The 230,686-nt window shown below is 70.0% G+C and carries 206 protein-coding genes, 4 tRNA genes, 1 pseudogene and 2 riboswitches (2 of these 213 only partly in view); of the genes and pseudogenes, 112 read left to right on the top strand and 99 right to left on the bottom strand.

Features of this window, described 5'->3' with window-relative positions:
* The 22 genes from CHAN_RS10320 to CHAN_RS10215 all read left to right on the top strand — a co-directional run.
* Positions 1-530 carry the 3' end of a phage portal protein gene (locus CHAN_RS10320; protein ID WP_290289488.1) on the top strand. Its footprint begins 853 nt before the window's first position, so 530 of the gene's 1,383 nt are visible here — the last part of the coding sequence; its start codon lies off the left edge, out of view; the stop codon is at positions 528-530.
* Positions 530-2,209, top strand: coding sequence for a hypothetical protein (locus CHAN_RS10315; RefSeq protein ID WP_290289486.1), 1,680 nt, complete (start codon positions 530-532; stop codon positions 2,207-2,209). The genes CHAN_RS10320 and CHAN_RS10315 overlap by 1 nt, the downstream gene beginning before the upstream one ends.
* Before the next feature lie 4 nt (positions 2,210-2,213).
* Entirely contained in the window at positions 2,214-2,405 is a 192-nt protein-coding gene (locus CHAN_RS10310) for a hypothetical protein (RefSeq protein ID WP_290289484.1), read from the top strand.
* 88 nt (positions 2,406-2,493) lie between these two features.
* On the top strand, positions 2,494-3,138 hold the full coding sequence (locus tag CHAN_RS10305; protein ID WP_290289482.1) for a capsid assembly scaffolding protein Gp46 family protein: 645 nt from the start codon (positions 2,494-2,496) through the stop codon (positions 3,136-3,138).
* Between the two features lie 14 nt (positions 3,139-3,152).
* A complete protein-coding gene (locus CHAN_RS10300) occupies positions 3,153-4,136 on the top strand; it encodes a major capsid protein (RefSeq protein WP_290289480.1) in 984 nt (327 codons plus the stop codon).
* On the top strand, positions 4,136-4,546 hold the full coding sequence (locus CHAN_RS10295; RefSeq protein WP_290289478.1) for a hypothetical protein: 411 nt from the start codon (positions 4,136-4,138) through the stop codon (positions 4,544-4,546). Before CHAN_RS10300 ends, CHAN_RS10295 begins: the two co-directional genes overlap by 1 nt.
* Positions 4,527-4,922 (top strand): hypothetical protein, encoded by a 396-nt coding sequence (locus tag CHAN_RS10290; protein WP_290289476.1) that lies wholly within the window; start codon positions 4,527-4,529, stop codon positions 4,920-4,922. The genes CHAN_RS10295 and CHAN_RS10290 overlap by 20 nt, the downstream gene beginning before the upstream one ends.
* Complete coding sequence (locus CHAN_RS10285) at positions 4,916-5,281, top strand: hypothetical protein (RefSeq protein ID WP_290289474.1); 366 nt, start codon at positions 4,916-4,918, stop codon at positions 5,279-5,281. The genes CHAN_RS10290 and CHAN_RS10285 overlap by 7 nt, the downstream gene beginning before the upstream one ends.
* Before the next feature lie 150 nt (positions 5,282-5,431).
* Positions 5,432-5,740, top strand: a complete 309-nt coding sequence (locus CHAN_RS10280) for a hypothetical protein (RefSeq protein WP_290289471.1) — start codon at positions 5,432-5,434, stop codon at positions 5,738-5,740.
* 3 nt (positions 5,741-5,743) lie between these two features.
* Positions 5,744-6,190 carry a hypothetical protein gene (locus CHAN_RS10275; RefSeq protein WP_290289469.1) on the top strand — a complete coding sequence of 149 codons (447 nt, stop codon included), beginning with the start codon at positions 5,744-5,746 and terminating at the stop codon, positions 6,188-6,190.
* An 80-nt stretch (positions 6,191-6,270) separates the two neighbouring features.
* Entirely contained in the window at positions 6,271-6,834 is a 564-nt protein-coding gene (locus tag CHAN_RS10270) for a hypothetical protein (protein ID WP_290289467.1), read from the top strand.
* 90 nt (positions 6,835-6,924) lie between these two features.
* On the top strand, positions 6,925-7,266 hold the full coding sequence (locus tag CHAN_RS10265; protein ID WP_290289466.1) for a hypothetical protein: 342 nt from the start codon (positions 6,925-6,927) through the stop codon (positions 7,264-7,266).
* Positions 7,267-7,319: 53 nt separating this feature from the next.
* A complete protein-coding gene (locus CHAN_RS10260) occupies positions 7,320-7,700 on the top strand; it encodes a hypothetical protein (RefSeq protein WP_290289464.1) in 381 nt (126 codons plus the stop codon).
* A 15-nt stretch (positions 7,701-7,715) separates the two neighbouring features.
* Positions 7,716-13,178 (top strand): phage tail tape measure protein, encoded by a 5,463-nt coding sequence (locus CHAN_RS10255; protein WP_290289463.1) that lies wholly within the window; start codon positions 7,716-7,718, stop codon positions 13,176-13,178.
* Positions 13,178-14,146: a hypothetical protein gene (locus CHAN_RS10250; protein ID WP_290289461.1), complete on the top strand. Its 969-nt coding sequence runs from the start codon at positions 13,178-13,180 to the stop codon at positions 14,144-14,146. Before CHAN_RS10255 ends, CHAN_RS10250 begins: the two co-directional genes overlap by 1 nt.
* Entirely contained in the window at positions 14,140-15,663 is a 1,524-nt protein-coding gene (locus tag CHAN_RS10245) for a Gp37-like protein (protein ID WP_290289459.1), read from the top strand. Before CHAN_RS10250 ends, CHAN_RS10245 begins: the two co-directional genes overlap by 7 nt.
* A gap of 14 nt (positions 15,664-15,677) precedes the next feature.
* Positions 15,678-16,751, top strand: coding sequence for a hypothetical protein (locus tag CHAN_RS10240; RefSeq protein WP_290289457.1), 1,074 nt, complete (start codon positions 15,678-15,680; stop codon positions 16,749-16,751).
* Positions 16,748-17,635, top strand: coding sequence for a hypothetical protein (locus tag CHAN_RS10235; RefSeq protein ID WP_290289454.1), 888 nt, complete (start codon positions 16,748-16,750; stop codon positions 17,633-17,635). Before CHAN_RS10240 ends, CHAN_RS10235 begins: the two co-directional genes overlap by 4 nt.
* Entirely contained in the window at positions 17,628-18,167 is a 540-nt protein-coding gene (locus tag CHAN_RS10230; protein WP_290289452.1) for a carbohydrate-binding protein, read from the top strand. Before CHAN_RS10235 ends, CHAN_RS10230 begins: the two co-directional genes overlap by 8 nt.
* A gap of 84 nt (positions 18,168-18,251) precedes the next feature.
* Positions 18,252-19,559 carry a peptidoglycan DD-metalloendopeptidase family protein gene (locus CHAN_RS10225; protein WP_065421584.1) on the top strand — a complete coding sequence of 436 codons (1,308 nt, stop codon included), beginning with the start codon at positions 18,252-18,254 and terminating at the stop codon, positions 19,557-19,559.
* Between the two features lie 117 nt (positions 19,560-19,676).
* The gene (locus CHAN_RS10220; RefSeq protein ID WP_290289449.1) at positions 19,677-20,036 is read left to right on the top strand and encodes a phage holin; all 360 of its coding nucleotides are present in this window, start codon (positions 19,677-19,679) and stop codon (positions 20,034-20,036) included.
* Between the two features lie 2 nt (positions 20,037-20,038).
* Positions 20,039-20,668: a hypothetical protein gene (locus CHAN_RS10215; protein ID WP_290289448.1), complete on the top strand. Its 630-nt coding sequence runs from the start codon at positions 20,039-20,041 to the stop codon at positions 20,666-20,668.
* Between the two features lie 236 nt (positions 20,669-20,904).
* Here the strand turns inward: CHAN_RS10215 and CHAN_RS10210 are convergent, their stop codons facing one another.
* The 3 genes from CHAN_RS10210 to CHAN_RS10200 form a co-directional block, all read right to left on the bottom strand.
* Complete coding sequence (locus tag CHAN_RS10210; protein ID WP_290289446.1) at positions 20,905-21,123, bottom strand: hypothetical protein; 219 nt, start codon at positions 21,121-21,123, stop codon at positions 20,905-20,907.
* Between the two features lies 1 nt (position 21,124).
* Positions 21,125-22,015, bottom strand: coding sequence for a RelA/SpoT-related domain-containing protein (locus CHAN_RS10205; RefSeq protein ID WP_290289444.1), 891 nt, complete (start codon positions 22,013-22,015; stop codon positions 21,125-21,127).
* A 218-nt stretch (positions 22,016-22,233) separates the two neighbouring features.
* A tRNA-Gln gene (locus CHAN_RS10200) sits at positions 22,234-22,304 on the bottom strand.
* Between the two features lie 267 nt (positions 22,305-22,571).
* Between CHAN_RS10200 and CHAN_RS10195 the strand changes: the two genes are divergently transcribed.
* From CHAN_RS10195 to CHAN_RS10155, 9 genes are all read left to right on the top strand, one after another.
* Complete coding sequence (locus CHAN_RS10195) at positions 22,572-23,303, top strand: TetR/AcrR family transcriptional regulator (protein WP_290293465.1); 732 nt, start codon at positions 22,572-22,574, stop codon at positions 23,301-23,303.
* Complete coding sequence (gene mfd, locus CHAN_RS10190) at positions 23,303-26,923, top strand: transcription-repair coupling factor (protein ID WP_290289442.1); 3,621 nt, start codon at positions 23,303-23,305, stop codon at positions 26,921-26,923. Before CHAN_RS10195 ends, mfd begins: the two co-directional genes overlap by 1 nt.
* Positions 26,920-27,975, top strand: coding sequence for a MazG nucleotide pyrophosphohydrolase domain-containing protein (locus CHAN_RS10185; protein WP_290289439.1), 1,056 nt, complete (start codon positions 26,920-26,922; stop codon positions 27,973-27,975). Before mfd ends, CHAN_RS10185 begins: the two co-directional genes overlap by 4 nt.
* A 220-nt stretch (positions 27,976-28,195) precedes the next feature.
* On the top strand, positions 28,196-28,909 hold the full coding sequence (locus CHAN_RS10180; protein WP_048742038.1) for a lytic transglycosylase domain-containing protein: 714 nt from the start codon (positions 28,196-28,198) through the stop codon (positions 28,907-28,909).
* A gap of 147 nt (positions 28,910-29,056) precedes the next feature.
* The gene (gene eno, locus CHAN_RS10175; RefSeq protein WP_048741369.1) at positions 29,057-30,337 is read left to right on the top strand and encodes a phosphopyruvate hydratase; all 1,281 of its coding nucleotides are present in this window, start codon (positions 29,057-29,059) and stop codon (positions 30,335-30,337) included.
* A gap of 184 nt (positions 30,338-30,521) precedes the next feature.
* A complete protein-coding gene (locus CHAN_RS10170; protein WP_290289437.1) occupies positions 30,522-31,085 on the top strand; it encodes an FtsB family cell division protein in 564 nt (187 codons plus the stop codon).
* Between the two features lie 73 nt (positions 31,086-31,158).
* Positions 31,159-31,689: a DUF501 domain-containing protein gene (locus tag CHAN_RS10165; protein ID WP_048741374.1), complete on the top strand. Its 531-nt coding sequence runs from the start codon at positions 31,159-31,161 to the stop codon at positions 31,687-31,689.
* Positions 31,686-32,699, top strand: coding sequence for a Ppx/GppA phosphatase family protein (locus tag CHAN_RS10160; RefSeq protein ID WP_290289433.1), 1,014 nt, complete (start codon positions 31,686-31,688; stop codon positions 32,697-32,699). The genes CHAN_RS10165 and CHAN_RS10160 overlap by 4 nt, the downstream gene beginning before the upstream one ends.
* Before the next feature lie 105 nt (positions 32,700-32,804).
* Positions 32,805-32,878 (top strand) — tRNA-Leu (locus CHAN_RS10155).
* Between the two features lie 69 nt (positions 32,879-32,947).
* On the opposite strand, the gene CHAN_RS10150 is transcribed toward CHAN_RS10155, so the two are convergent.
* Positions 32,948-34,540 carry a succinic semialdehyde dehydrogenase gene (locus tag CHAN_RS10150; protein WP_290289431.1) on the bottom strand — a complete coding sequence of 531 codons (1,593 nt, stop codon included), beginning with the start codon at positions 34,538-34,540 and terminating at the stop codon, positions 32,948-32,950.
* A 68-nt stretch (positions 34,541-34,608) separates the two neighbouring features.
* A complete protein-coding gene (locus CHAN_RS10145; protein ID WP_048741380.1) occupies positions 34,609-34,935 on the bottom strand; it encodes a hypothetical protein in 327 nt (108 codons plus the stop codon).
* A 191-nt stretch (positions 34,936-35,126) separates the two neighbouring features.
* Between CHAN_RS10145 and CHAN_RS10140 the strand changes: the two genes are divergently transcribed.
* Entirely contained in the window at positions 35,127-36,008 is an 882-nt protein-coding gene (locus CHAN_RS10140) for a Bax inhibitor-1/YccA family protein (RefSeq protein WP_048741383.1), read from the top strand.
* A 709-nt stretch (positions 36,009-36,717) separates the two neighbouring features.
* Here the strand turns inward: CHAN_RS10140 and greA are convergent.
* Both greA and CHAN_RS10130 read right to left on the bottom strand, forming a co-directional pair.
* Positions 36,718-37,224 (bottom strand): transcription elongation factor GreA, encoded by a 507-nt coding sequence (greA, locus tag CHAN_RS10135; RefSeq protein ID WP_048741386.1) that lies wholly within the window; start codon positions 37,222-37,224, stop codon positions 36,718-36,720.
* A 230-nt stretch (positions 37,225-37,454) separates the two neighbouring features.
* Entirely contained in the window at positions 37,455-37,943 is a 489-nt protein-coding gene (locus CHAN_RS10130; RefSeq protein ID WP_290289425.1) for a DUF4307 domain-containing protein, read from the bottom strand.
* A 108-nt stretch (positions 37,944-38,051) separates the two neighbouring features.
* Between CHAN_RS10130 and mca the strand changes: the two genes are divergently transcribed.
* From mca to CHAN_RS10105, 5 genes are all read left to right on the top strand, one after another.
* A complete protein-coding gene (mca, locus tag CHAN_RS10125) occupies positions 38,052-38,927 on the top strand; it encodes a mycothiol conjugate amidase Mca (protein WP_290289423.1) in 876 nt (291 codons plus the stop codon).
* Between the two features lie 49 nt (positions 38,928-38,976).
* Positions 38,977-39,345, top strand: a complete 369-nt coding sequence (locus CHAN_RS10120) for a hypothetical protein (protein WP_377748469.1) — start codon at positions 38,977-38,979, stop codon at positions 39,343-39,345.
* Between the two features lie 214 nt (positions 39,346-39,559).
* Positions 39,560-40,669, top strand: a complete 1,110-nt coding sequence (locus CHAN_RS10115; protein WP_290289422.1) for a 3-deoxy-7-phosphoheptulonate synthase — start codon at positions 39,560-39,562, stop codon at positions 40,667-40,669.
* 44 nt (positions 40,670-40,713) lie between these two features.
* A complete protein-coding gene (locus tag CHAN_RS10110) occupies positions 40,714-41,502 on the top strand; it encodes an isoprenyl transferase (protein ID WP_048741397.1) in 789 nt (262 codons plus the stop codon).
* 134 nt (positions 41,503-41,636) lie between these two features.
* Positions 41,637-42,215: a hypothetical protein gene (locus tag CHAN_RS10105; protein WP_048741400.1), complete on the top strand. Its 579-nt coding sequence runs from the start codon at positions 41,637-41,639 to the stop codon at positions 42,213-42,215.
* 7 nt (positions 42,216-42,222) lie between these two features.
* Here the strand turns inward: CHAN_RS10105 and coaA are convergent, their stop codons facing one another.
* Complete coding sequence (gene coaA, locus CHAN_RS10100) at positions 42,223-43,149, bottom strand: type I pantothenate kinase (protein WP_048741403.1); 927 nt, start codon at positions 43,147-43,149, stop codon at positions 42,223-42,225.
* Between the two features lie 61 nt (positions 43,150-43,210).
* On the opposite strand from coaA, the gene chrA reads away from it, so the two are divergent.
* The 6 genes from chrA (at position 43,211) to CHAN_RS10070 (ending at position 49,899) form a co-directional block, all read left to right on the top strand.
* The gene (gene chrA, locus CHAN_RS10095) at positions 43,211-44,509 is read left to right on the top strand and encodes a chromate efflux transporter (RefSeq protein ID WP_290289419.1); all 1,299 of its coding nucleotides are present in this window, start codon (positions 43,211-43,213) and stop codon (positions 44,507-44,509) included.
* A 158-nt stretch (positions 44,510-44,667) separates the two neighbouring features.
* Positions 44,668-45,969 carry a serine hydroxymethyltransferase gene (glyA, locus tag CHAN_RS10090; protein ID WP_048741405.1) on the top strand — a complete coding sequence of 434 codons (1,302 nt, stop codon included), beginning with the start codon at positions 44,668-44,670 and terminating at the stop codon, positions 45,967-45,969.
* Positions 45,970-46,085: 116 nt separating this feature from the next.
* Positions 46,086-46,901, top strand: coding sequence for an enoyl-CoA hydratase-related protein (locus CHAN_RS10085; RefSeq protein WP_290289416.1), 816 nt, complete (start codon positions 46,086-46,088; stop codon positions 46,899-46,901).
* Positions 46,902-46,972: 71 nt separating this feature from the next.
* Positions 46,973-47,413: a hypothetical protein gene (locus CHAN_RS10080; RefSeq protein ID WP_290289414.1), complete on the top strand. Its 441-nt coding sequence runs from the start codon at positions 46,973-46,975 to the stop codon at positions 47,411-47,413.
* A 242-nt stretch (positions 47,414-47,655) separates the two neighbouring features.
* Positions 47,656-49,404, top strand: coding sequence for a type III sulfide quinone reductase, selenoprotein subtype (gene sqr, locus CHAN_RS10075; RefSeq protein WP_290289412.1), 1,749 nt, complete (start codon positions 47,656-47,658; stop codon positions 49,402-49,404).
* A gap of 9 nt (positions 49,405-49,413) precedes the next feature.
* Positions 49,414-49,899, top strand: coding sequence for a DsrE/DsrF/DrsH-like family protein (locus CHAN_RS10070; RefSeq protein ID WP_048741415.1), 486 nt, complete (start codon positions 49,414-49,416; stop codon positions 49,897-49,899).
* A gap of 99 nt (positions 49,900-49,998) precedes the next feature.
* Here CHAN_RS10070 and CHAN_RS10065 read toward each other — a convergent pair whose 3' ends face one another.
* The 4 genes from CHAN_RS10065 to CHAN_RS10050 all read right to left on the bottom strand — a co-directional run bounded on the left by CHAN_RS10065 (position 49,999) and on the right by CHAN_RS10050 (position 54,111).
* On the bottom strand, positions 49,999-50,583 hold the full coding sequence (locus CHAN_RS10065) for a hypothetical protein (protein ID WP_290289410.1): 585 nt from the start codon (positions 50,581-50,583) through the stop codon (positions 49,999-50,001).
* 164 nt (positions 50,584-50,747) lie between these two features.
* On the bottom strand, positions 50,748-51,920 hold the full coding sequence (locus CHAN_RS10060; RefSeq protein ID WP_048741417.1) for an acyl-CoA dehydrogenase family protein: 1,173 nt from the start codon (positions 51,918-51,920) through the stop codon (positions 50,748-50,750).
* A 1,064-nt stretch (positions 51,921-52,984) separates the two neighbouring features.
* Entirely contained in the window at positions 52,985-53,767 is a 783-nt protein-coding gene (pcaD, locus tag CHAN_RS10055; RefSeq protein ID WP_048741420.1) for a 3-oxoadipate enol-lactonase, read from the bottom strand.
* Positions 53,764-54,111, bottom strand: coding sequence for a DUF5997 family protein (locus CHAN_RS10050; RefSeq protein WP_153251492.1), 348 nt, complete (start codon positions 54,109-54,111; stop codon positions 53,764-53,766). The genes pcaD and CHAN_RS10050 overlap by 4 nt, the downstream gene beginning before the upstream one ends.
* 37 nt (positions 54,112-54,148) lie before the next feature.
* Between CHAN_RS10050 and CHAN_RS10045 the strand changes: the two genes are divergently transcribed.
* A complete protein-coding gene (locus CHAN_RS10045; RefSeq protein ID WP_290289403.1) occupies positions 54,149-55,084 on the top strand; it encodes a type 2 periplasmic-binding domain-containing protein in 936 nt (311 codons plus the stop codon).
* 56 nt (positions 55,085-55,140) lie between these two features.
* Positions 55,141-55,773, top strand: a complete 633-nt coding sequence (locus tag CHAN_RS10040) for a GNAT family N-acetyltransferase (protein WP_048741428.1) — start codon at positions 55,141-55,143, stop codon at positions 55,771-55,773.
* Between the two features lie 14 nt (positions 55,774-55,787).
* Here CHAN_RS10040 and CHAN_RS10035 read toward each other — a convergent pair whose 3' ends face one another.
* The 7 genes from CHAN_RS10035 to glpX form a co-directional block, all read right to left on the bottom strand.
* Positions 55,788-57,368, bottom strand: a complete 1,581-nt coding sequence (locus CHAN_RS10035) for an MDR family MFS transporter (RefSeq protein ID WP_377748481.1) — start codon at positions 57,366-57,368, stop codon at positions 55,788-55,790.
* 35 nt (positions 57,369-57,403) lie between these two features.
* Positions 57,404-58,069 (bottom strand): TetR family transcriptional regulator, encoded by a 666-nt coding sequence (locus CHAN_RS10030; protein WP_290289401.1) that lies wholly within the window; start codon positions 58,067-58,069, stop codon positions 57,404-57,406.
* A 60-nt stretch (positions 58,070-58,129) separates the two neighbouring features.
* Positions 58,130-59,221, bottom strand: coding sequence for an aldo/keto reductase (locus CHAN_RS10025; RefSeq protein ID WP_290289399.1), 1,092 nt, complete (start codon positions 59,219-59,221; stop codon positions 58,130-58,132).
* 96 nt (positions 59,222-59,317) lie between these two features.
* The gene (locus tag CHAN_RS10020; RefSeq protein ID WP_290289398.1) at positions 59,318-61,471 is read right to left on the bottom strand and encodes an MMPL family transporter; all 2,154 of its coding nucleotides are present in this window, start codon (positions 61,469-61,471) and stop codon (positions 59,318-59,320) included.
* 31 nt (positions 61,472-61,502) lie between these two features.
* Positions 61,503-62,876: a TIGR01777 family oxidoreductase gene (locus tag CHAN_RS10015; protein WP_290289395.1), complete on the bottom strand. Its 1,374-nt coding sequence runs from the start codon at positions 62,874-62,876 to the stop codon at positions 61,503-61,505.
* A 115-nt stretch (positions 62,877-62,991) separates the two neighbouring features.
* Entirely contained in the window at positions 62,992-64,392 is a 1,401-nt protein-coding gene (locus CHAN_RS10010; protein ID WP_290289390.1) for a class II fumarate hydratase, read from the bottom strand.
* Between the two features lie 207 nt (positions 64,393-64,599).
* A complete protein-coding gene (gene glpX / locus CHAN_RS10005; RefSeq protein ID WP_048741440.1) occupies positions 64,600-65,625 on the bottom strand; it encodes a class II fructose-bisphosphatase in 1,026 nt (341 codons plus the stop codon).
* Between the two features lie 201 nt (positions 65,626-65,826).
* Here glpX and CHAN_RS10000 point away from each other — a divergent pair, with 201 nt between their 5' ends.
* The gene (locus CHAN_RS10000; RefSeq protein ID WP_290289384.1) at positions 65,827-66,396 is read left to right on the top strand and encodes a DUF4245 domain-containing protein; all 570 of its coding nucleotides are present in this window, start codon (positions 65,827-65,829) and stop codon (positions 66,394-66,396) included.
* A gap of 340 nt (positions 66,397-66,736) precedes the next feature.
* Here the strand turns inward: CHAN_RS10000 and CHAN_RS09995 are convergent, their stop codons facing one another.
* The 3 genes from CHAN_RS09995 to CHAN_RS09985 form a co-directional block, all read right to left on the bottom strand.
* Positions 66,737-67,015 carry an exodeoxyribonuclease VII small subunit gene (locus tag CHAN_RS09995; RefSeq protein ID WP_048741443.1) on the bottom strand — a complete coding sequence of 93 codons (279 nt, stop codon included), beginning with the start codon at positions 67,013-67,015 and terminating at the stop codon, positions 66,737-66,739.
* 133 nt (positions 67,016-67,148) lie between these two features.
* Positions 67,149-68,384 (bottom strand): exodeoxyribonuclease VII large subunit, encoded by a 1,236-nt coding sequence (gene xseA, locus CHAN_RS09990; RefSeq protein ID WP_290289382.1) that lies wholly within the window; start codon positions 68,382-68,384, stop codon positions 67,149-67,151.
* Positions 68,385-68,409: 25 nt separating this feature from the next.
* A complete protein-coding gene (locus CHAN_RS09985) occupies positions 68,410-68,913 on the bottom strand; it encodes a hypothetical protein (protein ID WP_290289381.1) in 504 nt (167 codons plus the stop codon).
* Positions 68,914-68,985: 72 nt separating this feature from the next.
* On the opposite strand from CHAN_RS09985, the gene CHAN_RS09980 reads away from it, so the two are divergent.
* A complete protein-coding gene (locus CHAN_RS09980) occupies positions 68,986-69,963 on the top strand; it encodes a 4-hydroxy-3-methylbut-2-enyl diphosphate reductase (RefSeq protein WP_048742057.1) in 978 nt (325 codons plus the stop codon).
* A 369-nt stretch (positions 69,964-70,332) separates the two neighbouring features.
* On the opposite strand, the gene CHAN_RS09975 is transcribed toward CHAN_RS09980, so the two are convergent.
* The 4 genes from CHAN_RS09975 to CHAN_RS09960 all read right to left on the bottom strand — a co-directional run bounded on the left by CHAN_RS09975 (position 70,333) and on the right by CHAN_RS09960 (position 75,444).
* Positions 70,333-71,685, bottom strand: a complete 1,353-nt coding sequence (locus tag CHAN_RS09975) for a DUF6542 domain-containing protein (protein ID WP_290289377.1) — start codon at positions 71,683-71,685, stop codon at positions 70,333-70,335.
* 81 nt (positions 71,686-71,766) lie between these two features.
* Positions 71,767-73,314, bottom strand: coding sequence for an AI-2E family transporter (locus CHAN_RS09970; protein WP_290289375.1), 1,548 nt, complete (start codon positions 73,312-73,314; stop codon positions 71,767-71,769).
* A gap of 224 nt (positions 73,315-73,538) precedes the next feature.
* On the bottom strand, positions 73,539-73,706 hold the full coding sequence (gene metS, locus CHAN_RS09965; RefSeq protein WP_048741460.1) for a methionine/alanine import NSS transporter subunit MetS: 168 nt from the start codon (positions 73,704-73,706) through the stop codon (positions 73,539-73,541).
* A gap of 4 nt (positions 73,707-73,710) precedes the next feature.
* Positions 73,711-75,444: a sodium-dependent transporter gene (locus tag CHAN_RS09960; protein ID WP_290289368.1), complete on the bottom strand. Its 1,734-nt coding sequence runs from the start codon at positions 75,442-75,444 to the stop codon at positions 73,711-73,713.
* A gap of 294 nt (positions 75,445-75,738) precedes the next feature.
* Between CHAN_RS09960 and ychF the strand changes: the two genes are divergently transcribed.
* The gene (ychF, locus tag CHAN_RS09955; protein WP_290289365.1) at positions 75,739-76,818 is read left to right on the top strand and encodes a redox-regulated ATPase YchF; all 1,080 of its coding nucleotides are present in this window, start codon (positions 75,739-75,741) and stop codon (positions 76,816-76,818) included.
* 313 nt (positions 76,819-77,131) lie between these two features.
* Here ychF and CHAN_RS09950 read toward each other — a convergent pair whose 3' ends face one another.
* Together CHAN_RS09950 and CHAN_RS09945 are read right to left on the bottom strand one after the other, a co-directional pair.
* Positions 77,132-80,410: a hypothetical protein gene (locus CHAN_RS09950; protein WP_290289362.1), complete on the bottom strand. Its 3,279-nt coding sequence runs from the start codon at positions 80,408-80,410 to the stop codon at positions 77,132-77,134.
* 8 nt (positions 80,411-80,418) lie between these two features.
* Complete coding sequence (locus CHAN_RS09945) at positions 80,419-81,783, bottom strand: SWIM zinc finger family protein (RefSeq protein ID WP_290289358.1); 1,365 nt, start codon at positions 81,781-81,783, stop codon at positions 80,419-80,421.
* Positions 81,784-82,091: 308 nt separating this feature from the next.
* Here CHAN_RS09945 and CHAN_RS09940 point away from each other — a divergent pair, with 308 nt between their 5' ends.
* Together CHAN_RS09940 and CHAN_RS09935 are read left to right on the top strand one after the other, a co-directional pair.
* Positions 82,092-82,247: a hypothetical protein gene (locus CHAN_RS09940; protein ID WP_290289356.1), complete on the top strand. Its 156-nt coding sequence runs from the start codon at positions 82,092-82,094 to the stop codon at positions 82,245-82,247.
* 452 nt (positions 82,248-82,699) lie between these two features.
* Positions 82,700-83,074 carry an SMI1/KNR4 family protein gene (locus tag CHAN_RS09935; protein ID WP_290289354.1) on the top strand — a complete coding sequence of 125 codons (375 nt, stop codon included), beginning with the start codon at positions 82,700-82,702 and terminating at the stop codon, positions 83,072-83,074.
* Between the two features lie 168 nt (positions 83,075-83,242).
* On the opposite strand, the gene CHAN_RS09930 is transcribed toward CHAN_RS09935, so the two are convergent.
* Positions 83,243-83,884, bottom strand: a complete 642-nt coding sequence (locus CHAN_RS09930) for a MerR family transcriptional regulator (protein ID WP_290289352.1) — start codon at positions 83,882-83,884, stop codon at positions 83,243-83,245.
* A gap of 166 nt (positions 83,885-84,050) precedes the next feature.
* Between CHAN_RS09930 and CHAN_RS09925 the strand changes: the two genes are divergently transcribed.
* The 5 genes from CHAN_RS09925 (at position 84,051) to CHAN_RS09905 (ending at position 90,628) form a co-directional block, all read left to right on the top strand.
* Positions 84,051-86,744 carry an ABC transporter ATP-binding protein/permease gene (locus CHAN_RS09925; protein WP_290289350.1) on the top strand — a complete coding sequence of 898 codons (2,694 nt, stop codon included), beginning with the start codon at positions 84,051-84,053 and terminating at the stop codon, positions 86,742-86,744.
* Entirely contained in the window at positions 86,744-88,465 is a 1,722-nt protein-coding gene (locus tag CHAN_RS09920; protein WP_290289348.1) for an ABC transporter ATP-binding protein, read from the top strand. Before CHAN_RS09925 ends, CHAN_RS09920 begins: the two co-directional genes overlap by 1 nt.
* A 257-nt stretch (positions 88,466-88,722) precedes the next feature.
* Positions 88,723-89,235, top strand: coding sequence for a DUF2306 domain-containing protein (locus CHAN_RS09915; RefSeq protein WP_290289345.1), 513 nt, complete (start codon positions 88,723-88,725; stop codon positions 89,233-89,235).
* Between the two features lie 96 nt (positions 89,236-89,331).
* Positions 89,332-89,952, top strand: a complete 621-nt coding sequence (locus CHAN_RS09910) for a TetR/AcrR family transcriptional regulator (RefSeq protein ID WP_290289344.1) — start codon at positions 89,332-89,334, stop codon at positions 89,950-89,952.
* Positions 89,945-90,628, top strand: a complete 684-nt coding sequence (locus tag CHAN_RS09905; protein WP_290289342.1) for a YqeB family protein — start codon at positions 89,945-89,947, stop codon at positions 90,626-90,628. Before CHAN_RS09910 ends, CHAN_RS09905 begins: the two co-directional genes overlap by 8 nt.
* A 205-nt stretch (positions 90,629-90,833) precedes the next feature.
* Here the strand turns inward: CHAN_RS09905 and CHAN_RS09900 are convergent, their stop codons facing one another.
* Entirely contained in the window at positions 90,834-91,538 is a 705-nt protein-coding gene (locus CHAN_RS09900; RefSeq protein WP_290289340.1) for an SMI1/KNR4 family protein, read from the bottom strand.
* 236 nt (positions 91,539-91,774) lie between these two features.
* Between CHAN_RS09900 and CHAN_RS09895 the strand changes: the two genes are divergently transcribed.
* Entirely contained in the window at positions 91,775-92,215 is a 441-nt protein-coding gene (locus CHAN_RS09895) for a YtoQ family protein (protein WP_290289338.1), read from the top strand.
* A gap of 497 nt (positions 92,216-92,712) precedes the next feature.
* Here CHAN_RS09895 and CHAN_RS09890 read toward each other — a convergent pair whose 3' ends face one another.
* The 3 genes from CHAN_RS09890 to CHAN_RS09880 form a co-directional block, all read right to left on the bottom strand.
* The gene (locus CHAN_RS09890; RefSeq protein ID WP_290289335.1) at positions 92,713-93,192 is read right to left on the bottom strand and encodes a DUF3592 domain-containing protein; all 480 of its coding nucleotides are present in this window, start codon (positions 93,190-93,192) and stop codon (positions 92,713-92,715) included.
* 229 nt (positions 93,193-93,421) lie between these two features.
* On the bottom strand, positions 93,422-93,865 hold the full coding sequence (arfB, locus tag CHAN_RS09885; protein ID WP_290289332.1) for an alternative ribosome rescue aminoacyl-tRNA hydrolase ArfB: 444 nt from the start codon (positions 93,863-93,865) through the stop codon (positions 93,422-93,424).
* 82 nt (positions 93,866-93,947) lie between these two features.
* Positions 93,948-95,363: a serine hydrolase domain-containing protein gene (locus CHAN_RS09880; RefSeq protein ID WP_290289331.1), complete on the bottom strand. Its 1,416-nt coding sequence runs from the start codon at positions 95,361-95,363 to the stop codon at positions 93,948-93,950.
* A gap of 48 nt (positions 95,364-95,411) precedes the next feature.
* On the opposite strand from CHAN_RS09880, the gene CHAN_RS09875 reads away from it, so the two are divergent.
* The gene (locus tag CHAN_RS09875; RefSeq protein ID WP_290289329.1) at positions 95,412-96,548 is read left to right on the top strand and encodes a hypothetical protein; all 1,137 of its coding nucleotides are present in this window, start codon (positions 95,412-95,414) and stop codon (positions 96,546-96,548) included.
* Between the two features lie 119 nt (positions 96,549-96,667).
* Here the strand turns inward: CHAN_RS09875 and CHAN_RS09870 are convergent, their stop codons facing one another.
* The 9 genes from CHAN_RS09870 to CHAN_RS09830 all read right to left on the bottom strand — a co-directional run bounded on the left by CHAN_RS09870 (position 96,668) and on the right by CHAN_RS09830 (position 103,266).
* Positions 96,668-97,093: a VOC family protein gene (locus tag CHAN_RS09870; protein ID WP_290289326.1), complete on the bottom strand. Its 426-nt coding sequence runs from the start codon at positions 97,091-97,093 to the stop codon at positions 96,668-96,670.
* A gap of 81 nt (positions 97,094-97,174) precedes the next feature.
* Entirely contained in the window at positions 97,175-98,017 is an 843-nt protein-coding gene (locus CHAN_RS09865; protein ID WP_290289322.1) for a helix-turn-helix transcriptional regulator, read from the bottom strand.
* A gap of 46 nt (positions 98,018-98,063) precedes the next feature.
* Positions 98,064-98,630, bottom strand: a complete 567-nt coding sequence (locus CHAN_RS09860) for a hypothetical protein (RefSeq protein ID WP_290289320.1) — start codon at positions 98,628-98,630, stop codon at positions 98,064-98,066.
* A gap of 95 nt (positions 98,631-98,725) precedes the next feature.
* A complete protein-coding gene (locus CHAN_RS09855) occupies positions 98,726-99,223 on the bottom strand; it encodes a hypothetical protein (RefSeq protein WP_290289317.1) in 498 nt (165 codons plus the stop codon).
* Positions 99,224-99,270: 47 nt separating this feature from the next.
* On the bottom strand, positions 99,271-100,323 hold the full coding sequence (locus CHAN_RS09850; protein ID WP_290289313.1) for a tocopherol cyclase family protein: 1,053 nt from the start codon (positions 100,321-100,323) through the stop codon (positions 99,271-99,273).
* A 65-nt stretch (positions 100,324-100,388) separates the two neighbouring features.
* Entirely contained in the window at positions 100,389-101,012 is a 624-nt protein-coding gene (locus tag CHAN_RS09845) for a hypothetical protein (RefSeq protein WP_290289310.1), read from the bottom strand.
* A gap of 31 nt (positions 101,013-101,043) precedes the next feature.
* Positions 101,044-101,448 carry a DUF3592 domain-containing protein gene (locus tag CHAN_RS09840; protein ID WP_153251497.1) on the bottom strand — a complete coding sequence of 135 codons (405 nt, stop codon included), beginning with the start codon at positions 101,446-101,448 and terminating at the stop codon, positions 101,044-101,046.
* A gap of 54 nt (positions 101,449-101,502) precedes the next feature.
* The gene (locus tag CHAN_RS09835; RefSeq protein WP_290289306.1) at positions 101,503-101,820 is read right to left on the bottom strand and encodes an amphi-Trp domain-containing protein; all 318 of its coding nucleotides are present in this window, start codon (positions 101,818-101,820) and stop codon (positions 101,503-101,505) included.
* Positions 101,821-101,994: 174 nt separating this feature from the next.
* Positions 101,995-103,266, bottom strand: a complete 1,272-nt coding sequence (locus CHAN_RS09830) for an MFS transporter (protein ID WP_290289303.1) — start codon at positions 103,264-103,266, stop codon at positions 101,995-101,997.
* 88 nt (positions 103,267-103,354) lie between these two features.
* On the opposite strand from CHAN_RS09830, the gene CHAN_RS09825 reads away from it, so the two are divergent.
* The 5 genes from CHAN_RS09825 (at position 103,355) to CHAN_RS09805 (ending at position 108,453) form a co-directional block, all read left to right on the top strand.
* On the top strand, positions 103,355-104,071 hold the full coding sequence (locus CHAN_RS09825; RefSeq protein WP_290289300.1) for a protein-L-isoaspartate O-methyltransferase family protein: 717 nt from the start codon (positions 103,355-103,357) through the stop codon (positions 104,069-104,071).
* An 86-nt stretch (positions 104,072-104,157) separates the two neighbouring features.
* Positions 104,158-105,501 (top strand): hemolysin family protein, encoded by a 1,344-nt coding sequence (locus CHAN_RS09820; protein WP_290289298.1) that lies wholly within the window; start codon positions 104,158-104,160, stop codon positions 105,499-105,501.
* 75 nt (positions 105,502-105,576) lie between these two features.
* Positions 105,577-107,013: a GuaB1 family IMP dehydrogenase-related protein gene (locus CHAN_RS09815; protein WP_048741532.1), complete on the top strand. Its 1,437-nt coding sequence runs from the start codon at positions 105,577-105,579 to the stop codon at positions 107,011-107,013.
* 140 nt (positions 107,014-107,153) lie between these two features.
* Positions 107,154-107,951 carry a zinc transporter ZupT gene (gene zupT, locus CHAN_RS09810; RefSeq protein WP_275042085.1) on the top strand — a complete coding sequence of 266 codons (798 nt, stop codon included), beginning with the start codon at positions 107,154-107,156 and terminating at the stop codon, positions 107,949-107,951.
* A gap of 58 nt (positions 107,952-108,009) precedes the next feature.
* On the top strand, positions 108,010-108,453 hold the full coding sequence (locus CHAN_RS09805; RefSeq protein WP_290289291.1) for a YchJ family protein: 444 nt from the start codon (positions 108,010-108,012) through the stop codon (positions 108,451-108,453).
* Between the two features lie 254 nt (positions 108,454-108,707).
* Here the strand turns inward: CHAN_RS09805 and CHAN_RS09800 are convergent.
* Positions 108,708-109,628 (bottom strand): annotated as a pseudogene (locus tag CHAN_RS09800) (DUF808 domain-containing protein); the annotation flags it as partial.
* 130 nt (positions 109,629-109,758) lie between these two features.
* On the opposite strand from CHAN_RS09800, the gene CHAN_RS09795 reads away from it, so the two are divergent.
* The 3 genes from CHAN_RS09795 (at position 109,759) to CHAN_RS09785 (ending at position 111,637) form a co-directional block, all read left to right on the top strand.
* Complete coding sequence (locus CHAN_RS09795; RefSeq protein ID WP_290289286.1) at positions 109,759-110,217, top strand: DUF4442 domain-containing protein; 459 nt, start codon at positions 109,759-109,761, stop codon at positions 110,215-110,217.
* Positions 110,218-110,270: 53 nt separating this feature from the next.
* The gene (locus CHAN_RS09790) at positions 110,271-111,095 is read left to right on the top strand and encodes an isochorismatase family protein (RefSeq protein ID WP_290289283.1); all 825 of its coding nucleotides are present in this window, start codon (positions 110,271-110,273) and stop codon (positions 111,093-111,095) included.
* Positions 111,096-111,211: 116 nt separating this feature from the next.
* On the top strand, positions 111,212-111,637 hold the full coding sequence (locus CHAN_RS09785; protein WP_290289280.1) for a DUF2752 domain-containing protein: 426 nt from the start codon (positions 111,212-111,214) through the stop codon (positions 111,635-111,637).
* Positions 111,638-111,731: 94 nt separating this feature from the next.
* Here the strand turns inward: CHAN_RS09785 and CHAN_RS09780 are convergent, their stop codons facing one another.
* Both CHAN_RS09780 and CHAN_RS09775 read right to left on the bottom strand, forming a co-directional pair.
* Positions 111,732-112,301, bottom strand: a complete 570-nt coding sequence (locus CHAN_RS09780) for a gamma carbonic anhydrase family protein (protein WP_048742091.1) — start codon at positions 112,299-112,301, stop codon at positions 111,732-111,734.
* 85 nt (positions 112,302-112,386) lie between these two features.
* Positions 112,387-113,064, bottom strand: coding sequence for a YoaK family protein (locus CHAN_RS09775; protein WP_048741541.1), 678 nt, complete (start codon positions 113,062-113,064; stop codon positions 112,387-112,389).
* Between the two features lie 105 nt (positions 113,065-113,169).
* On the opposite strand from CHAN_RS09775, the gene CHAN_RS09770 reads away from it, so the two are divergent.
* The 6 genes from CHAN_RS09770 (at position 113,170) to CHAN_RS09745 (ending at position 119,900) form a co-directional block, all read left to right on the top strand.
* Positions 113,170-115,098, top strand: a complete 1,929-nt coding sequence (locus tag CHAN_RS09770) for a BCCT family transporter (protein WP_290289272.1) — start codon at positions 113,170-113,172, stop codon at positions 115,096-115,098.
* 55 nt (positions 115,099-115,153) lie between these two features.
* Positions 115,154-116,170: an alpha/beta hydrolase gene (locus CHAN_RS09765; RefSeq protein ID WP_048741544.1), complete on the top strand. Its 1,017-nt coding sequence runs from the start codon at positions 115,154-115,156 to the stop codon at positions 116,168-116,170.
* Positions 116,167-116,490 (top strand): putative quinol monooxygenase, encoded by a 324-nt coding sequence (locus CHAN_RS09760; protein ID WP_290289265.1) that lies wholly within the window; start codon positions 116,167-116,169, stop codon positions 116,488-116,490. Before CHAN_RS09765 ends, CHAN_RS09760 begins: the two co-directional genes overlap by 4 nt.
* The gene (locus CHAN_RS09755; protein ID WP_290289262.1) at positions 116,490-117,038 is read left to right on the top strand and encodes a hypothetical protein; all 549 of its coding nucleotides are present in this window, start codon (positions 116,490-116,492) and stop codon (positions 117,036-117,038) included. The genes CHAN_RS09760 and CHAN_RS09755 overlap by 1 nt, the downstream gene beginning before the upstream one ends.
* A gap of 308 nt (positions 117,039-117,346) precedes the next feature.
* Complete coding sequence (locus tag CHAN_RS09750) at positions 117,347-118,216, top strand: 3-hydroxybutyryl-CoA dehydrogenase (RefSeq protein WP_048741554.1); 870 nt, start codon at positions 117,347-117,349, stop codon at positions 118,214-118,216.
* 364 nt (positions 118,217-118,580) lie between these two features.
* Positions 118,581-119,900, top strand: coding sequence for an acid phosphatase (locus tag CHAN_RS09745; protein ID WP_290289257.1), 1,320 nt, complete (start codon positions 118,581-118,583; stop codon positions 119,898-119,900).
* Between the two features lie 380 nt (positions 119,901-120,280).
* Here the strand turns inward: CHAN_RS09745 and CHAN_RS09740 are convergent, their stop codons facing one another.
* Positions 120,281-121,438 (bottom strand): MalY/PatB family protein, encoded by a 1,158-nt coding sequence (locus CHAN_RS09740; RefSeq protein WP_290289254.1) that lies wholly within the window; start codon positions 121,436-121,438, stop codon positions 120,281-120,283.
* A gap of 182 nt (positions 121,439-121,620) precedes the next feature.
* On the opposite strand from CHAN_RS09740, the gene CHAN_RS09735 reads away from it, so the two are divergent.
* Positions 121,621-122,541 carry a diacylglycerol kinase gene (locus tag CHAN_RS09735; RefSeq protein WP_290289252.1) on the top strand — a complete coding sequence of 307 codons (921 nt, stop codon included), beginning with the start codon at positions 121,621-121,623 and terminating at the stop codon, positions 122,539-122,541.
* 396 nt (positions 122,542-122,937) lie between these two features.
* Positions 122,938-123,093 (top strand): hypothetical protein, encoded by a 156-nt coding sequence (locus CHAN_RS09730; RefSeq protein WP_290289250.1) that lies wholly within the window; start codon positions 122,938-122,940, stop codon positions 123,091-123,093.
* A gap of 66 nt (positions 123,094-123,159) precedes the next feature.
* On the opposite strand, the gene CHAN_RS09725 is transcribed toward CHAN_RS09730, so the two are convergent.
* The 9 genes from CHAN_RS09725 to CHAN_RS09685 form a co-directional block, all read right to left on the bottom strand.
* Positions 123,160-125,076 (bottom strand): ABC transporter ATP-binding protein, encoded by a 1,917-nt coding sequence (locus CHAN_RS09725; protein WP_290289248.1) that lies wholly within the window; start codon positions 125,074-125,076, stop codon positions 123,160-123,162.
* A 91-nt stretch (positions 125,077-125,167) separates the two neighbouring features.
* Positions 125,168-127,222, bottom strand: coding sequence for a heavy metal translocating P-type ATPase (locus CHAN_RS09720; protein ID WP_290289245.1), 2,055 nt, complete (start codon positions 127,220-127,222; stop codon positions 125,168-125,170).
* Positions 127,219-127,641: a Cd(II)/Pb(II)-sensing metalloregulatory transcriptional regulator CmtR gene (gene cmtR, locus CHAN_RS09715; RefSeq protein WP_290289243.1), complete on the bottom strand. Its 423-nt coding sequence runs from the start codon at positions 127,639-127,641 to the stop codon at positions 127,219-127,221. The genes CHAN_RS09720 and cmtR overlap by 4 nt, the downstream gene beginning before the upstream one ends.
* 68 nt (positions 127,642-127,709) lie before the next feature.
* On the bottom strand, positions 127,710-128,204 hold the full coding sequence (locus CHAN_RS09710) for a hypothetical protein (protein ID WP_290289241.1): 495 nt from the start codon (positions 128,202-128,204) through the stop codon (positions 127,710-127,712).
* Between the two features lie 16 nt (positions 128,205-128,220).
* Positions 128,221-128,351: riboswitch (SAM riboswitch) on the bottom strand.
* A gap of 46 nt (positions 128,352-128,397) precedes the next feature.
* The gene (locus CHAN_RS09705) at positions 128,398-129,858 is read right to left on the bottom strand and encodes a maltokinase N-terminal cap-like domain-containing protein (RefSeq protein WP_290289239.1); all 1,461 of its coding nucleotides are present in this window, start codon (positions 129,856-129,858) and stop codon (positions 128,398-128,400) included.
* Entirely contained in the window at positions 129,855-131,621 is a 1,767-nt protein-coding gene (gene treS / locus CHAN_RS09700) for a maltose alpha-D-glucosyltransferase (protein WP_048741566.1), read from the bottom strand. Before treS ends, CHAN_RS09705 begins: the two co-directional genes overlap by 4 nt.
* A 75-nt stretch (positions 131,622-131,696) precedes the next feature.
* The gene (locus CHAN_RS09695) at positions 131,697-132,194 is read right to left on the bottom strand and encodes a PH domain-containing protein (protein WP_290289231.1); all 498 of its coding nucleotides are present in this window, start codon (positions 132,192-132,194) and stop codon (positions 131,697-131,699) included.
* Between the two features lie 44 nt (positions 132,195-132,238).
* Complete coding sequence (locus CHAN_RS09690; RefSeq protein ID WP_290289227.1) at positions 132,239-133,219, bottom strand: PH domain-containing protein; 981 nt, start codon at positions 133,217-133,219, stop codon at positions 132,239-132,241.
* Positions 133,216-133,701, bottom strand: coding sequence for a PH domain-containing protein (locus tag CHAN_RS09685; protein WP_290289225.1), 486 nt, complete (start codon positions 133,699-133,701; stop codon positions 133,216-133,218). Before CHAN_RS09685 ends, CHAN_RS09690 begins: the two co-directional genes overlap by 4 nt.
* A gap of 74 nt (positions 133,702-133,775) precedes the next feature.
* Between CHAN_RS09685 and CHAN_RS09680 the strand changes: the two genes are divergently transcribed.
* Both CHAN_RS09680 and CHAN_RS09675 read left to right on the top strand, forming a co-directional pair.
* Positions 133,776-133,988 (top strand): hypothetical protein, encoded by a 213-nt coding sequence (locus CHAN_RS09680; RefSeq protein ID WP_290289223.1) that lies wholly within the window; start codon positions 133,776-133,778, stop codon positions 133,986-133,988.
* A gap of 210 nt (positions 133,989-134,198) precedes the next feature.
* Positions 134,199-135,338, top strand: a complete 1,140-nt coding sequence (locus tag CHAN_RS09675) for a DUF8462 domain-containing protein (protein ID WP_290289221.1) — start codon at positions 134,199-134,201, stop codon at positions 135,336-135,338.
* A 98-nt stretch (positions 135,339-135,436) separates the two neighbouring features.
* On the opposite strand, the gene CHAN_RS09670 is transcribed toward CHAN_RS09675, so the two are convergent.
* Complete coding sequence (locus CHAN_RS09670; RefSeq protein WP_290289218.1) at positions 135,437-136,876, bottom strand: carboxylesterase family protein; 1,440 nt, start codon at positions 136,874-136,876, stop codon at positions 135,437-135,439.
* A gap of 55 nt (positions 136,877-136,931) precedes the next feature.
* Here CHAN_RS09670 and CHAN_RS09665 point away from each other — a divergent pair, with 55 nt between their 5' ends.
* Complete coding sequence (locus tag CHAN_RS09665; protein ID WP_290289215.1) at positions 136,932-137,828, top strand: DUF1266 domain-containing protein; 897 nt, start codon at positions 136,932-136,934, stop codon at positions 137,826-137,828.
* Positions 137,829-137,887: 59 nt separating this feature from the next.
* Here the strand turns inward: CHAN_RS09665 and CHAN_RS09660 are convergent, their stop codons facing one another.
* Positions 137,888-138,907, bottom strand: coding sequence for a hypothetical protein (locus CHAN_RS09660; RefSeq protein ID WP_290289214.1), 1,020 nt, complete (start codon positions 138,905-138,907; stop codon positions 137,888-137,890).
* Positions 138,908-138,997: 90 nt separating this feature from the next.
* On the opposite strand from CHAN_RS09660, the gene CHAN_RS09655 reads away from it, so the two are divergent.
* Positions 138,998-141,229 (top strand): M3 family metallopeptidase, encoded by a 2,232-nt coding sequence (locus CHAN_RS09655; protein WP_290289212.1) that lies wholly within the window; start codon positions 138,998-139,000, stop codon positions 141,227-141,229.
* A gap of 11 nt (positions 141,230-141,240) precedes the next feature.
* On the top strand, positions 141,241-141,483 hold the full coding sequence (locus tag CHAN_RS09650; RefSeq protein ID WP_048741608.1) for a hypothetical protein: 243 nt from the start codon (positions 141,241-141,243) through the stop codon (positions 141,481-141,483).
* A 165-nt stretch (positions 141,484-141,648) separates the two neighbouring features.
* On the opposite strand, the gene brnQ is transcribed toward CHAN_RS09650, so the two are convergent.
* Both brnQ and malQ read right to left on the bottom strand, forming a co-directional pair.
* Complete coding sequence (gene brnQ / locus CHAN_RS09645) at positions 141,649-143,031, bottom strand: branched-chain amino acid transport system II carrier protein (protein WP_290289209.1); 1,383 nt, start codon at positions 143,029-143,031, stop codon at positions 141,649-141,651.
* 100 nt (positions 143,032-143,131) lie between these two features.
* A complete protein-coding gene (gene malQ, locus CHAN_RS09640) occupies positions 143,132-145,366 on the bottom strand; it encodes a 4-alpha-glucanotransferase (RefSeq protein ID WP_290289206.1) in 2,235 nt (744 codons plus the stop codon).
* A gap of 252 nt (positions 145,367-145,618) precedes the next feature.
* On the opposite strand from malQ, the gene CHAN_RS09635 reads away from it, so the two are divergent.
* From CHAN_RS09635 to merB, 15 genes are all read left to right on the top strand, one after another.
* Positions 145,619-147,451: an AMP-dependent synthetase/ligase gene (locus CHAN_RS09635; RefSeq protein WP_048742115.1), complete on the top strand. Its 1,833-nt coding sequence runs from the start codon at positions 145,619-145,621 to the stop codon at positions 147,449-147,451.
* A 263-nt stretch (positions 147,452-147,714) separates the two neighbouring features.
* Positions 147,715-148,383, top strand: a complete 669-nt coding sequence (locus CHAN_RS09630) for a hypothetical protein (protein ID WP_241485388.1) — start codon at positions 147,715-147,717, stop codon at positions 148,381-148,383.
* Positions 148,380-149,615, top strand: coding sequence for a radical SAM family heme chaperone HemW (gene hemW / locus CHAN_RS09625; protein ID WP_290289203.1), 1,236 nt, complete (start codon positions 148,380-148,382; stop codon positions 149,613-149,615). Before CHAN_RS09630 ends, hemW begins: the two co-directional genes overlap by 4 nt.
* Positions 149,616-149,771: 156 nt before the next feature.
* Positions 149,772-151,043, top strand: a complete 1,272-nt coding sequence (locus CHAN_RS09620) for an MFS transporter (protein WP_290289200.1) — start codon at positions 149,772-149,774, stop codon at positions 151,041-151,043.
* Between the two features lie 94 nt (positions 151,044-151,137).
* Entirely contained in the window at positions 151,138-152,172 is a 1,035-nt protein-coding gene (hrcA, locus tag CHAN_RS09615) for a heat-inducible transcriptional repressor HrcA (protein WP_290289197.1), read from the top strand.
* A gap of 76 nt (positions 152,173-152,248) precedes the next feature.
* On the top strand, positions 152,249-153,394 hold the full coding sequence (dnaJ, locus tag CHAN_RS09610; protein ID WP_290289194.1) for a molecular chaperone DnaJ: 1,146 nt from the start codon (positions 152,249-152,251) through the stop codon (positions 153,392-153,394).
* A 6-nt stretch (positions 153,395-153,400) separates the two neighbouring features.
* Positions 153,401-154,159 carry a 16S rRNA (uracil(1498)-N(3))-methyltransferase gene (locus tag CHAN_RS09605; protein WP_290289191.1) on the top strand — a complete coding sequence of 253 codons (759 nt, stop codon included), beginning with the start codon at positions 153,401-153,403 and terminating at the stop codon, positions 154,157-154,159.
* 240 nt (positions 154,160-154,399) lie between these two features.
* Positions 154,400-155,521: a PhoH family protein gene (locus CHAN_RS09600; RefSeq protein ID WP_377748466.1), complete on the top strand. Its 1,122-nt coding sequence runs from the start codon at positions 154,400-154,402 to the stop codon at positions 155,519-155,521.
* Positions 155,522-155,582: 61 nt separating this feature from the next.
* Complete coding sequence (ybeY, locus tag CHAN_RS09595) at positions 155,583-156,221, top strand: rRNA maturation RNase YbeY (protein ID WP_290289187.1); 639 nt, start codon at positions 155,583-155,585, stop codon at positions 156,219-156,221.
* Positions 156,218-157,561 (top strand): hemolysin family protein, encoded by a 1,344-nt coding sequence (locus CHAN_RS09590; protein ID WP_048741629.1) that lies wholly within the window; start codon positions 156,218-156,220, stop codon positions 157,559-157,561. The genes ybeY and CHAN_RS09590 overlap by 4 nt, the downstream gene beginning before the upstream one ends.
* Positions 157,562-157,580: 19 nt before the next feature.
* Positions 157,581-158,528 (top strand): GTPase Era, encoded by a 948-nt coding sequence (gene era / locus CHAN_RS09585; protein ID WP_048742122.1) that lies wholly within the window; start codon positions 157,581-157,583, stop codon positions 158,526-158,528.
* 118 nt (positions 158,529-158,646) lie between these two features.
* Positions 158,647-158,988 (top strand): DUF4282 domain-containing protein, encoded by a 342-nt coding sequence (locus CHAN_RS09580; RefSeq protein ID WP_290289182.1) that lies wholly within the window; start codon positions 158,647-158,649, stop codon positions 158,986-158,988.
* Positions 158,989-159,008: 20 nt separating this feature from the next.
* Complete coding sequence (gene recO / locus CHAN_RS09575; RefSeq protein WP_290289179.1) at positions 159,009-159,800, top strand: DNA repair protein RecO; 792 nt, start codon at positions 159,009-159,011, stop codon at positions 159,798-159,800.
* Between the two features lie 78 nt (positions 159,801-159,878).
* The gene (locus tag CHAN_RS09570; RefSeq protein ID WP_275042087.1) at positions 159,879-160,607 is read left to right on the top strand and encodes an isoprenyl transferase; all 729 of its coding nucleotides are present in this window, start codon (positions 159,879-159,881) and stop codon (positions 160,605-160,607) included.
* An 89-nt stretch (positions 160,608-160,696) separates the two neighbouring features.
* Entirely contained in the window at positions 160,697-161,230 is a 534-nt protein-coding gene (gene merB / locus CHAN_RS09565) for an organomercurial lyase (RefSeq protein ID WP_290289176.1), read from the top strand.
* Between the two features lie 229 nt (positions 161,231-161,459).
* Here merB and CHAN_RS09560 read toward each other — a convergent pair whose 3' ends face one another.
* Complete coding sequence (locus tag CHAN_RS09560) at positions 161,460-161,999, bottom strand: Fur family transcriptional regulator (RefSeq protein WP_290289173.1); 540 nt, start codon at positions 161,997-161,999, stop codon at positions 161,460-161,462.
* A gap of 284 nt (positions 162,000-162,283) precedes the next feature.
* Between CHAN_RS09560 and CHAN_RS09555 the strand changes: the two genes are divergently transcribed.
* The 3 genes from CHAN_RS09555 to CHAN_RS09545 are packed head-to-tail and all read left to right on the top strand — an operon-like array spanning position 162,284 to position 165,109.
* On the top strand, positions 162,284-163,669 hold the full coding sequence (locus tag CHAN_RS09555) for a glycine--tRNA ligase (RefSeq protein WP_290289172.1): 1,386 nt from the start codon (positions 162,284-162,286) through the stop codon (positions 163,667-163,669).
* 42 nt (positions 163,670-163,711) lie between these two features.
* Positions 163,712-164,569 (top strand): hypothetical protein, encoded by an 858-nt coding sequence (locus tag CHAN_RS09550; protein ID WP_290289168.1) that lies wholly within the window; start codon positions 163,712-163,714, stop codon positions 164,567-164,569.
* A gap of 6 nt (positions 164,570-164,575) precedes the next feature.
* Positions 164,576-165,109, top strand: coding sequence for a hypothetical protein (locus CHAN_RS09545; protein WP_153251500.1), 534 nt, complete (start codon positions 164,576-164,578; stop codon positions 165,107-165,109).
* Between the two features lie 112 nt (positions 165,110-165,221).
* Here CHAN_RS09545 and CHAN_RS09540 read toward each other — a convergent pair whose 3' ends face one another.
* A complete protein-coding gene (locus tag CHAN_RS09540; protein WP_290289164.1) occupies positions 165,222-167,279 on the bottom strand; it encodes a TPM domain-containing protein in 2,058 nt (685 codons plus the stop codon).
* Positions 167,280-167,394: 115 nt separating this feature from the next.
* Between CHAN_RS09540 and CHAN_RS09535 the strand changes: the two genes are divergently transcribed.
* Positions 167,395-168,741: a deoxyguanosinetriphosphate triphosphohydrolase gene (locus CHAN_RS09535; RefSeq protein WP_048741649.1), complete on the top strand. Its 1,347-nt coding sequence runs from the start codon at positions 167,395-167,397 to the stop codon at positions 168,739-168,741.
* Between the two features lie 18 nt (positions 168,742-168,759).
* Positions 168,760-169,374 (top strand): hypothetical protein, encoded by a 615-nt coding sequence (locus CHAN_RS09530; RefSeq protein ID WP_290289154.1) that lies wholly within the window; start codon positions 168,760-168,762, stop codon positions 169,372-169,374.
* A 25-nt stretch (positions 169,375-169,399) separates the two neighbouring features.
* On the opposite strand, the gene CHAN_RS09525 is transcribed toward CHAN_RS09530, so the two are convergent.
* The gene (locus tag CHAN_RS09525) at positions 169,400-169,972 is read right to left on the bottom strand and encodes a guanyl-specific ribonuclease (protein WP_290289151.1); all 573 of its coding nucleotides are present in this window, start codon (positions 169,970-169,972) and stop codon (positions 169,400-169,402) included.
* Between the two features lie 119 nt (positions 169,973-170,091).
* On the opposite strand from CHAN_RS09525, the gene dnaG reads away from it, so the two are divergent.
* Positions 170,092-172,056: a DNA primase gene (gene dnaG, locus CHAN_RS09520; RefSeq protein WP_290289149.1), complete on the top strand. Its 1,965-nt coding sequence runs from the start codon at positions 170,092-170,094 to the stop codon at positions 172,054-172,056.
* 49 nt (positions 172,057-172,105) lie between these two features.
* On the opposite strand, the gene CHAN_RS09515 is transcribed toward dnaG, so the two are convergent.
* The 6 genes from CHAN_RS09515 to CHAN_RS09490 form a co-directional block, all read right to left on the bottom strand.
* Complete coding sequence (locus CHAN_RS09515) at positions 172,106-172,792, bottom strand: hypothetical protein (RefSeq protein ID WP_290289146.1); 687 nt, start codon at positions 172,790-172,792, stop codon at positions 172,106-172,108.
* On the bottom strand, positions 172,789-173,682 hold the full coding sequence (locus CHAN_RS09510; RefSeq protein ID WP_290289143.1) for an ATP-binding cassette domain-containing protein: 894 nt from the start codon (positions 173,680-173,682) through the stop codon (positions 172,789-172,791). The genes CHAN_RS09515 and CHAN_RS09510 overlap by 4 nt, the downstream gene beginning before the upstream one ends.
* A complete protein-coding gene (locus tag CHAN_RS09505) occupies positions 173,679-174,038 on the bottom strand; it encodes a GntR family transcriptional regulator (RefSeq protein WP_035121833.1) in 360 nt (119 codons plus the stop codon). Before CHAN_RS09505 ends, CHAN_RS09510 begins: the two co-directional genes overlap by 4 nt.
* Positions 174,039-174,177: 139 nt before the next feature.
* On the bottom strand, positions 174,178-174,849 hold the full coding sequence (locus tag CHAN_RS09500; protein WP_048741660.1) for an MBL fold metallo-hydrolase: 672 nt from the start codon (positions 174,847-174,849) through the stop codon (positions 174,178-174,180).
* Between the two features lie 127 nt (positions 174,850-174,976).
* The gene (locus CHAN_RS09495) at positions 174,977-176,077 is read right to left on the bottom strand and encodes an S-(hydroxymethyl)mycothiol dehydrogenase (protein ID WP_290293455.1); all 1,101 of its coding nucleotides are present in this window, start codon (positions 176,075-176,077) and stop codon (positions 174,977-174,979) included.
* A 121-nt stretch (positions 176,078-176,198) separates the two neighbouring features.
* Entirely contained in the window at positions 176,199-177,845 is a 1,647-nt protein-coding gene (locus CHAN_RS09490) for a bifunctional hydroxymethylpyrimidine kinase/phosphomethylpyrimidine kinase (protein WP_290289137.1), read from the bottom strand.
* Positions 177,836-177,932, bottom strand: a riboswitch (TPP riboswitch). It overlaps the preceding gene by 10 nt.
* 227 nt (positions 177,933-178,159) lie before the next feature.
* Here CHAN_RS09490 and CHAN_RS09485 point away from each other — a divergent pair.
* Positions 178,160-178,231, top strand: a tRNA-Asn gene (locus tag CHAN_RS09485).
* Between the two features lie 301 nt (positions 178,232-178,532).
* On the opposite strand, the gene CHAN_RS09480 is transcribed toward CHAN_RS09485, so the two are convergent.
* The 14 genes from CHAN_RS09480 to CHAN_RS09415 form a co-directional block, all read right to left on the bottom strand.
* Entirely contained in the window at positions 178,533-179,042 is a 510-nt protein-coding gene (locus tag CHAN_RS09480; protein WP_290289134.1) for a hypothetical protein, read from the bottom strand.
* A 13-nt stretch (positions 179,043-179,055) separates the two neighbouring features.
* A complete protein-coding gene (locus CHAN_RS09475; protein ID WP_290289132.1) occupies positions 179,056-179,601 on the bottom strand; it encodes a hypothetical protein in 546 nt (181 codons plus the stop codon).
* Between the two features lie 289 nt (positions 179,602-179,890).
* Positions 179,891-180,718, bottom strand: a complete 828-nt coding sequence (locus tag CHAN_RS09470) for a phage major capsid protein (protein WP_290289129.1) — start codon at positions 180,716-180,718, stop codon at positions 179,891-179,893.
* 136 nt (positions 180,719-180,854) lie between these two features.
* Positions 180,855-181,349: a hypothetical protein gene (locus tag CHAN_RS09465; protein WP_290289126.1), complete on the bottom strand. Its 495-nt coding sequence runs from the start codon at positions 181,347-181,349 to the stop codon at positions 180,855-180,857.
* On the bottom strand, positions 181,346-181,693 hold the full coding sequence (locus CHAN_RS09460; protein ID WP_290289123.1) for a hypothetical protein: 348 nt from the start codon (positions 181,691-181,693) through the stop codon (positions 181,346-181,348). Before CHAN_RS09460 ends, CHAN_RS09465 begins: the two co-directional genes overlap by 4 nt.
* A complete protein-coding gene (locus tag CHAN_RS09455; protein ID WP_290289120.1) occupies positions 181,690-181,956 on the bottom strand; it encodes a hypothetical protein in 267 nt (88 codons plus the stop codon). Before CHAN_RS09455 ends, CHAN_RS09460 begins: the two co-directional genes overlap by 4 nt.
* Positions 181,953-182,258 (bottom strand): WhiB family transcriptional regulator, encoded by a 306-nt coding sequence (locus CHAN_RS09450; RefSeq protein ID WP_290289117.1) that lies wholly within the window; start codon positions 182,256-182,258, stop codon positions 181,953-181,955. The genes CHAN_RS09455 and CHAN_RS09450 overlap by 4 nt, the downstream gene beginning before the upstream one ends.
* A complete protein-coding gene (locus tag CHAN_RS09445; RefSeq protein ID WP_290289114.1) occupies positions 182,255-182,449 on the bottom strand; it encodes a hypothetical protein in 195 nt (64 codons plus the stop codon). Before CHAN_RS09445 ends, CHAN_RS09450 begins: the two co-directional genes overlap by 4 nt.
* A gap of 107 nt (positions 182,450-182,556) precedes the next feature.
* On the bottom strand, positions 182,557-183,852 hold the full coding sequence (locus CHAN_RS09440; protein ID WP_290289111.1) for a DUF3631 domain-containing protein: 1,296 nt from the start codon (positions 183,850-183,852) through the stop codon (positions 182,557-182,559).
* The gene (locus CHAN_RS09435; RefSeq protein WP_290289109.1) at positions 183,849-184,133 is read right to left on the bottom strand and encodes a hypothetical protein; all 285 of its coding nucleotides are present in this window, start codon (positions 184,131-184,133) and stop codon (positions 183,849-183,851) included. Before CHAN_RS09435 ends, CHAN_RS09440 begins: the two co-directional genes overlap by 4 nt.
* Before the next feature lie 135 nt (positions 184,134-184,268).
* A complete protein-coding gene (locus CHAN_RS09430; RefSeq protein ID WP_290289106.1) occupies positions 184,269-184,703 on the bottom strand; it encodes a hypothetical protein in 435 nt (144 codons plus the stop codon).
* On the bottom strand, positions 184,700-185,047 hold the full coding sequence (locus CHAN_RS09425; RefSeq protein WP_290289103.1) for a hypothetical protein: 348 nt from the start codon (positions 185,045-185,047) through the stop codon (positions 184,700-184,702). Before CHAN_RS09425 ends, CHAN_RS09430 begins: the two co-directional genes overlap by 4 nt.
* A 9-nt stretch (positions 185,048-185,056) precedes the next feature.
* Positions 185,057-185,278, bottom strand: coding sequence for a hypothetical protein (locus CHAN_RS09420; RefSeq protein WP_290289101.1), 222 nt, complete (start codon positions 185,276-185,278; stop codon positions 185,057-185,059).
* An 11-nt stretch (positions 185,279-185,289) separates the two neighbouring features.
* Positions 185,290-185,505 carry a helix-turn-helix transcriptional regulator gene (locus CHAN_RS09415; protein WP_290289098.1) on the bottom strand — a complete coding sequence of 72 codons (216 nt, stop codon included), beginning with the start codon at positions 185,503-185,505 and terminating at the stop codon, positions 185,290-185,292.
* Positions 185,506-185,620: 115 nt separating this feature from the next.
* On the opposite strand from CHAN_RS09415, the gene CHAN_RS09410 reads away from it, so the two are divergent.
* The 4 genes from CHAN_RS09410 (at position 185,621) to CHAN_RS09395 (ending at position 188,304) form a co-directional block, all read left to right on the top strand.
* Complete coding sequence (locus tag CHAN_RS09410) at positions 185,621-186,313, top strand: helix-turn-helix domain-containing protein (RefSeq protein ID WP_290289095.1); 693 nt, start codon at positions 185,621-185,623, stop codon at positions 186,311-186,313.
* 119 nt (positions 186,314-186,432) lie between these two features.
* Positions 186,433-187,482, top strand: coding sequence for a site-specific integrase (locus CHAN_RS09405; protein ID WP_290289091.1), 1,050 nt, complete (start codon positions 186,433-186,435; stop codon positions 187,480-187,482).
* A gap of 325 nt (positions 187,483-187,807) precedes the next feature.
* A complete protein-coding gene (locus tag CHAN_RS09400) occupies positions 187,808-188,152 on the top strand; it encodes a hypothetical protein (RefSeq protein ID WP_290289089.1) in 345 nt (114 codons plus the stop codon).
* Positions 188,149-188,304 (top strand): RNA helicase, encoded by a 156-nt coding sequence (locus CHAN_RS09395; protein ID WP_153251502.1) that lies wholly within the window; start codon positions 188,149-188,151, stop codon positions 188,302-188,304. The genes CHAN_RS09400 and CHAN_RS09395 overlap by 4 nt, the downstream gene beginning before the upstream one ends.
* Positions 188,305-188,946: 642 nt before the next feature.
* Here the strand turns inward: CHAN_RS09395 and CHAN_RS09390 are convergent.
* Positions 188,947-189,372 (bottom strand): LiaF domain-containing protein, encoded by a 426-nt coding sequence (locus tag CHAN_RS09390; protein WP_290289084.1) that lies wholly within the window; start codon positions 189,370-189,372, stop codon positions 188,947-188,949.
* A 579-nt stretch (positions 189,373-189,951) separates the two neighbouring features.
* Here CHAN_RS09390 and phoH2 point away from each other — a divergent pair.
* Positions 189,952-191,406, top strand: coding sequence for an RNA 5'-3' helicase PhoH2 (gene phoH2, locus CHAN_RS09385; RefSeq protein ID WP_290289081.1), 1,455 nt, complete (start codon positions 189,952-189,954; stop codon positions 191,404-191,406).
* A 235-nt stretch (positions 191,407-191,641) separates the two neighbouring features.
* Complete coding sequence (locus CHAN_RS09380; RefSeq protein WP_290289077.1) at positions 191,642-193,264, top strand: flavin-containing monooxygenase; 1,623 nt, start codon at positions 191,642-191,644, stop codon at positions 193,262-193,264.
* 150 nt (positions 193,265-193,414) lie between these two features.
* Here the strand turns inward: CHAN_RS09380 and CHAN_RS09375 are convergent, their stop codons facing one another.
* Complete coding sequence (locus CHAN_RS09375) at positions 193,415-194,257, bottom strand: alpha/beta fold hydrolase (protein ID WP_290289074.1); 843 nt, start codon at positions 194,255-194,257, stop codon at positions 193,415-193,417.
* Positions 194,258-194,382: 125 nt separating this feature from the next.
* A complete protein-coding gene (locus CHAN_RS09370) occupies positions 194,383-195,468 on the bottom strand; it encodes a ribokinase (RefSeq protein ID WP_290289072.1) in 1,086 nt (361 codons plus the stop codon).
* Between the two features lie 230 nt (positions 195,469-195,698).
* On the opposite strand from CHAN_RS09370, the gene CHAN_RS09365 reads away from it, so the two are divergent.
* Positions 195,699-195,772 (top strand) — tRNA-Ile (locus CHAN_RS09365).
* A gap of 61 nt (positions 195,773-195,833) precedes the next feature.
* On the opposite strand, the gene CHAN_RS09360 is transcribed toward CHAN_RS09365, so the two are convergent.
* From CHAN_RS09360 to CHAN_RS09350, 3 genes are all read right to left on the bottom strand, one after another.
* Positions 195,834-197,474 (bottom strand): MFS transporter, encoded by a 1,641-nt coding sequence (locus CHAN_RS09360; protein ID WP_290289069.1) that lies wholly within the window; start codon positions 197,472-197,474, stop codon positions 195,834-195,836.
* 130 nt (positions 197,475-197,604) lie between these two features.
* Positions 197,605-198,324: a trimeric intracellular cation channel family protein gene (locus CHAN_RS09355; RefSeq protein ID WP_082144370.1), complete on the bottom strand. Its 720-nt coding sequence runs from the start codon at positions 198,322-198,324 to the stop codon at positions 197,605-197,607.
* A gap of 30 nt (positions 198,325-198,354) precedes the next feature.
* Positions 198,355-199,056, bottom strand: a complete 702-nt coding sequence (locus tag CHAN_RS09350) for a DUF305 domain-containing protein (protein WP_290289066.1) — start codon at positions 199,054-199,056, stop codon at positions 198,355-198,357.
* A 326-nt stretch (positions 199,057-199,382) separates the two neighbouring features.
* Between CHAN_RS09350 and CHAN_RS09345 the strand changes: the two genes are divergently transcribed.
* Positions 199,383-200,876, top strand: coding sequence for a dicarboxylate/amino acid:cation symporter (locus CHAN_RS09345; RefSeq protein ID WP_290289063.1), 1,494 nt, complete (start codon positions 199,383-199,385; stop codon positions 200,874-200,876).
* A 9-nt stretch (positions 200,877-200,885) separates the two neighbouring features.
* The gene (locus CHAN_RS09340; RefSeq protein WP_290289061.1) at positions 200,886-201,737 is read left to right on the top strand and encodes a serine hydrolase domain-containing protein; all 852 of its coding nucleotides are present in this window, start codon (positions 200,886-200,888) and stop codon (positions 201,735-201,737) included.
* Here CHAN_RS09340 and CHAN_RS09335 read toward each other — a convergent pair.
* Positions 201,734-203,293 carry a hypothetical protein gene (locus CHAN_RS09335; RefSeq protein ID WP_290289058.1) on the bottom strand — a complete coding sequence of 520 codons (1,560 nt, stop codon included), beginning with the start codon at positions 203,291-203,293 and terminating at the stop codon, positions 201,734-201,736. The genes CHAN_RS09340 and CHAN_RS09335 overlap by 4 nt on opposite strands.
* A 97-nt stretch (positions 203,294-203,390) precedes the next feature.
* Positions 203,391-204,053 (bottom strand): hypothetical protein, encoded by a 663-nt coding sequence (locus CHAN_RS09330; protein WP_290289057.1) that lies wholly within the window; start codon positions 204,051-204,053, stop codon positions 203,391-203,393.
* A 514-nt stretch (positions 204,054-204,567) separates the two neighbouring features.
* On the opposite strand from CHAN_RS09330, the gene CHAN_RS09325 reads away from it, so the two are divergent.
* A complete protein-coding gene (locus CHAN_RS09325) occupies positions 204,568-205,266 on the top strand; it encodes a DUF3145 family protein (RefSeq protein WP_290289055.1) in 699 nt (232 codons plus the stop codon).
* 72 nt (positions 205,267-205,338) lie between these two features.
* Here the strand turns inward: CHAN_RS09325 and CHAN_RS09320 are convergent, their stop codons facing one another.
* The 9 genes from CHAN_RS09320 to CHAN_RS09280 form a co-directional block, all read right to left on the bottom strand.
* Entirely contained in the window at positions 205,339-205,704 is a 366-nt protein-coding gene (locus tag CHAN_RS09320) for an acyl carrier protein (protein WP_065421474.1), read from the bottom strand.
* A 43-nt stretch (positions 205,705-205,747) separates the two neighbouring features.
* Positions 205,748-208,486, bottom strand: coding sequence for an AAA family ATPase (locus CHAN_RS09315; protein ID WP_290289052.1), 2,739 nt, complete (start codon positions 208,484-208,486; stop codon positions 205,748-205,750).
* A gap of 14 nt (positions 208,487-208,500) precedes the next feature.
* Entirely contained in the window at positions 208,501-209,982 is a 1,482-nt protein-coding gene (locus CHAN_RS09310) for a 3' terminal RNA ribose 2'-O-methyltransferase Hen1 (protein ID WP_290289050.1), read from the bottom strand.
* Positions 209,983-210,269: 287 nt separating this feature from the next.
* Positions 210,270-212,999: a pyruvate dehydrogenase (acetyl-transferring), homodimeric type gene (gene aceE / locus CHAN_RS09305; RefSeq protein ID WP_290289048.1), complete on the bottom strand. Its 2,730-nt coding sequence runs from the start codon at positions 212,997-212,999 to the stop codon at positions 210,270-210,272.
* 218 nt (positions 213,000-213,217) lie between these two features.
* Positions 213,218-214,735, bottom strand: coding sequence for an ABC transporter ATP-binding protein (locus CHAN_RS09300; RefSeq protein WP_290289046.1), 1,518 nt, complete (start codon positions 214,733-214,735; stop codon positions 213,218-213,220).
* Positions 214,732-215,484: an ABC transporter permease gene (locus CHAN_RS09295; protein WP_241485391.1), complete on the bottom strand. Its 753-nt coding sequence runs from the start codon at positions 215,482-215,484 to the stop codon at positions 214,732-214,734. The genes CHAN_RS09300 and CHAN_RS09295 overlap by 4 nt, the downstream gene beginning before the upstream one ends.
* A 233-nt stretch (positions 215,485-215,717) precedes the next feature.
* Entirely contained in the window at positions 215,718-216,689 is a 972-nt protein-coding gene (locus tag CHAN_RS09290) for an ABC transporter permease (protein ID WP_290289042.1), read from the bottom strand.
* On the bottom strand, positions 216,686-218,194 hold the full coding sequence (locus CHAN_RS09285; RefSeq protein WP_048741725.1) for an ABC transporter substrate-binding protein: 1,509 nt from the start codon (positions 218,192-218,194) through the stop codon (positions 216,686-216,688). Before CHAN_RS09285 ends, CHAN_RS09290 begins: the two co-directional genes overlap by 4 nt.
* A 105-nt stretch (positions 218,195-218,299) precedes the next feature.
* Positions 218,300-219,286, bottom strand: coding sequence for an NAD(P)/FAD-dependent oxidoreductase (locus CHAN_RS09280; protein WP_290289036.1), 987 nt, complete (start codon positions 219,284-219,286; stop codon positions 218,300-218,302).
* 303 nt (positions 219,287-219,589) lie between these two features.
* On the opposite strand from CHAN_RS09280, the gene CHAN_RS09275 reads away from it, so the two are divergent.
* Both CHAN_RS09275 and CHAN_RS09270 read left to right on the top strand, forming a co-directional pair.
* Entirely contained in the window at positions 219,590-225,352 is a 5,763-nt protein-coding gene (locus CHAN_RS09275; RefSeq protein ID WP_290289033.1) for an amino acid adenylation domain-containing protein, read from the top strand.
* Positions 225,349-230,686, top strand: the 5' portion of a protein-coding gene (locus CHAN_RS09270) for a type I polyketide synthase (RefSeq protein WP_290289031.1). 3,194 nt of this gene lie beyond the right edge of the window; 5,338 of the gene's 8,532 nt are visible here — the first part of the coding sequence; the start codon lies at positions 225,349-225,351; the stop codon falls past the right edge of the window. The genes CHAN_RS09275 and CHAN_RS09270 overlap by 4 nt, the downstream gene beginning before the upstream one ends.

Genomic DNA, 230,686 nt, shown 5'->3' with positions numbered 1-230,686 from the left:
ACGGCGCATCCATCGAGCAGCTGCCTGCCGGCAGCCTCGATGGGTTCATCAACGCGATGGAGTTGTGTACCAAGCAGGTGTCCGGGGCCACGGGTCTGCCTCTGCGGATGCTGGGGCACTCCACCGTCAATCCGGCCTCCGAGGGCGGCATCAAGGCCGACGAGACCCGCATGACCCGAACCGCCGAGCGAATGGACACGGTCGCCGGCTCCATGTGGGGCTGGGTGCTGGGCATCGCCGAGCGCATGAGGCTCGGAAACTGGCCCGAAGGCTCGCCGATCAAGCTGGAGTGGCGCAACCCGGGCACGCCGACGCTGTCGGAGATGGCTGACTCGGTGTCCAAGCGCACCGGAGGAGTCCCGGTGCTGTCGGCCCGCGGCGCCATGCATGAGATGGGCTACTCGCAGGCCCGCATCGACCAGGAAATGCGGTGGCTCGACGAGGAATCCCGCGGCGTGTTTTCCACGGACGACAAGCTCGAGCGACCACCGTTCGGTGACTCGTCCGCCTATGCCGGAGGTGGTGGCTGATGGGGGTCACCAGGTCCACGCGGGCACTGCCAAAGGGGGCACGCGAGGAAGCTGAGGCCCGCCAGGCGGTCATCCGCGGCGCGCTGCAGGAACTGCGTGTCGACGTCATGCCCCGAAAACGCCCGATGGACATCGACTACTGGGAGCGCACCCGAGGCCAGGACGTCATCCGCGTCGTCGCGCAAGCCCAGTACGACAACGCGGAGCTCGTCCAGCTCACTCACGGGATGATCCTGACGGCGCAGGGCTACCAGCTCGAACCCCTGGGGCATATCCGCCCCGGGGCGTTCGCCGGCCGCATGCCCGATGGGGATCCGCTGGACCTCATCCCCGCCGCCGTCGCCAACCGGGTGCGAGAACGCCTCGCAACGGGGTCGACGCCGCTGCGCGCATGGCAAGCCGGCGGGGAGCTTCTGGCCACGATCACCCAAACCGCGCTGTCGGACACGTCGCGGATGGCGAAGATGGTGGCTGGGCTGGCGACTCCCCGCACGCTCTACGTCCGGATCCTGACTCCGCCGTCGTGCAGCCGGTGCGCCGTGCTGGCGGGGAAGAAGGGGTTCTGGGACGAGCCGTTCCAGCGCCACCCCGGGTGCGACTGCTCGCAGATCCCGATCCCGATGGACTCGGATGACACATGGGAGGGCCCGGAGTTCGACGGCATGGCGTTCTTCAACAGCCTGTCCGAGGATGACCAGAACAAGTACTTCACCCGGTCAGGCGCCGCGGCGATCCGGGAGGGCGCTGATCTCGCCCAAGTCGTCAACGCCCAATCGGGAATGGCGGCAGTGGGACAGCGGTACACGCGTTCAGGAACGACACGGCGAAGCCGGGCCATCCAGTACTACCTGGGCACCGACGACGTGCCCCGGGGAACACCGGCATTCGACCGGCTGACGGTGCCCCAGATCGTCCGGCAGACCGAGGGCGATCCGAAGCGCCGTATCGCGCAGTTGTACCGGCACGGCTACATCACCAGTGTCCCGCCGGGGCGCCGACTTGACGACGTCCTCGCCGACATCAACCGCAACCGAGGGCCGCGCCGGGCGCGCCGAGCTCGCGTTGACGCAAGGTCGGTTCACGACTACGACCGGCGCATCACGACTACGCCGGCGCAGTTGAGAGCCCGTTCTGAGCGGGCTTTTGGCTATGCGCGGGCGGCCCATGGGCCGGGTGCTGTGCTTCCGAAGCCACAGGTTCGACTCATGAAGAGGGATCGGTTCGGGGTCCCCGCGGGAGAGAGCATGGTGCGTGGAACCTCGTATCTAAGAGAAAACCGCATCGACATCAATGGCACACGGCAGGGACAAGAACTCACGGTTCTTCACGAGCTCGGGCATCACATCGACTGGTCGCTTCGGAGCCAGCACCGTTCGGAATTCGACACGGCGATGAAGGAGATCAGGAGATCAAGAACTGTGCGGCTCTTGGAAAGCACCAAGGCCCAGGGGACCAAGGACGTTTCGCATCAGCGTTATCTCGCATCTGACCCAGAGGTTTTCGCCAGGGCGTATGCACAATGGGTGGCGGTGAAGTCGAAGGCCCCTCGATTGAATAACGTCGTCGCCCGGCACCGCGGAGGAGAGGATTTGGACGGCTACGCCCAATGGCCTGACGATGATTTCGAAGAGTTTGTCGTCCCTGCTCTGGACAGGTTTTTTAGAGGCGTATACGGTTAACACCATGATGATGCACACTGTCCGGCTCGATGCACCTTGGGACGAACATGTCCAGGGCTTCATGGACGAGTGCCTGATGCTCAAGCATGAAGCTGAGGAATACGCGGACATCATGGCCGGGCTCGGACTGATCCGACCGTCCGACCGAATGTCCCAGTACAGCGACGCCGGAATCCCCGCAGGCGTTTCGCTCTAGACAACCAGCGCAACTTCGCGCCAACCCCGCACCCGAGATGGGTGGCGGGGTTTTTCTATGCCCGAAAACGGGCAGATAGGACACCACCATGAAGACCAACCGCCCGTGGCTCCGCTTCATCGAGGGCCCCAACACCGCCGGCCCCGGCGCCACCAACAACGATCCCACCCCGCCTGCCGGCAACGACGGCGCCGCGCCGGGCAATGGCGACCGGGGCGACCAGGACACCGGAGACAACGACGATCGCAGCGGCGCGAGCGACGACGGTGACGACGGTGATGGGGAAGACCCCAAGGGCCGCGGCTCGAAGGAGGCGGTCCTCGCCGACCTTGCCCGCGAGCGCGACAAGCGCCAGGCGGCCGAGGCCCGTCTCGCGGAGCTCGAGGCGGCGGAGAAGGAACGCCAGCGCGAGGGAATGACCGAGGCCGAGAAGGCCACGGCCGACCTCGAGGCACTGAAAGCCAAACACGACGAGGTCGTCGCGAAGCTCGCGGCGATCGAACACGAACGACAGCGTGCGGCGGTCGCCGCGGAGCTGAAGATCCCCGCCGCGATGGCGGGCCGCATCCAGGGTGAGACGCCCGAGGAGATGCGCGCGGACGCCAAGCAGTTGGCCGACGCCCTGGGCCCGTACACGGGCCCCTCCGACCCGAGCCAGGGTCGTGGCCGCGCCGCCAAGGCAGCGGCCAACCTCACCGACGCGCTCAATGCGCATTACGGATTCACCAACTAGAAAGGGGCCCACCAATGGCCATCACCCTGGAAGACGCCAAGCTCAACGCCCAGGAAGACTACGACCCGGCAGTCATCGACGAGTTCCGCAAGGGCTCGGCGATCATGGACACCATGATCTTCGACACCGCCGTCAACCCGGCCGGCGGCGGCGCGACGATGTCCTACGGCTACCGCCGACTCAAGACCCAGGCCACCGCCGCGTTCCGCGAGCTCAATACCGAGTACGTCGACCAGAACGTCACCACCGAGCGCCACTCGGTCGACCTCGCCGTCCTCGGCGGCTCGTTCTCCATCGACCGCGTGCTGGCCAACATCGGCCCGGCGGCCTCCAACGAGGTCTCCCTGCAGATGGGCCAGAAGATCAAGGCCGCCCAGGCCAAGTTCGCCGACGCCGTGATCAACGGCGACACTGCCGTCGAGGCCAACGGCTTCGACGGACTGGACAAGGCACTCATCGGCTCGTCCACCGAGTACAACCCCGGCACCACCGACTGGACCGACTTCGACACCAACCCGCGCGCCGAGCACAAGGCTCTCGACGCCATCGACGAGTTCCTGGCGCTGCTCGACGGCTCGCCGACGATCATCCTCGGCAACTCCCGGGCCATGGCGCGCGTCCGCGCCGCGGCCCGCCGCGCCGGACAGTACGTCAAGAACCCCGTCGAAGGCCTCCTCGGACCCAACGGCCGCCCGATCGAACGAGAGGCCTACGGTTCGATCCTCCTCGCCGACGCCGGCACCAAGCCCGGCACCAACGACCCGATCATCCCGATCTCCGGCACGGGCACCACGTCGCTCTACGCCTACCGCGTCGGCCTCGACGGCTTCCACGGCGTGTCCACCACGACCGGCCAGCTGGTCCGCACCTGGCTGCCCGACTTCTCCACCGCCGGCGCCGTCAAGCGAGGTGAGGTCGAATTCGGCCCGGCCGCCGTGGCCCTCAAGGCCACCAAGGCCGCCGCCGTCTTCCGCAACATCAAGGTGGCGGCGTCCTAATGCGCATCCACGCCCCCAACAGCGATTTCAGCGGCAGGGTCGGCGCGGACACCTTCGTCGACGGCGTCTGCAACAACCCGACGATCACCCAGCTGGAGTACTACCACCGGCAGGGCTACACCGTCGACCTGTCCGATACCGACGCCAACACCGACGACCCGGTCGGGCGCACCGTCGACGACGAGCCCGACACCGGCACCGACCCCACCGACAGCGCGCCGGGCGAGCCCGTCGTGGACGCCGAGCCGCCGGCGGGCAACGCTTCTGCGAAGGCGTGGGCGGAGTTCCTCGAGTCTCGCGGGATCGAGGTGCCCGAGGGCGCCAAGCGCGCGGAGCTCAAGGATCTGTGGGAGCTCCACGCCGACACCGACCTGACCGAGGAGGCCGACGATGCCGAGGTGGCTGACTGACCCTCTCCCCGAAGTCTGGCCGGACCTGAACGAGACGGAGCTCAAGCAGGTCGGCCGCTGGGTGATACGCGCCGAGGCAATCATTGCCCAGCGCTTTCCGACCACCGCCGCGAGGGTGCAGGAAGGAAAGCTCGACGTCGGCGTCGTCGCCGGCGTCATCGAAGAGATGGTTTCCCGGGCTTTGGCCAAAACCAGGCGCGGCGGCATGGACAAACTCTCATACCCAGAAGTGTCCATGGAGTGGTCTGATAACGGCGGCGCCGGGGAAGGCTCGCTGCTGTACCTGACGATCGACGAGCTGATGCTCCTGACCCCACCACCGGACCCGTCCCCGCGGGTGTTTTCCATCCGCAAGAAACCGAGGACGACATGGTGAGCGCAACCGTGCTTTTCCAGCCGGGCTGGATTCACCGCAAGCGCAGCGGAGGCAACGTTGATCCCGTGACGGGCAACGATACCGCCGGAACGGTGATGGAGATTCCCGGAACCGGTTTGGTTCAGGCTCCGCTGTGGACCGGCGTCGAAGAGGTATCCGGCAACGCCACTCGAGACGAGCGGCTCGTGATGTTCCTGCCCGGATCGGGAGTCGTTGGCGAGATCAACGACGTAGACGAAATGGTCAGTCCCGAGGGCCACGTCTGGCAGTGCATCAGTGACGGCATGCCGCGAGGCATCCCCGGACACCCACCCGAGTACACCGCCGTGCGAGTGCGGCGGGCGAAGGAGAAGAAATGACCGGAATCACGGCCAGCTTCGTGGACGACGACGGCAACCAGGTGTGGACCGCCATCGGTTCCGTTCACGACCGTGCCCACCAGCGTGCTAAGGCACACGCTCGAAAGCCCCGAGCTCGTGCGCGGAAGAAGAGGGAGGAGGTGACGGCCGGTGAGAGCGATTCTGACGCTGTATCGGGAGCAGCTGCGTCGGGAGACGAAGCGGGAGACGCTGGAGGGGCGGCGGGAGATCGCCAACCAGATCGTCAATGACGCTCGAGGCGCGGCCCCGGTGTTGACCGGCGCGTACCGTGGCGGAATGTCCGTGGAGGTCAGTGGCGGCACCGTGACGGTGGTCGACACCGACGACGACGCGATCCACAAGGAGTACGGCACCTCCGACACCCCGGCGCACGCGGCGCTGACGAACGCGGCCATGGCCTACGGCCGCTACTCGGGCATGCGCCCGAGGGGAAGGTAGACCATGGCCCGTGAGCCGATGCCCTACGTCGCCGGTGCGGTCCGCCGATGGCTGCTCGACCAGCCCGAGCTGGTCGCGCTGCTGCACGGCGGGACGATTACCACCCGCGACCTCCCCGAGCCCCTGACGGTGCCGCATGTGCTCGTCTCCGTCGTCGGACACGTTGGCCCCGATCCGATGCTGCGCCGCCTGATGGTCCAGGTCACCCCGTGGGTGCCTGACCTCGACGTCACCGGCTTCGACGAGGACCCGGACGTGACGGCCTGGAACATCGCCGCGACGGCGGGGGAGCTGCTGGGCCGGGCAAAAAACGTCGTTCTTGACGACCGGCATGCCTGGTCGGCGACGTGGATCGACGGGCCGATCCAGCTCTACGACGAAAAGCGGGGCAAGGACCGTCTGCTGTTCTATGCCCCGGTGCGGTTCCAGGTGCACCTGCGCCGCCGCTGACAACCCGAAAAACCATCTCACCCATCCCCGCCGCGGGGATGGGCTTTTTCATGCCCTGAACAGGGCGGAAAGAAGGCAACATGTCCACTTACGCTGATCCCTCCAAGGCTTACCTCTGGCTCGACGGCGACGGCTGGCGCGGCGAGGCCGGCATCGACCTGCCGACGCTCACCAAGACGGCCATCGAAGGCTCCATGAAGGCCTTCGGAGGCATCGAGACCGGCTTCGAGGTCACCTCCGACCAGAAGGTCGAGAAGAAGAAGGTCTGGAACTACCGGCAGGCCCCGTACAAGGTGGCCCGCGATCCGCTGGAGAACGGCATGAAGTTCCGGGCCGTCGACAACACCGAGGCCACGCTGCTCACCCGTGCTCAGGGCGGGAAGATCACCAAGGTCGGCGACAAGTACCACATGGTGCAGGGTGAGGGAGAGGAGTTCTCGTTCCTGACCTGCGTCCGTGATGGCGTCGATGAGTCGTGGTTCTGGTGCCCGCGCGCGACGCTGTCGGCGCCGGCGACCCGAGCCGCGCTCGACGGCCAGAACCTCGACGGCTGGGAGTTCACGCTGACCTTCCTGGAACCGATGGTCGAGGTGATCCCGGAGCTGCCCGAGGGCATGACCGTCGGCGGCACCGAGTCCCCGTAACCGGTGGGACTGGCGGGGAGCACGCGGCCGCGCCCCGCAACAAAAGGCGGCCGCCAATTTTCCCACTCCCATGATCGAGAGGATCACCCCATGACCATCAACCTGCTCGACTCCCTGGCTCTGGCCGGCGGCGAGTCCGTCGAGGTCACCCTCGGAGAGCGCTCCCTGTCGGTGCGCCGCGACTTCACCGGCGACGAGGTCGCCGGGATCATCGAGCTGCACTCGGAGGGCGGCATGAAGCCGACGATTGACGAGCAGCTGCGCGCGCTCGTCGCCGCCCTGTCCGACAGTGACCAGGAAACCCGAGACGCTTTCGTCGACGCGTTGATGGAGACGCCCATGCTGGTGATCCGGCAGGTGACGCTGCGCCTGGCGCAGATCGCCGGGCTGCGCGGCGACGACGGGTCTTTCACCGTGGGTGCGCAGCCCTAGTCGATCCTGCTGCGTGCCGCCGGGCGGTCGCCGGGTTCCGCCGCCACTACGGCATGTCGTGGATCGACGCCCGGGCGTCGCTATGGCACGTCGAGTTGCTGATCCTCCTCGAGGAGATGCCACCGGAGTGGACGCCCACCGACGAGAACATCGCCAGGCTGGTCGACCGGGACGATTTCTACCTCAATTCCGAGTGGTCGCGGTGGACCGCGGACCCGGATGACCCGGACGTCAAGGCCGAGCATGAGCGCCGGAAGCGGCTGGGCCTCAAACCACCGTCCGCTCCGATCCTGCGGCCGGTGGCGGCGCGCCCGCCGGCGCTGCAGCAGGTGCTCGTGGAGCAGGCGCGGCGTCGGATCGAGCTGGCGGAGCAACCGCCGAAGAAGAAGATCAGCGTCCGGCAGCTGCGCGAGCTGCGGGCGAGTGTGCAGTAGATAAAGGGGGCCGTCGTGGCTGGTGGCAAGATTGACATCCTCGTCGAACCGGACTTGAAGGGTTTCGAGGGGAAGATGGAGTCCGGGCTGCAGGGTGGCCTGGGCAAGGCGAAGAGCTTCGCCGCCCAGCTGGGCCTGCTGTTCGGCGCCGCGGAGCTGGCGAAGGGAATCGCCGGCCTGGGTGTGCAGTTCGAGTCCCAGATGAACACGATGGCCGCGGTTTCCCAGGCCACGGGCGCTCAGCTGGATGCGGTGGCGGAGAAGGCCCGCGAGCTCGGCAACGACACGTCCCTGACCGCCACGAGCGCGTCGGACGCCGCTGCGGCGATGACGGAGCTGGCCAAGGGCGGGTTCACGGTCGAGCAGTCGATGGACGCGGCCCGCGGCACGCTGCAGCTGGCGGCGGCTGCGCAGGTCGATGCGGCCACGGCGGCGACGATCCAGTCGCAGGCCCTGCAGTCTTTTTCGCTCGGCGCGGCGGACGCCGCCCGCGTGTCCGACATCCTCGCCGGTGCGGCGAACGCGTCGTCCGCTGAGATCGAGGGCATTGCCCAGGGCCTGCAGCAGGCCGGCACGGTGGCCAACCAGTTCGGCCTGACGATCGACGACACCGCAACGGCGCTGGCGATGTTCGCCAACGCCGGTATCCAGGGGTCGGACGCGGGCACCCTGTTGAAGTCCGCGCTGCTGGCGCTGACCGACCAGGGCAAGCCCGCGCAGGCGGCGATGGAAGAGCTCGGCCTGTCGGTGTATGACATGCAGGGAAACTTCGTTGGGCTACCGTCCCTGTTCGAGCAGCTGGCGCGAGCGCAGTCGGAAATGACCCCGGAGGCGTACCAGGCGGCCACCGCCACGCTGTTCGGCTCCGACGCGATGCGCCTGGCGGGCATTGCCGCCGATCAGGGTCGTGGCGGGTTCGAGAACCTGCGTGAGGCGGTTACGCGCCAGGGGCAGGCGGCGGAGGTCGCCGCCGCCCAGACCCGTGGTCTGCCGGGTGCGCTCGAGCGCGTGCAGAACGCGGCGGAGGAAGCCGGGCTGGCGATCTACACCGCCCTGTCCGACGAGCTTGTCGCCGGCGTTGACGCGGCGACCACTGCGATCGAAGGGCTTGGTCCCGTGCTCGCCGCCGGTTTTGAGACCGCGCTGGCCGTTATCGGCCCGGTCGCATCCGGCATCGGCGACGTCGGGTCGGCCATGTCCGGCTTAATCGGCCCCGCTACTGGCGCGGCCGCTGCCATGGCGCTGGCGAAGTGGGGGGATTTCCCCGCGAAGCTCGGAGCCGGGACCGGGGCGCTCAAGGGATTCGGCGACCAGATGCTGATCCAGGCGAAGCTGGCGCACCAGTCCGGGGTCGAAATCACCCGCGTCGGGGAAGCCATCGCGGTGCTGGAATCCCGCTCGCCGACGATCTCCAAGATGGGAGACGCATACCGGAAGTCCGGCGCCGAAGCCCGCGCTTTCGGGCAGATGGCGATGATGACCGGCCGTCAGGTCGACGGGCTCGGCGGGGCGATGCTCACCGCGCGCGGCGCAGCTACTCGCTTCGGCGGTGAGCTCCGCGGTGTCGCCGCCGGCGGTCTGTCGCTGTTCAAGTCCGGAGCCCAGGGCATCATGACCATGCTCGGCGGCCCCTGGGGGCTGGCGCTGACTGCCGCCGGCTTGGCCATCGGCGCTTTCGTCCAGCGCCACCAGGAGGCGGCGCAGGCCGAGCTGGAGCACAAGCAGCGGCAGGACGAGCTGCGCGGCACCCTCGACGAGACGACCGGGTCCATCACCGCCCAGACCGAGGCGCTGGTGCTCAAGCGCGCGGAGGAGGAGGGCTGGTCGAAGACCGCCACCGAGCTGGGTATCTCCCAGGGCACCCTGGCGCAGGCCATGCAGGGCAATGCGGACGCGATCCGCGCGGTCGACGCCGCGGTCACCGTGTCCAACGCATCGGCGATCAAGGGCTCGGAATTCTGGGCGAAGTTCGGGGAGGACCTCACACGCGCGGGCGTGTCCGCCGATGATGTGGCGCAGTCGCTCAACGGCAACGCCGAGGCGTCTAAGCGTCTGGGCGACGCGCTGGACGAGATCCCCCGGAAGTCGGCGCTGTCGTCGAACCGCGCGGGGCTGCGGGATCTCAAGCGGGAGATCGACGAGGCGACGGAGGGAGCCAACGCGCTGCGCGACGGCGTGATGGGCTACTCCGACAAACTGGCGGAGGTCCAGACGCAGCTGGAGGCGGAGCGACAGCTCGCCCTGGCGGAGGCTTTGAAGGCGACCCGTGGGGCAGTGGATCTGCTGGGGGATTCGATCACGGCGATTCCGGACGACAAGTCGATCCGCGTCGAGGCCGATGCAGTGACCGACGAAACCCGGAAGAAGCTCGAAGAAATGGGCTTGAAGGTGTCGGAGCCGTTCAACGGAGAGGTCACCGTGACCTTCCCGGACGGCATGGACATCATCACGATGCTCGACGCCATCGGCGTCAAGATCGATGCGCTTCCCGAATCGGGATACATCGAGATCAAGAACAACAGCCCCGAAGTTCAGGCGCAGCTGGAACAGCTCGGCCTCACCACGATGGATTTCGAAGGCAAGGTCGTTCTTAACTCCAATGATCCCGAGGTCCAAGAGCGGATGATCGCCCTCGGTCTGCTGGTCCGCGAGGGCGCCGACGGCGAGGTGCGAATCTCCGACAACGTCGCAGAGGTTCTCGCCAAACTTCACGGCCTCGACGGGACGCGAACGGAAGGCGACCACACCCAGAACGACAACGTCGACGAAACCAAGAAGCGGATCGACGGCCTGAACGACGCGAACACCGCCGCCGGCCACACCCAGTCCGACAACGTGCCGGAAGCCAAGCGGCGCATCGACGAGCTGAACAACCGGAACACGACGTCGACGCACACGATCATCACCCGCCGCGTCGAGATGTGGCAGCGGATGGGCCTCTCGCCGGAGCAGGCAAACCGGGCCGCGAACAACCCTGATCCCTACATGCCGCAGCCGATGCGGCTCGGCGGCCGGCTTCCGGCCTACGCGATCGGCGACCGCCACTCCGGCTACCGCCTGCCGTCGACGGGCCCGGGAACGGAGATCGTCGACGGTTTCCTCGCGCTCGACATGTCCGGCATGCCCGTGGCCCGTCTCGACGCCCGGGAATGGGTCATCAACGGTGAGTCGTCCGAGACGTACCACCAGCTGCTCCGCGGCATCAACGCGGATACCCCGCGCGCCCGCGCGGCCATGGCCGCCTACGAGTCGATGCCCGGGTACGCCAAGGGGCGCAACCCCCGCGGCGACGACGACCGGGACACCGGCCGCACCGACACCGACGACACCGACGACGACAAGGAGGACGACACCGAGTCCGGTGTCGACCGGGCCTTCCGCGAGCTCGAGGCCACCAGCGGCGGTCCGTACGTGTGGGGCGGCACCTCCAAGGGCGGGTCGGACTGCTCCGGGTACGTCGGCCTGTGGCAGATCGCACTGCAGGACCTCACGCCCCGCGAGCAGCGCCTGGGCACCACCCACACGCTGCTCAACGGCGGGTGGCCCGACCTCGTGCCCGGCACCGACGGCCTCTTCATCGTCGGCGTCAACTCACAGCACATGGTCGCCCAGCTCGACGGCGTCAACATCGAATCCGGCGGCAACGGCATGCAGGTCGGCGCCGGGGTGACGTCGCCGCACGCCCTCGGCGGCGCGACGCTGTACTACCTGCCCGACAGCAAGATCGTCGGCGGCACCGGCAAGGGACGCACCAGCCGCAGCAGCGGAAGCAGCAGTGGAGGCGACGGGAAAACCGACGCCGAGCGCGAGCGCGAACGCCTCGACGAAATGGCCGCCGAGTCGAAACCGCGACTGGCCCGCTCCAACACCCACATCCCGCCCGACCCGATCATGTCGGCCGCCCTCACCGGCGCCAACGACCCCACGGGCCTGCTGGAGCTCACCCGCGCCGGCGCATGGACCGACCGCTTCGGCATCACCCACGCAGCACCGGAGGACGACCCGCTCGTCGAGTTCCTCCTCTGGGCCTACGGCGACCAGGAACAGGCCGACGCCGACCTGGCGGCCGCGTTCAACGAGGCCAACGACCCCACCGGCGTCCGCTCCATGATCGAAGCCGGCGTGTGGACCGGCCGCTTCGGCGCCCACTACCGCGCCGGGCGTGATTCGGAGCTGGTCAAGGCCGTGCAGGCCGCCCGGCAAAACGGCGGCTACTACGCGATCCGGCTGCGCGAGCTCCAGGGCGAGCTGGAGGACCGGCCGTCGTCGGTGTCCGAGCTGCTCGGCAACGCCGCGAAGGGTCTCGTCTCCGAGACCACCAGCGACGTGTTCACGGTGCTCGGTCACGATGACGAGCTGGGGCCGCTGCTGCAGATCGGTCTGCTGGCGGGCAAGCGGGCGCGCGGCCAGACCGGCGGCGTCGACGCGTCGGGCAAGATCGTCATCGAGGACTCGTCCGCCACGGAAGCGAAGTCGGGGCCGTCGTCGACGGCGCCCGGCGTCAGCGAGGCGGAGGCCGAGGAGATCCAGCCCACCGGCTCCGCGGTCTACGACCCGGCCCGTGGGACGGAGCAGTGGGCCGGGGAAATCCTCCGCGCACTGTCGATCACCGGTAACCCGTCGTCGTGGCAGGGGCCGATGACCGAGCAGGGCGACATCGAATCCGGTGGCGACCCCGACGCGATGGGCCCGGACTCCGCGGAGGGCCGACCGGCCGGGGTGTGGCAGGTCAAACCCCGCACGTACGACGCGTACCGGGACCCGAACCTGGTCAACGACGTCCACGACGTGCTGTCCAACGGTGTGGCCGCGCTGCGCTACATCAACGCGGAGTACGACCAGCTGCCGTGGCCCACCGCCGCCGGGTACCAGGCCGGCGGGCCGGTCAAGCGGTCCAAGACCGGTGGCCGCGGCCCGAAGGACACCATCCCCGCATGGCTCGCCGACGGGGAATTCGTCGTCAACGCCGACGCCGCCCGTGAAAACGAGGCGGCGCTGACGATGATCAACGACGGCGCCGACGCCGCCCACGTCTTCGCCGACGCGGCGGTGACCACCGGCACCATGGCCGCCGGCGTCGGCATCGACGCGCTCGGCGGCGCGGCGCGGGCGGCGGCGATGTCGATGGGCCCGGAGGGCGCTGCGCTGATGCCGATGATCGCCATGGGCGAGCAGCTCGGCGGCGTCCTCGTCGACAACCTTGGGCAGCTCGCGCAGAGCCTGGCGGACGACACGATCAGCACGGCGGCGACGTCGCTGGCCGAACAGGTCGACGCCGGGTACTCCGACGCCCGCCTGTCGCGCGAGGTGCAGGTCGCCCAGGCTGCCGGCCGCGGCGGCCAGCGCGGCGTCGGTACGGCGGTAGCGGAACGCCCGCCCCGCCCGATCAACGTCAATGCCCCCGGGTACGACCGGCGCGATCTGGTCGCGGGTATCCGCGAAGCAGTCAACATCGAACGATGGGAGCAGGGATTCTGATGAGCAGGGGAGCAATGTTCCCGGCAGGGTCGGCCAACGTGGTGCTGGCCGGCCCCGGTGCGGTGGCGCATCTGCCGGAGCGCGCCTGGCACCTGTCGGACTGGCCGACGCAGGAGTCGAACGCAGAAGGAGCGGTGCTGGCGGCCGGGTGGTCGGATTTCCAGGAGCCCGACGTCACGCACCAGTTCTTCCGGCCCGCGCAGTATGACGGGGCGGTGTGGCTCGGCGCCATCGCGGACCCGCGCGCGTTCTCGATCCCGGTGATGCTGCACCGCACCGGCACGCATTCGCTTGAGCGGGTCCGCGACGCGTTCTTCGACGACCTGGGCCACCACCAGCCGGCGCGCCTGTACGTCAACAGCCCGTCGGGCACCGTGTGGCTCGACGTCCGCATGAATGGCAAACCGGAGGTCGGGGAAACCCGGTGGGACGAGGCGATCGCCCAGGAGCAGGACTACCTGATCCCCATCGTCTCCGAGCAGTCGCATTTCCAGGGCCTGGAGGTCGCCCGTACCTGGGTCGAGGGCCGTGGGTGGTCGCCGAACCCGGAGCTGTGGAACTACGGGGACCTGCCGGAGTGGCCCACGTGGACACTGCGCGGCCCCGGGGTTTTCACCATCCCCGACATCGCGCCCCGCGTGTTCGAGGGACTGGAGGCGTTCGTGATGGAGCTGATCCCGGACTGGATCAAGGACCTGTTGCGGCAGGGCGGGCTGCTGCGCGACAACCAGACCACCGTCGTGCTCAAGCCCGGGGAGACGATGGTCATCACCGGCGACCCAAACCGCAAGCTGGCGGTGTCCGACAAACGGCCCAACGCGCACCGCATCCTCGGAGGCCAGCGGCCGCTGTACCAGGTGATGCCGCATGAGCGGTGGGACTGCTCGGGGCTGCGCGTCATCGGCGCCCAGCCCGGGGTGACGTCGGCGGTGGTGCGGATTGACCCGAGGAGGCGACGCCCATGGTGACCCTGGCACCGCTCGACGTGGACCAGGCGGAGGCGGCGATGGCCGCCGCCCGACTGCGCGTCCAGCCCAAGACCCTGGTGGAGGTGTGGACCCGCGACGGTTTCGCCGGCACGCTCGGCTTGTTTGAGAACGTGCAGGTCAAATGGTCGGCCAGGGGGCAGGCGACGGTCACGATGCAGGGCCGCGACCCGCTTGCCGGCATCATCCGCTCCTGCCGCAAGGCCCTCGTGCGCGTGCGCATCCACCAGGGCGACGTCCACTGGGACGGGCGGGTGTGGATCGCCCGCGACTCCGGCGTCGGCGCGAACTGGCGAGTCACCGCCGAATGCGTCGGCGTGGAGAAAATCCTCGACGGCATCCTCACCTACCCCGAGCCCCTGGTCGGTGAGGAACTGCTCCAGGTCATCCGCAAGTCCGTCTACACCGGGCCGGTGGCCACCGGCCTGCTGACCCTGATCGCCCTGAACGTCCAGCGCCTGTGGCGCCCGCACCGGCAGTGGGGCATCCCGATCACCGTGGTGCCGATGAACCCGCTGATGGACGGCTCCCCGTGGCGCACCTGGGCCCTGGCCATGGAGCCGATCTCCCAGGTCGCCGAGGAGATGCTCAAGGACGGGCAAGGCTGGCGGCTGCGGGTGCGGCAGTGGCTGCCCGGCGACGAACCGCCGATGCGGCCGTGGCCGTACACAAAACCGCGGATCGTCATCGACATGGTGCGCGCCCCGTGGCAGCACGGCGTCGGCGGCGGCTACACCATCCTGTCGTCCCTGGCCCGCGAGCTCCTCGGCTTCGTCGGTGACGCGATCGGGTGGATCGGCCAGGGCGCGTCGCGTCACATCTCGAAGCGCTGGGACGAGCTGATCAACGGCAAGCCGGTGCCGGCGGTGATCTGGCAGCACGGCTGCGCCGGCGTCCTCGACGCCGAGGTCGACAACGCACACCCGACCGCTGTCGCCGCGGTCGTCGGCGGCACCGCCCCGGACTGGCTCAACACGCTGATCGAGGACGGCACCGCCTACGCGGTGACGTCGCTGATGGCGGGGATGGGCGTGGTGATGCCGGGCCTGGGCGGCATCGTCGGCAAGGCGATGACCAACCGGGTCGGCACGTACCAGCGGCACACCGACTGGGAGAACCTCCTGGCGATTGGCCCCGAGGCGATCCCGGAGACGTTTCAGTCGACGTCGGCGGCGTTGACGCTGTCGGCCGCCCAAGCGGGGCAGCGGGCGCTGTGGGAGGCCGCGCCGACGACGTACGCGAAGATCACCGTCCGCGACGGCCTGCCCTGGACCTTCGGCGAGGACTACGACCTCGGCGAATCGTGCGGCTGGTGGCACGCCGACGGTGACCTGTACGTCGGCCCCGTCACCGAGGTCGACCTCGCCGTCGACCGTGATGAAGGCGCGGCGATGACGACGTCGCTGGGCACCCCGCCGGCGATCCCTCCGGGGGAGCGCGCCCGCCGGGCGGCTTCCGGTGCGCTGACCATGGTCAACGCCCTGACACTCAAGTACTAGGAAAGGAACAAACCGTGGTCGAATTCACCATGCCGGCTGAGCTGCGCCTGCAGCTCAAGGACCAGTGGGACATCCGCGCCACCCAGCGGGGCGTCCTCGTCATCGAGGGCGGCAACACCATCAACGCGGAGATCCCCGCGATCAAGGGCGACAAGGGCGACCGGGGCACGGACGGCACCCCGCCGCGGTTCCATGCCCCGGTTGCCGAAGCCGACCTGCCGGACCCGCGCACGCTTAACAACGACGATCTCGGATGGTTCTGGCCCATCAAGGACTCGACGACCGTGTACCAGTGGAACGGGCGCGAGCTGGTGCCCATCCCGAACTACCTCGGGGCGCGCGGCGCCACCGGCCCCGCCCCGGTGATGCGCATCGGCGACGTCCAGACCCGGGACATCCCCGCGGCGCGGATCTCCACCGACGCCGAGGGCACCGTGATCCTGTCGCTCGATCTGCCACGGGGGCTCAAGGGCGAGCCGGGGGAAAAGGGCGACACCGGAGATGCGGCGCCGATCTCGTCGGCGACGGACTACGACGATGGCGGCACCCCGGCGGTCGCTGGCGACGTGCTGACGATGCGCGCTGACGGGGACTGGGGGCCGGCCAAACCGCAGATCGGCGCGGGGTCGGTCAAGAAGTACGGTGCGGATTCGGACTGGCAGGCGGTGAACACCGGCCCGAACTGGAAGGGCGACTACGTGTCGCTGACGACGCTGACGATCCCCGCCCAACCTTTCCCGTGGGAGCCGGAGGTCTACGGCCTCGTCGACGTCAAGGTCGACGGCATCGCCGTGCGAATGGACGTCGAGGCGCACTTGGGTGCGGTGTCCGGCCCGCTGCTGGCGCTGGGCCCGGGCATGCAGGCCGCGTCGATCCTGGGGGAGTGGACGCCCCGCCAGCTGGTGCCCGCCGCCGATGAAACCGCCGCGTTCAACGCGTCCTCGTCGATCGTGCCGATGGGCCAGGAGGCGACGATCCACCTCATCGCCCGCAGGGTGGAATCGCTGTCCGGCATCACGGTGCAGACCCGGAAGGAGCGGGCGTACCTGCGGGTCAACGTCAATCCGGTGCGGGTGATGGAGCCGTGACGTACGGACTGGATCCGATGGGACCGGGCCGCGACATCCGCGTCGAGGGGCCCGGCGTCCCGCAGTTCGAGACGCCGCTCGGGGCACCGACGGCGGAGGCGGCGGCGGGGGCGTGGCGAGGTCAGATCGATGAGCCGCGCGACGACATCCTCGCCGAGCTTCGCGAGTGGGCGGACGGGCTGCCGGGGAAGCTGCGCGACATCTTCAAGGGCAACCCCATCGCGGGGTTCGAGGAGGTCGCCGAGGGCATCCGCGACGGCATTTTCGGCGGCATCGCCGACGCGATTCGCGGCGCCGACGACCTCGGCTCGCGGTTGCTGCCAATTCGCGATGCCGCGCGGGGGCTGATCCGCCCCGTCGAGGAGCGGGTGGAGAAGGTCGAGCTCGTGAACATGGGCTTGCACGAGGGGCTTTACGCCCTAGAGGACATGCAGGGCTACGTGTGCGCTAACCAGTCCGCCCCGGCGGAAGCGTCGAACAACTCAGAAACGGTGTTGCCTTTCGGCATCCAGGTCGGGGATTCGAAGGGCGGCGGCGTTCGCGAGGGGAAGGTGTGGCTCGATGAGCCCGGCATGTGGCTGGTCATGGCGCGCGTTACCGCCGGCGAGACGTCATCGTTGCCGGGCTTCGGCATCGGAGACTATTGCCGGTTGAAGGTGTCGACCTACCCTTCCGGCGGCGCTCACGATTTCGTCAAGTCGACCGGAGGGGGGACGGATCACACCTTGAGCTATGCGGGGGTGAGGATGACGGAGCAGCCATCGTATTTCCTCCTCCAGGCGAGTTCCGCGCGGCGTCGAGTTTTCCCTCCGGGCAGCGTGTATTCGTCCCTGATCGCGGTGAAGCTTGCGCCAATGACCCGGGCGGAGGTGCCTGGTGCGTGACTTCGATCTGAAATCCCTCAGCGACGCCGAGTTCCTGGTGCTGCGGTACGCGGTGCTTGAGGAGAAGCGACGGCGCGACGCCGCCCCGGCGGTGGAGGAGGCGCTGGATGAGGCGGCGCGGGAGTACCACGAGGAGAATCCCCCGGAGGCGGACGACGACGGGGTGCCGCGGTGGCGCCAGCCGCACGGCGCCTTCGATGCGTGGCCGGTCGGGGCGGTCGTCGCCCACGTGGGAAAGCGATGGCGGAACGTCCTGGCCAAGGTGAACGTGTGGGAGCCGGGCAACGACGGGCCGGTGCCGACGTGGGAGGAGGTCCGCGCCGAGCCCCCGGCTGATGGGCAGACCCCGCCCGTCGACAAGGATCCCGAACCGGAGCCGGAGCCGTCGCCGCCCGAGTGGGCGCCCGGCGTCGCCTACGTCGTCGGCGAGACCGTCACCCACGGCGGGGCCACGTACCGCGTCGTCCAGGCCCACACCTCTCAGACCGGGTGGGAGCCTCCGGCGGTCCCGGCTCTCTGGGCCAAGGTCTGACCCCGCAACGAACTGCAGCCCCGCACCCCACCGGGTGCGGGGCTTCGTCACGAAAGGAGGACCGCCGTGGCCCGTCAATGGCCCATGAAACGCGGAACCTACACCCTCACCAGCCGCTTCGGCCCACGGTGGGGCACCCACCATTCCGGCCTCGATTTCGGGGCCCCCGACGGCACCCCGATTTACGCCTGCGCCGGCGGCAAAGTCATCCACATCGGGCCCGCCAGCGGATACGGCCAGTGGATCGTCCTCGACCACCCCGACAGCGAGGGGGGCGGCTGCACCGAGTACGGCCACATGTGGAACGCCTTCGCCACCGGGCTGAAGGCCGGCGATTGGGTCGACGCCGGCCAGCTCATCGGCTACGTCGGATCCAACGGCCAGTCCACCGGCCCCCACCTCCACCTGACCGTCTGGGAGCACGGCTACGGCGGTCGGCGCATCGACCCCGAGGCGTGGCTGAAGACCGCGCCGCACCCAGGAGAAACCCCGAAGGAGGCACCGAAGATGATCCTCGGCATCGACATCAGCGAGCACCAGGACGGCATGCCGCTGTCCGCCGCGAAGGCGCAGGGCGTGGAGTTCGTCATCATCCGCCTGTGCGACGGCACCTACCGCGACAAGACCTTCACGTCGCACCTGGACGACGCCGAGCAACAGGGCCTGCTCGTGTCCACCTACTGGTACCTGCGCGCGCCCTCGGAGGGCACGACCATCGCGCAGCAGGTCGACGTCATCGACGCCCAGATGGGCGGTCGCCGCGACCTCGGCGTGTGGATCGACGTCGAATCGGTGGCCCGAAACGGCCGGAAGCTGCTCACCGGCGACGACGTGTGGGCGGCCAAGCGCGAGCTGGAGGCCCGCGGCTATTACGTCCCCGGCATCTACTCGGGCGCCTGGTACTGGGAGAAGATGCCCGGCGGCGAGCCGTCGATGGACGGGCTCGGGCACCTGTGGGTGAGCCACTACGGCCGGAATCTGCGCGGCATTCCCCGCGACCTCTACGCCGGTGACGGCGGCGACGGCCACGCCGGCTGGTCCTACCCGCTCGGCGACCGGCTGCCCGACATCCTGCAGTTCGGGTCGCAGGGCGCGGTCGCCGGGAAGTTGGTCGACGTCAACGCATACCGCGGCTCGCTGGACGAGCTGCGGGCCATTTTCACCGGGGGCGATGCACCGTCCCCGGCGCCCGAACCTGAGAAGGAGGTTCCCGTGATCAATCTCGAATCCGTCGTGCGCGGTTACGCCGGCGGCGGGCTGGAGGGGCCGCTGTGGACGTTCCTGCTCCACGCCGACCGCAACAGCTTCGACGCGATGCACGCGGCGCTGCGCAACGAGGAGCGCTTGACCCGCATCGAGGAGAAGCTCGACCGGCTCCTCGCCAAGGAGTAGCCGCTCGCGTACGCAACTGAGGACGTCACTTCAGCAAGTGGCGGGCTCACCGACGACAACTGACGACCCGACCGCCCCGCACTTGGGCGGTCTTTTTCATGCCCCAAGGAGGCACCAATGCTCGAATCCATCCGCACCACCGTCCCCGCCAACTCCCGCGCCACGGTCTACGCCGTCGCCGGCGCCTTGGTCGCCGCGCTCGTGTCGTGGGGCGTCCTCGATGACGCCGCGGCCCCCGCCGTCGCCGGCGTCGCCACCGCCATCGTCACGTTGGCCTTCGCGGTCCTGCATTCCACGTCCCCGTGGCGCCAGGCGCTCTACGGCCTCATGGCCGCGGTCACGGTGCTCATGACCTACCTCGGCTACGGGGAGGTCGCGCAGTGGGAGTCCATCCTCGCCGTCGTCGCTCCCGTTCTCGGTATCGGCACCGCCGCCGCCACGACCGGCGGGTACGTCGGCGAGCACCGCGCGGAATAGCCATGTCGGGCGTCGAGCTGTGGTTCGGCCCGGGCGGAATCGCCGCCGGCGTCGGCGGAGTCGTCCTCGCCGCTGCCGCGTGGGTCCGCGCATTCCGAGAATCACGCAACGCCGACGAGAAGCTGGAGCTGCAGCGACGGGCCGACGAGGAGAAGTTGGCGTTGGAGCGCGAGAAGTTGGCGCTGGAGCAAGACAAAATCGCGCTGGAGGAGAGGAACGCGGACTTATCGGGCTTGCAGATGCTGACGTCCGAGCTGCGGTCGGATCTGACCCGTGTGCGCGACGACCTGACGGAAACGCGCGCGGACCTGGATAAGGAGCGGCGCCGTACCGATGAAGCAGAGCAGCAGATCGAGGAGCAGGGACGAGAGCTCGCTCGCGTTGCGGAGGACCTGACGGACACACGGAAGCTACTGGCCATTTCCACGGATCACATTCGTGAGCGGGTTGATTGGCGGCGCAAGCACTTGAACCCGCGACCGAACGATCTGCCGTACGTCCCGCCGGCGATCAAGCATCTTGTGTTCCCCGAGACCCGGGCACTTACGTCGGCATCGCGCGACGAGCCCCAGGAGATTGAGGACCCCGACGTACCCCGTCCGACCGCGCGCCTTCCTCCGGCGCACGACTGAGCCCCACCCCGTTGACCGGGGTGGGGCTCTTTTCGCGTTTGCGGGGCGGCTCGGCGAGCGGGGTAGCCGCGGGCGGGTTATCGTCTGCGTAACCGCCGCGAAGCACCCCACCCCCCCGGTGGTGCCCGGCGGCCAGGCCCGCGCTGGTTGAGCATCCCCCGCTCCCGCGCGGGCCGAACTAACTAAAAAGAAGCAACCCCCTCACCGTCTGGTGCGGGGGTTGCTTCATAAGCGGGTTACGCGAGCGTGAGGTCTTCCCGCCGCGCGAAGTATCGGGAGTGAGAGTGCTCAAGAGACTCGCGGTTGGGGCTGGTAACAGCCACAATCTCGACGTTGGAATCCACGCGGGCGACGTCGCGCATCATGCGCTGGATGGTTGCCTCGACGATGCTCGGGAACTGGGTGCAGTCCACGGCTCCGGTGAGTCGGTTGTACTCGATCAAAAATCCTGGCATTTCAGACAACTCCTTCCTGTCGGTTCGCGGGCGGCAGGCGGCGAACTGTGTCTGCCAACCGGCTGAGGCGCTGGCGCGCCTCCTCACGGCTTTCGTGGGCCGTCGTCAGCCTTTCCTTGATCTTGTCAATCTCGGCTTGCAAGTCATCGGGGTACGGCTCGGGAACCTTGTGGAGGTCAAGCATAAGCTCTTCGCAGCTTGAAACCCAGTCATTCCATTCTGTGTCTGACTTGTGGAGGGCTTCGGAGGCGCGCCAAAACTTTCGAACGATCGGGCCATGCGCTCGTTCCACTTCAGGGGAAAACTCCTGTTTGTAGCGTATTTCTCGCCCGACGACGTCACCCAGAACTTCGTACAAGTTTGCCCAAGTTGATTGGTACGTAGTTCGCAACTGGATCTCTGTGCGCCCAGCTGGAAACGTGGCGTGAAGGTGCACCGCTCGGTAGCCGCAGTGACTGCCATCGCGAAGATCTCTCTGTGCGACGGACGCGCCTTTGGCCTGGAGCGTCCCGGCGATGTGATCTGCCAATCGTGACTGTTGGGAGAGTCTCATCGGCGCGTCGATGCGGAGGCCGACGATGTCCTGGATGCCGTTCAGGGAAGTCGTGTTGCGGCGGAGCTTCTCCCTGGTGGTGTCTTCGGTCTTCACTCGACCGGACAGCTCGAAAGAATCCTTGGTCAGAGGGGGGAACGCCTCGAAGGGGGGTGGAGGCTCGCTGTCGACGAAGCTCTCTAGGCAGTCGTCAAGTTCAAGCCATACCGTGGCGAGTAGCTCAGCATTCCACGTCATCCACTCTTGGTAGAGCTGAACGTCGTGGGGGGAGTCGTACTTGAGGGCTTTCCCGAGCTTCTTTAGCTGATTGTTCGAGTGGGGGAACGTTTCACCGAGCATGTATCGAGATTAGCGGCAGCAGGGAGTGTCCTCTCCGCATGGCCGCAGCGCTCAATGCTGAATGCAAAAGTAAGGCATTGCCTGTCTCGCGTTTGGCTCACTTTTGGCTCATATAGACGCAGAATCAGGCGTAAAGCCGCGTAAAGATACCCCCGCCCGAAAATGAGAAAACCCCCGCTGGCCTGCGTTGAAGCAGGTCAGTGGGGGTGGTCTCGCTGCTCCCCCGCCAGGACTCGAACCTGAAATGCCTGAACCAAAATCAGGAGTGTTGCCATTACACCACGGGGGACCGGCGCCGCCTTGCGTCGTGCGCCCGCTCCCGCGCCCGCATCGGGGCGCCCCGGGGCCGGCGCGCCGGACGCGCATGCACCGCCGATCAGATTAGCAACACCGGCGGCGCAATCCGGCAACGCCGCCCGAGGGCCGAGCCCGCGCCGCGCCCGAGGACCGCGCCCAGGCCGCCCACGGACCCCGCAAGGACCGCGCTCGGGGCGTGCGGCGCGGTCGCGATAGGCTCGGGTGCATGGGAAATCCGGGAAACGTCGTACGCCGGCGCATGAGCGGGCCGGAGCGTCGCAGGCAACTCCTCGACATCGGCCGCGCCACTTTCGCCGAGCGGGGCCTCGATGGCACGTCGATGGAGGAGATCGCCTCCCGGGCGGGGGTGTCCAAACCCGTGGTGTACGAGCATTTCGGCACGAAGGACGGCCTGTACCGCGAGGTCGTGGCCGAGGAGATGGAGCGCCTGGAGCGCGTGATCGCCGAGTCGATCTCCAAGGGCCGGTCGCGAGCCCGCATCGAGCGGGCGGTCATCGGGCTGCTGACCTACGTCGAGGAGCACACAGACGGGTTCACCATCCTCGCCCGCGATCCCGGTTCGAACACCGGCTTGGCGACGCTGCTGGGCAACGCCACCGGCCGGGTGTCGCACATTTTGGGCGCCGCCTTCACCCGCGCGGGGCTCGACGAGGCTCCGGCGGTGCTGTACTCGCAGGCCCTGGTGGGCATGGTGTCGCAGACGGCGCAGTGGTGGCTGGACGAGCGCACCGGCGACGGCGCGGGCGGGGAACAGACGCCGGCGCGGACGCCGGACGGTGAGCCGCTGGACCGCGAGACCGTCGCCGCGCACATCGTGAACCTGTGCTGGAACGGCCTGGCCGGCATGGAGGCGCACCCCGTCCTGCGCGGTGACGTCGAGGGCCCGGCCGCCGAGGAGGGCGCGGTATTCGGCGCCGGCCCCGAGGCGGATCCCGCCGACCGCGTGCGCCGCGAAGGGCGGCGCGGCTGATGGCGGGCACGAAGGTGGCGGGCCCGATGGTGGCCCCGCTGTCGGGTTTGGCCCAGGTGGTGGCGGGGGAGCCGCAGCTGAGGGGCGTCGTCAAGCATCTCGGTGACGCCGAGCTGCACCTGACCGGCAACGACCGCGTCCGCCCGCACCTGATCGCGGCGATGGCCGCGAAGGTCCCCGTGCTCGCGGTGACCGCGACGGGGCGCGAGGCGGAGGATCTGACGGCGGAGCTGCGCGCGATGCTCGGCGACGGCGCCGCGATGTTCCCGTCGTGGGAGACGCTGCCGCACGAGCGCCTGTCGCCGGCGGTCGACACCGTGGCCACGCGCCGGGCGGTGTTGTCCGGGGTGAAGTCGGGGAAGGTGCGCGTCGTCGTCGCGGCGGTGCGCTCGCTGGTGCAGCCGGTGCTCGACGACGGCGCGGGGCCGATCCGCATCGCCGTCGACGAAGAGGTCCCGGATCTGCCGGAGAAGCTCGAGCGCCACGGGTACTCGCGGGTCGACATGGTCGGCCGGCGCGGGCAGTTCGCCGTGCGCGGCGGCATCGTCGACGTGTTCCCGGCGACGGCGGACAACCCGGTCCGCGTGGAGCTGTGGGGCGACGAGGTCTCCGAGCTGCGCCTGTTCTCCGTCGGCGACCAGCGCACCATCCCGGAGCAGGAGGGCGCCGGGCCGATCGAGGTCGTGGAGGTCCACGCCTGCCGGGCCCTGCTTCTCGACGACGCCGTCCGCGCACGCGCCGGGGAACTGGCGAAGGAGCGTTCGGGTGACGTCCAGGAGATGCTCGTGCGCATTTCCGATGGGCAGTGGGTCGACGGCATGGAGGCCCTCATCCCGCTGCTGACCGACCGCCCGCTCGTGCCGCTGCCCGAACTGATGCCCGAAAACGCCCACACCCTGCTGTGCGGGCCCGAGCGGATCCGGTCGCGCGCGGCGGATCTGATCGTCACCGGCGACGAGTTCATGGCCGCCGCCTGGGAGACCGCGGCGATGGGCGGCGGCGCGCCGATCCCGGCCGACGGGCTGGAGGCCAGCGCCTACCGCGACCTCGACGACGTGCGACGCGCCCCCTGGTGGTCGATTTCCCCGCCCGGCATGCTCGACGGCGGCATCACCGAAGACGACGTGCTGCCGCTGACCTACGAGCCCGGCCCGGAACCGCGCGGCGACCTCAAGGCGATCGGCGCGATGATGGCCCAGCTGCGCGAGGCCACGGTCGACGGGCAGCGCGTGGCCTACATCGCCGGGACCCCGGCCGGCGTGCGCCGCCAGGCGGAGAAGTTCCGCGAAGCGGGCATCGCCTGCCGCATCGCCACCGGCCCGGAACAGCCCGAACCGGGGCGCATCACCGTCTACCAGGGCGTCAGCCACGGCGGCCTGGTGTTCCCGCGCACCGACGGCGGGGCGCTGACGCTCATCGCCGAAGCCGACCTCACCGGCAACCGCGTCACCGACATCGGCGGCGGCCGCCGCAAGCCGTCCAAGCGCCGCAACCGCGTCGACCCGCTGGCGCTGGAGGCCGGCGACTACGTCGTGCACGACACCCACGGCATCGGGCGCTTCGTCAAACTCACCGAACGCACCATCGGCACCGGCGACGACCAGGCGCGGCGGGAATACGTCGTGCTCGAGTACGCCTCCGGCAAGCGCGGCGGGCCGCCCGACCAGCTCTACGTGCCCATGGAGAGCCTGGACCAGCTGACCCGCTACGTCGGCGGCGAGAAGCCCACCCTGTCGAAGATGGGCGGCTCCGACTGGAAGACCACCAAGCGCAAGGCCCGCGGGGCGGTGCGCGAAATCGCCGAGGAGCTGGTCAAGCTCTACGCCGAGCGGCAGGCCGCGCCGGGCCACGCCTTCGCGCCGGACTCGCCGTGGCAGACGGAGATGGAGGACAACTTCCCCTTCGCCGAAACCGAGGACCAGCTCACCGCCATCGCCGAGATCAAGGCGGACATGGAGAAGCCGGCGCCGATGGACCGCGTGCTCATCGGCGACGTCGGCTACGGCAAGACCGAGGTCGCCCTGCGCGCCGCGTTCAAGGCGGTGCAGGACGGCCGCCAGGTCGCCGTGCTCGTGCCCACCACGCTGCTGGCGCAGCAGCACCTGGCCACGTTCACCGAGCGCATGGAGGGCTTCCCCGTCACCATCCGGGGTCTGAGCCGCTTCACTCCCACGCGCGAGTCGAAGGAGATCATCAAGGGGCTGGCCGAGGGCACGGTCGACATCGTCATCGGCACCCACCGCCTGCTGCAGACGGGCGTGTCGTGGAAGCAGCTGGGCCTGGTCATCGTCGACGAGGAGCAGCGCTTCGGCGTCGAGCACAAGGAGCACATCAAGGCGCTGCGCAATCACGTCGACGTGCTGACCATGTCGGCGACGCCGATCCCGCGCACGCTGGAGATGTCGATGGCCGGCATCCGCGAGATGAGCCAGATCCTCACTCCGCCGGAGGATCGCCACCCGGTGTTGACGTACGTCGGCGCGCAGTCCGACAAGCAGATCGCCGCGGCGATCCGACGCGAGCTGCTTCGCGACGGCCAGGTGTTCTACCTGCACAACAAGGTCAGCACCATCGACAAGGCCGCGCAGAAGGTCCGCGACCTGGTGCCCGAGGCGCGCGTGGTGGTGGCCCACGGCCAAATGGGCGAGGAAATGCTCGAGCGCACGGTCCAGGGTTTCTGGGACCGCGAATTCGACGTGCTCGTGTGCACGACCATCGTGGAAACCGGCCTGGACATCGCCAACGCCAACACCCTGATCGTGGAAAACGCCCACCACATGGGCCTTTCGCAGCTGCACCAGCTGCGCGGCCGCGTGGGCCGGTCCCGCGAGCGCGCGTACGCGTATTTCCTGTATCCGGCGGATCAGACTCTGACGGAGAATTCCTACGACCGGTTGGCCACCATCGCGCAGAACAATGATCTCGGCGCCGGAATGGCCGTCGCGATGAAGGATCTGGAAATGCGCGGAGCGGGAAATGTGCTCGGCGCGGAACAATCCGGACACATTTCCGGCGTCGGTTTCGACATGTACGTCCGATTGGTCGGCGAAGCCGTCGCGGCGATGAAGGCCGTCGCCGACGGCGAAACGCCCGACGCTTCCGCGCAGGAACCGAAGGAAATCCGCATCGATTTGCCGGTTGACGCGAACATCCCGGCCTCCTACGTCGATTCCGAGCGGTTGCGCCTGGAGGCGTACCGGAAATTCGCGTCGGCGCAGGCCATGGAGGACATCGACGTCGTCCTGGACGAGCTGGTCGACCGTTATGGAGAGCCGCCGATCGAGGTGCAGCGCCTCGCGGCGATTTCGCGCCTGCGAATCATTTGCCGCGAGTTCGGCGTGCATGAAGTTCAAACGGCCGGTTCTCACATTAAGATAGGTCCCATGGAGCTCGCCGATTCGAAACAGGTGCGGTTGAAGCGCCTGCATCCGCAATCGACGTATCGGGCCGCATCGCGGACCGTTTCCGTGGCGGTTCCGAAGGAAGGGAAGGGTTTGCGGGCCAAGCCCGTGCGCGATGTCGCGCTCGTGCAATGGGTCGCCGATTTCCTGACCGGGATGGCGGGCATCCCCGTCATGGACATCGTCGGCGGCGCCCCCGGCGGAAAGGATCGGAAATGACCATCATCGTGTTGGACCCGCGGTTCCCCACCGCCATCCCGCTCGAGGCGGCGGGCCTGCTGACGGGGCAGGTGGCGTACACCGAGGAGGTGCCGATCCGCGTCCGATGGGCCATCGCCGACGCCGGCGGGCATTCCGTGGCCGACGCCGAGGTGCTGGTCACCACCGACGTGGAGAACGACGAGGTCCTGGACCGCATGGCCGCGGGGGAGAAGGTCTACGACGTCGGGCTCGGCGTCGCCCCGAATCCGCCGGCGGCGATCGAGGCCGCCGCGCCGGCCGCGGCCATCGGAACCGGGGCCGGGGCGCCGTCGCAAAGCAATGGCCCGGGGGAGGCGGAGCAACCCGCGGCCGCCGCCCAGCCGGGGGACTGGGCCCAACCGGAGTCCGATCAGCGGGCTGAGGCCGCCTCCCAGTGGCAGGAGACCCCGCGGGAGGCGCCCGGTCCGGGAGCCGCAGGGGAGCGGTTCCCGCGGTTGGCCGAGGCCATCGACGTCATGGCCGCCGCCCGCCGCACCGGCGAATGGGAGGCCGGGCAGACCCACGCCAGCCTGCTGCCGTACCTCATCGAGGAAGCCTTCGAGTTCATCGACGCCGTCGGCGAGGGCGGCGACATCCGCGGCGAACTGTCGGATCTGCTGCTGCAGGTGCTGTTCCAGGCGGAGGTCGCCGAGGACTTCGACATCGAGGACGTCGCCGCGGCCTTCGTGGACAAGATGCGCCGCCGCAAGCCCTACCTCTTCGACGGCTCGCGCGACACCGGCGAAGGCGCGGAACTGATGCCGCTGGAGGAGCAGGAGGCCGCCTGGGACGCCGGCCGAGGCGGCCCGCGCTCGCAGCCCGCCCAGTACCTGCCGGCGCTGTCGCTGGCGGAGGAGGCCATCCGCCGCGCCCGCCGCATGGGCCTTGCCGACTCGGACATCCCGGTCGATCTCATGTGCCCGACTCCGGGGTTGGAGCTGGAGTCCGGCTCGGAGGCCCGCACCCGCTTCGTCGCCCGCGAATTCCTGGCGTACCTGGACACCCTCGAGACCGGCGAAACGCCGGAGTGACCAGCTAGTTCCCCACTTGGCGGGCTGATCCGTAGGATTGGCTCCCGTGTCCGACTTCGCTGATTCACGTGGCGGCGGCCGACGCGGCCGGAGCCGCGCCGTGCCGTCCTGGTCCGGCGATCCCCGGGGGAGGTCGGGGCGGAATGGCGGCAAGGATCGGCGGTCCAGGGGCTGCGGCTGCCTCGGCTTCACGACGATCGCCGTGATCGCCGTCATCGCGATGGTCGGGGCGATGACCATGTTCGCGGGCCCGGTGAAGCTGCCCTTCACCATGCAGCCGATCCCGGACAACGTGCCGCCCGCCGCCGCCGAGCCCGCGCCGCGCATCGACGTCCACGCCCCGGGCCGCACCGCCGACCAGCTGACGGAATGGGCGAAGCCCATCGCGGCGTCGACCCGCATCCCCTCCGCGGCGCTGCGCGCCTACGGCAACGCCGAGGTCCTCGCCGCCGAATCGTGGCCGGGATGCCACCTGTCGTGGAACACGCTGGCCGGGCTCGGCCAGGTGGAGACGCGCCACGGCACGTACACCGGCGACTGGCTCAAGCCCGCCGAAATCCAGGCCGACGGCGTCGTCCGCCCGTCGATCATCGGCGTGCCGCTCGACGGATCGCCCGGCTTCGCGGAGATCCGGGACACCGACGGCGGCGAACTCGACGGTGATTCCGAACACGATCGGGCCGTGGGACCGATGCAGTTCATCCCGGAAACGTGGCGCCGGTACGGAATCGACGCCAGCGGCGACGGCGTCGCCGACCCGCACAACATCGACGACGCCGCGGCCTCCGCCGCCCGCCTGCTGTGCTCCGGCGGCCGGGATTTGTCCACTCCGGAGGACTGGACGTCGGCGATCCGGTCCTACAACCAGTCCGACGAATACGTCCGCGACGTCCGCGACGCCGCCGCCAACTACGCGCTGAACCAGCCGGCCTGACCGCGGCGGCGCCCGCGGCGGCCGGGCCGTCGCAAAGCGGCCCCCGTTCCGGGGCTCCGGGCGCCGGTTCCCGCAGCGGCGCGATCCGCGCAAACGTGCCACAATCTATGTCATGTGGCCGGAACGGTTCCGGCGGAAAGGTGACATATGGCTGCCCCCATCATCGGACTGAACGCGCTCGAGATCCTGGACTCCCGCGGCAACCCGACCGTCGAGGTCGAGGTCGCGCTGGAAGACGGCTCGATCGGCCGCGCCATGGTGCCGTCCGGCGCCTCCACCGGCGAGCACGAGGCCTACGAGCTTCGCGACGGCGGCGACCGCTACCAGGGCAAGGGCTGCCGCCAGGCGGTCGACAACGTCCTGGACGCCATCCAGGAGGAGCTGATCGGAGAGTTCGCCGATGACCAGCGCAAGATCGACAAGCTGATGATCGACCTGGACGGAACCCCGAACAAGAAGAAGCTGGGCGCCAACGCCATCCTGGGCGTGTCCATGGCCGTCGCCGACGCCGCCGCGCAGTCCGCCGGCCTGGAGCTGTACCAGTACGTCGGCGGCCCCAACGGCCACGTCCTGCCGGTTCCGATGATGAACATCCTCAACGGCGGCGCCCACGCCGACTCCGGCGTCGACGTCCAGGAATTCATGATCGCCCCGATCGGCGCGGAGTCCTTCTCCGAGGCCCTGCGCACCGGCGCCGAGGTCTACCACGCCCTGAAGAAGGTCATCAAGGACAAGGGCCTGTCCACCGGCCTGGGCGACGAGGGCGGATTCGCCCCGTCCGTCGACTCCACCCGCGCCGCGCTGGACCTGATCAACGAGGCCATCGAGGCCGCCGGCTACAAGTTGGGCGAGGATGTCGCGCTGGCGCTCGACGTCGCGTCGTCGGAGTTCTACGAGGACGGCGTCTACAGCTTCGAGGGCGGCAAGCACTCCGCCGAGGAGATGGCGAAGGTCTACGCCGAGCTCGTCGAGGAGTACGCCATCGTGTCCATCGAGGACCCGCTGGACGAGAACGACTGGGACGGCTGGGTCGAGCTGACCAAGCAGATCGGCGACAAGGTCCAGCTGGTCGGCGACGACTTCTTCGTCACCAACCCGGCCCGCCTGTCGGAGGGCATCGAGAAGGGCGCCGCCAACGCCCTGCTGGTCAAGGTCAACCAGATCGGCACCCTGGCCGAGACCTTCGAGGCCGTCGCCATGGCGCACAACAACGGCTACAAGACCATGATGTCGCACCGCTCCGGCGAGACCGAGGACACCACCATCGCCGACCTGGCCGTCGCCCTGAACTGCGGCCAGATCAAGACCGGTGCCCCGGCCCGCTCCGAGCGCGTGGCCAAGTACAACCGCCTGCTGCGCATCGAGCAGCAGCTCGGCGACGCCGCGGTCTACGCCGGCCGTTCCGCGTTCCCGCGCTTCAAGAAGTAAGCCGCTCCGCCGCCGTCCCCGCCGCGTGACGGTGGGGCGGGCACGGCGGAATCCGGCCGAGTGACGGCCGCCGCCCCAACCGCGTGACGGTGGGGCGGGCACGGCGGAATCCGGTCGGAAAAGGGGCCGGGTCGTTCATCGACCCGGCCCCTTTTCGCGTGGGCCGCCGGGTATGCTTCCGGGCATGGGAACAACAGCGCGTGGCCGCCGAGGGCGAGGGGGAAGCGCCGCGACCGCGTCGGATCGGCGGGGCGGCGGGGGGCTGTCGTCGCTGACGACGGGCCAGACGCTGACCATGGCCCTGCTGCTGGTGTTCCTGGTGCTGACGTTGGCCATGCCGCTGCGGACCTTCGCCGAACAGCGCGCCGAACTGGCGAAGACCAGGGAGAACATCGCGCGGATGGAGGAGCGGACCCGCCAGCTGCAGGCGGAGAAGGACCGTTTCTCCGACCCGGGGTACGTGAAGGAGCAGGCCCGGATCCGGCTCGGGCTGGTCGAGGAGGGCGAAACCCCGTTCCGCATCATCGACCCGGCGCTGGGGGCGGGCCCGGGCGAGGAACCGGTGGGCGCCGAGGCGCCGCCGGCGAAGCCGTGGTACGCGCAGTTGTGGGATTCGGTGTCGGTGCCCCCGCAAAAGGAGAAGCCGGCGAACCCCGCGCGCGACGAGGCGACGCGACCGGATCGGCTGCCCACCGTGCCCGAGCCCGCGCCGGAGCCGCAACCCGACGCCGGGCCACCGCCGCAGTGACCGTATTTTTGAAATGACCGTGAACAATCGTGACACACCCCGGCCGTCCGCGGCGGGGACAGGAGGATCCGCCATGACCGTCGACCCCGCCGATTTGGAGGCCGTGGCCGAACAGCTGGGCCGCACCCCGCGTGGCGTGCTGGAGATCTCCTACCGGTGCCCGGACGGCGCGCCCGGCGTGGTGAAGACCGCGCCGCGCCTGGATGACGGCACGCCGTTTCCGACGCTGCACTACTTGACGGATCCGCGCCTGACCGCCGAGGCCTCGCGCCTGGAGGTCGCCGGCGTGATGCGCGACATGTCGGCGCGCCTGCTGGAGGACGAGGAGCTGGCGGCGGATTACCGCGCCGCCCACGAGCATTACCTGCGCGAGCGCAACGCCATCGAGGATCTGGGCACGGATTTCTCGGGCGGCGGCATGCCCGATCGGGTGAAGTGCCTGCACGTGCTCATCGCGTATGCGCTGGCGGAGGGCCCGGAGCATTTCCGGCTGGGCACCGAGGCCGTGGCGCTGGCGGCCGAGGGCACCGGCCTGCGCGGCACTGCCATCCCGGCGGATTGGCCGACGTGCGCCGAGCTCGGCATCGAGAGGGGCGACGGATGACCCGCTTCGGGGCCGTGGACTGCGGCACGAACTCGATCCGCATGCTCATCACCGACGTGCGCCGCGGCGATGACGGCGTGCTGGAACTGACCGAGCTGCACCGCGTGATGGAGATCGTCCGCCTGGGCGAGGGCGTGGACGCCACGGGCCGGTTGGCGGATGCCGCACTGGAGCGCGTCCGCGGGGCCCTGACGAATTACGCCGACCTGATGCGCGCCGAGGGCGTGGAGGCCGTGCGCATGGTGGCGACGTCCGCCTCGCGCGATGCGTCGAATCGCGACGAGTTCTTCGCCATGACCCGCGAGATCCTCTCCGATTGGGGAGTGGAGGCGCAGGTCATCTCGGGTGACGAGGAGGCGGCGCTGTCCTTCCGCGGGGCGGTCGACGACTTCCACCCGGAGGAGGGCCCGTTCTGCGTCATCGACGTCGGCGGCGGGTCGACGGAGGTGATCGTCGGCGATTACGACGGCACGGTGCACGGGGCGCTGTCGGTGCCGATGGGCAGCGTCCGCCTGACGGAGCGGTTCCTGGTCGATTCCCCGCCGCCGCCGGACCAGGTGGAGGCCGCGCGGCGCTACGTCGCGGACCAGACCAAGCGGGTGCTGGAGTCCGTGCCGCTGGCCGGCGCCCGCACCATCGTCGGGTGCGCGGGCACGTTCACCACGCTGACGGCGCTGGCGCAGGGCCTGGAGACCTACGACCCCTCGGCGATCCACCTGTCGACGCTGCGTTTCGGCGCGCTGCGGTCGCTGAACCAGTCGGTGCTCGACACCGACCGCCGGACGCTGGCGGAGAACCCCGTCATGCACCCGGGCCGCGCCGACGTCTTCGCCGGCGGCGTCGTGGTCATCGACGGCCTGATGGACATGTTCGAGGCCGCCAACGCCGAGGCGAAGGAGAAGGGCACCCGCGACGCCGTGCCCCTCGAATTCCACGTGAGCGAGAAGGATATCCTGGACGGCATCGTCGCCGGCCTGGTCGACGAGCGCCTGGCCCGCGCGCAGGGTTAGGCCCCGCCCGGTGCCGCGCGGGCGCCCGCTTTCCGGCACGGTCGGACGGGTTCCCCGCGATTTCCTGCTTTGCGACGGCCCGCGTTGGACGTGGGACGTCGTCAAGCCCCCGTGGCCCAATTGGCAGAGGCAGCGGACTTAAAATCCGCGAGTTGCGAGTTCGAGTCTCGCCGGGGGCACCGCGCGCGAAAGCCCCGGACCGGTGCGATGTCACCGGGCCGGGGCTTTCGTGCGTGGGCCGCGCCCGCCTACGGCAGGATGCCGAACTTCTTGCCCAGCTTCAGGGCGGTGGTGAATACCTTCGCGTAGGTCTCGCGCTCCAGCACCGGGATCGAAATCGGCGAGAGGCGCTGGACGGTGACGGTCTGGGCGTCGGTGTACTTCAGCAGGCCCTCGGCGCCCTGGCGGCGGCCGACGCCGGACTCCTTGAAGCCGCCCATCGGGGCGTCGACGGAGGCGAAGGTGGCCGCGAAGCCGTCGTTGACGTTGACGGAACCGGCGTGGATCTTCGGCGCCAGATCCTTCGCGCGCGACGGCGAGCACCACAGCGAGGCGTTGAGGCCGTAGCGGGAGTCGTTGGCGCGGCGGATGGCCTCCTCGGCGTCGGCGACGCGCTGCACCACGACCACCGGGCCGAAGACCTCCTCGGTGAGCAGCTCGACGCCCTCGGGGACGTCGGTGAGCACGGTCGGCTCGTAGAACAGGGGGCCCAGGTCCGGGCGGGCGCGGCCGCCGGCCAGCACCGTGGCGCCGGCCTCGACGGCGTCGTGGACCATCTTCTGCACGATGTCGAACTGGCCCTGCGACTGCAGCGACCCCATCTCGACGTCCCAGCCGTAGCCGGGGCCCAGGCTCATGGCCTTGGTGCGGTCGGCGAAGGCCGGCACGAACTCGTCCCACACGGCGTCGGCGACGTAGATGCGCTCGATGGACACGCACAGGTGGCCGGAGTTGGTGAAGCACGCGATGCGGGCGCCCTCCACGGCCTGGCCGACGTTGGCGTCCTCGGCGACGATCATCGGGTTCTTGCCGCCGAGCTCCGCGGAGAAGCCGATCAGGCGCTCGCCGCACTGCTTGGCCAGCGAGCGGCCGGTCTCGGAGGAGCCGGTGAACATGAGGTAATCGGCGTTGGCCACGATCGCCTGGCCCACGACGGAGCCGGGGCCGGGCACGACCTGGACCACGTCCTCCGGCAGGCCCGCGCGGTAGAGCAGGTCGACGGCCATCAGCGCGGAGAACGGCGTGGTGGAGTCGGGCTTGAGCACGATCGCGTTGCCCGCCATGACCGCGGCGACGGCGTCGGAGACCGCCAGCGTCAGCGGGTAATTCCACGGGCTGATCACGCCGACGACGCCCTTGGGGTGGTGGTGCACCGTGGTCGGGCTGAGCACCGGCAGCGCGCCGTGGGCCTTCGCCGGCTTGAGCAGGTCCTCCGCCTGGTTGCCGTAGTAGCGGGCGGTGATGGCCACGTGGAGGACTTCCTCGAACGCCGAGGCGCGGTTCTTGCCGGTCTCCGCCTGCACGACGTCCATCAGCTGGTCCTGGTGGGTTAGCACAAGGTCGTGGAAGCGGTGCAGGACCTCGCGGCGCGAGGCGACGGGCACGCGCGCCCATGCGGCCTGCGCGAACCGGGCGCGGTCGAAGGCCCGCTCGACGTCGGCGGCGTCGCCGACGGGGATGTCCGCCAGCGGTTCGCCGGTGAAGGGGGAGGAGATGGTGCGGGTTTCGGACCCCGCGACGGAGGCGCGCTTGAGCAGCCGTTCGACGACGTCGGGCGTCAGGGGATTGCGGATGTCCTGCGCGCCGGTGGCGCGTTCGGTCTCGGTCGTGGTCGCGTTCATGGCCGCGATGGTACGCGGCGGCGGCCCCGCCGGGGCCGTTTCGCTTTACGACGTATCGCGCACAGCCGTCAGTTCTCCGTGTGGCCGAGGCGGCGGCTGCGGTCGGGGTCGCGGTTGCCGCTTTCGCCGAATTCGAAGGGCTCGTGGCCGTCGACGTCGCCGTAGCGCATTTCGGGGTCGACGTCCGGATCGTCGTCGGGATCGACGTCGGGCTTCTCTTCGGCGAGCCTGCGGTCGAGCGTGTCGTGGGGTTCGGCGCCGCGCCAGCGTTCCGGCGGGTCCATCACGTAGTTTTCGCCGTCGCCGGTCATGTGGTCCGCGTCGAGGCCTTCGGAGCCGTCGAGGGTGTTTTCGTCGAAGTCGCCGGTGGTGTCGGCGTCGTAATCGCCGGGCATGTCGTCCTCCTCGCCGTCGGTTTCTGCGTTTTTCGTTGTCGTTCCGATCCTACGCTCCGGGGTGGGGGATGAGGCCGGAATGTCCCGCTGCGAAATGCCCCGGCGTCGGGAACAATCGAGGGGGTTCAACCGTTATACGTCTCGTAAGACAATTCACACTCGGCCGTAAGAAGGCCGGAAGGAAGGACGACGTGCGCGAAAGCAGTAACCCCGCATTCAGCTCGCTCACCAAGACCGTCGCCCGCGGCCAGGCCGGAGCCCACCACTACGGGCAGCAGCAGTACGGCCCGGGTGGCTACGGTCCGGGCGGTTATGGCCAGGACCCGTACGGTCAGGGTGCTTATGGCCAGGAGCAGTACGGCGCCCCGCAGCAGATGCAGGACGCCCGCCCGATGACGGTCGACGACGTCGTGTCGAAGACCGGCATCACGCTGGCGGTCATCGTGGCGCTCGCCGCGGTGAACTTCGCCATCGCCCAGTTCGTCAGCCTCGGCCTCTCCATGATGCTCACCATCGTCGGTGCGATCGGCGGCCTGATCATGGTGCTGATCTCCACCTTCGGCAAGAAGTTCGGCTCCGCCCCGGTCACCCTGACCTACGCGGTGTTCGAGGGCCTCCTCGTCGGCGGCGTCAGTTTCCTCTTCGCCGGCTTCAACGTCGCGGGCTCCAACGGTTTCGCCCTGATTTCGCAGGCGGTCATCGCGACCATCGGCGTGTTCGCGGGCATGCTGTGGGTCTACAAGTCGGGTGCCATCCGCGTCACCCCGAAGTTCACGCGCTTCATGATGGCCGCCCTCATCGGCGTCGTGGTCCTGATGGTGGGCAACTTTTTGCTGGCCTTCTTCACCGGCATGTCCCCGCTGCGCGACGGCGGCCCGATCGCGATCATCTTCTCGCTGGTCTGCATCGGTCTGGCGGCGTTCAGTTTCCTCCTCGACTTCGATCAGGCGGACAAGCTGGTCCGCGCCGGCGCGCCCGCCACCTACGCGTGGGGCGTTGCGCTGGGTCTGGCCGTCACCCTGGTGTGGCTGTACATCGAGATTCTGCGTCTGCTGTCCTACTTCAGGGATTAGCGCCCGGTCTGCCGGACTTTCGAGTCCGGCGCCGAAAGATGCGCACCGGCGGAGATGATCCGCCGAGAGGTCGAAGGGCCCCGGTTCACGCCGGGGCCCTTTCCCGTGCCCTAACTCGCCCCCGCCCCGTTGCTCCTACGCGTGCACCCACCCCGCTCCGCAGATGCGCCAGTTACAGGCAGATGCGCCCATTGCAACAGGCGCATCTGCACGGAACTGGCGCATCTGGGCCGTGGCGGAGGTGGTGCTCGACGTGGGCGGCCATTGCGGGTGGGGTTGGCCCCGATATGCGTCGTCGAGCAGCTGCAGTCGGATGCCGGGGCGTAGTTGCGCCACGAATTGCCGCGGCGCTGTTCCATTTCGGGGGCGGCGAACGCGGGGGAGGTGGGCGTCGCAAAGCAGAAGCGGCGGAGGAATGAACCTCCGCCGCTCGTATCGATGCCGACCGCAGCTCAATGCCGACCACGGCCGACCTCGCAACACCGCGACCACGGCCGACCTCGCCACGGGCGACCGCAGCTCAATGCCGACCTCAGCCGACCGCGCAACACCGCGATATTGGCCTCGCTGCCGACCTGCGTGGCCGGACTGGCCGCGCTGATGCGCAGATGCGCCAGTTCCAGGCAGATACACCCGTTGCAACGGGCGCACCTGCCTGGAACTGGCGCATCTGGAGGTGTGGGGCCGGAACAGCCGACCGAACCGGAACTTAGTCCTGGAACTCCGGGTCGTACGGCTCGGCCTTGATCAGGGTGACCTCGACCTCGTCGCCGGTGGGGGACTTGTAGGTGCGGGTCTCGCCCTCCTTCGCGCCGACCAGGGCGCGGCCGAGCGGCGAATCGGTGGAGTAGGTCTCCAGGTTCGGGTTGGACGAATCCGCGCCGCGGGTGCCGATGAGGAAGGTCTCCTTGTCGTCCTCGTCGCCGTCGTAGTAGACGTGCACGACGGTGCCGACCAGCGCAACGCCCGATTCCTGCGGGGTCTCGCCGACGGTGGCGCGCTGCAGCAGGTCCTCGAGGTAGCGGATGCGCGCCTCCTCCTGGCCCTGCTGCTCGCGGGCGGCGTCGTAACCGGCGTTCTCCTTCAGGTCGCCCTCTTCGCGGCGTTCGTTGATCTCGGCGGCGATGATGGGGCGGTTCTCGTACAGGGCGTCAAGCTCGGACTTCAGCTTGTCGTAGGACTCCTGCGTGAGCCACGGGTTGTTGGAGTCGGTCATGGTGCCTCCTTGGTCTGCATCGCCGTCGACGGGTCGTCGATCGGCGGAAAAGCTGGGCTGGCCAGCCCGGAATATGAAAAATCGGCCCCAGCCGGGGCCGTGAACGGGGTCAGGATACCACCGGGTGGTCATGTGGCGTTAACCGCGCGCCGTTCGGCGGGGCGTCGGCGGATTTCGGGCGGCGGCGCGTGGAAGCGTCGTTCACCCGGGGCCCGGTGGATGGGGCCGCTTTACGACGCCTTGCGGTCCAGGAACCCGGGCATTTCGGTGGAGCAGCCGTAGACGTCTCCGGCGACGGCCTGCTCGCGGGTCTGGATGGGCACGTCGATGCGGACGGTCTTGGGGCCGCCGGCGGGGACGAAGACGTCGCGGCGGCCGACTTCGGCGACGTCGTAGTTGAGGGCGTAGATGATGCAGTACGCGTCGCGCGACGGGTCTTCGCGGGTGACGTCGAGGGTGAAGATGAACACGTCGTCCTCGCGGCCCTTTTCCCGCGCCCAGCCGGCCTGCGTGGCGGTGACGTCGGGCGTGGACACGCGGTTCATCTGGACGAAGACGTAGACCATGGCGATGATCAGCATGCCCACGATGCCCACGACGAGCAGCTTGCCCGGCAGGCGGCGGTTGGTGTCGCCGTAGCGGGCGCTGCGTTTGGCGGCGGTGGCTCGGTTGTCGCGACCGCGACCGCGGTCGGCGTTGGAGGCCTTCGTGTCCGACATGCCCCCAACTGTATCGGACGTTTGGTCGCGACCCGCGTCGGGGGCGGCGGATCGGCCCCGTAGACTGTACGGGACGTCGGAACAGGTACCGGACTGGAAGGACACCGCATGAGCCTGCGTTTGATGGCGGTCCACGCCCATCCCGATGACGAGTCGAGCAAGGGCGCGGCGACGATGGCGCGCTATGCCGCGGAGGGCCATGAGGTCATGGTCGTGACGCTGACGGGCGGGGAGCGCGGCAGCATCCTCAACCCGGCGATGGATCGCCCGGAGGTCGTGGACAACATCGCGGAGGTGCGCGTCGCCGAGATGGCGGAGGCCGCGCGAGTGCTCGGGGTGCAGCACCGGTGGCTGGGCTTCGTCGATTCCGGTCTGCCGTCGGGTTCCCCGACGCCGGTGCTTCCCGACGGCTGCTTCGCCCGCGAGAACGTCGAGGAGGCGGTCAAGCCGCTGATCCGGGTGATCCGCGAGTTCCGCCCGCACGTCCTGATCACCTACGACGAAAACGGCGGCTACCCGCATCCGGACCACATCATGACGCACATCGTGTCGGTGCGGGCGTGGACGGAGGCGGCGGCCGACGCGTACCCGGAGCTGGGGGAGCCGTGGGAGATCAAGAAGATGTACTACACGCACGGTTTCGTGCGGCGCCGCCTGCTGGCCCTCGACGCCTACTACGTGGAGCGGAATCTGCTGAGCCCGTTGGGCGAGCCGCTGAAGCGCTGGGTGTCGACGCGCGGCGACATCATGGAGCGGGTGACCACGCAGATCCCGTGCGCCGACTTCTTCGACGCCCGCGACGATGCGCTGCGGGCCCACGCCACGCAGATCGACCCCAACGGGCCTTTCTTTGCGGTGCCCACGGACGTGCAGCGTAAGGTATGGCCGACGGAAGAATTCGAGTTGGCGCGCACGAGGGTGCGCACTTCCCTGCCGGAGGATGACCTGTTCGCGGGCATCGAACCGGACGATTCCACCGAGTGACGGATCCGCGGCTGACCCCGCCGCAGAGCATTAAGGAATGATGGCTGACATGCCCCAGGCAATGGAACTCTGGAACGCCGCCGCGGCCGACGCCGCCTTGGACGTGACCCTGCTGGCGCAGAACCCGGTCGGCCCGATGGGCGCCGATTTCGGCAAGGCGTCGCCGATCGGCCTGCTCGTCATCGTGCTGCTGCTGGTCACCATTCTGCTGATCGGTTTCGATCTGACCCGCCGCATGAAGCGGTTGCGCCGCCGGCGCGCCTTCGCGGAGGAGCACGGCATGGATCCGTTCGACGTCGAGGCGATCGACCGGGCGATGGCCGAGCACGGGCGTTCGGGCGGCGTCGACGGCGAGGCGATCGTCGAGGACCGCTTCTCGGGGGAGCCCGAATTGCGGGAACGTCGTTCCAAGGATTAGGATTCGCGGCATGCGCAACTGGCGATTTTATTTTACGAGGGGCTCCGGCAGCTGACCCCGTCAGTCATGCATCCCTGAAATCGCCACGCGCAAGCCGGAGCCCCGAAGGCAGCACCCGTATTCCACGGGTAGCTGCCTTTCGTCGTATCCGGCCCATTGCCGGAGGGCGGCGACCGGCGCAGACAATCACCGAAACCCCCGAAAGGCACTGGCCATGACGCCCCCGACTTCCCTGGAAAACCCGGCTTCGACTTCGAATCAGCGCGTCGTCGCGTTCCACGATCTCCCGTCCCCGAGGCAGTTGCGTTCCGACGTCCCGCTCGGCGATGAGCTGGCGAATGACGTGGAGGTCGCCCGCCGCGCGATCGCCGACGTCATCGCCAACGAGGATGACCGCCTTCTGGTCGTCGTCGGCCCCTGCTCGGTCCACGACGCCGAGGCCGCGGTCGATTACGCGCGCCGCCTCAAGGCCGTGGCGGACGAACTGAAGGACGACCTGCTCGTCGTCATGCGCGTGTACTTCGAGAAGCCGCGCACCACGGTCGGGTGGAAGGGCCTGATCAACGACCCGCACATGGACGGCTCCTTCGCCATCCTCGACGGTCTGCGCATGGCGCGCGAGCTGCTGATCGAGGTGCTGCAGGTCGGTCTGCCGGTCGGCGCGGAGTTCCTCGAGCCCAACAGCCCGCAGTACATCGCCGACGCGGTGGCGTGGGGCGCGATCGGCGCGCGGACCACCGAGTCTCAGGTGCACCGCCAGCTGGCGTCGGGGCTGTCCATGCCCATCGGGTTCAAGAACGGCACCGACGGCAACGTGCAGGTCGCGGTCGATTCGCTGGTGTCGGCGGCCAACCCGCACTTCTTCTTCGGCATGAACGACGACGGCGGCGCGGCGGTCGTGGAGACCGCCGGCAACGCCAACTGCCACATCATCCTGCGCGGCGGCACGGGCGGCCCGAATTACGGCCCCGAGCACGTCGCCGAGGCGAAGAACCGCCTGGAGAAGTCCGGCATGCCGCGGTCGCTGATGGTCGACGCCAGCCACGCCAACTCCGGCAAGTCGGAGGTCCGCCAGGCGGAGGTCGTCCGCGAGATCGCCGGGCAGATCGCGTCGGGCGACGACGGCATCGACGGCATCATGATCGAGTCGTTCATCGAGGGCGGCAACCAGAAGGTGGTCAACGGCCGCGAGGGCCTGAAGTACGGCCAGTCCGTCACCGATGCGTGCATCGACTGGGGCACGACGGACGTGCTGCTCCACGAGCTGGCCGACGCCGTCCGCGCGCGCCGCGAAGCCCGGGGCGGCGGCCCGCAGCGGGCCTGACCCGAGACGTCGGGCGATCGCACGCGCCCGGTAGACTCGGCCGCGTGAAACCGTTCCAAGTTCCGCGGGTGCTCGCGCGCCTGGCGTACCCGCTCTACGAGCGCCGGCTGGCCCGTTCGCTCGTGGGCCTGCCGCGCCCGAACCACGTGGCCGTGATGGCCGACGGCAATCGCCGGTGGGCCCGCGAGGCCGGGTTCACCGACGTCAGCCACGGGCATCGGGTGGGCGCCCGCAAGATCGCGGAATTCGTGTCCTGGTGTTCGGAGCAGGACGTCGATCTGGTGACCATCTACCTGCTGTCGACGGAGAATCTCCGCCGGTCGGCCGACGAGCTGGAGCTGCTGTTCGGCATCATCGGCGACGTCGCCGACGAGCTCGCCGACGCGGGGCAGGACATCCGGCTGCGGATGGTGGGCCACCTGGAGCTGCTTCCCGACGACATGGCCGACCGCCTGCGCCGGGACGAGAAGCTCACGGCGGGCAACACGGGCATCCAGGTCAACATCGCGGTCGGCTACGGCGGCCGGCAGGAGATCGTCGACGCCGTGCGGCGGATCATCGGCGACGCCGTGGACGAGGGGGCCGAGGCCGCCGACATCGTCGAGCGGATCACGCCGGAGGCCATCGGCCGCCACCTGTACACCTCGGGGCAGCCGGACCCGGACCTGGTCATCCGCACCTCGGGGGAGCAGCGGCTCAGCGGTTTCCTGCTGTGGCAGTCGGCCTATTCGGAGATCTGGTTCACCGACACCTACTGGCCGGAGTTCCGCCGCATCGACTTCCTCCGCGCCCTGCGGGACTTTTCGCAGCGCAGCCGCCGCTTCGGCCGCTGAGCCCGCTTCGGTCGCCGTAAGCCCGCGGCCCCGTTTCGGCCGCTGAGCCCGCTTCGGCCGCCGTAAGCCCGTGGCCCCGCCTTTCGCGGGGTCCCCGCGGGCGAAGGCTCGCGATTGGGGGCACAATTGGGCTCATGTCGAACTCCGCGCACGTCCAGCCCATCGTCGTCGTGTCGAACACCCGGTACGGGTCGACCACGGAGTATGCCGAGGAATTCGCGCGCCGCACCGGGGGAATGCTGGTCGGAGGGGGCAAGGCCGACTCCCCGTACGCCGACGACGAGCTGGATTCGATGCTCGCCGATCGCCCCGACGCCCCGCTGATCGTGTTCACCCCGAACTATGCGGGCACCTTCGGCGGCGCCAACCTGATGAAGGCGGCCGCGCGGAAGAACCCGGACCGCAAGATGGCGCTGGCGGTGATCGGCATGACGCTGCTGGACGAAGTCCGCGAGAAGGATCCCGCCCGCGCGGCCCTCGACGACGTGTCCGAGCGGGTCCACCGCCACTACCTGCCGGGGCGGCTGATGTTCTCGGTGATGTCGCGCAAGCACCGCGCGGTGCTGTGGACGATGACGCGGATGATCAAGGGGAAGAAAAACCCGTCGCCGAACGAGCGGCAGATGATCGACTCCTACGGCGTCGACACCGACCGCGTGGACTTCGCCGAACTCGACGCGCTGGTCGAATGGCTCGACGCGCCGGCGTCGTAAAGCGGGCTCACAGCTTGCGCATGCGCACCCGGTCGATGGTGTGGTCGCTGGACTTGCGCAGCACCAGCGACGCGCGGACGCGCGTGGGCAGGATGTTCTCCATGAGGTTCGGCAGGTTGACGGTCTGCCAGATGCGGCGGGCCTCGATGGCCGCGGCTTCGTCGTCCAGGCCGGCGTAGTCGGCGAAGTGCGCGCCCGGCGCCCGGAACGCGGTGTGGCGCAGCTTCAGGAAGCGCTCGATGTACCAGCGCTCGATGTCCTCGCGGCGGGCGTCGACGTAGACGGAGAAGTCGAACAGGTCGCTGACCATCAGCATCGGGCCGGTCTGCAGGACGTTGAGGCCCTCGACGATGAGGATGTCCGGCTGGTCGACGACCTCGTACTCGCCGGGCACGCGGTCGTAGGCGGTGTGCGAGTACACCGGGGCCTTCACGTCGCGCACCCCGGCCTTCACCGATGTGACGAAGCGCATCAGCGCCCGCTGGTCGTAGGACTCGGGGAAGCCCTTGCGGTTCATGATCCCGCGCCGGTTGAGCTCGGCGGAGGGGTGCAGGAAACCGTCGGTGGTGATCAGGTCCACGCGCGGGTTGGTGTCCCAGCGTTCCAGCAGCACCTGCAGCAGACGGGCGGTGGTGGACTTGCCGACGGCCACCGATCCCGCGACGCCGATGATGAACGGCACGCCGTGGTACTCCTCGCCGAGGAAGGTGGCGGTGGCGCGGTTGAGTTCGCGGTGCGCCTGCACGCGCAGGTGGATGAGGCGCGACAGGGGGAGGTAGACCTCCGCGACCTCGTCGAGGTCGATGTTTTCGCCGATGCCGGAGAGCCGTTCGGCTTCCTCGGCGGTGAGCACCTGCGGCATCGACTCGCGGAGCTCGCGCCATTGGCGCCTGTCGAACTCCAGGTACGGGCCGGGTGCCTGCGCGCGGGTCATGGCTCCATCATGCCAAGCGCCGGTGCTGCGGAGGAGTATCGGGTGCCATAACATCTCTGTCATGGTCGAACAGTCGTCTGAGGGAAATGCCGTCTCGGCGGGGGAAACGCCCGCCGGCGCCGCCGGGGGAGAGCCCGGCGGGAAGAGGGGCTCCGTCGGCGAGGTGTTCTCCGCGTTCGGGCTGCTGGGCCTGACGTCCTTCGGCGGCCCGGTGGCGCACCTGGGCTACTTCCGCGAGGAGTTCGTGGGCAAGCGCCGGTGGCTCACCGACTCCGAGTACGCCGACGTCGTCGCCCTGTGCCAGTTCCTGCCGGGGCCGGCGTCGTCGCAGGTCGGCATGGCGCTGGGCTGGCGCCGCGCGGGGCTGCCGGGCATGTTGGCGGCCTTCATCGGCTTTACGACGCCTTCCGCCGTCGTTTTGGCGCTGGCCGCCGTCGGAGTGGCGTACTTCGGTGATCTGGATGGGCCGATCGCGGGATTGAAGGCGGCGGCGGTCGCGGTCGTGGCGGTGGCCCTGTGGGGGATGGCGAAGAACCTGGTGACGTCGCGGTTGACCGCCGCGCTGGCGCTCGGCGCGATGGCCCTGACGCTGTTGGCTCCCGGCGGTTGGGGCGCGTGGGCGCAAGTCGGGGCGATCGTCGTCGCGGGCGTGATCGGGCTGGCGTTCATCCGCGGCGGGGGCCGGGGGAGCGGCGGCAAGGCAGGAAAAGAAGGTGGCGACGGCGAAGACGGCGGCGGCAAGGACGGCGGGAATGACGAGTCCGCCGCCGAACCGGCGCACCTCGCCTACCGCGTCCCCGCGTGGGCGTCGATTGGCGCGGCCGTGGCGTTCTTCGCCGTCATGGCCCTGGCCGTGACGCAGTGGTGGGGCACCTACTACTGGGCCGGTGCGCTCGTCTTCGGCGGCGGCCACGTGGTGCTGCCGCTGCTGGAGGGCGGTCTGGTCCCCGGCGCCGTCGACGCCGACACCTTCCTGGCCGGGTACGGCCTGGCCCAGGCCGTGCCGGGTCCGCTGTTCACCTTCGCCTCCTACCTGGGCATGGCCTCCGGCGGGGTGCTCGGGGCGCTGATCGCCACGCTGGCCATCTTCCTGCCGTCGATGCTGCTGCTCATCGCCGTCATGCCCGTCTGGGCCAAGCAGGCGGCCAACCCCAAGGCGCGCGGTGCGGTGGCGGCGATCAACGCCGCCGTCGTCGGGCTGCTCGCCGCCGCGTTCTACGACCCCGTCTGGACGCACGGCATCTCCGGGCCCGGCACCTTCGTCGTCGCCGTCGCGGCGTTGGCCGCGCTGACCAAGTTCAAGTTGCCCGCGTGGGCCGTCGTGCTCGCCGCCGGCGCGATCGGCTGGGTCGCGTTCTAGGGCGGGCGCCGCGCCATACGTTGGCCCCGTCACCGCGCGGTACCCCCGGACACCGATGCCGGGGGAGGTGTCCGGGACCGAATCGGCCCCGCCGGGGGTGGGGGACTACGATGGCCTTTCGAACCCGTAGCTTCCTTTCGAAAGGTTGTTGGCCACCCATGACCGGTATCCCCAGCGATGACGTCCGCTACCAGTCCCTCAGCGAACTCGACCCGGCAGTCGCCGAGGCCATGGCCGGCGAGCTGGCCCGCCAGCGCGACACGCTGGAGATGATCGCCAGCGAGAACTTCGTCCCCCGCGCCGTCCTGCAGGCGCAGGGTTCGGTGCTGACCAACAAGTACGCCGAGGGCTACCCGGGCCGCCGCTACTACGGCGGCTGCGAGAACGTCGACGTCGTCGAGGATCTCGCCCGCGACCGCGCCAAGGAGCTCTTCGGCGCCGAGTTCGCCAACGTCCAGCCGCACGCCGGCGCCCAGGCCAACGCCGCCGTCCTGCACGCGCTGATCAACGCCGGCGACCGCATCCTGGGCCTTGATCTGGCTCACGGCGGCCACCTGACCCACGGCATGAAGCTCAACTTCTCGGGCAAGCTCTACGAGGTCGGCGCGTACGGCGTCGACCCGGACACCATGCGCATCGACATGGACAAGGTCCGCGAGCAGGCGCTGGCGGAGAAGCCGGACGTCATCATCGCCGGTTGGTCCGCCTACCCGCGCCACCTCGACTTCGACGCGTTCCGCTCCATCGCCGACGAGGTCGGCGCGAAGCTGTGGACCGACATGGCCCACTTCGCCGGCCTGGTCGCCGCCGGCCTGCACCCGTCGCCGGTCGCCGCGTCCGACGTCGTGTCCACCACCGTGCACAAGACCCTCGGCGGCCCCCGCTCGGGCATGATCCTGGCCAAGCAGGACTACGCCAAGAAGCTCAACTCCGCCGTCTTCCCGGGCCAGCAGGGCGGGCCGCTGATGCACGCCGTCGCCGCCAAGGCCGTGGCCCTGAAGATCGCCGGCACCGAGCAGTTCAAGGAGCGCCAGGAGCGCACCCTCACCGGCGCCCGCCTGCTGGCCGAGCGCCTGACCGCCTCCGACTGCAAGGACGCCGGCGTCGACGTCCTCACCGGCGGCACCGACGTCCACCTGGTGCTGGCGGACCTGCGCAACTCCGAGATGAACGGCCAGGAGGCCGAGGACCTGCTGCACGAGGTCGGCATCACCGTCAACCGCAACGCCGTGCCGTTCGACCCGCGCCCGCCGATGGTCACCTCCGGCCTGCGCATCGGCACCCCGGCGCTGGCCACCCGCGGCTTCGACGAGAAGGCGTTCGGCGAGGTCGCCGACATCATCGGCACCGCCCTGGCCGCCGGCAAGAACGCCGACACCCAGGCTCTGCGCGCCCGCGTGGCCAAGCTGGCCGAGGACTTCCCGCTGTACGAGGGCCTCGAGGACTGGACGATCGTCTAGCCTCCCGGCATTCGTCCCCGACGGCCCCGCACCATTCCGGTGCGGGGCCGTTCGCCGTCCCCGGGCAAACGCGCGAACCCGGTCCGCGGCGGCGTGCGCGCGGATAGCGTGGGGGCATGGATTTCGTTTCGATGCACCGCGACGGCGGGCTGCTGACCATCACCATCGACCGTCCCGAGGGGCACAATTCCCTCAACCGCGCGCTGCGCCTCGAGCTCCGCGAGGCCTTCGAGGCGGCGGCCCGCGATGCCGATCCCGCGACCGTGCCGGCGGGCGAGGGCGATGCTGACCAGCTGGTGCGCGCGGTGCTGCTCAAGGGCGGCAAGAAGGTGTTCTGCACGGGGCAGGATCTGAAGGAGCACCTGACCGAGATGGGCGACGAGTCGGCCATGGACAAGGTCGACGTCGAGTACAACCCGATGGTGGCGGCGCTGGCGGCGATTCCGGTGCCGGTCGTCGCGGCGATCAACGGGGCGGCGGCGGGCGCGGGGTGGTCGCTCGCCCTCAACTGCGATTTCCGGGTGGCGGCGCGCACGGCGACGTTCAAGGCCGCGTTCCCGTCGATCGGCCTGGCCACGGACTGCGGCATCAGCTACTTGCTTCCGCAGCTGGTGGGGCAGGCGAAGGCGCTGCAGTTGCTTTTCGACGACCTGCCGGTCCCCGCCGAGACGGCGCACGAGTTGGGTTTGGTCACCGAGGTCGTCGACGGGGATGACGCCGACGCGGCGGCCGAGGAACTCGCGCGGAAGCTGGCGTCGGGGCCGACGGGGTCCTACCGCGAGATCAAGGCGCTGGTGCGGGATGCCTCGGCGATGCTGGCCATCGCCGACCGGGAATCCGGCGCGCAGAAGCGACTGGTGGTCACCGGCGACCATGCGGAGGCCGTCGACGCCTTCCTGAACAAGCGCGCCCCGGAGTTCACGGGGCGTTAGTCGTCCATGACCTCCATGAAGGTCGATGGATTCCCGGTCGCGTGCCATCTCGGTCACGTACCATCTCCGTCATGGCACTCGATTCGGGTTTTGCGGAATTTCTCGAGGATGAATTTGGCAGGATGCTGCCCGAACCGCAGGAGCGGACCAGGGAGGCGTTCGCCGATCTCGGGTTCGGCGAGCGCAATGCCGAGTTCGTCGAATTCTGGTCCACTTTCTCCGAAGAAATGTACGGAACAGTTGGCTATACAAGCGATGTGAGCCTCGATGTCCTGAATTTCGACGGCAGTCGGACGGCCGCTCTGCGGCAACACGACGGACTCGCCGAAAACTATTACGAGTTCTTCAACCCGGAGCTCGACGACTTCCTCTTTTATGATCGCGCGACGGATGAGGTTCTTCTCGTGGAGGCCGGGGGCTACGGCGACTTCCTCGAAGATCGGTCTGCGGCGCAAACATGGCCGACTTTCGTGGCCTTCATCAAGGAGTTCCTGGAATTCGACGAGGAGTAGCGGCCGTCAGCCGGCGTTGAAGCCGCCGGCGACCCCCCAGCGCCCTTCCGCCTCGGTTTTCCGCCGTACCCGGTTGTCCGGCGAAACCACTGCTCAGAGGGGGTGATGTGGCCGGGAACACATCCAATTCCGATGCGGGTGGGGGTAATCTCCAAATAGAGGGAGAAGCCGGGCCGATCGCCGGGCGGGACCCGCATGCGGCGCCGCAGAAGTGGCCTCTCCCGCGACGGAGAGGACCGACAATGACGCGCCTGCTCATTCTCGGCGGCGGCACCGCCGGCACCATCGCGGCGAACAAGCTGCGCAAGGCCGTGCCCGCCGAGAAGCTATCCATCACGGTCGTCGACGCCGACGACCGCCACCCCTACCAGCCGGGGTACCTGTTCCTGCCTTTCGGCAAGACCTCCGAAAAGGGGATCGCCAAACCACGCTCGCGGCAATTCGCCAAGGGCATCGATTTCATCCTCGGCGACATCGACCGCGTGGACGTGGACGCCCACGAGGTGACCCTGGCGGACGGCCGGACCCTCGGCTACGACAAGCTGATCATCGCCACGGGAACCTCGCCCCGGCCGGACATGACGCCGGGCATGGATTCCGATGACGTCCACCACTTCTATGACCTCGACGGCGCCATCGCCCTGAAGGAGGCCCTCCGCTACTTCCGCGGTGGCCGCATGGTCGTGCACATCGCCGAGATGCCCATCAAATGCCCCGTGGCCCCGATGGAATTCGCGTTCCTCGCCGATTCCTGGCTGCGGGAAAAGGGCCTGCGCGAGCGCACGGCGTTGACGTACGTCACGCCATTGGACGGGGCGTTCACCAAGCCGGTCGCCAGCCGCGAACTCGGCGGTGCGCTGGACGAGCGGCAGATCGAAGTCGAGACGGACTTCGCCGTCGAACGCATCGACGGCGACCGCAAGATGCTCGTCGGCTTCGACGGCCGGGAGATCCCCTTCGACCTCCTGGTCACGGTGCCGGTGAACATGGGCGCCGAGTTCGTCGCGCGCTCCGGCATCGGTGACGAGGGCAACTACGTCCCCTGCGACCCCCACACCATGCGCGCCGACGCGTCCCCGGACGTGTACGTGCTCGGCGACGCCGGCACGCTGCCGACGTCCAAGGCGGGTGCGGTGGCGCACTTCTCCATCGACGTGTTCACCGAGAACTTCCTCGCTGAGCTCGAGGGGCGCGAACCGACCGCGAAGTTCGACGGCCACGCCAACTGCTTCGTGGAAACCGGCGACGGCATGGGCATGCTGCTCGACTTCAACTACGAGGTCGAGCCGCTGACCGGCACGTTCCCCGTGCCCCGCGTCGGCCCGATGCGCCTGCTCGGGGAATCGCGGCTGAACCACTGGGGCAAGCTGGCGTTCGAGTGGATCTACTGGAACATCCTGCTCAAGGGCCGCCCGCTGCCGCTGCCGCCGGACCTGTCCATGCGCGGCAAGATTCCCGCCGGACAGTCCGCCGGGCGAGGGGCGACGCGCCCCGACGCCCACGGCCCGCGCCTGGACATCAGCCCCCGGGCGATCCCCCGCAATGCGCCGGTGGCGAGCGCCGCCCCCGCCTCCGCGGCCCCTGTCGCGGCCGCTCCGGTTGCGGCCGCAGCGACTCCCGCGGCTCCGGGAACGGCCGGCGAGGCGGCTCCGCATGGCGACGAGGCCGTGGCCACGGACGCGGCACCCGCGGCTCCCACGCCGACTGCGGCGGTCGACGTGCCGTCGGAAAGCGCCCCGAACCCGGACTGGACGCCCGAGCTCGCCGCGCAGCGCGCGGCGGACCTGGGCATCGACGCCGACGACACCGTCCTGGCCATCGCCGAATTCCTGCGCGACGACTACGCCGCCCGCAGGCAAACCCCCACGCTGCGCCGCGTGGCCACCGTCGGCGGCTACGAGGTCAAGCAGCTGTTCACCATCTTCCCCGGCAAGCCCGCCAAGAAAATGGCGTGGATCGCCGGTCTGCCGAAGCCCAAGGGCTGCGTGTAAGGAGCACCCATGTCACAGCGCAAACTCGCGATCATCTGCAGCAAGGGCAACCTCGACATGGCGTACCCGGGGTTGATCCTGGGCAACGCCGCCCTCAGCGAAGGACTGGAGCTGCACCTGTTCTTCACCTTCTGGGGGCTGGACATAGTCACCAAGGAGCACATGGACGACCTGAAGTTCACCCTGGTCGGCAACACGGCCATGCACATGCCGCAGGCGCCGAAGGCATCCGTGCCGCACATGCTCGGCGCGCTGCCCGGCATGACCGGCTTCGCCACCCGCATGATGAAGGGCCAGATCGCCGACCTCGAAGTGCCGACGGTCCCCGAAATGCTGGATCAGATCGTCGCGGCCGGCGGCCACCTGTGGGCGTGCCGCATGAGCTTCGACATGAACAACCTGGCCATCGCCGACCTGTACGACGGAGTCGAGAACGTCATCAGCGCCAACGACTTCATCGAGCTGACCGACGGCGCCCAGCTGCTGTTCATCTGAGCCGCTCGGGAGCCCGCGCAGCAGGGGAGCCGAGGATCCGGGGAGCCGTGAAGCCGGGGATCCGGTGAACCGGTGATCCGGCCACCCGGTGGCCCGTGCTCAGCCGACGGCGCACTCGCCGTCGGCGCACGGGTTGCGGCGCCATGCCCACACGACGGCGCCGAGCAGGGCGGCGAGGGAGATCGCGGCGAGGAAGGGCTGCAGCGGCTGCCAGAAACCCAGCGCCCCGGATGTCCCCAGGGCGAGCAGCACGACCTTGTTGCACACCGGGCACGCCACGGCGAACATGGCCAGTCCCGCGCCGCCGATCGCCGGAGCGGACTTCTCGGAACCGGGGCGCTGCAGGCCGAAGTACAGGCCGGTGAGCACCGCCGTCACTGCGAGCACGGGCAGCTCCCACGGGCGCACGGGCACGTCCCGGCCGAAGACCGGGTTGGGGATGATGTCCGTCGGCAGGCCGATGATCAGGAACGTCGCCAGCGCGGCGCCGACGGCGACGAGCACGCGGAACGTGCGGCCCCCGATCAGAACCGTGCCGCGGCCGGTGGCGCCGGCGGCCCCGACAGCCCCGGCAGCCCCGGCGGCCCCGACAGTCCCGGCCGCCGCCTGGGAATGATCCGCGGTCACGGCCTTCCCGTTCGGGGCGTCGTTCCGGGTTTCGTCGGTCGTCGGCGAAGTCTGCATGCCCCAGAGGGTACAGGCGTCCCACCGGATGCCCCACCGAACGCGATGACGGCCCGCTCCCACGAGGGGAACGGGCCGTCGTCAAGCGAAAATGCGCGGGGCACGGCAACCGTGCCGCGGACGCCCCGCCAGGAGGAGCGGAGGCGCCCGCCGGAACGCGGACCTTACGCGGCGCCGCCCTTGGCGATGCGGCGGAAGATGATCTCCTTCATGATCTCGTTGGTGCCGCCGTAGATGGTCTGCACCTTCGAGTCCAGGTAGTGCGTCGAGATCGGGTACTCGAGCATGAAGCCGTAGCCGCCGAACATCTGCAGGCAGCGGGTGACGATGTCCTGCTGCTCCTCGGTGGTCCAGAACTTCGCCATCGACGCGGCGGTCTCATCGAGATTGCCAGCGTTGTGCGCCATGACGCACTGGTCGACGAACGCCTGCAGCGCCGTGATGCGCGTGGCGATGTCCGCCAGGTAGTGGCCGTGGACCTGGTGCTGGATCAGCGGCTTGCCGAAGGTCTCGCGCTCCTGGGCGTAGTTGTACGCCAGGGTCCAGGCGCGGCGGGACGTGGCCACCGAACCGACCGCCAGGGTCAGGCGCTCGTGGGCCAGGTTGGTGCGCAGGTAGCCGAAGGCGGCGCCCTCCTCGCCGAGGAGGTTCTCCGCCGGCACGCGCACGTTGTCGAAGTGCAGCTCGGCGGTGTCCTGGGCCTTCAGGCCGACCTTCTTCAGCGGGCCGGTCTTGGAGTAGCCCTCCAGGCCGGTGTCCACGACGAACATGGACACGCCCGCGCGGCCCTTCGACGGGTCGGTGATGGCCGCGACCAGCGCGAAGTCGGACAGCATGCCGTTGGAGATGAACGTCTTGGCGCCGTTGAGGACCCAGTGGTCGCCGTCCTTCTTGGCGAAGGTGCGCATGCCCGCGAGGTCGGAGCCGGCGCCCGGCTCGGTCATGGCCAGGCAGCCGATCAGGTCGCCGGCGTTCATCGGCGCGAGGTACTTCTGCTTGAGCTCCTCGGACGCGAACTTGGCCAGGTACGGGGCGACCAGGTCGTTGAGGGTGCCGAAGGACACCACGATGGAGCCGCAGTCGGAGGCGGTGAGCTCCTCGTTGAGGACCTGGTTGTAGCGGAAGTCCATCTCGCCGCCGCCGCCGTACTCTTCCGGCGTCGACATGCCGATCAGGCCGAGCTCGCCGGCCTTCTTGAAGATTTCGCGGTCCGGCATGCCCGACTCGTGCCAGCGCTCGACGTTGGGGGTGATCTCCTTCTCGACGAAGCCGCGGACCATGTCGCGGAACATCTCGTGCTCTTCGGCGAAGTGGGTGCGGGGCAGGAAGTCCTTCATGGGGGCGTCTCCTCGTGCTCGATTGAGAGTGGCTGGGATGCCGTGCGAGGCGCGTGCGGTCCGTCCGGTGCGGGGTGGTGGCGCCGTCGTGGGGCCGGGGCCATGTTCCCATCCCGGGCGGCGTCGCGCTCGCCGGTATGTCTGTCTCAACCATTATGCATAAATATGTGACCGAGGCCACCCGGCGCCGTGGCATTGCCCCCGTTTTTGCCAAACCTGAGGGGTCGGTCACGTTCGCGGGGCGGGTGTGACGGCGGGGCGGGCTGCATCTTTCTCGGTGGAACATGCAGGTTGGGGCGCTTTTCGACGGGTCGGCGCTACCCCCGTTCCCTCGCGCGCGCCGCAACTTAGGGCAACCTAAAAAAGTGGGATTCACCTGCGTCGACATTGCGTCGACATCGGGGCCCGTCGCCGTCGCGCGGGGGTGATTAACGCAAGCAATTCGTTCTTTTAATCGCGTCATCGCTGGTCGCTGATTATCGTGACGCTCAGTGGTCAACTGCCACGACAGTCACGACAGTCAGTCACACGCAACCTCCAATTGCACACGAAAAGCGAGGCGGCCATCCCTTGGAACAGGATGGCCGCCTCGCTTTTTGCGTGCGTGGGGATGGGTCGGTTGTTGTGCCCCGGCCGGTTCGGTTGTTGTGCCCCGGTAGTTTGCGAACGCTGTCGACCGCAACCGGCCATGCCGGCGGACGCAGCACACACGCGCGCGTCAACCCACCCCGAATGCGCTAACCCACCCGCTGGAACAGGTGGGTTAGCGCATTCGGGGTGGGTTTGCAGAGGAGGGGACGGTGCCCGGGTCCATTCGGGGTGGGTTTGCGGAGGAGGGGACGGTGCCCGGGGCCTTTCGGGGTGGGTTAGCCGAGGAAGGGACGGTGCCCGGGCGTGATTCGGCGGGATTCGGGGTGGGTCAGCTGTCGCGTACCGGCGGACTGTGATGGCCGAGCGCCTCCGCACCCGCGAATGCCGTGCGCAACCTGCCGGGGCGCGACTTGACGGGCGGCCGGTCAACGTAAGTGACGACCAGCCGTTCCCGACCTGCCGGGGCACGACAGTCAGGCCGTCAGTCCCCACTGCTCGGCGAGCACGCGGTTGACGTCGGCCGGGCGCTCGACGTTGACCAGGTGCTTCGCCGGCGAAATCTTGGTGAAGCGGGAGCCGGGGATGCCGTCGTGAAGCGACGCCACCACCGGAAGGGGAGTGGAGGTGTCCTCCTCGCCCGCGATGACCCACGTGGGCACGGTGATGTCCGCCAGACGCGCGCGGGCGTCGAAGCCGGCGATGGCATGGCAGCAACCGGCGTACCCGTCGTCGGAGGTGGTGCGGATGCCGTCGGCGAAACGCCGGGGCAGCGCCGGGTTCGACGCGAAGCACTCGTCGGTGAACCAGTTGCCCACCACGGTGTCGGCCAGCACGCCGGTGCCCTGCTCGCGCACCTTCTCGGCCTTGTCCAGCCACGTCTGCGTCTCGCCGAACTTCGGGGCGGTGGAGATCAGCGTCAGGGTCTCCAGGCGCTCGGGGTGGTCCAGGGCGATGGTCTGCGCCACCGCGCCGCCCAGCGACAGCCCGACCAGGTGGGCGCGGTCGATGCCCAGCGAATCCATCAGCGCCAGCACGTCCGCGGCGAGGTCCTCCATCGCGTACTCGCCGGTCGGGGCGGGGGACTGGCCGTGGCCGCGCAGGTCGGCGGCGACGATGCGGGCCGACCCCGACAGCGCCTCCACCTGGGCGTCCCACATGCCCCGCGAGGCGCCCAGCGATCCGAGCAGGACCGCGGTGGGCGTTCCGGCGGCGTCCGGGCCGTGGACGTCGTGGGCGAGGGTCACGGTGCCGGTCATCGCGCGCCCCCGTCCTCCCGCTCGGCGGCTTCGGCGCGCTGCTCCGCCAGCGACGTCCGCGCCGCGCGCAGCCAGTCCGGCTGATCGGCCAGGAGCGCCTTGATGTCCTCGGTGGTCAGCGGCTTGTCCATGTCGTTGGCCTTCAGGGCCGTGATGGTGATGCCCAGTCGCCGGGCCACCTCGGGCCGCGGGTGCGGGCCCGTGCGGCGCAACTCGGCGAGCCACTCCGGCGGGTTCTTCTGCAGCTCCACGAACTCCTCGTGGCTCAAGTCCGACTGCTGGAATTCTTCGGGGGTCGCGGGCAGGTAGACGCCCAGTTTCTTGGCCGCGGTCAGGGGTTTCATGGGCCCCACGGTAGCACCGGGACGTAGCATGGCGTTCATGTCGACCGACCCTTCCGACCACGCCGGCGCCGCCGGCAACGCGGCCGCGAACCCCGGCGCGGGCGCTGAATCGGGCCCCGTCGCGGGCGCCGATTCGGACCCCGGCGCGGGCGCCGATTCGGGCCCCGGCGCGAGCGATGAATCGGGCCCTGTCGCGGAGTCCCCGGATCGGGCCCGTGGCCGGGTGCTTCGCGTGGCGTTCGTGCCGGGCGCGATGCCGGAGAAGTGGTTCCGCCGTTACCGCGAGCGCACGGGGCTGGCGCTGACGGCATTTTCCGCCGACGACCCGGTGCTCGAGGTGCACGCGGGCCGGGCGGACATGGCGCTGGCGAGGGATCCCCGGGAGGACGATTCGCTCCACCGCATCCGGCTTTACGACGAAGCACCGGGCATCGCCGTCGAGCGGGAACACGTGCTTTCGCTGGTGGGGGACGGCGACGTCGTCGATCGCGGGGACCTGGAGGGCGAGACCGTGCTTCTCGACGCCTCCGTCGGCGCGGAACCGGGCGCGGTCCGCGACATGCTGCAGGTCGTGGCCACCGGGGCGGGAGTGCTGCTGGCGCCGCGGCCGCTGCTGCGCGCGCTCAACGCCCGCGGCACGACCCACCGCGAAATCGCCCCGGCCCCCGGCGCCGAACCGACGACACTCTGGCTGACCTGGCCGAAAGCCGCCGACGACGAACTGACCCAGGAACTCGCCGGGATCGTGCGCGGCCGCCGCGAAGGCTCCCGCCGCTCGGCGCTCGCCGACGACGCCGCCCCGAAGAAGAAGCTCACCGCCAGAGAGAAGACGCTGGCCAAACAGGCGCGTCGTCAAGCCGAAGCCGGGGGCGCGAACCGGACCGGAAAGTCGGGCGGCAAGCGGGGCGGGAAGCCCGGCGCCCCCGGCGGCCGGGGAAAAGGTGTGCCGCGTAAACCCCGCCGACGGCGCTGAACTGGGTTTTCGCCGGTTCATTCGACGCGGCCCGACAAATCCGACAGACTGGACGCATGGCTGACGGAAACCGCGGATTCAGCATCCGGTTGATGCGCGAAGACGACTACCCGCAGGTGCAGGTGATCTACGAGATCGGCCTCGACACCGGGCACGCGTCCTGGGAGCACTCGGCACCGGATTGGGAGGGGTTCAGCGCGTTGAAGCGGCTGGACCTGTGCTACGTCGCGACATCCGACGAAGACCCCTCCAAGATCCTGGCCTGGGCCTCGGCGTCGTCCGTGTCGAAGCGGCACATCCTGCGCGGGGTCATCGAGGACTCGATCTACGTGCACCCCGACGGGCAGGGGATGGGCATCGCCGGGGCGCTGCTCGAGCACCTCATCACCGAGGCGACCGAGAAGGGCTGCTGGTCCATCCACTCCTGGGTCTTCCCCGAAAACGTCGGGTCGCTGAAGCTGCACCGCAAGCTCGGCTTCCGCGAGGTCGGCGTCTACCACCACATGGCCAAGATGACCTACGGGCCGATGGCCGGCCAGTGGCGCGACATCATCATCCTCGAGCGCCTGCTGGAGAAGCCCGAGGAACGCGCCGAAAAGCGAGCCATCAAGGAGGCCGAGGAATCCGGCGACCCGGTGCGGCCGGTGCTGGAGAAGCTCGACAACGCCGCCGACCAGGTCGGCGCCTGACCGCTCTGCGGCTGTTACTCCACCGACTCCTTGAGCTTGTCCTCGCGGACGAACAACAGGATGACCGCCGCGATGATCATCAGCGGCACGAGCATGAGCAGCACCGGCGTGAAGCCGTCGTTGTAGCTGCTCACGACGACGTCGTGGATGGGGGCGGGCAGGCTCTCCAGGAGCTTGGGGGTGAGCTTCGCGGCGCCGCCGCCGGCGGAGAAGTCGACGCCGGCGGGCATGCGCTCGGCCAGCAGGTCCTGCATGCGGTGGATGAAGATCGCGCCGACCACGGACGAGCCGACGGCGCCGCCGATCTGGCGGAAGAAGTTGTTCGACGCCGTCGCGGTGCCGACGACGCGCACCGGGAACGAGTTCTGCACGATCAGCACCAGCACCTGCATGACCAGGCCCAGGCCGAAGCCCATGAGGAACAGGTTCGCGCCGACGACCTGGATGGAGGTCTGGGGCGTCAGGTTGGACATCAGCGTCAGCGCAGCGGCGACGAAGACCATGCCGACCACGGGGTACCACTTGTAGCGGCCGGTGCGGCTGATGATCCAGCCGACGGCGATGGAGGTGCCGAGCATGCCGATCATCATCGGGATCATCATCAGGCCGGCCGCCGTCGGCGACAGGCCGTGGACCATCTGCAGGTACGTGGGCAGGTAGGCCATCGTGCCGAACATGCCGACGCCCATGGCCAGGCCGGCGAGGGTGGTGAGCACGAAGTTGCGGTTGGCGAACAGGGTCATGGGCACCAGGGGGTTCTTCGCCCGCTTTTCGACGACGACGAACCCGATCCACGCGATGGCGGACACCACGATGAGCGAGAGGATCATCGGCGACCCCCACTCGTACTGGGTGCCGCCCCACGTGGCGGTGAGGATGAGCGTCGAAGTGGCGACGACCATCAGCGCGGTGCCCGCCCAGTCGAAGTCGCCGGTGGCGGGGCGCTTGGTCAGGTGCAGGTAGCGCCAGGCGGTGGCCAGGGCGATGAGGCCCAGCGGGACGTTGATCCACAGGCCCCAGCGCCAGCCGGGGCCGTCGGTGAACCAGCCGCCGAGCACCGGGCCGAGGACGGAGCTCAGCCCGAAGACCGCGCCGAACAGGCCCATGTACTTGCCGCGTTCGCGGGCGGAGACGACCTCGGCCATGATCGCCTGCGAGGTCACCATCAGCGTGCCGCCGGCCAGGCCCTGGGCGCCGCGGGCGACGATGAGCAGCGTCATGTCCTGCGCCAGCGCGCCGATGATCGAGCCGGCGATGAACGCGGCGATGCCGAAGAGGAACAGGCCCTTGCGGCCGATCATGTCGCCGAGCTTGCCGGCGATGGGCAGCGCGATCGTCTGCATGAGCAGGAAGGCGGTGATCACCCACGACATGTGCTCCACGCCGCCGAGTTCGCCGACGATGGTCGGCAGGGCGGAGGAGAAGATCATCTGGCCCAGCGAGCTCATGAGCATGGCCAGGATCAGGGAAGTGAGGATGAGCCCCAGGTTGCCGCGGTTGTCTTCGACGGTCCTGGTGTGTTCGGAGACCGCGGCGGAGGCGGCGGTGGCGGTGGTGCCCGGGGCGGCGGTGGTGGTCCCGGCGTCGCCGCCCATGGTGGTGGCGGTGTTCGCGGATTCGGGCGTCGCGGTCACTTGTTCAACTCCTTCGAGAATCGGGTGATGAGGTCTGCTGCGTCGTGGATCGGGGTGCCGTCGACGTCGACGCGGTCGTGGAAGACGGCGAACCACAGGGCCTCGCGGACGAGGCCGGTGATCAGCCCGGCTTCCTCGTCGACGGTCAGCTCGGGCATGACGCGGGCGTCGTCGTGGGCGGACAGGTGGTCGGCGACGACGGCGCGCATGCGGCGCAGGGCCGCGGCCTGGCTGGTCATGGAGATGGTCAGCAGGCTCGGGGTGGCGTTGATGATCTCCCGGCGCAGCGCGCGCAGGCGGCGGTGCCGCGCGGAGCGTTCCGCCGCGGGCAGGTCATCGTCTTCCTGCGACGGGCTGGCGACCCCGGCTTCGATGATGTCGAGCAGCGCCGAATGCGGGCTCGCGCCCGGGCGTGACGCGGCCTCGGAGAACGCCTCGGCTTCGGCGTCGCCGAAAGACAGCATGCCGCGGCCGAAGATCGCGTCGTCCTTCGTCGAAAAGTAGTTGAAGAAGGTGCGGCGGCTGATTTCGGCGGCGGCGCAGATGTCCTCGATGGTGACGTCGTCGAAACCGCGGTCGGCGATGAGGGTGATCGCCGCGTCCTCGATTCCGCGCCGGGTGCGCCGGCGCTTGAGTTCGCGCAGGCCGCAGTCTGGGTTCACGTTTGGTTCCACGAGGTGCAAACGTACACCCCGTGCAACTTTGCGCGCAATGCAGGATTTCTAGCCGCGCACCGAATCCGTCGCGCCCGCCCACTGGTTGATGCCGCGGTCGACCGCCCATTCGTCGATTTTCCGCAGCTCATCGTCGGTGAACGCGGCGGCGCCGGCGGCGTCGAGGTTCGCGTCGAGCTGTTCGACGGAGCTGGCGCCGATGAGCGCCGAGGTCACCTCGGGGCGGCGCAGCACCCAGGAGATGGCCATCTGCGCGAGGCTCTGGCCGCGTTCGGCGGCGATCCCGTTCAGGGCGCGGATGGCGGCGAGGGTGTCCTCGGTGAGGAAACCGGAGTCCATCTTCCCGTCGCCGAGGCGCGAGTGCTCCGGGATGCCGTCGAGGTAGCGGTCGGTGAGCAGGCCCTGCGCCAGCGCGGAGAACGCGACGACGCCGATGCCCTCGTCCGCGGCGACCTCCAGGAGGCTGGGGGAGTCGGTGGCGCCCGCCCCGTCTTCGGCTCCGGCGGCGCTGCCGGGCCGCTCGATCCAGCGGTTGAACATGGAGTAGCTCGGCTGGTGCAGCACCAGCGGAGTGCCCAGCTCGCGGGCGATGGCCTGCGCGCGGCGGGTCGTCGCCGGCGAGTAGCTGGAAATGCCGGCGTAGAGCGCGCGGCCCGACCGGACGATGAAGTCCAGGGCCGCCATGGTCTCCTCGAGCGGGGTGTCCGGGTCGGGGCGGTGGTGGTAGAACACGTCGACGTAGTCCAGTCCCATGCGCGCCAGCGAGGCGTCGCAGCTGGCCACCAGGTACTTGCGCGACCCGCCGAATCCGTGCGGGCCCTCCTGCATCCACCAGCCGGCCTTGCTGGTGACGGTGATTTCGTCGCGGTAGGGCGCCAGGTCCTTGGCCACCAGGCGGCCGAAGTTCTCTTCGGCGGAGCCGGGCGGCGGGCCGTAGTTGTTGGCGAGGTCGAAGTGGGTGACGCCCCTGTCGAAGGCCCGGCGCACGATGGCGCGCATGCCGTCGAAGGGGCGGTCGTCGCCGAAGTTGTGCCACAGGCCCAGCGAGACTTCCGGCAGCTTCAGTCCGGAGGATCCCGCACGGCGGTGGGGCATGGCGTCGTTGTGGTTCGGGGCGGCGGAGTAGACGTCCGGGTACATGTCAACCAGCATGCGCCCGTTCGGTGCGGCTTCGCCACCGTCCCGGCCGGGCGCGGGCCCTGCCGGGCGGCGTGAGCGGGTGCTTTGCGACGAACTTTACGACGAAACCGTGGCCCGCTTTTCGGCGTCGGCGCGCTCGTTCGGCGGCTTCGACGGCCACCACATGCGGTCGCCGAGCACGTTGAACAGGGCGGGGACGACGAGGGTGCGCACCAGGAAGGTGTCCAGCAGGATGCCGAGGCCGACGACGATGCCGATCTGGCCGAGCGTGATCAGCGGCAGCACGCCGAGGACGGCGAAGACGGCCGCGAGCACGATGCCGGCCGCGGTGATCACGCCGCCGGTCAACCCGACCGCGCGGGACATGCCTTCGGCGGTGCCGTGCCCGGCGGCTTCTTCCTTGGCGCGCAGCACCAGGAACACCGTGTAGTCGATGCCGAGCGCGATGAGGAAGATCAGCGAGTACAGCGGCACGGAGACGTCGAGGGCCGGGAACCCGAAGATGTGCTCGGAGGCCAGTGCCCCGGCGCCGAGGGCGGCCCCGGCGGACAGCGTGGTGGCCATGAGCAGGAAAATCGGCGCGACCACGGCTCGGATGACGAGCATGAGCAGGACCAGGATGACCACCAGGATGATCGGGATGATCAGCAGGGTGTCGCGCGCCGTGCCTTCCCGGGTGTCCAGCGTCTCGGCGGACTGGCCGCCGACCAGCGCGTTCGCGTCGGCGCCGTGAGTGGCTTCCCTCAGCGCCCTGATGTCGCGGAAGGACTCGTCGCCGGCGGGCTCGGAATCGGTGACCACGGTGAAGCGGGTGAGCGCTCCGTCGGTGGATTCGGTCGGCGGTCCCTGGATCTCCGCGCCCTCGACGGTGCCGATGGCCTCGGCCACGCGGTCGGCGGATTCCGTCGGCGCCATCACCGACAGCGGTGCGGCGGCGCCCGCGGAGGTGTACTCGGAGATGGTGGCCAGGCCGTCGACGGCCTCGGACTCGGTGCGGAACTGCGCGGTGGTGGACAGCCCGATGTTCGTGCCGAACAGGCCGGTGCCCAGCCCGATGAGCAGCACTAGCATGCCGGCCAGGTAGGCGGCGGGGCGCTTGGACACGACGTCGGCGACGCGGTACCAGCCGGAGGACTTGGCGGTCCGCGATTCATCCTCCACCCGCGGGATCTTCGGCCAGAACAGGCCGCGGCCGCACAGCGACAGCGCGGCGGGCAGGACGAACAGGGCGAAGGCCAGCACGAGCAGCAGGCCGATGGACAGGGAGATGCCCAGGTAGCGGTAGGCGGGCACGACGGCCAGCGCCAGCGACAGCAGGGCGAAGACGACGGTGAAGTTCGACGACACGATCGCCGACGTCGATGCCCGGGTGGCCACGGACAGGGCCTCCCGGTGGTCGTCGTAACGCCGCAGTTCCTCGCGGTAGCGGCTGATCAGCAGCAGCGCGTAGTTGGTGCCGGCGCCGAAGACGAGCACGGACATGATGCCGGAGGTCGAGCCGTCGAACTCCAGCGGCGTCTTCGCCGCGATGAGCTCGACCAGCAGCGAGGCGGCGCGGTCGGCGACGACCACCGTCAGCAGCGGCACCAGCCACAGGATCGGGGAGCGGTAGGTCAGGATCAGCAGCACGGCGACCACGAGCGCGGAGATGCCCAGCAGCGCGAAGTTCGCGCCGTCGAAGGCCGAGGCGGTGTCGGCGGCGAATCCGGCGGGGCCGGTGACCTGGAGCTTCAGGCCGTCCGGCAGGCTTTCCCTGCCGGCCTCGCGCATCTCCTTGATGGCGTCGGCCAGGCCCGTTCCGTTGAGGTCCCCCGGCAACGTGAACACGGTCTGCGCGGCCTCGGGGGCCAGCGGGACGGCGGGGGAGAGCTGCCGGACGGCCTTGTCGCCTTCCCAGTCGCCGAGCTGCTCGAGCGCGGATTCGGGCAGTTCGATGCCGGCCATCGCCTTCGCGGAGGCTTGGGCGGCGCCGATGTCGGGCGGTCCCAGCGGTTTGCCGTCCTCCCGCGAGAACACGGCGATGGCGGTGAGCTGGTCGCCGCCGGGGAACTCGGATTCGAGGTCGCGGACCTTCGCCGACTCGGAGTCCTTCGGCAGCGTGGCCGGTGCGGAGGCTCCGGGCTCGAGGTTCGCCGTCAGCGCCGTCAGCCCGCCGACGAGCAGCAGGCCGGCCAAGATGACCACGGCCGCGACGGCTTTGGACGTGATGTGCTTTACGGGGAGACGCGATGAAATCCGGCTCGTGCTCATGCCCCCACTGTGGCACGGTTCCCCGTCTCCGTCAGCCGTTGCGCAGCAGTTCGTGCCGCAGCGCCGACCCGAGGTCCGGGAATCGGAACACGTGGCCGGCGTCCTCCAGCGCGCGGGGGACCACGCGCTGGTTGGCGAATGCGAGCTCCTCCGCGCCCCGGCCGCCGAGCAGGATCGACGGCGCGGCCTTGGGCACCGGGATGACCGCCGGGCGGCGCAGCACCGCCGCCAGCGTCTCCGTGAACTCGGCGTTGTCCACGCCGCCGGGCGACACGGCGTTGACCGGCCCCGACCACGCGGGCTCCAGCGCCGCCCGGTGGTAGATGTCCAGCAGGTCGTCGAGGGCGATCCACGGGAACCACTGGTCGCCGTCGCCGAGCCTGCCGCCCAGTCCCGTGGCGGTCAGGCGCGCCAGGAGGGGCAGCACGCCGCCGCCCCCGGCCTGGACGATGCCGGTGCGGATGCACGCGACGCGGATGCCCGCCTCCCGAGCCGGATCCCACGCCGCCTCCCAGTCCCGGACGATGTCGGCGAGGGGGCCGTCCCCGGAAGACGCGTCCTCGTCGAGAAGCTCCGAGCCCCGATCCGCCCCGTAGTAGCCGACCGCCGACGCCGACACGATGGCCTCCACCCCGGAGCCGGCCGCGAGCTCGGCGAGCGCGCGGCTGGGGCCCACGCGCGAATCGCGGACCTTGGCCAGGTGCCGGTCGGTGAACCGGCCGGCGATCGGCGCGCCGGCCAGGTGAATGAGCACGTCGATCCCGTCGAGCAGTCCCGGCGCGGGCGCCCCGGGGCTCCACGTGCGGGTGCCCGGCTCGGCGGAGGGCGAGCGGGTGAGCTTGACGACGTCATGGCCCGACGTCGACAGCAGCGCGCAGAGCATGGAACCCACCGTGCCCGTGGCGCCGGTGACCGCGATGGTCTTTCGGGGATGGTCCGCCAACCGGGCGGCGGCCGACATGTCGCCCTCGAGGATCGCCGCCCGGTAGGCGAAGACGCCCGCGATGGAGCGCCGGGGCAGGCGGGAGGTGACCTCGTCGATGACGTTCGTCCACCAGGCGGGATGGTCTTCGCCGGGGCCGCGGACATCCTCGAACCGGTGGATGTGGCGCCATGCCAAAGTGCGGCGGAACGGCTGGTTGGCCACGTAATCGGCGAAGCGGTGGCCCGGAACGTACTCCCCGCGGTCGTGCCGCGCCACCCACTTCGCGCCCGCCGGCATGGAGAACACCGTCGTCCCGTCCGCGAGATTGTCCGCTTCCCGCACCGGCATCAGCGGCAACAGTCCGGGCGTCAGGCGCCGCACCGCGCCGGGCCGCGCGAACCACTCGGCGACCCGCTCGCGCGGATGGAACAGCAGGTGGGTGAAGCGGTCGGTGGATGGTGCGGGCATCGGCCAGGCCATGGGGCGTCCTCTCTCGCGGGGGCGTGGCGGGGATCTTTCGGGGCACTATGGGCGCGGCGCCCCGCCCCCGGGATGACCGGGGACGGGGCGCCGCAGGTGAAACGGGGACCGGAGACTAGTCGCGATCGGTGTTGGCCATGGCCAGCACGTCGAGGCGCTTGTCCAGCTCCTCCTCCGTCAGCTTCTCGCCGTCGACGAAGCCCATGTCGATGACGGTCTGGCGGATGGTCTTGCCCTCCTTGAGGGCGGTCTTGGCCACCTTGGCGGCGTTCTCGTAGCCGATGGCGGAGTTCAGCGGCGTCACGATGGACGGCGAGGACTCGGCCAGGGTGCGCATGTGCTCCTCGTTCGGCTCGATGCCGTCGACCAGCTTCTCGGCGAACACGCGGGCGGTGTTGGCCAGCAGGCGCGAGGACTCCAGCACGTTGCGGGCCATGACCGGGATGAACACGTTCAGCTCGAACTGGCCCTGGGTGCCGGCGAAGGCGACGGCGGCGTCGTTGCCGATGACCTGCGCGGAAACCTGCGTGGCGGTCTCGCACAGGACCGGGTTGACCTTGCCCGGCATGATGGACGAACCCGGCTGCAGGTCCGGCAGGCGGATCTCGCCCAGGCCGGTCAGCGGGCCGGAGCCCATCAGGCGGATGTCGTTGGCGATCTTGTACAGCGACACGGCGACGCCGCGCATGGCGCCCGAGAACTCGACCAGCGCGTCGCGGTTGGCCTGTGCCTCGAAGTGGTTGGCGGCCTCGGACAGCTGCTCGACGCCCGTCAGCTTCTTCAGCTCGTCGGTGACCTTCGCGCCGAAGTCGGCCGGGGTGTTCAGGCCGGTGCCGACGGCGGTGCCGCCGATGGGCAGCTCGCCCAGGCGGCCGACGGTGGCCTCGATGCGCTCGATGCCCAGCTCGATCTGGCGGGCGTAGCCGCCGAACTCCTGGCCCAGGGTCACCGGGACGGCGTCCATCAGGTGGGTGCGGCCGGACTTGACCACGGTCTTCCACTCGGCGGCCTTCTTGGCCAGCGACTCCTGCAGGACCTTCAGGCCCGGGATCAGGTCGTTGACGGCGGCCTCGGTGGCGGCGACGTGGGTGGCGGTCGGGAACGTGTCGTTCGACGACTGGCCCATGTTGACGTGGTCGTTCGGGTGGACCTCGACGCCGTTGGCCTTCGCGATGGACGCGATGACCTCGTTGGTGTTCATGTTGGAGGACGTGCCCGAGCCGGTCTGGAACACGTCGATGGGGAACTCGGCGTCGTGCTTGCCGTCCGCGATCTCCTTCGCGGCGGCGACGATGGCGTCGGCCTGCTCGGCCGGCAGGAGACCGCGGTCCTTGTTCACGATCGCGCACGCGGCCTTCAGCAGGCCCATCGCGCGGATCTGGGCGGACTCGAGGCCGCGGCCGGAGATCGGGAAGTTCTCGACGGCACGCTGGGTCTGGGCGCGCCACAGGGCGTCGACGGGCACCTTGACCTCGCCCATGGTGTCGTGCTCGATGCGGTACTGCTGCTCGGTCATGTATTCCTCTTTCGTCTCGGGTCCATCTGAGGTGTGAAAGGTGGATGGATTCCACCGACAAGTATGGCGCACCCGCCGGGGGTCCGTGGCGACCGCCACCCCCGGCGGGTGCGCGTGATCCTCGTGGCCGGGCCACCACAGCCGACCCCGAAGTTTTCCGGCGGCGGCCCGGGCCTTCCCGGGCCGCCGAACGGCGTTGAGCGGGTCCTAGAGATCCATGTCCGGGAAGCCGTCCTTGCCGTAGTCCACGGAGGAGAACTCGCGCAGCTTCTCCATCGAGTGGAAGGCCTCGATGTTGCGGATGGTGCCGGACTTCGAGCGCATGACCAGCGAGCGGGTCCAGGCGCCCTTGCCGCGGTAGGCGACGCCGCGCAGCATGTCGCCGTTGGTGACGCCGGTGGCGACGAAGTAGCAGTTGTCCGAGCGCACCAGGTCGTCTGTGGTCAGGACGGTGTCCAGCACCAGGCCGGCGTCGAGGGCCTTCTTGATCTCGGCCTCGTCGCGCGGGTGCAGCTTGCCCTGGATCTCGCCGCCCATGCACTTCATGGCGCAGGCGGTGATGACGCCCTCGGGCGTGCCGCCGATGCCCATCATGATGTCGACGGAGTTGGAGTTCTGGGCGGCGGCGACGGCACCGGCGACGTCGCCGTCGCCGATCAGGCGGATCTTCGCGCCGGACTCGCGGATCTGGCGGATCATCTCCTCGTGGCGCGGGCGGTCCAGCACGACGACGGTGACGTCTTCCTTGCGCAGGCCCTTGGCCTTGGCGACGACGCCGATGTTGTGGTCGACGGGCGCCTCGATGTCGATCTTGCCCGCGGCTTCGGGGCCCACGGCGAGCTTGTCCATGTAGAACACCGCCGACGGGTCGTACATGGTGCCGCGCTCGGCGGCGGCCAGCACGGCGATGGAGTTCGGGCGGCCCTCGGCCATCAGCGTGGTGCCGTCGATCGGGTCGACGGCGATGTCGATGTCCGGGCCCTGGCCGTTGCCGACCTTCTCGCCGTTGAACAGCATCGGGGCTTCGTCCTTCTCGCCCTCGCCGATCACGACGACGCCGTTCATGGCCACCGTGTTGATGAGCTTCCGCATCGCGTCGACGGCGGCGCCGTCGCCCTTTTCCTTCTGACCGCGTCCCACCCACTGGCCGGCGGCGAGTGCCGCTGCCTCGGTGACGCGGACCAGCTCCATGGCGAGGTTCCGGTCGGGGATTTCGGGGTTGGCAGCGTTCATGTTCGGGGGGCCTCCGTCTGTGATGATGAAGCGTCTGAGGATCGTCGCGTGGGGGATCGCCGCACCCCGGTTCCGGGGTCCGGCGGCCGTGCGGGACGCGCCCCGCACGGTCTCCCCCCAAGTGTTCCATTTTTTCGGGGAACACGGTGGGTGGGGCACTCGTGTTCGGGGGTGGCGGCCCCTGGTGGCATACTCGATCGCGTGAAATCCGAGAAGCCCAGGATCCTGCAAGATGGCCGCGACATGACCATGACGCTTTTGGTCATGGGGTTCGCGATGCTCCTCACCATCGGTTTCACCGGCCTGTGCAGTTTTAATCCGGGTGAGCCGGAAAATGGGCTGGTCCGGGAGGTCGATTCCGCGGCCTTCCTGCAGATGGAGACCCAGCGCGCCGATTACCCGGTGCGCGAGCCGGCGACTCCCGAGGGCTGGAAGCCGAACTCGGTGCGCGCCGGAAACGCGGGCGGCCACACGACGACCATCCTCGGGTTCGTCACGGCCAACGGCGACTACGTCCACGCGCTGCAGACCAGCGCCCCGGCCGATGCGCTGCCCGCGGACGGCAAGGCCCGGCTCAGCGACGGCACGGTCGACGTCGATGGCGTGACGTGGGTCAAGAAGGTCGGCGCAGACGCCAACACCCGCCGCACCTGGGTGGCCGACTTCGGTGATTCCCGTGTGCTGCTCGAGGGCTCTGCCAACGACGACGAGTACCGCACGCTGGCGAAGGCCATGCAGGACGCGAAGATCCTGGAGAAGCGGACCAACTAGAACATGGCGGCGCCTTCCGGTTCACAGCCGCCGGAGTCGCCCGGTGGCCGGGGCATCGCGGTGCCGGGCGCAACGCACCCGCTCCGCAACTCGGTGCGCTTCGTGGGCACGTGGCTCGACCTCGAAGTCGCTGGAAGTTGAATGCAGCTTGGAGCCGCATGCCACTGGAAGCTAAATGCCGCTCGGAGTTAGGCCGAAAATGCAGCCACTGGCCAGGTGAACGGCGATAAAAGCCCAGGTGGCCAAATCGAGTGGCTGCAGTTCGGGGCTACCGCAGCCCATGCACCGGCTGGGGCGGGGAGGAGGAGAACGTCTCGGGCGAGTCCCCGCCCCAACCGGCCTATTCCGCGGCGTCCCCGCCGTCGGCGCCATCGGCCGCGCCGCGCGCCAGCGCCGCCTCCACCTTCGCCTTCGCGCCGTCGAGATGCTCCTCGCAGCGCCGCGCCAGCGCCTCGCCGCGCTCCCAGAGGGCCAGCGAGTCGTCCAGGCCCATCTGCCCCAGCTCGAGCAGCTTCACGGTTTCCACCAGCTCGTCGCGGGCCTCTTCGTAGCCGAGCTTTTCGACGGGCACCTGCTCGTTGGCACGGCCGTCACCTGCGCCGAAAACGTCCTGGTTCATGTGCGTTCCCTCTCATGTTCCGGCGGGGAGCCGGGGTTGGTCCATGGTCCGGCCGGTAGCCGGGCCCGATGGAAATGGTGCCGTGATTGAAATCGTGCCGCGACCGAAATGGTGCCGCCGCGTTCGGGGACGGTCAGTCGGCGGGCTTTACGCCCATGGCCGCCGCAGTAATGGAACCGTCGGCGACGCGGATGCGCAACTGCGAACCCGGGGGAGCCTGCGCGATGGTCGTGACCACCTGGTCCCCGGAGCCGTCGCGCGGCTGGACCTGCACCACGGAATACCCGCGGGCGAGGGTCGCCGCCGGCCCCAACGCGGAGACCTTGCCCCGCAATCCCGCGACCATGGATTCCTCGCGCTCGAGGCGCCGGGAAATGGCGCCGCGCAGGCGATCGCGGCCCCGCCCGATGTCCTCGGCCCGGGCCCGGATCGGGGTCATCGGGTCCGCCAGCACCGGGCGCGAGCGCAGGTCGGAAATGATCCGAGCCTCCCGGTCGACCCACCTGCGCAACGCGGCGGCGGAGCGCGCCCGCAGCTCGTCTAGCCGGTGGCGCTCCTCCTTCACGTCCGGCACCACCCGCTTCGCCGCGTCCGTCGGGGTCGCGGCACGCAGGTCGGCCACGTGATCGAGCAGCGGATTGTCCGGCTCGTGGCCGATTGCCGACACCACCGGCGTGGTCGCCCGGCTGACCGCGCGGACCAGGGCCTCGTCCGAAAACGGCAGCAGATCCTCCACGGACCCGCCGCCGCGAGCGATGATGATGACGTCGATGGTCGGGTCCGCATCCAGCCGCTCCAGCGCCGGGATGATCTCGGACACCGCCTTGCCGCCCTGGACGATGGTGTTGACCACCTCGAAATCCACCTCGGGCCAGCGGGCCTGCGACACCGACAGCACATCGCGCTCGGCGGCGGAACCGCGGCCGGTGATCAACCCGATCCTGCGCGGCAGGAACGGCAGAGGACGTTTCAGGCGGGCGTCGAAAAGCCCCTCCGCGGCCAGGACCACCCGCAACCGCTCGATGCGCGCGAGCAGTTCGCCCACGCCCACCGGCCGCCACTGCGTCGCCCACAGGGAAAAGGAACCGCGCCCGGCGTAGAACGCCGGCTTGCCCAGCATGACCACCCGGTCGCCGGTGCTCAGCGGATGCGCCCGCAGCGACGCGGTGGAACACGTCACCGACACCGAGGCGTCGGCCTGGGTGTCGCGGAGCGTCAGATAGGACAGCTTCCAGGTCGGCTTGGAACTGATCTGCGCGATCTCGCCCTCGACCCAGATCTGGCCGAGCTGCTCGATCCAGTCCTTGATCATCTGGTTCAGGCGGCGGACCTGGACCGGAGCCTCCGGCGTGGTGGTCAACTTCGACATGCGGTGATCGTGCCCCCGGATCCCGTCAGCCGCGCAGCGCGTTGTCGAGGAACGTGCGGAACGCCGGGCGGTCGCCGAGAGTCCGCTCGTGGCGGCTCAGCGCCGACAACTGGACGGCGTCGAGCGTCGGGATCAGATCCTCCAGGTCCTCCGCGTCCATCTCGGCGTAACCGACGTCGGCGGCGACCTGGGCGGGCGTCGGCAAATCGTCGGCATGCGCCGCCCTGGCATCCGCCGCGGCCGACGCCGACCGGCCGGCCGCCGCGCCCGGCTCGACGTCCTCGTCGAACGTCGCCCACGCGGGCTGCTCTTCCACGGGCGTGGACAATTCCTCCAGCACCATGTCGCCGCGCGCCACCAAGTCCGTGACGTTCTGGCGCGCCCGCATCGCCGACCCGGCGGCCGACGTCAGCGCCTGGCCCGCCAACTGGCCCGGCAGGCGGCGAAGGCGGTAGGGGAGGCGGAACGCCTCTTCCACGGTGGCGGCGGCGATGCCCGCCGCCAGGCGGATGGGCAACGGTGCGGGCATGTCAACACTCCTGCTGTACGGGAAAGGATCGCTGTTCGTAGATTGTAGGTGCCTTTGGCTAGGGTGGTGCGCATGACGACAACCTCAACCGACGCAACCGCCGCCGAGAAGAAGGTGCTGCTGGCCGCCCCGCGCGGGTACTGCGCCGGCGTCGACCGCGCCGTCGAGACCGTGGAAAAGGCGCTCGCCATGCACGGCGCCCCTCTGTACGTGCGCAAGGAAATCGTGCACAACAAGTACGTGGTCGAGACCCTGGAGGACCAGGGAGTCATCTTCGTGGACGAGACCGACGAGGTCCCCCACGGCGCCAACCTGGTGTTTTCCGCCCACGGCGTCTCGCCCGCGGTGCACGCCCAGGCCAAGGCGCTGGACCTGCACACCTTCGACGCGACCTGCCCGCTGGTGACGAAGGTCCACAACGAAGTCAAGCGCTTCGCCCGCGACGGCTACCAGATCCTCCTCATCGGCCACGAGGGCCACGAGGAGGTCGAGGGCACCGCGGGCGAGGCCCCGGAGCGCGTGCACCTCATCGACGGCGCCGAGTCGGTCGAGGCCCTCGACTTCGGCCCCGACGACAAGCTCGTGTGGCTGTCGCAGACCACCCTGTCGGTGGACGAGACCATGGAGATGGTCGACCTGCTCAAGCGGAAGTTCCCCCACATCCAGGACCCGCCGAGCGACGACATCTGCTACGCCACCCAGAACCGCCAGGTCGCCGTTAAGGCCCTGGCCCCCGAGTGCGACCTGGTCATCGTGGTCGGCTCGCAGAACTCCTCGAACTCCAAGCGCCTGGTCGAGGTCGCGCTGCAGGCCGGCGCCCGCGACGCGCACCTGGTGGATTACGCGCACCAGATCCAGGAGGAGTGGTTCGACGGCGTCACCACCGTCGGCCTGACCTCGGGTGCCTCGGTGCCGGAGATCCTGGTCAAGGGCGCCCTCGATCACCTCGCCGAGCGCGGCTACGCCGACGTGCGGGAAGTCCGCACCGCCAGCGAGAAGATCGTGTTCTCCCTGCCCCGCGAGCTGCGCGAGGCCCGCGTCCAGCGCTAGTTGTTATGTCCCGGTAGGTTGCGAACGCTGCCTACCGGGGCATCGCGGGTCCTGGGGCGGTCCAGTGCCGGTCGGTGCACCGCCCCTTCACGTAGACCCACCCCGAATGCGCAGACCCACCTGTTACAGCGGGTGGGTCTGCCCATTCGGGGTGGGTTAGCTGCGAAGGTCGCGCCGGCCGGGCCCCATTCGGGGTGGGTTAGCTGCGAAGGTTGCGCCGGCCGGGCCCCATTCGGGGTGGGTTAGCTGCGAAGGTTGCGCAGGCCGGGCCCGATTCGGGGTGGGTTAAACGGTGCGTCCAGGCGGGTAGCGGTGGCAGGGCGGCTCAACCGCCGCAGAAGCCAGTCGCAACGTCACGGATCACGACGGCTAGTCGCGCTCGCCGCGCGTGTGGCGCGGGCGTTCGTGGCGCGGCGGCCATTCCTGCACGGGCCGGCGGCGGGGCGCCGCTTCACGACGCCCATCGCGCCGTTCCGCCTGCCGGTACCGGTCGTCGCGGCGCATGTCTTCCCGGCCGGGGCGATCGCGCGGATCCATCCGGCGGTCCGCCCGCGGATCTTCGCGGCGGACGGCACGGCGGTCATCGAAGCGGTAATCGCGCATGCCCCGGTCATCGGCGCGGCCGCGGCGCGGGTCCTCGCGGCGGCGCGCATCACGATGCACGTCGCGGTGATCGGATCGGCCGAAATCCCGGCGATCGTCGATGCGCCGCGGGTCCTCCCGACGGCGCTGGGGCGGGCGACCGGCGGCCGCGCGCTGCTCCATCATCCGCTGCTCGGCACGGGGATCGCGCCGCCGGACCGGCCGCTCGGGTGCCTGCGCCGGTTCGCGTTCGGGGCGGCGGCGCTCCTCGGCGGCCCGACGCGGCGGCGGCTCCGGTGCACGCCGGTGTTCCTGCGTGCGGCGGGCCTCCTGTGCGGCGCGGGCCCGCTCGGCGGCGCGACGGCGCCTCTCCTCGGCGGCCTGGATGATCTCGGACGCGGGCCGTCGTGAAGCACCCTCGCCCCGCGCATGGCGCACGCGCGCTTCGGTCTCCGCGTCACGGGCGTGGCGCACTCGGGCTTCCGCCTCCGCGTCTCGTGCGTGGCGCACGCGAGCTTCCGGCGCTCGAGCTTCCGACACTCGAGTTTCCGATTCAGCACCCCGGGCATTCCTCACCCGCGCATCGGACTCCGCGACCCGCTTGCGGGCGCGCGTGGCGGAAACCTTCGTGGACTCCTCGGCCTTCTGCAGGCGGGCGTTGCCGCGGCGGTTTTCCTTCTCCGTCTTGGCGTTGACGCGCGTGATGTCCAGGTACCGCCAGATGGCGATGGCCGTGCACACCACCGGGATCGCCGCCATCCAGGGGAAATACTGGACGATGGGATACGCGGCGGTGATCAACCTGGTCTTCGTCGGCGTCGAATCGAGGGCGCCTCCCACGGACGGATCCGACCAGGAGCCGATCAACCACGCGACGATCGGCGTGAAGATGGTGAACATCAGCGGCTGCTGCGCGACGGTGACGACCAGGCCCCGGGGATCGACCAGCATCGTGCCGATCACCGCGGCAGCGGCGAAGGCGAGGAGGTACGGCAGGCCGATGTTGCCGGTGGGCAGCGCCGCGACGATGCCGATGATCGCGGCCACCACATACAGCAACGGCGGCGCCCAAATGGGCAGCCGCCGTGGCCCGGAACGTCGCGCGGCGTTCGGGTGAGCGGAGGTTGCGGTATCGGACACGCCTCCAGACCTTACCGCCTGCCGTCCCCCGCGACCGGCAATGGGCGAGAGGCGCGCCGCGGGAATCGCCCCCGGCTGCGGTCAGCGGCGGCGGAAACGTCCCGTCACCGCGTCACCGAGGCGGCCGAAGGCGGTCGTCGTCGGCCCGTCGCCCGGCTTGCCGGCCAGCGGATCGTTCGCCGTCGCGGTAGTGGGCGCGGGAGCGTCGCCGTCCTTCGGGCCCTCGGCGTCGTCATCGTCGCGCTTGCCGCCCAACCGCAGCGACGCCAGGCGATCGCGCATGGCGCGGCCGGCGGCCTCGGTCTGCAGGCCGGAGATCGACCCGGCTTCGGTGGCGAACTTGATGTCCGCGGCGGTCTTGTCGCCCGTGCGCAGATCCGTCAGATCGCCCAGGTAGCGCAGCCACACCGCGAGCACCGCGGCGACCGGCACCGCGAGGAACGCACCGACGATGCCGAACAGCGTGCCGCCCAGCGTCACGGCCAGCAGCACGATCGCGGCATGGAGGTTCATGGCGCGGGACTGCAGCATCGGGGAGAGGATGTTGCCCTCGACCTGCTGGACCACGACGATCAGCGCCAGAACCAGCAGCGCGGTGGTCAGGCCGTTGGCCATCAGCGCCACGACGACGGCGATGAAGCCGGCGGAAACCGCACCGATGATCGGGATGAAGCCCGCGAAGAACGTGATCACGGCCAGCACCAACGCCAGCGGAACGTTGAGCAGCCACAGGCCCAGGCCGATGAAGATCGCGTCGATGAAGGACACCAGCGCCTGGGTGCGGATGAATCCGCCCAGGGTGTCCCACGAGCGGGTCAGGACCTCGGTGAGGTGCCAGCCCAGGCGGCGGCCGGCGATGGAGCGCAGCCACGGCAGGAACTTGCGGCCGTCCTTGATGAAGAAGAACGTGAGCACCAGCATGACGAGCAGGGTCACCGTGACGTTGCCGACGACCGTGATGCCCTGCAACACGGTGTTGGCGATGTCGCCGGAGCGGCGCTGCACCCACGAGGTGGCCTGGTCGAGCAAATCGAGCAGCTGCTCGTCCTTGACGTTGAAGGGCGGGCCCTGCAGCACCTTCTGCAGCTCCATGATGCCCTGGGTGAACTGGTCCTTCAGGTGGGGCAGCTGGGAGCGCACGGTCGGGGCGATGATGGCGATGACGCCGCTGACGATGGCCACCGCGCCGAGCAGCGACACCGCCGCGGCGGCGGCATCCGGCCACTTGTGGCGGATGAGGTACGCCGCGGGCGGCCCGAGGACGGTCGCGACGATCAGCGCCAGCAGCACGGGCAGGAGCCCGGCCCACACCTTGCCCAGCGCCGTGAAGGCGACGAACAGGGCGGCGCAGACGATGAGGAAACGCAGGCACCAGCCGGCGAACCAGCGGGCGCCTTCGCCGATGACGTCGGCGCGGTCGATGGTCTCGCTCTCCGACTCCTCGATCAGGTCGCCGAGCTCCTTCCCGCCCTCCTTGAGGTCCGGGGTGGAGGCGCGCTGCTCGTGCGCGTCGTCAGGCACGGACAGCGCCTGGTCCACGCGCATGGGTTCGGTGCCCAGGACCTCGTCGATCATGTCGCGATCGTCTCGGGCGTGATTGTCGCCGCGGGTTCCTTCGTCTTTGTTCACTCTTCCATTATGGGGCAATTCGAACGTCAGTGTCGGGCGCATCGCGACGTTTCACTCGCTCGTTGAGCAAAATTCACCCCGCACGGGGCCGGGTGACGGCGAAAGGGCCGCCGGCGCATGCATCGCGCATGCTCCGGCGGCCCTTTCGGGGACCGTGGCCGGCGCTTCCGCCGGCGGTTCGGCGAATCGGGGCCGACACTCCGTCGGCGGTCCGGTGTCCTCGGTTACTGCTGCTCGAGCGCGGCGAGTTCCTCGTTGCTCGTGGCGGCGTACTGGCCGAGTTCGCCGGCGGATTCATCGGGGTTGTTGGACAGGTTGACCAGGGCGGTGACGAAGCCTCCCCAGATGATCACGATGAACAGGACCATCATGATGATTGCGATTCCGGACATTGCGCTACACCTTCCCGCCGCGGTCGATGGGGGAATCCGGCGATGACGCGGCGGTCGCCGTTCCGGGGGAGCCGCCGACGGTGACGGGGGCACCGTCGGCGTGGGAATTGCCGTCGGCGGGCGAGTTGCCGTTGACGATCGTGTTGCCGTTGGAGCGGTCCTTCTCTCGGGAGGAGAAACCGACCGGCACGCCGAAGTCCGAGCCGGGCGGGCCGGACAGGGAGTGGGTGCCGCGCCAGGGGGCGACCGCCATGATGACCGACGACACCAGGATGAAGCCGATGACGCCCCAGCCGAAGACGTTGATCTGGATGTCCGAGTAGCCCTCGTAGTTCTCGGCGAGCAGGCCCTTCAGCTCGTTGAACAGGGTGATGGCGAGCACGATCGGCGTGATGATGAACGTGCAGACCTTCCACAGGACGCCGACGCGGAACGACGAGACGGCGTTGATGTGCAGCGCCAGCTCGTCGCCGCGGCGGAGGACCCACCCCAGCGAGATCAGCGAGATGATGGCCACGCCGACGATGCCGACGTTGTTGGTGAATTTGTCCATGACGTCCAGGGTCACCAGGCCCGAGGTGGTCGGGAACAGGAGCACCGACACGACCGCCATGACGCCGCCGACGGCGAGCACCGCGGGCACGCGCGGCAGGTGCAGCTTGTCCTGCACGGCGGAGATGACGACCTCCACCAGCGAGACCAGCGAAGTCAGGCCGGCGATGGCCAGCGAGAGGAAGAACGCCACGCCGAAGATCGGGCCGATGGCGTCGGGCATCTGCGAGATGACCGCGGGGAACGCGATGAACGCCAGGCCGATGCCGCCGGTGACGACCTCTCCGACCCCGACTCCGGTCTGGGCGGCCATGAAGCCGAGGGCGGCGAAGACGCCGACGCCGGCGAGGACCTCGAAGGAGGAGTTGGCGAAGCCGGCCACCAGCGCCGAGCCGGTCAGGTTCGAGCGCGGCTTCAGGTAGGAGGCGTAGGTGAGCATGATGCCGAAGGCGATGGACAGCGAGAAGAAGATCTGGCCGTAGGCGGCGATCCACACCGAGGTGTCCTTAAGGGCGGCCCAGTTCGGCGTGAAGAAGGCGTCGAGGCCGGCGGTCGCGCCGTCGAGGGTCAGGGTGTAAACGACCACGCCGACGAACAGCACGGCGAGCAGGGGGATGAAGACCAGCGCGGTGCGGCCGATGCCCTTGTCCACGCCCAGCGCCAGGATCCCGATGACGATCAGCCACACCACGGCCAGCATGATCGTGATGGGCACCACGAAGTCGAAGGACGACAGCGCGTTGGCGTCGAGCTGCAGGAAGTCGCCCATGAAGTGGGTCTCGGGGTCGTCGCCCCACGCCTTGTCGATCGACTTGAACGCGTAAATGGCCGCGTAGGCGATGATCACCGCGTAGTAGATGGTGATGAAGAATGCGACGCCGACCTGGATCCAGCCGATCGTCTCCGCCCACGGCTTGATGCGGCGGAAAACCTTGGGGGCGGAGCCGCGGTAGCGGTGGCCCAGCGCGTAGTCGAGGAACAGCAGCGGGATGCCGGCGGACATCAGCGCGACGATGTAGGGGATCAGGAAGGCGCCGCCGCCGGATTCGTAGGCGACGTAGGGGAATCGCCAGATGTTGCCCAGCCCGACGGCGGAGCCGATCGCGGCGAAGATGAACGCCGCCCGGGTGGAAAACACCTCCCGACCCTGCTTCGTGCCGGCGTGGCCGGTCTTCTGGTTGCTCATGGTGTCTCCATTTGCCAAGGGGGATAGTTGGCTGTGATTTTATCAGCCAGACTTAAGGTTGCTGACCTTTTGCCCGGTCGCCCGGGTAAGGACAGCATATGGTTTCGGCGGCCATATTGTAACCCCCGTCACACTTTCCGTTCATCTGGCGGTGCGTTTGCGTCCATCCGTGCGTCGTCCCCGGCGTCGGCTTTCGCTTGACGACGCCCACGCGCCACCCCGCAACCGGGATCCGGAGTGGGTGGGGGAGACCGGATCGTCGTAAAGCGAAACCGGGGCCGTAGGATGGGGCGCGTGAGCCTTACTCTTGGAATCGTCGGTCTGCCCAACGTCGGCAAGTCAACCCTGTTCAATGCGCTGACCCGCAATGACGTGCTCGCCGCGAACTACCCGTTCGCCACCATCGAGCCCAACGTCGGTGTGGTCGAGCTGCCGGACCCGCGGCTGGAGAAGCTCGCCGAGATCTTCGGCTCCGAGCGGATCCTGCCGGCGACGGTGTCCTTCGTGGACATCGCCGGCATCGTCAAGGGCGCGTCGGAAGGCGAGGGCCTGGGCAACAAATTCCTGGCCAACATCCGCGAAGCCGACGCGATCTGCCAGGTCGTGCGCGTCTTCGCCGACGACGACGTCGTGCACGTCGACGGCAAGGTCGATCCCGCCAGCGACATCGGCGTCATCGAAACCGAGCTGATCCTCGCCGACATCCAGACCATCGAAAAGGCCATCCCGCGCCTGGAGAAGGAAGCCAAGAAGGACAAGGAGAAGGCCGGCGAGGTCGAGGCCGTCAAGAACGCGCTGGCCGTGCTGGAGGAGGGGCGCACCCTCTTCGCCGCCAAGGGCGACGTAAACATGGCGGCGCTGCGCGAACTGCACCTGCTCACCGCCAAGCCGTTCCTCTACGTGTTCAACGCCGATGAGGAGGTGCTGGCCGACGAGGACAAGCGCGCCGAACTGGCGTCCGCCGTCGAGCCCGCCGACTGCGTGTTCCTCGACGCGAAGGCCGAGTCCGACCTGCTGGAGCTGGATGAGGAGTCCCGCAACGAGCTGCTCGCCGAGATCGGCCAGACCGAGCCCGGCCTGAACTCCCTGGCCCGCGCCGGTTTCCGCACCCTGGGCCTGCAGACCTACCTGACCGCCGGGCCGAAGGAATCCCGCGCGTGGACGATCCCGAAGGGCGCCACCGCCCCGCAGGCCGCCGGCGTGATCCACACGGACTTCGAGCGTGGCTTCATCAAGGCGGAGATCGTGTCGTTCAACGACCTCGTCGAGTGCGGCTCCATGGCCGAGGCGAAGGCGAAGGGCAAGGTCCGCCAGGAGGGCAAGGACTACATCATGCACGACGGCGACGTGGTGGAGTTCAAGTTCAACGTGTAGGGCGGCGGGCGCACCGCCCACCCCTCGCAGATGCGCCAGTTTTGGGTTCCGCCCCTCGCAGATGCGCCAGTTCCGTGCAGATACTCCCGTTGCAACGGGCGCATCTGCCTGGAACTGGCGCATCTGTTTCGTCTGGAGAGATGGAGGTGCAGAAGATGCCGAACTCGTCGACTGCCACCGAGGGTGAGCTGATCGAGCCGATGCTTGGCGATTCGCCCGACAGCATCCAGCCGTTGCAGACCGCGTGAGTCGCCTCGTCGCTGCGTCGAGAGCCGTTCGACCTCCACGGTGATCGCCTCGTAGACGTCCTCAGTCAGCTCAGGGACTTGGCTCTGCCGAAGTCCGCGGCCAGCGCCCGAGCTTTCTTCAGCGCCACGGACGAACCCTTCTTCGCCGCCAACGCGCCGATGCCGTCCCACGCATCAGCCGGGACGTAGCCGCGGCGGGTGGCTTCGAGCAGGATCCCGGCGTGCAGCGTCACGACGTCGAGGACGCGGTTGGCCCACTTCGGTACGGAGTCCTGGTCCCCGGCAAACCGCAGGGGTTCGCTCAACAGCGGCCACAGGAACGGCAGCAACTCGGGCTGCTTCTCCAGGACGTACACCACTCGCGCCGGGCTCCACACCTCGTGGTACGGCAGCAACCCGATCGCGGCGGCCTTCACGGCAGCGGAGCCGTACGCCCCCTTTTCGGCCAAGCGTTGTACCCGTTCCGTCGCCCGTTCCCGCGTCATATAGACGTCGTCGGCGCGGACTGCCAGGTAAGCGATCAATACCGCAACCAGCGCGTCGGAAAGCTCAGTTGCAGCCCTGCTCAGTCGGCGGTCCGTGCCCTTGCGCCAGTTCCTGAAATCGTCTGAGACCAGGGCTTTGCCGTCCCAATGCAGCCAGCTTTCCTTGCCTTCCGGCTCGTCCTGGCTCACCCGCCTGGAGATGGCCTGCCCCTCCTCCGCGATGTCGTAGAGCCATCTGGTCGGACTATTGATCTCGAACACGGCCCCCGGGTAGCCGGGCACAACCATGTCGAGTTGCAGGTGCGTCTGCTTCGTGTTCGAACTCGACCAGCGCAGCGAGTACGTCACCCCATCCGGGACGTTCGGCTTGGTCCCGGCCTCGGCCGGCCAGATCTGGTCGAATTGCGCCGGGTCGAGCGAGGGCTTGGCAGGCTTCGCGGGTTCCGCCGCTCGGTCGGGCAATTGCCGGACAACAGCCTTGGCCGCCACAACCGCCTTGGACGACCCGCTCCGAGCCGCCAGAGCCCGCACGCCCGGGACGTCACACGCTGACGCCGGCGCAACCCCCGAGGCGACTGCGGCCAGCACCTCGCCGACGTAATCCTGCATCGCCTGAGCCGCCTCGGCCGTGCCGGCCAACAGCCGCGGGGCTTTGAGAGAGGCGACGAGCACGTCGTCCAAAATGGGCCAGACCACCGACAACATGCCGCCATCGGCCGCGTCGCGCAGGGACTCGACGAAGGACGCGATGTTGCGCAGCTCGCCATCCCAGTCGAGGTAGCCGATGTCGGCGACACCCGGCACCAACAGCCCGTGCTCCCAGGCTTCCTGCAGCGCCAACGCCGACTCGGTGGCATGCTCGGGACGGCCCTGACGCTGCACTGCCAGCAGGTTCACCGCCCCGCCGGGCCCAAGTGGCTTGGCGCTGCGAGCCAACTGCCGGGCGATGACCGACGCCACGTCCGGCTCGAGTCGATGAAGGCGGACGTTCAGGGCGTCGCCCCAGTGGGGGAACACCCCGAAATATCTCGCGATCCACTTTTCGAAGTACAGATTGCTGCTCAACCCGCCCAACGAATCCAGCCAACCCACACCGTCGAATTGGGCCGACAAGGCAGATCGAGCATCAATCTCTACGAACGGGTCTGCCAGGTACTCGGCCACCACCTCGGCGGTGTCACGGTCGAGCAGCGTGCCGACTGCCAGCCTCACCGCGACCTCGGGCAGGTTCGCATTGGCGTCTGCCGTGGTCACATCCAGCCGGGCCAGCGCCATCACCAGGTCTGCCTGCAACACCGGCACACCCGCGGCCGCATACTTTTCCAAGGACGCAACCAGATCGTCGAATTCAATACTCAGATCAACCCGCGACGGCTGCGACAGCAGACAAGGGATCTGCCCGAGATGCTCAAACACGCTCCCCACACGCATGTCCCACAAGGGGCTTGGCTCCTGCCGAGACGTATGCACCGGCTCATCTGCCAGCCAGTAGTGGATGGGGCCAGACCAGTAGTAACTCGACGAAACCCCACTCAACGCCCTTCGAGTGTCGTCCACACTCTGGTTGGCCAGTGCGACCGCAAGTGCCAGGAACCGGTCTTCGCCCAGGTCGACCACATCCACGTCACCACGAGACAGCAACACCCGAAGCGCTTCGGTCAACGCCTCCGGGGTAACCTCACCCAGTTCAAACCTTGGGACGCTCCACAGCGGCGGGGTCGGCTGCCACAACCCGGCGACCTCGGGCTCTTCGCTTGGGACCTCGGGGCTCACGTTCCAACTCGCCAGCACGGCCTCGGCCAGCTTCACCGTGGCTTTGTCGCGGGACTGAGCGAGCTCGCCTAGCCGATCCGCGAGCAGTTCAGCACTCGCCTGCCCGGGGAACGCCCGCTGCTTCAAGGCCGTCAGCACCTGCCGCAGCGCCTTCTGCGTCTTGGCATACAGGCACGCCAGAGCCACTTCGCCCACCAGGGCGTCCGCTACATTCGCGATCAGCCGAGGCCCGAAGCCCTCGACGATCGGCGCCTCACCATGACTCAGCACGGGGATCAGCGCGTCGGCGCGGGCGACCAGTTCATCGTCGGTCACCGCGAAGTCGTTCACGATCAACGACGTGAGTTCTTTGCGATCGCCTGGACGCACCGCCGTGTCCAGAGACACGAAGAGCTGCTCCAGGCCGGCGTCACGCTCGATCATCCCCGCCTTGACTGCAGCGGAAAGCACCTTGCCGAAAGGCCCCGTCATCGGCACACCCGAACGCAGTGCTGTCCGCCAGTGCTCGTCAATTGACGGACGCAATTCTTCGAGGGTCGGGAGCGTGCGATCTTCAGGCCACGAGACCTCGGCGACGTCCCCGGTGAGTGCCGCGAGCGCTACCACCGCCCAGTCCTTGAGGTACTCGGCATTTTCCGGGACGGCCAGCCCCAGCTCGCACACCAACCGGACGGCCGCCGCTCCATAGACGGACAGAGAGTGCTCAGTCCCCCTCCGGCTGGAGCGGCACACCCGCCCGATGAACTGGGCGGCGTAAGCCTCGCCGCGCTGGGCAACACACCTGGCCAAAGCAACGTCGTCGGTGAGCGAGAGCAGCGACTCTGCCCTTCTCGCGCTCACACCGAGGCGCAGCGCAAACAGGGCGAGCATGTTGCGGTCGACGTCAACCGCGCTGATCCAGCCGTAAGAGATCGGATCAACCTTCCCGTACTCGCCCCAGTCGCCGGTCTTCAGCCCAGCCAGTGCCGCCTTCCGTTGCTCCTCCGTGCCCAGCGGCAGGGTTGGTGCATCGGCAACATCAGCCTCGTCCCAACCTAATTCACGAAAGATCTCGACGGCCTCATTCAGCCTCGGGTTGAGTTTCATTCGGGTGCCTAACGCTCGGTGGGTCTGGTCGATTCTTCTGCCGGCGCATTCGATGACCGCGGTGTCGCCGCTGATTTGTTGTGCGTCAGCATCACTGCGAGAACGTGCTTGCACGGCCCACGGTCACCGGCGTGTGAGAGGTACCAGGTGCAACTGCAGGTGGCGCCCTTCTCGGGGACGTCAGCGTCGGGACCGAGCCGCACGCCGTATTCGGCGTCGCCCGACTTGACGATCCAGGCATCCGAGCCGGCGCTCCGCACCGCGTCGGCGGCCACGAGCTTCTGCGCTGCAGTCAACCGTGGGTTGTCCTTTTCGACCCGCTCCGGCGAGTCGGGCAGTTCCCGGTGGAAATAGGCCCGGTCGTTGACGTCCCAACCCACACGGCCAGAGGCCGCGAGCACCGCGAGCGCCGCCTTCACCCGAGCCTCGGGAAGCGCGGTGTTCTTGGTGAGCCGGGCGACGTCGATGATCGGCTCAAAGGCCAACATGGCGCTGACCAGGTCGGCGTCCTCCGTGACGGTCGGTGCTGCCAGCGAGGCCAGCAAGGAGCCTTCGCCGGAGTAGCCGCGCCACTCCTTGTCGGTCAGCCCGAGGGTGAGTCGGGCGTCCGGAAGCTGCAGAGTGATCATCGCACCGACGGTGTGCTCGTCGGCGGGGCCGTGGACGATGAGTCCTTGCACGTGCGGCATCAGCCGTTTCAGCGCGCTCAGCCGCTGCAGACCGCTGACCAACACCGCTCCCGGCGTCGCCACCGCGCTGGTTTTCACCGCGCCGCGGGCCGCGGACAGCCAGGCCGAGCGTCCGGACACGCTTGCGGGCGGCAATCCGGCAAGGAACCGGCGCGCACCCGAGGCCGGCACCCGGAACGCCTCGACGAAGCCTTGTTGCGACTGTGCCGCGTTGCCCAGCGCGCGCACCCAGCGCGGCGGCATCGTCACGGGACGCTCAATCGTGGAAGCCGCCGGCGTCGCCGCCCGCAGCCCCTCTGCGCCGACGTCGACGTGCAGCAGTTCATTGCGCGGCAGGTTGGACAGCATCACCCTGGACGCGGGGCCGATGTCGACGTTGGTGGTGCCGCGTCCGATGTCCCCGCCGTCCAGGCCCGAGCCCATCAACTCGAAGCACGCATAGACGGCGTTGCACCCCGAGAAACACTCGGCCCGCAGCCGATCGCCGTGTGCGGAAAGGATCGGGTCGCGCTCCGACATCGGAGTGAAGTTGTAATAGCGGGTGGCGGTGATGTCGGCGAGTGTCACGAGTCCGCGGGCGAGCACCTGCGGGTGGGTGGCGAAGCCGTGGAAGAAGCTGGGGGACGCGTTGAGTCCGTCCGGCCCCAGCCCGGGCGCGAGTGCGAGCGTGAGGCGGTTGTCCACGAGAGTGGTTTCCTCCGCGAAAACCCTATTCATCCATACCTCCAAGCCAGTGCCCTTCGATGATCGCAGGCCGTACCCGCTGCTCCAGCCTTGGTCCGTGCGCGCCGACGCACAAGAACCTCGAACACCGTCGCGGAAGTTCCGAGGGGTTTCCGCAGCAGTTCCGCAACCTGAATCTGTCCGGGCTTTCCGCCCGGCCCGCCCTCTCACGGCGACCAATCCCGACCATCACGCCAAGGTCGCCCGAGGGGCGCGCGCCAGTTGCGCGCCCCTCGAGGACCAGCTGCAGGCTGCTCATGAAGAGCGGCGTGAGCTCGGCGAGTTGGCTGACCGGGAAGGCCGATGCACTGCCGGTGCCCTGCCTTTGCGACCGCATCCAGGAGGCGGACAACGACCTCCGGCAGGTCACCGTCGCGCTGGCCTACGCCGAGCAGCGACTGGGATGGCTGCAGGAGGACCGATGATGATCCGTGCTGGCACGATCCGGTCGTCGGATAGATGCGATCCAGGTTGCGAACATGCCGCCGCTCGGTCTACATCACCTTGCGCGAGAATACCCCAACATGCATTGAGACCGCCCTGTGTTTTGGGCACGTGGGGAGTTCAAGTTCACCGTGTAGCCCGGCGGGGCTGCTTCGGCTTCGGGTTCGCCGTCGTGGATGCGCCAGTTTTGGGTTCCGCCCCACCGAGATGCGCCAGTTTTGGGTTCCGCCCCACCGAGATGCGCCAGTTTTGGGTTCCACCCCCACTCAGGTGCGCCAGTTCCAGGCAGATACACCCGTTGCAACGGGCGCATCTGCCTGGAGCTGGCGCATCTGGAGGGATGATGTCGGGGGCGGCGTGAGCCGGCGGCAGGGCCGGCATCAGAGCATTGATTCCTGGTGCCGAGGGCTGGGGCGTCGAGTAACCTTCTCCCATGGCCTTTCCAGTCGATGAATCACGTATCCGCGCTGCTGAGGAAGCATTGGGGCGCACCTTCCCGGACGCTTTGCGGCAGCGCTTGATGTCGGAGAACGGCGGCGAAATCGACGACGCCTACGAGGGATACTGGTTCCTCTACCCGGTGTATGACGATTCCGACCGCCGCCGTCTCGCCCGCTCGGCGAATCACGTGGTGAAGGAAACCGAAACGTGGCGCTCCTGGGCCCACGGATTCCCGCAGGACGCCGTCGCCGTCGCCGACGATCAGGCGGGCAACGCGATCATTCTCCTGCCCGGCGACGACCGCTTTTACCTCTGGGACCACGAACAGCCGGAACCGGAGCCGATCGAGCTGATCTTCGACGAGTGACGCTCGTCCGAATCCGGGGCGGATCCGCGGCTCAGATGCGCCATTTCCGTGCAGATACACCCGTTGCAACGGGCGCATCTGCCTGGAACTGGCGCATCTGGCGGGGAGGGGGTGAAGTCGGCTCCGTACCACTGCTCCGGGCGTTGCGGTGGGAGAGGGGCGCTGCGGCTAGGGGTGGTCGAGGGCATCGCGCCGCGCCCGGGCGATGCTGTGCGACGTGTGCCCCATCTGCAGCAGAGCCAGCACCAATCGCGAGTACCGGTGCGTGCCGACGGCTACGTTCATCGCAATCCGGTCGCGGGAGTCGTCCATGTCGATGGCCGACCCTGAGATCGCATCGACGGCGCTGGCGATGACGGCGAGGTGGTCGTCGTCGACGTCTAGGCCGAGGCTCATCAGCTCATCGACGACGGCCACCGCCGCGTTCCGGGCGATGCTGGGGGAGTCGGGCCACTTTTGCCCGGCGACGACGCCGTCGATCAGCGCCTCGGCCGCCGGATTCTCGACCTCGGGCAAACCGTCGGCATCGGGCATCAGGCCGCCGCCGAGGACCTGGGCGGTCTGCATGATCGTCAGAATCCCGGTGCCCGGGTCGTCGATTGCGGTGGTCAAGGTGCGGATCTGGTTGATCGAGAGGCCGACGAGGCGTCGTAAAGCGGAAATCAATTCGAGGCGCCCGCGGTGCGCGGGGCCGTAGACGGACGTGGTCTGGTTCTTCTTCGCCCCGGGCGGAAGCAGGCCCTCGCGGATGTAGTACTTGATGGTCGCGGTCGACGTGTCCGTGGCCGCCGCCAGCTCGCCGAGCTTCATCCGTCGCCCTTTCGATCGTGGATGGCCGCATTGGGCAGTGGCGCTATCTTACCGATGGCCGGGCCCGATGGAACCCTTCACATACTTAGGCTAGGCTGCCCTTCAACTGTCTACGTCGGTCCCGTGCGCTTTGCGACGGGACCCATCCTCGAAAGGTGAGTGGTCGATGGCGAAGGGGTTTGAGGCCGTCGTACTCCGTGGCCTGGGCGCCAAGGAACATGCGGTGACCGTGATCGGGAAACGCCGGCTCGCGCCGCACTTCATCCGGGTCACGTGCCGCTCGGAAGGGCTGCTCGATCCGAAGGGGGAAGCGCCGGCGAACTGGCTGCGCCTCTGGTTCCCCGACCCCGACGGCGGCCCGAAGGAGTTCCAGCGCGGCTACACGCTCGTCGATCCCGATCCGGCGACCGGCGAGTTCTCCATCGATTTCGTCATCCACGAGCCCGCCGGGCCCGCCTCGCACTGGGCGGTGAACTGCGAGGAGGGCGACCGGATCGTCGCCATGCGCTACGGCGAGCAGCCCTTCGCCCCGCCCGAGCCGCCCCCGGCGGGGTACCTGCTGCTCGGGGACCTCGCCGGCTATCCGGCGATCCGCGCTCTGGTCGCCGCCATCCCCGAGGAGAGCCCCGTGGTCGTCTACCTGGAGCGGCACAGCCCCGACGACGACCACATCGCCCTGCCCGAGGGCCCGAACATCACCGCGTCCTGGGTCGACGAGCTTCCCGACGGGCAGGCGCTGGTCCAGGCGATCAGCGACGGGGACTGGGCCGGCTGGTACGCCTGGGTGACCGCGGAAACCGCGTCGACCCGGCACGCGAAGACACTGCTGCAGAGGAAATTCGGCCTCAACCGAGCGACCTTGCACGCGCACGCCTACTGGGTCCGCGGACGCCAGATGGGCAAGACGCAGACCATCGATTCGGCGGGTCCGGAGGCGCCCGCGGCGAAGGGCGCGTCGGCTGCGCCGGCTGCGTCAGCTGCGTCGGCTGCGTCGGCTGAGTCCGCGACCGTCGGGGAGAGTCGGGCATCTGCGGGCCCGAATGGAGCGGGCGGTTCCGGCAACGTCGGTGGCGCGGCCGCTGCCGCTGCCGACGGCGCTGGCTCCGATGTCAACGCCACGGCAACTGCATCCGACGCCTCCGAGGACGGTGTGCTCCGGCCGCTCAAGCGCCCGCTCATCGCCGCCGGCATCGTCGAGGGGGCGCTGTCCCTGCTGCAGCTGATCCCCTTCATCCTGTTCGCGGAGCTGGCGCGGCTGTTCGTCGGAGGGGCCCCGGCGGAAGCCTTCGCCCGGCCGGCGATCTGGGCCGTGGTCGCGATGGCCATCTCGGCCGTGGGAACGTCGCTGCTGGTGCTGTGGCTGCACCACCTGGACGCCAACTTCGCCACGGCGCTGCGGCATCGCCTCATGGCGAAATTCTCCCGGCTGCCGCTGGGCTGGTTCATGCGCGGCCGGGCGGCCGACGTCAAGAAGATCGCCGGCGACGACGTCAGGTCGCTGCACTACCTGGTCACCCACGCGGTGCCCGACATCGTCGGCGCCGTCGTCGCGGCACTGGGCAGCCTGATCTACCTGTTCGCCGTCCAATGGCGATTGGGGCTGGTCCTGCTCCTGCCGATCGTCGCGTACATCTACGTCCTCAAGGGGATCCAGCGCCGCGACAAGGAAAAGGTGCTGCAGAACCAGAGGTACGAGGTGCTGGCGGCGGGCCAGACGCAGGCCTTCATCGGCTCGCGCGGGACCTCCGCGGTCTTCGGGCCGAAGGCGGTCGTCGACCTCGAGGGCACGCTGCGGGAATCCGGTGACTTCATGGCGGATTGGCAGCGCGACACCGGCCCCCGCAAGATCATCGCGGTGATGACCAACCGCCCCACCACGGTGCTGGGCGTGCTTCTGGTGGCGGGATTCGCCATGGTCGTGGCGGGCTGGATGCCGGCGACGGATCTGATCCCCTTCCTCATCCTGGGCACGTCGTTCGGCGGCCGGCTGCTGAACCTCGGGTTGGGGGCGGCGAGCCTGTCGGGCGGACTCGAGGCGAAGGCCGGAGTCGAGCTGTTCCTGGCGACGCCGGAGCTCGCGCCGCCGGTGGACCGGCCCGCGCCCCCGGGCCACGTGCGCTTCGACCACGTCGATTTCTCCTACGGCGGCGGCCGGAAGGTCATCGACGACCTTTCCCTCACCCTGGAGCCCGGCAGCGTCACCGCGCTGGTGGGCCCGTCGGGGGCGGGCAAGTCGACGGTGGCGGCGTTGCTGGCCCGGCTGTGGGACGTCACCGGCGGTTCCGTCAGCATCGACGGCGTCGACGTGCGCGATCTCACCCAGGAGCAGCTGTATTCCTCGGTGTCGGTGCTGCTGCAGGATGCCCAGCTGGTGCACGCGAGCATCCGCGACAACATCGCGCTGAACCGCCCCGAAGCGACCGACGCCCAGATCCGCGAGGCTGCGGAGGCGGCGGACGTGCACCGGGTCATCGAAGCGCTTCCCGACGGCTACGACACCGTGGTCGAACCGAACCGTCTTTCCGGCGGTGAGCGCCAGAGGGTGGCCAGCGCCCGCGCGCTGCTGGCGAATACCCCGATCGTCGTGTTGGACGAGGCCACTGCCGCGGCCGACCCGGACTCCGAGGCCGCGATCCACCGGGGGCTCGAACGCCTGCTGGCGGGCAAGACGGTGCTGATGATCGCCCATCGGTTGCACACGATCAGGAACGCATCGCGGATCCTCGTCCTGGACGAGGGGAAAGTGGTGGAAGAGGGCACGCATTCCCGGCTCGTCGCGGCGGGTGGGGCTTATCGGCGGATGTGGGATGCGCATTGCGGCGCACCCGTGGCCGTCGCCGTTGAATCGGAGGAGAACTGATGTTGCGGGATCTGCACTTCGTCGTCGGGGGCGGTCGTCCCCTGTGGTCCTTCTTTGGTGCGGTCGCCGTGTCGGCGCTGCTTCAGGTGGCGGCCGTCGTCACCCTCTACCCGCTGCTGGGTGAGCTGTTCTCGGCGGATCCGGGGGCCGCGCTGCCGTGGCTGGCGCTGTTGCTGCTGTTCGTGGTCTGCAGCTGGGGCGTCGACATCTTCGCTGCCCACCGGGGGCTCGATCTGGGCATCGCCGTCATGCGCGAGATCCACGGCAACGCCCCGGGCGCCGTGCTCTCGTGGCCGGATGCTCGCCTGACTTCCGAAAAGGAAGGTGCGATCCGCGATTTGATCACCAAGGCCAGCACGGTCACTTCAGCGGTGATCCTGCTGATCGGGCCCCTGATCACCTCCATCGTGTTCATCTTCGGGCTTGGCGTCGGGCTGCTGCTCGTCTCGCCCGCCCTCGGCGCGGTGACGTTCCTCGGCGGCATCGCGTGCCTGGGTTCGCTGTGGGCGTCGGCGAAGCTGGAGGACAGGTCCACGGCGGAATACGCGGCGGCCAATGCCTCCCTCGATGACAGGCTTTTCGAGTTCGCGCTCGTGCAGCCGACCTTGCGCACCGCGCGCCGGGTGGACGCGAGCACTCGGTTGGTCGACCGGGCCATCGCCGAAGCGCGGCGGAAGACGCGCCGGGTCCTGCTGTGGCAGATCCCCGGGCAGCAGGTGTTCACGGTCGTGGTGCAGCTGGTGCTGCTGGCGTTCGGGTTCACGGTGTGGTGGTCCTACGATCGTTCGGCGTTGACCGGGGCCGCGGCCGCCGCGTCGATCGTGGTGCTGCTGCGCGTCGTCGAGCAGGCCAACGTCCAGGCGGGATCGGTGGGTGCAGTCGTCGATCTGCGGCGTTCCTTGACCGAGGTGCGCGAGTTGATGGAAGTCGAGCGGGTCCGCGCCGGCGGCCCGGGCGAGGGCCCGGCCACGGTGGAGCTCCGGGGCGTGGACGTCACGTTCCCCGACGGCTCCACGGGGCTCGACGGCATCGACGTCGACTTCGCGCCGGGCACGATCACGGCCGTCGTCGGCCCGTCCGGCAGCGGCAAGTCGACGCTGGTGTCGCTGTTGGCGGGGCTGACCGTCCCCGACGCGGGCACGGTCGACGTCGACGGGAAGCCGGCTTCCCCCGGCGACCTGCGCGGCCGCGCCGCGATGGTGTTCCAGCGCACCGTCCTGCACACGGGGTCGATCCGCGAGAACCTGCTCGCCGTGAACCCGGATCTGACGCAGCCGGAATTGGATGCGATCGCCGTCAATTGCGGTCTGGCCGAGGCGATCGAGCGATTGCCCGAAGGCTGGGACACTCCCGTCGGCGAGCTGGGCAATCGGCTGTCCGGGGGCGAGCGGCAGCGGCTGGGCCTGGCCCGGGCCCTCGCCAAGCCGGCATCGGTCCTGCTCGTCGACGAAGGAACATCGGCCCTGGACGGGCGCAATGAGCGGACGGTGACCGATGCCCTGTCCGGGCTGCGCGGCTCGTACACGACCGTGGTCGTCGCCCACCGACCGGCGATGGTGGAGATCGCCGATCGCGTCATCGTCATGGAGTCGGGGCGCGTGGTGGAAGCCGGCCCCATCGACGAGCTCGAAAGGGCCGATGGTCCCTTTGCCCGCATCGCGGAGCAGTGGCGGGAAGCGGCGACGTGGGGGGTCGGCGAGGCGCAGAGCGTCGGCGGGTAGCGGCCGCAGGTTCCCGACGGTGGCGGTCCCGGCTGCCGGCATGAGCCGGCGGGTGACGGGTCCGGGTCCTGGTTGGCCCCGGGACCGGTACGCGTCGGCCGGTGGCGGTCCCGGGGCCCGGGCCGGTGGCAGGCCCGGCTGCCGGTCGGTTGCGTGACGACGGGACGTCGTAAAGCATCGAGGGGCCGTCGGATAGTGGAAATCGGCGCCGCTATCCACGTTGAGGCACGTTGGACAGCCGCACTATCTTGGCGCCCATGGGAACCATTCCAGCGGTCATCCTGGTTCACGCCGGCGCCGCATTCCTCGTCCTTCTCATTGGCCCCATCAACATCTTCCGTCCGCGACGCGACGCCGTGCACCGCACGCTCGGCCGCACCTGGGTGGCGCTCATGTACATCACGTGCGGCTCCAGCTTCTTCTTCGGCCTGGAGGACGGATTCACGCTCCTGCATGGCCTGTCCGTGTTCACCATCATCACCGTCAGCCTCGGCGTGCTCGGCATCGTGCGCGGGAACCGGCGGGCGCACGCGGGCAACATGATCGGCTCGTACATCGGCACCGTGGTCGCCTTCGGGTTCGCCGCGCTGCTGCCCAACCGACTCATCTGGACCACGGCCGTCACCAATCCGGTCGCGCTGTTCCTCTTCGCCGCCGCCCTGACCGCGGTCGCCGCTTCCTGGTTCGCCGTGGTCAGGGCGAGGGTCGGTGCCGTTTCCCGCCGTGCGTCGGCGCGGGACGCGGAGACGGCGAAGGTCGTCGGCGGCTGAGTTTCCGCATCCTCGTCACGGCGAGCCCCACTGCGTCATTTCCGCGGGGCGGACGCGTCGTCTATAATTGAGTGAGTACTCAGATAAATCAAAGAGGTGCTCGAAGTGGCGAGGCGAGTCGACCCAAAGCGGGTCGCACGAAAGCGGGAGCAGATCACGGTCGCGGCGACCAAGCTCTTCTCCACGCGGGGATACGAGAACACGAGCGTGGCCGACATCGCCCGAGCAGCCGGCATCAGCCAAGCAAGCGTCTTCTACTACTTCACAGATAAAGCGGCGCTCTTCCGGTCGATCTTCGAACGCGATCTTCCCGCGGCCGAGCGGCTGATCGCACGCCACGCAGAAGCCGCCCAGCCGGTGCCCGCCATCTTGAATGTTCTGGACGAACTCGGGAAAGAGGCCGCCGACCCCGGAGCTTCGGGGATGGTCGTCGAATTGCTCAGACGGGTCGAACACGATCCGGAACTGGTCACGGTGGTCGCGCGCACCACGGAGATTCTCACGGACGGGCTGGCCGAGTTGATCTCGCGCGGCATATCGGACGGGAGCATCGCGGAGGATCTCGATCCCGTCGAAACGGCAATGTGGCTGCAGGCAATCGTGGATGCAACCTACTTGAACGCGAGGCCCGGGTATTCGCCGACGGCGGAACTCCGCCGCACCGCCCTCGGTTATCTCGCTCCACCCGCGCACCAAGGAGAGGAATCACATGACTGACGATGAAGCAACGGTGACGATCCCAAGGTGGTGGATCGTCGGGATTTGCCTCGCGGGCGCGGCAATCGGCGTCGGCGCCGCATTCATGGTCGGCCCGGTGGTCGATTGGCTGCTCTCGTTGGCCGGGGATGCCCCGGGCCCGCTTCGCATCGCCGCCCGTCTGCCTCTTGTCTGGGCCATCCCCATCCTTGCGTTCCTGGGCGTGATCGTCGGTTTGATGATCACGCACGAATGGCGAACGGACGTGGGCACTGTGACGGTTTCCGCACGTGGCGTAACAATTGAGGGTTCAACCGCGAGCCAATTCGTTGCCGGAGAGCGGGTGGGCGGTGTGTTCACCGACGGGAAAGATCTCGTGATAACCGATCCGAAGACCAACGAGATTTCCCGGAGCAAAACGGATGTCGTGCTCGTTTCTCGCCTACGACGTGCCTTTGAACGGTTCGATTACCCGTGGCAGGGAAACGATGATCCCCACGAGAAGTCCTACATCAGCTGGGTAGATGGCGCGGTTGGAGTCGACGACCGAATCAACGACCTTTTGAGGGCGCGATCACGTGCCCTCGCGGACGAGCGGAGCGGTGCCGCCGCCGAGGCACTGGATGAGCTGCGATCGCTTGGCATCGCAGTTCGTGATCGGGATGGCGCGCAGCAGTACCGGATGATCCCCGACTAAGTGATTCGGCTGTCCGGCTCGGGACTCGTCCGGTCCCGATTGACATCGCCGGCTTTCGCATTGCCGACGGGCGGACACCTCGCATCGAAGGACGGATGACGCCTTCCGGGCATGCGCCCCATGCCGAAGCAGCCGTGAAAGCCACCGCCGGGCAGCGCCCAAGCGCTTCGGCCATCGGTCCTCGGGCACTGCGGGGCCGCCGAGATCACCCCTGATGCCAGTTGCTTCGATCCCACAGCTGGATGGGCTCGTTGCGCGCCGGGTACCGGAGCACCGGGTCGACGACTTCGTCGACGTCGTCGAACTCGAGGAAGCCCATCGAGTCGTCGTCGCGTTCGATGAGCGGCCGACCGAACACGTCGCGCACCGTGGCGGCCTGCTCGTCGGTGAGCAGGTGCTCGTGCGAGCGCAGCCAGTCCGCGGCGTTGCGTTCGGGGTCGTCCTCGCCCAGGAAGTCGTCGTCGTAGAACTCGGCGGCCGACTCGATCATGTCGGCGAAAACGAAGCCCGCCAGGTCCGGGGCCAGGCGCAGGTCTTCGTCATCGTCGTTCTGCAGGAGAACCACCGGAATGGAACCGCCCTCGGCGGCGCCGGTGTGGAAGCAGTAGAGGTTGCCGTCGGCCTGCATCCCGAAAGGCAGCAGCCCGGCGGCCGGATCGATGCGCCACATGTCATCGGGTTCGGCGAGACGCGCCAAATGGTCGGCGATCTGCGCGGGACCGAGGGTCTCGAACGACGTGCTGAAGTGGAGCAGCGGATGGTGCGGAGGCTCTTGGGAATCGCCGTCGGGCTGAGGCTCCGAACCCGGCGAAACGGTCTGCAACCCTGCTTCGGCGAGAGCCAGATACTCCTCGGGCCATGTGAGCGAATGCTTGGCCGCGATGTCCCGCAGTTCCGTCGCCATCGACATGTCAAAACTCCTTCGTCCTGATGAATGTGAATCGGAGCCTACTCAGGTGCGGGAGTTTCCGTCGCGTGGAATTTCGGGCGACGTCGCGAGTTTGCCCGGAGTCTCCTCGGCGCTCTCGCGGCCCGAACGCGCAACCGCCGCTGAACGCGATCGATGAGGGCCACTCGGGTATGGTGCGCCGATGAACGGGGGAGGTGCGGGGGCACATCCAAGTTTCAGTGAAGGAGTAATCGGCCATGAGCTTCAACGTCTACCTTTCGGGTGAAATCCACACCGATTGGCGCGAGGAGATCCAGCGGGGCGCGGAAGCCGCCGGGCTGGACGTGGTGTTCACCGCCCCGGTGACGGACCACCCCGCGAGCGACGCCGCCGGAGATCACCTGGCCGAGACGTCGAGCCAGTTCTGGCGCGACCATCAGTCGTCGAAGGTCAATTCCATTCGCACCCGCACGCTGATCGAGAAGGCGGACATGGTGGTCGTGCGTTTCGGCGACCAGTACAAGCAGTGGAACGCCGCCTTCGACGCCGGGTACTGCGCCGCGTTGGGCAAGCAGTACGTGACGCTTCACGACGAAGGGATCGTCCACCCCCTCAAGGAGGTCGACGCGGCGGCGCAGGCGTGGTGCACCACCACCGATCAGGTCGTGGAAATCCTGCGCTACGTGCTCCAGGGGTAAACGTCCGGCCAATCGTCGAGTCCCATGAGGTTGCGGACGCCGGCTAACGGGGCGACCGCACCGGGAGAATGGCCGTGCCGGACGCACGGGGAGAATCGCTGCACAGGGAGAGTTGTCGCACCGGGCGCACGGCATCCATTGGGTGACCGATTCCGCCGCGCGGGCACGCGATTCACCGCCCACGGCGCTTGGAGCCGAAGGTTGCTTGGCGTTAGGCGCAAAACGCGGCCACTGGCCGCGTGAACGGCAATAAATGCCCAGGTGGCGAAATCGAGTGGCTGCACATTGGGGCTGGCGCCGAGCCCTGACGTAAACCCACCCCGAATGCGCAACCCCACCCGCTGTAACGGGTGGGTCTGCGCATTCAGGGTGGGTTAGCGGCGAAGGGTGCGCAGGCCCGGCCCGATTCGGGGTGGGTTTGCCGCGGTGGTTGTGCAGGCCGGGACCGATTCGGGGTGGGTAAGCGTGAGAGGGGTGCTGGACCGGCGGCCGCGCCCTTACCAGCCGAAATACCCCTTCGCCACAAGGAGGGCGGCCGACGTGCCGAAACCCGAGATGGCCGCGATGGCGCCACCGAGGACGGCCAGATTCGTGCTCTTCCGGGACATCTCCCGGCCGTTGACGGGGGCGACGAAGATCTCGGGGTGATCGGGGTCGTAGTAGACGGTGACCGAATGGCCCTGCCGGTTGGCCATCCCGATGTCGGAGTGGGCCGGCGTGGCCAGGCATTCTTCGCCGCGCAGGGTGGTGAACTTGATGGTTTCGATCAGATGGTCGCGGACCCGATTGCTGTCGTCGACGGAACTGTACGTGTCCACGGCAACGACCTGTCCCGTTGTCCGCTGCCCTCTTTCCACGAGGCGCGCGGAGAGCCGGATTTTCCGGGTGGCGAGAATCGTGCTGACCAACCCGGATAATCCGGTCACCGCGGACATGAAAATGAACGTGGAAAAGATGAGCGGCATCGGATCGGACATGTCGAACATTGGAGTGCCTAACGGGTGCGGGAATCCGAGGCCGCGAGCCGACGGATCCGGTGGGAGGTGGGCGCCTCCGAAGGGGCGATGATCGCTCAATGTAGACGCCGCCGACGGCTACCGATCACGGATCCGCGCGCGCTGCGTCCGCAACTCCTGCTGGTCACCTGGGCCTGGCACCTCTGCCCGTCACTTGGGCCTGGGCCCCTATGCGCGTACCCTCGCCCCGTCACATCGGATCGGGGCGCCGCCTCGCCGACTTGATCTCCGAGCGCCGCTTCTTCGCCGCGAGCCGGCGCCGCACCGAACCCCGGGTCGGTTTGGTGGCGCGCCGGGGTGGCGGCGGCGGGGCGAGCGCCTCCCGCAGCATGGCGGCCATCCGCTCGCGTGCTTCGGCGCGGTTGCGGATCTGCGACCTCCGGGTGGTCACGGCCACCGTGAGCACCGTGCCATCCAGCCGGCTCCGGAGGTTGCGCAGGACACGGCGGCGCTGGGCGTCGGAAAGCGCGCCGACGGCGGCGATGTCGATGGAGAGCTGAACCTTGCTGTCCGTCGCGTTGACGCCCTGGCCGCCGGGGCCGGACGACCGCGCGAACCGCTCCGTCAGATCACCCGCGGGAATGACCAGACCGCCGGGGATCCCCGGGCCCGGTGCGATGGTCAATCCGTCCATGGCGACAACCCTAATCGGGCCTGTCCTGGTCGGGCGCGTCTGGATCGTGTTGATCGGGCGCGTCTGGATCGGGCCGGACTAGCTACCACCTGTTCGGCGCTCGCCGGGACATCACGGCCGCGGCGAGCATCGCCGCGGGCACCGCCGCCGCCGCGATCACCGCGCCCGGTTCCCACAGCCAGAAGTACGGCGGCGGCACGCCCATCAGCAGCGGAGCCCCGACGACCGCCACGGTCGTCACCGATACGGCGATCACCGCCCACACCACGGGCCGGACGGTCCGCCGCGCGAACCACCCGGCGACAAGGACCGCCAGCGCCAGCCCGAGCAGCGCGGCGGGCACGATGACCGCCAACCGTCCCGCGCCGAAATCGCTAGCCCCCGAGTCGCGCGATGTAGCCCCGGTGACCTCGTCGAACGCCAGCCGCGTCAGCCCCGCGAGCTGCTCCTCGCTCAGGTACCCCGAGGCGTTGAGCAGCACCGCAACCCCGTCGCGGCGGGAGGGGTCGAGGTAGACGGCCGAGAAGTAGCCGGGCACGGTGCCGGTGTGCCACACGGTGGTTCGGCCGTCCGATTCTTCGGTGATGCGCCACCCCGGCCCGTACCGTTGCCGCGGCTGCGACGTCGGTTGCGCGTCCGCTTGTTTCGCGGCGATTTCTTCGGCCGCGTCCAACTGCGACACCGCGAACTCGGCGAGGTCGTCGATGCCGCCGCAGGAGTACCCGTAGGCGGGGCCGGCGCCGTCGTAACCCGTGTCCATCGGCCACGCGAAGGGGCCGGCGAACCGGTGGCCCCGGGGCACTCCGGCGCATTCGCCCGCCGACGCGCCAACGCCGGCCGCGCCGGGCGTCGCCCGCACCGCGTCCTGGTACGTGCCGCCCGCGGCGGATTCGACGACGGCCTGCAGGACCAGATAGCCCAGGCTCGAGTACCGGTGGGCGCCGCGTTCGCCGTCGGCGGCGGCGATCTCGCCGGCGGCGTCGGCGACGACCTCGGTGGCGGTGGCGCCGGGCCGGTCGACGTCGAGAAGCTCCGCCCCGAAACCCAGGCCCGCCGTGTGGTCGAGCAGGGACCGCACCGGCACGTCGGGCGCGCCGTCGACGTACCGGCTCGCGGGCGCGTCGAGGTCGAGCGCCTTTTCCTCGGCGAGCCGCTTGACGACGGCCGCCGCCACCGGTTTCGACACCGAACCCCACAGCATCGGCGTGGTGTCGTCGATCGGTTCGCCGTCGCCGTCGTGGCCGAAGGTTTCCGTGCGGGCGACGCCGTCTTTTATGCGGGCGACCGCGCCGCCGGGCACGCCGAGTTCGGTGGCCTCGGCGGCGAAGCGGGAGTCCCCGTCGGCGGCGTGGGCGATGTCGGCGGAGTGGGCGGCCTGGGCGACGGGGACGGCGTGCGAGACGTGGGCGGGATCGGCGACGTGGATCCGTGCGACGGCGAGCAGGATCAGGACGATCAGGGTCGAGGCGGATGGTTTCGCTGGCGAACGTGCCTCCATGGTGTTTTTTATACGGCACGGCCCGGGGGCACCGCTATCGTCGGCACGGTGAAACGACTGCGCGTGGAGAAGCACGAACACCTGGGAACGCCATCCGATCCGTCGCCGGCGGCCATCGACGCCGCCCGCGTGTGGGAGGCGGCGGAGTCGGCGATGCTCGGCCACGCCGACTTCTCCTACGGTGCCGGCGAGATCGCCGCTTACGCCGCGGAGGACGCCGACGAGGCGATGGTGCTCTTCCTGGTCCGCGACGGCGATCGCTGCGTCGGGTTCTTGCACGCCGATCTTCCGCTGCGCGACAACGTGCACCTGACGCACGTCGAACTGCGCGCCATGCCCGACGTCGACGCCGTGGAGGTCCTCGATGCCGCATGGCCCGAGTTCGCGGCGTTCTGCCGGGAGAAGCGGCGCACGGCGATCACCTTCTGGGAGTTGTCGGGCATGGATGGGGCGACGATCCGGGCGGCCAACGGCGACGGGGCGGTGGCGCCGACTCCCGTGACGGAATGGTTGGCCGCCCGCGGCTTCTTCCTGGACCAGGTCGAGGTGGCCAGTACGGCGACGGTCGATTCCGCGCCGATTGCCGCGCTCGACGGTGAGCCCGACACTGCCTCCGGCGCCGGGATCGCGGACGGCTATCGCGTGCGCACCTGGGACGGGCCCACGCCGCCGGACCTCGTGGATGGCCTGGTGCGGCTGCGGGCCCGCATGTACGTCGATGCGCCGCACGGCAGCCGAACCCAGGAAGAAGGCAACTGGGACGCCGACCGCGTCCGCCGGGTCGATGCGCAGATCGCCGAGGCCGGGCGGACGGCGTTGTGGGCGGTCGCCCTCGACGAATCCGATGAACCCGTCGCGTACACGTGCCTCGAATGTCCGGGTTTCCGGCCCGACGTCGCGTTCCAGCAGGACACGTTCGTTCGCCGCGATGATCGGGGACACGGTCTCGGCATGGCAGTGAAAGCCGCCAACCTGCGGCAACTCCGCCGCGTGCGCCCGCAGGTGGCCAGGGTGCACACCTGGAACGCCGGGGAGAACGAGTGGATGCTCGCGATCAACCGCGAGCTCGGGTACGTGCCGACGTGCGTCGTCGGTGCCTGGGAGTTGGGCACCGCCGGAATGGGAGCCACGGAAGTCGGCACGGCGGAAACGGCCACGGCGGAAACTGGGGCGGCGGGGGAGTAGCCCACCCCCTTCCCTGGCGGGCGCCGCAGCGATCTACGTGCGGCGTCGCAGCGATCAACGTGCGGGGACGCACCGCACGTGCGGGGCCACGGGAGCCCCGCACGTGGCGGAGACACCGGTTACGACGCGCTGCCCGGCACGTCGAACGCCCACATGACCCCGAACTTGTCGAACGCCTGGCCATAGTGGTCGCCCCACGGGGCTTCCTCGAACGGCATGGCCACGGAACCGCCGTCCTCGGCGAGACGGGCGATCAATTCCTTCGCCCGTCCGACGTCGTCAAGCTGGTACAGCAGCGAGTACGCGCTGCCGCGGATGGGGAAGTCCTCGCCGGGCATTGCGTCGCCGCCCGTGATGGTGCCGCCTGGCAGATCGAGGGTCGCATGCGCCACCTGCGCGGGATCCGGCTCGAAGGGCATGCCCTCCATCGGAGGCATGTCGCCGTACTTCATCATGTTCAGCGAACCGCCGAAAACGTCGGCGTAGTAGGCGAACGCCTCGGCGGCGTTGCCGGGAAAAGCGATGTAGGTGGACAGGTTGGCCATGACGGTCAGCTCCTAGGGGTGGGGCCGGCGGACGCCGGTCTCGGTGGGCCCGCACCACGACGATTGCGGGTACCCACGACGCTATTCGGCGGCCCCCTCCGGCGCTTGTCCCGGATTGCCCACTTCGATGTCCAGGTTTCCCGCCGCCGCGTCGACGAGGAGCTTCGGCAGGTTCAGCGTGATCGGCGGGTCCGACGGCACCGCGCCGCGCAACTCCAGCGTCACCTCCGCCGGGGCATCGAGCGGGAAGGACACCGGTTCGCGCAGCAACTGCCGGCGATTGCCGCCCATGTGGAAGTACCCGCGCACGTCGCCCGACCGGGGGACTTCGACGACCATCGGGTAATAGTCGCCGTCCGGGATGGCGGAGACTGAATGCTCGCACGTCCCGAACATCGCGATACCCAGCACCGGCGAGCCCTTGACCAGCGGATCCGGGTGGAGCGCGGCGAAAAGTGCGCTGCCCGGGCGCGCACCCGAGACGCGGAGGTTCAGCGGGTGCGGCTGGGCGTGCGGTTCCGGCTCGAAGTCCCGGTGCAGGACGATCGTCGGCCGCCGCACGTCCTGGTGGCGCATCACATGGGCCGCCAAGGCCCGCATTTCGGAGCGGTACCGCGACGGGGCGACGCCAGTGTGCCGCCGGAAAGCGCGGTGGAAACTCGACGGCGAGTCATGCCCGGCATCGGTCTGGGACCGCGTCACCGTGTGGCCGGCGACCAGCCCTTCGATGCTCCGGTCGACCTTCGCCGCGGCGATGAAATCCCGCAGAGGGAAACCCAGGTGCTTCTTCAGCAGCCGGGACAGGTGAAAACGGCTGAAGTGCGCCGCGGCCGCCAAGTCTTCGAGCGATCGGGCCTCGCCGCGGCGGGCGGCCTCCAACAACCGGTCGAGGTCCTCGCCCCGCGGGTCCGTCGGTGGTGACATGGGTCACATTATGCGCCGGATCGCCGGAACGCGCCCGCGCGCGGCCTCAGAACCGGCCCCGCCACGCCATCTCCAGCGCGCCGTCGAGGAACCTGGCGAACTCCGCCCTCTTCATTTCCTTCATGACGGGGACGCGGATCATGGTCGGCTTGTCCTTGCCGAAAACCGTCTGCCGGAGACCCGGATCCAGGGCTCTCCCGGCCTCCGGAGGCAGTGCCGCGGCGCGCCGCATTCCCGCCTCGTTGAGCGGCATGACCAGGGTGAGCGTGCGCCCTTCGTCGTGAAGCGCGCGTTCCATCCGCCGCGTCGTCGGCTCGACGTCGGACCAGGGCACCGGCCCGACGCCGTCGACGGTGATGCCTCGCCGATCGATCGTCCACCACGACCCCCGCGCCCGCCGGCGGGACTGACGCACCACCGCCACGGCGACGAGTCCGAGGCCGAAGATGACGGTCGCGATGAAGCCGGGGCCGATCACCGACTTCCGGTCGGCGAAAACCGACGTGGTGTGATTGGCGAACACCATGGTGGTGGAGATCATGACCAGCACGGCAATCGCCAACACCGCCATGCCCGCGACGGTGTGGCCCGGGATTCTGGCCTCGAGCGTCACGCTCCCGCGCGTACGCAGTTCGTGCCACAGATCTTCCGGGGTCCTGTCCCGCCGCCCGGTTCCGGCCTCGGCGGTCCGTCGGTTTCCGCGGCCCATCACGCCCTCCCCGGCACCGCGACGGTCACCGTGTCGCCGCCGTACCCGTTGGCCAGGTCGCGCCCTTCGACGACGACTTCGGTGACGCCCTCCGGGATCTTGAACGGTCCGCGGGAGCGGGTGAAGGGCTGCTCGTTCGCGTGGTCGTGGGCGAGGTCGTGTTCGGCCAGGACGTCGCCGTCCGGCGTCTTCACGCGCCACCCGGCGGCGTATCGCTCCGGGGTGTCGTACGGAGAGGAGATGGTCACGGCGATCCGGTACCCGTCGCCGTCCGCCGTCAGTTCCGCCTCGAGGCCATCGGGGAACTTCCGGTCGCCGGCCTCGGCTGCGCCGGACGTGCCCGCGCCGGCGTCGTCACGCACGGTCGTCGACGTCTCGCGCCCCACGTCGCCCCCGGGTTCGCCGTCGCCCCCGGGCTCGCCGCCGCACCCGGCCAGAGCCGTGGCCCCCAGAATCCCGGCGGCGAGCAGTGCGGCGGCGTGTGAGCGTCGTCTCATGCGGTCGACCGTAGCAACGGCGCCGCTGCTTCGCGACGGGTCCGCGCCTACCCCCGAAACGGCGGCGCGTGGGTCAGGGTGTCGTCCAACCCGCGTCGCCGCAGCTCGGCGCGTGCGCGCTCCAGGCCCCCGTGCTCGAGTGCCGCCAGCGACGTCGTGCCCGTCCAGACGTGCCGGCCGAACCGGGACACCGTCACCTTCAGGTCGCCGACCAGGTGCTCGAGATCGCCCGGCGTGTTCCGGTGCTCGCTGGGCAGCGGCACCGGCAGCACGAACGCCTGATCCAGCGGCGCCGAAGCCTCCACCTCGATGCGCCACCCGAAGCCGCGGCCCGAGAGCCGCCATTCTTCGTCCGACGTGGTCGTGCTCACGGGGCTGACGACGGGATCGCCGAGCCTGATGACGCGGCCGTCGGGAAGCATGACCACCAGGGCCGTGACCTCCACGCGCAACGGGCCGGAGGTGACCAGGCCGCCCGCGAAGGCCAGCGACGCCCCGGGCTCCGCGAAGCCCTGGGCCTGGCCCCACCACCACGCTTCGGGGAAACCCTCGCGGCCCCAGTTCTTCTCCGAATACACCTGTGCGCCGTCGAACTCCCACGTCTCGCCGCCGACCGTCGCGGTCCCCGACGCACGGCCGCCCGGCAGCCACGGGTGCCAATACTGGTTGAGGGCGGGGATGGTCTGGAAGATGCTCGACCCGCCGACCGCGCGGTGCGGCCACGGGGCGAGGTCATGGAAGGTGACGTCGAGTTTCGCGTCGGCGCCGAGGTCGACGTGCAACTCGCGGTCGTCGCCCCGGAACGCCGGAGTCGAGCGGCCCTCGGTTCCGCCCCGGACGCCGAGCCCGTCCGGGTCGGTCCACGAACCGTCGAGGGCCTCCGTGCGCACGAATCCATTGGGCCACGACGCCAGGCCAATCGTCGACCACGTGCCTTCCGGTCCTTCGTTCGCGCCGCACAACGCGATGACCACCCGGCCCGTCGCCGGATCCGTGATCCGCCAGAAGTAGCCCTCCATCGCGACGCCGCGGTGCGCGCGCCGGGGATCGCCGAAAAAGGGATCGGCTCCGGTGGAACGGTATCGGCGCAGGATGCTCATGCGGCCAGTGAAACACAGCCGGCGGATTCGAGGGGCGGGCGACGGGGAAGCCGCCCGCAGCCTCGTCAGCGCCGGGCACGGTGTTCGTGAAGCGGTGACCCGAATTCGCGGTGCGCGCGATCGAGGAGTTGATGGAGCGCTTTCGGGCCCCCGGTGAAACTCCGCATGGGCACGTCGCGTTTTCCGTACAGGTTCTGCAACACTCGGCGATTCGCCGGAGGGAGCGTGTCCACGTACCGGGCATAGCGATCGGGGGTCAGGGCCAGGAACACGTTGTAGAAGCCCCTGTGAGGCCAACGCTCGCCCAAGTACCGGCCGGAGACGGACTCGATGTCGCTCCAGGAGAACTCCCAGAGCATGGTGCGTTTGCCGTCTTTCACGTGGTATTCGCCGATGCCATCCCAGGTAATGACCAGGGCCGAGGTATGCAAGAGAATCTGGACCACCATCGGAACGAGCACACCCCCGAAGACCAGGGCGAATCCCAGGCCAAGCCACGCGTACGGCTCGGTGACGACATCCGTCCAGTCGTCGGACTCGAAGATCACCGTGGCGATCACCGCCACACCGAGCCCCGCCAACAGCACGAGCACGACCAACGCGACGCTGTAGACCATGACGGAGAGGGGAATGTCGACGCGCCCCGTCGTTCGCAACTGCCCGAGGCGTTTCTCGGCGATCTTTTTCATGCGAACAGACTACGGCCCGCCCGCCTCGAACTCAGTACGTCGCCTGCATCAGCACGAACATCCCGGCCAGCACGAACGCCACGCCCGCGGCGGCGAGGAGCGCGTTGAGGATGAACGTGGGGTTGGTCTGCCGGGGCACGCGGACGCGGCCCGGTTCGCCGTCGCCGGCGGGGCGCTCGATCTCCACCTCGACGAGCTGCCCCACCCGGCCGGCGGCGAAGTTGCTGTAGAAGGTGTCGGTGATGGTGCGGGTGGTGCCGTCGCGGTCGGTGACCTTCAGCACCATCGCCCGCAGGTCGTCGTCGGGTCGGCCCATCGAGCCGACGACGACGGCGTCGGTGCGGTATCGCCGCCCCGCCCTCCGTTGGCGCAGCGCGAACCATGCGATGGCGGCGGCGATGGCCAGCGCGCCGATCGCGATGAAGATGGACGCCACGAGCATCCCGATCACCTCCAGGTGGTGACCACGCTACCGCCGCCCACCGGCCGGCTACGAAATGCTGAACCCGGCGGCCGGTCCCGGCTTGTCGACGGGATTGCCGTCACCGTCGACGTTCCACTTGATCTCCAGCTCCAGTTCCCGTTCGATGCCGGCGCGCTTGGCGGAGTCGGTGACCTCCATCGTCGTGCGGAACGACGGCGGCATGGGCATGGTCACGGCTGCGTCGCCGGTGCCGAGCGTCATCTCTCCGGCGCGGATGCGTTCGGCGAGGTTCTCCAGCAGCCCGGCGAGTTCGTCGGAGCCGAAGGTGGCTTTGCTCTTGACCAGCTTCTCGTTTTTCCTCGGCGCCTTCGGTGCCTGTTTCATGGCGTTCTCCTTTCATTCGATGTGGCTCTTTGTCTCCATCATCTCATGAATAAGTGCCGTTGAACAGGGCATAAGGGAGTAATGCCTGGCGTTGACGAGGGGTCACCGTCGCGCGAAGACAGGCGGTCACCTGCCGGTGCCGCTGGGCGGTCACCGTCCGGCGAAAACCGACGGTCACCGCCCGGCGAAGACGCCCGCGCGCAACTGGACGGACCGCACCAGCGCCGACCCGACGGCCACCGCCGCGAGGACGAGCAGCGGGATGGTCGGCCCCGCGATGTGCAGCAGGGCCTCCAACAGCACGGGCAGCCCGAAACCCAGGTACGTGAACACGTAATAGATGCCGATCGCCGTGCCGCGGTGCTCGGGCGGCGAGAACGTCTCGATGTCCAGCAGCCCTTCGCGCAGGCACAGCCCGTAGGCGGTGCCCAACGCCATTGATGCGGCGATGAACAGCCACACGGGAGGGGTCTGCGCGCCGAGTCCCGCCAGCGTCATGCCGGCGGCGGCGAACAGGGCGCCGGCGATGCCGGATTTCGGGCCGAAGCCGTGCTTGCGGCCGAGGGCCTGCGCGGTGAGCCCGGAGCCGAACGCGAACACCGCCGCGACGCCGGGCAGCAGCACGCCGGATTCGAAGTGCGCGCTGACCCGCCCCGCCAGCACCAGGAACGCGGTGGTCACGCACGCGAACACCCACAGCGCCATGGGCAGGGAGGTCATCAGCGCGATGCCCATCCCGCGCGGGTGGTCGTGGCCCGGGCCCGGTTGCTTTGCGACGCCCGCCGCCCCGTCGGAGGCCACCCCTTCATTGGCGGCCCCGTCTTCGGCCGTGGCGGGGCTCAGCCGCACGGGTTCATGGCGTGCGTCGCCGATGGCGGCGGACGCGGCCACCGCGGCCAGGGAGAAGACCACGGTGACGATGAACGGGACGGCGATGGTGGCGGACTCCGGCAACGCGAAGGCCAGCAGGCCCGAGGCGATCGGCCCGGTGGCGAATCCGGAGGTGAGCATGATGCCGGCCAGGGTCACGCCGCTCGCGCCGCGCAGCTTGCCCGCCCAGGCGGTGCCCGCGCTCATGGCCAGGCCGACGCCGAGGCCGACGATGAAACGGCCGATCATCAGCCCCGCAGCGCCGTGCCACAGCAGCAGGGCGAGGTTGCCCAGCGCCGCGACCACGCCGCCGACGAGGACCACGGGCCGTGCGCCGACGCGGTCGGCGAGGGCGCCGCCGAAGAGCAGGCACGGCACGAGCCCCAGCGCGTAGATGCCGAAGGCGGCGTTGACCAGGACGGGGGAGTAGTTCTGCTGGTCGCGCAGGACCACGAGGACGGACGCGAAATGGTTGGCGGCCCACCCGGAGCTGAGCAGCAGCGCCGCGACGGTGGCGAAAACCAGCCCCGTCGGGGCGTGCCCGTCCGTCGTGCGTCGGGCCACGGCGTCGTTCATCGGGCGTGCTCCCTTCCGGTGTTTTCGGGCACGGTGATCGGGGGAAACGTTACGCCAGTGTCGCGTGGGTCACAGCAGGGTGGTCGGCTTGGCCGCGATCACCGCCGCCCCGGCCCTGTCCGCCCGTAGCCTGGAGGTGCGATCCGCCGGCGAATCGCGCCGGCGGTGGATCCGGAGGGAGCGGCCGATGGCGGGCGACGGTGGAGCGGGGGCGTCGCGGGAGCGCATCCGCGAGGCGATGGGGCGGATGCGGCGCACGGAGTTCTTGCCCGGCGACGTCAAACGCCTGGCGCGCATGGATTCCGCGTTGCCCATCGGATTCGGCCAGACGAACTCGCAGCCCTCGACGGTTGCCGCGATGATGGAGCTCCTCGACGTCCCCGAGGGCGCGCGGGTCCTCGACGTCGGTTCCGGGTCGGGGTGGTCGACGGCGATCCTGGCCGACCTCGTCGGGCCGGGCGGCGAGGTCCACGGCGTCGAGCTCGTGCCGGAGCTGGTGGAGCGCGGCCGCCGCAACGTCGCCGCGTTCGACGTGCCGTGGGCCGTCATCCACCCGGCCGAACCCGGGGTGCTGGGCTTGCCGGGCCTCGCGCCCTTCGACCGGATCCTCGTCTCCGCCATGGCGGAGACGCTGCCGGAGGAGCTCATCGCCCAGCTCGGGCCCGGCGGGATCATGGTCGCGCCGGCGGACGGGCAGATGCACCGCGTGCGAAGGGGAGTCGCCGATCCGGCGGACGGCGTTCCGCGTGACGACGCCCCGGTGATCACCTCCCACGGCGCCTACGTGTTCGTGCCGCTCAGGTGATTCGGCGGGCGTCGTAAAGCGCAAGTGCCGGCAGGGGCGCGGGAAAGCCCCGACGAACGGCCCGTGACCTGGGCTAATCTGGATGCGTGAGCATCTTCGCGAGCTTCGCCTGGGTCATGGCCTTCATCCTGGTCGGCGGAACCTTCGCCGCCACGGAGATGGCCCTGGTCAGCCTGCGCGAATCACAGATCTCGCAGCTGTCCCGCGGGCGCGGGGCGGGCAAGAAGGTCGCGGCGCTGGCGAAGGATTCCGGGCGGTTCCTGTCGGCGGTGCAGATCGGCGTCACCTTCGCCGGCTTCCTGTCCTCGGCGTTCGGCGCCTCGGCGATCGCGCCGCAGATCGCGCCCGTCCTGGAGCGGTGGGGGATGCCCGACGGCCTGGCCGCGGGCGTGTCGCTGGTGGCCATGACCGTGCTGGTGTCCTACCTGAGCCTGGTGTTCGGCGAACTCGTGCCCAAGCGCATCGCCATGCAGAAGGCCAAGCGGGTGGCGGTCATCGTCGCGCCGCCGCTGGACCTGTTCGCGAAACTGATGACGCCCGTCATCTGGGTCATCGACACCTCATCGAGCCTCATCCTGCGGGGCCTCGGCTTCGACCCGAAAATGCGTACCTCGGCGATGACCACCGAGGAGATCCGGGAAATCGTCAGCTCCCACAAGGGCTTCGGGCTCGGCGAGCGCGAACTGGTCACCGAGGTCTTCGAGGCCGGCGCGCACACGCTGGCGGAGCTGATGCGCCACCGCAGCGAGATGCAGGCGTTTTCCGCCGACCGCACCATCGGCGACGTGCTTCCCGACGTCGTCGAGGGGCCGTACTCGCGCTACCCGATCTACCGCGGCACGGTCGACCAGATGATCGGGTTCTTCCACGTCCGCGACCTGCTGGAGGCCGTGGTCTCCGGGCGCGCGGAGGAACCCATCCCGTCGATCTGCCGCGACATCCCGCACCTGCCCAGCTCGCTCGGCCTGCCCGCGGCGTTGCGGCGCATGCGGCAATCGGGGCAGCACATCGCCATCGTCGTCGACGAATACGGCGGCACCGACGGCATGGTGACGCTCGAGGATCTCATCGAGGAACTGGTCGGCGAGATCTGGGACGAGTACGACGACGAGGAGCGCCGCACCTACCTGGGCCTGCACGAAAGCCGCATCCTGGATGGGGCGACGAACCTGCAGGACTTCGCCGCCCGCACCGGGATCCACCTGCCCGAGGGGCCGTACGAGACCGTCGCCGGCTGGATGCTCGCCCGCCTGGGCCGCCTGGGGCGCGCCGGCGACGTGGTGGAGATCCCCCACGAATGCACCGAGGACGTGGAGGACGACGACATCGCCGGCGGCGTCTTCTACCGGTTGGAGGCCGTCGGGGTGGAGGGCACGCGGATCGTGTCGGTGCGCCTGTCCAAGTCGGCGATCAAGGGCTCCGGCGAGTAGGCCGCGGGGCCGCCGCGGCACCTCGCGCGGCCGGTGGCGCGCGGTTGATCCGGGCCCGCGTCTACCCTGGCGGCCATGCGATTCCTCGATGACGCGAAGCCCCCGTACGAGCTCACCTACGACGACGTGTTCATGGTCCCGTCGCGGTCTGCCGTGGGTTCGCGCATGTCCGTCGACCTGTCCACCTCCGACGGCACCGGGACGACGATCCCGCTGGTCGTGGCGAACATGACCGCGGTGTCCGGTCGCCGCATGGCCGAGACCATCGCCCGCCGCGGCGGCATGGCGATCCTGCCGCAGGACGTGCCGGCCGACATCGCCGCGGAGACGATCCGGAAGGTGAAGTCGGCGCACCTGATCTTCGAGACGCCCATCACCGTCAAGCCGCACCACACCGTCGGCTACGCCCGGAACCTGCTGCCCAAGCGCGCGCACGGGGCGGCGGTCGTCGTCGACGGCGACGTGCCGGTGGGCATGCTCACCGAGAAGGACATGCGCGGTTCCGACAACTTCGCGCAGGTGGGCACGCTGATGAGCGGGAATCTGCTCACGCTGCCCGACGACGTCGAACCGGAGGATGCGTTCGAGCGGCTGGTGGCGGCCAGCCGCAAGCTCGCGCCGGTCGTCGGCGCGGACGGAAAGCTGGTGGGCATCCTCACCCGGCGCGGCGCCCTGCGCGCCACCGTGTACCGGCCGGCCGTCGACGGAGAGGGGCGGCTGCGGGTGGGCGCCGCCGTGGGCATCAACGGCGACGTCGAAGGCCGCGTCCGGGCCCTGGTCGCCGCCGGCGCCGACACCCTGGTCATCGACACCGCGCACGGCCACCAGGAATCGATGATTTCGGTCCTGCGGCGCGTGCGGGCGCTGGAGCCGGGAGTGCCCATCGTCGCCGGCAACGTGGTCACGGCCGACGGCGTGCGCGATCTGGTGGAGGCCGGCGCGGACATCATCAAGGTCGGCGTCGGCCCCGGCGCGATGTGCACCACCCGCATGCAGACCGGCGTCGGCCGCCCGCAGTTCTCGGCGGTGCTCGAATGCGCCGCGGCGGCGAAGGAGCTCGGCGCACACGTGTGGGCCGACGGCGGCGTCCGCCATCCCCGCGACGTCGCGCTCGCGCTGGCCGCCGGCGCGTCGAACGTCATGGTCGGGTCCTGGTTCGCCGGCACCCACGAATCCCCGGGCGACCTGAAGACCGACGCCGACGGGCAGCTGTACAAGGACTCCTACGGCATGGCGTCGCACCGGGCGGTGGAAAGCCGCAACGCCGGCGTCGGCGCGTTCGAGCGGGCGCGCCGGGCGATGTTCGAGGAGGGCATCTCCTCGGCCCGCATCCGTCTGGAGCCGGACCGCGGGGGAGTGGAGGACCTCGTCGACGGGATCGTCTCGGGCGTGCGGTCGTCGTTCACCTACGCCGGCGCCGCCGACATCCCCTCCTTCGCCGAGCGCGCCGTCGTCGGCGTCCAGTCCGCGGCGGGCTTCGCTGAGGGCGAGCCGCGACCAGGGGTGCGCTGAGACCGAACCCGGCGCCGGCAACGACACCGACTCCGACGCCCACTCCGACTCCGCCGCCGAGGCGCCGGGGTATCGTTTTCGGGGGCGCCGGCGGCATCGGCCGGGCCGGACGATGCGAGCGAGGAGGCGGCTGACCCGACGTGGATAACCTGTGGTTCGCCTTCGGCCTGACCATGGCCGCGGGCCTGTCGACCGGCATCGGCGGCTTGATCTCCGTTCGCCGCCGCAATCCTGGCCCCCGGTTCATGGCCGGGGCGCTCGGCTTTTCCGCGGGCGTCATGCTCTACGTCTCCATGATGGAGATCCTGCCCAAGGGCGTCGATCAGCTCACCGAGGCGTGGGGCAAGGTCAACGGGAACTGGGCGGCGGTCGGGGCCTTTTTCGCCGGCATCGCGCTGATCGCGATCATCGACCGCCTGGTCCCGGAGCCGATCAACCCGCATGAGCCGGGCACCATCGACGACCCGGAGGTCTCCGCGCAGCGCCGCCGGATGATGAAGATGGGCACGATGACGGCCCTGGCCATCGGCATCCACAATTTCCCGGAGGGCTTCGCCACCTTCATCTCCGCGATGGAAGACCCGCAGCTGGCCATCCCGGTGGCCGTGGCCATCGCGATCCACAACATCCCGGAGGGCATCGCCGTCGCCGTGCCCATCCACCAGGCCACGGGAAGCCGTCGCAAAGCCCTGAGCTGGACGTTCCTGTCCGGCCTGGCCGAGCCCGCGGGCGCGCTGGTCGGGTTCCTGGTGCTCATGCCTTTCCTCGGCCCGGTCACCATGGGCGTCGCGTTCGGGATGGTCGCGGGCGTCATGGTCTTCATCTCGCTCGATGAGCTGCTGCCCGCGGCGGAGGCGACGGGCCGCCACCACACGTCGGTCTACGGCCTCATCGCGGGCATGGCCACCATGGCCGTGAGCCTGCTGCTTTTCCTGTGATGCGTTACCGTGACCGGGAGGAACCGGGCCCGGGGAGCCCGGGGAGGGGAGAAGGACGATGAAGGGTGGGGCGCTTTTCACCCGCATCCGGCTTGACGACGCCGCTCCGTGCCCGTGCGGCGGCGCGGCTCGCGGGCAAGGGGCGGAACCGCCGCGCTACGGGGACTGCTGCGCGCCCCTGCATCGGCGCGAACGTCTGCCGGAGAACGCGGCGGAGCTGATGGCCGCGCGCTACAGCGCCTACGCGGCGCATGAGGCGGACTTCATCTGGATGACGTGGCACCCGCGCCGCCGCCCGGATGCGGTCACCTTCGACCCGGACGTGGAATGGCTGGGCCTGGAGATCATCGACGTCGTCGACGGCGCCGAGGGCGACCGCGAGGGGATCGTCGAGTTCCGGGCCCGCTACCGTGACGCGGACGGCCGCGGGGAACTGTGGGAACGGTCGACGTTCATGCTGCGCTCGCGGCGCTGGATGTACGTCGACGGCGAGTTCAAGTAGGGGCCTTCGCCCGGAGGCGGGGAGCCTCAGCGGCGGGTCTTCTTCGCGTCGCGGTCGGCCATGAAGCCGCCCGGCGTGGCCGAGCCCGCCGACGCGCGGATGTGCGAGGTGCGCGCGCCGGTGGCGTGGGCGTCGCCCGCGTGCTTTTCCCCGGCAACCGCGCCATGATCCGCTCCGTGATCCGCGCCCTCGTCCCCGTCCGCGCCATGTTCTCCGTCGCGGTCCGCACCGTGGTCGTCGCCGTGCCCGAAGGGCAGGACGTGCAGCACGGCGACGAGGATCGCGCCCCAGATGGCGCCGATGATCAGCGAGCACACGGTGTTGACCACCCAGGCCAGGAAGCCCGCGGGGACCATGGTCTCCAGGTGGTGGACGAAGTCATGCGGCGCGTGCCAGCCCAGTTCGTTGACGCCGACGAGGAGGATGTGGCCGCCGACCCAGAGCATGGCGAAGGTGCCGATGACGCCGATGACGGTCAGCACGATGGGCATCGCCTTGACCATGCCCATGCCGAACTTCCCCGCGAACCCGTCGCTGCGGTCGGCCATGGCCATGCCGATGTCGTCGATCTTCACCAGCAGCCCCACGACGCCGTAGACCAGCAGCGTGATGGCCAGCCCGACGACGACCAGGATCAGCGCGCGGCGCAGGAACGGCTGATTCGCCACCTCGTTGAGGCTGATGACCATGATCTCGGCCGAGAGGATGAGGTCGGTGAAGATCGCGGATTTCACCAGGGAGTCCTCGTCCGCGGGCTCCCGGTCGACGACGGCGGACTCGCGGGCGGCGCGTTCCTCGTCGGTTTCGCGGGACAGCTTGTGCGAGATCTTCTCCCACACCTTCTCCATGCCCTCGAAGCACAGGTAGGAGCCGCCGAGCATGAGAATCGGCGTGAGCAGCCACGGCAGGAACTGCGACAGCAGCAGGGCGATCGGCAGGATGATCACGAGCTTGTTGACCAGCGATCCCTTCGCGATGCGCCAGATCATGGGCAGCTCGCGCTTGGGCTGGATGCCCGTGACGTACTGCGGGGTCACCGCGGCGTCGTCGATGACGACGCCGGCGGCCTTCGCGCCCGCCTTGCCCGTCGCCGCGGCGATGTCGTCCGTCGAGGCGGCGGCCGCGCGGGCCAGCGCGGCGACGTCGTCGAGCAGGGCCGCGAGACCGCCGCTCATCGGGCCGCCCCCCGGTACTCGGTGGGGCCGGTGCTCGTGCGTTGATCCATGGAACGGATTCTAGGCGGGTGCACCGGCATCTTCCCGATATCGGCGCGTGGCGCGGTGCCCGGCGGTAACGTTTCCGGGCATGCGAATGACCCCCCGACGACTCACCAGGTTCATGTGGATGTGGCCGCCGTTCCTCGGCGCCGGCGTGCGCGTGGCGGAGGCCGACGACGATGGCACGCGGGTCGTCGTCAAGCACCGCCTGCGCCCGTGGAACGCCAACGCCGTCGGGACCGTCTTCGGCGGCACACTGCAGTCGATGACGGACCCGTTCTTCATGATCCTCGCGATGCACCAGCTCGGCCGCGGTTACCGCGTGTGGGACACCGAGGCGTCGATCGAGTTCATCAAGCCGGGCCGGGGCGCGGTCACCGCGGAGATCAGGATGCCGGCCGAGGTCATCGAGGAAATCCGCGCCGAAACGGCCGGCGGCGACAAGCACCTGCGCTGGTTCGAATGCGACATCGTCGACGAGGACGGCGACGTGGTGGCGAAGGTCCGCAAGCGCCTGTATTTCCGCAAGGCGAAGCCGAAGGCCTGACCCCGGCGGCCGCGGTGCTCCGCCGTCCGCGGGCCATGGCATGATCGGGAACCATGAACGAGCAGGAGAACCAGCCCGGACGCCGCCCGGAGCGGCTCGATCTGCAGCCCGGCCGGCAGCCCGACCCGGCGGGCGATCCCGCGGCGTCCCCGCAGGCCGACCCGTCGCAGATCCCGAATGATCCGTCGCAGATGACCTCGCGCCGGCCGTCGTTCGCCGACACCTACCGATCCGTGCGGACGGCCAACGAGGAGCAGGCGGTCGAGGACCCGGAAGAGCGCCCCACCACGGCGTTCGTGGTCGTCGACGCGCAAAACGACTTTTCCGAGGGCGGCTCGCTGGCCGTCGACGGCGCCATCGCCGCCTACCGCGCCACGTACATGCACCTGGCCGGCCGCGCCGGGAAGTACGCCGTGCTGGTGACCACCCGCGACAACCACATCGACCCGGGCGACCACTGGTCCGAGAACCCCGATTACGCGGACACGTGGCCCCGGCACTGCGCGGCGGGGGAGCCCGGCTCGGAACTCCACCCCGAGATGGTCCGCGCCCTGGATTACTTCGCCGCGACCAACCCGCAGGCGGTGCGCATCGACGTCACCAAGGGCGAGTTCGAGGCCGCCTACTCCGGCTTCGAGGGCAAGACGGAGGCCGGGGTCCTGCTCGCCGACGCCCTGCGCGCCGCCGACGTGACGCACCTCGAGGTCGTCGGCGTGGCCACCGACCACTGCGTGCGGGCCACGGTGCTCGACGCGCTGCGCGAAGGGTTCGAGGTCACCGTGCACGCCAACCAGATCGCCGCCGTCGACGCGGATCGCGGGGCGAAGGCCCTGCGGGAGATGGCGGACGCCGGGGCCGAGATCGTCTCGGCGAAATGAGCGCGGGCGGCGGGGTCCACGGGGGAGACGCGGCCTGCGCGTGCGGCGGTTCTCATGCGGACGATGCTGCCTGCGCGTGCGGCGGGCCCCACATCGGCGACGGGGCCCATGCGGGCGTGAGCGAGCGGGCCGCGTCCTGGCTGGCCACCACGCCCGCCGGGCCGCTGCTCGTGGCCGGTGGCGCGGCCTGCGGGTGCGCGGTACTGGCCGTCGCCGACCCCACGGCCCCGGGTGGTCCGATTCCGGTGTGCCCGACGAAGGCCCTGTTGGGGGTCACCTGCCCCGTCTGCGGCACGACGCGGATGCTGTACTCGCTGTCCCACTTCGACCTCACCGGTGCGATCCGCTACAACGCCGTCGCCCTGGTGGCGGTGGTCATGCTCGCGTGGCTCTGGGTGGTCTGGTTGGGCCGGACCGTCGGCAAGCGCCTGCCCACGTGGACGACGTGGCGGTGGCTGCCGCGCGTCGTCGTCGGGGTGCTGGTGGCGTGGACGGTCATCCGCCTGCTGCCCTTCGCGCCCTTCACCGCCCTGCACGTGTAGTCGGCCGCACCCGCCGTCCATCCGGTCGGTATCCCGCACCCCTCCGACCGCCCGTCCAGCATCGCGCCCCCGCAACGTCACGGGGGCGCGACTCCTAGTCGAACAGCACGTCCGACAGCGGGACGGGCGAGATGCCGTCGTGCATGCGCGCGGTGTCCACGTACTTTGCGGCGTGGTGGACGAAGCCCCGCACGGTCTCGTCGTCGAGCTCGCGGCGCACCTTCGCGGGCACGCCGGCGGCCAGGGAACGCGCGGGGATCTCCTGGTTCTCCAGGACCACGGCGCCGGCGGCGATGAGGCAGCCCTCGCCGATGACGGAGTGCGACAGCAGCGCCGACTTCATGCCCACCAGGGTGCCGTCGCCGACCCGGGTTCCGTGGATCAGCGCCATGTGGCCGACGGTGACGTCGTCGCCGAGCACGGTTTCGGCGTCGGAGTCGACGTGGATGGTGGAGTTGTCCTGGATGTTCGTCCGCGCGCCGATGGTGATGGAGTTGACGTCGGCGCGCAGCACGGACCCGTAGAACACCGAGGAGTCGGGGCCGATCTCCACGTCGCCGATGATCACCGCGCCGGGGGCGATCCACGCCGACCGGTGGATGCGGGGAGTCTTTCCGTTGCAGGGGAAGATCAGCGGGGCCAGATTGATTGGGTTCGCGTCCATGCGGACCATTTTGCCCAAGAACGCGTCGGCACGGGGCCGAACGCCCGTTCCGGGCCCCTGCTTTGCGACGGCCCGCGTCCCCGCATCACACGTGCAGGCCGGCTTTCCGGCGGCGTTCCCGATTGGCCAGCGCCACGGCGGTGCCCGCGACGATCATCGCGGTGACCACCCACACCGCCTTGAGGCCGACCGTCGTGAAGCACCAGCCGCCGAAGACCGCGCCGAGCGCGAGCGACGCCCACAGCAGGAAGTAGTTGATCCAGTCGCGGTGGGATCCGCCGAAGAAGGCGCCGACGAAGCGCTGGGACATCTTCACCAGGGTGCCGGTCATGTAGGTCAGCGAGATGGAGACTTCGCCGTCGCGCTCGAAGATGCTGTTCATCGCGCCGACGGTGAAGGACAGGCTGAGCACCGCCGGCAGCTCCGAACCCGTGACCACCCAGATCGAGGCGATGGTGGCGGTGAGGCACGTGAACAGCAGCACCGCTTCGCGCGGCCGCGTCGGCGGCAGGTGGCGGTGGCCGAGGCGGCTGATCAGCGCGCCGATCATCACCCCGACCAGGAAGAGCGCCATCACGCCGGCGGCCTTGCCGGCGACGTCCCAGGCGCCCTCGGCGAACGCGGCGGTCAGGCGCGTGGTGTTGCCCGACATGAAGGACAGGAAGAAGCCGCCGAGGTACAGGAACCCCAGGGCGTCGATGAACCCCGTGATGGATGACAGGTACACGGCGAGCGCGCGCTCGCCCGGGCGGTAACCCTCCACTCGAACCTCCTCGAACACCGTTTGGCCAGGCCACGCAAGTGAACGAGGTTGCCCAGGCGCTATTATGATTATGTCAGCGTCAACCAGACACGGAAGGCACTCAGGATGAATCCCCAGGATTCGATTCCCGAAAAGCAATCTACCGGCACCGCGGACGGCTCCACGGGCGCGGACGCCGACGAGAAACCGCGGTCCATCACGGAAGTCGGCGCAGACGGGAAGAAGAGGACCCGATTCCGCTGGCTGAAGACCGACCCCCTCATTTTCTTCGCCTCGGTCGGTTTCATCCTGGTTTTCGTCGCATTCACGGTCTTCATGGGCGACACCGCCCGCCAGGCGTACTCCACCGCCTCGACCTGGGTGACCGGCAACCTCGGCTGGCTGTTCATCGGAGGCGTGTCCGCGGCCCTGATCTTCCTGATCGGCGTCTTCGTGTCGAGGTACGGCAACCTCAAGCTCGGCGATGACGACGAGGACCCCGAGTTCACCGTCGCCGAGTGGTTCGGCATGCTCTTCGCCGGCGGCACCGGCTCGATGCTGATGTTCTGGGGCGTCGCCGAGCCCATGAACCACGCCATCAATTCGCCCCGCAACTTCGAGCCGATGAGCATCGAGGCGCGCCAGGAGGCGATGGCCTTCACCACCTACCACCTGGGCATCCACATGTGGGTGATCATGGCGCTGCCGGGGCTGGCGCTGGGGTACTTCATCTACAAGCGCAAGCTGCCGCCGCGCGTGTCGTCGATTTTCGCGCCGCTGCTGGGCGAGAAGATCTACGCCTGGCCGGGCAAGCTCATCGACGCGGTGGCGATCATCGGCACCGTCTTCGGCATCGCGGTGTCGGTGGGCATGGGCGCCATGCAGATCAACTCCGGCGCCTCCCGCGTCCTGGGCCTGGCGGAGAATTCGATGGTCCAGCTGCTGCTCATCGCGGCGATCATCATCGTCGCGTCGATTTCCGTGGCGCGCGGCCTGGACAAGGGCATCAAGCTGCTGTCCAACATCAACATCTGGATGGCCGTGGCGCTGATGGTCTTCGTGCTGCTGATGGGCCCGACGCTGACGCTGCTCAAGCAGGTCGTGGACACCGTCGGCATCTACGCCGGCGAGCTGCCGCGCATCATGTTCTGGACCGACTCCTACAACCTCAACCCGGAGTGGTCGCAGGGCACGTGGACGGTGTTCTACTGGGCGTGGACCATCTGCTGGTCGCCGTTCGTGGGCATGTTCGTCGCCCGCATCTCCCGCGGCCGGACGGTGCGCCAGTTCATCGCGGGCGTCATCGCGTTGCCGACGATCTTCGTCATCATCTGGTTCTCGATCTTCGGGCGCGCCGGCTTCGAGCTGGAGGCCGCCGACCCGGGTGTCCTGTCGGAGCCCGTGGTGAAGGGCGGCGACCCGTCGCCCGCCCTGTTCATCCTGCTGGAGCAGTACCCGCTGGCCACCGCGATGAGCGTGATCGCGCTGCTGGTGATCATGATCTTCTTCGTCACGTCCATCGACTCCGCGGCGATGGTCACCGACATGATGTCGACCGGCGAGGAGAACAAGGCGCCCACGTCCTACCGGATCCTGTGGGGCGTGATGATCGGCGCGGTCGCCGGCGCCATGCTGGTGATCTCCGGCGAGTCGGGCATCCTCGCGCTGCAGGAGGTGGTGATCCTCATCGGCGTGCCGTTCTTCTTCATGCACTTCGTGATGATGTGGTCGCTGATCAAGGGCATGAGCGACGACCACATGGCCGTGCGCCGGCCGCGGACCCGCTCGTGGGAGAAGACCGATACGCCCGAGAAGCTCGCCGCCCACGAGGCCGCCCCGGCGCCGGGGTACGACGAGGAAGGCAACGAGCTGCCGCCGATCGAGTACTCCTACGACGAGGACGGGACGCTGGTCATCTCCGGTGACGTCCGCGTCGACGGCGAGTTCATCGACGACGACCGCGAGGGCGATGCATCGTCGGGAGCGTCCGCCACGATGCCCGCCGATGACCGCGGCACGCCGCCGTCGGGGACGAATGAGGGCCCCCGGAAGTAGATTTCGCGGGCCGCTCGGCGAGCGGGAGGCCGGATTCCCGGTTACGTTGCGTTGCGTGCGCACGATCACCGCGACCGAACCCCTGCTTGCCGACGGCGTACCGTTCGACGTCCGGGCTCGCGTAGCCGCGGGCATGATCGCGCGGTTGCCGGACACGGCGCGGTTCGCCCAGATCAAGCGGCACGCGCGTGATTCCGAGGGCCTGCGGCCGGTCCTGGTGGGGCCGGGGCACCGATATGCGGCGATGGACCTGATTGGCCGGAAGGCCGATGCCACGGTCGTGTTCGTGCCGGGGGCGCGGGCGTTCATCTCGGACATCGACCGCTATTCGGAGAACATCTTTTCCGTGCGCCGCTCACTGCGCCGCGACGCCGGGCCGGGTGTCCGCACCATCGTGTGGGCGGGCCATGACGTGCCGGGGACGTCGTTCATGTGGACCCACGACGGCATGCGGGTGTGCACCGGCGGCGTGGCGCTGGCCGATTTCGTCGCCGCCATCCGGGCCGAGGAGGGCGAGGGGCACCGCATCATCGTCGACGGGTTCAGCCTGGGGGCGTCGATCGCCGCGATGGCGGCGATGGTGCTCCACGCGCGCGGCGAGGCGCCCGTCGATGCGTTGATCATGGGCGGGTGCCCGGGGGTGCCCTACGACGACGTCGCCCAGCTGGGCATGCCCGTCGAGCGGGTCTTCGCCCACCGCAGCGCCAACGACGTGTGCGGGTGCGGGGTGCTGGGCCACGATCCGCACGTCGACGAGCTGTCCTCCTGCCTGCACATCCCGATCCACGGAATCCGGCACGTCCCGCCGCGCGCGATCCCGGGCACGCCCTTCGACCGCTACGTCGATTTCCTCTGCGCGTTGATCGCCGACGGCGAAGCCGGCGGGTTCGTGGCCAAGCACCGCAAGCGCAGCCGCGTGGAACTCGGCGGAGTCGGATTCCGGCAGCTCAGGCGCTCGCGGACCCGGAATCTGGCGTTGTACCGGCCCTTCCTCGACGCGGTGCCGGCGCCCGTTCCGGAGCCCGCCGAACCCCTCGCGAAGGTGCGCCGCGCGCGTATGCTGGCCTCATGATTTTCATCGTCGTCAAGTTCCCCGTGAAGCCCGAGTACGCCGACGAGTGGATGACCCACGTCGCCGATTTCACGTCCGCCACCCGCGCGGAGGCCGGTAACAAGTGGTTCGAGTGGTCCCGCTCGGTCGAGGACCCCAACGAGTACGTCCTGGTCGAGGCCTTCGAGGACGACGCCGCCGAGGCGCACGTCACCTCCGACCACTTCAAGGCGGCGCTGGAGACCATGCAGCCGCTGCTCACCGAGACCCCGTGCATCGTCTCGCAGACGATCGAGGGCATGGACGGCTGGGACCGCATGGGCGAGCTGGAGGTCAATTGATGCGCATCGGCCGAAGCCGGGCGGGGTTCCGGCGTGGCTTCGCGGCGGCCGGCGTCGCCGCCGCTCTCGCGTTGACCGGCTGCGGATACGATCCGAGCACCGCCGGAGAGCAGGAACCGCCGACCGGTTCGGCGCCGTCGGTGGGGGACGTGGACGTCGCAAAGCAGCGCGCCGCCCACCTCGTCGCCGACGCGGGGCAGCTGCTCCGCGCCACCGAGCACGTCCAGGGCGACGGTGCGGTGCCCGGTGACGTCAAGGATCTGGCCGGCCAGGTGCGCGGCCTGCTGGAGATGCAGACCGGGCGGCTCGATTCCGACGGCGGGGCATCCATGCTCACCGACGGCGAGCTCCAATCCGTGCTCGGCGTCTCGGGGCAGCAGGCCGGGGACGCCTACGTCGCCATGCTGCGCACCCACGTGCCCCGATTGAAGAGCGGTTGGGAGGGCCTGGTGGAAGCGGGCGATCCCGACGTCGCCGGCGTCGCCCGGGACTCGGTCGAGCGTCTCGGTGCCCTCGAGGCGAAGCTCGCGGAGCTGCCCGGGAACTGACCCGGAAGGTCCCGCGGCGGCAGCGATTCGGCCGGCCCCGGGTAATCCGCGGTTCGGCCGGTGGCATCGGCGGTTCGGCGGGCCCGGGGCAATCGGCGGTTGCGGCCGTTCGGCCGGCCCCGGGTAAATCGACGGCGTTGGCGCATCGGCGCGCCCGTTCCGGCCCGCAAACCGTGAATGGCGGGTAACGTGGGCAAATGTCAGTGAGCGCGATCACCGAGGCGGCCCGCCGGCCGCCGCGACCGGGGCGCAAACGCCCCCGGGCGGGTGATCGCCACGCACCGAAATCCACGGGAGTGAACCTAAACATGGCGAATGAAATCACCCGCGTCGGCGTCGTCGGCGCCGGTCAGATGGGCTCCGGCATCATCGAGGTCTGCGCGAAGGCGGGCAGCGACGTGCTGGTGTGGGAGGCCAAGCAGGAGTACCTCGACGGCGGCAAGGACCGCATCGAGAAGTCCCTGGACAAGGCCGTGTCCCGCGGCAAGCTGGAAGAATCCGCCCGCGACGAGATCCTCGGCCGCATCTCCTGGACCACCTCCTTCTCCGATTTCGCCGACCGCCAGCTGGTCATCGAGGCCATCGTGGAGAACCCCGAGGTCAAGGCCAGCGTCTTCGCCCAGCTCGACGAGGTCGTCGAGGATCCGAACGCGATTCTGGCGTCGAACACCTCCTCGCTGCCGATCCAGTCGATCGCCGCGGCCACGAAGCGCCCGGAGCGCGTCATGGGCCTGCACTTCTTCAACCCCGTGCCGGTTCTGCCGCTCGTCGAGCACGTGGCCACCCTGTCCACCGGCGAGGTGCAGTCCGAGCGCGCCTACGCCTACGCCTCCGAGGCCCTGGGCAAGACCGTCATCAAGGCGACGGACCGCTCCGGCTTCATCGTCAACGCGCTGCTCGTGCCGTACATGCTCGGCGCGATCCGCATGCTGCAGGACGGCGTCGCCACCAAGGAAGACATCGACGCCGGCATGGTCAACGGCTGCGCCCACCCGATGGGCCCGCTGACCCTGGCCGACATGGTGGGCCTGGACACCATCAAGTTCATCGCCGACGCGATGTTCGACGAGTACTCCGACCCGATGTACGCCGCCCCGCCGCTGCTCAAGCGCATGGTGGAGGCCGGCCGATTCGGCCGCAAGTCCGGCATCGGCTTCTACGACTACTCCTCGAAGTAGAAGCGGGAGCGGGAGCAGGGGCGGGGCCGCGGCGAGGGGGACACAGTAGTTCGCCGCGGTGAGGCGGCCACGGGAATCGGCCGCCGTAAGTGTCCGCCGTGAATGGCCGCGCAGAGCCGGCCACGGGAACCAATCGCGGGGCGAGGCGCCCGCATCCACGCATCGGGGCCGGAAGATTTCTTCCGGCCCCGAAAGCATGGCCTGCAATTAACCTATCGTTTACTCCGACTTTGACGATTTGCCCCCAAGTGGCAAGGGGGTCGGGATAGCGTTCATTCGATCTCGGATCGACGACGGCCGCCGCGATGGCGCCGTGCGTCGCCGCCGTCGAATTAACGAACCCCGCATCAGGAGTACCCGCACCGTGAAGATCGGTTCCCGCCGTTTCGCGCGCGCCGGATTGCGTTCCGCCGCCGCCGTCACCGCCCTCGCCATCACCCTTCCGTTGGCGCCGGCCGCCATCGCCCAGGAGCTCCCGGGCCTGCCCTCCCGCGAGTCCGCCCAGGGCACCGGTGGCCTCCCGCCGATGGGCGCGCCGAGCTTCCTCCAGGGGCAGGAGGCCGTCGCCGTCGACGAAAACGGCGCGCCCGTCCCGCAGCCGTTCCCGGCCGACCTCGTCGCCCGCGCGTTCAAGTCCGATGCGTCGGACGAGGGCGGGTTCTACCATTCCGTGGTCGATCCGTTCCGTGACCTGCAGCAGAACCATCCCGAGGTCATGGACGAGAACCTCGAGATCGTCGTGCGCATCAACAACGCCGCGAAGGACGACCGCGCGGCCCAGCTGCTCGCGCTGCAGGACGATCACGACGACCCGCTGGTGAACCTCTCCGCCGGGTTCGGCGAGAACCTCGGCGCCCACTTCCGGGCCGCGGTCGAGGAGGGACGGCTGCCCAAGATGACCGCGCTGATGTCCGGGAACCTCGCCCGTGCGGGCGGAGTGGCGTCGTCGTCGTTCGCGGAGAAGTACACGTACAACTACGACCGCCCCTTCGTGGTCGCGCCCGACCGCATCGAGCGCTACTACCGCGACAACCCGGGCGACGACGACCCGTACTCGGAGACCCCGTCCTACCCGTCGGGCCACACCAACAAGGCCGCCTGGACCGCGACGCTGATGGCCATGATGCTGCCGGAGGTCGCCCCGCAGATCCAGGCCCGTTCCTCCGAGGCCGGCCAGTCCCGCCTGGTCATGGGCGTCCACTACCCGCTCGACGTCATGGGCGGCCGCATGATGGGCAACCAGGCCGCCGCCGACCGCTGGGCGGACGCGGAGTTCCGCCCGCTCATCCAGGCCGCCGCCGCCGAGGTACGCGCCGAGCTGGAGTGGCGCTGCGGCGCGACGCTGGCCGAGTGCGTCGCCAACGACACCCCGTACCTGCCCGACGACGCCGCGGTGTCGCAGTACACCGAGCGCATGTCCTACGGTTTCGAGCGCGTCGGCGAGGCCGGCGCCCCGGTGTCGGTGCCGAAGGGCTACGCGGGCCTGCTGGCGACGACGCACCCCGACCTCACCGACGAGCAGCGCGTCAAGGTCCTCGAGGCCACCGCCATCGATTCGGGTTACCCGCTCGACCGCACGGATGGCCGCGGCTCGCACATGCGCATGAACATGGCGGCCGCGATGGCCGCCGACGTCACGGTCAACGCGGACGGTTCCCTGACCGTCAACGGCGTTCGGGTCTAGCGGTCGCGCCCCGTGGGGGAGTGAGCGGCCTCCGCGGGGTTTACCCGCCCGGCCACCGCACCTTCGCCGGGACGCATCGGCGAACCCACCCCGAATGCGCAGACCCACCCCGAATCGGACTCGGCCTGCGCGATCTCCATGGCTAACCCACCCCGAATCGGACCCGGCCTGCGCAATCTTCGCGGCTAACCCACCCCGAATGCGCAGACCCACCTGTTGCAGCGGGTGGGGTTGCGCATTCGGGGTGGGTTTACGTGAGGGGGCGGTGCGCCGACCGGATAGGCGGAGGGTGCGCTGAGCCGGCTGCCGTAGCGCGCCCAGGGGAGGAGTGCGGCGCGCCCGGGGGAGGGGCGCCGTGCCGGCCGCAGCGGCGTCCAGGCCTACTTCGCCAGCGCCGCGCCGATCCGGTCGAGGGCCTCGTTCAGGATCTCGGGCGACGTGGCGAAGTTCAGGCGTACGTGGCCCTCGCCGCCTTCGCCGAATGCGGGCCCCGGGTTGAGCGCGACCTTGGCGTTGTCCAGCAGCCACTCCTGCGGCTCCACCGGATTTCCGTCGCCGTCGACCATGCCGTCGACGCCCCGGAAGTCGATCCATGCCAGGTACGACGCCTGCGGGCGCGTGAACTCCGCGCCCGGGGCGACCTCCGGCAGACGCCGCTCGATGATGTCGAGGTTGCTGCGCAGAACGTCCTTCAGCTCGTCGAGCCACACGCGCCCGTCGCGGTAGGCCGCGGTCGCCGCGACCATGCCCAGCGTGGACACACCCTCCTTGATCACGGGCGACAGCCCCCGCCACGTTTCGTCGTCGGCTTCGTTGAGCAGCAGCTGCGCGCACTTCAGGCCCGCCGTGTTCCAGCCCTTCGACGTGGCGGTGACGGTGATGGTGACGGCGTCGGCGACGTCGGACACCGACGCCGCCGGGACGTGCCGGCCCTCGAGCACCACCGGCGCGTGGATCTCGTCGGAGATGATCCGCGCGCCGTACTTCGCGGCGATGTCGGCGAGTTCGCGCAGGCGCTCGGCGGTGAACGTGAAGCCCAGGGGATTGTTGGGGTTGCACAGGATCAGGCTTCCCGCCCCGTCGGCGAATGCCTTCTCCACGGCCGCCGGATCGGGGCCGTCGGCAAGCGTGGGAACGTGCACGGTGTCGCGGTCCGCGGCGGGCCCGACCTCGAAGAAGGGCATGTACGCGGGCACGGGGAGCACGATCGCGGAGTCCGGCTCGGTCAGGTACCGGACGGCCAGCGTCACGCCCCGCACGACGTCGGCGACGGGGTGGATGCGGCCGGGGTCGGGCCGCCAGCCGTACTCGTCGGCGTACCAGTCCGACGTGGCCTCCGCGAGCTCCGCGACGCTGCGGCGCGGGTACCCGAAGTACTCGCGGTCGACCGCACCGCGCACGGCGTCGAGGACGGCCGGGCAGGTGGCGGCGTCGGATTCGGCGACCCACAGCGGCAGGACGTCGTCCGGGTAGGCCGTCCATTTCAGGGTTCCGCGGGCGCGCAGGGTGTCGATGTCGGGGAAGATCACGTCGGGCATGCGGCACACGATACACCCGGCGGCACACCCAAAGTAGACAGAGGTGTCTATAGGGCGCCGCGGCCGTCGGAAGGCCGTGCGCGCGGCTCGAAATCACATGGGGCAAAACCGCGATCGGCCCCCGCGCGGCACCCGAATCCTGGCACACTGGAGCCGTGACGTTTGATCCTGAAAAGTATCCCATGGACTGGGTGGACATCGGGGCCGTCGCCCTGGTCACCAACCCGCGCGCCGGCCATGGCCGCGCGTCGCATGCCGCCGAGCGGGCGATGGCGCGGTTCACCGAGCGCGGCGTGACGGTCGTCGCCGTGCAGGGCCGCGACGAAGCCGCGTCGCGCGACCTGTTGGCCGAGGTCGCGGCCGATGAGCGCGTCGATGCGCTCGTGGTCGTCGGCGGCGACGGCATGATCAACCTGGCGTTGCAGGTCCAGGCGGGGACGGGGCTGCCGTTGGGCATCATCCCCGCCGGCACGGGCAACGACCACGCCCGCGAGTACCGTCTGCCCACCTCGCCGGAGGCCGCGGCCGACGTCGTCGCCGACGGATTCGCCATCACCACAGACCTCGGCCGCATCACGGCCGACGACGGCACGTCGCGGTGGTTAGGCACGGTCATGTGCTCCGGCTTCGACTCGCTGGTGTCGGACCGGGTCAACAACATGTCCTGGCCGCACGGCCGCATGCGGTACAACCTGGCCATCGTCGCGGAATTCCTCAATTTCCGCGCCCTGCCGTTCCGCATCACGCTTGACGACGGCACCGTGCTCGACGATCCCGTGACCTTGGCGGCGTTCGGCAATACCCGCAGCTACGGCGGCGGGATGAAGATCTGCCCGGCGGCGGATCACGCCGACGGCCTGCTCGACGTCACGGTGATCGGCAAGGCGTCGCGGACGAAGGCGGCGATGACGTTCTCCAAGGTCTTCACGGGGGAGCACGTCGAGGTCGACGAGGTCACGGTCCACCGGACCCGCAGCGCACGAGTGGAGTTCCTCGGCGGCGGAGCCCACCGGGCCTACGCCGACGGCGACGTCATGGCGACGCTGCCGGTCACCGTCGAGGCCGTGCCGGCGGTCGGGCGCTACATCGTGCCCCGGCCCTGATCGTCCCGGTTCGGGGGAGGTAGGCGGTCCCGCCGAAGAACCCCCTCCGTCCCGCTTCGGACTAGGTCGGCCGTCCCGCCGGAGAACCCCTTCCGTCCCGCTTCCGGAAAAACGTTGGCCCCGTCGCCGAAATAGACTAAGCTGTCCATTAGTCGCCGGAAAGCATCCGGCCGCCCGCCGGACACCCGGCCAGGGCCACGCCACATCGACGGAAGGGAGCACCCGATGGTCCACGCGAACATTCATCGTGCGGTTCCGTCGTCGTCGATGCGCCGCTGTCATCCGTCCGCGCCGCGACCGTAGCGCGCCCCTTCTCGGGTCCCACGGTTGCCGCGCGGACGTCGCCGTCGCAAAGCGAAAGACAGCCCGCCGCACCGATGACCCGGAGACCTCCCCATGACCGCCGCACTGGCCGCCCCCGACGCCCTCGAGCACGACGCCGCCGACTCCTTCACCTTCGCCGACTACGTCACCCTCTTCGCCTACGACGGACCCCGCCGGCCCGTGATCCTGGGCGACGAGCTGGTGACCTGGGTAGACGGGGCCTCGTAGCCGTCCGCTCGCCCCGCGTCGGCGCGGCGACGCTCCGCATCCGTGCCGCGCCCCGGCCGGTGGCGCCTAGACTTCCAGGCCGTACTTCTTCAGCCGCCTGCGGTCGGCCGCCGACGCCGACGCGGTGAGCTTGAGTAGCTCGGCGTAGATGCCGCCCGACACCGCCAGCTCGGCGGGGGAGCCGACCTCGCCGACGCGGCCGCGGTCCAGCGTGACGATCGTGTCGACGTTGGAGATCGTGGACAGGCGATGGGCGATGATGATGGTCGTCCGGCCCTCCATGAGCTGCTCCAGGCCGCGCTGCACCTCTCGCTCGGCCTTCGTGTCCAGGGCGGAGGTCGCCTCGTCGAGGAGCAGCACGGGCGCGTCCTTCAGGATCGCCCTGGCGATGGCCACGCGCTGCTTCTGCCCGCCGGACAGCTTCAGCCCGCGTTCGCCGATGGTGGTGTCGTAGCCGTCGGGGAAGCGGCGGATGAACCCGTCGGCGTTGGCGCGGCGGGCGGCGTCGCGGATCTGCTCGTCGGTGGCGTCGGGGCGGCCGTAGGCGATGTTCTCGCGGATGGTGCCGGAGAACAGCGCGGCGTCCTGGAAGACCACGCCCACCGAGTCTCGCAGCGCGTCGGTGTCCACGTCGCGGACGTCGGCGCCGCAGACCTCCAGCGTGCCGCCGGTGGGCTGGTAGAACCCGAGGATCAGGTTGACCAGCGTGGACTTGCCGCTGCCGGATTCGCCGACGAGCGCGACCTTTTCGCCGCGGTCGGCGTGGAAGGTCACGCCCTCGAGGACGGGGTTGCCTTCCTCGTAGGCGAAGGAGACGTCGTCGAGCGAGATGACCGGCGAGCCGTCCTCCGGCGGGGCCAGGCGCTTCGGTGCGCGGGCGGGGGTGGCGCCGGCCGCGGTGGCGCCGCGTTCGGCTCGCGTGCTTTGCGACGTCCCGGCGCCTTCCTTCGTCCCGCCATCCGTGGCGGCGGCTGCGACGAGTTCCTTCGGGGCGGACTCCTCGGAATCCAGTGCCATGACGTCGAAGTAGTCGCGGGAACCGGCGACGGCGCGCTGGGCGGCGTCGACGAGGAAGCTCATCATCGTCGCCGGCTGGCGGGCCATGTTGACCAGCTGGATGAGCATGACCATCGTGCCGATGGAGAAGTCGCCGTGCAGGGTGCGCAGGAACAGCAGAAGGTAGATGCCGAAGAAGATGGCGTTGAGGATGCCCCCGCGCAGCGCGTCCATCCGGTGCCACCAGGTCGATTGCTCGCGGGTGAGGTCGACCGTGGCGTCGTAGTGCGCGGCGAAGTCGCGGACCTCGCGGGTCTCGGCGGTGAAGGAGCGGACGACCTTGACCTGGCCGACGACCTCGGCGAAGCGGCCGCCGGCGACGTCGATGCGGGCGTTCTTCCGGCCCTCGATCTTCTGCCAGCGCTTCGACGTCAGCGCCGTCAGCCACATGTACGTGGGGAAGACCAGCGCCAGCAGCAGCGCCAGCGGCCAGTAATGCCAGCCCGTGATGCCGAGCACCGCGAAGACGGTGAGCAGCATGGGGAAGAAGTTGTTGGAGAACGACTGCAGGAACTGCGTGACGTTGGTGATCGACCGTTCCAGGCGGGCGATGATCGTGCCCGTCACCTGGTCGTCGAAGTACCTCTGGGGCAGCGACAGGAGCTTGGCGAAGTAGCGGGTGGACAGGATCTCGCGCATGCGCGCCGTCATGACGTCGCCGAGGTAGCCGCCGATGTTGTGCACGATCGTCTGCACCAGGTCGGCGACGAGCAGGCCGATGCCCAGCCAGATGATCGCGGTCGCCGCCCGCGAGATGGTGTCCGGGTCGCCGGCGCCGACGGCGTCGACGATGGTATCCGTGGCATCGCGGATGAGGAACGGGCTGACCAGCGCCGCGATGGCGGTGGCGATCGAACTGACGATGATGCCCACGTAGAAGGGCCACAGCACCTTCGTGGTGCCGAGGATTCGGGCCAGATAGTGCACGGGGTTCTCCTTGTTGGGTGGGCAAGGGCGCCAATTCAATGCAACCCCGCGGACGCCCCGGGTATTCCGTCCGGGGGTCTACCGGACAAGTTCAGAGCCCCTGCGGCACCGTCTTCGCCCGCGCCGCGCGGAGCCCGTTGAGGATGACCACGACCTCGGCGACCTCGTGGATCAGCACCACCGCCGCCAGGCCCAGCACCCCGGTCAGCGCCAACGGCAGCAGCCCGCCGATGATGAGCAGCGACAGGCCGATGTTCTGCTCCATGATCCGCCGGCCGCGGCGGGCGTGCGCCAGAGCCTGGGGGAGCAGGCGCAGGTCATGGCCCGTGAAGGCGACGTCGGCGGATTCCACGGCGGCGTCGGAGCCGGTGGCGCCCATCGCGATGCCGACATCGGCCGAGGCGAGCGCCGGGGCGTCGTTGATGCCGTCGCCGATCATGGCGACGCCGCCGCGCCGGCCGCGCCGATGGGGCCGATCGGACCCGCCCAGTTCCGCCACGGCGTCCGACTTGTCGCGCGGGGCGAGTTCGGCGCGGACGTCGTCGATGCCGGCGGCCGCCGCCAGCGCCCGTGCCGCGCGGCGGTTGTCCCCGGTGAGCATGGTGACCCCGATGCCCGCCCGCTTCAGCGCGGCGATCGCGCCGGCGGCCTCCGGGCGCAGTTCGTCGCGCACCGCGATCGCGCCGACCGGGGCACCGTCGCGGTGGACGATGACCACGGTGTTGCCCTCGGCTTCGAGGCGGGCGACGTCGTCGCCGAGGTCGCCGGGATCGAGGCTGCGCGGATTGCCGACTGCGATGGCCGCGCCGCCGACGGTTCCCGTGAGCCCGATGCCGGGGCGCTCCGCGACGTCGACCGCCGCCGGGAGAGCGGGGTCTTCCGCGGTGGCGCCCACGATGGATCCCGCGTCGGGGATCGTGGTCCGCGCCGCCGCACCAGCATCCCGCGCCGCCGCACCGGCAATGATCGCCGCCGCGAGCGGATGCGAGGAATGCCGTTCCAGGGCGGCCGCCCACCCGAGCACGTCGGAGGCGCCGTAGCCGCCGTCGACTGCCGCCGCGGACACCGCCACCTCGGTGACGGTCGGCTCATTGCGGGTGAGCGTGCCCGTCTTGTCGATGGCGACGTGCCCGACCGCCCCCAGTCGCTCGAAGGCGGCGCCGGACTTCACCACGACGCCGAAGCGGCTGGCCGCGCCGATCGCGGAGATCACCGTCACCGGAACGGAGATGGCCAGCGCGCACGGCGACGCCGCGACCAGCACCACCAGCGCGCGGGTGATCCACTCGAGGGGGTCGCCGAACGCCGCGCCGAGGATCGCCACCGCGGCGGCGAGCACCAGCACGCCGGGCACCAGCGGCCGGGCGATGCGGTCGGCGATCCTGGCGCGCCGGCCCTTCTCCGCCTGGGCGTTTTCCACCAGCGCCACCACGGCCGTCAGTGAGTTGTCGTCGCCGGGCGCGGTCGCCGTCACCGAGATGGGGGAGCCGACCGCGATGACGCCGGCCATCACCGCGTCGCCCGCGGCCAGCTCCACCGGGATGGACTCTCCGGTGACGGACGACGAATCGATGGTCGCGTGGGCGTCGTCAAGCACGGAATCGGTGGGCACCCGCCCACCCGCCGGCACCGCCAGCCGCATGCCGGGCCGGACCCGGCGGGCGGGGATCGTGCGGCGCGAGCCGCAACCCGGATCGACGACGGTGGCGGTGTCGGGGATGAGGGACAGCAGCGAGCGCAGGCCGCGGCGGGCGCGGTCCATCGCCTTGTCCTCGAGGGCCTCCGAAATCGAATAGAGAAACGCGAGGGCAGCGGCCTCGGCGACGTAACCCAGGGCGACCGCGCCGACGGCGCTGATGGTCATGAGCAGGCCGATGCCCGCGCGGCGATGCCGGACGAGGCCGGTCAGCGCGCCGGGCACGAACGTCGACGCGCCGAGCAGCAGCGCGGCCCAGTACAGGGCGAGCGGGGCAATTCCGGCGGTGGGATCGGCGTGGCCGATCGCGAACGCCGCGACCAGGGCGACGCCGGAGAACACGGGGACCAGCACCTCGCGGTCGCGCCACCACGGGGTCGGCGGGGCCTCCGGCTCCGAGAAATCGAGGGGTTCCGGGGCGTCGTGGGAGCAGCCGCACGCGGAGGTCATCGGCGGGCCTCCGGCTGCGCTGCGGTGGCGCCCGCGGCGTCGTTCGTGGCGGTGGCGTCGTCACCGGCGTCGCCCGTGCCCCCGCATCCGCTCACCGTGCACCCGGGATCGAGGCAGGGCGCGTCGGCGTCGACGGCGAGCGTGACGTCGAGGAGGTCGTTGAGCGCCTGCCGCAGGTGCGGATCGGCGATGTCGTACCTGGTCCGGCGGCCTTCCGGGGTCGCGAAGATGATGCCGCAATCCCTCAGGCAGGCCAGATGGTTGGACACGTTCGTGCGCGTCAGCCCGAGCTCTTCGGCGAGCTCGCCAGTGTAGGCGGGGCCGTCGAGCAGGGTCATGAGGATGCGCGACCTCGTCGGATCGGCCATGGCGCGGCCGAGCCGGTGCATGACGTCGAGGCGCGGGGCAATGGTCAGCATGCGCTGACCGTAGCACCCGTCAGCATTTGCTGACCTATCGCGGTCGGCGGCCCGTGGCGAGCCCCCGCTCAGTCGATGATGTGGCACACCGCCGAATCGGTCCACCACGTCCCGTTGCCCGGACGCCGGACCCACAGGCGGCGCGGGGCCGGCCCGGGCGCGACATCCCCGTCGAGCAGGACGTCGGTGGCGGTGCGCGTCGACCAGCGGAACAGTCCCTCGCGGAAGAAGTGCAGGCGGCGGCCGCCGGCGTCGCACAGGATCAGGGTCTCGCCGTCCCCGGAACTCGTGAGTCCCTCGACCGTCGCGTGCAGCGCTCCTGCCGGGGGAGCCTCCGGTGCGGCGATCGGCTCCGGGTAGGCGGGGCGCAGGGTGGGATCGCTTGACGACGTCCCGCCGCCCGGATGGGCGCCGCCGTTGCGCCGGTGCCACGTTGCGGCGAATCGGAGCCTGCGGGCATCGGGGCCGTCTTTGGGTGAATCCGCGGCAGCGGCGGGATCGTGTGGCGAATCCGCGGCTGCGGCGGGGTCGTGCGGATGGGTGGCGTGGATGGTCGTGCGCATGTCGGGCGTCCTCCCGGTCGAGTTCTTCCGACCGCCGCAAGTCGCGGCGGTGGCCGGTCTTCCCGGGAGGGCACCGTGGCTCGGACCGCGGTTGCCGTGCGGCGATGAAGTCCCGGGGCCTTGTGAAGCCCGCCGCAACTCTGGACCTGCCGCCACTATAGACCAAGCGGTCTATAAAGTGTCAAGGGCGCCGCTACACCGCGTCCCCGGGCTCGAGCAGCCGCGCCACCGCGGCCAGCGGCAGCTCCAGCCACCCCGGCCGGTTCTGCGCCTCGTACAGGCACTCGTAGATGGCCTTGTCCAGGATGAACGCATCCAACAGCGCGGCCTCGTCCCGCGGGTCGCGACCCGACGTCGACGCATAGCCGTCCAGGAACGCCCCGACGTTGCGCTCCGCCCACTCGTGGACGCGGTAGCGCTGTTGGCGGGAATCCTCGCGGCCCGTCAGCAGCGGGTAATGCGCCGCGTAATCGAAGGAGCGCACCATGCCCGCGACGTCGCGCAGCGGATGGTCCGGCAGCCGGCGCTCGTCCCACGGCCGCGACGGCTCGCCCTCGAAGTCGATGAGCAGCCAATGCCGCGGCGTGCGCAGCACCTGACCCAGGTGCAGGTCGCCGTGGATGCGCTGCACCGGCACGCCATCCGCGTCGACCGAGGCGGCCGCCTTGGCGAAGATCTCTTCCGCGGGGTCGTAAAGCTCCTTGACCTGGGGGACGAGCCCCGCCACGTGCTCCAGTCGCGCCCGCATCGGCGCGACCAGCTCCTCGCCCGACACCCGGCGGCGCACCGGCACGGTCGCCGCGAGGTTGTCGTGGACCTCCGCCACCGCGGCGCCCAGCGCCGCGGACTCGACGCCGAAATCGGTGCCCAGGTCCTCCGGCTGGAGGTCGCCCTCGCGGATGATGTCGCGCACCGACGTCAGGGCCATCGACCAGCCGTCGGCGGAATTCGGCACGAACTCCTGCAGCATCGACGTCGTGTACGCCTCGCCGCCGACCTCCAGCTCCGTCCACCCGTACAGGTGCGGGACCGACCAGCACTCGGCCGCCGACAGCGCCGCCAGCAGCTCGACGTCGGCGTTCGTGCCCGGGTGGAGGCGGCGGAAGAACTTCACCATCACCACGTCGTCGTAGATGACGGAGGTGTTCGACTGCTCCACGCCCATCGGCCGGCCCTTCTCCGGCGCGGCCAGCTCGGCGCCCGGCACGCGGTGGAGCGTCATCGGCCCCAGCGCGCCCTCGGCCGCCAGCGTCGTGCCCAGCGCCGTCACGGCAGCCGGATCGACCAGGGCGTCGTAGCCGAGCACGCCCTCGCCGGCGACGAGCAGCGCGTCCTCGTGGCCCTCGGGCAGCGAGTCGCCCCACGCGATGGGCAGCAGGTACGCGGGGGCGGCATCGCCGCAATGCACCCGCACGAACAGGATGTCCACGTCCGGGGACTCCGCGTCGCCGCGGACGGCCGGTTCGCGCACCAGAATCTCCAGACGGTCGATCCCGGTGGCCTTGTCGGCGAAGAACCGCTGCGCGGGCAGCGTCCGGACCAGCTCCGAGGCGATCAGGTCGACGTCGGGCAACTCGATGCCGGAAGCGTCCGGGCCGGCCGACGCGCCGCCGCGGGCGCCCTGGGTGGGGTTAGCGTTTCCGTTGTCGTTCATCGATTCGCCTCTCGCTCGTCGGAATCATCGGCCCTGCCGGCGGTCGCCGCCACCGGAGCGTCGGAAATGGCCTGCGCCACGGGCACCGTCGGGGCCGCCGACGACGCGGTGATCACCGGCGCCTCCGGCGGGGTCTGCAGCTCGAACCAGTAGAAGCCGTGGCCCGGCAGCGTGACCTGGTACGGTTCCGCGCCGATCTCGGGGAACGGCACGGAGCCGGTCAGCTCCACCGGCGTGGCGTCGGCGAACTCCGACAGGTCGAGCTTCACGGCCTGCGGGTACTTGGACAGGTTGTTGACGCACAGCAGGCGTTCGTCGTCGTGTTCGCGCAGGTACGTGAGCACCGACGGGTTGTCGTTGTCGAGCTCGCGGAAATCGCCCAGCCCGAAGGCCCGGTACTTCTTGCGCACGTGCACCATCCGCCGCACCCAGTTGAGCAGGGAGTTCGACGAGCTCATTTGGCTTTCGACGTTGATGCCCTGGTAGCCGTAGGTCGGGTCCTGGATGGCCGGCAGGTACAGGCGGCCGGGATCGCAGCGGGAGAATCCGGCGTTGCGGTCCGGCGACCACTGCATCGGGGTGCGCACGGCGTCGCGGTCGCCGAGCCAGATGTTGTCGCCCATGCCGATCTCGTCGCCGTAGTACAGCACCGGCGAACCGGGCAGCGACAGCAGCAGGGCGTTGAACAGTTCCAGCTGGTTGCGGTCGTTTTCCAGCAGGGGCGCCAGCCGGCGGCGGATGCCGATGTTCGCCTTCATCCGCGGGTCCTTCGCGTACTCGGCGTACATGAAGTCGCGCTCGGCGTCGGTGACCATCTCCAGCGTCAGCTCGTCGTGGTTGCGCAGGAAGATGCCCCACTGCGCCGACGACGGGATGTCGGGCGTCGAGTCGAGGATCTCCGAGATGGGGAAGCGCGACTCGCGGCGCACGGCCATGAAGATGCGCGGCATCAGCGGGAAGTGGAACGCCATGTGGCATTCGTCGCCGCCGACCTCCGGGTCGCCGAAGTACTCGACCACGTCCTCCGGCCACTGGTTGGCCTCCGCCAGCAGCACGCAGCCGGGGTATTCCTCGTCCATGACGGCGCGGCACTTCTTCAGGAACTCGTGCGTCTCCGGCAGGTTCTCGCAGTTGGTGCCCTCGCGTTCGTAGAGGTAGGGCACGGCGTCGAGGCGGAAGCCGTCGATGCCCAGGTCGGACCAGAAGCGCAGGACGTCGATCATGGCCTCCTGCACGGCCGGGTTGTCGTAGTTGAGGTCCGGCTGGTGCGAGAAGAACCGGTGCCAGTAGTACTGGCCGCGCACGGGGTCGTAGGTCCAGTTGGAGTCCTCGGTGTCCACGAAGATGATGCGCGCGCCCGAATAGGTGTCGGGGTCGTCGGTCCACACGTAGAAGTCGCCGTAGGGCCCGTCGGGGTCCATGCGGGACTGCTGGAACCATTCGTGGGTGTCCGAGGTGTGGTTCATCACCAGGTCGGTGATCACGCGGATGCCGCGGGCGTGGGCTTCCTCCAGCAGCAGGCGGAAGTCCTCGACGGTGCCGAACTCCGGCAACACGGCGCGGAAGTCGCGGATGTCGTAGCCGCCGTCGCGCAGCGGCGAGTCGTAGAACGGCGGGAGCCACAGGCAGTCCACGCCGAGCCACTGCAGGTAGTCGAGTTTTTCCCGCAGTCCGTTCAGGTCTCCCGAACCGTTGTGGTCGGAGTCGTTGAACGCGCGCACGAGAACCTCGTAGAACACTGCGCTTCGATACCAGTCATGCATGATGACCAGCGTAGGGAAACGCCGGTCAACTCGCAGACGGCCGATGCCGGGCCGTCCCGGACCGCTTTGCGACGGCTATGCGCCGCGCCGTTCGTCCAGCACCCGGACCAGGCGCGCGGCGTCGTCCGGCGCGAGCTGTGCCGCGGTGACGGAGACGGGGCCACCGACGAGGTCGATGCGGACGTCGACGAGCGACAGCGCCCGCGACAGGGGCCCCTGTCGCAGGGTGCGGCCCTGGATGCGCGACCAGGGGAGGACCGCCCGGCGGCGGCGCAGCCGGCCGGAGGTGACCACCAGCGCCCGCGGGGTGATGCGCACGGTCTGGTTGCGCCAGTCGATGGGGGACAGCCATACGGCGCGCCGCGGCGACGCCCACCGGGCTTCGGAGGGCTGGTGGCGCTGCCCCGTGATGCGGCCGATGAGGCCGTCGACCACGGCATCGGCTTCGGCCAGCGGCGCGACCGGCAGGAGGGTCGTGGATACGTCCGAGCCTTCGCCGGCGTAACCGGCGACGTTGATGCGCACGGTCGCCCAGTGCAGCGGCCGCCACCAGGCGGGTTCGACGATCTGCATCGCGTGGATCCGTCGGACGGGGATGGTCTGGCGGCGCGTCGACGTCAGGCGGCGCTGATGTGGAGGCGACCGGCGGCGTCGTCGGCGGACAGGGTGAAACCGTGGAATTTGTTCCACCTCTGCCACGCCGACGCGACGATGCCGGCGAAAAACACCGCGATGCCGATGAACGACGTGCCGGCGACGGCGCCGATGGCCAGTGCCACGGCTTCGCCGAGCGTGACGCCCCCGCCGAGGCCGAAAGCGGTCGTCGCCGCGAAGGCGGCGCCGACGAAGACCACGGGCAACGCCAGCAACAGCAGTCCGGGGCCGATGATCGCCGACCCGAACAGGCGCGGCGGCGGGACCGGGCCGTGGAGGACCGTCGCGGAGCCGGGGGCCGGGCTCACGGCCGCGCCCCAGTCGCCGGTGGTGAACGGGTCGTCGTCCGTGTCGTGGAAGTGCGTGTCGTGGATTCCCGCGGCCGTGTCTCCCGCGTCGCCCGCAGTGTCCCGTTTCGCCTCGAGCACCGCGGCGCGCACCGCCCGGCAGTCGTCCAGGGGGAGGAAGCGGATGGTCAGGTCCGAGTGGTCGCCGCCGGCGGTTTCCACCTTCACTTCGCCGAGCCCCGCCAGTCGCGCCAGCAGCGGTTGGTTGACGTCGACCGCCTGCACGCGGTCGAACCGGGCGGTGCGGCGCGACCTGATCAGCCACCCCGAGCCGATCCGGACCTCGTCGTCGGCGAGCTCGAAGAACCGGTGGCGCCAGGACACCCATGACGCGACTGCGGTGATGGCGAGGACCAGCACCGAGATGCCCGTGGCCGACAACCAGAGGAGCGGGCCCGTACCCGTGGCCAGCTCGATCAGATCGCCCGCGAAGGTCGCCTGCTGGACCACGTTGAACGCGATGATGGCGATGATCGCCGCCAGCGCCCGTGCGCCGGCCAGCAGCGGGGTGAGGGGGTGGACCCGGCGGCGGCCGGGCCCGATCGGGCCCCCGTGGCCGTCGGAAGGGCCCGCGGGCCGGGGTTCGGGGTGGGTCACAGCCCCGCCATTCTCTCGCGGGCGCGGCCGGAGAGGCGCTCGCGCAGGGCGCGGGCCTCGGCGCGCGGGATCCCCGAAAGCTGTGCGTCGGACGACGCGGACGCGGTGTTCAGCTTCACGGTGGCCAGGCCGAACGCGCGCAGGAGCGGGCCCTCGTCGATGTCGATGAACTGGATGCGCCCGTAGGGGACCACCGTGACCGAGCGCCACCACCGGCCGCGGGCGACGATCATGTCCTCCGCGTCCTCCCGGTAGCGGTGGGCCGACACCTGGCGGCCGATGATCCAGAGAGTCCACGCGAACGCCGCCGCGACCAACGCCACGGCGATCCACGACAGCGGGTGCAGGAACACGGCCGCCGCCGTCGCCGCGATGAGCGGCGGGAGGAACCAGATGGCCGCCGAGATGCGGCGCACGGCCGCGAGTTTCGGGGACACTGGGGTCAATTCGGGATCATCCGGATCCAGCAGGTCGAGCGCCATGGGATTGAAGCTAGCAGCAGCCGGGGATCGGCGGCGGGTGAGTGGAGGCCGCTCGATTTCGGCATGATGGGGGCATGGAACCGCAGCGACGAGACGACGATCCCGCCCCGCGATGGGACGGCAGCCCCGATCCGCGCCCGATGCATGAGCGCGGCGGGCCCGATGACGATCCGCACGGCGACAACCTCTTCATGAAGTACCGCGGCCTGTGGGCCGTGCTGATCACGCTGATCACCCTGCTGGCGTGCTGGCAGATCCTGCAGATCGCCCTCGACGCGGGGTTCTGATCGGCTCCGCGGATTCGGCGCCACCGGCGGTGCACCGCGAAAACGGTCCCCATCGCGGGACGGCGGATATAACGTCTCTAACGTCGACCCGCAGATCTAACGGATCTAACGGAGAAATGAAGATCTAACGGATCTAACAAAACGTCGCCAAGCACAACCCAACCGACGACCCCGGGGCGCGGCGACGCCCCGACGACAGGAGCGCCGACGATGGCCGAGCACCCGCGCCCACGCAACCCCTTCCGCCCGACGTTCGGGGTATCGCCGCAGGTCCTGGCCGGTCGTGACCGGCTTCTCGAGGATTTCGAGCTCGCCCTGGCCGAGGGGCCGGGCAGCCCCTACCGGGCGATTCTCGTCAGCGGGTCGAGGGGCATCGGCAAGACCGTCCTGCTCAACGAGCTCGAGGACGTCGCCCGCGGCCGGGGATGGGTGATCGCGCGGGCGCACGTGGGTGAATCGCTCGTCGACGACCTCGTGCGCACCACGTTGCCGGCGCTCATCGCGGACATCGCGGATGAGCCGCCCCGCCGCGCGGTCACCGGCGCGTCGATCACCGGGCTCGGCTCCATCACCGTGTCCGCGCCCGCCGACGACAGGCCGGCGCCGACCCTCATCGGCCGCCTGCGCGAGGTTTCGGAGCTGCTCCGCGCCCGCGGCACGGGACTGCTGATCACCGTCGACGAGGTCCAGAGCGCGGACCCGGCGGCCATGAAGACGCTGGCGATCGCCTACCAGGACCTGATCCGCGACGATTTCGACGTCGCCTTCGCCGCCGCCGGCCTGCCGCGCGGCATCGACGAATTGCTCCAGCTGGAGGGCACGACCTTCCTCCGCCGCGCCGAACGCCTCGAGCTCGGCCCCGTCGACCGCGACGCCGCCATCGACGCCCTCGCGCGCACCTCCGCCGACGGCGGCATCCCCATGGACGGCGCCGCCGCGGCCGCGGCGGCGGACATCTCGCGCGGGTACCCGTACCTGATCCAGCTGGTGGGCTCGCTGGCGTGGGCGCGGGCCTCGCTTGACGACGGCACGGCGATAACCCGGTCCGACGTCGCCGCGATCCGCGACCGCGCCATCGAGCGCATGGGCGCCCAGGTGCACAGGCCATCGCTGCGGGAAGTGCCCGACGGCGAGCGCATCGTGCTGGAGGCGATGGCCGACATCATGGCGGAGACCGGGGAAGATTCCGCGGCAACCGGCGAGATCGCCGAGCGGCTCGGCCTGACTCCGCAGGGGTTGTCGCCCCGGCGGGCGCGGCTCATCGAACGGGAATTGGTCCGGGCCCCGCAGTTCGGCCGGCTCGAGTTCGCGCTGCCGTACTTCGCCGAGTACCTGCTGTCGCTGCGCTGAGGAATCGGGTGCCGGAATAGGCGGCGGAACGGGACGCCGGATTGGGGCGCCGGAATGGGCCCGAATCCGGTGCCGGAATCCGTTTCCGCAATCCGGCGTCAGCGTTTGCCGAACATGGCCCGGACCCCGCCCCACGGGTCGGGTTCGTCGGCTTCGACGGCCTCGTGGCCGCCGCCGTACCAGATGCGGCCGGTGCGCTCGGGCGCCGAATACCGGGGCCAGCCGGGGTCGCCCGTCCGGATGAACGACAGAACCTCGCCGTGGTACGGGTGGCCGTCCTCGCGGCCGAAGAAGCGCGTGAGGTCGACGCAATGCGGCGCGCCGTCGGTCACCTTCCCATCGGGGCCGATGCCCGTGCCGCGCCCGGGCCGGAACTCGCCCACCCACGTCGGCGTACCCGCGGCCGCGGAGGAATCCGCGACCGCCACGGCACTGGCCCGGATGGAGGCATCCGAGATCACCCCGCCGATCGGCCGGTCGCCGGCCTCCGGCGGCAGCGGCCCCGTCCCGCCGTGCGCCGCGCCGATGATCCTGGCCAGGAACCTGTTTCCCGGCAGCCGATCGGCCGCGACGAGGGGCGGCGCGAAGTGGAACTCCTCGCTCGTGGCGGTCACCAGCAACGGCAGCCGGGGCCGGATCTCGCGGATGCGCGGTCCCACGGCCGTGTCCGTCGGCGCCACGGCCGCGAGGAGCCGGTAGGCGCGGTCGGTGATCTCCGGCGACGGAGCCCCGTCCGGGCCGATTCCTCCGATGCGGCCGAGGGCCCGTCGCAAAGCACCGCCCGAACCCCTGGACAACCCGGGCGACATGGCGATGACCCGGTGCACGAGGCCCTCCGACCGCGGGTCCGAGGCCAGCGCCAGGGCCAGGCCCGCGCCCGCCGACTGCCCGGTCAGCGTCACGTTGCCCGGGTCCGCGCCGAACGCGGGGGCGTTGTCGCGCACCCACCGAAGCGCCAGGATCAGATCATCGACCGCCCGGTAGGGGGCGGCGCCGGGTTCGCCGACGCGGCCCTCGCCGGCCTTCCGCCAGAATCCGTCGAGCCGCTTGCGGTAACCCAGGGACACGGTGACGATGCCCTCCTCGGAGAAACGCCGGCCGCTGCACCACGGCTCGGAGGGGTGGCCCTCCTCGAAACGGCCGCCGTGGATCCACAGGAGGATCGGGCGGGAACCCCACGGGTGCGGGTCGGCTGCGGTCCGGCCGACGTCCCCCGCGGCCTCTTCGCCCCCGGGCGCGCGGAGCCCCGCCAGCGGCGCGGTGAGGGTCAGCTGCATGTGGCCGACGCCCTCGCGAAGAGGGGTGCCGGACCCGTCGCCGACGGGATCGCCGATGGGGGCGCGGCCGTCGTGGGGGCCCGGGGGCACCGGCGACGACGGGCCGAAGGGGGCGGCGGTGGCGTAGGGGATCGTGTGGATCTGCAGCACCCCGCCGCGCACCCGCCCCGTCAGTGGCCCGGCCGGGGCATCGACGGTGAACGTGTCGGAGGCGGTGCCGCAATCGGGCGCGGCGCCGGGGGAGGTGCGGGATTCGTCCATGGATTCAGGGTAGGACCTCGGCGCGGGCGACGGGCGGCACTTACCATCGGCGACCATGGCATTGTTTTCGCGCTTGAAGAACGGCGGCCCCCCGCGCACGACGATGTTCCTCGGCGAGGACCCGCGGGGTCCGGACGAGGAGATGGAATTCACCTGGTCCGGCGCCCCGCTCGACGACGAATCGATCCGCGCCCTGGCCACCGGCCTGCAATTCGCCTTCTCCTGGCGCGCGGACAACGATCGGCTGCACATGCTGCCGGGCACCCGCGAACGTGAGGCGGAGATCTCCGCGTGGATCGACATGCTCCACGAATGGTGGGGAGCCACCGACGGGGAGTCGATCCGCGCCACGGTTCGCAATCTCCAGTCCGGGTTGAACTCCCCGTTCTACGAGGTGGTCAACCCCCTGGTCACGGAAGCGCTCGCCGACGACGTCCACCCGACGCACCGCAACAGCCTCCAGGCGAGGCATCTGGATTTCCTGGCCGGGGTCGAACGGTTCCACGGCCGCCCGCCGGGCTTCTTCGCCGACGATTACCGCGCCTGGATCCAGGTGCTGCGCGCGGGCGGCGCCGAGTGCGTCGGCGGGGAATTGCCGTCGCACATCATGGGGTGGGACCTCATGCGCGCGGCCATGCTCGCCCGCGGCGGGGCGACGGTCGGCTACATCGAGGACGCCGAAGCATGGGACATGCTCGCGCAGAACCTGGAGCTCGCGCGCAGCTACTACGCCAACTGGGGCCAGTACGCCCGCGGGTACGTCGTCGGGCACATGTTCTGGGCGTCGCAGACCGACGTCGCCACGGCCATCGGCGACACGAGGGGGCGCGCGGAGAGCATGGTGCGGTGCCTGGAAACCGCCCTGAGCCCGTGGCGGCGCGTGGCCCTGCATGAGGGGACGCCGTTCCACGGGGTCGACGAGTGGACGTCGTTCGAGCCGACGCGGCGGTGACGGCGGCGGGGCGGTGATGGTGACGCGGCGGTGACAGCGGCAGTGACGGCGGCGCGGCGTCAGAATCCGGCGGTCCAGTAGACGCCGGACATCTTCGCGTCGAATTCCTCCTCGCCGATGGTCCCGGCGCGTGCCGCCAGCACGAGTTCCTCCCACGTGCGGAACGCGTCCGCGGGCGACGGCTCGGACTGCAGGGTCGCCCCGACCCGCCTGCGGCGCCGGACGGCGTAGCGCAATGCCGCGACGATCCGCTCGACGTCACGCCAATGGGCGTGGCCGACGCCGATGAAATGGTCCTCCTGCGTGGTCTGCAGGATTTTCACGGCCGACGCCCGTTCGCCTTCGTTGGCCACCGGTTCCACGGAATGGACGGCATCGACGGGGAACTCGTGGGCGGCGGGCCTGCCGGAGATCGCGTGGACGAAGAGCACCCGGGTGGTGGTCACGGCCAGGATCCCCGGGTTGTCCGCGTGGGTGGCGGCCATGACCTCGAGGACCACTTCGTCCGGCCGGGGATAGTGGCGCAGGTGGGCCAGCCCCGCCGTCGCGTGGGCGTCCCCGTGCGCCATCCGCTCGATCGCGGCGGCGAGATCGGCGCGCGGAGCCTTCGGGCGGGCCGAGTCCGGCGGCGGGGGAACGGTGGGCACGGTGTCGCCGGCGTCCGGCTGCGCGACCCGCAGCCGGGCCGACCCGGCGTGGATGGCGGAGCGGATCGCGCGGACGTCGTCGACGGCGTCCGGCGGCAGGTGCATGCGCAGCGGCGACCAGCCGGAGGGGCCGGCGCCGACGTCGGCCTCCGGATCGCGCAGGATGATGTCCAGCGCCAGCACGTGCTCGGGTGCGGCCGCTCCGTCGCCGTCGTGGCCGCCCGTCTCGGAGGGCAGTTCGTGCATGGTCCACGCCGTGCGCAGCACCTCGTCGACGCGCACGTCGAGGACGACGTCCGGGCCCTCCATGTCGGCGTCGCCCAGCCGGATCATCCGCAGCCGATCGCCCCGCACCTCCACGAGGGCGTCGCGTGCGTGTGCGACGATGCCGTCGGAAAGCGGTCGTCTGCGGTAGCGGTTCCCGTCGCCCATGTTTCGGTCGGACTCCCGTCGGTCGGCGTTCGATTCGCGGCCCACGATAGCGGCGAGGCGCCGCGGGCGTCGGCGCTATGGTGGGTGCCCATGAACCCAACGTCCCCGAACACCGCAGCCGACAATCCGCTGCTCGCCCCCTCGGACCTGCCCTACGGTCTGCCGGACTTCGCCGCCATCCGCGACGAGCACGTCATTCCCGCGTTCCGCACCGCGTTCGTGGACCATGACGCGGAAATCGCCGCGATCGTCGGCAACCCCGAGGCGCCGACCTTCGCCAACACCCTGGAGGCGCTCGAGGCGTCGGGCCGTCTGCTGGAGCGGGTCGCCGCGTATTTCTTCAACGTCGCCGGGACCGATGCGACCGACGAGCGCCTGGCCATCGAGGCGACGATCGCCCCCGAGCTGGCCGCGCACCTGGACGGGGTGCGGCTCAACGAGGGCCTGTGGGCGCGGATCAAGCGGGTCGCGGAGCTTTGCGACGGCCCGGCCGACGCCGAATCCGGCGTGCCGGAGCTCGACGACGAGGCGCGCCGGTTGCTGGACAAGGTCGTCCGCGACTTCCGGCGGGCCGGCGCGGATCTCGATGACGAGGGCAAGAAGCGCCTGAAGGAGACCAACTCCCGCCTGTCCGAGCTGTCGACGGCGTTCGGCGAGAACCTGCTGGCGGACACCAACGATCGCGCCGTCGTGGTCACCGAGGAATCCGACCTGGCCGGGCTGTCGCAGTCCGCGAAGGACAACCTCGCCCGGGCCGCCCGCAAGGCCGGCCGCGAAGACGGCTGGCTGATCCCGCTGGACCTGCCCAGCGTGCAGGCGATCCTCTCCGAGCTGGAGTCCCCGGACACCCGCGCCCGCGTCTACGCAGCCTCCATCGCGCGCGGCACCGGCGAGGGCCACGACAACCGCCCGGTGCTGCTGGAGGAGGTGCGCCTGCGGGCCGAGCGCGCGCGGCTGCTGGGGTACGGCACCCACGCCGACTACGTCATCGACGACGAGACCGCGGGCGACGCGGCGGCCGCCAAGAAGTTGATCACCGACCTGGCCCCGGCGGCCGTCGCCAATGCCGAAGGCGAGTACAAGCGCATCGCCGACCTGGCCGCCGAGGAGGCGGGCTCGGATGTCGAGGGCGCCGACGACGTCGGCGCACCGGATTGGCCGTACTGGGCCGAGCGGCGCCGGGCCGAGGAGTTCGCCGTCGACGGCGAGAAGCTCAAGGCGTACTTCCCGCTGGACCGGGTGCTTCGCGACGGCGTCTTCCACGCGGCGAAGAAGCTCTACGGCATCGACGTGGTCCCGCGCGAGGACCTCGTCGGCTACGCCCCGGGCGTGACCGTGTGGGAGGTGCGCGACGAGGGTTCCGCGGCCGCGACCTCGGCTGAGACTTCGACTGCGGCTGCTGAAACCGGCACCGGCACCGACGCGGACACCGGCACCGACGCGGTCACCGGCACCGACACCGGCATCGGGCTCATCCTCACCGACTTCTTCGCCCGCCCGACCAAGCGCGGCGGCGCGTGGATGAGCTCCTTCGTCGACCAGTCGCATCTGCTGGGGACCAAGCCGGTGGTGGTCAACGTGCTCAACATCGCCGAACCGGCGGAGGGGGAGCAGGCGCTGCTGACGCTCGACGAGGTCACCACCCTCTTCCACGAGTTCGGCCACGCCCTCCACGGCCTGCTGTCCGACGTCCGCTACCCGCGCTTCTCCGGCACCAACGTGCCGCGCGACTTCGTCGAGTTCCCCTCGCAGATCAACGAGAACTGGGCGCTGGAGCCGTCGATCCTGGCCAACTACGCATTCCACGTGGACACCGGCGAGCCCATCCCCGGCGAGCTGGTCGAGGCGGTCAAGCGCGCCCGCACGGCCGGCGAGGGCTTCGCGACGGCGGAGTACCTCGCCGCATCCGCCCTGGATCTGGCCTGGCACTCGCTGTCTCCCGAGGAAGCGGAGGCGATCACCGACGTCGGGGAGTTCGAGCAGAACGCGCTGGAGGAGTTCGGCCTCGACGTGGCCAACCTCGCCCCGCGGTACCGCTCGACGTACTTCAACCACATCTTCGCGGGCGGCTATTCGGCGGGCTACTACTCCTACCTGTGGGCCGAGGCCCTCGACGCCGACGGTTTCGGCTGGTTCGCCGACAACGGCGGGGCCACCCGGGAGGGCGGCGACCGGTTCCGCGGCGCGATCCTCTCGCGCGGCGGCGCCATCGACTTCGCGGAGGCCTACCGCGAGTTCCGCGGCCGCGACAAGGACATCCGCCCGCTGCTCGAGCGCCGGGGCCTGGCCGGGGCCGACGTCTCCGCCGGGGGCGTCGGGTAAGGTGATCCGCCGTGTACGAAGCGCTCGAGGGAACCGTTGACGCGATCGGCCAGTGGCTGACGCAGTTGCCGGTGTTCGGGCAGACCATCGTGCTGCTGGCGTTCCTCGTGCCCGTCGGCGGGGCGGTGGCGTTCGCGTTCATCGGCCTGATCGACGTCGTCGTCGGCCGCATCTCCGGGCGCTGGGCCAAAAAGCGCCCGGGCCGAGGGGGCCGGGCGCGAATCGAATTGGCGGAGCACGACCCCGGCCGCTAACCGGAGCGCGGCAGCTCCGGCGCACGGCCCGGGCACGGAATCCCCCGCGTCGGGCGGGGCAGTCGAAGAGGAGATCCCCACATGCGGAAGTCACCGGTCAAGATCGCGCTCATCGTGCTGATCCTCCTTGTGATCGTCGCGGGCATCCTGTCGCAGATGTGAGCGTCAGGCGTGGACGTCGGCCGCCCGCGCGCCCTCCAACCCGGTTGACGCCGCAGGCTCGCCGGGCTCCGGCGCCGGCAGGCGATTGCGGAAGTCCGCGACCAGGCAGATGGCCAGCGCGATGACGGTGGGCAGGACCCACGACAGCGATTCCGCGTACAGCGGCAGATCCGCCAGGGCGGGCATCGCCGCGGCGGGGTCGACGTCCAGCGCGCGGGCCAGGTCGATGAGGGCGAACACGCCGGCCACGGCGACGGGCACCCGGTAGGACCACACCAGCCGGAACGGCAGCGCGGCCTGCAGCAGCGTCAGGAACACCAGCGCCACCGCCATCGGGTACAGGAAAACGTTGAGCGGGATGGCGATGCCGATGATCGTCTCCAACCCCAGGTTCGACATCAGCAGCCCCGCCAGGGTGAACGCGATGGCCCACGCGCGGAACCCGATGCGCGGGGTCAGCGACGAGAAGAACGCCGCGGTCGAGGTGATCAGGCCCACCGCCGTCGTCAGGCAGGCGAGCAGCACGATGAGGGCGAAGACCCACGCGCCGGCCGCGCCGAAAGCCCGGGTGGCGGCGTCGGAAAGCAGCAGCGCGCCATTGGTGTACTCGCCGTCGATGCCCTGGCCCAGGCGGCCCAGACCCAGATAGACGAGCCCCAGCAGAACCACGGCGACGACGCCCGCCAGGATCGACGACGTGACCACCTGGCGCTGCCGGCGGATGCCCCGCGACCGCAGCGAATCGATGACCACGATGCCGAACACCAGGGCGGCCAGGGAATCCATGGTCAGGTACCCCTCCAGGAAGCCCGCCGCGTACGGCGATCCCGCCCATTTCTGCGTCGGCTCGCCCGGCTCCGCGCCGAGCACCATCGAACCGACGACGACCAGCGCGACGATGAGGATCAGCAGCGCCGGCGTCAGCCACCGGCCCAGCGAATCGACGATGCCGCCGGGGCGCAGCGACAGCCATAGCGACAGCGCGAAGAACGCCGCAGTGAACGCGAACAGCGCCCACGCCGACGACGTCCCGGCCACGCCGGCGACGCCCGTCTCGAAGGCCACGTTGGCCGTGCGGGGGATCGCGTAGAGCGCGCCGATGGACAGGTAGACGGCGACGGAGAACACGAGGCCGAATGCGCGGCCCGCCCTCGAGGCGATGTCGACGATGCCGTTGCCGGACACCGACACGGCGATGACCGCCAGCGCCGGCAGCAGCACCGCCGTGGACAGGAAGCCGGCCATCGCCGGGCCGTAGGCGGTGCCCGCCTCGGTGCCCAGCTGCGGCGGGAAGATGAGGTTGCCCGCGCCGAAGAACATGGCGAACAACATGAGCCCCACGACGATGATCGTCGGGCCCGTGGAACGGGAGTCGTTGGTGGTCACGGGCCAATTGTCCCAGGGCGCCCGCGGCCCGCGACCCGGGGGTCGGCCCCAGGGGGTCGGGCGGCCGGCGATCGGGCGCCCGGGGCGGCCCCGGTGACCGTCAGCCCCTGGCGGATGCGGCGGCGACGGCCCCGAACAGGGGCAGATCCGGGAGGTCGGAGACGAGCAATGCGCGCCCCTCGCCGTCGGTCAACGGCACGCACCAGTTCGGGTACTGGTCGTGCGTCGTGCCCGGCTGGTTCTGGGTGCGGCGGTCGCCGACCATGTCCACCAGCGCCATGCACGTCAGCGCCGACGGGGTGCGGGCGAGGTAGCGGTGCAGGCCGACGACGAGCGGGGCCGCGTCCGGCAGTTCATCGCGGGTGAGGTTCGCCCAGTCGCGGCCCGACACGGGTTCGCCGCCGTCCTCGAGCCCCTCGAAGCAGCCGGCGGCGTCCACGGCCGCGAGGTTGCGGGTCACCCACTCGAGATCGCGGGCCTCCTCGTCGGCGACGTCGGTGTGGAAGAGGCCGAGGCGGTCGCGCAGCTTGATGTGCTCGCCGTCCAGGTAGCCGGCCGTCGGCGGCAGGTCGTGCGTGGTCACCGAGGACAGGCACAGGCTGCGGTAGTTCGACGGCTGCTTGGGCACGCCCGGGCCGTCGGATTCGAACCACAGGATCGAGGTGCCCATGATGCCGCGCTGCGCCAGGTACTCCTGCACCCACGGCTCGAAGGTGCCCAGGTCCTCGCCGATGACGACGGCCCCGGCGAGTTCGGCCTCCAGCGCCAGGATGCCGACCATCGCCTCGTGGTCGAAGTGGACGTAGGTGCCGTTCGCCGGGGACTCCATCCGCGGCATCACCCACAGGCGGAACAGCCCGAGGATGTGGTCGACGCGGATGCCGCCCGAGTGGCGCAGCACCGTGCGCAGCATGTCGCGCCACGGCTTGTAGGAGGCCTCCGCCAGCTTGTGCGGATTCCACGGCGGCTGGGACCAGTCCTGGCCGCGCTGGTTGAACCCGTCCGGCGGCGCGCCCACGGACGCATCCGGGGCCATCCACTCGGCCAGGTTGCGGGCGTCGGAACCGCCCGGGTGCACGCCCACGGCCAGGTCGGCCATGATGCCGATGCGCATGCCCGCCTCGGTGGCGGCGCGCTGGGCGTCGCGGAGCTGCTCGTCGAGGACCCACTGCAGCCAGCAGTGGAAATCGACCAGCTCCTCGCGCAGCTCGTCGACGTCCTCGTGGGCGCCCAGCGGCATGACCAGCCCGGGGAACTCGCCGTTGTCGCGGGCGGCGGTGCGCATCTCGATGTCGCGGTCGGCGCACCAGCGGGCGTAGTCCAGGATGCCGCGGCCCTGCTCCCGCAGGAACCTCTCGTAATCGGCGCGGCGCACCTCGGACAGCGGGATGTGGTGCAGCGCGTGGAGGGCGCGCAGCTTGGCGGCGTAGATCGGGTCGCGGTCGATCTCGTCGGCCGAGCGGTTGAGCGCGCGGAACTCCTCGGCCAACTCGCGCAGCTCCGCGGCGTCGGCCTCGTCGAGGTAGGAGAACTCCGGGATCATCTCCACGCGGATGTACAGCGGGTTGGCGTAGCGGCGGGTGGTGGGCAGGTAGGGGGAGTCCTCCACCGGCGGGCACGGCTCCGCGGCGTGGAGGGGGTTGATCAGCACGAAGTCCGCGCCCGCCTCGCGCGCCGCGACGCTGGCCAGGTCGCCGAGGGTGGTCAGGTCGCCGATGCCCCAGGACCGCTCGGAGCGCACCGAATACAGCTGGGCCATGACGCCGGTCGCGGGCTTTTCGACGAAGCCGTCGGCCGTCGACAAGCGGCCCGGGGTCACCGCGAGCTCGCACTCCGCGACCGCGTCGCCGTTGACCGCGCGCAGCCGGTGCCAGCCCAGGGGCAGATCCTCCGGCACCGCGAAGGCGGCCTCGCCCATCGGCGCGCCGTCGACCACGCGGGCCGGGACGTTGTGCTCGACCTGCGCCAGCGGCCACTCCGAACCGTCCGCGAGGATCGCCGTGACGGAGACGTCGGTGCCGTCGGGGACGTGGACCAGAACCTCCTTGCGGCGTCCGCCCGTGCTGACCACGACGGGCGGCAGCAGCCTGCGCCAGCGGGAATCGGCCCACGCCTCTCGGGCGGCGAGGATGTCCTCGTCGGAGGGGTCCTCGGGGGTGGGACCGAGGTCGACGTCGAGCGCGGCGAGGATCTTCAGGATCGTCTCCCTGGACACCGTGGTCTCTTTGCCGTCATGCGCGGTGTAGCGTGCGGCGACGCCGAGATCGGCGGCGAGGTCGGCGAGAGGGGCGGTCACTGGCAGCTGCGCATCGTCGTTGGTCACGCGTCCCATCATGCCAGCGAGCCCGACTGCGCACCTGTTCGGAGGAAAAGGCACTTCCATCGAAATAACGATTCCGTTTTTATGAGCGGTTCCCGCACCGCCGCCGCACGCGTGTCGTAAGTTGGGTGCCGAAGTAATTGCTGTCACACGGGATATCCGGGGCTCTCCGCCGCCGGTCCCGGATGGGCAGGCGGCGCACGCGCGTAGCCTCGGCGGCACGCGGACGAAAAGCCGATGGACGACCATAAGGAGACGGAAAGCACCATGCGGGAGTACAGCACCGAAGCGCAGTATGCGGTGGGCGACAAGGAAACGGTCATCACCGCCATGCAGGAGTTGGTGTCCAAGCGCCCGAAACTGGTCATGTTCACCCGCCCCAAGAACTTCGAGTGGGTGAACGTCACGGCCCAGGAGTTCCATGACGAGGCGCTCGCCGTGGCCAAGGGCCTCATCGCCAATGGCGTCCAGAAGGGCGATCGCGTCGCCCTGCTGTCCGAGACCCGCTACGAGTGGAACCTGATCAACATCGCCATCTGGATGGCGGGCGCGACCATCGTGCCGATCTACGGCTCCTCCTCCGCCGGCCAGATCCGCTGGATCATCGAGGATTCCGGCGCCGTCTTCGCCATCACCGAGGGCCGCCAGCACACCGAGCGGATGAAGAACCTCATCGTCGACGACTCCGGCCGCGCCCCGCTGTCGGATTCCCCGTCGCAGCTGCGCCGCGTGCTGGAGATCAACGCGGCGGCCGTGGACACCCTCATGTACGAGGGCCGCGACGTCGACGACGCCGAGGTCCAGTCGCGCATCGACGCGACCACCGCCGACGATCTGGCGTCGGTCATCTACACCTCCGGCACCACCGGCCGCCCGAAGGGCTGCATGCTGGCCCACAGCAACTGGCTGGCCGAGGTCCGCGCGATCCTCACCAACGACATCGGCGTCATCGCCCGCCCGGGCAACCGCATCCTGACGTTCCTGCCGCTGGCGCACGTCCTGGCCAACGCGGTGTCCCTGGCCTCCATCGTCGGCGGCGCGACCCAGTCGCACTGGGCCGACACCAGCACCGTCACCCTGGAGTTCCAGCGCTCCCGTCCGCACCTGATCCTCGGCGTGCCGCGCGTGTTCGAGAAGGTGCGCGATTCGGCGCTGGCCGGCGCCAAGGAGAAGGGCGCCTTCGGCCTGGCCATGTTCGAGCGCGCCGAGGCCGCCGCCATCGAGTACTCCAAGGCCCTGGACACCCCGTCCGGCCCGTCGACGGCGCAGAAGCTGCGCCTGAAGATGTACGACAAGCTGCTCTTCGGCAAGATCAAGGCCGCCATGGGCGAGGCCGTGCAGTACACCATCTCCGGTGGCTCGGCGCTGTCCTCCGACCTGGGCCACTTCTTCCGCGGCCTGGGCGTGACGGTCTACGAGGGCTACGGCCTGACCGAGTCCACCGCCGCCATCACGGTGAACTCGCCGACCGATCAGGTCATCGGCACCGTCGGCCGCCCGGTCGGCGGCTGCGCGGTGAAGATCGCCGACGACGGCGAGATCCTGCTCAAGGGCCCGGTGGTGTTCAAGGGCTACTGGCAGAACGAGGAGGCCACGAAGGGCACCTTCGACGGCGAGTGGTTCAAGACCGGCGACCTCGGCGAGCTCGACGAGACCGGCCACCTGCGCGTCACGGGCCGCAAGAAGGACCTCATCGTCACCGCCGGCGGCAAGAACGTCTCGCCGGGCCCGATGGAGGACCGCATGCGTTCGCACCCGCTGGTGTCGCAGGCCGTGGTCATCGGCGACGGCCGCCCGTTCATCTCCGTGCTGGTCACCCTCGACGAGGAGGCCGTGGCCAAGTGGAAGGCCGAGCACAACGTGCCGGAGCAGACCTCCGTGCGCGATCTGGCCGCCAACGCCGTGCTGCGCGCGGAGATCCAGGATGCGGTCAACTCCGCCAACGAGCTCGTCTCGCACGCGGAGGCCATCAAGAAGTTCCACATCCTCCCGCGCGACCTCACCGAGGACGACGGCGAGCTGACCCCGACCATGAAGGTCAAGCGCAACGTCGTCGTGGACAAGTTCTCCCGCGAGGTCGAGGACATGTACCACCGCTGATCCGCATCCCGCCGCGCGCCGGCCACGGCTTCCGCTTTGCGACGGCCGCCGGTTTCCGCGCAGCGGCGTCGTGAAGCGAAGGAGCGAAACCCGCGCCGAGCCGGTGTCGCTCCACCTGGACCGCCCCCCGCACCCTTAAGGTTGGGGGCGGTCCGAGGTTTTCGGGGGAGCCCATGGGCGGCCCGGGACCCTCGGGGAGATGGCCGGCGAGCGCCGGCCCGACGATGAGCCCCGCAGGGGCGCGACCGGCGAGGAGGACCGCGGTGGAGCATTACGACGCGCGCCTCCGTCTCCGGGAAGTCACCCAGGAGCTGTACGACATCGGCGACGAGGTCGCCGAGCACATCGAGCATCTGGCGCAGGCCATCGCCGACGTCGACCGCGAGCTGGTCGACGAATGCGTGCTGGAGCTGGCCGACATCGTCGACGAAGCCGTGGAGGACGCCCGTCCGCTGGTCGGCGAATTGGCCGGCCTGCGTCAGGCGTTCACGTCCGGCATCCGGCGCGGCGAGCTGGGGCCGATGCCCGACCGCGAGCCCGGCCCGGAGCCGAAGCCCGTGGACGTCGCGGAACTGTCCGCGATCCCCGCGCCGCTGCGCCACCCCGTCGCGGTGCCGACGGTGGCTCAGGCGCTGCAGGCCAGGTCCGACAGCGCCGCCGCGTACCTGGAGGAGCTGGCCGACTGGGTGTCGGCGGAGAACATCCGCGGCGTCGAGGTGCTCGGTTCCGTGCAGATCCCGGCGCTGTACGCCCGCTGCGGCCGCCGCGCGCTCGGCGCCGCCGCGGCGTGGTGCGTCACCGTGCCCGAAACCCACCCCGCCGTGGCCAAGTCGCTGCGCGGGCGCAAGCCCCCGGCGTTCCTCATGGAGCGGATCCGGATCGACGAGGTCGTGCGCAAGGTCGCGCGGCGGCGCGCATCGGAGCGCGTGTGACGGGCCCGGTTTCCGGCGGGGCGCCCTCCGATTCGGGCGAGCCCGCCTTCGGCGTCTACCTGCACGTGCCGTTTTGCGCGACGCGGTGCGGGTATTGCGACTTCAACACGTACACGGCCGGTGAGCTGGGTTCGGCGGCGTCGACGGGCACCTACCTCGACGCCATCGCCCGCGAGCTGGAGCTCGGCGCGGAGGCGTTGGGTGCGGGGTCGTTCGGTGCCGGATCGTTTGAAGCGCAGTCGCCGGGTGCGGGATCGGTTGGTGGCGCGGGCGTCCGGCCGGCCGAGACGGTGTTCATCGGCGGCGGCACCCCGTCGCTGCTGGGCGCCTCCGGCCTGGCGCGCCTGCTCGACGCGGTGCGCGGCACGTTCGGGTTGGCGCCCGGCGCCGAGGTGACCACGGAGTCCAACCCCGAGTCGACGTCGCCGGAGTTTTTCGAGGGCATCCGCGAGGCCGGTTTCACCCGCGTCAGCCTGGGCATGCAGTCGGTCGCGCCGCACGTGCTGGCGACGCTGGACCGCGTGCACACCCCCGGCCGCCCGGTGGAGGCGGCCCGCGAGGCGCGCGCGGCCGGTTTCGACCACGTCAACCTCGACCTCATCTACGGCACGCCGGGGGAGTCGATGTCCGACCTCGACGCCTCGCTGGACGCGGTGCTGTCGGCGGGCGTCGACCACGTGTCGGCGTACTCGCTCATCGTGGAGGAGGGCACCGCCATGGCGCGGAAGGTCCGCCGCGGCGAGCTGCCGATGCCGGACGACGACGACCTCGCCGACCGCTACGAGCGCATCGACGCCGCCCTGCGCGGCGCGGGTTTCGGCTGGTACGAGGTCTCCAACTGGTCGCGGCCGGGCGGGGAGTGCCGCCACAACATGATCTATTGGCGCGACGGCGATTGGTGGGGCGCGGGCCCCGGCGCGCATTCGCACATCGGCGGGCGTCGCTTCCACAACGTCAAGCACCCGGCCCGCTACGCGTCGGTCGTGTCGGGCGGCGAGCTGCCGATCCGCGATTCGGAATCGCTTTCCGACGACGACCGCCACATCGAGAGGGTCATGCTGCGCCTCCGTCTGGCCGAGGGCATGCCCGCCTCCGAGCTGCGCCCCGGGGAATTGGAGCGCGCCCGCGCCCAGGAGGCGGCGGGGATGCTGGCGATCGCGGACGGCCGCGTGCGGCTGACCGACGCCGGGCGGCTGCTGGCCGACGCGATCATCGTCGACATCCTGAGCTGATCCGGCTGTTCGGCTGACCGGATGGCCGGGTGATTGGGCGACTCGGCCGGCTGCCTGACCGGCCCCGGGGCCAGGGGAGGGGTACCCGGGTGGGGCGGCGTCCACGGATCCGCTTTTCGGCCCGCGCGCCGGCGCCGGCGCGTTTATGCTTCCGGCATGCAAATGATCACGACGGGGACGCGGGCGAAGCTCATCCTCATGCTCATGGCCGGGCACATCATCGGAGGGTTTGGCGTCGGCGTCGCCTCCGGCGTCGGCGCGATGATGGTCGATGAGTTCACTGGTTCGATGGAATTGGCGCGAATGATGGGGATGCTGCCCGCCGTCGGCGCAATTCTCGCCGCGCTGCCGCTCGCCGCGGTCGCGAAAGCCCGAGGCCGGGCCGTGTCGCTCGCCGGGGGCTCCGCGGTCGCCGCGGCCGGTGCGTTCGTCGCCGTCGTCGCCGGGCCGATGGAATCGGTGGCCCTCGTCGCCGCCGGACTTCTCCTCTTCGGGACGGCGACCGCCGTCGCCCTGCAGAGCAGGTTCGCGGCCGCCGATGCGGCATCGCCGCGCCACCGGGGACTGATGCTGTCGCTGGTGATGACGCCGATGATCATCGGTTCGGCGTTCGGGCCGGATCTCATGGATTGGGCGGGCGAGATCTCCGAAGGCTGGGGGCTGCCGCAATTCGCCGCCCCCTTCCTCCTGGCCGTCGCCGCGCAGATGCTCGCCGGCCTGGTCTACTTCGCCGGCCTGCGCCCGGACCCGCTGGCCGTCGCCCGCGCCAGTGAAGGTGACTGGGCCGTCCACGGCGCGGTGCCGAACTGGACCGGGCCCGTGCACCCGCATGGTGCTGCACCTAACTTGTACGGGCCCGCGCCCCTCCGGCGCCGGTCCCCGGGAGTCTTGCGGGCCCAGGTCGCCATCGCCGTCGCCGAGTTCGTGCTGGTGATCATCATGGTGCTCGCCTCGATGCACATGATCTACGCCGGCGTGCCCTCCGAGTTGCTCACGCTGGCCGTCACCCTGCGCTTCGCCGCGCCGTGGGTGTCGTCGCCGTTGTTCGGCTGGTTGGCGGACATCCTCGGGCCGCGGCCGGTCATCCTGGGCGGGCAGGCGCTGTTCGTCCTCGCCATCGCCGCCATCGTCGTCTTTCCGGAGGACGGTACGGTGCTCACCGCCGCCCACTTGCTGCTCGGCCTCGGCTGGTCGGCGACGGTGGTGGCCGCATCGACCGTCATCGCGAACGCGGACTCCGCCGAAACGCGGCCGATGGTGCAGGGGCGCACCGACCTCGGCATGAACCTCGCCTCGCTCGGAGCCGGCTTCATCGCCATGGTGTTGTTCGAGGAAGACATTTTGTTGCCCCTGGCCTTTGTGATGCTCCTCCCGGTCGCAGTCGTCGTCGGGACGCATCTTTCCCGGGGACGGGCGGTGGCCGGGTAACATCAACCGGCGACCACCGATCATCCCCCGGAACGGCCGCCCGCCCCACCGCGTGGCCCGCCCCCGCCGGGCCCGGAAGGGAAGGGAGCGCCCGATGTCCAGCCAGACCGAATTGCGCCGCCGCGAGGTGCTGCGCGCGATCGTCGCCGACTACGTCGCCTCCCAGGAGCCGGTGGGGTCGAAGGCGCTGGTCGACCGCCACAACCTCGGCGTCTCCTCCGCGACCATCCGCAACGACATGGCGGTGCTGGAGGCCGAGGGCTTCATCACCCAGGAGCACGCGTCGTCGGGGCGCATCCCCACCGAAAAGGGCTACCGGCTGTTCGTCGACTCGATCTCGCAGGTCAAGCCGCTGTCGAAGGCCGAGCACCGCGCCATCCTCGAATTTCTGGAAGGCGGCGTCGACCTGGAGGACGTGCTGCGCCGTTCGGTGCAGCTTCTCAGTCAGCTCACCCGCCAGGTGGCCGTCGTCCAGCTGCCCACCCTGCAGTCGTCGCGCGTGCGGCACTGCGAGGTCGTCCAGCTCGCCGACGTGCGGCTGCTGCTGGTCATCATCACCGACACCGGCCGCGTCGAGCAGCGCAACGTCGAACTCGCCGCGCCCATCGACCCGAACCAGGTGCCGCCGCTGCGCGACATGCTCAACCGCACCATGGCGGGCAAGACGCTGTCCGACGCCTCGGCGTCCATCGCGGACCTGGCGGCCAACGCGCCGGCCGACGTGCGCGACGTGGTCATCCGATGCTCGACCGTCATCATCGAGTCGCTGATCGACAAGCCGAACGACCGCCTGATCCTCGCGGGCGCGTCGAATCTGACCCGCTCCGGCCTGCACGGCCGCCTGCCGTCGACGCTGCCGACGGTGCTCGACGCCCTGGAGGAGCAGGTGGTCGTGCTCAAGCTGCTGTCCGCCGTTCAGGACCTGCACCAGGTGCGGGTGTCCATCGGCGAGGAAAACGAGGACGAGGAGCTGCGCGGGACGTCGGTGGTCTCCACGGGATACGGCACGTCGGGGGAGATCCTCGGCGGCCTCGGCGTCGTCGGCCCCACCTACATGGACTACCCGGGAACAATCGCGTCGGTCGCCGCCGTTGCACAGTACGTCGGTCGGGTCCTCGGTGACGGGTGAACGGCCCTGCGCTGGTACATTCTTCCGACGGTTCCATTCATTGATTTTCGACAGATGCATAAGGAAGTAACTGACGTTGGCTCGTGACTACTACGGCATCCTCGGCGTGTCCAAGGACGCCTCCGACGCGGAGATCAAGAAGGCCTACCGCAAGCTGGCGCTGAAGTACCACCCGGACCGCAACCCGGATGACGACGAGGCGGCGGAGAAGTTCCGCGAGGCCTCCGTCGCCCACGAGGTGCTCTCCGACCCGGAGAAGCGGCGCATCGTCGATCTCGGCGGCGACCCGATGGACCAGGGCGCCGGTGCCGGCGGGTTCGGCGGCGGCTTCGGTGGTTTCGGCGGCGGCGGTCTCGGCGACGTCTTCGAGGCGTTCTTCGGCGGGGCCGGCGGCGGTCCGCGCCAGCGCCGGTCGCGCGTCCAGCCCGGTTCGGATGCGCTGCTGCGCATTTCGCTGGGCCTCGACGAGTGCTTCACGGGCGTGCGCAAGCCGATCACCGTCGACACGGCGGTGCTGTGCGACGTGTGCGAGGGCACGGGCTCGAAGTCGAAGCAGAAGCCGAAGGTGTGCCCGGACTGCAACGGAACCGGCGAGATCCAGCAGGTGCAGCGTTCCTTCCTGGGCAACGTCATGACGTCGCGGCCCTGCGGTCGATGCCAGGGCACCGGCGAGATCATCGTCGACCCGTGCAACAACTGCGGCGGCGACGGCCGCGTGAAGTCGCGCCGCGATCTGACCGTGAACGTCCCGGCGGGCATCGCCGACGGCATGCGCATCCGCATGGCGGGCCAGGGCGAGGTCGGCCCGGGCGGCGGGCCGGCGGGCGACCTGTACGTCGAGGTCCACGCCGAGCCGCACCCGGTGTTCACCCGCGAGGGCGATGACCTGCACGTGACCATCCACGTCCCGATGGTCGACGCCGCGCTGGGCACGTCGATGGAGATCGACGATCTGGTGGGCGAGAAGATCGAGGTCGGCGTCGAGGCGGGCACGCAGCCCGCGGAGACCCTGCGCGTGGAGGGCCGCGGCATGCCGCGCCTGCGCGGCGAGGGCGCGGGCGATCTGATCGCCCACGTCGACGTCACCGTGCCCACCAAGCTCGACGGCAAGTCGCGCGAGATGCTGGAGAAGCTGCGCGACCACCGCGGCGAGGACACCCGCCTGGCCGAGGGGCAGACCGCCGACCGCGGCTTCTTCTCCCGCTTCCGCAGCCGCCGCTAGGCCGCCATGGGACTGCCCGTTTTCCTCGCCGGCTTCGGCGACGCGCTGCCCGAGCCCGGTGCGACCGTCGAGTTGGGCGGGCCGGAGGCCAAGCACGTGAAGGTGCAGCGCCTGGGGGCGGGCGACGAGGTCTTCCTCGTCGACGGCGCGGATCGGCGGGCCCTGGTCCGCATTTCGCTTGCCGACGGTTCCCGCGTGGCGTGCGAGGTCATTTCCGCCGGGGTCGTGGAGAGGCCGACCCCGCATGTGACGGTGGTCCAGGCGCTGCCGAAGTCCGACCGCGCCGAGTTGGCGGTGGATTTGATGACGGAAGCCGGCGTCGACGCGATCGTCCCGTGGGCGGCGCGGAGGTGCGTGGCCAAGTGGACCGGCGCGAAGGCGGGCAAGGCCCGGGAGAAGTGGGCGTCGACCGCCCGCGAGGCGGCCAAGCAGGCCCGCCGGGCCTGGATCCCGCCGGTGGCGGAGCTGCATTCGACGAAGGACGTCGTCGCGCTGGTCGAGGACGTGGTCGGCCGCGGGGGAGTGGCCGCCGTGCTCCACGAGGCCGAGCGCCGCCCCTTCGCCGAGGTCGCCGCGGCGGCGGCCGACGCCGGCGAGATCGTCTTCGTCGTCGGGCCCGAGGGCGGCGTCGACGACGAGGAACTCGAGCTGTTCCGCGCCGCCGGCGCGACGCCGGTGGTGCTGGGACCGACCGTGCTGCGCACCGCGCTGGCCGGCGCCGCCGCGACCTCGGCGCTGGGGCCGCTGACGCGGCGCTGGAGCTGATGCGCGGCGCTGGAGCTGGTGCGGCGTTGGGGTTGATGCGGCGTTGGGGCTGATGCGGGCGAGGGTTGATGCGGCGCGGGAGTTGGCGCCCCGCCGTGATCGGGTGCCCGCCGGCGCCTCCCGCGCAGCGCCGGTGCACGCCGGATCCGCGCCACGACCTAAGATCGTGGCAAGCCCGGCAGCGCCCACCACGGCGCGCCATTCCAGCAGCCACGTTAAGGAAACGAGGTTCCACCCGGCGTGACGGATCCGACCCGACAGCCCGAACGACACAGCGTCGACCACCGCACCCAGGCGATCGTCGAACTCGACCCCGCGCATGCGCCGACGGTGTTCGGCCACGCCGACCGCAACCTGCGTCTGCTGGAGAACCTCCTGGGCGCGGACATCCACGCGCGCGGCGCGACTGTCACCGTCTCCGGGCGCCCGTCTCAGGTGGCCACCGCCGCCCGGGCGTTCAAGGAGCTGGAATCCATGGCCCGTCGCGGCCATGAGCTGTCCTCGGACTCCGTGACGCGGGCCGTGGGACTGGTCGGCGCCGACACCCGGGGCGGCGCGGCGGGCGGCCCCGGCAGCGCGTCCGACGTCCTCGGCGGCGAGATCATCGCCCGCCGCGGCAGGGTCGTGCGCCCCAAGTCGCAGGGGCAGAAGGACTACGTCGACGCCATCGACCGCAACACCATCGTCTTCGGCATCGGCCCCGCCGGCACCGGCAAGACCTACCTGGCCATGGCCAAGGCGGTCCAGGCGCTGCAGCGCAAGGAGGTCGAGCGGATCATCCTGACCCGCCCGGCCGTCGAAGCCGGCGAGAACCTCGGCTTCCTGCCCGGCACGCTGCACGAGAAGATCGACCCCTACCTGCGCCCGCTGCACGACGCGCTGCGGGACATGATGGACCCGGAGCTGATCCCCAAGCTCATGGAGTCCGGCGTCATCGAGGTCGCGCCGCTGGCGTACATGCGCGGGCGGACGCTGAACAACGCGTTCATCATCCTCGACGAGGCGCAGAACACCACCCCCGCACAGATGAAGATGTTCCTGACCCGCCTGGGCTTCGGCGCGAAGATGGTGGTCACCGGCGACGCCACGCAGGTGGACCTGCCCCGCGGGCAGCGTTCCGGCTTGGACGTGGTGCGCCGCATCCTGGGCAACATCGACGGCATAGCTTTCCCGCACCTGGGTGCGGCCGACGTCGTGCGGCATTCCCTGGTCTCCGCGATCGTGGAGGCGTACGACGACCACGACGCCGCCGAGAAGGAGCGCGCCGAGCGGAAGAAGGGCGACGGGAAGAAGCGGTCCCACGGCGTCCGCGACGCCGGCGGGGACTGGAAGTGGCGGCCGGAGGACGACGGGAAAGCCTGAGCATGAGCATGAACCTGAACACGAGCGCGGGCGCGCGCGAGACGCACGGGAGCGGGAACCGATGAGCATCGAGGTATTCAACGAATCCGGCCGCGGCGTCAGCGAGGAGTCGCTCATCGACGTCGCCCGCTACGCCCTGGGGCGGATGGACGTCCACCCGGCCGCGGAGCTGTCGATTCACCTGGTCGACGAGCCGACCATCGAGGACCTGCACATCCGCTGGCTGGATCTGCCCGGCCCGACGGACGTCATGAGCTTCCCCATGGACGAGCTCACGCCCGGCTCCGGCCACCCCGAGGCGCCGCAGCCCGGGCCGTCGATGCTCGGCGACATCGTGCTGTGCCCCGACTTCGCCGCCCGCCAGGCGGAGAAGGCCGGGCACCCGCTCAGCCATGAGCTGGTGCTGCTGACGGTCCACGGGCTGCTGCACCTGCTGGGCTACGACCACATCGAGCCCGACGAAGAGCGCCGCATGTTCGCGCTGCAGAACGGTCTGCTGGCGGACTGGTACGACGACGTCGAGCGCCGCGGAGCGGACTTTCCCGCGAAGCCGATCAACCCCGGCGCGTTCCCGTCGGCGGCCGACCGCGAGAGGCTCGACGAGAAGCTCGGCGGCGACGGCACCGGGGGCGGCTCCGGCGAGGGCACCGGCTCCGGCGATGACGCCGGCGGCGATCGCGGAGCGGGCGCCGGGCGATGACCGCATCGGCGTGGATGATCCTCGCGGTCATCCTCCTCATGGCGATCGCGGGGTTGCTGAGCACCGTGGAAACCGCCGTGGCCGCCATTTCCCGCGCGCGGGTCACCGAGATGGTCCGCGATGAGGTCCCCGGCGCGAAGGCGCTGGTCCGCGTCCTGGATTACCGGGCCCGCAACGTCAATGTACTGGTGCTGCTGCGCACCCTGTGCGAGGTTTCGGGGTCCGTGCTCGTGGCGGTCATCGCGACGCATTACATCGGATCCGCCGGGTGGGCCATTACGGCGGCGATCGTGGTCATGACGCTGTTCAGCTACCTCGTCCTCGGCGTGACGTCGCGGACGCTGGGCCGCCGCAACCCGTATTCGGTGTCGCTGGCCTCGGCCGTCATCCTCGGCGGGGTTTCCCGGCTGCTCGGGCCCGTCGAAAAGCTGCTGATCTGGGTGGGCAACGTGCTCACCCCCGGCGGCGGTTTCCGCGACGGCCCGTTTTCCACGGAAGTCGAGCTGCGCGAGATGGTGGACATCGCCCGCGAGCGCGGCATCGTGGAGCACGACGAGCGCCGCATGATCCAGTCGGTGTTCGACCTGGCGTCGACGTCGGCGCGCTCGGTGATGGTGCCGCGGCCGGAGATGGTGTGGATCGAATCGGAGAAGCACGCCGGCCAGGCCGTGGCGCTGTGCGTCCGGTCGGGGCATTCGCGCATCCCGGTCATCGGCGACGGGGCCGACGACATCGTCGGCGTCGTCTACCTGAAGGATCTGGTGCACCAGACGTATTCGCTGACCGACGGCGGCCGCAGCGTGCCGGTCACCGACGTCATGCGCCCGGCGACGTTCGTGCCGGACTCTAAGCCGCTGGACGACCTGCTCGACGAGATGCAGCGCGACCGCAACCACATCGCCATCCTCGTCGACGAGTACGGGGGCGTGGCGGGGCTGATCTCCATCGAGGACATCCTGGAGGAAATCGTCGGCGAGATCGCCGACGAATACGATGAAGGCGAACGCGCGCCCATCGAACCGCTCGGCGACGGACGGTACCGGGTCGTGGCCAGGTTGTCGCTCGGCGAGCTCGTCGAGCTTTACGACGAAGCCGAGGGGCGCGAGATCCGCTTCGACGACGGCGTCGACGATGAAGTCGACACGGTGTCGGGGCTGCTGGCCTTCGGCCTGGGCCGCGTGCCGCTGCCCGGCGCCGAGGTGGAGGCCGCCGGACTGCGGTTCACCGCCGAAGGCGCGCGCGACCGACGCGGCCGCATGCGGGTCCACGCCGTCGTGGTGGAACCCGCCGAACCGCAGCCGGCGGATGCCGGTGCGGGACACGAATCAGAGGAGAACTGACATGGGAAACCTGGACGACATGCTGGCGGGCGCCGGGATCGGCGGCGATTCCGACGATTACGCCACCCCGCCGGGCCACCGCTCCGGCTTCGTGTCCATCGTGGGCCGCCCCAACACCGGCAAGTCCACGCTGACCAACGCCCTGGTGGGCGAGAAGATCGCCATCACGGCCGACCAGCCCGAGACCACCCGCCACCCCGTGCGCGGCGTGGTGCACCGCGACGACTGCCAGATCGTGGTGGTGGACACCCCGGGCCTGCACAAGCCGCGCAAGCTGCTGGGACACCGCCTCAACGACATGGTCGCCGAGGCGTACGCGGACGTCGACCTCATCGCCATGTCGGTGCCGGCCGACGAGAAGATCGGGCCGGGCGACCGGTGGATCCTCGAGTCCGTCCGCGAGGCCTGCCCGAAGACGACGCTGATGGGCATCGTGACCAAGACCGACAAGGTCGCCCGCGACGTCGTCGCCGAAAGGCTCATGGAGCTGCACGATCTGCTCGGCCCCGACGCCGAGCTGGTGCCGGTGTCGTCGGAGTCCGGCGAGAACCTGGACACCCTGGTGAAGGTCATGGCGTCCCTGCTGCCCGAGGGGCCCAAGTACTACCCGGCGGGCCACGTCACCGACGAGGACCGCGACACCCGCATGGCCGAGCTCATCCGCGAGGCGGCGCTGGGCGGCCTGCGGGAGGAGCTGCCGCACTCGGTGGCCGTCCAGATCGACGAGGTCCTGCCCAACGCGGACCGCGAGGGCGTCACCGACGTCCACGCCGTCATCTACGTCGAGCGCCCCGGCCAGAAGCACATCCTGATGGGCAAGGACGGCGGCCGCATGCGCGTCACCGTGCAGAAGGCCCGGAAGTCCCTGATCGAGCTGCTCGGCGAGAACGTGTACCTGGATCTGCGCATCAAGGTGCTCAAGGATTGGCAGTCGGACCCCAAGCAGCTCGGCCGCCTGGGATTCTAGGAATCCGCCGACCGCCGACCGCAGACCGGCCGACTGCCGGACAAACCGGAAGCCCGGCCGACTGCCGGAGAAACCGGAAGCCCGGCCGACCGCCGGAGAGACCAGAAAGGCACCCGCCATGCCCGACCCGAACGCCGCCCGCCCATCCCGGCGCCCACCCGGCTTCTTTGCCTCGCTGTTCGACTTCTCCTTCACCACGTACGCGACGCCGGTGCTCGTGCGGGTCGTCTACCCGGTGATGGCCGTGTTGGTGGCGATCGCCGGCATCATCTGGTTGATCGCGGCCTTTTTGCAGGCCTTCGGCGCGGGGGCCGTCGCCGGACTGGCGTTCACGGTCATCGGACTCCCCATCTTCGTCCTCGCCATGGTCCTGCAGCTCGCCATCCTCCGGCTGTTCCTCGAAGCCGGCCTGGCGCTGACCAGCGCCGCGAAATCGCTGCGCAACCTCGAACAGCGCTAGCCCGGGCGGCGAATCCGACGATGGCGGAGAGTTATCGGGATCGGGCGGTCGTCGTCAGGCGGCACGACCTGGGGGAGGCCGACCGGATCATCGTGCTGTTCACCCGGGAGCACGGGATCGTGCGCGCGGTGGCCAAGGGCGTGCGGCGCGCGAAGTCCCGGTTCGGTTCGCGGCTGGCGCCCTTCGTCGACGTCGACGTGCAGATCCACCCCGGCCGCAACCTGGGCACCATCACCGGCGCCGACGCGGTGCGGACGTGGGCCGCGCCGATCGTCGACGACTACGCCCGCTACACCTGCGCGTGCGGCGTGCTGGAGACCGCCGAGCGGCTGGCCGGCGAAGAGGGCACGCCCGCGCCCGGCCTGTGGGACCTGACCGTCGCGGCCCTCGACGCGCTGGCGAACTCCGACTCCGGCTCCGACGGCACGGGTCGCCTGCCGGGCCTGCTGCTGACCGCCTACCTGCTCAAGGCCATGGCCGAGGCGGGCTGGGCGCCCAGCCTGTTCGACTGCGCCCAGTGCGGCAAACCCGGCCCCCATAGGGCGTTCGCGCCGGCGGCGGGCGGCGCCGTGTGCGTCGAATGCCGGCCACCCGGTGCCGCGACGCCGCCCACCGACGTCCTGCGCCTGATGTGGTGGCTCGCCCACGACCGCTGGGACTACGTCGCCCCGGTGGCGGGCAGCCGGGGGTTCCGCGCCATGGCCGCCCAGGCACGCGGCTTGGCGACGGCCCACCTGCAATTCCACCTCGGCCGGCGCGTCGCGGCGCTGTCGTTGGTCGACGCCAGATGGGGAGACGACGGGGCGTCGTGAAGCCCGGGGCGACCGGGGGTGGGTTCAGTCGGGGCGGTGGGGCATGATGGGGAGGTGACTTCGCCGAAGCCGAACCCGATCCCGCACGACTCGCCGGTGCCCGAGGAATTCCTGCCCCGGCACATCGCCCTGGTCATGGACGGAAACGGCCGGTGGGCGCAGGAACGCGGCATGAAGCGCACCGAGGGGCACAAGCGCGGCGAGGCCGTCCTGATGGACTGCGTCGACGCCTGCCTGGAGATGGGCGTGCCGCACCTGTCCGCCTACGCCTTTTCCACCGAGAACTGGCGGCGGTCGACCGACGAGGTGCGGTTCCTCATGGGCTTCAACCGCGACGTGCTGCGCCGCCGCCGCGACGAACTCGACGCCAAGGGCGTGCGCGTGCGCTGGGCCGGGCGCCGCCCGCGGCTGTGGCGGTCGGTGATCAAGGAACTGGAGATCGCCGAGCGCCAGACGGCGGGCAACGACAACCTGACGCTGTACATGTGCGTCAACTACGGTGGCCGCGCCGAAATCGCCGATGCCGCCCGCGAAATCGCGCAGCAGGTGGCCGACGGGAAACTCAAGCCCGGCGACATCGACGAGAAGAGCTTCGGCCGTTTCCTCGACGAGCCCGACATGCCGGACGTCGACCTCTTCCTGCGCCCCTCGGGTGAGCAGCGCACGTCGAACTTCCTGCCCTGGCAGTCGGCCTACGCCGAGTTGGTCTTCCAGGACCGCCTGTTCCCGGACTTCACGCGCGAGGACCTGCGCGCCGCCGTCGTCGAGTACGCGAAGCGGGACCGGCGTTTCGGCGGGGTCAAGTAGGCGTCAAGTAGGGAGCGCGGCGCCCCGGTGGAGTGGCACCGCCGGGGCCGTATTGGAAACGTCTGCCAATAAGGTTTAGCCTGGCGGCCATGACCCATCCCACCCCGCGGGACTTGCACGAGCTGCTCGCCGAGTTCTCCGCCGCCGATGCCATGACCGTCGCCCACGGCCTCATTTCTCTGCGTCCCACCGCGCACCTCGCGGAATTGGCCAACGGGACGCGCGTCCACACCTGGTGCGCCCTGGACACGCTCATCGTCGCGCACCTTCTCGAAACCGACGTCGAGGTGCGCAGCCGGACCCCGATCGAGTCGGCCGGCGACCCGATCCTGAACGTCGCCATCCGCGGTGGCGAGCTCGTGGCGGATCCCGGGTTCATCCTGTCTTTCCCGCACGTCACCGATGGAGAGGGGCACCACTTCACCGAGGCGTTCTGCCCCTACGCGAACCTGTTCGCGTCGATGGACGCCTACCGTGACTGGGCCGCGGGGCAGCCGCGCCCGACCACGCCGCTCACCGTCGCGGAAGCCGACGACATCGCCCGCGCGTACGCCCTCGACGTCCTCGGCCGGGGCGCGGCGGAGGCGTCGTGCGGTGCCGCGGCCACGGGCTGCGCGTCGTAGGGTTCTCCGTCGAGGTCCGTTTCGGTGCCCTTCGCGGTGCCCTCGTGACTTGCGCCGCTCATCCGCCGCAACCGCCCGGCCCGGCTAACCCACCCCGAATGCGCAGACCCACCCGCTGTAACGGGTGGGGTTGCGCATTCGGGGTGGGTTTGCGTCGGGTTAGGGGGGTGCTCCGCCGGCCGGAGTGATGGCCCGGCATGAAACGCTCGCAACCGCCGGGTCATAACATCTAGCGACCTCTGTCCTGGTCGGTTCCGGTACCCTCGCCGTCGCCGCGAGGCCCCGTCTCATCGCCGGAATCGGACTGGCAATCCGCGCAGACGCCGAAGATCTCCGCGGTGTGGCCCGTCAGGCGGAACCCGTGCTCGTGCGCCAGATCCCCGGCCCATTCCTCGACCGGGCCGCCGCCGATCTCCACGGTCTCGCCGCAGTCGGTGCACACCAGGTGATGGTGGTGGTGATCCCCGCACAGGCGGTACAGCGCCTCGCCGGCGTCGGTGTGCAGCACGTCGACGGCCTTGACCTCCGACAGCGACTGCAGCGTCCGGTACACGGTGGTCAGGCCGACCTTGTCGCCGCGCTCCACGAGCGTCCGGTGGATGTCCCGGGCGGAGCTGAACTTGGTGATGTCGTTCATCGCCGCGATGACGGCCTTGCGCTGCCTGGTGGTGCGCACGCCGATCTTCGGGGACTGGACGGGGGCGCCGTCGGGCTTCGCGGAGCCGTTCGGCCCCGCCGCAGCGGCCCCGGAGCCCTTCGTTGATGACATCGCCGACCTCTCCAATCCCGGCACGGTCCGCGCCCCTCCCGACGAGTCGCGGTGGGCCGGGGCGGTGCCGTCGCAAAGCCTGTTTCGCATACCGACATTACCCGCGGCGATTTCCCGGGGCCGATGGGCATTAATCCGCTTGCGGCGGTTAGAGTGGGGGGCACTTGGCGACGGCCCGACCGGGTCGTCGATTGCACGGGGCGGCGATCCACGCCGCCCACCGTCATCCCGTGCCCCCGGATCCACCGCGGGGCGGGACACCGTAACAAGGAGCGTTTGAGGCAGTGGCCCCGAAGTCTGTCGTCGATACCGTCGCGAACCTGTGCAAGCGCAGGGGTTTCGTCTACCCCTGCGGTGAGATCTACGGCGGTACGCGCTCCGCGTGGGACTACGGTCCGCTGGGCGTGGAGCTGAAGGAGAACATCAAGCGCCAGTGGTGGAAGACCTTCGTCACCGGCCGCAAGGACGTCGTCGGCCTCGACTCGTCCATCATCCTGCCGCGCCAGGTGTGGGAGGCCTCGGGCCACTTGGCCACGTTCACCGACCCGCTGGTCGAGTCGCTGCACACCCACAAGCGCTACCGCGCCGACCACCTCATCGAGGCCTACGAGGCCAAGCACGGCCACCCGCCGGCCAACGGCCTGGCCGACGTCCCGGACCCGGAGACCGGCCAGCCGGGCAAGTGGACCGAGCCGCAGATGTTCTCGGGCCTGCTCAAGACCTTCCTCGGCCCCGTGGACAACGAGGTCGGCCTGCACTACATGCGCCCCGAGACCGCGCAGGGCATCTTCGTGAACTTCAAGAACGTCATGACCACCGCGCGCATGAAGCCGCCGTTCGGCATCGGCCAGACCGGCAAGGCGTTCCGCAACGAGATCACCCCGGGCAACTTCATCTTCCGCACCCGCGAGTTCGAGCAGATGGAGATCGAGTACTTCACCGCCCCGGAGGACGCGCCGGCGAAGTTCGACGAGTGGGTCGAGGCCTGCTGGAACTGGTTCATCGACCTGGGCATCAACCCGGAGAACATGCGCCAGTTCGACGTGCCCGACGACGAGCGCGCGCACTACTCCGCCCGCACCATCGACTTCGAGTACCGCTTCCACTTCCAGGGCAACGAGTGGGGCGAGCTGATGGGCGTGGCCAACCGCACCGACTACGACCTCGGCTGCCACATCGAGCACTCCGGCGAGGATCTGCGCTACCACGACCAGGTGACCGGCGAGAAGTACGTGCCCTACGTCATCGAGCCGTCGTTCGGCCTGACCCGCGCCCTGATGGCCTTCCTGTGCGACGCCTACGTCGAGGAGGAGGTGCCCAACGCCAAGGGCGGCACCGACACCCGCACGGTGCTCAAGCTCGACCCGCGCCTGTCGCCGGTCAAGGTCGCCGTGCTGCCGCTGTCGAAGAAGGACACGCTGACCCCGACCGCCGAGGCCGTCGCCGACAAGCTGCGCGGCCTGTGGGCGATCGACTACGACACCTCGGGCGCCATCGGCCGCCGCTACCGCCGCCAGGACGAGATCGGCACGCCGTTCTGCGTCACCGTCGACTTCGACACCCTCGAGGACGACGCCGTGACCGTGCGCGACCGCGACACCATGGAGCAGGAGCGCGTGAAGATCGACGAGCTCGAGGGCTACCTCGCGCAGCGCCTGGTCGGGTGCTAAACCGGGCGTACGACGCTTTTTCCGCCAGCTAGGAGACAAGCCATGAGCGATCAGAACGATCGTCCCCGGATCGACCCCGAGGGCATTTCCCGCGAGCCGACCGTGACGCCCGCCGAGGACGTCGAGGCCCCGGCCGCGCCGGCCGCCGATCCCGTCGGCGCCGCGGAGCCCGCCGCGCCCGCCCCGGCCGAGGAGGCGCCGGCGCCGGAGACGACGTCGGCCCCGGCTGCCGCGGAGCAGGCCGGGACGTCCCCGGAGGCTCCGTCGGCCGAGGCCCCGGCGCCGGCCGCCCCGCAGCTGCGCGAGATCGACGAGTCCCACGCGGCGACCATGGACGACGGTTCCGTCGTGCGGTGGGAGAGCTGGAGCCTGGGCGAGGAAACCAAGAAGGGCAACGAGGTCCGCATTCCCGTGATCGCCGAGGGCGCCGAGGTCGCGGAGTACGTCCGCATCGGCCCCGAGGAGGCCATCGCGACCGCGCAGGGCGCGTGGGACCTCGACGTCGTCGGCGACGGCCGCCTGGTGGCGACCCTGCCGGACGGCCGCGTGTTCACCGCCGGCGGCAAGGACCGCCCCAAGCTGTCGCGCGCGAAGAAGATCGACGTCGACCTGGGCGGCGACCGCCGCCTGTACGTGGTGTGCGAGGGCGCGCAGAACTACGTCATCGAGGATGAGCGCGGCGGCAAGCTGGGCCAGTTCACGGGCGCCAATCGCGGCGTCCGCTCGGCCGAGATCCAGTACGACACCGACGCCGGCCGCGCCCTGCCGGACGAGGAGAAGATCTTCCTGTCCTGGGTCGCCCGCCGGGTGCTCGAGTTCCGGATGATCAGCTCGACGTGGATCCTGACCGTCTGCCTGTTGCTGCTGATCGCCTACCTCGTGTGGGTCTGGGTGTCGTAGGCGATCATGGTTGGCGAGAATCGGCCCGGGAGCGCGCCGGGGGAGGGCATCGGGCCCGTCCCCGGTGACGCGCCCGGGCCGTGGCGCGTGTCGGGCCCGCCGCCGGCCGGGGGTTTCCCGGGGCGGACGGGCGGCAAGCCCGGTTCGGGCCCCGACGCCACGTCGCTTTACGACGCCGCCGGGAACCTCATCGCCCCGGATTGGCGGGTCACGCCGTCCGGCCTGACGGGGCGGTCGTTCACCGTGTCGTCTCCCGATGACTGGTGGCGCGCCCGAGCCGTGGGGCTCACCGTGGCGCACGTGGTGCTCTCGGGGCCGGGCGGCGAGCTCAGCCTCAACCGGCGCGACGGCGGCCGCGGCCGCGAGATCGTCGACGTGGGGGAGCGGCGGCTGGTGGCGCGGACGAAGCTGGACCGCGGGCTCGTGGTCGTGGAGATCGTCGGGGGCAGCCCCGATGCCGCGGGCGTCGATGCCGGGCTGTTGGCCGCGGCGGCGTTCGCCTGCGCGCACCTGGACGGTCCCGCCCGCCTGATGGGCTGAATCGCGCCGGTTGAATTGCGCCGGTTGAACTGCGCCGGCTGAACCGCGAAACGGCCGCCCCGGTGGGGCGGCCGTTTTTGTGTCATTGGGAAGCGCGGTGGAAAGAGCTCGGTCAGAAGCTGCCGGAGCCGCCGCTGAACCCGCCGCCCCCGCCGAACCCGCCTCCGCCACCGAAGCCACCGCCCCCGCCGAACCCGCCGCCGAAGCCGCCTCCGCCGCTCATCATGCCGCCGAGGACCATGCCGGCGATCATTGCGCCGGAGTTGCCGCCGCCGCGGTACTGGTTCATGCGCTGGTTGTGTCGGTTGATGTCGTCGCGCGCGGCCTTCGCGGCCTGCCGGCCCAACTGGGCGGCGGTGCGCGCCTCCTGGATGCCGCGGCGCGGATGGCTCGCCCGGTCATTGCCCGGCTTGGCGGCGATCTGCTCGGCGATGGCCAGGTGCCGCTCGGCCTCGGCCAGGCGGGTGCGCGCGGTGGAACCGACGATGCTGCGGCGAGTGCCGATGATGTCGCGCGCGCCCATCACCTGGGCCCGCGCATCCGTCAGGGCGTTGTGCAGCGTCTGCATCTTCTGGGCGAAGGCGTTCGCGGCGTCGCGGGCGTCCTCCAGTTCGTCGTCGAGCGCGGCGTCGGCGTCGGTGAGCGCCGTCCAAGCGCCGAGCGGATCCGTCGCGCCCTTGGCCTCGGCCGTCGCGAGCGCGGCGCGGCCGGCCTCCACTGCCTTGGCCAGGCCATCCCGGTCGATGTTCGCGGCGTCGGGGGCGGCCAGCAGATTCGTGGCCTCGCCGATCTCGCCGCGCACCTCCTCAGCCAGCGCGTCGAGGCCGGACAGCGCCTGGGCGATGTTGCCGTCGGCGTGCTCGATGCCCTCGACCAGCTTTTCGGCCTGGTCCAGGGCGAGGTCGGTGGCGCGGAGGGCGTCGATGAGCCCGGCCTGCTCGCCGGCGGGCTTGGCCAGCAGCGCGCGGGCCTCGTCCCGGGAGCGCTCCGCCATGTTGACGTGCTCGGTGGCCATGTCGACGTTGTCCGAAATCGACGCCAGGGCCTCCTCGTCGTAACGCGCGCGCAGGCCGTCGAGGGTCGTGGCCGCATTCGGGATGCGCGTGCGCAGGTCGACGCCCCGCTGGGTCAGCCGATCCAGGGTCTCCGGGGCGTTGAGCAGCTGCTCGCGCATCTCGGCGTAGCGGGAGACCTCCCCGTCGAGCCGGTCGTCGGCCGTGCCGCAGGAAGAGATGATGTCCAGCAGCATCCCGCGGCGCTCGCCCTCGCCCAGGGAAGGGCCGTCGTCGATGCGCTGGCGCAGCTCGAAGGCGCGGTTGAGGGTGCGCTGCGAGTGCTCCAGGGCCTGGGCGAGGTCGCGGACGCGGGCATCGCCGAATTCGGCGCGGGCCAGGTCGAGTTCGGTGGCCGCCAGGCGGATGGACTCGTCGGTGGAGACCAGCTCCTCCCGGGCCAGTTCGTCGAGCGCGTCGGTGGACAGGCGCTCGTGGGACTCGATGTCGTCGGGGCGCAGCGTCTTCCCCTCCTCGACTTCGGTCGAGGTGCGCTTCTTCCGGTTGCGCCGCGACCACGCGACGGCGCCACCGCCGAGCACCGCGGCACCCGCCGCGCCGGCGCCGAGGACGCCGAGGCCCGCGGCCGCCGACGCCGGCGTGGCCTCGTCGATGGCGGCCAGGGCCGCGGCTTCCCAGTCGTCCCGGCCCAGCGCCGGGGAGGCGGCCTCGATCATCTTCTGGCCGGTGGTCGGGACGTCGTCGCCGCCACCGCCGCCGGCGTTGCGGTCCTTCACCGCCACGGCGAACACCGCGAGGTTGGGCGTGCCGCCGAGCTCCCGCCACATCTGCGTGGCCCACTGCTCGGGCTGGACGCCGTCGAAGGAATCGACGAACACGATGCGCATGACGGTGCCGTGCTCCTGCTGGAGCTGGGCGGCGCGCTCGTTGAGCTTCGCCTCCTGCGCGTCGGTGAGCACGTCCGCGGCGTCCCAGATGCGGCCCTCGAATCGCTGCGGGGCCTCGGCGCGCGCGGCGGGCAGCGCGGTCGGCGCCGGGCCGGAGGCGAGCAGCACGCCGGCGAGCGGCCCGGACAGCGCGACGAGGGCGCCGGCTCCGATCGCCGCGGCGATGCGGTGGGTGCGGTTGGTGTGGCGGGGACGGTCGTGCTCGGTCATGCCCCGAGGATACGTGCGCGCCGTGGACCACACAGCGCGACGCCGGGCGGACGCGCGGGCCTCCCGTACAGCGCGCCTACCGGCGGTGACGCGGAATCGGCGGCATGATGGGCGCGTGGCCGCCCGATTCCGTTATTCAGCATCCGATCTCGACCGCATCCTGCACGAGGGTGCGAAACAGTCGCTGCTGCCCGGGGCCGAGGCCGTGGAGGCGCACCGCACCGCCTTCTCCCGCGACCGCGCCCGCGTCCTCCATTCGGCCGCCCTGCGCCGGCTGGCGGACAAGACCCAGGTGGTGGGTCCCCACGACGGCGACACCCCGCGCACCCGGCTGACGCACTCGCTGGAGGTCGCGCAGATCGCCCGCGGCATCGCCGCCGACCTCGGCGCCGACGAGGACCTGGCGGAGCTGGCGGGCCTGACCCACGACATCGGGCACCCGCCCTACGGGCACAACGGCGAACGCGCGCTGAACGAGATCGCGGCCGAGTGCGGCGGTTTCGAGGGCAACGCGCAGACGCTGCGCATCCTCGCCCGGCTGGAGCCGAAGACCCTCGACGACACCGGGCACCCGTGCGGCCTCAACCTCACGCGCGCGGCGCTCGACGCGGCGTGCAAGTACCCGTGGACCCCGATCGCCCCCGACGGCACGCGGCGCACCAAGTACGGCGCGTACCAGGAGGACGCCCCGATCCTCCAGTGGATCCGCGCCGGCGCGCCCCACGGCCGCCAATGCCTGGAGGCGCAGATCATGGACTGGGCCGACGACGTCGCGTACTCGGTCCACGACGTCGAGGACGGCATCGTCTCCGGCCGCATCGACCTCGGCGTCCTGTGGGACACCGTGGAGCTGGCGGCGCTGGCCGACAAGGGCGCCCGCGCGTTCGGCGGCGACCCCGCGGAGCTCGTCGAAGCCGCCGGCCGGCTGGCCAGCCTGCCCGTCGTCTCCGCCGCCGCCTCCTACGACGGGTCGCTGCACTCGATGGTCGCGCTGAAGCGGATGACGTCGGAGCTGGTCGGCAGATTCGTCACCGCGTCGGTCGCCGGCACGAGGCGGGCGGCACGGGCCGCGTGGGCGTCGTCGAGCGAAGCCGAGGGGTTCTTCGGCCCGAAGCAGCCCATCGACCGGGCCCTCGGGCGCTACGAGGCAGACCTCGCCGTGCCCGCGGGGATCCTCGCGGAGGTGACCATGCTCAAGTCCATCGCGGTGCTGTACGTGATGGACCTGCCGCGGCACATCCGCAGGCAGGACCGCGAGCGCGACCGGCTGTTCCGCGTCGCCGACTACCTGAGGGAAGGCGCGCCCGGATCGCTGGACCCGGTCTACCGCTGGATGTACGACCAGGCGGAATCCGATGCCGGGCGGCTGCGCGTGATCGTCGACCAGATCGCCTCGATGACGGAGTCCCGCGTGGAGAGGCTCGACCGGAAGATCGCCGGGGTGTCCGCGGCCCGCGGCTGACCGGCATATCCTTCCGGCATGGCGAAGCCCTTTTCCCGTGCGGTCCTCGAACAGGTCGATCGGCTCGGCGGCACGTGGCGGGAGGTCCCGGACGATGCCGGCCCCGTCGCCCGCGTCGGGGCGATCTCCTTCCCGAAGCGGCTCATCGGCGAAGCGGAAGTGGGGTTCCTGCTGCCCGCGGAATGCGGCTTGCCCGACGCCGACGCCGTCATCGCGCTCGACGGGCCGCTTCCCGACGTCCCCGTCACCGACGAACTACCGGAAGGAGTGCGTTGGTGCGGCAACGAGTGGCAGGCGGGCGAGATCGCATTCGAGTGGGATGAGGGGATCGGAAAGGACTTCCCCTTCGTGGACCTGGGCGCGGAAGGCGAGGATTCGCCGGAACTGAAGGCGTTCCGCGAAGCCGTCGGTGATCCGGCCGCAGCCCGCGCCGTCCTGCTGACCTACGGCGACGGGTACCCGAACTACCACTTGATCAACGCCGACGATCCGCGGCCGGGGGATCCCGCCGTGTGGTCGACGGACCATGAGGGGATGTTCCGCCACATTGAATCGGAGGCCCCGTCGCTGAGCGCGTGGCTCGCCGGGCAACTGACCGACGCGGAAATCCACGCGCGGCTGCGTCGGGGGTGACGCCGGTCGCGCGGTCGCCCCGGGGTCAGTCCTCCGCGTCGGGGATCTTGCAGAACGACCCGTAATGGTCGTCGGTGTAGTACCAAACGTCCGGGTCGTCTTCCGTGCCGCCGCCGACGACGATGCGACGGGCCCCGCGGTGGTTCAGCCCCGGGGTCTCCACGGTGTACTCGCGGTAGTAGTCGCCCTTCTGCCTAGGCAGAACGCCTTCGTAGTTGCCGAAGTGCTTGCCGTCGTGGGGCGAGTGGATGTGGTGCTGGTTGGTCAGGATGCGGTCGACGACCTCGTCCGCCTGCGGCGGCAGCGTGTCGATGGGGCACTCGTCCCCGCGCGCGCCGTCCTCTGCGCCATCGCGTGATTGCCCGGCGCCGGTTTTCCCGCCGCCATTCTTGCCGGGGCCGTCGTTCGGGCGGGCGCCCGCGCCGGAGCCGGAGTCACCCGAACCCGCGCCGGAGCCGCCCGAACCCGCGTCGCCGGGGGAACCGTTCCCGGCACCGGTGCCGCCGTCGATGCCGAACCACGCACCGGCCAATGCGAGCAGCAGGGCGCCGCCCGCGGCGAGGAGCCCCTTGCCCTTCTTCCCGTCCATTCCTGACATGCGGACAGTTTCCCACGCGGCGGCCCGTCGCAAAGCAAGGGGAGGCACGAAAACCCGGCGAGCTGCACCTTTCCCGCCCACCGCACATACGGTCGACGGTGCTGGCTACCATGGTGGCCATGGCCAGAGGACGAATCCCCGACAGCGACATCGCGGCGATCCGCGAACGTACGCCGATCGAGGAAATCGTCGCCGAGTACGTGCAGCTCAAACCGGGCGGCGCGGACTCGATGAAGGGGCTGTCGCCGTTCAAGGACGAGCGCACCCCCAGCTTCCACGTGCGGCCGAATCACGGCTACTACCACTGCTTTTCGACGGGCAAGGGCGGGGACGTCTTCAGCTTCCTCATGGAGATGGAGCACCTGACCTTCCCCGAGGCCGTGGAGGCGTGCGCAGAGAAAATCGGCTACCGCATCAACTACGAGGGCGGCGGCACCGGGCGGCGCGAGGAACCGGGCACCCGCCAGCGGCTCATCGCCGCCAACCGCGAGGCGCAGAAGTTCTACGCCATGCAGCTGGGCAAGCCGGAGGCGGAGACCGCGCGGACGTTCCTCACCGACCGCGGTTTCACCATCGAGCAGGCCAAGCACTTCGGCTGCGGCTACGCGCCGGCGGGCTGGGACACGCTGACCAAGCACCTGCAGCGGCTGGGCTTCACCTTCGAGGAGCTGGAGAAGGCGGGGTTGGCGCGGATGGGCCGCAAGGGGCCCATCGACCGCTTCCATCGGCGCCTGCTGTGGCCGATCCGCAACATCAGCGGCGACGTCATCGGCTTCGGGGCCCGCAAGCTTTACGACGACGACAACCTGGGCAAGTACATGAACACGCCCGAGACGATGCTGTACAAGAAGTCGAAGGTGCTGTTCGGCCTGGACCATGCGAAGAAGTCGATCGCGGAGGGCCACCGGGCGGTGATCGTCGAGGGCTACACCGACGTCATGGCGATGCACGCCGCCGGCGTGACCACGGCCGTCGCCGCCTGCGGCACGGCGTTCGGCGACGAGCACCTGCAGCTGCTGCGCCGCCTGATGCTGGACGACAGCTTCTTCCGCGGTGAGCTGATCTACACCTTCGACGGCGACGAGGCCGGGCAGAAGGCGGCCATGCGCGCGTTCGAGGGCGAGCAGCAGTTCACGGGGCAGAGCTACGTCGCCGTCGCGCCCGAGGGAATGGACCCCTGCGATCTGCGGATGGCCAAGGGCGACGCGGCCGTGCGCGATCTGGTGGCGCAGCGGACGCCGTTGGTGGAGTTCGTGCTGCGGACGCTGCTGGCCGACTACGACATGACCACGCCCAACGGCCGCGTGGACGGTCTGCGCCGCGTGGTGCCCGTGCTGGGCCAGATTCGGGATGCGTCGCTGCGCGACGAGTACGCCCGCGAGGTCGCCGGCTGGGTCGGGTGGAACGACGAGGCGGAATTCGTCCGCCGCGTGCGCGACGAGGCCCGCAATCCCAAGCACGACGACGGGCCGCGGCGCAGGCCCGTGCGCCAACGGGACGGCGACGCCGACGCCGGCCCGGGTTCTCCGGGGTTCGGCGGCGGTTCCGGCGGCAAGGGCCCCGGCGCGGCACCCGCCCGGCCGATGCTGCCGTACCCCGACGCGCGCGACCCGGAGCTGCACGTGCAGCGTGAGGCGATGAAGCTGGCCATCCAGGAGCCCGTGATCACCGGGCCGATGTTCGACGCCCTCGCCCCGGAGACGTTCTCGCACCCGACGTACCGGGCGCTTTTCGACGCCACGCAGAAGGCCGGCGGGGTGTCCGGGGCAAGCGGAGGAGCCGAATGGGTGGCCGCGCTGCTGGGGCAGCTCGACGACGCCGTCGGCCGCGCACTGGTCACCGAACTCGGCGTGGAGGAAATCCGCGTCGATGCCGAGATGCTGCGCGCGTACTCGTCGTCGGTGCTGGCCCGCCTGCAGGAAGTGTGGGTCGGCGGGCAGGTGGCGCAGGTGAAGTCGATGCTCGCCCGGATGCGCCCCTCCGACGACGAAGCCGCGTACCGGCAGTTGTTCGCCGACCTGCTGGCCCTCGAGGACTACCGCCGCGAGCTGTTGGCCGAGTCGCTCAAGGTGCAGGTGGACTGAAGTCCCGCGGGCGCGCCGGGGCCCCACCTTTCGGTCTCGCCGGGATGGGTCAGGGTTCGAGTCTGCTTGCCCCGGCCCAGCCGATGGCCGCCGCGACGGCGGCGATGGGGATGCCGAAGATGAACACTCCCGGGTAAGGCGCGGCCACGCCGTCGCCGATGCCGAAGCCCCAGGTGGCCATGAGCAGGCCGGCGACGGTGAGCGAAGCGCCCGCTATCGCCGTCACTGCGCCCCAGGATGCGGTCACCGTGCCCAGCGCCGCACCGATGGCCGCGGCCATGAGGAAGCAGACGAGGAACACCAGGAACGTGATCGCCCACGTCCATGGGGTGGTGCCGGCGTCATCGACCAGGTAGGGCTCGCCGTCGGTGTCCAGGAAAGGCGCGCTTCCGGCGTTGACAACGAAGGGGTCGTATCGCGTGTACCAGGGGTTGTTCCTCCAACTGAGCCACGTGCTGGCGGTCGCGATGGCCGACAGCGCGAGGCTCCACGCGGCGGCGACGGACGCGAATCCGGCGAACCAGGTCGGTGCCGGCACATTCAGGGCGCGGACGGCGCGGATCCGATGGGCGGCGATGCCGAAGAACACGGCCGTCGCCGAAAGCGCCAGACCGTTCCAGGCGAACCCGGAGCCCCTCGTGAACCTGCCGACCGCGAGGAAGAACGCGATGGCGGCGAATCCGATGATCAGCTCCCGTCGTGAGGGGGAAGCGAAGGCGGTGATGGAGTTTTTCATGGCTCGTTCCTCGTGGTTGCTGGGGCGCGGGTGGTGGTGCCGGGATCGGCGGACGCGCTATGGAGGGCGAGTAGATCGATCAGCTCGCCGTCTTCGGGATGGGTGATGGTGATGCCTTCCGCGGCGGCCCGTCGTGAAGCGGAACAGGACAGGGGCCGGGACAACGTGACTTCCGCGATGCCGCCGAGGGACTTCGCGGCCGCCCGCGGCGCGTCACCGGCGATGGCGTCGACCATGGCGGAGGGGCCGCGCATCGTGGGGAAGCTGGCGCGGGCGGCGTCGAGGGAGATCGGGCCGGCGACGATGCCCGCGTCGGAAATGGTTGTCACGTCGTCGACGAGTCCCGCGAGGTCCTCGGAGCGGTGGGAAGTGAGCACCAGGCACAGTTCCGGGTGGTCGCCGGCGACCCCGATGATCCGGTCGCGGAGGACGCGGCGGAGCCCGACGTCCAGACCGGTGAAGGGCTCGTCGAGCAGCACCGCGCCGGCGCCGGAGGACAGCGCCGTGGCAGCAGAGAGGAGCTGGCGCCGGCCCGCGCTGAGCGTCGCGGTGCGGGCCCTCGCGTCGATGCCGGCGGCGGCGAGAATGCCCAGCGCGAGCTCCCGGTCGAGGCCCGGATGCCCGACGGCGGCGACGTCGAGATGCTGCCCGACCGTGGCGCCCGCGAACCGCACGTCCGGCGCGACGCGGCCCAGCGCGGTGGTGTCCGAGCTTCGCACGGTGCCAGCGGTGACGCGCATGTGGCGCGCGAGCACCCTCAGCAGCGTCGTCTTGCCCACGCCATTGCGCCCGATGATTCCGTGGATTCCGGGCCCGAGTTCCAGGTTCGCCCGATCGAGGATAGTGTGGCCGCGGCGCCTCACGACGACGTCGGCGATTCCGATGGTCATTTCCGCTTCCTTTCTTCGGCGATCAGCCCGTCGAGCGTGGCGTCGTCGAGCCCCAGTGCGCGTGCTTCGGCGAGCAAGGGGCGGATGAATTCTTCGGCCAGTGCCGCCCGGCGACGGGCCAGCACCATGTCGCGGGCGCCGGGGACGACGAACATGCCCAGGCCGCGGCGCTTTTCCAGCAGGCCATCGGCGACGAGTTCGGCGAGGGCCTTTCCGGAGGTCGTGGGGTTGACGGAGTGGAAGGCGGAGAGTTCGTTGGTCGACGGTGCGCGGTCGCCTTCCCGCAATGCGCCGCTGCCGATGTGATCGCGGAGCTCGGCGGCGATGCGCGCGTAGATCGGGCGGGGATCGGCCATGAGCACCTCCTTCAGTTAATGGGTTAACCACCTATGTGGTGAACCCCTTAACCGTGACCCTAGGCATGCGAAAGCCCCGGCGCAAGGGGCGAGGGGAATCCTTGTGTCGGGGCGGCCGCGCGTGCGGAGTCGGTGGGGGTCAGTACCCCCTGCGGATCCATTCCTCCAGGTGCGGCGCCTCGCGGCCGATGGTCGTGTGGTCGCCGTGGCCGGTGCGGACGATGGTCTCCTCCGGCAGGGTCAGCAGGTTGTCGCGGATGGAATCGATGATGGTGTCGAAGTCCGAGAACGACCGTCCCGTCGCGCCGGGACCGCCCGAGAACAGCGTGTCGCCGGAGAACAGCTCGCCGGCCTCCGGCACGTACAGGCAGCACGAACCGGGGGAATGGCCCGGGGTGTTGACCACCATGACCTCGGTGCCCGCGACCTCGAGCTTCTGGCCGTGCTCCAGGGTGTCGTGGCCGAGGTCGCCCCACGTCTGCTCCCACAGCATCTGGTCGCCGGGGTGGACGAGGATCGGCGCGTCGAGCTTCTCGGACAGCTCCGGGGCGACGGTGATGTGGTCGTTGTGCGCGTGGGTGCACACGATGGCCTTCACGCGGCGCCCGCCGACGGCGTCGATGATCGGCTGGGCAGTGTGCGCGGCGTCGACGACGATGACCTCGTTTTCGTCGCCGAAGACCCAGATGTTGTTGTCCACGTCCCATTCGCCGCCGTCGAGGGCGAACGTGCCGGACGTGACCACGTGGTCGATGATCAGATCGCCCTGTTTGCGGATGCGCTCCGCGGCGTCGTGCGATTCGGTGCTCATTGGTGCTCTCTCCTGGTGGTGGAAGGGGGCCGTTTGGAGTCGGTGGGTTGGAGAAGGTGGGTGGGAGTCGGGCGGTGGCCGTCGTCAAGCGCCGTCCGTCGTCAAGCAAGATGCCGCCCCGCCGGGCCTACAGCGTGACCACGGAACGCAGGACCTTGCCCGCCTTCATGGTGTCGAACGCCTCCTCGACGTCGTCGAGGCCGATGCGCTCGCTGACGAAGTCCGCCAGCGGCAGGCGATCCTCCAGCGACAGATCGACGAGCATGGGGAAGTCCCGCTCGGGCAGGCAATCGCCGTACCAGCTGGACTTCAGCGAGCCGCCGCGGCCGAAGACGTCGAGCAGCGGCACCTCCAGCTTCATCGTCGGCGAGGGCACGCCGACCAGCACGACGCGCCCGGCGAGGTCGCGCGCGTAGAACGACTGCACGTAAGTCTCGGGGCGGCCGACTGCGTCGATGACGACGTCGGCCCCGAAGCCCCCGGTCAGTTCACGGATTTGCTTGACGACGGGATCGTCCTCGCCCGTTGCGCCGGGTGCGCCGGCGGCGAGTTCCCTCGAGTTGATGGTGTGGGTCGCGCCGAAGTCGCGGGCGGTGGCCAACTTCTCGTCGGAGATGTCCACCGCGATGATGGTCGTCGCGCCGGCCAGCTTCGCGCCGGCGATGGCCGCGGTGCCGACGCCGCCGCAGCCGATCACCGCGACGGACTCGCCGCGGGTGATCTCGCCGGTGTTGATGGCCGCGCCGATGCCCGCCATCACGCCGCAGCCCAGCAGGCCGGCGACGGCCGGGTCGGCGTCGGGGGAGACCTTGGTGCACTGGCCCTCGTGGACCAGCGTGGCGTCGCAGAACGCGCCGATGCCCAGGGCGGGCGTCAGCTCGGTGCCGTCGGAGAGCGTCATGGGCTTGGAGGCGTTGTGAGTGGCGAAGCAGTACTTCGGCTCGCCCTTCTTGCAGGCGCGGCACTGGCCGCACACCGCGCGCCAGTTGAGCACCACGAAGTCGCCGACCTCGACGTGGGTGACGGCGTCGCCGACTTCGGAGACGACGCCGGCGGCCTCGTGGCCGAGGAGGAAGGGGTAATCGTCGTTGATGTCGCCGTCGCGGTAGGCGAGGTCGGTGTGGCAGACGCCGCAGGCCTGGACGTCGACGATGACGTCGTTGGGGCCGGGGGCGGGGAGGACGACGTCCACCATCTCCACGGGGGCGCCCTTGGAGCGGGCGATGATGCCCCGGACGGTGCGGTGGGCGTCGGCGGCGGGGGCGGCGCCGCTGTCGGGCTGGGTTTGGGGGCGTTGTTTTCCGTCATGCCTCCCAGCGTAGGGAGACTTTCCGCTTTGCGCCCCGGATTCAGCCGCGCAGCGGATCCGCGAAGAACTCCACCTCGTGCCAGGACGACAGCCGGAAGGCCCGGTCCATCGCCGCGCGTTCGGTGGTCGTGGCGGTGGTGGCGTACTTCGAGCAGATGTCGATGGCCCGGTTGGTGTCGGAGTCGAAGGCGTCGTCGGCGTAGGTGTCCAGCCACCGCGCGTACGGGTGGGCGTCGTGGTTGCGGGCGATCAGCCGGTGGCCGATGTCGCGGTAGAGCCAGAAGCAGGGGAGGACCGCGGCGATGAGTTCGCCGTAGGAGCCGCGGGCGGCGGTGGCGACCAGGTGGTCGACGTAGGCGCGGGTGACCGGCGACGCCTCGATGGCGCCTGCGCCCTCGTCGCCGGCGTCGTCGCCGAGGAAGCTGCGGTGCAGTTCCATCTCGCCGGCCAGGGCGCCGTGGGCGGCGTAGGACCAGAACATCTGCTCCTCCTGCGTCGGCGCCAGCGAGGACGCCGCGGCCAGCGCGCGGGAGTAGCCGTTGAGGTACAGCGCGTCCTGGGCCAGGTAGCGGCGGAAGGCTTCCTGCGGCAGCGTGCCGGAGCCGAGGCCCTTGACGAAGTCGAGGTCGTCGATCGCCTCGCGCAGGTCCGCGATCGATTCCCACCACTGGTCGGCGATGGTCGCCGCGTCGGCGGCCAGCCCCCGTTCCCACAGCTGCGCGAAGTGGTGGACGGGACCGTTGCCTTCGCCGACTTCCAGCTCGTCGGCGTGGCGCAGCGCGGAGGTCAGCCACTCCTTGGCCACCCCGACGGAGCGGAAGGGGTCGCCGATGCGGGGCCACAGCGCCGCGATGGCCGCGGAGATGGAGCAGCCCGTGCCGTGGGTGTTGCGGGTGTCGATGCGCGGCCCGGTGAACCGCTCGGCGGATCCGTCGGGGCGGACCAGCGAGTCCACGACGACGTCGTCGCGCAGGTGCCCGCCCTTGGCCAGCACCAGGACGTCGTGTTCGGCGGCCACCGCGTGGGCCTGGTCGAGGGCTTCGCCGGGCGTCGTCGCCGGCTGGGTGCCCGCGAGCACGGCCAGTTCGGGGATGTTCGGGGTGACCAGGTCGACGTGGCGCAGCAGGCCGCGCAGGGCTTCCTCGGCCTCGGGCTTGAGCAGCCGGTCGCCGGAGGTCGCCACCATGACGGGGTCCAGGACGACGATCGGGGAGGGCGCGCCCTCGAGGAACTCGGCGTCGGAGCCTTCGTCCGCGGCGGTGTCCCCGGAGTCGGTAGCGCCGGAGTCGGCGGCCCCCGCGTTGCGGCTGCGCAGCGCATCCAGCCAGTCGGCGACTTCGGCGATGATCGGCGCGTCGAAAAGCATGCCGATCTTCACCGCGTCGATGGCCACGTCATCCGACACCGCATCGAGCTGCGAGCGGAGGAACTCCACCGGGGGCACGTGGACGTCGCGCACGCCGCGGGTGTTCTGGCTGACCAGTGCGGTGACCACCGCCATGCCGTACGCGCCGTGCGCGGAGAACGACTTCAGGTCGGCCTTCACGCCGGCGCCGCCGGTGGGGTCGGTGCCCGCGATGGACAGCACCCGTGGGATCCGGCCGGTGCGCTGGACGCCGCACGCGACGCATCCTCCGTTCCAGTCCTCCGGGTACTGCCGGTATGCGGAACGTGGTGCGTCGCCCATTGCAACATCCTTTCGCCGGTGCCAGCCGGATCAAGTTCGGCGGGTGTGCTCTCAGCCCGGGCGGCCCGGGCACCCCGTGTTGCGCGAAACGTTAGCAAACGCGCCGGTTGCTTTGCGACGGCCCGGCCAGCGCCCGTCCGCCCTGCCGGATGGGGTCCGGCCGTCGCTCGTCCGCTCTGCCGGATGGGGTCCGGCCGGGTGGCTTCCGGCGCGGGCGGCTGCGCGGCCGAAATGAGGTGTGACCTGCTGATTTGGCGTCCATATGGGTACTGGGTAGAGTAATGATCCGTCGCACGGAGACGTGCCGGAGACATTCCTCCATAGCTCAATGGCAGAGCATTCGACTGTTAATCGAAGGGTTGCTGGTTCGAGTCCAGCTGGAGGAGCAAAAACAGCAGGTCAGAGGGAAAATCCTCTGACCTGCTTTCGTCTTTTCGGCCGAAAAGGACCAACAAAGGACCAAATAATAATCAAGACCCCCGGCAATGGACGATGATCGCCGGACGATTCTTGACCGTTCATTACCCCCGCGCCCGCGAGGACCAAGGGCGCAACGTCTCAACGAGCGCGAACCACCGCCCCGTGCGATGATCACCACGGTCGCCCGCCCACCCCCACTGGCTCAAAAGGGCCGGCGGCCACGTCCCGGCAGCTCCCGCCCACCCCGGCGGTCGAGCGCCGGGACACCTACGTGTAAACGCCGCGGACGTAGCCGACGATTCGAATCCTGCCCCCTTGATTCTCGATCCGGCGACCATTGGGAAGGATGAATTCCAGCAAGTACTTCAAGTCCTCGACAGGGTCCATCAACCCCACCTGAAGTTTGAGAACCTCGCCTGGTAGCAGGATCGGCGCAGTATTGTCGGTAAAATCATCCAGATATTCAGGATACGGCGAAAGGGCATAACACCTGCCTCCCTCGTATGGGAATTCAATTTTCACAGAAAACACGGGTGTCTCTGCGAGGTTGTGAACGCTAACTGTCCACTTCGAACTCTTTCCCTGGTCGCGATCGTCGTTCTCGACAACGACAGGGTTCAGCTTCGCGGTCGCCATGGTTGACGCCTCTTCCGCTTCCCGGCGATCTCTTCGGCGCTGTTTTGAATCCCAAATGCCGTTGCCGACGGCAATCGCTACAGCTATGACCCCTGTTATAAGGCTGCCGTAAAACCTCGGATCGGCCCAAACGCTATCCATGCGGACAGCATACTTAGATCACCAACGGCACCAGCCGGCCCGGACGAAACACCCGGCCCGTCACCCGAATGAACCGCCCACGGGAATACACCTCGAGTCCATCACGCCGCACACCCGGCCCCTCCCGCAGCAACCCGAACACATGCAACCCCCGGCCCGACACGCTCACCTCAACCCACGCCCCCGGATTCGCTTCCAGCACCGCCCGCGCCACCGCAGACACCACCCGCCCCCGATCATCCAACGCCCCATCCAAGTCGATGCAGCCAACCCCGCCGCCCAACATCACCCCGAACCCATCACCAGCACCGGACTGAACATCCGCGAACTCCGCCCACGTCCGCGGATTGATGCTCGACGCCGGGCGCCCATCGACCATGACCGGCCGCTTCCCCTCGGCGCGAACCCACCGCCGGCCCTCCCGAAGCCCCGCCGGAATCTCCGTTTTCCGGCGGCGCCGATACGCCTTCTGCCGGCACGCATTCGAGCAAAACCGCGCCGGCCGCCGCGAACGCGACGGATCAAGCACCGAACCGCACTGCGAACACCTGGCATCCATGCCACCAGTCTACCCGAAAGCGTTACGTTAAACCACATGTGACCAGCACATATGCAATGACGAGATAAGGCGAAGTCCACAGCCGCGACGACACCCCACCACCCACCAAAAACCCCTCAAAACACCCCAAAAACACGCAAAAACGGCCCTCCAGGGGCCACAAAACCCCAGGAAAGCCGAAAACCCCAGACCCGAGCTCAGCCTCAGCGGCTACACCTTCGGGGGCTTCGAACGGACCCCGGGGACCGGGTAGCCCCCAGGGGTCTGTCGGTGATCGTCTGGTCGTCGTCTACGGGGTGACGGTGATCTTGACGATGGCCTTCTCGAAGACGAAGCCGAAGCCGACGCGCATCGTCGCGCGGATCGCGACGCGATCGCTGGTGAAGAACACGCTGTTGTCTGCGACGACTTCGGCGGTGTCGCGGACGACGAGTTGGGCGGCGTCGGCGGGGATCGCCCAGATCTGGCCCTTCTTAACGTGGTTGCTGGTGAGCAGGGGCACGCCGGCGACGGTGCGAGTGGTGGGGGCGGTCGGGTCGGGCTGGAGGAGACCGCGGGCGGAGTTGGTGGATTCCTTGAGCGTCGCCAGGGTCAGGGCGTCGTCGGGGTGGGCGACGAAGGAGGTGAGAGTGGCCCCCAGTCCGGCGGTCTTTGCTCGCGCTTCTTCAGCCCAATCAAGGTTGTCGAGCGCGTTGACGGTGAGCTCGGTGGGCTGGATGGAGCCCAGGCCGGCGGGCGCCGGCGCGGCTTCGTTGCCGAAGAATGCGGCATCGATGCTGTTGGTGATCTGTCGGACGAGTCCGCGGCCGATCTCGTTGATCGCTTCGGGCGTTGCGTCGTTGGTCATTTCGGTTGTCGTCACGACGAGTCCAGCGACCTTCGACGGTGTGACGACCACCTCGTCCACGGTGGGGTCGGAGGGGGTGATCTCTTCGCCCTCGGCGGTCCATGCGGCGGTGGGGTCTGCGGTCAGCCGCGGGAAGCGTGTGGTGTGGCTCGGGGTGGTGACGACGGTGGCGACTTGGGATGCCACGGATTCGGTGGTCACGGGCTGGACGAGCAGGGAGTGAACGAAGTCGGGTGCCAGGACGATCTTGTTGTCCGTGGTCTTGAACATGTGTGCCCCTTTCAGGCAGGTGTGTGTGTTGGTACCGGGGGCCGTTCTACGGGGGCCGGTTGCCCTGCCTGGGGCTATGTCGTGAGGGGTGGGGGTTGGCGCCGGGCCGTGCCCCATCCTCGTTCGTCTGTTGATTCTACTGTCCTTGGAGGGCGTCGCGCCAGGTCACGGCTGCCGGGGTGGTGGTGTGTGTGCCTTGGGCGGGGCTTTCGGGGAGTCGGCCGATGCCGTAGCGGTCGCGGACGTTGTTGCAGGCGTCGCGGAGTTTGCCGGGGTCGAGGTGTCCGGTGTCGTTGAGAAGGTCGGTGGGGTTGGTGCCGGCGTCCCAGAGTGCGATGCCTGGGGTGTGGTGTTTGAGCTGGGCTTCGGCTTCGATGGTGCCGCGGAGCAGTGCTTCGTATTTGGCGGTTACCTCGTCGCGGGCGGCTTCGGCTTCGCGGAGTCGGGTGCGGTAGCGGGCGGCTTCGGCGCGGGCTTGTTTGATGCGCTCGTCGGTGGGGGTCTGTTCGTCGGGGCGGTCGTCGGTGTGCTGCTCGTCGTCGGGCCGGCCGGCGTCGGTGGGGTGGGTGTGCTCGTCGGCCTGGGGGTCGTGCTGGGTGGCGTCGTCGGCCGGGGTGTTGGGGGCGGTCACTGGTCGTTCTCCTTGTCGTCGTTGGTCTTGCGGGTGATGGTGGGCCACCAGCGGAAGCGGGTGCCGGGGGTGCGGTGGTGGACGAGGGTGGTCGTCAGGGCGGCGGCGTCGTAGCCCAGGGCGTCGAGGATGGTGCGCTCGGCGTCGGTGATGGGGCGGGTGAATCCGCGGAGCCGTGTGCCGTCCTGGGGGCTGTAGAACCGGCCCCAGGTCACGCCGGGGTGGCGGGTGATCAGCCGGTCGAGGTCTGCGACGGCGGTGGCGTCTTCGGCGGCTTGCAGGGCGTCGGGCAGTTCTTTGACGGCGAGGATGCCGCGCGGGTCGGGCTGGGGTAGCTGCTTCACTGGTCGTTGGCCCTTTCGAGGTTGCGGCGGATGTTGTCTGCGAAGCCGTCGAGGATCGCGGCACGCTGGTCGTCGGTGAAGATCGCGGCCATGATCTCGTTGGCGATGCCGACGACGGTTGCCAGGGTGACGGTGGTGTTCGTCGTGCGGGTGGGGATGATGACGTACTGGTGGTGCTCGTTGCTCATGGCGGTGCGCAGCAGGCGGATCGCGTCGAGCTGGGCTTCCGTGGTGGCGATGCGGGGGTCGGGGTTGGCGGTCATGCTGACTCCTTCGAGTCGTGGTTGGTGGTGGGGTGGAGCAGGGTGCCGGCCCAGATTCCGTGTCGGTGGTCGGCGGGGATCTCGGTGGCGACGGTGGCGCAGTTGGCGCGGACCGGGCAGCGGGCGCAGATGGCGCGGGCTCGGTGGTGGCGGAATTGGCGGGCGTCGTCGGTTTCGCCGTGCACCGATTCATCGAACAGTGGTTGCAGTCCGGTGCAGGCGGCGCCGGCGAGCCGTTGGTCGCGGATGCCGGCGAGGTCCGGGAGGTCGGGGACGTCGGGGAACCGGGTGGTTTTCGTCATGCCACGTTGTCGCTTCGATTCATCTCGAGGAGGTCTGCGATGTGGTTGGCGATGCTGATCGCTTGCTCCGGGGTGACCGAGGCGTGGAAGTTGCGGCTGAGGAAGTAGAGGTTTCCGGGGGTCTTGTGGTCGATGTCGATGCGGAACTTGGATTTCCGGGTGCCGGATACGAGGTCGAAGGTCTTTTTCATGGGTTTCTCCGTTTCGTGGTTGGTGTGGGGCTCGTCCGGTTGCCTCGGGGGGTGCCGGACGAACCGGACGAACTGGTCGAAGTGGTCGAACCGGTCGGTTTCGGGGCTCATTGGGCCGGTTCACCCGGTTCGTCCGGTACGTCCGGTTCGTCCGGACGGTCAGGGGGCCGGACGCCCAAGGCGTCCCATGCGGTGGTGAACATGCCCCGGCGGTAGCCGCGCGCCCGTGCGCCGTCCCTTTCCCGCCCGGCCCGGATGTTGAAGTGGTTGACGAGCATCCGGCCCAATCCCTGCACCGTCAGTTCCCCGTGCTCGGAGATGGGCCCCCACCGGCCGGGCTGGGCTGCTTTGAGCGCGGAGATGAGCTCGAGGGTCGGGAACAACTTGGTGTCGCCGTGGTCGGCCGGCCATACCGCGGCAATGTCCTGCAGCAGCAGTACGTGCCGCGCGCGGTGCATGAGGCCTTCTTCCTGGTCCAACTTCTGTTCCTCCAAGTCAGCGTTGATCAACTTGATGCACTCGGTTTTCCAGTAGTCGCCGGCGGCGGCCGCGACTTTCAGCAGCGGCGCCCACCGTTCGCGGTTGCGGCCTCGAAGCCCTTCGGGGTACTCCGGCCGGGATTCGCGGATGGTGGCGCGTTGCTGGTCGGCCCACGTGGCAATGCGGCTGCCGAGGTTGCGGGCGGAGACCTCGATTTCCTGCCAGTCGGAGTCCTCGACTTCTCCGGCGGTGTCGGGGAGCAGCAGCACGCGGATGCACCGTGATCGGGTGTCGGGCGGCAGGTTCGGGGAGTTGCCGGCCATTGCGACGGGGCCGAAGGTGCTCATCTCGTTGGCGACCCAACCCCCGTCGCGGTCGGGGACGAGGACGGGGCGGGACGCGCCGAAGCGGTAGCCGCTGTTGAGGACTGCCAGCAGCTCCGCGACGCCTTCGGCCCGCGGGTGAAGGGTGCGGTCGGCTTCGTCGACGAGGATCGTGCGGGGGTGTTTCTCCAGCAGTCGTGCCAGCAGCGACGGCGACGACAGGGATGCCGCCTGAACCGGGGAGAAGCACAACCGCTGGAGGTGGTCGAGGACGGTGGTTTTGCCCGATCCTGGGGCCGGGGAGTCGAGCAGCAGCCGGGGCGTGGTGTAGGTCTCCGCGCACAGGTGCGTGTGCGCGGCCCATAGGACGAGCAACACGAGGTCGGCGGGTTGGGCGGTTTTGATGTAGCGGCCAAGCCACGTGTGGATCTCGAGCAGCAGCTCGTGTCCGTTGATCTGCTCCGGTTCCTCGGCGGGCTTGGTGATCGTGTGCTCCTTCGGGTCGGGCGGCGGATCTGGCACCGCGGCAAGGGTCGGTGCGGGGCTGATTCCGTGACGTTGGGTGATGCGCAGGACGTCGGCGGCGGAGGTGATCTTCATGCGGCGGGTACCTCGTCGCGATAGATGAGGGCACGGGCGGCGGCGTCGATCGCGGCTCGTTCGTGGGGGTCGGTGGTCGCCATGTAGGCGGCGCGGAGCGTGTCGAGGTCGTAGATGGAGCCGCACCCGGTGGCGCCGATGACGGCGGCGATGATCTGGGGTGCAGGCGGCGGCGGTGGGGGTTGTTCGGCCCAGGGGTCGCGTGGCCCGTGGCCCAGGGGCTCGAGCCTGGGGGCGGCGCGTCGTCGGCGGTCTAGTTCGATCTGTAGAGTGGTCATCATCAGGTTCCTCACTTGATCCCCGCCCCCGGCGCTTCCCACCGCCGGGGGCTCTCCCTTTTCTGCTGGGAGTGGTGCCCCTATCCGGTCGTGAACCGGTGCCAGGCCTAACCCTGGGTAGGGGCCATTTCGTCACTTTTACGTTTTGGGTAGGTGTGCGACGTCGAGGTTGTTGAGCAGGTCTTCGGCGTCGGCCAGGGCGCGGGCCCTGGCCTCGGCGAGCATCTGCTTTTCGCGCGCTCGGGCTTCGCGTTCGGCGCGGCGGACGTGGATGCGGCGGTCATGCTCGGTGATGTCGTCGGCGGAGACAGTCACGGTGATCGCGCCGTTCCGGGCGGCGGCGACGAGCAGATCCCAGGGGACGATCACGCGGAGGTGGTCGCGCATGGGCAGTCGGTCGCCGGCGTAGATGGCGAAGTCGATGCCGTTGGACTGTCCGGGGTCTTCGAGTCGGATTTCGTAGGCGTCGGGTGGGGTAGGCTGGGTCATGGTTTCCTCCTTGTGGGTGACTGCTTCGCCGTCGACGTGTGCCAGCACGTCGGCGGTTTTCTCGTTGGTGGGGTTGGTGGTCATGCGGCCGGCCCTTCGTCTCGTCGGCAGATCGGGTGGGCCTTGCCGCCGTCGCCGGGGTACGGGCACCAGACGGTCGGGTGGGTGACGAGTTCGGTTGTGCCGTCGTCGCGGGGCTCGGCGGCGGTGTGCTGCCCTTCCGCGAAAACCGTGAATCCGGTGGAGTAGCGGGCGGTTCCCTCGATGCCGTGGAGCCGCGCTTCGTAGCGCAGTTCCCGCCGCGACGTTTCGAGGATGGCGACGGCGATTTCGTTGTCGGGGTTGTCCGGGTCGAGGTGCTCCAGGGCGGCGCCGGCGGCGTCGGACGCCATGAGGTAGCGCAGCGAGTCTTCGGGCGTGTGCTTCACCTGGTTCTCCTAGTTGCGGTCTGCGAGCTCGTGGAGCTCGTCGGTGATGTGCGTGGGCCGGCGGATGGGGCGGGTGTCGTGGTCGCGGGCGGCGAATCCGGCATGGACTACGGCGTCCACGAGGGCGGCGAGTTCGGGGCGGGTCAGTTCGACGTCGCCGCCGATGACGATGCGGCCGCCGGGGTAGACGTCGATGCGCTCGACGCCGGGCACGCCGGTACGGGTGAACACAGGGCCCGGCATCACGCCACCGCCTGCGGCTCGTCAGTGAAGCCGAGGGCTTCGCGGATCGGCGCGGTCGGGATGACGATGCGGCCACCGATGCGCAGCGCGGGGAACGGGAACTCTCCGCTCTTGATCGCTGCGTAGACGCTCGACGCGCTCATGTTGAGGATCGGCGCCACAGCAGCGGCCGTGGTGGTGGGAGGTAGAAGAGCCTCCGGAATATTGATGGTCATTTCTGGTGCCTTCCTGAATCTTCGTGGAGCGGCGACAGTTCTTTGCTGTCGCTATGTGGAGCAATCTACCCTGTCGCTCCGGATAGTGTCAACGGTTGCAGGTACGATGCTCTACATGGCGACAACTGGCGATGGAAACAGCGGTTCGACGCGCGGAAGTCAAGCAGCGAGGGAATGGGCCCAGGCACGCGCGGCCGATTTCGGACATGCTGTCGCCGCGATGAGGAACCGAATCGGGCTATCGGCGGTCGAGCTTTCGAACCGCACGCGCGAGATCGGCTACCCAATCACCCGATCCGCGATAGCGAAGATCGAGAGCAACTCCCGGAACGGGAAGTTTGACGTCGCGGAGGTGGTCACGTTGGCAGCTGCACTAGAGGTCTCACCTGCTCACCTGATGTTTCCCGGCTACCCAGAGGGCAAGATTTCGGTTGTGCCAAGAGACGAGATGACGGCAGACGAGGCGTGGGATTGGCTGGTCAACGGACCGGGTTTCAACCAGTGGGGAGCGCTCCATCGGCCACGAGTGATAGTGACTCGGGAGCTCTTCGAAGCCGTGCGTGACTACCGAGAGGCTGTCGAGGCAGTCGAACAGGAATATCGGCCAAGGGCCTTTGGCGAAGAAGAGTGGATTATCAGCGTTCCGAAGCACTCGATTACGAAGGGGCGCGAGGTTTCGGGCGTCGCCCGAAGAGCGGTAGACGATCGGTACCAACAACTCCGCGATCTTCGCGCCGCGGTCCAACGGCTCGGAGGAGACGTCGAACTGCCGAAGTGGGTCGGAACCTACCTCGTCCTCCCGTTCTGATGGCGAGGGGTAGGCCGGCGATTGAGCCGGGGGACTGGGGCGAAATATCCGCCTGGGAAGAGTCCGACAAGAAGACCGGGCGCACATGGTGGCGCGCGTCCGTCATCGTCGTCACGCCCTTGGGCGAGCACGTCAGGCGGCGCGCCACCCGCCCCACCCGCGGCGCCGCGATCAAAGCCGTGCGGGAAATGGCCCGCGAAACCGCAGCGGACACCACCACCGAAACCGCAACCGTCAAGCCCACCACCACCATCGCCGAACTGATCCCGATCTACCTCGACCACCGAGAAGAAGACCTGTCCCCGCGGTCGCGGAAGATCTACGAGAACGTCTTCGCCAACCACATCGAGCCGACCATCGGCGGCCTGCAGATCCGGCAGACCACCACAGCGGCCGTCGACACGTTCCTGCACAAGCTCAGCCCAGGCACTTCGAAGACCAGCCAGGCGCTGCTTTCCGGGGCATTCAGCCAGGCCGCCCGGTGGGGCGTCATCGACCACAACCCCGTGCGCGGCACCACCCGCCCAAGGGCGAAGCCACGCGACCCCGAAGCCCTCGACGGCGCCCAAATGGCCGAATACCGCGCCCGCGTGAAGGCGTACCAAACCGCCGATGCGCACGGCCCCACGAACCGGGCCGAACCACTCGGCAGACTGGTCGACGTGTTCGCGGGCACGGGTGCGCGGCCAGCAGAACTGCTCGCGGCCCGATGGGAAGACCTCGACCTCGACAGCACCCCGGCGACGATGCTGCTTCGCGGAACCAAGACCGAGAACGCCCCGCGGTGCGTGCAACTGCCGGCATTCGCCGTCGCCGCGCTGAAGGCCCAACGACGATCCCTCGGCGCCGCCGCGGACCTTCACCCTTACGTGTGGCAGACGGGCAACGGGACACCCATCTCCGTGTCGTCGCTCAACCGTTGGTTTCGAGCCGTGCGCGACCACTGGGCGGAGCAGAACCCCAACAAGGAAGACCCGCTGCCGAACGTCACGGGCCGGGCGTTCCGCAAGACCGTCGCGACGATCATCGCGGACGAGGTGGGGGAGTACGAGGCATCGCGTCAGCTCGGTCACGGCGATACGGCGGTGACGCGCCGGCACTACATTCAGGCACCCCCGCTCGGCCCCGATGTGTCCCAAGTCTTGGAGGACCATTTAAGGACCAAGTAATAGACGGAACTGTCACGTCGGGTCGGGGCAAAACGGGCTAAAGGCGCAGGCAGTGGCGTAATCCCCGGAACTACCCGGAAACGTCGTCACCAGCGTTTTCCCAGTTGCGCCAACGAAGGGTTGCTGGTTCGAGTCCAGCTGGAGGAGCAAAAACAGCGGGCCAGGGAGATTTTCCCTGGCCCGTTTTTCGTGCGCTGACCAGAATGCAGGAAAAATGCAGGAGGAATCACCGGAGGCTTATTATTCAGACCGGATGGATCAGGCATGATTCGAGTCTGGTGTCGAGGGGGTACTCGTGGGTGGGACCATGCCAGTCTGGGGAGCGGTGGCGCTCGCCGTATCGGTGGCGTTGATCACGCAGATCGGGACTTTCCTCGTCCAGTACCTGCAGCGGCATCACGACCGGGAGCGACGCCGTAATGAGGAATGGCACCGCAATCTCCGTTGGGCAGTCGATCTGATTTCGGACGGTGATGATGCGTCACTCGTGCTTGGCGTCCATGCGTTGGATGCACTCGATGATGACGACGCACTGTCCGAGAACGACCAGCGTTTGATTGATGCGATCTTGACGGCCATCCTCGCCGGTTTCGACCAAGACGACGGGGCCACTGGCAACGAACACGGATACACTGAGGCAGATAAAGATGACGGAGGTGACTCGGAATGAAGGTGCGACACTCAGCTCGCAAGGCTTCACCCGGCCAGGTGGCCGCCGCAAAGCTGCTCGTCAAGCGCGAGCGCGAAGGAAAGGTCACGGTCACCGTCAGTCCACGCATCCGCGCGATCGCTGAACAAGGGAAGCCCGACAAGGTCGCTTGACCAAGGCGAAAAGCTGCTGACTCTAGTCGTTGTGCCCCGAGGGGTAATGATTGGTTTCTGCGGGAGTCGATCCGTCCGGCCACCGCGCCTTCGGTGTTAACCCACCCCGAATCGCGCCCGGACGCGCAACCTTCCCCGCTAACCCACCCCGAATGCGCAGACCCACCCGCTGTAACGGGTGGGGCTGCGCATTCGGGGTGGGTCTGTGTGCGTGTCGGTCGACGGTGCCCATGGAAACCTGCACAGACGGACCGCGCCCACGGCAGTCGGCACAAAAGAACCCCGCACCGGCAATCGGTGCGGGGTTCCGGTCCTGCAAAGTTGCGGACGTTGTTTAGCCCACGCCGAGGATCAGATCGATGAGCTCGAGGATGGGGGTAACCGACTGGAAAAGGTCGAGGCTGGACTCAAACATGCGTTCTCCTTTGTGGGGATTGATGGTGCCGCGGCAGGTCCGGGCGTCACTGGAGTATGTGCGCCGCCTAGTCGCGGCGGTTATGTCCGGAGTAACGCCGCTGGTCGGCGACATCGCGCCCCGGTCGCCCCGACAGTAACCGAGGATTACGGGTCAAATCAATGGTCCCGACAATCATTTTCGGATGGCGGGGGTAATGGCCGGCGAGCCTTTTCGGGGAGTCCGGGTCAGGCCTCTCGGATCTTGATTTCGCCGAACATGACGATGCCGTCCAGGACCACCGTCAGCCCGTTGGGCTGGGCATTCGGGTTCAGATGGTTGATCACTTCGGTCATCGGGGTGGTCATGTCCATGATGACGCGCGTGCCGGACGGGACCGTGATCTCGATCTCGGAGAAGAACGACTGCAAATCCAGAACGATGTTGTCGCTGGGCAATTCGGCCCGGGAAAGGTCGAGCTTCAATTCGCCGAAAACCGACCACCACGTCGTTTCATTCTTCGGCGACCACCAACCGGACATCTCCTTTGATCCGAAAACCGTCGCGGTGCCGTTCTGGCGCGGGGTGTCGGGTGAATTGGAGATGGTGAATCGTGCGGGCGCGCTGCCGCGGCCGAAGGAGGACTCATACGGTTGGTCGGCGCCGCGCGCCACGGCGCCGTGCGGGGTCGGGCCGTAGGGGTTGCCCGAACTTCCCCCCGGTGCCGTGATCCCCGCCGGCCCCCGGCACTCCATTCGCGTGCCCCGGGACTCCGTGCCCGGGGACTCCATGTCCGGGGCCGCCGGTCCCTCCGCTGCCGGCGGCACCGTATCCGCCCGGCCCATGATGCGGACGGTTCTGCTCGATCCGCTCCAGGCGCCCCGCGATGGCGTCGAGTTCCGGCGAATCGTCGTCGCGGCCGGCGTCCCACACCTGGGCGCAGAGGGAGTCGTACTCCTCGATGCTCAATTCCCCGAGTCCGACGGCGACTTCCAGCCTGGCCTGAAGTCGGTCGCGTCGTCCGTGGGGCTTTCCGGGATAGGTCATGGCGCCAAATTACCCGCTTTCGCGTGCCCCCGTAAGGGCGGGCGGTGACAGCGCACACGGCGTCGTAAAGCAGCCGACCAGCGGTGATGCTTCCGAGACCGCAATTTAACGGGTTGTTCATCTTCCACCAATGTGATTTCCACGTTGGTTACCTACTCTGGCGGTTGTCCGGCAGGGGGAAGCTGCCGGACGGAACAGGAGCCACGTTGCGTACCACGACCGCGACCACTGACCGAACCCCTCTGATCCGGGATGGGGAGGTGGTGGACGCGGGCGCGACGATGCGCGGCGACACCACCGACTCCACCCGCACCGCAGGCGGGGCCGACGACGCAGGACGCCGGGGCACGGCGCTGCGCACCTACGTGCTGGACACGTCGGTGCTGCTGTCCGACCCCCACGCGCTGCGGAAATTCGCCGAGCACTCCGTCGTGCTGCCTCTGGTGGTGATCAACGAACTGGAGGCCAAGCGGCACCACCCCGAACTCGGGTGGTTCGCCCGAACGGCGCTGCGCCAGTTGGAGGAGCTGAGGCACCGCCACGAACGCCTGGACCTGCCGGTGACCGCCAACGAAGACGGCGGCACGGTGCAGGTCGAGCTCAATCACACGGACCCGTCGGTATTGCCGGCGGGTTTTCGCAATGATGCCAACGATCACCGCATCCTGGCCTGCGCCCTGAACTTCAAGGCCGAGGGCCACGACACCGTGCTCGTGACCAAGGACATCCCGTTGCGCGTGAAAGCCGGCGCGGTGGGCCTGCCCGCCGACGAGTACCACGCGCAGGACGTGGTGGTCACCGGGTACACGGGGCTGGCGGAGATCGGCGTCGCGTCGGAGGACATCGACGCGTTGTTCCGCAACGGCTTCACGCAGCTTCGCGACGACGCCGTCACCGCCGACGGCGAGCCCGCCTCGGAGCTGCCGGTGCATTGCGGAGTGCAGCTCACCGCCGGCACGCAGTCGGCGCTCGGCCGCATTCTGCCGGGCGGGGGCGTCCGCCTGGTGCGCGGCGATCTGGAGGCCTTCGGCCTGCGGGGCCGTTCCGCCGAGCAGCGCATCGCGCTGGATCTGCTTCTCGACGACGAGGTGGGCATTGTTTCGCTCGGCGGCCGCGCCGGCACCGGCAAATCCGCGCTGGCGTTGTGCGCCGGCCTGGAGGCCGTGATGGAGCATGGCAGGCACCGCAAGATCGTGGTGTTCCGCCCTCTCTACGCCGTCGGCGGGCAGAACCTCGGGTACCTGCCGGGGTCGGAGAGCGAGAAGATGAACCCCTGGGCCCAGGCCGTGTACGACACGCTGGAAGGCCTGGTCAGCCCGAACGTCATGGAGGAGATCCAGTCTCGCGGGATGCTCGAGGTGCTGCCGCTGACGCACATCCGCGGACGCAGCCTCCACGACAGCTTCGTCATCGTGGACGAGGCCCAGTCGCTGGAACGCAACGTGCTGTTGACGGTGCTGTCCCGACTGGGCGCGAATTCGCGGGTGGTGCTCACCCACGACGTCGCACAGCGCGACAACCTGCGCGTGGGCCGGCACGACGGCGTGGCGGCGATCATCGAGAAGCTGAAGGGCAACGACCTTTTCGGGCACGTCACCCTGCAGCGGTCGGAGCGTTCGCGCATCGCGGAGCTGGTGACCAACCTCCTGGAGGAAGGCTAGGGGAGCGGACGGGACGCGGGGCGGGGGAGGGCCAGGGATGGTGCGCCGGACCCGCACCCGCTCCGCGTTCGGCCGTGCGGTCGTCGGCCGCGCTCTCGCCGGCCGGGCCGCCTCGCCTCGGGGCGGGCTGGGCCGCGCGGTGCGGCGCCGGAAGGCGTTCCGGTTCCGCAACATTTGATAAACCGGCTTCGAAAAACCCGCACGCGGCCGCCGCCCGAGGGCTATCGTTCGGCCCATGAATAATTCCGTGCAAGAAATTGGCGTTCTCATCGTCGGCGCGGGCTTCTCCGGCCTCGCCGCCGGCACTCGCCTGCGAAAGGCGGGGATCGAGGATTTCCGCATCATCGACCGCGGCCATGACGTCGGCGGCACCTGGCGCGACAACACCTACCCGGGCGCGGCGTGCGACGTGCCCAGCCACCTGTACTCCCTGTCCTTCGCCCAGGAATTCGACTGGTCGCGCAGCTTCGGCACCCAGCCGGAAATCGCGGAGTACCAGCGCAGCGTCGCCGTCGAGCAGGGCCTGTACCCGCACCTGCTGTTCCGCACCGAAATGATCGACGCCCGGTGGGACGAGGCCGCCGGCCGCTGGCTGGTCAAGACCCGCGAGGTCCCGCAGCATGACGACGACCGCCGCACGGTCGTCGCCACCTCCGGGGAAATGGCGGACAGGGTGTTCGGCGGCGGCTCGGCGCAGGAGTCCGGCGAGGAGGCCGCCGCCGCGGCCGAGCCGGAGATCACCACCTGGTCGGCGCGCGACCTGATCCTCGGCGTCGGCGCCCTGTGCGAGCCGCGCCTGCCCGACATCGAGGGCATTGAGGAGTTCGAGGGCACGATCTTCCACTCGGCCCGCTGGGACCACGACGTCGACCTGCGCGGCAAGCGCGTGGCGGTCATCGGCACCGGCGCGTCGGCCATCCAGATCGTCCCGCAGATCGCCCCGATCGCCGGCCACCTGGACGTCTACCAGCGCACCGCCCCCTACGTGATCCCGCGCCTCGACCGCGCGTACATGGGGTGGGAGCGCGCGGCGCTGCGCAACGTGCCGGGCCTGCGCCGCGTGGTCCGCGCCCAGGACTACTTCTTCCGCGAGCTGCAGGTCCCGGGCCTGACCAAGAACGAAAAGCTCATGGCCCCGATCAAGTTCGTGGCGCTGCAGCAGCTGCGCCGTCAGGTCCGCGACCGCGAGCTGCGAGAGAAGCTGACCCCGAACTTCACCATCGGCTGCAAGCGCATGCTGATCTCGAACAACTACTACCCGGCGATCGCCAGCGACAACGTCGATCTGGTCACCGATCCGATCCAGCGGGTCAACGCCCACTCGATCACCACGGCCGACGGCACGGAGCGCCCTATCGACGTGCTCATCGTCTGCACCGGCTTCCACGTCACCGACTCGCCGACGTTCGCGCTGGTCCACGGCCGCAGCGGCGAATCGCTGGCGGAGATGTGGGGCCGCAACGGCATGGCCGCCCACAAGGGCACCACGATCCACGGCTTCCCGAACCTGTCGGTGCTCATGGGCCCGGCCACCGGCCTGGGCCACACGTCGATGATCTACATGATCGAGTCGCAGATGAACTACGTCATGGAGATGCTGAAGACCAAGCGCCGCCACGGCGCCGACGTCGCCGAGGTGTCCGAGCGCGCCCAGGAGGAGTGGAACGACTGGGTCCGCGAGCGCCTGCCCGGCACGGTGTGGGTCAGCGGCTGCGGTTCCTGGTACCTCGACGAGCACGGCAACGCCCCGGCGGTGTGGCCGAGCTGGACGTGGAAGTTCCGCGCGAAGACCAAGAAGTTCGATGCGTCGTCGTATGACCTGCGCGTGGCCAAGCCGGTCGCGGCGGTGAGCGGCTAGCACCCGGGAAACCGGCGCCGGGTGAATCGGCGCCGGGAAACCAGCGCCCGTTAACCCGGCACCCGGGAAACCGGACCCATTGATCCGGAAAACGCCCGGTGGCCCCTGCCGACGAAAGTCGGCCGGGGCCACCGGGTTTTCTCGCGCCCGCTACACGCCGGCGCTGCGGCGGATGCAGTCGGCGATGGTCCTGCCGTCGTCGATCATCGGCACGTGCCCGAGGCCGGGCAGGAGGTGCAGCGGCACGTCGGGCAGCACCTCGTGGTGCCGCTTCCAGCCGCGGATCAGGGTGAGGTCGGAGGTGCCCCAGTAGCTCGTCTGGGGAGCGCCGGCGACGTCGGGGGAGAAGGTGAAGCTCGCGCGCAGGCCGTGGTCGATGACCTTGTTGCCCAGCATGTTCTTCGCGTCGCGCTCGACGGCCGCCGGATCCAGGCGCCACGGCTTCGCCGAGAACATCCCGAACATCGACGTGCGCCCGAAGGCGGTCTTCGACATCGCCGGGAGCATCGGCCGCAGCACCCGGCCGATGCCGCGCAATGCCAGGAACTGGGCGACGGTGCGGCGCTGGTCCCACGGGCCGTGGAAGAATCCGGCCGGGTTGAAGGCGGTCGCGGACGCCGCATGCCCCCGTCGGGCCAGCTCCAGCGCGAAATAACCACCCAGCGAGTTGCCCGCCACGTGCGGCTTTTCCCCGTCGACCGCCACTTCGCGCAGGAACGCGGCGAGTTGGTCGATCATGCGCTCGACGATGTCGTCGTCAAGCGAATCGGGGTCCGGCGACGCGGCATGGCCCGGAAGGTCGATGGTCACCACGCGGAAGTGGTCGACGAGCCCGGGCAGCACGTCGTCCCAGGCGTGGCGCGAGTGGCAGATGCCGTGGATGAGCACCAGCGTCGGGCCCGCGCCGTGGATGGAATGGGCGATGGCGGACGGCGTGGCGTCGCTGGGGACGTCGCGGCCGGTCACGGGGGTTGCGTCGGGATTCTGCGTCATGCGCAACAGGCTATTGCAGGCGAAACCATGCCGCGGCCGTTCCGGGGAAATCCCCGGAGGACCGGCTGGCCCGGCGCTGCGGGGCAGGGCGGACGATGCAGCGTGGCCGGATCGGTCGGCCCGGTTCAGTCGCCCTTGGTCGTCTCCGCCAGCCGGCGGCGCGCGGGGAAGTCCGGGGAGGCGACGGTCGCCTCGAGGGTGGCCTGGTCGGCGTAGGACGACGTCGCCCCCAGCGACCGCACAGCCAGCGAACCGGCGGCGGTGCCCAGCGCGACGGCGCGTTCGGCGGTGCCGCCCCGGGCGAGTTCCGCGGCGATGGTGCCCGCGAAGGCGTCGCCGGCGCCGGTGGTGTCGACGATCTCCTCCGCCGGAACCTTCAGCGACGGCTGGTGCCACACGATGCCGTCGCCGCCGTCGACCTCCGCGCGGGCGTAGACGGAGCCCTCGTCGCCCATGGAGATGACCACCGACGCGCAGTACTCCAGCAGCGCGTCGATCTGCGTGACGATGTCCCCGCGGCGGATGCCTTCGGCGGCGCCGAGCTTGCGCAGGACCTCCCAGGCTTCGGTGCGGTTGACGATCAGCGGGTCGGCGGTGTCGATGAGCGTCGGCGTCACCACGGTCACCGGCGCGAGGTTGAGGATGAACCGCGTGCCGTGCAAGTTGGCGATCATGCCGAGCTGCTCGGTGGCCTCCGGGCGCAGCTCGCCCTGGGCGAGGAGGATGTCGGCCTCCGAGATTTCGGCGGTGAACTCCATCGGGTCGGTGATGGCGTTGGCGCCGCTGGTGACGAACACCATGTGGTCGCCGTCGGGCTTCGTGGCGATGAACGCGGAGCCGGTCGGTTCGTCCCAGGTGGTCTGGATCGAGTGGGCGTCGACGCCGTTGGCGGCGAGCTCCGACAGGACGAGGTCGGCCGCCGGATCCTCGCCGACGGTGCCGGCCATGATGGCGCGCACGCCCGCGTGGGCGACGGCGGAGGCCTGGTTGGCGCCCTTGCCGCCGAGCGCCTGGGCGGAGCTTTCGACGATCGCGGCCTCGCCCGGCACCGGGAATTCTGCGACCTGCGCGAGGGTGTCCTGGTGCAGCGAACCGCAGATCACGACCGCGGGCTCACCGGGGTCGGAATCCGGCATCAGGCGCTCGACGGTGGCGTCGATGGGCTGGATGGTGCGGTGGGTCCCGGGGGCGTTGCGGTGGTGGGGCTGCATGCCATCAACTCTGCCATGAGCGGCGAAAACGTGTCGGTTCGTGCACCCGAATGACGGGCGCGGGGCTGGGCCGGCGGTGGGGTTGCGGGGTGGTTGGAGCGGGTGTGCGCCCCGCTTTGCGACGGCCATGTCCCGGTGATTCGCCGGCGCTTGCTAAATTGAGCCGGTGCGCGATGGACGCGGCGGTGACGCCGGGGGTCGCGGACGCCGGGGAGCCGGTCGGCTGCCTCGCCCCTGTAGCTCAGTCGGTTAGAGCCGCGGACTCATAATCCGTAGGTCGCGGGTTCGAGCCCCGCCGGGGGCACGTGAAGAGCATCCCCGCCGGGCCCCCGCCCGGTGGGGATGCGTCGTTTTCGGGTGGGGGCTCACTCGGCGTTTGCGGCAGAGGATTCTTCGGTGCTGCGGCGGACCATGAACGCGCACAGGAACCCGATGGCCAGGGCGGCGACCGTGGCGAAGAGGGACAGCCTGGTGGCGTCGGCGAAGAGCTGGGACAGCGCTGCGACGGTGTCATCCGGCGTGCCCTGGGCGCGGAGCATCGGCAGGAGGCCGCCCGCCGACTCCGCGAGGGGATCGGCGAAGGGGGCGGCGTCCGCCGGAAGGTCGCCCGAGTGGGTGCGGATGCCCACCGTCAGCATGGCGCCGGCGAGGGCCGCGCCCAGCGCCGACCCGACCTGGCGGATGGTCGACTGCGTCGCCGAGGCTTGGCCGGACAGCGCATCCGGTATGTCGCCGAGCACCAGCGACGTCAGCTGGGCCGACGCCAGGCCGAGCCCCAGTCCGTAGATGACCAGCGCCACGACGATGAGCCACAACGGCTGCTCCGGGCGTTCCTCGGCCGCCAGCTGGAGGGCGCCGAAGACCTCGAGACCGAGGCCGAGCAGGACGACTCCCGGTGCGCCGATGCGGGCGGCGAGGTGCCGCGCCATCGCGCCGGACAGAAATGCGCCGAACGCCATGCCCGCGAGAATGAGGCCGGTGACCACCGTCGACAGGCCGACCGCGGAAATGAGGTAGAGGGGCAGGACGAAGACGAGGGCGAACTCGCCCACGGCGACGAGCAGCGCCGTCGCGTTGCCCCAGCTGAACGTCGGGTAGCGGAACATGTCCAGCTCGAGCAGCACCGGGGCATCGGCCTTCGCCCGCGAGCTTTCCACCGCCACGAACGCGATGAGCGCGATCGCGCCGACGACCAGTGCGATCCCCGCCGCGGAGGGCAGCGCCGCCGGCCAGTCGAGAGGACCGATGGAGAAGGGGCGGATCTGCGACCATAAGCCGATTTTGGGGCCCTCGATGATGCCGAATACCAAGGTGCCGAAGCCGAGGGAGGACAGGAAGAACCCGGCCATGTCGAACTGGGGGGACCGGCCGCCGGCCCCGGTGTCCGGCACCACCGCGAGGCTCGCCGCGAAGAGGATGGCGGCGATGGGGACGTTGACCCAGAAGATCGATTCCCATCCGATGTTCTCGGTGAGCAGTCCGCCGGCCAGGGGGCCGATGGCCGCCGCACCGGCCATCACGGCACCCCACACGCCGAAGGCCGCCGCGCGTTCCTTGCCGCGGAAAACGACGTTGACGGTCGACAGCGTCGAGGGCAGGATCGCCGCGCCGCCGAGGCCCTGCACCACGCGTGCGCCGATGAGGGCGCCGCCGCCGGTGGACAGCGCCGCCATCACCGATCCCGCCGCGAACAGGGCCAGGCCCGCCAGGAACAGTTTCCGGCGGCCGAAGAGGTCGCCGATCCGTCCGGCGGTCAGCAGGAATGCGGCGAAGACCACCGAGTACAGGCTGGTGACCCATTGGGCGCCGGCGAGGTCCAGGCCGACCTCGCGGATGATGGTGGGCATGGAAACGCCGACGATGGTGCCGTCGAGGACGACCATCCCGAGCCCCGCGGCGAGAACGCCGAGTGCCGCCCAGCGGCGGGGATGATTCGCGGCCGCGTCGTCCGCGCGCCCGGACCGATGGGCGGCCGGAAGGTCACCCGAACCTGATGTCGTGCTCATGAATCCACGGTACGTCCGGCGCCGACGTGCGGCATCGGTGAAAAGTCGGAGGTTTCCCGGGCCGAGGGCGCCTCAGCGGTCGTCGGTTCCCCTGGGGTCGCCACCGGTGGGCGACCCCGCCGCTGCGACCTCAGGCGCCCTCGCGCTCATGTCCTTCGCGACCGTTGCCGTCGCCACCGGGGTTCCGGTTGCCCCAGCGGAAGAAGTTCCACAGGCGGTGGCTGGGATCGCGGTCGTACTCGCGCTCCTGATAGTCGAAGACGGGCAGCCGCCATTGCCGCCAGATGGACAGCAGGCGGGTGACGAAGGCGACCGTGACCGACGCGATGATGGTCACGCTCTCCGACGCGCCCATCCAATCGAGTGCGAAGTAGACGACCGTGGCCAGCAGGGCGATGGAGGCGTACAGCTCCTTCTGGAACACCAGCGGCACGCGGTCGCACAGCAGGTCGCGCAGCACGCCGCCGAAGACGCCGGTGAGCACCGCCGCGACGACGGCGATGATGAACCCGTAGCCCATCTCCAGGGCGATGCGGATGCCGATCACGGCGAAGGCGGACAGGCCCACGGCGTCGAGCACCAGGAACAGCACCCGGAAGTGCTCCATGAGGAAGGAAATGGACACCGTCAGAATCGCGGCGCCGATGATGAGCAGCAGATACTGCGGGTCCTCGACCCACACCAGCGGGTAGTGGCCGAGGACGAGGTCGCGGATGGTGCCGCCGCCGATGGCGGTGACGCAGGCGATGGTGGACACGCCGAACAGGTCCATTTTCTGGCGACCGGCGGCCAGGGCGCCGGTCATCCCCTCGGCGGTGATGCCGATGACCCACAACACATGGAGCAGCATGGCTCAACGGTAGACCATCGGCCGGCCGGATCAGGCGTCGAGCAGCTTCTTCATCTGCTCGATCTCGGTCTTCTGGGCGGAGACGATGCTCTCGGCGAGCTCGCGGGTCGGCTTGTTCTCGCCGTCCCGGATGACGGACTCGGCCATGTCGATCGCGCCCCCGTGGTGCTCGATCATGCCCTCGAGGAACAGGCGGTCGAACTCCGGCCCCTTCGCCTCGGCGAGCTTCTTCATGGCGTCGTCGGAAAGCATGCCCTTCATGTCCTCCGGGGAATCGCCGTGGCCCCCGTGCCCGTCGTGCGACTCGTGGATGGCCGGGGCGGCCGGATCCTCGCCCCAGGCGGCCAGACGGGCGCTCATCTGCTCGATCTCGCGGCCCTGCGACTCCGCGATCTTCTTGCCCAGGTCGATGATGTCGGAGTTTTCGGTGCGGCCGTCGATGAGGCCGACCATGGTCACCGCCTGCTGGTGGTGGGCCATCATCATGCGGTTGAAGGCCACGTCGGCGTCGTTGTGGGGGCCGGAATCCTCGGCCTCGGGCATTTCGGTCTCGGGCTGGGAGGACGCCCCGGCGGCGCCCGGGGTCCGGTCCCCGTCGGCGGACTTGCCGTCCGAGGCGGCGGGCCGGTCGGTCCCGCCGTTGCCGTCGTCGGATCCGCAGGCGGCCATGGTCAGCGACAGGGCGACCGTGCCGGCCAGCGCCATACCGCGGAGAAATCGCTTCGCTTTCATACGCTCACCTTGCCACCCGAAGCGGCGGCGGCGAAAGCGCCGCGCCCCGGCGGGCGGACGTGATTTCCGCCGCCTCCCGCGGAGCCTCTTCCGCGCCTCTTCCGCAGACTTTGTTGACAGACCAATCAGTCTGCTTCTAGCGTATCGGTCATGTCGATGATGCTCACGCGCAGGCTCTGGCTGGACCAGGGCCACTACCACGGGGACATGTGTCCGCGCCCCGTGGTTCCCGCCTGATCGACCCAACGGCCGCCACCCCGGACCGCGGGTCGCCTCCTCCTTCCGTTCACCCGCGCACCTCGCGCGCCACAAGGAAAGGCTCGCCCGTGAGCACCTCTTCCCCGGCGGCCGAACGCCGCCGCATCGCACCCTCCCGGATCCCCGACTGGGCCACCGGTTTCGGCGCCCAGGTCATCTACGGCCTGATCATCGGCCTCATCCTCGGCTTCGTCGCCCGCGGCACCGCCGAAGGCTCGGGCCTGCGCGCCGTCCTCGACTCCGTCGGCGGCGCCTACGTCCAGCTGCTGAAGCTGATGGTCCCGCCGCTGGTGGTCACGGCGGTGATCACCTCGGTGGCCAACCTGCGCAAGGTCACCAACGCCGCGCGCCTGGCGTTGTCCACGCTGCTGTGGTTCGCCGCCACCGCCTTCGCCTCCGTCGTCGCGGGCCTGCTCATCGGCCTGTGGCTCAAGCCGGGCCTCGGCTCCGGCGTCGATGCCGCCGCCGCGGAAGCCCCGTCGTCGACGGGCTCGTGGTGGGCGTTCCTGGCGGGCATCGTGCCCGAGAACATCCTCGGCCTGGGCGTCAAGGTCGCCGAGGACGGCGCTTCCCCGACGTTCAACGTCCTGCAGCTGCTGGTCATCTCCATCGCCCTGGGCATCGCGGCGGTGAAGGTCGGCGAACCGGCCGAGCCGTTCCTGCGGGGCACGGAGTCGCTGCTGCAGATCATCCAGAAGGTCCTGTGGTGGATCATCCGCCTGGCGCCGATCGGCACCGCGGCGTTGATCGGCCGCGCCGTCGCCGAGTACGGCTGGGAGGCCCTGGGGTCGCTGGGCAAGTTCACCCTGGCCATCTACGTGGGCCTGCTGGTGGTCATCGGCATCATTTACCCGGTGGTGCTGAAGGCCAACGGGCTGCCGGTGGGTGCGTTCTTCCGCCGCGTGTGGCCGGTGACGTCGCTGGGCTTCGTCACACGCTCGTCGATGGGCGTCATGCCGGTGACCCAGCGCGTCACGGAGCGCCGCCTGGGCGTGCCCCGCGAGTACTCGTCCTTCGCCGTGCCGCTGGGCGCGACGACGAAGATGGACGGTTGCGCCGCGATTTACCCCGCCATCGCCGCCCTGTTCGTGGCGCAGTTCTACGGGGTGCAGCTGGGAGTGACCGATTACCTGCTCGTGGTCATCGTTTCGGTGCTGGGGTCGGCCGCGACGGCCGGCACGACGGGCGCGACGGTGATGCTGACCCTGACGCTGTCGACCCTGGGCCTGCCCCTGGAGGGCGTCGGCCTGCTGCTGGCCGTCGAGCCGATCCTGGACATGGGCCGCACCGCCGTCAACGTCACCGGCCAGGCGCTGGTTCCGGCGATCGTCGCCAAGCGCGCGGGCATCCTCGACGCCTCGGCGTTCGAGGGCGAACCGCGGCCGCTTGACGACGACGCCGCAGCCGCCGAATCCGGTTCCGCCGCCGCCGAGTCGGACGCGACTGAGCCGGCCACAATCGAACCGGCCGCTTCGGAGGTCCGGCCGGATGCGGAAGCGCGGTCGTCGCAAAGCGATGCGGCGCAGGAGCGCACCGGAGCCGGGGTTTCCCTCCCGCGTTAGCCTGGGGGCATGACCGAGCTTTCCAACGCCCTGTCCAGCCAGCTCGCCGCCGTCGACGAGTGGCCCGTGAAGTCCGTGTGCGCCGCCGCCCGCGGCGCCGATGGCCGGTGGGCCGTCCACGGCGACGAATCGCGGGTGTACGGCCTGGCCAGCGTGACCAAGCTGCTGTCCGCCCACGCGATGCTGGTGGCGGTGGAGGAGGGCGTGTTCGAACTCGACGATGAGCTGGAGCCGCCCGGGGCGACCGTGCGCCACCTGCTGTCGCATGCCGGTGGCGTCGGGTTCGCGTCGCCGAAGCCGGAGAAGGCGCCGGGGGAGCGGCGGCTGTATTCCTCGGCGGGGTTCGACATCATCGCCGACCGCATTGCGGAGGAGACCGGCATGAGCTTCCCGCAGTACCTGCGCGCGGCGACGTTCGAGCCGCTGGGCATGGGGTCGGCCGTGCTGCACGGTTCGGCGGGGCACGGCGGCGAGGGCTCGGTGGCGGATCTGATGAAGTTCGCCGACGAGATCCTCGACCCCGCGATCCTGCACCCGGACACCGTCGCCGAGGCCCTGACCGTGCAGTTTCCGGGGCTCGACGGCGTGGTGCCGGGCTACGGGCCGCAGAAGCCGGCGGATTGGGGGCTGGGCTTCGAGATTTTCTCCCGCCCCGAGTCGCGCCAGGGCCTGTGGTTCGGCGAGTCGATGCCCGCGGACGTGGCCGGGCATTTCGGCCAGGCCGGCACGTTCCTGTGGGTGCACGCGGATACCGGGCGCGCGTGCGTGGCGCTCACCGACCGGCCGTTCGGCGATTGGGCGAAGCCGCTGTGGAGAGACTTCAACGACGAACTGTGGTCGGTGTTCGAAGGCATCGGCTAGCCGCGCACGTTCGCCCCGATGACGGCGGGCACCGTCGTGGGTTCGTCGCCGAAGAGTTCCCGCTGGTATTCGTCCTGCTCGAAGTCGTGGCCGGTGCCGCGAATCGCCCCGACGTTCGCGTCGGGCCGGGGCTGGTGCCGGAGGACGGCGGCGTGTCCCGGGCCATTTTTGCTTGACGACGCCCCGTTCGCCCCGGAGCCGGCCGCCGGGCCGGTGCGTGCCACGGCGACCGTCGACGGCGTCCTGCCGGAACCGGCGCCCGTGCCGTTGACGCCCGGTCCGCCGATGCCGCCGCGACCGCGGGCAACCGGATTGCCCGGTCCGGCCGAGCCGCCGGAACCGATGCCGCCGGGTCGACCGCCGAACGAACCGGCGCCGAGCCCGCCGATGTTGCCTATGCCCGACGCGCCGCGCGATCCCGCTCCGCCGGCGCCTGCCCCGCTTGTCGAGGCGGCGGGCGACATTCCCGTCGGCGCGGGAGGCATGGCCCCGGTTCCGATCGCCGTCGGTGCGGTGGCGCCGGCCGGGGTCATCGGGGCGGCGGCCGCGCCGGGGATGGTGGGGACCGGGCCGGACGTCGCCGGCGCGGCAGGTGTGCTGGCGGGAGCGCTGCCCATGGGGTTCATTCCGTTGGGCCCGGTGATGGGCGCGGAGGAGGCCGGGGCCATGGATGACGCCGCCGCGCCGGGTGCGGAGGCGGCTGTGGTCATGCCGGCCGGGGATAGTCCTGCTTGGGATGCTCCGGCGGCGCCGTGGCCGCCGGCGATGCCGGCGGCGACGAGGTCCGGGGCGCTGACGGAGAAGTCGGGTTGCGTCAGGTTCGGCAGGGTGGGGACGGCGGACTGGAGTTGCCCGAGGTAGGGGCCGTTGATGAAGGCGGAGATCTCGGCGCGTTCGAAGGATTCGCGGGCGGCGGCGTCGGGGATGGTCTGGGCCTGGGCTTCGATGGAGCCGAGGGTGTTGACGGCCATGGCCTTCACCGCGGGCAGCGCACCCAGGTGCGAGACCAGGATGGAGGCGGATGCGGCGACGTTGCCGACGCGCGCGGCGAGGCCGGTGAGGCTGGCCGCGGCGGCGTCGAAGGCGGCTCCTTCGTTGTCGGCGGCGAGTTTGAGGGCGGCGTCGCCGAGGGTCGTGGCCAGGTCGATCATGCGGGTGGCGTACCCGGTCCAGTAGGTGATGGCGTCGCCGACGGCGGCGTCGTTGGTGGCGACGAACTTGCCCAGGAGAGATTCGGCGGATTCGGATAGTTCGGGGCCGACGACGGCCGGGGAGAATACGAGGGTGCCCGGGTTGAAGGGCGGCCGGGCGCCGAAGGCGTGGTGCACGATGCCGTCGGCTACTTGGAGCTTCTTGGGGGTGTGGAGGGGATCGATGCCGGTGAATGCGCCCGCGGTGTCGGCTTCGTGGGACTGCAGGGCGGTGATCATCGATTTGAGGTTAGCGGCGGACCACTGGATTTCGTGGTCGATGGCGGCGGACACGACGACGGAACAGCCGGAGGAACCGACGATTGCCAAGGAATGCTGCGTGGCGACCATCTGCATCGACGGCACGGGGGAGTACCCCGAAAGTGAGACAGACGGTGCGGCGTTTCCTGCAATGTTGAGAGTAAGTGCGCCGTGAACCGACTCGATTCCGGACAGGTGAGCGTTAAAGACCATGTTTTCCCCCGAAGAATTGAATGAACTGATCAGATGCGAACTTGCAAGCAGATTCTCGAGTGCTGAAGTTTGAAAACCCCCCGATGGGAACGGTTACCCCTTCGGCGCCGCTCGGCAAGTCGATCCCGGCAAAGCAGCTGGATCCGATGTAGTTCGGCCAAACAGTCGTGTACCAAGAAACGTTGCCGTTGTTCTGGATCGCAAAATCGGGATCCATTCCTTTGAGATCCGCTCTGTTGAATGCGTGAAGAGTGATCCCGATTCCGTCAGAACCTTTTACGATTCCGCACATTCGATCCGTCTCCGCATCGAAATTCTGTTTTCCGATGACAGGCGGCTCCCATCCCTTTTCAAGCGCGACTCCGTAGGCGTCCGTGTCGCACGGGTTCTTCAGCACGAAGTCCGGCGCCGAGTAGTCGTAGTGCCCGTCGGGCCCGAGCCGGGCGTCGCCGGGTTGCGGCGGATCATTCGGCGGCAGCACCCCCGGTGCAAGCGCATTTTTCCCGGTCTCTTTCCCTGCGGTGGCTGCATTGGCGTCATCCGTCCCGACGGCGCCGCACCCCGCCATCCCCAGCGTGGCGGCGGCTGCGACGGCGAGCGCCGTCGCGGTGGCACCGCGTGCGCGCCACCGCCCGGCCAACGCCCGGCGCATGCGTGGTCTCTTCACTGGATTCCCCCCCCGAATCTCAAGAATCGATCGTGCGGCGGTCGTGTCCGTCGCGCACGAGAAGAGTTCTAACACCGCCGACCTCTTTCCGCCCGGCGAGCGTCCGCAGCCCGATCCCGGCGGCCACGGCGGCCGCTTCCCGCAGCGCATGAACGGGGCGCGGTCCGCTTCTGGGCTGCACGTCGGCTGCCCGGCAAGGCGCCCCACAAACCTCAACCGCAACTTCAGTCTTCGGGGGTGTCAACCTCAACTTGACCCTTGTCGCACCCCGGTCCCGTAGCCACACTGGCCCCATCGGCACCCGTGGGCATCGCCACTCGGGCCGTCGACAAGCACAAAGCCGCACCGCGGCCGACCGCGACCCGACGACCCGCCGCAGAGTGGCGAGGCCCCGGCGACGAGGGCGTAGGGGAAGACGAGCCTCGTCTTGAGGCGGAGCGCCACCGGTACCGGCACCACCGGTGGCGCCCCGTCTCTTCCGCCGACACCTCAGGTGATCATGTCCCGACACGACTCCACCGGAGTGCTGTGGATCCACGCAGCGCGCCCGGCCCTCACGCCTCACGTCGCGTGGGCACTCGCCCGCGCCGGTCTCACGCTGCCCGACGGCACCCGCCCCGCAGCGTCGATGTGGCATGCCCGCCCCGAGGACGACACCCGCATCTGCGCGGAGATCGAGTGGCGCGGCCCTGCGGGCGCCGCCGCGCGCCTCGTCGGCGACCTCGCGCGCTGGCCCGACCTCGTCTTCGAAATCACCGAGGACCCCGCCGCCGACGTCCCCGGCGCCCAGGGCGAGCGCCACTGCCACGTCCCCGCGCTGGGCACGTGGTCGGGCGTCACCGACGCCGCGGGGGACATCCAGATCGGCGAGCAGCGACTCCGCGCCATCATGGCCGCCCACCGGGGCGACGCCGCCGGCATGGCGAGCGCGCTCGACGCCGAGCTGGGCACCGCCTGGGACGCCGCCCTCGAACCCCTGCGTCCCGGCACCGCCGGCTTCGAGCCGTGGGACGCGGTCGGCTTCGGGCAGGGCACGGCGATGCTTGACGACGCCAACCCGGACCCGGCCACCGTCTCCGCCGACATCACCGGTGCCCAGGGCGCCGTGGACGACGGCGCCGTGCAGCCCGCGGCGGGGGAGTACGAGGGCACCGCTTGCGACGTCGTCGAGCTCCTGTCGCGGCGCGCCGTGATGTAGCGGCTCGGGAGGGGCAGTCGGCTCAGTCGGCTCAGTCGGCTCAGTCGGTTCGGGCGGGTCGGCTCACGAGGCTCAGTCGGAGCGCCCGGCTTCGACGTGGGAGACCACGTCGCCGAGCGTCTTCATGGCGGTGACGTGTTCGTCTTCGAAACGCACGCCGGTTTCCTCTTCGCACCGCACCAGCAGCTCCACCACGCCGAGGCGGTCGAGCCCGATGTCGCCGCGCAGCGTGGAGTCCAGGCCCGGCGCCTCCTCCGGTGCGTCGTCGCCGAGCACGCGGAACAGCACGTCGGTGACTTCTGCCCGGGCGCCCGACAAACCGTCCAGGGCGTTGCCGCCCGAACCCCGGCCGCCGGAAGAGTCGGAGGAGGAGTCACCCGCGGTGCCGGCGCCGTCGCCAAGCAAAGCGCTGAGGGCATCGCCCAAACTACTGGTCATGTCCGCTCCGATCCGTCGGGCCCGAAAATGGTCATGTCCCAGGCTACAGGCGGGGATCCACCGGGTCGGACTCGAAGGCGAGCACTCCCGCGGCAGCCTGATACACCTCATCGACGGGTTTGCCCGCACACCAGCGCGACAATGCTTCGATCCCGAGGGCGTACTCCGTCAGGGCGTTGCCCATCTTGCGGTTGGCGTTCCGGCGCCGGAGGCGTTCCAACCGTTCGGGGCGCAGGTAATCGGGCCCGTAGATGATGCGCAGATACTCGCGCCCGCGGACCTTCATACCCGGTTGCACGAGTTTGCCGCCGTGACGGGAGACGGTTTCCGCGGGCTTCATCACCATGCCCTCACCGCCGGCCGACGTCAGGTCGAGCCACCAGGCGGTCACCGGGTCCACGGAGTCCGGGTCCGTGGATGCGAACATCCGCCGGGTCTCCCGGAACGGCGAGTCCTGGGGCGATCCATCGCAGACTTCGGAGGATGCCGAGATCAGTCGGTCGATGACCCCCAGGTGCCACCGGTGCGGCCGAGTTGCCGTCAAGCGTGACCCAACGGCGAGAACCGCGAACGGGGCCAACTGCACGGGAGCCTCGGCGGGAGCGCTGTAGCTGCGGTAGGCGTCGCGGAACGCCCCCAGTTCACCGAGCCGTTCCTCGATTTGCCCGGCGACGGCTGCGGCTTTCCCGGCGTCGGGTCCATCAATGACGTGATTGGCCTCGGAGAAAGCGGCGGCCGCCAGCGACAGCGACGACTCTCCTGCGGCGGCCGGCCCCGCGAAGTCGTCGCGAATCAGGTCCATCGCGGTGAATGACCAGGGGAGCAACTCGCAGTCGAGCACGGCAACGTCCGCGGGTTCGCCGTGTGGAGCGTGCCCTGCGGTGCCACCGCCTTCGTTGCCTTCGGTCCACAGACCCGAGGCGTCGGCGGAGGCCAGCACGGACGTGATCAGCTCCCGGACGCGAGGTCCATCGATCGACCGGCCCGTGCGCGTGTACAGGTACGACGATTCCGGCGAACCCCGGTGCAGGACGGCCACGGCCCGCGAGCCCATGTGCTTTTCCTCGCAGACGACCTCCTTCACGCCATGTGAGCGGAAATGCGCGAGAGCCTCCGTCGGATGCTCGAGGTAGCCCGCAACGGATGAGGAGGGCGCGGGGGCCATCGTCGGCGGAAGATAGATGATCTTCGCCGGCGGCATGGCGAATCTGCTCAACGGTTCGAGTGCGCCCGCGGCCCGCTCGGCCGACACCTTGACGTGCCCGAACAGACCGGTCGAAATCCGGTGATCTCCAAGGATGCTCGAAGCCGCCACCGCACCTTCGGGAAGCGCCGCGACCTCGGACGCGGACTGGGACCGAGTCGCGGAGCTCTCCGGTCGGGCGATCGTCACGGGGAGGTCGGGCTTCGTCTGGTCCGCGCGGCCGGAGCAATCGGTTTCGCCGGCCTGCTCCGCGGACGGGCGCCCGTCATGTGAACTCGCGTCGCTTGCGGGTTCGCGGGAAGGGGCACTGGGCTCGGTCCACATCCGATGGGCCGGCACCGACATGATGTCCCGTTCGGGGTACCGGAGGGCCGTAAGCTCACCGCCGAAGACGCACCCGGTGTCCAGGCAGAGCGTGTTATTGACCCATTCGGCCCGGGTGGTGGGCACGTGTCCGTAGACGACCGCCGCCGACCCGGCGTAGTCGCGTTCCCATTCGCCTCTGACGGGCAGCCCGTGCTCCGTCTTTTCGCCGGTCACATCGCCGTACAGACCGAACGCACGCACCTTCGCGGAGGCTCGGCCATGAAAGGCCTCCGGCAAGCCGGCGTGGGCGACCACGAGCCGGCCATCGTCGAGGACGAAGTGCCCGATCAATCCGGCCAGGAACTCGCGGGCGCGATCGATGAACCCGGGGTCTTCGTCGGCGATCCCCTCGAGCTGCTCCATCGACTCGGCCAGCCCGTGGGTTCGGCGAACCTTCGCGCCGCCCAACGCGCGGGCCAGTTTGACGTCGTGGTTGCCGGCCACGCACAGCGCATCGCCGGAATCCACCATCGCCATCACAAGGCGCAGCACCCCCGGCGTATCGGGGCCGCGATCGACCAGATCGCCGACGAAGACGACCGTCCGGCCATGCGGGTGACGGGCACCGATCGGCCTGCGCCGTTCATCGAAGTCGATGACGTACCCGAGCGCCCCCAACAGCTCGACGAGTTCAGCCAGGCACCCGTGGACGTCGCCGATGAGGTCGAAGGGGCCGTGCAGATCCCGCTTGTCGCAGAAGAGCTTCGTGCGCTCCACCGTCGCTTCGCCCAACCGCAGGCCGTCGAGCAGGTAGACCTTGCCGAACCCCTCTTTTCGGGCGGCCCGGGCCGCTCCCGACAATGTCCGGGACATGCCGCGCACGATGCTTTCCGGCACATCGCGCCCACCCGCGGCCACCCGGGCGCCGATGCGTTCGAGCGCGGCATCCACGGGTACGTCGACGATGATCAACGAAGCGAGGCAATTGTTGTCGCGGGCGATTTCGACCCACCGCCGCCGGTCTTCCGCTCTGCAATTCGTCGCGTCCACGACGGTGAACAGATTCCGCTTCAGCCGCGCGGCCACCACCGCCTCCAAGATGGCGAAGGCGTCACCCGTCGCATCCTGGTCGGACGCATCGCCGCTGACCATTTCGCGGAAATCGTCGGATGCGAAGACTTCGCCTTCGCCGAACACCGACGAGGCATACGTCGACTTGCCGGCGCCGGGGACGCCGGCCAGGACCACGAGGCCCGCTTCGGGAACTGACACGTGGGTGAGCCGTCTCATTCCGTTGGTCCTTTCTCCGGGGCGCAATCTGTGGTGGTGGTAGCGGTGCGGGTGAACACTGCCACCTGGGATTCGTGCCCCGTCGCCGCATCGAGCTTTCCGGTACCGCCGATGTCGACGGAGTACCCGTGGGCATCCGCCACCTTTCCACACCAGCGGGCGAAGCCCTCGCGGTCCAGTTCGACGCGGTGGTCGGGATGTCGCTTCTCGCCCGGGGCCAGCCCCGGGTAGTTGACGTTGTATTCGGCGTTCGGAGTGGTCACGATGACGGCTCGGGGGCGAGCGTGCCCCCAGATGGCCTGCTCGGCCTCCGGCCACCGGATCGGGTCCAGGTGCTCGAGCACTTCCGAGAACACGATCGCGTCCTTGCCCGGGAAACGCGTGTCGCACAGCAGCGCCGAACCGTGGCCCAGTTCGATGGGCGCGCCCCACCGGTCGGGCTCTTCATCGATGCCCAGCTTGTTTTTCGCCCTCTCCAGGACCACCGGGGCGGGATCGATGCCCACCACGTGCCTGACGCTGGGCCGCCCCGCGATGGCGGCGAGAATCCTGCCTTCGCCGCAGCCGATCTCCAGGACGCTTTGTGCCCCCAGGTCATCGATTGCCGCAGTTATCGCATCGATCCGATCATCGCGCAGCCGGTGGGGATTCGTGCCGGCCGTCCCAGCCTCTCCGTCTCCTCCGGCAGCGCCGTTCGTCAAATTCGTCGGCCGATCACCTGCCTTCTCTCCGGCGCCGAGCCGGCGGCGGGCTTCGTCGACGAGTTCCCGCTGCCGAGCCAGCCCCCGGAACAAGATGGTGTCGAGTTCCGGGTGCCCGGCCAGCCAACCGCCGCCGAAAGACGCCATCTTCTCCGCTTCCTCGGGGCCCACCCAGAAATGCTTCCGCCCCTCCAGAACGGGGAGCAGGACGTAGAGCTGCGAGATGGCCGACGCGATCGTTGATCGCCCGGACAAGCGCAAGACTGCTGTCGGGGCATCGCCCCACTCCGGAAACCGTTCATCGGCCGGCGAGCTCTCGACCCGGACACGCCACCCCATCGGTGAAAACATCGCTTTCGCCAGTTCCGGGCTCCCCACGGCGGCGACGGTGAGCTCCAACGGCAGAGGCGTTTCGGCGAGCCCGGCGTACTCGGCCGATACGCCGTCGGCCCCCGCCATCGCACTCCTGAACACCCGCGACAACGCCGTGGACATCAAGGATCCGGCCACGTGCGGGCGCGACGATACGTATCCCGACGTCGCCAGTTCGCGGGCACGCGATCGCTTGTCCTTGATCTCATCGGCGGGGGAGACGTCGACCCACATCGCGATGCGGAGACGGTCGTCGTCGGCATGCGGCGCGGCGACCGTCGCGATCCCGAACGGCAACGTGAACGAATTGACCCGTTGGGGATGCTTGCCCAGCAGAAAACCGGCGTCGGTGGCGACCGGGAACCCGGCGTCCGGATCGGCGTGGACGGTCAATTCGAAGTGCATGCCGCCACTATCTCATGCACGCCGGATCGGATTGTCGCGCTTCCGGCCCCGGCGCTCCCGGTCTCCGCGGTCGCCGAACCAGCATCTCCCGAGCCGGCAATTCCGGATCCCGCCAACCAGAACCGGCGAGCGGGGAGCCCGCCCACGAAAAACGGCGAAGCCGCGGCGGGAGGCATCGTCTCCTCCCGCCGCGGCTTCGCCTTCCGCGGCTTCGCTCCCGCAACGGTCTCGCGGGTGGCTCGGGCGCGCCGGCCGATCATCCGACCGGCCGGCGTCGCAAAGCCGGACTACACCACCGTCGGGTCGGTGATCTGGTACTTCTCGGCGGCCTTCTGCGCCACCGACGCCGGCAGCTTGCCCTCGCGGGCCAGGCCGGCCAGCGCAGCGACGACGATCGACTCGGCGTCGATGTTGAAGTAGCGGCGGGCGGCCTCGCGGGTGTCGGAGAAGCCGAAGCCGTCGCAGCCCAGCACCGTGTAGTCGCCCGGCACCCACTGGCGGATCTGCTCCGGGATGGCGCGCTGGAAGTCGGACACGGCGATGAACGGGCCATCGGCGTCCTCCAGCACGCGCTGCACGAACGGGCGCTCGTGGAACTCCGCCGGGTTGTGCAGCACCTCGGTCTCGCGGGCCAGGCCGTCGCGGGCCAGCTCGTTCCACGAGGTCACCGAGTAGATCGACGACGGGATGCCGTACTCCTCCTCCAGCATCTCGGCGGCCTTCAGCGCGCCCTGCATGCCGATGCCCGACGCCAGCAGGTTGACGTGGTTCTCGCCCTTGGACTCCTTGAAGGCGTAGATGCCCTTGAGCAGCCCCTTGACGTCCAGGTCCTCCGCCGCGGCCGGCTGCGGGGTCGGCTCGTTGTAGATGGTCAGGTAGTACATGACGTCCTCGCCGCGGCCCTCGCCGTACATGCGGTCGATGCCCTCGCGGATGATGTACGCGGCCTCGTAGGCGAACGCCGGGTCGTAGGTCACCACCGCGGGGTTCGTCGCCGCCAGCAGCGGGGAGTGGCCGTCCATGTGCTGCAGGCCCTCGCCGGTCAGCGTGGTGCGTCCGGCGGTGGCGCCGAGCAGGAAGCCGCGGCACTTCTGGTCCCCGGCCTGCCACATCTGGTCGCCGGTGCGCTGGAAGCCGAACATCGAGTAGAAGATGTACAGCGGGATCATCGCCTCGCCGTGGGTGGCGTAGGACGTGCCGGCGGCGATGAACGACGCCATCGACCCGGCCTCCGAAATGCCCTCGTGGAGGATCTGGCCCTGCTCGGATTCCTTGTAGGACAGCATCAGGTCATGGTCGACCGGGGTGTACTGCTGGCCGTGCGGGTTGTAGATCTTCAGCGTCGGGAACCACGAGTCCATGCCGAAGGTGCGGGCCTCGTCCGGGATGATCGGCACGAAACGCTTGCCCAGCTCCTTGTCGCGCATGAGCTCCTTGAAGATGCGCACCACGGCCATCGTCGTGGCCACCTGCTGCTTGCCCGAGCCCTTCAAAATGGACTTCAGCGAGTCCATCTCGGGCACGACCAGCGGCTCGTACGTCTCGCGGCGCTCCGGCACGAAACCGCCCAGTTCCTTGCGGCGCTCCTTGAGGTACTGCAGCTCCTCGGAGTCCTCGCCCGGGTGGTAGTACGGCGGCAGGTACGGGTCCTTCTCCAGGACCTCGTCGGAGATCGGGATCTCCTGCTTGTCGCGGAAGCGCTTCAGATCGTCGAGGGTCAGCTTCTTCATCTGGTGCGTGGCGTTGCGGCCCTCGAAGTTGTGGCCCAGGCCGTAGCCCTTGATGGTGTGCGCCAGGATGACGGTCGGCTGGTCCTTGGTCTCCAGCGCCTTCGCGTAGGCCGCGTAGATCTTGCGGTAGTCGTGGCCGCCGCGCGACAGGCTCCAGATCTCCTCGTCCGTCATGTCCTCGACGAGCTTGGCGGTGCGCGGGTCGCGGCCGAAGAAATGCTCGCGGACGAATGCGCCGTCGTTGGCCTTGAGCGTCTGGTAGTCGCCGTCGCGGAAGCCGTTCATCAGCTCCACCAGCGCGCCCTCGTGGTCCTTCTCGAACAGGGCGTCCCAGTCGCGGCCCCACACGACCTTGATCACGTTCCAGCCGGCGCCGCGGAAGAAGCTCTCCAGCTCCTGGATGATCTTGGTGTTGCCGCGCACCGGGCCGTCGAGGCGCTGCAGGTTGCAGTTGACCACGAACGTCAGGTTGTCCAGGTTGTTGATCGCGGCGGTCTGGATCAGGCCGCGCGACTCCGGCTCGTCCATCTCGCCGTCGCCGAGGAACGCCCAGACGTGCTGCTGGGAGGTGTCGGCCAGGCCGCGGTCGTGGAGGTAGCGGTTGAAGCGTGCCTGGTAGATCGCGCCCATCGGGCCGAGGCCCATGGAGACGGTCGGGAACTCCCAGAAGTCCGGCATGCCGTGCGGGTGCGGGTAGGACGGGATGCCGCCCTGGGGGCGCGAGACCTCCTGGCGGAAGCCGTCGAGGTCGTCCTCGTCCAGGCGGCCCTCGAGGAATGCGCGGGCGTATACGCCGGGGGAGGCGTGGCCCTGGAAGAAGACGTGGTCGCCGCCGCCGGGGTGGTCCTTGCCGCGGAAGAAGTGGTTGAAGCCGACCTCGTACAGCGGGGCGGAGGAGGCGTAGGTGGAGATGTGCCCGCCGACCCCGATGCCCGGCCGCTGCGCGCGGTGGACCATGATCGCGGCGTTCCAGCGGATCCACTTGCGGTAGCGGCGCTCGACGGCCTCGTCGCCCGGGAATTCGGGCTCCATCGACGTGGGGATGGTGTTGACGTAGTCCGTGGAGGTCAGCGGCGGCAGTGCGACGCGGCGGGCGGTGGCGCGCTCGAGCAGACGGAGCATGAGGAAGCGGGCGCGGTCGGGCCCGGCCTCCTCCAGCAGCGCGTCGAGCGACTCCAGCCACTCGCGGGTCTCCTCCGGGTCGATGTCCTTCAGGTAGGACTCGACGCCGTCTCGGATGAGCGCGAAGTTGGAATCGTCGACATGTCGGTCCGCCTTGTCGGCCATGTGTTTCCTCTCGGATCGTGGGGCGGTCGGCCCCTGTGGTGCGGGGCTGGTTTTCGCCCGGATTGTTTTCTACATCACTCTACTTCCGTTTGGGTTGCGGTGGCGGGGAGTGTCCGCGTCACTTTTGCTTGACGACGCATCGTCCGCCCGCACCGCGACTAACGGCGTTGAGCGCCGCTCGGCCCGACGCCGCCGGAGGGGCCGGAGGCGGGCCGTCGTCACGCCCCCGCGACCGCCTGTCCGGCTCCGATGACCACAGTTTCCGCGGCCGCGGCGAGGACGCGGGGGTCGTGGCTCGTCAGAACCTGGGCCATGCCGCCGGCCCGTGCGTCGGCCAACGCCGCGAGCACGAGCTCCGCCGACCGGTGATCGAGGGCGGAGGTCGGTTCGTCGCACAGCAGCACGCGCGGATTGCGCAGGAGGGAGAGCGCGATGCTCACCCGCTGGCGCTGGCCGCCGGAAAGATCGCCTGGCCGGCTGCGGCGGATCGCGTGGAAGCCGGGCAGCTGCAGGCGGTCGAGCATCGCCGCGATGTCGTCGTCGGGAGCTCCCGTCCGCCGCAGTTGCGAGCCCACCGTCACCGAGGGGTTGAGGGCGAGCTCCGATTCCTGCGGCACCCAGCCGAACCCCGACCGCACGTGGCGCGGGCGGTGCCCCAGGTCGGGTGCGAGGTCGGAGCCGTCGAAGGAGATGCGGCCCTCCGTCGCCGGCACAAGACCGAGGATGGACCGCAGGACGGTCGTCTTCCCCGCGCCCGAGGGGCCGGACAGTGCCACCGCGCCGCCGGCGTCCACGGCGAGGGATACGCCTTCGACGATGCGGCTGCCGTTGCGGTGGACCACCAGATCGCGCACGTCCAGAAGGGGACGTTGCGCGGCGCCGGAGTCGGGGGCGGGGGCGGAGGCGGAGGCGGGTGCGGGAGCCGGGGGAGCGGCGGAGGCGATGCCGGCGTCGGCGGGGCCCGAAACGGCGGAGTCCGGCTCGGCGGTTTCTTCGTGATCGGCGGCCGGGTCGGCGGTCTTCGGGCCGGAAAGGCCCGCGCAGGCGCCGTCGAACGCGAAGGTGACGTCGGCGAGCGCATCGGCCACCGCATGGTCGTGGGTGATGACCAGGAACGTCGCCTTCGTCCGCTCGCGGGCCCGGCAAAGCGTGTCCATCATCAGCTCCACCGCCGCGGCGTCGACGCCGGCGGTCGGCTCATCGATGATCAGCAGTTCCGGGGCCGCCGCGAGGCCCGCGGCCACCCCGACCCGGCGGCGCTGCCCGCCCGACAACTCCGATGGGCGCCGGTCGAGGATGCCCGTCACGCCGGAGAGCCCCAAATCCTCGAGGAGGCGGAGCATGGCGTCGTCGGAAAGCACCGGGGCCCGGCCCCCGCGCGACGGCGAGCCATGCGCGATGCGGGCGCGTTCGCCCAGGATGCGGCGCACCGTCAGATGCGGCGGCAGCGACGCCCCGGGGTCCTGGTCCACGTAGGCGCAGCGGCGGCGCAGGGTCCGCAGCTGCCGCGGGGACATGGCCAACGGATCGAGGCCGTCGACCGCGATGGCGCCGGCGGTGACCGTCAGTCCGTCGGGGACGTCGCCGAGCAGCGCGTGCGCCAGCGTCGACTTGCCGGACCCCGAGGGGCCGACGAGCGCGATGGCGGAGCCCGCCGGCACCTCCAGGTCGAGGTCGCGGAAAACGGCGCCGCCGCGGGAGGCGACGGACAGGCCTCGCACGGACACGGGGATCATCGGCGACCTCCCGTGGCCAGGTCGGTGAGCAGGGCCGGCGGTGCAGTCAGCGCGATGATCGCAGCCACCGGGGCCACCACCGACCACGGGTTCAGGTCGATGCCGGAAATGCCCGCGCCGACCATCGCCGCCCACGTTTCGCCGCCGGAGCCGGACGCGCCGCCCAGGAACGAGGCGGTGGCCGTCATGAAGACGACCGCGACGTAGCGGATGCCGGCGTCGGCCAGGATCGGCCGGCGCATGGCGGGCAGCACGTCGCGGACGATGATCGAGGGCCACGACGCGCCCGTGGCGCGCGAGATCTCCACGAACCCGGAGGACAGCACCGGCCGCGCCGCCGCATCGAGGTACTTCGCGGACATCGGCAGCGAGACCAGTACCGCCATCGCGGCCACCGCCGCGATGTTGCCGCCCGTCGCCGCGATGACCGCCAACAGGATCACCATCGCGGGGATGACCAGCAGCGTTTCGGTGAACCACCGGAACACCGGCCGCCACCTCGGCAGCGCCGCGGAGGCCAGGCCGACGGCCAGGCCGGCGGCAGTCGACGCCAGGGCCGCGATGGCGGGCGGAATGACCAGAGCCGCGTTGCCCATGAGCATGCGGGCGAGCAGATCGCGGCCCAGCCGGTCGGTGCCCAGCGGATGACCCGGCTGCGGCTCGTCGAACGGCCGGCCGACGGGTTCGCCGGGATCGGGCGCGCCCAGCCACCCCGCGATCAGCGGGCCGGCGATGGCGCAGGCCAGCACGGCGCACCAAATGAGGGCCAGCGCCCAGGCGTAGGTCCTCCGCGGACTGCGGCCGCGGGGGTCGGGGACGCGGAACCGGGCGAAACGGGACCGCGTTGCCGGCGTCGCGTCGGCTGAAGGGGTCGGCGTCGCGTCGGTTGCGGGGGCGGTCGCCGGGTCAGCTGAAGGGGCGCGTGTCCCGTCGGCTGCGGCGGCCCGGGGATCGGTGGGACCCGTGAAAAGAGTGGGGCGGATCATCGGCGGGCCCTCCGATCATTGATCTCGTCGCCGAGGCCGGACATGCGCTCCGCCATGGCGAAGGCGGCGACCGTGATGGCCGCGAAAATCACGACGAGGGACGACACGGCGACCGTCTCCCGGGCCGACACGAGCCCGGCGACGAGCGTGCCCGCGCCCGGGTACCCGACGACGTTCTCGATGACCACCGTGCCGGTGACCGCGTAGGGGACCGTGGCCGCGCACGCTTGCGCGATCGGTCCCGCGGCGGCGGGCAGGGTGTGGCGGAGCATCACCGCCGCCGGATGCATCCCGGCGAGTGCGGCGGCCCGGACGTGCGGCCGCAGGGAAGCGTCCACCACCGCGGCGCGGACCATCCGCTGCAACCATGCACCGCCCGTCAACGCGATGCCGAGCACCGGGACGATGAGCGCCGCCGGCCGGTCCAGGGGAGTGCCGCCGGGTGGAACCAGCGACACCGCCGGAGCCACGCGGAGCAGTCCCGCCAGCACGACGAGCAGCAGGGTCGCCAGGGCGAACTCGGGAACGGCCAACGTGGTCTGGGCGCCGGTGGACACGGCGCCGTCGCGCGCCGATCCGGGGCGCGCCCCGGCTACCGCGCCGGTGACCACGCCGAGCAGGATCAGCGACGGCAGGGCGAAGGCGACGAGGATCGCAGAATTGCGCGCGGGGACGGCCGCCGCCTCCCACACCGGCGCACCGGAGGAGAACAGCGAACCGCCGTCGCCATGCAGCACGAGGGCCGACGCCCATTCGGCCAGGCGCACCGCCAGGGGTCTGTCCAGACCGAGGTCGGCGCGCACCTGCTCGATGCGCGCCGCATCCGACGTGCGGGCGATGATCGTCGCGGCGTCGCCGGGCAGCCAGTCCATCAGCACGAAGGTCAGCGCCGACGCGCCGGCGAGAACCGACAGCCACCGCACGGCGCCGGCGAAGGCGGAACGGGCCGGCTGCGGCCCGAACCTCACTTCTTCTCCGGCAGCGGAACCGACAAGGACACGGGCATGTCCGGCACTCCTTCGGCCCGGCCGTGGACGGCGTTGGCGTAACCCCACAGCAACTCGCCGCCGTCCTCGTGCATCTCTTCGGCGAGGTCGGCGATCATGCCGGCGCGGCGGCCGTCGTCGGTTTCGGCCTGCGCCGCGGCGAGCTTCCCATCCCACTCGGGGTTCGAGCCGAAGCCGGACAGGTTGAACATCGCCTTCGAGCCGGTCAGGAACGACAGGCCGGATTCCAGGGGGCGGTTGACGAAGTACGAGGCGAACACGGGCAGCTTCTTCAGCGCGCCCATGTCGGCGAAGTAGGTGGTCGGGTCCCGCTTGTCGACGGTGACCTTCACGCCGGCCTCCTCGAACTGGCGCGCGGCCAGCTCGGCGCCGTCGTTCATGCCCGGGGAGAAGTCCGCGGTGACGATGGTGAACTCCTTGACGCCCTTCTTCTCGAAGATGCGGCGGGCCTCCTCGATATCCCGCTTGGGGGCTTTGATTTTCTCCGGGTAGCCCGGGAAGCCCAGGCCCGGGATGTCCGCGCCCGGCTCGCCGGCGCCGTCGAGCGCCTGGTCCACCAGCGCCCGGCGATCGAGCGCGATCTTGGCCGCGCGGCGGACGTCGGGATCGTCAAACGGGGCGACGGTCGTGTTGAGGATGAACATGAGCCCCTTCGAGTCGGCGGTGCCCGGGACCCACGCCTCGGCGGTCCGCAGGCTGCGCCGGGCCGTGGCCGGGAGATCGACGGCCAGATCGACGGCGCCGGAATCGACCGCCCTGCTCCGTGCGTCGGCGTCGGCGATGACCTGCACCTCGAGGTTGTCGGAGATGCGCTTTTCGGCCGGGTACTCCGGGTTGGCGGTGAGCTTCCACCCCTGGCCCGAGTCGCCGGAGTCCACCACGTAGGGGCCCGAACCGATGCCGTTGGACGGGTCGCCGCCCTTGAACACCAGGCTGGACAGGCCCAGGACGGCCCCGACGAAATCGGCCCGCGGCCGGGACAGCGTGAACTCGACGGTGGAGTCGTCCTTCGCGGAGGACGCCCCGAGGTCGATGTCGGCGAGGGTCATGCCCTTCATCGGATCCTTGGCCGTCTCGCGGAACGACGCCAGCACGTCTTCGGCGGTCACGGGGGAGCCGTCGGAGAACTTCGCGCCGTCGCGCAGGGACACCGTCCAGACCGTGGCGTCGTCGTTCGGCTCGGCTTTCGCCGCGAGCTGGAACAGCGCGCCGTCGTCGCCGGCGATGACCAGCGATTCGTAGACCGCGTACAGCACCGCCCAGGTGGCGGTCGACATCGCCTCGGCGGGGCTCAGGCCCTCGCCGGGGGCGCCGATGGCGGCGATGCGGAGGGTGTCCAGCTTCTTTCCGGGCTCCTTGCCGTTGCCGCCGTCGGAGGGGTCGGACGAGCAGGCCGCGAGGACGGGGCCGGCGGTCGCGGCGGCTGCGGCGGTGGCCAGGATGCGGAGGAAGGTACGGCGTTGCATGTGGTTCTCTTCTCTGTGATTCGTTTGTGGTTCGGGAGCCCGGGTGGTCCGGGTGGTCGGTGGCCGGTGGCCGGTGGCCGGTGGTCGGTGGCCGGGGCCACGGGGCTACTGGGCCGTCGGGACGGGGATGCGGGGATCGGACATGAACAGGTCCTGATCCGCCCACACCGCGACCTTCTGTCCTTCGCCGATCGCCTGGGCGACGAAGGTCAGCGGTTCCGGTTCGCCGCGGCGCACGGCGCAGTCGCCGGCGGCGAACACCTGCGGGACCGAAGACCTGCCGTGGTCGTCGACGACGATGCAGCCGCCGTTCATCTCCGCGCCGAGCCGTTCGCCGAGGTCTCCGCCCGCGACGGTCGGCGGCACGGCGAAGACGACCTCGCACTGGAGCGGTCCCGTCGAGGTCGACGTCACCTCGACCGTCCCCGGCTCGCCGGAGATTCCGGTGGCGGCGCCGTCGATGAGCTCTACGCCCGTTTCGGGCAGGGCGGCCAGCAGAACCTCGGGGATCGAGGAGCGTTCCGCGAGCAGCCGCACGCGGTCCGAGATGCGGTCGCGGAGGTAAAGGGCCTGATACGCGGCTTTCATCGGCGGCGTCCCGGGGACGGAGACGACGACGATGTCCTTGCCCCGTGCTTCGTGGCCGTGGCAGTACGGGCAGTGGAACGAATATCGGCCGTGCGATTCCGACAGGCCGGGCAGTCCGTCGATGACGTCGCGAAGCCCGGATCCGACGATGACGCGGCGGGCGAAGATTGCCGTGCCGTCGTCGCAGGCCAGCTCGACCCCGTCGCGTTCCGCATCCGCCCGCCCGTCCGTGACGGCGGTGCGGCGGTAGCGGACCGTGTCCAGTGCGGCGAGCTCGTCGCGCGCCCGCGCGCGGATGTCGGCCGGCGGCGTGCCCTCGATCCCGATGAGCATGTGGGCCCCGGTGGACCGCGCGTTCCGGTAATCGCCGGAGTCGAACACGATGACGGATCGGCCCTGGCGGCCCAGGACGAGCGCGGACTCCAGGCCCGCGGCCCCGCCTCCGACGATGGCGACGTCGCATGTTTCCGGGCCCGGATTCGGGGGTGATTGTCTGCCGGTCAAGGTAGCTCCTCGGAGTCGATGGCGGTGCGTTTCACACCACGTGGAAATCAACTTATCGTATAGTCCCGATGATGCCTATCTGTAGGCAAGCCTAACCTTTAGCATTCGCTCCGGAGGGTGCGTCGGGCATCGTTGCAAATCAAAGAAAATGCGCATCTAACTGCGTGAATGGAAATGTGTGAGGTGTGACACAGGAAATGGTGGGCGAAGCCCGCGTGATGTAGCGTGTCCCACATTTGGCGCCTATTGGAAACCATTGGCAATTAGAATACATGTCACCTTGGATGGTGCAGAAGGAGACCGGTGATCGAATCCAAGAAGCTGCAGGAACTGCTCGCGGGGGTGCTGGGGGATTTCGATCCGGGGAAGTCGTTGATCGACCAGGGGTTGGATTCCTTCGGTGCGGTGCGGGTGCAGCGGGAAATCGCCAATCAGTTTGACGTCGACGTCCCGTTGTCGGAATTCCTCCGGGACGCGCCCGCCGCCGAGCTGGCCGACACCGTTTCGCGCACCGTCGGCGGCGCCGCGCCGTCACCGGAATCGCCGGTGCGTGCGGAGGTCGCGCCGGGCCCCGTGGACCGGGACTCGTCGCCGCTGACCCCGGTTCAGGCCACGTACTGGGTCGGCCGCCACGGGGACTACCCCCTCGGCGGGATTTCGACCCGCTTCTACCTGGAGTTCGATCTGCTTCACGACGGTGACCGCACCGCCTTCGTCGGGCATCTGGAAGAGGCGTGGAACCGCGTGGTCGACCGCCACGGGATGCTCCGCGCCATCGTGGGCCGCGACGGGCTCCAGCGTCTTCCGGAGGAGCGCGGGGTGCACCGCATCGCGGTGAGCGATGAGCCGACGGAGGCGATCCGGGAGCGCCTCGCCCGGCGTGTGCCCGATCTCGCGCAATGGCCGGTCCACGATGTCGAAGTGGGCGTCATCGATGATCGGACGGTGCGCGTGCATGTGGGATTCGAGGTGGTGCTCATCGATTTCCCGGGCATCGTCAGGGTGCTCGACGACTGGGGCAGGGCCCTCGAGGGCGCCGATCTGGGCGAGGAGACGACCACGTTCCCGGAAATCGTCAACGGCCTGCCCGGGGCGCCGGCCCCCGCCGATCTCGCGCACTGGGAGAAGAAGGCTCCGCAGCTGCACCCGGGGCCGTTGACTGACGAGCAAGTCGATGCCGATGCCGCGCGGCCGCCGCGGTTCCACCGCCATGAAGCGACCATCCCCGCGCCGGAGTGGGCCAAGTTCCGCGACAACGCGCGGGCGCACGGCGCCAGCCCGTCGGGCGCTCTGTTGGCGGTGGCGACGCATGCGTTGCGCTGCGCGGGAACGCGGGAACGGTTCAGCCTGGGGGCCACGTTCTTCTCTCCCGACGGCACCGGCGACGCCCCGGTGGGCGACTACACCCGCACAGGCGTCGTGGACGCGGGCGAACCGGGCGGTGCCATGGGGCCGCGGGCGGCCGCCGCGACCCGGGAATTGTGGGATGCGCTGGAGCACGCCACGGTCACGTCCGCGGACATCATGAGGATGCGCGCGGCCGCGGCGTCCGGGGAAGGGGCTCCCGCGGACGACGCGGCGGCCCTGCCCGAGTTCCCCGTGGTGTTCACCTCCGCCATCGGCCACGGCGGCGGTCCCGCCCACTGGCCCGGGATTCCCCGCTGGGGCGTCAGCCAGACCCCGCAGGTGCTCGCCGATCTGCTGCATTGGGAACGCGACGGCGACCTGGTGCTGGCCTGGGACTGCGTGGACGCGGCGTTGCCGGAGGGATTCGGCGACACGGCGCTGGGCGTGGCCGTCGCCGCCATCCGGGCGCTGGCCGACGCCGCCGCCTGGGACGACGCCGCCCTCGCGACCGATCCGTGGTTCCGCCACCCCGATGAGGTGCAGCGCCCCCGGTCGGCCACGGCCGGGGATCCCGCCATCGACGCCCTGCTCCGCGAGCGCGCCGGTGCGGCGCCGGAGGCCACGGCCGTCATCGACGCCGAGGGCACGTGGAGCAGGGCGGAACTGGACCTGTGCGCCGACGCCGTCGCCGCCGCGGTGTCCGCCGCCGCCCGGGACATCGGCGAATACCGGACGGGTGCCCCGGTGCTGGTCCAGATGGGCAAGTCGAGGGATCAAATCGCCGCCGTGACCGGCATCGTCCGGGCCGGCCTGGCCTACATCCCCGTCGATCCCTCGTGGCCCTCCCGCCGCGTCGCCGCCGTCGCGGCGAGGTCCGGCGCGAAACTGTGCATCGCCGACGACGGGGTCGAGCTCGCGGAAGGCGTCGCGCGCATCGACCTCGGCACGGAGAACCTCGGCTCGGGGGACGTTGGCACGGAGAAGCCCGGTGGCGCGGGCGGCTCCGCGCCGGATGATGCGGCCGACCGAATCGAACCCGGCCCGGAGGATCTCGCGTACGTGATCTTCACGTCCGGTTCCACCGGCGAACCGAAGGGCGTCGCCATCGAGCATGACCAGGCCCGCACCACCATCGACGACGTCAACGTGCGCTTCGGGCTCGCCGATTCCGACGTCGTGCTCGGGTTGTCGGCGTTGAGCTTCGACCTGTCCGTGTGGGACATCTTCGGCGTCCTGGGGGCCGGCGGCGCGCTGCTGCTGCCCGACGGAGAGAAGCTCCGGGATCCGTCGCACTGGCTCGAACTGTGTTCGCGGCACCGGGTCAGCGTGTGGAACTCGGCGCCGCCGCTGCTCGAAATGCTGGTGGAATACGCGGAGATCGATCCCGAGCCGGCGAAGGAAGCCCTGCGGCACCTCCGCCTGGTCATGTTGTCCGGCGACTGGATTCCCGTCACGCTGGCCCGGCGCCTGTGGGAGCTCGCGCCGAACGCGCGGGTTTACAGCCTGGGCGGGGCGACGGAGGCGTCGATCTGGTCCATCCACCACCCCGTGGCGCCGGGCGACGAGTTCCAGCCGTCGATCCCGTACGGCGCCGCGCTGGGCGGCCAGTGGTTCCGGATCCTCGATGACGACGGCGATCCCGCCCCGATCGGCGTCCCCGGCCATCTGCACATCGGCGGTGCCGGGGTGGCCCGCGGGTACATCGGCGACCCCGGGCGCACGGCCGAGCGCTTCCGCGTGCATCCGCGCACGGGCGAGCGGCTCTACGACACCGGTGACATGGGCGAGTGGCTCCCGAACGGGGAGATCCGTTTCCTGGGCCGGGTTGACCGGCAGGTGAAGATCAACGGTTTCCGCATCGAACTCGGCGAGGTGGATGCCGCGCTGTCCCGGTGCGCGTCGGTGCGCGCCGCCGTTTCCGCCGCTCCCGAGGACGCCTCGGGCCGCAAGCGCCTGATCTCCCACGTGGTGCCGGCCGATCCGGAGAACATCGACGACGGCGCGCTGCGGGCGGAACTCGGGCGGCTGCTGCCGACGTACATGATCCCCTCCCGGTTCATGGTCCACGACCGGCTGCCGGTGACCGCCAACGGGAAGATCGACCACAAGGCGCTGCCGAATCCGTGGGAGAAGGGGGCCGCCGCTCCGGCTGCACCGGCCGCTCCCGCTGCGCCGGACATTCCGGCCGCTCCGACCGCTCCGCCCGCGCCGGCTGGGCCTGCACCCGCCGTCGCCGGAACCCCGGCCGGAACCCCGGCCGATATCCTCCCCTCCGCTCCGGTCCCCGCTGCCGCCGCCGAGCCCGCACCCGCCGCCGACGATCACGGGGATCTGACCCCCACCCAGTTGGGCATCGGTTCCCTCGAACTGGTGCGCATGGCCAACGTCATCGAGGACCGCACCGGGCAGCGGCCCCCGCTGGCGCAACTGCTGTCGCGCCCGTGGCGGCGGACGCTCGAGGCCGCCGGGCTCGTGGACGAGCAGCCGGCGGTCCCGGCCCCCGCCGCCGAGCGGCGCAACGTCGGGGAGACGGAAGAGTCCGGCGGCGGGGTCGTCGCCGAGCAGCCGCCGGAAGGGGATCTCCTCGCCGCGGGCGTGGCCGCCGGGGGGCGCTTCCGCGCCGAGTTCCCGCGAACGGGGGAGCATCTGGAGGAGCAGTTCCTCAGGGTCGGCCACTGGCTGCGGTCCGTGCGCGCGAGCGTCGCCGACGGCGTGGACGTGATCGCCGAGCCCGGGACGGGGGAGACCCTGTGCACCGTGGAGCTGTCGGCCGGGATCGTCGCGCCGGCCGTCCCCGAGCCGGACCTCCGCCCGGCCCCGCTGACGCCGCTGCAGCTGGGATACCTGGTCGGTCGCGCGGACGAGTGGCTCGTCGACCCCGTGACCCCGCACTACTACACCGAGGTCGCGATGGAATCGCTCGACGTCGCGGCGCTGCGGGCCGCCCTCGATGAGGTGGTCGCCGCCCATCCGGCGCTGTCGCTGACCGTCCGCGCCGACGGATCGCAGATCATCGATCCGGCGTGTCGCCCGCACGTGGCGTACCGCGATTTCCGCGGCAGCGCGGATCCGGAGCGCGACCTCGCCGCGGTGCGCGCGGAAGGCCGCCGCGGCGTGGCCGAGCCCTTCGGCGAGCCGTGGCTCCGGCTCGCCGCCAGTCGGCTCGACGACGGTTGGCGCCTGCACATGTCCATCGACATGCTCTTCTGCGACGTGATCGGGGCCCGCGTCCTCGCGGAGGATCTGCTGCGGGCCTACCGCGGCGAGCGCCTCGATCCGCCGGCGGCGTCCTTCCTCGGGCATGCGCGGGCACTGGCGTCGGCGCCCGTGCGCGGCACCCGCGCCATCGGCGGTGCCTCGGAGCGATCCGTCGGGGGATCCGCCGGGCCGGCGCCCGTGCTGTTGCCCGCGGCCGCGCCGACGTCCGGGCGCTTCGCCCGCTCGCGTGCGTTCGTCGATTCCGCGGCCGCCGACGCGCTGGCCGCTCGCGCCCGCGAAGCATCCGCGACGCTCGACGGCCTGATCGCCGCGGCGGTTTCCGCCGTCGCGGGCGCGGTGACCGGTTCCCCCGCCCAACCCATCGTCGCCACGGTGCTGTCGCGGCCCCGCGGACACGAGCGGGTCATCGGCGAGTACACGTCGACCGTCGTCCTGCCCGCGCTGGATGGCCCGATGGCCGCCCGGGCGCGGGACCTCACCGGGATCCTCGTCGACGCCGCGGACCGGGCGCACGCGGGCGCCGCCGATCCGGCAACCGCCGCCGAGCGCGGCGCCGGGGCGGGCGGGGGCCCGGTGGATGGCCCGGTGCCGCCCATCGTCTACTCCTCGGGGCTCGGTTCCGGGGGAGACCAGTCCGAGGTGCTGGGCGCTTTCGGCCGCACGGTCGACGCGATCTCGTCCACCCCGCAGGTGCTCGTCGACGTGCAGGTGTTCCGGCGCGACGGCGGGTTGGCCATCATCGTCGATCATGCCGCCGATGCGCTCCAGGCGGGTGCCGGCGACGCCATCGCCGAGGGCATGGCCGCCGCGCTGGGGGCCATCGCCGATGGGGCGCTGCGGCTTTCCGACGCCCTGGTCCGGCCCTCGTCGTTCCTCCCGGATGGAGCTTCCGTGCTGCGGCCGGTGGACGTTTCCCGCGGCAATTTCGAGACGCCGGCATTCACGGGAACCTCCCGCGTCGCGCCGCCGACCGCGGGCGCGGCGGCACCGGACCCCGCGCCCGCGGAACCTCTCGGGGGCGGTGCCGGCGGTGCGGTGCGGATCGAGCGCGTCATCGCGGAGGGGCTCGGCGGCATCCTCGGCACCGCCATCGGCGCGGCCGATCGGTCCCGCGGCTTCTTCGACGTCGGCGCGGCGTCGGCGGACCTCGTCCGGCTGCGCAACCATCTCGTCGCCGCGGGCCATGAACTGACGCTTCTCGACGTCTTCGCGCACCCGAGCATCGCGGAACTCGCCGCGTTCCTGGCCGGGGCGGCACCGGCACCGGCACCTGAATCGGCGGCGGAACCGGCGCGGGCGCCCGAACCGGATCCCGCCGTCCGCTCCGTCGCAAAGCCCGTGGGCGGCGAGCCTTCCGGGGCGCCGCTCGACGCCGCCCGCCTGCGCGGCGGGTCGCGCCGCCGCAATGCAATCGACCTCATCACCGCGGACCCGGCCACCGGGTCCGCGCCGGTCCCCGCGAACGTGACCGGCACCGACATGAATGGAGCACGGCGATGACCGCCAACCCCGCAATCGCACCGACCGATGTTGCGATCGTCGCGGCCGAATGCCGGTTCCCCGGAATAGACGGGTTGGATGACCTGCACCGCCGCATCCGCGCGGGAGCACCGGTCACCGGCCCCGTCGACGGCGAAGCCCCCGGCGATCCCGTGGACGCGCCGGGCTACCTTCCGGTCGGCTCGGACCCGGGCCCCGTCGAGGAGTTCGACCCCGCGGTGTTCGGCATGTCCGACCGGGAAGCCGAGCTGCTCGAACCGCAGGCGCGTGTCCTGCACGAACTGTGCCTGCGGGCGCTCGACTCCTGCGGCCACGGGTTCGGCGCCGGCATCGGGCGGGCCGGGGTGGTGCTCGGCGCCACCCACCCGTCGTTCCTCCACGACCGTTTCCCGGAATTCGATCCGGTGGGCGGGGCGGATCCCGTGTCCGTCATGGAGCAGTCCCTCGGTTCCTACCTCGATTACCTGGCCACGGGCGTCGCGCACCGGCTGAAGCTGACCGGCCCGAGCTACACGGTGCAGACCGCGTGCTCCACGTCGCTGGTCGCCGTGCACCTGGGCACCCAGCAGCTGCTGTCCGGGGAATCGGATCTGGTCCTGGCCGGCGGAGCCACCATCCGGACCCCTTCGGGCCGCGGATACGTCCATGTGCCGGACGGCCCCTTCTCCGCCGACGGCCGCACCCGCCCGTACTCGGCCGACGCCACGGGCGCGGTGTTCACGCAGGGCGCCGGAGTCGTCGCGCTGCGCCGGGCCACCGACGCGATCGCCGACGGAGACCCCATCCTCGCGATCATCCGCGGGTCTGCGGTCAACAACGACGGCGGCCGCTCCGCCGGGCTCATCGCCCCGTCGAGCTCCGCCCACGCGGAGGTCATCGCCGAAGCGCAGGCGATGGCGGGCGTCGACCCCCGCGACGTCACGTACCTCGAGGGCCATGGCACGGGCACCATCCTCGGCGATCCGCTGGAAATCGCCGCCATGGCCGGGGCCTTCGGCCCGGCGGAGCGCCCCTGGTGCACCGTCGGATCGGTGAAGTCCGTCCTCGGGCACTCGGAGGCGGCGTCCGGCATCGCCGGTCTGCTCGCCGTCGTCGCCGCCCTGCGGAACCGCGAGCTTCCCGGGCTGATCGGCACGGGGGCGCCGTCGCCGGCGCTTCCGGTGGAAGGCTCCGCGCTGCGAATCGCGGATCGCCCGCGGACCTGGGGCAAGCCCGACGACGTCCTCGTCGCCGGCGTCAGTTCGCTCGGTTTCGGGGGAACCAACTGCCACGTCGTCGTCGCCCAAGCGCCGAATGCGGCCGGGGCGAGTGGACATGGGGGTGCGGTCGACACCGGATTGCCGGCGTTGCTGCCGCATTCGGCGGCCACCCGCCGCTCCGCGAAAGCATTCGCCGACGCCCTCTCCGACTGGGCCGCCCGCCACCCGGGCGAGGCCGCCGACGCCGCGTGGACGCTCGCGGACGGGCGGGCGCGGCTGCCGTACCGCGGCGCGGTCGTCGTCGATTCCACAGGGCGCACCCTCGACGTCGTCCGCCCGCGGGAATGCTCCGCCGACGCCCGGGTGGTCTTCGCGTTCCCCGGCGGCGGCGCCCAGCGCGCGGGCATGCTCGAGGACCTGGTCTCCGCGCACCCGCGGTGGCGCCGGGAACTCGATGAGCTTTCCGACGCCGTCGCCCCGCACGTCGGCGGGGACATCCGGGCGATCTGCGCGCCGCGTGCGTACGGCCTCGACCCGGTGCCGGCGGAGGACCCGCTGCTGGGCCTGCCTGCGCTCGTCGCCGCGGAGATCATCTGCGCGAAGGCGCTCATCGACGCGGGCGTGCGCCCCGCCGCGCTCATCGGCCACTCCACCGGCGAGTACGCCGCCGCGGTCGTATCCGGTGCCCTGACCTTCCGGGACATCGCGCCGCTGCTCGGCGCCCGGTCCCGCGCACTCGCGTCGACTGCGGCGGGGGCGATGGCCCGCGTCCGCGGCGGGGCGGACATGGCGGAAAACCTGCGCGCGGAGTTCCCGTCCCTGGAGATCAGCGCCCTCAATTCGCCCGTTTCGACGGTCGTGGCCGGCGATGTCGCGACCATTTCCGATCTGGTGGCCTCCCTCGGCGACGCCGCCGACGTGGTGCCGGTGACCGTAGCCGCGCATTCCTCGTTCGTGGAGCCGGCGCTGCCGCGGGTGCTCCGCGCCGCAGAAGGGCTGCGGGCCGGCGATCCGGCGCTTCCGGCGTACTCCGCGGCCACAGCGGGGCCGGTGGACCGGCATGAGCTTTCCGACGCCCGACATTGGGCCGGCCACCTGCGCAATCCCGTGCGCTTCCATGAAACGCTGGTCGCCCTCGTCCGCGATGCCGGCGGCCCCGTGGCCGTGGTCAACGTCGGCCCCGGGGCGTCGTTGGCGGCGCTCGCGCGTGAAGCCGGCGATCCCGGCATCATCGCCACCGTCACCGCGGCCGGCGACGACGGCACGGTGTCGGACGCCTCCGTGGCCGCTGCCGCCGCCGAGCTGTGGACCGCCGGCGCCGAACTCGATGTGCCGCGCGGCCGCCGGGTGCCGCTGCCCCCGTACCCGTTCGACCGCAGGAAGCTGTGGCCCGCAGACCCGGACACTTCCCCGCGACGCGGAAACTCTCCCGGTGGATCCGGTGGATCCGGTGGCGCCGCCGGGTCCGGCGGGGCGGTTAGCTCCGGAGCGGCAGGTGCAGAGGCGGGACCGTTCCACCGCATCAGAGAGGTCCCGTTGCCGCCGATCGGGCGCCGGGCCCCCGGGCCCCGGACGGCCGTCTCACTCGCCGCCGACGCGGAGTCCGCCGTGGCTGCGCTGCCGGGCATCCTCGCCCGCCACGCCGCGGCCGATCGGATCCTGGAGCTGAGGTGCGCGTCCCCGGACATCGCCCGTCTCGTCGGGGCCGCGCTGCGTTCCCTGCTCGCCGAGATCCCGGCGCGGGCCATCGCGGTCGCCGGCGACGTCGACGTCACCGCCGTCGATGCGGCGGCCGCCGCCGGGGCCATGGCCGTCTTCGATGACGGGCGCGGCCCCCGGGTGGAAATGCCGGTGCCGGCCGCCGGCGTCGCCGCCGATGCTCCCGGCGCCCTCGATGCGGGGGAGTGGGAGCTGCCGGACGTCGCCGTCATCCTCGGCGGTGGCGGGCGCGTCGGCCGCGCCCTCGGTTCCGCGTTGGCGGAGTCGGGGGTCCGCGTCCTCGTCGGCACCCGCGGCGAAGGCCCCGGGCACGTCGATCCGGCGAACGCCGACGACGTCGCGCGGCTGCTAAGGGGAGCCGGCTGCGGGCCGGGTTCCACCGTGATCGTGTCCACGGGCGTCGTCGGCGAGAAGGCGTTCTCCGAGGCCTCCGAGATCGACGAGAACACGGTGCGCGAGCATTTCGCGGCGAAATCCGACGTCGTCGGCGCGGTCGCGGACGCCTGCGCCATGCTCGGCGCCGACGCGCCGGGCCGCGTGCTGGTGATGTCGTCGCTCGCCGCGCACGTCGGCGGGCTGGGCCTCGCCCCCTACGCCGCGGCGAACCGCGCGGCCGAGCTGGTGCCGCCCCCGTCGACCCGGACCACCTGGACCGTGATCGCCTCGGATGGCTGGATGCTGGGCGGGGCCAATTCCTTCGGCGACCGGCTTCTCGACGGCGCCCTCCCCGCCGACTGCGCCGTGCGCCACGTCGTCGGGCTGCTCCGCCATCCCGTCGATGGCACGGTGCTGCTGACCCGCAGGGATCCCCGCGCCGCGCTGCCGGGCCGGGCCGCGGCCGGCTCGGGCGACGTGGGCGGCGACCGGGTCCTCGGCACCGGAGACGGCCCATCGGCTGACGCCGCCGGTTCCGCGGACGGAAGCGCGACCGACGAAACGGCGTCCCCGGAACACCGCGTCGAGGGCATCCGATCGGCGTGGCGGCGGGCATTGGGCCGCGACATCCCCGACGACGCCGACTTCTTCGCCCTCGGCGGCAGTTCGCTGCAGGCCACGAAACTCCTCGCGGAGGTCCGCGATCGCCACGGCCTGGACATGCGGCTGCGCGATTTGCTCGCCGACCCGACGTTCGCGGGGATGGCCGGACGGGTCGCTGCCGCCCCCGCGGCCCCCGCCGCCGACGCGCGTGGCACCGACGCCGTCTCCGCGGCGGAGACGGCGGATGGTTACGCCGCCACCACCGCCGGCGGTCCCGCGGACCGGGCGGGAGCGGGCGACGCCGAACCGGCGCCGTCGCAAAGCAATCGGACCTGGCCGTTGACGCCGGTGCAGCGGGCCTACCTGACCGGGCGGACCCGATCCTTCGGCATCGCGGCCGCCGCCTGCCACAGTTTCGTGGAAACCGTCGTCCCCGACCTCGACGTCGAGCGACTCGGCGCGGCGGTGACCGCCGTGATCGGCCGGCATCCGATGCTGCGGGCCATCGTCGATGCCGAGGGGCACCACGCGGTCGAGCCCGGCGACTACATCGTCCCCGTCACCGACTGCCGACGCGGGGGCGACTCCGCGGCGGCCCTGGATCGCTGGCGCGAGCGCAATGCGACACGGACGACGCCCGCCGACCGGTGGCCCCTGGTGTCGGTGTCCGTGGCGCTGGCCGACGACGGCGCGCACATCGGCTGGTCGGTCGACGTCCTCGTCTGCGATGCGGCGAGTTTCGGCGTCCTCTTCGACGAGGTGTCCCGCGCCTACCGCGGCGAGGCCCTGCCGCCGGCGCCGTCCGTCCACTTCGGCGATCACGTCCGGAGCCTGCGCATCACCGGCGCGGACGCCGCCTACTGGGAGGAACGTGCGGAGCTGCTGCCTCCCGCACCCGACCTCGGCGACCCGGGCGACGGCGCGGCCGCGGAGTTCATCCGTGCCACCCACCGGCTCGACGCCGGCCTCGACGAGGAGCTCACCCTCGCGGCGGCCCGGCTGGGCGTCACGCCCACGACGGTGCTGCTGACCGCCTACGCCGCCACGCTCGCCGCGGAAAGCGGGGCGGCGGAGCTGTCGGTCGTCCTGACCGTGTTCGACCGCCCGGCCGGGTTCGGGGGCGTGATCGGCGACTTCACCACCCTCGTGCCGTGCGCGCTGGAGGTCACGGGGAACTCCCGCGTAGACGTCCGGTCCACGGGCGCCGCGATGTTCGAGGTCCTCGATCACGCGACGGTGCCGGCGCCGGAGATCCTCGCGACGAGGTCCGCGCTGGACGGGGAACCGTTCCGACTGCCGGTCGTGTTCACGTCGACGCTGGGCACCCAAGTCGACGGCGGCGCCGGCGGGCGCGGGCTCGGGTCGCTGGTCGGCGGCGCCAGCCAGACGCCGCAGGTGATCCTCGACCACCAGGTCTTCCTGTGGGAGGGCGCGACCC

Source organism: Corynebacterium hansenii (assembly GCF_030408795.1).
GTDB lineage: Bacteria > Actinomycetota > Actinomycetes > Mycobacteriales > Mycobacteriaceae > Corynebacterium > Corynebacterium hansenii.
The sequence above is the reverse complement of the archived record's forward strand: the minus strand, read 5'-3'. Positions and strand labels throughout refer to the sequence as shown.

Bases quoted from the DNA above. Each gene is read 5' to 3' on its own strand.
- CHAN_RS10315 (WP_290289486.1), top strand. From the start codon at position 530: ATGGGGGTCACCAGGTCCACGCGGGCACTGCCAAAGGGGGCACGCGAG.
- CHAN_RS10310 (WP_290289484.1), top strand. From the start codon at position 2,214: ATGATGATGCACACTGTCCGGCTCGATGCACCTTGGGACGAACATGTC.
- CHAN_RS10305 (WP_290289482.1), top strand. From the start codon at position 2,494: ATGAAGACCAACCGCCCGTGGCTCCGCTTCATCGAGGGCCCCAACACC.
- CHAN_RS10300 (WP_290289480.1), top strand. From the start codon at position 3,153: ATGGCCATCACCCTGGAAGACGCCAAGCTCAACGCCCAGGAAGACTAC.
- CHAN_RS10295 (WP_290289478.1), top strand. From the start codon at position 4,136: ATGCGCATCCACGCCCCCAACAGCGATTTCAGCGGCAGGGTCGGCGCG.
- CHAN_RS10290 (WP_290289476.1), top strand. From the start codon at position 4,527: ATGCCGAGGTGGCTGACTGACCCTCTCCCCGAAGTCTGGCCGGACCTG.
- CHAN_RS10285 (WP_290289474.1), top strand. From the start codon at position 4,916: ATGGTGAGCGCAACCGTGCTTTTCCAGCCGGGCTGGATTCACCGCAAG.
- CHAN_RS10275 (WP_290289469.1), top strand. From the start codon at position 5,744: ATGGCCCGTGAGCCGATGCCCTACGTCGCCGGTGCGGTCCGCCGATGG.
- CHAN_RS10270 (WP_290289467.1), top strand. From the start codon at position 6,271: ATGTCCACTTACGCTGATCCCTCCAAGGCTTACCTCTGGCTCGACGGC.
- CHAN_RS10265 (WP_290289466.1), top strand. From the start codon at position 6,925: ATGACCATCAACCTGCTCGACTCCCTGGCTCTGGCCGGCGGCGAGTCC.
- CHAN_RS10260 (WP_290289464.1), top strand. From the start codon at position 7,320: ATGTCGTGGATCGACGCCCGGGCGTCGCTATGGCACGTCGAGTTGCTG.
- CHAN_RS10250 (WP_290289461.1), top strand. From the start codon at position 13,178: ATGAGCAGGGGAGCAATGTTCCCGGCAGGGTCGGCCAACGTGGTGCTG.
- CHAN_RS10245 (WP_290289459.1), top strand. From the start codon at position 14,140: ATGGTGACCCTGGCACCGCTCGACGTGGACCAGGCGGAGGCGGCGATG.
- CHAN_RS10225 (WP_065421584.1), top strand. From the start codon at position 18,252: ATGAAACGCGGAACCTACACCCTCACCAGCCGCTTCGGCCCACGGTGG.
- CHAN_RS10220 (WP_290289449.1), top strand. From the start codon at position 19,677: ATGCTCGAATCCATCCGCACCACCGTCCCCGCCAACTCCCGCGCCACG.
- CHAN_RS10215 (WP_290289448.1), top strand. From the start codon at position 20,039: ATGTCGGGCGTCGAGCTGTGGTTCGGCCCGGGCGGAATCGCCGCCGGC.
- CHAN_RS10210 (WP_290289446.1), bottom strand. From the start codon at position 21,123: ATGCCAGGATTTTTGATCGAGTACAACCGACTCACCGGAGCCGTGGAC.
- CHAN_RS10205 (WP_290289444.1), bottom strand. From the start codon at position 22,015: ATGCTCGGTGAAACGTTCCCCCACTCGAACAATCAGCTAAAGAAGCTC.
- CHAN_RS10195 (WP_290293465.1), top strand. From the start codon at position 22,572: ATGAGCGGGCCGGAGCGTCGCAGGCAACTCCTCGACATCGGCCGCGCC.
- mfd (WP_290289442.1), top strand. From the start codon at position 23,303: ATGGCGGGCACGAAGGTGGCGGGCCCGATGGTGGCCCCGCTGTCGGGT.
- CHAN_RS10185 (WP_290289439.1), top strand. From the start codon at position 26,920: ATGACCATCATCGTGTTGGACCCGCGGTTCCCCACCGCCATCCCGCTC.
- CHAN_RS10180 (WP_048742038.1), top strand. From the start codon at position 28,196: ATGGTCGGGGCGATGACCATGTTCGCGGGCCCGGTGAAGCTGCCCTTC.
- eno (WP_048741369.1), top strand. From the start codon at position 29,057: ATGGCTGCCCCCATCATCGGACTGAACGCGCTCGAGATCCTGGACTCC.
- CHAN_RS10170 (WP_290289437.1), top strand. From the start codon at position 30,522: ATGGGAACAACAGCGCGTGGCCGCCGAGGGCGAGGGGGAAGCGCCGCG.
- CHAN_RS10165 (WP_048741374.1), top strand. From the start codon at position 31,159: ATGACCGTCGACCCCGCCGATTTGGAGGCCGTGGCCGAACAGCTGGGC.
- CHAN_RS10160 (WP_290289433.1), top strand. From the start codon at position 31,686: ATGACCCGCTTCGGGGCCGTGGACTGCGGCACGAACTCGATCCGCATG.
- CHAN_RS10150 (WP_290289431.1), bottom strand. From the start codon at position 34,540: ATGAACGCGACCACGACCGAGACCGAACGCGCCACCGGCGCGCAGGAC.
- CHAN_RS10145 (WP_048741380.1), bottom strand. From the start codon at position 34,935: ATGCCCGGCGATTACGACGCCGACACCACCGGCGACTTCGACGAAAAC.
- greA (WP_048741386.1), bottom strand. From the start codon at position 37,224: ATGACCGACTCCAACAACCCGTGGCTCACGCAGGAGTCCTACGACAAG.
- CHAN_RS10130 (WP_290289425.1), bottom strand. From the start codon at position 37,943: ATGTCGGACACGAAGGCCTCCAACGCCGACCGCGGTCGCGGTCGCGAC.
- mca (WP_290289423.1), top strand. From the start codon at position 38,052: ATGAGCCTGCGTTTGATGGCGGTCCACGCCCATCCCGATGACGAGTCG.
- CHAN_RS10120 (WP_377748469.1), top strand. From the start codon at position 38,977: ATGCCCCAGGCAATGGAACTCTGGAACGCCGCCGCGGCCGACGCCGCC.
- CHAN_RS10115 (WP_290289422.1), top strand. From the start codon at position 39,560: ATGACGCCCCCGACTTCCCTGGAAAACCCGGCTTCGACTTCGAATCAG.
- CHAN_RS10105 (WP_048741400.1), top strand. From the start codon at position 41,637: ATGTCGAACTCCGCGCACGTCCAGCCCATCGTCGTCGTGTCGAACACC.
- coaA (WP_048741403.1), bottom strand. From the start codon at position 43,149: ATGACCCGCGCGCAGGCACCCGGCCCGTACCTGGAGTTCGACAGGCGC.
- chrA (WP_290289419.1), top strand. From the start codon at position 43,211: ATGGTCGAACAGTCGTCTGAGGGAAATGCCGTCTCGGCGGGGGAAACG.
- glyA (WP_048741405.1), top strand. From the start codon at position 44,668: ATGACCGGTATCCCCAGCGATGACGTCCGCTACCAGTCCCTCAGCGAA.
- CHAN_RS10085 (WP_290289416.1), top strand. From the start codon at position 46,086: ATGGATTTCGTTTCGATGCACCGCGACGGCGGGCTGCTGACCATCACC.
- CHAN_RS10080 (WP_290289414.1), top strand. From the start codon at position 46,973: ATGGCACTCGATTCGGGTTTTGCGGAATTTCTCGAGGATGAATTTGGC.
- sqr (WP_290289412.1), top strand. From the start codon at position 47,656: ATGACGCGCCTGCTCATTCTCGGCGGCGGCACCGCCGGCACCATCGCG.
- CHAN_RS10070 (WP_048741415.1), top strand. From the start codon at position 49,414: ATGTCACAGCGCAAACTCGCGATCATCTGCAGCAAGGGCAACCTCGAC.
- CHAN_RS10065 (WP_290289410.1), bottom strand. From the start codon at position 50,583: ATGCAGACTTCGCCGACGACCGACGAAACCCGGAACGACGCCCCGAAC.
- CHAN_RS10060 (WP_048741417.1), bottom strand. From the start codon at position 51,920: ATGAAGGACTTCCTGCCCCGCACCCACTTCGCCGAAGAGCACGAGATG.
- pcaD (WP_048741420.1), bottom strand. From the start codon at position 53,767: ATGACCGGCACCGTGACCCTCGCCCACGACGTCCACGGCCCGGACGCC.
- CHAN_RS10050 (WP_153251492.1), bottom strand. From the start codon at position 54,111: ATGAAACCCCTGACCGCGGCCAAGAAACTGGGCGTCTACCTGCCCGCG.
- CHAN_RS10045 (WP_290289403.1), top strand. From the start codon at position 54,149: ATGTCGACCGACCCTTCCGACCACGCCGGCGCCGCCGGCAACGCGGCC.
- CHAN_RS10040 (WP_048741428.1), top strand. From the start codon at position 55,141: ATGGCTGACGGAAACCGCGGATTCAGCATCCGGTTGATGCGCGAAGAC.
- CHAN_RS10035 (WP_377748481.1), bottom strand. From the start codon at position 57,368: ATGGGCGGCGACGCCGGGACCACCACCGCCGCCCCGGGCACCACCGCC.
- CHAN_RS10025 (WP_290289399.1), bottom strand. From the start codon at position 59,221: ATGTACCCGGACGTCTACTCCGCCGCCCCGAACCACAACGACGCCATG.
- CHAN_RS10020 (WP_290289398.1), bottom strand. From the start codon at position 61,471: ATGAGCACGAGCCGGATTTCATCGCGTCTCCCCGTAAAGCACATCACG.
- CHAN_RS10015 (WP_290289395.1), bottom strand. From the start codon at position 62,876: ATGGCCTGGCCGATGCCCGCACCATCCACCGACCGCTTCACCCACCTG.
- CHAN_RS10010 (WP_290289390.1), bottom strand. From the start codon at position 64,392: ATGACCGAGCAGCAGTACCGCATCGAGCACGACACCATGGGCGAGGTC.
- glpX (WP_048741440.1), bottom strand. From the start codon at position 65,625: ATGAACGCTGCCAACCCCGAAATCCCCGACCGGAACCTCGCCATGGAG.
- CHAN_RS09995 (WP_048741443.1), bottom strand. From the start codon at position 67,015: ATGAACCAGGACGTTTTCGGCGCAGGTGACGGCCGTGCCAACGAGCAG.
- xseA (WP_290289382.1), bottom strand. From the start codon at position 68,384: ATGTCGAAGTTGACCACCACGCCGGAGGCTCCGGTCCAGGTCCGCCGC.
- CHAN_RS09985 (WP_290289381.1), bottom strand. From the start codon at position 68,913: ATGCCCGCACCGTTGCCCATCCGCCTGGCGGCGGGCATCGCCGCCGCC.
- CHAN_RS09980 (WP_048742057.1), top strand. From the start codon at position 68,986: ATGACGACAACCTCAACCGACGCAACCGCCGCCGAGAAGAAGGTGCTG.
- metS (WP_048741460.1), bottom strand. From the start codon at position 73,706: ATGTCCGGAATCGCAATCATCATGATGGTCCTGTTCATCGTGATCATC.
- CHAN_RS09960 (WP_290289368.1), bottom strand. From the start codon at position 75,444: ATGAGCAACCAGAAGACCGGCCACGCCGGCACGAAGCAGGGTCGGGAG.
- CHAN_RS09950 (WP_290289362.1), bottom strand. From the start codon at position 80,410: ATGAAACTCAACCCGAGGCTGAATGAGGCCGTCGAGATCTTTCGTGAA.
- CHAN_RS09935 (WP_290289354.1), top strand. From the start codon at position 82,700: ATGGCCTTTCCAGTCGATGAATCACGTATCCGCGCTGCTGAGGAAGCA.
- CHAN_RS09930 (WP_290289352.1), bottom strand. From the start codon at position 83,884: ATGAAGCTCGGCGAGCTGGCGGCGGCCACGGACACGTCGACCGCGACC.
- CHAN_RS09925 (WP_290289350.1), top strand. From the start codon at position 84,051: ATGGCGAAGGGGTTTGAGGCCGTCGTACTCCGTGGCCTGGGCGCCAAG.
- CHAN_RS09920 (WP_290289348.1), top strand. From the start codon at position 86,744: ATGTTGCGGGATCTGCACTTCGTCGTCGGGGGCGGTCGTCCCCTGTGG.
- CHAN_RS09915 (WP_290289345.1), top strand. From the start codon at position 88,723: ATGGGAACCATTCCAGCGGTCATCCTGGTTCACGCCGGCGCCGCATTC.
- CHAN_RS09905 (WP_290289342.1), top strand. From the start codon at position 89,945: ATGACTGACGATGAAGCAACGGTGACGATCCCAAGGTGGTGGATCGTC.
- CHAN_RS09900 (WP_290289340.1), bottom strand. From the start codon at position 91,538: ATGTCGATGGCGACGGAACTGCGGGACATCGCGGCCAAGCATTCGCTC.
- CHAN_RS09895 (WP_290289338.1), top strand. From the start codon at position 91,775: ATGAGCTTCAACGTCTACCTTTCGGGTGAAATCCACACCGATTGGCGC.
- CHAN_RS09890 (WP_290289335.1), bottom strand. From the start codon at position 93,192: ATGTCCGATCCGATGCCGCTCATCTTTTCCACGTTCATTTTCATGTCC.
- arfB (WP_290289332.1), bottom strand. From the start codon at position 93,865: ATGGACGGATTGACCATCGCACCGGGCCCGGGGATCCCCGGCGGTCTG.
- CHAN_RS09880 (WP_290289331.1), bottom strand. From the start codon at position 95,363: ATGGAGGCACGTTCGCCAGCGAAACCATCCGCCTCGACCCTGATCGTC.
- CHAN_RS09870 (WP_290289326.1), bottom strand. From the start codon at position 97,093: ATGGCCAACCTGTCCACCTACATCGCTTTTCCCGGCAACGCCGCCGAG.
- CHAN_RS09865 (WP_290289322.1), bottom strand. From the start codon at position 98,017: ATGTCACCACCGACGGACCCGCGGGGCGAGGACCTCGACCGGTTGTTG.
- CHAN_RS09855 (WP_290289317.1), bottom strand. From the start codon at position 99,223: ATGAGACGACGCTCACACGCCGCCGCACTGCTCGCCGCCGGGATTCTG.
- CHAN_RS09850 (WP_290289313.1), bottom strand. From the start codon at position 100,323: ATGAGCATCCTGCGCCGATACCGTTCCACCGGAGCCGATCCCTTTTTC.
- CHAN_RS09845 (WP_290289310.1), bottom strand. From the start codon at position 101,012: ATGAAAAAGATCGCCGAGAAACGCCTCGGGCAGTTGCGAACGACGGGG.
- CHAN_RS09835 (WP_290289306.1), bottom strand. From the start codon at position 101,820: ATGAAACAGGCACCGAAGGCGCCGAGGAAAAACGAGAAGCTGGTCAAG.
- CHAN_RS09830 (WP_290289303.1), bottom strand. From the start codon at position 103,266: ATGAACGACGCCGTGGCCCGACGCACGACGGACGGGCACGCCCCGACG.
- CHAN_RS09815 (WP_048741532.1), top strand. From the start codon at position 105,577: ATGCGATTCCTCGATGACGCGAAGCCCCCGTACGAGCTCACCTACGAC.
- CHAN_RS09805 (WP_290289291.1), top strand. From the start codon at position 108,010: ATGAAGGGTGGGGCGCTTTTCACCCGCATCCGGCTTGACGACGCCGCT.
- CHAN_RS09795 (WP_290289286.1), top strand. From the start codon at position 109,759: ATGCGAATGACCCCCCGACGACTCACCAGGTTCATGTGGATGTGGCCG.
- CHAN_RS09790 (WP_290289283.1), top strand. From the start codon at position 110,271: ATGAACGAGCAGGAGAACCAGCCCGGACGCCGCCCGGAGCGGCTCGAT.
- CHAN_RS09780 (WP_048742091.1), bottom strand. From the start codon at position 112,301: ATGGACGCGAACCCAATCAATCTGGCCCCGCTGATCTTCCCCTGCAAC.
- CHAN_RS09770 (WP_290289272.1), top strand. From the start codon at position 113,170: ATGAATCCCCAGGATTCGATTCCCGAAAAGCAATCTACCGGCACCGCG.
- CHAN_RS09760 (WP_290289265.1), top strand. From the start codon at position 116,167: ATGATTTTCATCGTCGTCAAGTTCCCCGTGAAGCCCGAGTACGCCGAC.
- CHAN_RS09755 (WP_290289262.1), top strand. From the start codon at position 116,490: ATGCGCATCGGCCGAAGCCGGGCGGGGTTCCGGCGTGGCTTCGCGGCG.
- CHAN_RS09750 (WP_048741554.1), top strand. From the start codon at position 117,347: ATGGCGAATGAAATCACCCGCGTCGGCGTCGTCGGCGCCGGTCAGATG.
- CHAN_RS09740 (WP_290289254.1), bottom strand. From the start codon at position 121,438: ATGCCCGACGTGATCTTCCCCGACATCGACACCCTGCGCGCCCGCGGA.
- CHAN_RS09735 (WP_290289252.1), top strand. From the start codon at position 121,621: ATGGACTGGGTGGACATCGGGGCCGTCGCCCTGGTCACCAACCCGCGC.
- CHAN_RS09730 (WP_290289250.1), top strand. From the start codon at position 122,938: ATGACCGCCGCACTGGCCGCCCCCGACGCCCTCGAGCACGACGCCGCC.
- CHAN_RS09720 (WP_290289245.1), bottom strand. From the start codon at position 127,222: ATGACCTCCGCGTGCGGCTGCTCCCACGACGCCCCGGAACCCCTCGAT.
- cmtR (WP_290289243.1), bottom strand. From the start codon at position 127,641: ATGCTGACCATTGCCCCGCGCCTCGACGTCATGCACCGGCTCGGCCGC.
- CHAN_RS09710 (WP_290289241.1), bottom strand. From the start codon at position 128,204: ATGCGCACGACCATCCACGCCACCCATCCGCACGACCCCGCCGCAGCC.
- CHAN_RS09705 (WP_290289239.1), bottom strand. From the start codon at position 129,858: ATGAACGACAACGGAAACGCTAACCCCACCCAGGGCGCCCGCGGCGGC.
- treS (WP_048741566.1), bottom strand. From the start codon at position 131,621: ATGCATGACTGGTATCGAAGCGCAGTGTTCTACGAGGTTCTCGTGCGC.
- CHAN_RS09695 (WP_290289231.1), bottom strand. From the start codon at position 132,194: ATGCAGATCGTCGAACCCGCCTGGTGGCGGCCGCTGCACTGGGCGACC.
- CHAN_RS09685 (WP_290289225.1), bottom strand. From the start codon at position 133,701: ATGGCGCTCGACCTGCTGGATCCGGATGATCCCGAATTGACCCCAGTG.
- CHAN_RS09680 (WP_290289223.1), top strand. From the start codon at position 133,776: ATGGAACCGCAGCGACGAGACGACGATCCCGCCCCGCGATGGGACGGC.
- CHAN_RS09675 (WP_290289221.1), top strand. From the start codon at position 134,199: ATGGCCGAGCACCCGCGCCCACGCAACCCCTTCCGCCCGACGTTCGGG.
- CHAN_RS09670 (WP_290289218.1), bottom strand. From the start codon at position 136,876: ATGGACGAATCCCGCACCTCCCCCGGCGCCGCGCCCGATTGCGGCACC.
- CHAN_RS09665 (WP_290289215.1), top strand. From the start codon at position 136,932: ATGGCATTGTTTTCGCGCTTGAAGAACGGCGGCCCCCCGCGCACGACG.
- CHAN_RS09660 (WP_290289214.1), bottom strand. From the start codon at position 138,907: ATGGGCGACGGGAACCGCTACCGCAGACGACCGCTTTCCGACGGCATC.
- CHAN_RS09655 (WP_290289212.1), top strand. From the start codon at position 138,998: ATGAACCCAACGTCCCCGAACACCGCAGCCGACAATCCGCTGCTCGCC.
- malQ (WP_290289206.1), bottom strand. From the start codon at position 145,366: ATGATGGGACGCGTGACCAACGACGATGCGCAGCTGCCAGTGACCGCC.
- CHAN_RS09635 (WP_048742115.1), top strand. From the start codon at position 145,619: ATGCGGGAGTACAGCACCGAAGCGCAGTATGCGGTGGGCGACAAGGAA.
- CHAN_RS09620 (WP_290289200.1), top strand. From the start codon at position 149,772: ATGCAAATGATCACGACGGGGACGCGGGCGAAGCTCATCCTCATGCTC.
- hrcA (WP_290289197.1), top strand. From the start codon at position 151,138: ATGTCCAGCCAGACCGAATTGCGCCGCCGCGAGGTGCTGCGCGCGATC.
- CHAN_RS09605 (WP_290289191.1), top strand. From the start codon at position 153,401: ATGGGACTGCCCGTTTTCCTCGCCGGCTTCGGCGACGCGCTGCCCGAG.
- ybeY (WP_290289187.1), top strand. From the start codon at position 155,583: ATGAGCATCGAGGTATTCAACGAATCCGGCCGCGGCGTCAGCGAGGAG.
- CHAN_RS09590 (WP_048741629.1), top strand. From the start codon at position 156,218: ATGACCGCATCGGCGTGGATGATCCTCGCGGTCATCCTCCTCATGGCG.
- era (WP_048742122.1), top strand. From the start codon at position 157,581: ATGCTGGCGGGCGCCGGGATCGGCGGCGATTCCGACGATTACGCCACC.
- CHAN_RS09580 (WP_290289182.1), top strand. From the start codon at position 158,647: ATGCCCGACCCGAACGCCGCCCGCCCATCCCGGCGCCCACCCGGCTTC.
- recO (WP_290289179.1), top strand. From the start codon at position 159,009: ATGGCGGAGAGTTATCGGGATCGGGCGGTCGTCGTCAGGCGGCACGAC.
- merB (WP_290289176.1), top strand. From the start codon at position 160,697: ATGACCCATCCCACCCCGCGGGACTTGCACGAGCTGCTCGCCGAGTTC.
- CHAN_RS09560 (WP_290289173.1), bottom strand. From the start codon at position 161,999: ATGTCATCAACGAAGGGCTCCGGGGCCGCTGCGGCGGGGCCGAACGGC.
- CHAN_RS09550 (WP_290289168.1), top strand. From the start codon at position 163,712: ATGAGCGATCAGAACGATCGTCCCCGGATCGACCCCGAGGGCATTTCC.
- CHAN_RS09545 (WP_153251500.1), top strand. From the start codon at position 164,576: ATGGTTGGCGAGAATCGGCCCGGGAGCGCGCCGGGGGAGGGCATCGGG.
- CHAN_RS09540 (WP_290289164.1), bottom strand. From the start codon at position 167,279: ATGACCGAGCACGACCGTCCCCGCCACACCAACCGCACCCACCGCATC.
- CHAN_RS09530 (WP_290289154.1), top strand. From the start codon at position 168,760: ATGGCGAAGCCCTTTTCCCGTGCGGTCCTCGAACAGGTCGATCGGCTC.
- CHAN_RS09525 (WP_290289151.1), bottom strand. From the start codon at position 169,972: ATGTCAGGAATGGACGGGAAGAAGGGCAAGGGGCTCCTCGCCGCGGGC.
- dnaG (WP_290289149.1), top strand. From the start codon at position 170,092: ATGGCCAGAGGACGAATCCCCGACAGCGACATCGCGGCGATCCGCGAA.
- CHAN_RS09515 (WP_290289146.1), bottom strand. From the start codon at position 172,792: ATGAAAAACTCCATCACCGCCTTCGCTTCCCCCTCACGACGGGAGCTG.
- CHAN_RS09510 (WP_290289143.1), bottom strand. From the start codon at position 173,682: ATGACCATCGGAATCGCCGACGTCGTCGTGAGGCGCCGCGGCCACACT.
- CHAN_RS09505 (WP_035121833.1), bottom strand. From the start codon at position 174,038: ATGGCCGATCCCCGCCCGATCTACGCGCGCATCGCCGCCGAGCTCCGC.
- CHAN_RS09500 (WP_048741660.1), bottom strand. From the start codon at position 174,849: ATGAGCACCGAATCGCACGACGCCGCGGAGCGCATCCGCAAACAGGGC.
- CHAN_RS09490 (WP_290289137.1), bottom strand. From the start codon at position 177,845: ATGGGCGACGCACCACGTTCCGCATACCGGCAGTACCCGGAGGACTGG.
- CHAN_RS09480 (WP_290289134.1), bottom strand. From the start codon at position 179,042: ATGGATAGCGTTTGGGCCGATCCGAGGTTTTACGGCAGCCTTATAACA.
- CHAN_RS09475 (WP_290289132.1), bottom strand. From the start codon at position 179,601: ATGGATGCCAGGTGTTCGCAGTGCGGTTCGGTGCTTGATCCGTCGCGT.
- CHAN_RS09470 (WP_290289129.1), bottom strand. From the start codon at position 180,718: ATGTTCAAGACCACGGACAACAAGATCGTCCTGGCACCCGACTTCGTT.
- CHAN_RS09455 (WP_290289120.1), bottom strand. From the start codon at position 181,956: ATGACCGCCAACCCCGACCCCCGCATCGCCACCACGGAAGCCCAGCTC.
- CHAN_RS09450 (WP_290289117.1), bottom strand. From the start codon at position 182,258: ATGACGAAAACCACCCGGTTCCCCGACGTCCCCGACCTCCCGGACCTC.
- CHAN_RS09445 (WP_290289114.1), bottom strand. From the start codon at position 182,449: ATGAAAAAGACCTTCGACCTCGTATCCGGCACCCGGAAATCCAAGTTC.
- CHAN_RS09440 (WP_290289111.1), bottom strand. From the start codon at position 183,852: ATGAAGATCACCTCCGCCGCCGACGTCCTGCGCATCACCCAACGTCAC.
- CHAN_RS09435 (WP_290289109.1), bottom strand. From the start codon at position 184,133: ATGATGACCACTCTACAGATCGAACTAGACCGCCGACGACGCGCCGCC.
- CHAN_RS09430 (WP_290289106.1), bottom strand. From the start codon at position 184,703: ATGACCACCAACCCCACCAACGAGAAAACCGCCGACGTGCTGGCACAC.
- CHAN_RS09415 (WP_290289098.1), bottom strand. From the start codon at position 185,505: ATGACCATCAATATTCCGGAGGCTCTTCTACCTCCCACCACCACGGCC.
- CHAN_RS09410 (WP_290289095.1), top strand. From the start codon at position 185,621: ATGGCGACAACTGGCGATGGAAACAGCGGTTCGACGCGCGGAAGTCAA.
- CHAN_RS09395 (WP_153251502.1), top strand. From the start codon at position 188,149: ATGAAGGTGCGACACTCAGCTCGCAAGGCTTCACCCGGCCAGGTGGCC.
- CHAN_RS09380 (WP_290289077.1), top strand. From the start codon at position 191,642: ATGAATAATTCCGTGCAAGAAATTGGCGTTCTCATCGTCGGCGCGGGC.
- CHAN_RS09375 (WP_290289074.1), bottom strand. From the start codon at position 194,257: ATGACGCAGAATCCCGACGCAACCCCCGTGACCGGCCGCGACGTCCCC.
- CHAN_RS09370 (WP_290289072.1), bottom strand. From the start codon at position 195,468: ATGCAGCCCCACCACCGCAACGCCCCCGGGACCCACCGCACCATCCAG.
- CHAN_RS09360 (WP_290289069.1), bottom strand. From the start codon at position 197,474: ATGAGCACGACATCAGGTTCGGGTGACCTTCCGGCCGCCCATCGGTCC.
- CHAN_RS09355 (WP_082144370.1), bottom strand. From the start codon at position 198,324: ATGCTGCTCCATGTGTTGTGGGTCATCGGCATCACCGCCGAGGGGATG.
- CHAN_RS09350 (WP_290289066.1), bottom strand. From the start codon at position 199,056: ATGAAAGCGAAGCGATTTCTCCGCGGTATGGCGCTGGCCGGCACGGTC.
- CHAN_RS09340 (WP_290289061.1), top strand. From the start codon at position 200,886: ATGACCGAGCTTTCCAACGCCCTGTCCAGCCAGCTCGCCGCCGTCGAC.
- CHAN_RS09330 (WP_290289057.1), bottom strand. From the start codon at position 204,053: ATGCGCCGGGCGTTGGCCGGGCGGTGGCGCGCACGCGGTGCCACCGCG.
- CHAN_RS09325 (WP_290289055.1), top strand. From the start codon at position 204,568: ATGTCCCGACACGACTCCACCGGAGTGCTGTGGATCCACGCAGCGCGC.
- CHAN_RS09320 (WP_065421474.1), bottom strand. From the start codon at position 205,704: ATGACCAGTAGTTTGGGCGATGCCCTCAGCGCTTTGCTTGGCGACGGC.
- CHAN_RS09310 (WP_290289050.1), bottom strand. From the start codon at position 209,982: ATGCACTTCGAATTGACCGTCCACGCCGATCCGGACGCCGGGTTCCCG.
- aceE (WP_290289048.1), bottom strand. From the start codon at position 212,999: ATGGCCGACAAGGCGGACCGACATGTCGACGATTCCAACTTCGCGCTC.
- CHAN_RS09300 (WP_290289046.1), bottom strand. From the start codon at position 214,735: ATGATCCCCGTGTCCGTGCGAGGCCTGTCCGTCGCCTCCCGCGGCGGC.
- CHAN_RS09285 (WP_048741725.1), bottom strand. From the start codon at position 218,194: ATGCAACGCCGTACCTTCCTCCGCATCCTGGCCACCGCCGCAGCCGCC.